Here is a 221,461-nt window from a genome sequence, read left to right on the forward strand (position 1 = left end):
CCCTTCATCACCCCCCTCCCCCCCCCCCCCTGGCTCTCCCCCCCCCCCTTGTGTTTTTTTGTGTTTTGGGTTGTTAGAACCCGCCTTACCACTCACGACCGGCCGCGGCAGACTTCAGAAGTCCTGCGCGATGATCTTTTCGATGTTGCGTTCCGCCAGTGCGGTGATCGTGACGAACGGGTTGACGCTCGTGTTGCCCGGGATCAGCGAGCCGTCGATCGCGTACAGGCCCTGGTAGCCGGCGAGCCTGCCGTAGTTGTCGGTCGCCTTGCCGAGCACCGCGCCGCCGAGCGGGTGGTAGGTGAGATGGTCGCCCCAGATCTTGTACGTGCCGAAGAGGTCGGTCCGGTAGATCGTGCCCTCGGTCGAGTTGATCTTGTCGAAGATGGTCTTCGCCATGTCGATCGACGGCTGCTTCCACGCCGTTTGCCAGCTGAGGTCGACCGCGCGCGTCGCCGGGTTCCAGGTGAACTGCGCCCGGTTCGGGTTCTTGGTGATCGACAGGTAGAACGACGCCCACGTCTCGATCCCGGTCGGCAGCGGCGCGACCTCCGCGAAGGCACCGCCCGCGTTCCAGTTGTCGATGCCGCCGCACGGGATGGTCGACTGGGAGGCCCCGGTCGGGTCCCAGATGTGGTTGGCCCGCCCCACCATCACGTTCCCGTTGTCGCCCCAGTTCTTGCCGATCTCGCCGTTCAGGTTCGGCAGCGCGCCGGTCGCCTTCAGCTTGACCAGCAGCTTGCTCGTGCCGACGCTGCCCGCGGCGAAGAACACCGTGTCCGCCGTGACGGTCTTGATCGTGGACACCGCCCCCGCGGTGGTGAGCTGCTCGATCGTCACCGTGTAGCCACCGCCGGAAGCCGGCACCACCTGCGTCACGCGGTGCAGCGGCGAGATGGTGACCCGGCCGGTCGCGGTGATCTTCGGCAGGTAGGTCTTCTGCAGCGACTTCTTGCCGTAGTTGTTGCCGAACAGGATTTCCCCGGCCAGCGCCGACTTCGGGACGGTGCCCGCCGCCTCCTGCTCCATGTAGGCCCAGTCGTACACGTCCGGCACGAACACGAACGGGAAACCGGACCGCTGGGCCTGTTTCCGGCCGACGCGCGCGAACTGGTACCAGTCGGTGGAGTCGAACCAGGCCGGGCGGACGGTGGCGACCCCGAGGCCGGCGTTCGCGCGCGGGTAGTAGACGTCGTACATCTCGTTCGCGTCCACGGTGGGCAGGATGGCGCCGAAGTTCTCCCGCTTCGGCGTGACGGCCATGCCGCCGTTGACGAGCGAGCCGCCGCCGACGCCGCGGCCCTGGTACACGGTGATCCCGCTGAACTCCTCGGCGTCGAGGATGCCCGTGTAGCGCGGGATGTCCTTGTCGATCGGGAACCCGAGGAAGTTGGAAAACGGCTGCTTCGTCCTGGTGCGCAACCAGAACGAGCGCTGGTCCGGATTGGGCGTGGCGCAGAAGATCTTGCCGTCGGCGCCCGGGGTGTCCCAGGCCATGCCCAGCTCGACCAGCTGCACGTCGATGCCGGCCTGGGCGAGCCGGAGAGCGGCGACCGAGCCGCCGTAACCCGACCCGATCACCAGCGCGGACACGCGGGAGCCGTCGCTGATGGCGGCCGGTGCGGCGGACTGCGCCGAGGCTCGACCGGCCAGTGCAGCGCTCGCTAAGATAGAACCAGTTCCAGCAAGAAAGAGGCGACGGGATACAGAGCCAGAGTTTGTTCTCCACACGGGTTCGACACTCATGTGTTGTTCCTCACCGTTGAGGTATTTAGAACAAGTTATAGCTCGATGGTGCAGACAAGTCGACATATACCCATGAGTAACCTGGCGGGGTGGCGAGCGCGTGCCGCTGAATGGGCCATGATGGACGACTGTGGAGTCCACCCGAGTGGACCGCTGGCTCTGGGCGGTCCGGCTGACGAAGACGCGCCCGGACGCGGCGGCGGCCTGCCGAGGCGGCCACGTGCGCGTCAACGACAAACCGGCCAAGCCGGCGACCACGGTCGTCCCGGGCGACGAAGTCCGCCTGCGCGTCGGCGGGACGACGAAGGTGCTCGACGTGGTGAGGGTGATCCAGAAGCGCGTGGGAGCCCCGGACGCGGCGACGTGCTACGTGGACCGCACGCCGAAGCCGCCCCCGGAGACGGCGATCCCAGTCGCCCGCCGCGACCGCGGCACCGGGCGGCCGACCAAACGGGAGCGCCGCGTGCTGGACGCGTTCCGGTCCCAGCAGGAGCCGTAGGGCGGTAGGCCCCTCGGCCGCCACGGAAGTCCGGAGGGCCACGAGAACCGCTGCGCCGCGTGCTGGACGCATCCCGGCCCCGGCAGGAGCCGTAGGGCGGCAGGCTGCCCAGCCGCCACGGAAGTCCGGACGGCCACGAGAACCGCTGCGCCGCGTGCTGGACGCATCCCGGCCCCGGCAGGAGCCGTAGGGCGGTAGGGCCACGAGAACCGCTGCGCCGCCACGAGCGCGACCCTCCCGTCCGGAGCCTCGGCGCGGCAGGCTCTTCGGCCGCCACGGATGGCCGCGCAGGCCTAGGTCATCTCCCCCGTCGATCGACGGATCGTCGCCTCTTTCGCGGCCTTCCCGGAAATAGCCGGGAATCCGCGCGGGCCGGGTCCATCTCCGTGGCGTGGGGGTAGTTCCCCGCACGGAGGGAAACCATGACCACCAGCCCGGACCACCCGCTGGCCGCAGCCCGGCCGCTCGTGGTGCGCTACTGCCGCGCGCGCCTGGACCCCGACTCGGCCGATGACGTCGCCCAGGACGTCTGCGTGGCCCTGCTCACGGCCCTGCCGCGGCGGCCGCCGGGACGTCCGCTGCCCGACTTCGTCTGCGACATCGCCCGCACCAAGGTCACCGCCGCGCGGAAGGCCGCCGCGCGGCCGGACGAGCCGGTCGCCGAACTGCCCGATGCGGCCGACTCGTCGCTCGATCCCGCGCACCACACGCTCCGGCGCGAACTGCGCGAGCGGGTGGCGAAGCTCCTGGGCGTGCTGCCCCGGAAACAACGCGAGATCGTCGTCCTGCGCGTCATCGTCGGCCTGTCCGCGGAGGAGACCGCCGCCGCGGTGGGCTCGACGCCGGGTGCGGTCCGCGTCGCCCAGCACCGGGCGCTCGGGCAGCTCCGCCGGGTCGTCGCGACGGCTACCCTGGCCAGGTGAGCGACAGCGAGAATTTCGAAGGACGCGACGTCGGGTCCGGAGTCTCGGTCATCCGCGAAAGCACGGACGTCGTCGGCTCCGGGCCGCGGCTGCACCGGCACCCCTACACCGAGACGTTCGTGATCATCCGCGGGCGGGCGCGGTTCACCGTCGGCGACGAAGAGCGCGACGGCGGCGCCGGGGACGTGCTCGTCGTCCCGGCGGGCACGCCGCACAAGTTCGCCGTGCTCGGCCCCGGCGTCTACGAGGCCGTGCACATCCACGAAAGCGACCACTTCATCACCGAATGGCTCGAGTGACGCCTACAGCTCGCCGATCATGCCGCGCAGCTTCGTCAGGGCGCGGAACTGCGTGATCCGGACGTTGCCGGCGGAGATGCCCAGCGCCTCCGCCGTCTCGTTCGCCGACAGGCCGGCGACGATCCGCAGCGACAGGATGTCCTGGTGCAGCGGCGGCAGCAACGCCAGCAGCCGGCCCAGCCGGGCCCCCAGGTCGAGCTCGAGGACGTGGTTCTCCGGCTCGTTGCCGCCCAGCGGCCGGTCCGGCAGCTCCGGCACCGGCTTCGACCGGTCCCGGGCCACCGAGCGGAACGCGTCGGCGACCTTGTTCGCCGCGATCGCGCGCACGAGGTACAGAAACGAGCCCCCGCGGTCCTGGTACCCCGGCAGCACCTTCAGCACCGCCAGGCACACCTCCTGGGCGACGTCGTCGGCGGACAGGTAGGACAGGTCCCGGCCGCCGATCCGCGCCCGGCAGTACCGCACCACCGTCGGCTTGATCAGCCGCAGCAGCGCCTGGACCGCCTCCGGGTCGCCGTCGCGCGCCGCCGCCACCACCGGGTCGAGCTGTTCCTTGGCCAGGCCACCCTCCGGCCTCGGCGAATCCGCCAGCACGGTGTAGCCGTCGACGGCCTCCGCCGCCTCCGCGATCATGGTTTCCACGCGCCCTCCTCGTGCCCGCCACCGGGAGCGTCCGTCCACAACGGACAGTGTGGTGCCTGGACGTCCCCGATCCGTCATATGGCGTAATCGAGGCGCTGACCTGCAACGTTGCACGGTGCCGGTGGTTGTCCAGGTATTGTCCGTTAATCGTTCACGACCCCGTCCGAACGGCCGCCGGGCACCTTCGGCGCACGGGACAAAATGTGGACGGAAACCGGGCGATCAAGCCCAGCGGATTCCGTAGGCGAAGCCCGGCTCGAGGTCCCGGAACCGGACGTGCACCTCGCCGGCGTCGTCGGCCGGCAGCACCGCACCGGCGTGCGAGGAGTCGTCGGCCGGGGAAACCCCGTCCTGCCGCACGATCCGCTTCGGCACGCGTTCACCGAACCGGACGTGCAGATCGAAAAGATCGCACGGGTGGCGCGGCACGCAGAGGTAACGCGGTTCTCGCAGGTTCGCCCGGAATCGCAGCCCGACCTCGTGCCGCGCGCCCCGACGCAACGGCTCCGGCAGCCGCAACACGAGCCCGATCCGGTCACTCGATTCCATCACCCGGTGCGTTAGCACCCCACCGTGGAACACGTCGACTCCGAACTCCGACTCGTGCACCGAAACGCCCGGTTCGCCGGTGACCGGCAACGTCAGCGCCAGGTCGAGCACGGCGATTTCGTCGGCGTCGGCGACCACCCGCCGGAATTCGAACGCCTCCGGCACCGGTTGATCGAGAGCCAGCGTGACGCGCAGTTCTTCGGTGTGCCAGCCGCGGCCCGGATAGTGCCGCGGTGCCGGCACGGCCGCCGCGACGGCCAGCGCGGCGATCTGCTCGATCCCCTCGTCGATCCGCCGCCGGACCGTCCGGTCGTCCCGGTCGAGCGTGATCGCGGCCCAGTGCACCCGTTCCTGGTAGAACGGTTTCCGCGCCCGCTCCTCGAGCGCGAATGCGGCCAGCAAAGCGATCTTCAGATCGTCCGGCAGCGACTCGACCAGCGGGCGCAATCGGTCGGACAGCTTACGCCGCATCTCCACGGTTCCGTCATCTTCGACAATGCCGCAAGTGGTGCGCAATGCGGGGCCGATCCGGTCCGCGAGCGTTGTCGTGAAAATTGCCCTCCCTTTGCGCAGGGCCTTGAGTTCGCCGACCACGTCCGCCGCACTGAGGCTCACCGTTCCCCTCCCCTTCCACGCACGGAGGTCAATGGTCGCCAGCGCCACCGCCGATGTCCAGTCGATCACGCTCCGGCAAACGGATCGTTATCCCGCGGTTTCCTTTTCCGCCATCCGGGTAATGGCGAAACTTGTTGGCGTTGTGTTCACAGCGACCGCATTGCGGCGCAACGATTCCGGGCGGAAACTCACGCGACCACCGCTGTCGAACGTGTCGAAATGACCGGAGCGCCTTCGCCGGCGCGGCGCGCTTTCCGGCCCCGGCGGCGTTCACCCGGGCGGCGCACCACCCCCGCGGGTGAACGTGACCGGGCCGTTGCTCCGGCGCCGGTTGACGGCGTCCCGCCGGGGGTACTTGTTGATCATGAGCCCGAGGATGTGGCGCCTGCTGATTTCGGGGTCGCTGCGGCTGTTCCTGATCAGCGCCGTACCGGCCGCCGCGCACCTGTCCGTGCTCGTCGGACTGGCGGCGGCGGTGATCGCGTTCGTCGTGCCGGCCCCGCGCGCCCGGCACGACGACCGGGGTGCGGGCTAGGCCGCCGGCCAGGAGCGGAGTTTCTCCGGGTTCCGGACCGCCCAGATCCGCCGGACCGCCTCCCCGGCAACCTCGAACGCCAGCACCGCCACCAGGGCGCCGTCCCGCCGGGCGACCAGCCCCGGCCGCCCGTTGACGGTCGCCTCCACCAGCGACAACGGCGCGATCCGGCGCGTGAGGTCCACGGCGTACCGCGCCACCCGCTCGCCGCCCACGATCGGGCGACGCACAGCGCTGACCAGGCCACCGCCGTCCGCGACGACCGTGGCCTCCGGGTCGAGCAGGCCGACCAGTCCCTCGATGTCCCCCGCTTCCCAGGCCGTCTTGAAGGCGCGGACCACCTCGGCGCTCTCCCGGGCCGGCTCCGGGGCCCGAGCGGCCCGGACGCGGCGGCGGGCGGAGGAGGCCAGCTGGCGCGCCGCCGCCGGGGAGCGGCCCAGGACGGCCGCCACCTCGGCGAACGGGTAGCCGAAGACGTCGTGCAGGACGAAGGCCACCCGCTCGGCCGGCGTCATGGCCTCCAGCACGACGAGGAACGCCATGGTGACCGACTCGTCCAGCGTGACGCGGTCGGCCGGATCGGTGCCGGCGCCGGCCTCGCCGGGCAGCGGCTCCGGGAGCCACTCGCCGACGTACCGCTCCCGGCGGACGCGGGCCGACCGCAGCTGGTCGAGGCAGAGCCTGCTGGCCACCGTCGTCAGCCACGCCCCGGGCGACGCGATGGCCTCCCGCTGCGGCCCGGACAGCGCATACCACCGGCCGTACGCCTCCTGGACGACGTCCTCGGCGTCGCTCAGCGAACCGAGGAGCCGGTAGGCGAGGCCGGTCAGCTGCCGCCGCTCCTGCAAGAGATCAGTCACACCACTCCGACGATCCGGGACGGCGGTTTGTGACGTCGCCTCACAACCGGGCGAGCCGTTTCGTCAGGACCCGAAACGACGAAAGGAAAACAGATGTCCCGTCTTCCCGACCCGGCGCAGTTCTTCCCCGAGATGGGCGACATCGCCGGCGCGCTGACCAGGATCACCATGAACGGCTCGATCCCGCGGAGCACGATCCACCTGGTGCAGCTGCGCATCGGCCAGCTGGTCGGCAGCACGTACCACACGATCAGGCAGGCCGAGCTGCTCCGCAAAGCGGGAGCGAGCGAGGAGCAGGTCACGTCCGTGGCGTCCTGGCCGACCTCGCCGTACTTCAGCGAGGAAGAGCGCGTGGCACTGGAGCTCGCCGAGGCGGTCTTCACCACGCGTTCGGTGACCGAGCGGGTGCCGGACGAGCTCTTCGCCCGGGCGTCCGCGTGCTACGACGACAAGGCGTTGTGGACGCTCACGCTCGTGCTGAGCCAGATGAGTTACTTCGTCCCGGTGGCGCTGATCGCGAAGCCGATCCCGGGCCTGCCACTGGGGAAGAACTACCGCTGACCGGCTGCGGCGCCGCCCTCACCCGCGGCGCCGCACACACCGGCCGCGCAGCACCACCGCCGCCGGGTCCGCCAGCTGATCCGGTTCGACACGCGGATCCCGGTCGTACACCACCGCGTCCGCCGGCGCGCCCGGCTCCAACCCGCCGAGCCCCAGGTATTCCCGCGCGCTCCACGACGCCGCCGCCAGTGCCTCGTGCGGTGGCACTCCCGCGGCCAGCAACGCCCGGATCTCCGCGACGATCCCGCCGTGCGGCAGGGAATCCGTGCCCGCCAGCACGCGCACGCCCGCTTCCGCCGCGGCCGCGGTCAGTGCTCCGTGGACCCGCGCGCCGCTCAAGTACCACGTCCGGGCCGGGCTGTCCGGCTGCCGTTCCCGGCGCCCTAGGCTCTCCGTGATCGTCGACAGCGTCGGGGTCAACGCCGTCCCCTGGGCGGCCATCCGCGCCAGGAGACCCGGGTCCAGGCACATGCCGTGTTCGAGGGAGTCGACACCCGCCAGCACCGCCGCGGCACCGCCCTCGGGGTGCTGGCTGTGCACCGCGACCCGGCCGCCGACGGCGTGCACCTCGCGCACCACCGCCCGCAGCACGTCCACCGGGACCGCGGAATCGCCGACCCGCCAGTCCGCGATGATCTTCGCCCACCCCGTGCGCGCGGCCTGCACCGCCGCCAGCGCCGGGAGCTCGTCGTGCGCCGCGCGGCGGCCCCAGCCGTCGAAGAACTGGCCTTCCTGCGCCAGCCACGGTCCCGCGTGCCGGGCCCGCGGCACGTCGGGGTCCTCGCCGAACCACGGCGGCGGCTCGCCCGGCAGGCCCGGCGAGCGGATCAGCGTGACCCCGGCGTCGACGTGCTGGTGCAGGTGCGCGCGGAGCAGCTCGTCGTCCATCGGCTGCCCCGGCGCCTCCGCACCGGGGTGGGTGTGCGCGTCGACCAGGCCGGGCAGCAGCCAGCCTTCGGCGACCAGGGTCGCGCCGGGCACCGGGTCGGTCGTCCAGCGGTCGCCGTCGGCGTAGAGGTCGGTGTACTCGCCGCTCGGCAGCGCGTACCCCCGGATGCGCGTGATCACCACTTCGACCGTACCCGCGTACGCAGCCCGGCGTAGGCGCAAGTGCCGTCCGGCGGCGGACGCTCGCGAGCGCCGCGATCCCGACCATGGGAGACGCCAGAAGGAGGCCACCGTGACCCTGCCCGTGGAGACCACCGCGCTGACCAAGCGCTACGGCGAGATCGCCGCCGTCGAAGACCTGAACCTGTCCGTGCCCGCCGGCGAGGTCTACGGCTTCCTCGGCCCGAACGGCGCCGGCAAGACGACGACGCTGCGGATGCTGCTCGGCCTGATCCGGCCGACCGCCGGCCGCGTCCGGCTGCTCGGTGCCGAACCGGGCCCCGCCAGCCTCGCCCGCGTCGGTGCCCTGATCGAAGGCCCCGCCTTCTACCCATACCTGTCGGGCCGGGCCAACCTGCGGGTGCTCGCCGACCACGCCGGGGTGCGCCGGACGCGCGTCGACGCCGTGCTCGACGTCGTCAGCCTCACCGACCGCGCCAAGGACCGGTACGCGACCTACTCGCTCGGCATGAAGCAGCGGCTCGGCCTGGCCGCGGCGCTGCTGAAGGACCCCGAGCTGGTGGTGCTCGACGAGCCGACCAACGGCCTCGACCCGGCGGGCATGGCCGACATGCGGGTCACCCTCCGCAAGCTCGCCGCGGGCGGCTGCACCGTGCTGCTGTCCAGCCACCTGCTGGCCGAGGTCGAGCAGATCTGCGACCGAGTCGGCGTCCTCGACCACGGCCGGCTCGTCACCGAGACCACGGTCGAGGACCTGCGCGCGGGTGGCGCGCTGCGCGTCGTCGCCGATCCGCTCCCGAACGCCCGCGAGCACCTCGGCCGCCTCCTCGGCCCGTCCCGCATCCGTCTCGACGGGACCGCGCTCGAACTCGACGTCGCCCCGGAGCAGGCCGGGCGGGTCAACGCCGAGCTGGTCGGCGCCGGGTTCGTCGTCACCGAGCTGCGCTGGCACGAACCCGACCTGGAACAGACCTTCTTCGCCCTGACCGGAGGTAGCCCCGATGCTGCGTGACATCCGCGCCGAGCTGACCAAGCAGTCCCGCCGTCCCGCGACCTGGCTGCTGCTGGCCGTCGCCGTCGTCCTGACGCTGACGTTCGGGTACGCCGTCCCGTACGCGGGCCTGAGCGGGGCGGCGTCCGGGCCACCGGGCAGCGGCCGCGGGCTGGCCGCGCTGCTGCCGGACGCCTTCGTCGGCAGCGCACTGGGCGGGCTGCCGATCTTCGTCGGGGCGTTGGCGCTGATCTTCGGCGTGCTGGTCGCCGGGAGCGAATACGGTTACGGCACCTGGAAAACCGTGCTCGTGCAGCACCCGTCACGGGTGGTGGTGTACGGCGCGAAGCTGGTCACGGTCGCGCTGGCCGCCCTCGCCGCGGTGCTGACGTTGTTCGCGACGACGGCGGGGGCGAGCGCGCTCGTGGCGTCGCTCGAAGGGCAGCCGATCGGCTGGCCGGCGGTGTCCGACGTCCTGACCGGCCTCGGCGCGGGCTGGCTGGTGGCGACCATGTGGGGCGCGCTCGGGGTGCTGCTGGCGATCGGCCTGCGCTCGGTGGCGCTCCCGATCGGGCTGGGGCTGGTGTGGCTGCTCGCGGTGCAGAACCTGCTCGCGTCGATCGCCGCGCCGCTGCTGGACTGGGTCGCGCAGCTGCAGAAGGCCCTGCCGGGCCCGAACGCGGGCGCGCTGGCCGCCGCGTTCGGGGCGAGCGCACCGGGGGTCGAGCAGGTGGTCGGGGCCGGGCAGGCGACGGCGGTCCTGGCGGCGTACGTGCTCGCGTTCGGCGCCCTCGGGGGCTGGCTGCTGCAGCGCCGCGACATCGCCTGACTCGCGCACCCTCGACGCCGAGCCCGCCCCGGCCTACCCCGGAAGCGACCCGCCCGCATCACCGCCTGACCGGCGCCGGTGCCGGTGCCGGTGCGCTTGTGGTTGATCACGACCGGTGTAGTGTTTGCCGGTCCGACCGGCGTGCGTGACCGCGTGAGGTGCCATGACAGTGCGACGGTACCCAGTGGCCATCCTGCTCGTCCTCGTCACGGCGGCCGTGGTCGTGGTCAACGGCTTCGCCTTCTGGGGCGACACCTTCGCCCTGTGGGTCGACGACGCCCTGCAGCTCGGCGCCGGGGTCACCGGGATCGTCTGCGGCATCGTCGTCGCCCGGCGGGTGCGGGGGCACCAGCGGTGGTGGCGGGTGCTGGTCGCGATCGGCATGACCGGCTGGTCGCTCGGCCAGTGCGTCTGGTCCTACTACCAGCTGGTCGACGGCCGCGGGCTGCCGTCGCCGTCGCTGGCCGACGTCGGGTACCTGAGCTTCCCGCTGTTCGCGCTCCCGGCGCTGTTCGTGCTCGCCCGGGCCCGCGCGCGGCCGGACCGCGAACGCTGGCAGCCGGCACAGTGGACCGCCCACTTCGGGGTCGCCGTGGTGCTCGACGGCCTGGTCGTCACCGGCTCGCTGTTCATCCTCACCTGGACCGCCGCGCTCGGGCAGGTGGTCCAGGCCACCGGGCCGGACGCGCTGACCTGGGCCGTCGCCATCGCCTACCCGCTGACCGATCTGGTCGTCGTGGTCGTCGCCGTGCTGCTGGTCGTGTTCGACCGGGTGGACCGCCCCTACCGCGCGAACCTGCTGCTCGCCGCCCTCGGGATCGTCGCGCTGGCCTGTTCCGACAGCGTGTTCGCCTACCTGGTCAGCATCGGCGCGGAAAGCATGAAGCCGTGGTCGGACGCCGGATTCGTGCTCGGCCCGCTGTTCATCGCCTTCGCCCTGCTGGTCACGCCCAACACGCGGCGGCGGGACGACGCCGGCCAGGTGGTCGGCGTCGACTGGTGGCAGGTGGCGCTGCCGTACCTGCCGGTCACCGCGGTCGCGCTGCTGATCACCGTGCAGATCGTGGCCGGGGCCGGCCCGGACGGCGTCGAGGTACTCGTCGGCGCGCTGGTGGTGTTCCTGGTGCTGGCCCGGCAGCTGCTTTCGTTGCTGGACAACCGGTTGCTGCTACGCCGGGTGTACGAGGGCCAGCAGGCGCTGACCCACCAGGCCTACCACGACCCGCTGACCGGCCTGGCCAACCGCGCGCTCTTCGCCGACCGGCTGGACCGCGCCATCGAGCAGGGCGCCGAAGGGCCGCTCGTGCTGATCTTCGTCGACCTCGACGACTTCAAGGAGGTCAACGACCGGTTCGGGCACGCGGGCGGCGACGTCCTGCTGCACGCGGTCGCCCAGCGGCTGCTGAGCTGCGTCCGCGCGGGCGACACCGTCGCGCGCCTGGGCGGCGACGAATTCGCGATCCTGCTGGAGGGCGAGGTCGACGCCCCGCAGGCGGTCGCCGACCGGATCCAGAGCGCGCTGCGGCGGCCGTTCGCGGTGCACGGCACGCTGGTGCCGGTCCGCGCGAGCATGGGCCTGGTCGTGCCGGACCCGGCCGAGCCGGCGGTGACGTCGGACGTGCTGCTGGGCCGCGCGGACACGTCGATGTACGCGGGCAAGCGGCTCGGCAAGGACACGACGGTCGTCTACCACCCGTCGCCGGACGGGCCGCCCGACTTCCCGTCGGCGCTGCGCCGCGGCGGTCTCCCGGAGGGGTTCGCGCTGGTGTTCCAGCCGATCGTCCGGCTGGCCGACGAGCAGCCGGTGGCGGTGGAGGCGCTGGCCCGCTGGACCACCCGGGACGGCACCTCGGTGTCGCCCGAGACGTTCGTCCGCGCGGCGGAAGGCGCCGGTCTCGGCGCGGAGCTGGACGCGCTGGTGCTGGACCTCGCCTGCCGCGAGATCACCGCGGCCGGGATCGACCTGACCGTGCACGTGAACGTGTGCGCGAGCCGGCTCGGCGCCGCCACGCTGGAGGAGAGCGTCGGGTCCGCGCTGGACCGGTACGGCCTGCCGGCGGACCGCCTGATCGTCGAGATCACCGAGACGGTGCCGGTCCCGGACCTGGCGGCGGGCGCGGCCGCGATCCGGCGCCTGCAGGACCTGGGCGTCCGGGTGGCCCTCGACGACTTCGGCGCCGGGTACAGCTCCCTGACGGTGCTGCACGCGCTGCCGGTCGACCTGATCAAGCTGGACCGCGCGCTGACCACCGGTGTGCGCCCGGACCGCGACGCGGCCCTGTGCCGATCGCTGGTCGGCCTGTGCGCCGACCTCGACGTGGCCGTGGTCGCCGAGGGCATCGAGACGGCCGAGCAGGCCGAACTGGTCACCCGGGCGGGCTGCACGACCGCCCAGGGCTACCGCTTCGGCCGCCCGGCCCCGCTGTCGTCGCTGCGGTTGTCGACGCTCTCGGCCGGTTAACCCGGCGGGATGACGCCGAAGATCGTCGCCGTCGAGCCCGCGCCGTTGCGGTTGATCGGGCCGCCGGCGAGGACCCAGGCACCCGTCGCCGGCAGGGCCTTCAGGTTCGCCAGGATCTCCAGGCTGATCCGGTGCCGCCGGTAGACCAGCTTGGACACCGTGTACGTCTCGTCGGTGCCGACGTCGGGGCTGAACGTGTCGGTGCCCGTCCCGCCGCGGCGGCCCAGCCGGCCGGTGTCGATCAGCCAGTGCACCGCCGGAATCGAGAACCCGGGCTGGTGCAGGACGCCGTCCGCGCCGGTGTTCGGGAAGGCCGGGGTGCCCCACTTGGCGTCCCAGCCGGTCCACAGCACGACGACGGACTCGTTCGGGATCCGGCCGTGGCGCTTCTCCCACGCCTTGAGGTCGTCGATCGTGACCGCGTAGTCCGGGTTGTGCGCCGCCTTCGCCCGGACGTCGATCTTGACGGCGGGCCGGAACAGGTCCGCCGGGTCCATGTCGTCGGCGAGCGGCTCCCCGGTGTTGAAGTGGCCGGGCGCGCCCCAGTGCGTCCCGGTGTGCTCGCCTTCGCGGACGAACTGCAGGTAGTAGCCGTCTTCGGGGATGGTGGCGATGGTTTCCAGCTCGAAGGCCGGGTCCCCGGGGAAGACGTTGGTCGTGGCGGGGTCGTTGACGTGCGAGAGGTTGACCAGGTTCAGCTGGTCGAGCCGCGTTGGCGGCGCGGCTCCGGTGGCTTCCGAGGCTTGCGCCGTCCGCCCGGACAGCGCGGCGCCGAACACCCCGGCCAGCCCCGCGGCCAGCACCCTGCGTCTCATCGGCATGAGGGATCACCTTTCGGCCTTGTTTCCACGGTCATATCACCCGGACTGGGCGCAGCCAATGAGTTGCGCGAAGATGTGGCTGTGGACAACGACATCGAAGACAACGCCGACAACGGCATCCTCGACCCCGAGGACACTTTGGACGACCGCGACGAGCTCGCGGAGGGTTATTCACCACCGGAACGCGCGCAGGCCACCGAAGGCTGGGGCACCACTGCGCGCGAGACGGCGGAAGGTGAGAGCTGGGCGGGCCGCCTCGCCCGCGAAGTCCCCGACCTGGCCGACGACCTGGACGACGACGGCTTGGGCGACACCGAGGACACCGACGGCGAGCTGATCGACGACGAGGTCGGCGACGTCCGCGCGGGCCGCTTGGTCGCCACGGACGAAGGCTTCGGCGAAGACACCGACGAAGAGCTGTATGCCTCGGACGCCGGCATCGACGACGGCGCGGCTTCGGCGGAGGAAGCGGCGGTCCACGTGATCGACCCGTCCCGACGCTGGTGAGTCAGCAGAAGCTCCGGCCCGGCCGCCAGGGGCACCGGTTCGAGGATCCGGTCACCGGGCGGCGGAGTCGTACTCGCGGACCGCGGCCAGGTACTCACCGATCGCGTCGCGGTTGCGCAGCAGGCATTCCGCGCGCCGGGTCATGCGGTCGCGCTCGGCTTCCAGGGTCGCGATCATCTCCGGGGTCGCGTCCGGGAAGTAGATCGTGCGGGGTTTGTCCAGGCAGGGCAGGATCTGCTTGATGATCCGGGTGGGCAGGCCGGCGTCGAGCAGGCCGCGCACCTGGATCACCCGGTCGACCGTCGGCTCGTCGTAGTCGCGGTAGCCGTTCGGGCCGCGGCTCGCGATGATCAGGCCCTGTTCCTCGTAGTACCGGAGGAGCCGCCGGGACGTGCCCGTGCGCTCCGCGAGCTCGCCGATCCGCATGTGCCCCACCTCACGTAGACCTTCACATCGATGTGAGGGTTCGAGCATAGCGGCATGACGAACATCCGGACCCGCCCTCTTCCGCTCACCGCCCTCCTCGCCCTGACCACCGCCGCGTTCGTCACCGTGCTCACCGAGGCGCTGCCGGCCGGCGTGCTGCCCGGGATGAGCGCCGGTCTCGGCGTCGGCGAAGCCGCGGCCGGCCAGGCGGTGACGATCTACGCGCTCGGCACCGCGCTGACCGCGATCCCGCTGTCGGCCGCCACCGCGGGCTGGTCCCGCAAACGCTTGCTGCTCACCGGGGTCGCCGGGTTCGCGGTGGCCAACACGGTCACGACGCTGTCCTCGGACTACGCGCTGACGATGGTGGCGCGCTTCGTCGCCGGGGTGGCCGCGGGCGTGGTCTGGGCGCTGCTCGCCGGCTACGCGCGCCGGCTCGTCCCGGACAACCAGGGCCGGGCCATCGCGATCGTGATGGCCGGCATCCCGTTGGCTCTCTCGCTCGGCATCCCGGCCGGGACGTTCCTGGGCGGCCTGCTCGGCTGGCGCTCGGCGTTCGGCGTCATGTCGGCGATCGCGGTCGTCCTGCTCGGGTGGATCGCCGCGGCGGTCCCGGACCAGCCGGGGCAGGCGACCGGCCGGACGCCCGTCCTGCGCACGCTCGGCGTCCCCGGTGTCGTGCCCGTGCTCGCCGTGACGCTCGTGTTCGTGCTGGCGCACACCGTGCTCTACACCTACGTCGCCGCCTTCCTCGGCCACGCCGGGATGGCGGACGCGGTGGACGTCGTGCTGCTGGTGTTCGGGATCGCGTCGATGGCCGGCATCGCCATCGTCGGTGCCCGGATCGACCGCGCACTGCGGGCGCTGACGGTGCTCAGCACCGTCGGCGTCGCACTGGCGGCGACGCTGCTGGCGGTGTTCGCGCACAGCCCGGCGCTGGTCTACGTCGCGGTGGCGCTCTGGGGACTCGGCTGGGGCGGCGTCCCGACGCTGCTGCAGACGGCGGCCGGAACCGCCGGCGGCGCCGCGGCGGACAACGCGCAGGCCATGCTCGTCACGCTGTGGAACGCGGCGATGGCCGCGGGCGGCGTGGCCGGCGGGGTCCTGCTCGACACCGCCGGGCCGGCGTCGTTCCCCTGGACGCTGCTCGTGCTCCTGCTGCCGGTGCTCGCGGTGGTCCTCGGCGCCCGGCGGCACGGGTTCCCCGCCCGGTCCTGAGGGGTCCTGAGTGGACGAAGGGCCCGGACGCGCTCGCGCCCGGGCCCTCCAGCTTTTCAGCAGCGGCCGGCGATGGCCCGCAGCAGTTCCGCGTTCGCCGTGTCACCCGACAGCTCCCAGGCGAACACGCCGCCGAGCCCCTGCGACTTCGCGTACCCGGCCTTGGCCGACGCCGTCTCGGGGGTGTCGTAGCTCCACCACTGCGAGCCGCACTTCGCGTACGCCGTACCGGCGATCTTGCCGTTGGCGGGGCACCGGGTCTTGAGGACCTTGTAGTCCTCGACGCCCGCCTCGTAGGTGCCGGGCGCCGGGCCGGTCGCCGTGCCGCCGGGCTGCTTCTGCGTCACGCCGTCCCAGCCGCGGCCGTAGAACCCGAGGCCCAGCAACATCTTCGACGACGGCACGCCCTGGTGGCGCAGCTTCTGGATGGCCGCGTCCGCGTAGTAGCCGGCGGTCGGGAGGCCGGGGTAGGCGCGCAACGGCGAGTGCGGCGCGGTCGGCCCGTTCGGACTGGCGCCGGCGACGAAGTAGTCGTAGGTCATCACGTTGTACCAGTCGAGGTACCGGCTCGCGGCGCCGTACTCGGTGGCGTCGATCTTGCCGTTCTTCGAGCCGTCGGCGGTGATCGCGGCGGTCACCAGCTGGCGCCCGAACTTCGCGCGCAGCGCCTTGACCAGCCCGGTGAACGCCTTCGGGCCGCTGGTGTCGCAGGTGTTCCCGCAGGCGTTGGGGTACTCCCAGTCGATGTCGATGCCGTCGAAGACACCGGCCCAGCGCGGGTCGTTGACCAGGTTGTAGCAGGATTCCGCGAACGCGGCCGGGTTCTTCGCCGCCTCGGTGAAGCCCGCCGACCACGTCCAGCCGCCGAAGGACCACAGCACCTTCAGCTTCGGGTGCAGCTTCTTGAGCTGGAGGATCTGATTGAAGCTGCCGTGCAGCGCGCCGGGTTCGGTGCTGTCGGCCTGGCCGCTGACGCTGGTGGCGGCGTCGTAGGGCATGTCGTGGTCGGCCCACGGGTCGCCGACCGCGCAGCCGCCGCCCGTCACGTTGCCGAACGCGTAGTTGATGTGGGTCAGCTTCGCGGCCGACCCGGACGTCTCGATGTCCTTGACGTGGTAGCCGCGGGCGTAGACGTCCCAGTCGGCGAAGTAGGCCATCACCTTGCCCTGGCCCTGGCCCTGGCCCTGCCCGGCGTCCGCCGGCGGCGCGACGACGGAGGCACCGGCGAGCGCGAGCGCGACGACGGCGATGCGTTTTCTCATGCGGAGCACGGGTTTCTCCTCATCGGCCCAGACGAGCGAACGCCTGAGGCTAACAGGTCCAGACCACTGCGGACCAGAGCGAATCGTGTGGTCAGCGGGTTTCGGTGTACCTCCGCAGCCGGGTGCGGATTCACGCGTGCGATGATCGGGCGATGACCGAGTTCGGCTGCGCCCGCTGTTCCGGCGATGACGCCCTGACCGCGCTGGCGTTCTGCACGACCCGGCTGAACAAGACCCATCGCCTGGTCGAGCGGTCGCACTTCAGCGTCTCCCTGCGCCGCTGCCCCGAGTGTGGTCAGTCGTTCGCCGCGATCTTCACCGAGTTCGTCGACTGGAACGGCGGCGAAGACGCGCAGTACTTCGACTTCGTGCCGCTCACGACGGCCGAGGTGTCGGCGCTGGCCGCGCAGGGCGCCGGGGTGGACCTGGCCGAGCTGGGCGCGCTGGGCAGCGTCCGCCGCCGGCTGTCGTCGAGCTGGCCGACCGGCGGCGAGAAGGAGATCGCCTGGCGGACGGACGCGCTTTCGGTGCGCGAAGGTCACTGACGCGCGAGGCGGAGGATCGCCGCGGCACTGCGGTCGACGTCGGCCTCGGTCGTCGTCCAGCCGGACACCGAGATCCGCAGGTACCGGCGGCCGCGCCAGGTGGTGCCGCCCAACCAGCAGGTGCCGTCGTCCTGGACCTTCCGGATGAGCGCGTCGGTGTCCCCGCCGAAGGAGACGAGGACCTGGTTGAGGACGACGTCGTTGGCGATCTCGGCACCGCCGTCGGCGAGCTTCCCGGCGAAGCGGCGGGCCAGCCGGCAGCAGCGGTCGACGAGCTCGGCGACGCCGTCGCGGCCCAGCTCGCGCAGCGCCGCCCAGACGGCGAACCCACGGGCGCGGCGCGACGACTCCAGGGTCAGGTCACCCATGCCGGACACCTCGCCGGCGCCGGTGAGGTAGGCGGCCCGGTAGGAGATCGCGGCGGCGTGGACGTCCGGGCGGGCGCAGAAGACGAAGCCGGAGTCGTACGGGACGTTGAGCCACTTGTGCCCGTCGCAGGCCCAGGAATCGGCGAGTTCGACGCCGTCGAGGAGCGGCCTGGTGGCCGGGTTGGCGGCGGCCCAGAGCCCGAAGGCACCATCGACGTGGAGCCAGGCCCCGGGCGCGGCTTCCCGGGCGGCGCGGAGGTCGTCGCACGCGCCGGTGTTCACGTTCCCGGCCTGCAGGCAGACGATCATCGGTCCGGCTTCGTACTTCCTGCGGAGGTCGTCGACGTCGATCCCGCCTTGAGGGCCGGCCGCGACCGCCTCGACGACCCGGGTGCCGAAGCCGAGCAGCCGCAGGGCGCGGTCGATGGTGGCGTGCCGTTCTTCACTGGCGAGAACCCGGACGCGCGGGGCGCCGACGAGCCCATCGCGTTCGACATCCCAGCCGGCTTCGGCGAGAACGTGGTGCCGCGCGGCGGCGAGGGCGGCGGTGTTCGCGGCCTGGCCACCGGTGACGAACCCGGTGGAGGCGGTGGCGGGAAGGCCGAGAAGCTCCTTGAGCCAGCTGCCGGCGGCCTCTTCGGCGGCGGCCGCGGCGGGCGAGAGGACGGCGTTGAACCCGTTCTGATCCCAGCCGGCGGCGAGGACATCGGCCGCGGTGGCGGCGGGGAGGGCGCCGCCGATGACGAAGCCGAAGAACCGGGGTCCGGCGGTGGCGACGAGCCCGGGATCGGCGGCTTCGGCGAGCTGTTCGAGTACTTCGGACGGTGGGGTGGGGTGCTTGGGGAGCGGGCCGCCGAAGCCGGCCCGCAGGACGGCGGGGTCGACGGCCTGGGCGACCGGCCGCGCCGCGAGGGTGGCACGGTAGCCGGCACCGAGCTCGGCGGCGCGGGTCAGGAGGGCGTGCAGGTCGGTCACCAGGCGACTGTAGGCCGGGTTTGGCCGGCGAAGCGCTGATTCGCGGGCCTGGAGACCGGAGTGTCGGCAGTCGCCCCACCGCCTTGTGATCAAGCCATCCAGCAGTCTAGCGTTCACACAGAGTAGCTACTTCGGCGGAGGAACACGGCTTCGGAGGCTGCATGTCCTTGATGGGCGAGCTAAGTGGAGCAGCCAAGGCCACAGAGTCCGGGCTGAAGTTACTCGGCTCCTTGGGACGGTGGTTCTCGGGGAGACGCGAAGCGTCACAACTCGCACGCACGGGAAAATCTTTGCTTGGCTTCGCCGATTCCGGAATATATAGCTATCGCGTTTCGATGCATCACCCGCTGTACCGGCGAGGAGATCCTCACCCGGATGACGCTCTCGCGTTCGCGGCAATTGCAAACTGCGATTATTCCGAGGCTCGGAAGTCGAACACCCTGGAACTCGTTGACGACGTCACCGCATCCCTGTCGGACGGGCTCGTACTCATCGGAAGTCCCGAATCCGAAGCGGTAACCAGCCTCGCATTCGGCTACCAAAGAATGCCTGCCGGAGGCATGCACTACATAGGACGAACGATTGATCTTCCCTTTCGCTGGGAGGAAGACCCGGCCCTGGTTCGCGCAAGCTGCGAGCGGATAGTGCCCGGCAGAGGCAGAACAGCTCGCCCCAATTGGCCGATCGTCGACCAGAGTGGGGTTCGATCGACGATGCGCTACCCCACGGTCGCCAACAACGGCCTCATATTCTCGGACTACTTGCTGATAACCAAGGTTCCGAACTTCTTGACGGAACAAGCCTTCCAAAGCAACCGATCAATTGTCAGCATCGCCGGCACGCACGGCACCGGAACGCGCGCCATTGACCGACTACTCAGCGACAAAGGAGCATTGGCGGCGATAGCGCGACAACTAGGACCACGCCCGCAAGCGTTTCAGGTCCTCGTCGAAGCAGGAAAAATCGAGCACAGTTCTCGTCGAGGGTCGATTGCCAAGGCTGTCACCGTACTCGACGTGAAGTTGCTGGACAGACCAGACTCGGTCTGGCTCGAAGCGATGCGATCGGTGCGCGAAGACTACGCGAAGTGGCTTCAAGAATCCAGCAAAGAATAGGTTCGCTGGTCGACACCGCACCGGTTACGCGGGTCGTAGGCCGAGTCCGGAGCGCGGTAGACCCCTCAGCCGCTTTCGGGTGGGCAGCTCGCCGGTTCTGCCGGGCCAACTCCACCGTCGTCACGATCCGGCGCCGCCGGGACTCCAGCCGCTTGGCCTTCGCGACCCACTCCAGGACGAGCCGCCGCGACGAAGGCGGGAACCCGTCGAAGTACCGCGAAGCCGCCACGTCCCCGGCCAACGCACTCCGCAGCTCCAAAGGCACCACCCCCGTCCTGCGCCTCGGCCAGCACGTCCCAGCTCCCGATCTGCCGGGCGAGATCCACCATCGCCTGCCAGCCGATGCCATCGACTCGGCCGTGGTCATCCGTCGAACCCACTCGACACCGCGTCTCGCGGGTCGCCGCCAGCCAGGATCCCCACTCCCCGACCGAGGAGACCTGCACCACGTTGTCCATGACGCCACCTGAGGGTTCACCTTCCGAGCACTCGGCGACGGGAACAATCGGCGGCCTCCCGGCGTAACGTCCTGGTATGGAGACCCCGTTGAGCACCGACCGGCTCGTGATCCGGGACTGGACGCCTGCCGACGCCGAAGCCGCGTTCGCCATCTACGGCGCGGAAGACGTCACGCACTGGCTGACCCCGGCCATGGACCGCGTCGGCGACATCGGCGCGATGCGCGCGGTGCTGCACGCCTGGCAGGAAGCGCAGCCGAACCTGCCGCCGCCGCGGGGGCGGTGGGCCATCGAGCGCAAAGAGGACGGTGCGGTGATCGGCGGCCTCGGCATCCGGCTGCTGCCGCCGTTCGAAGAGGACCTCGAGCTGAGCTGGCAGCTGACGCCCGGCGTGTGGGGCAAGGGTTACGCGTCCGAGGCGGCGACCGCCCTCATCGAATGGGCTTTCACGCAGGACACCGAGGAACTGTTCGCCGTCGCGCGGCCGAACAACACGCGGGCGATCGCCGTCGCCAAGCGGCTCGGCATGAACTGGGTCGGCGAGACCGACAAGTACTACAACCTGCGGCTGCAGGTGTACCGGATCCGGCACACCGACCTCATCGGCTGACCGGCTCCAGCAGGAACACGCGGATGTCCCGGTGTGCGGCCCGCACGGCGTACCGGTCGTACGCGGGCCAGTACGCCGCCACCGCGTCCCACATCTCCTGGCGCTCGTCCCCGGTCAGGAGCCGCCCGGTGACGTCGATCGTGCGCCCGTTCAGCGCGACCGTCGCCGCCGGGTGGGCCAGGAGGTTCGCCGACCACGCCGGGTGCGCCTCGCCGCCCCAGTTCGAGCCGATGACGACGTACCCCGTCTCCCGCGCGACGTACAGCAGCGGCACCTGGCGGGGTTCGCCGCTGCGCCGGCCGATCGTCGTGAGCAGCAACGTCCGGAGCCCGACCGCCGCGCCGACGCCGACCCGGCCGCCGCTGATCCGCAGCAGCACCCGGTCGGCCGGCACGAGCGCCCGCCCGAGCACCGCGAACGCCCTGCTCTTGCCGAACCCGGCGAAGACACCCCGCAAACCAGCCACGGCGCGATCCTAGGTCTGGCAGAGTCCCGGGCATGACGCGCCCCGAAACCGCCGCCGAAGTCTTCGACGCGCTCGGCACCGACTACGAGCACGCCTTCCGCACCGCGACCGGGCACCGCGCCGCCCTCACCGACCTGCTCGACGCCTTGCCGCCGGAAGCGGAGGTGCTCGACCTCGGTTCCGGCACCGGGCGCCCCACCGCGGAATCCCTGGTCGCCGGCGGCCACGACGTCACCGGTTACGACGTCGCCCCGAAGATGGTCGAGATCGCGCGCAGCCAGGTGCCCGCCGCCCGGTTCGAGCTCGGCGACATGCGCGAACTGTCCTTCGCGGACGCCACCTGGGACGCGATCACCGCCTTCTTCTCGATGCTCCAGCTCCCCCGGGCCGACCAGGAGACCATGTTCGGCCGGCTGGCGGCCTGGCTGAAGCCCGGTGGCCTGCTCGTCTTCGCCACCGTGCCGGCCGACGTCGACGGCGTCGACATCGTCTTCATGGGGCACCCGGTCCGGGCGTACAGTTTCGCCGCCGGCCCGCTGAAGGAGCGGCTGCAGGCCGCGGGCCTGGAGATCGTCCGCGCGGACGAGGCCGAGTTCGTGCCCGACCACCCCGGCGCCGGCCCGGAGCCGCACGTCTACCTGACCGCGCGCAAGCCGGCCTGAGCCGTCAAGAGCTCACGACGTCGATCACCCGGTGGACATGAATTTTGCTCAAGTTCGTGCGTGTCCCGGGCGGCGGACCCGAGCTAAAGTGAGGAATGGGCATCGAAGCTCCGGCCAGGCCGGTCTCTCGCGAACACCGCGAACTGGTCCGCGAGATGCTGACCCGGCTGCCGGAGTTCGCCGACCGCCTCGCCCGGCTGCTCAGTGAGCAGGACGAGTTCTACCGGCAGGTGGCCGACGCCGCCCCGGACGAGCTGCGGCAGGTCTGTGAGGCCAACCTCGAACGCGCGCTGACGGCGCTGGCCGAAGGCCGCGGCCTCTCCCTCGACGCCGCCCGCAAGACCGGCCTCGCCCAGGCGCGCCAGGGCATCCCGCTACCGGCCGTGCTGCGCGCGTTCCGGATCGGCGGCACCTTCGTCTACGAAGGACTCCTCGAGCTCGCGGGCCCGGAATTCCTCAACCCGGCGCGGACGATCGAGATCAACTCCTACGTCTGGAAGGCGATCGACTACTACTCGGAGGCGCTGACCACCGCGTACGAGGAGGTCGCGGCCGAGCCGTCGCACGCCAACGCGCGGCTGCTGGACGACCTGTTGCGCGGCCGGCTCGCCGGGCAGGCCGAGATGGAGGCCGCGGCCCGCGAGCTGGGCCTGCCGACCGCGGGCATGTTCGTCGCCGTGGTCACCGAACGCGTCGAGCCGGACGAGCACGACTCCGTCGAGGCGCTGCTGCGGGCGCGGCGCTGGCGGTCGGCGTGGCGGCCCGGCGGCGAGGCAGGCCTGGTCGCCATCGACCGGATCGAGGACGTCCGGCGGCTGCGCGACGTGCTGGGTTCGCTCCCGGTCGCGGCCGGGATGAGCCGGCCGTTCACCGGCTTCCCCGACGTCCCGGACGCCCTGCACCGAGCCCGGATCGCCCGCCGCTCGCTGCCGGCGGCGACCGCGGGCGTGGTGGTGTTCGGCGATTCGCCGGTGACGACGCTGGTCGCGGCCGCGCCGGGGATGGCCCGCGACGTCGTCCGCTCGGCGCTGGCCGGCGTGCTCGCCCTGCCGGGCGCGGAGCGCAAGGTCCTGCTCGACACGCTGCTGGCCTGGTTCGCCGGCCACGGCTCGGCGAAGGACGCCGCGGACCGGCTGTTCGTGCACCCCAACACGGTCCGCTACCGCCTGCGCCGCGTGCAGGAGCTGACCAAGCGCGACCTCACCGACCCGGTGGACGTCGGCGAGCTGTACGTCGCCCTCGAGTCGGTCCGCCTGGATCCCGAGCCGGATTGATCGCTTTTCGATCACTACCGATTGACTTTCGATAGGAACCCGGCGATAGTCGGCGCATGGTTACCGAGAAGTGGGCTGTCGCCGCGCTCAGAGTGTTCCTCGTGGTGCTGTTCGGCGTCCTCGTCGTGTTCCAGACGCTGTCGCTGCCGGGCGGGATCGCCTACCACACGCAGCAGAACCCGCACGACGCGCCGCTGCGCTGGCCGTTGACCGCCATCGCGGTGTTCCTGGTGCTGTGCGTCGAGGTGGTGGTCGTCGCGACGTGGAAGCTGCTGACCCTGGTCAAGAAGGACCGGATCTTCACCACGGCATCGCTGAAGTGGGTGGACGCGATCGTGTGGTCCGTCGCCGCGGCGTGGCTGGTGTTCGTCGGCATGCTGCTCTTCGTCGGCTTCAACGCGGACGACCCGGGGATGCCGATGCTGCTGTTCCTGGTGACCGTGGCGATCACGGTGATCGGCCTGCTGATGGTGGTCATGCGCGCCCTGCTGCGCCAGGCGACCACGCTCCGGTCCGACCTGGAAGCGGTCATCTGATGCCGATCGTCGTGCGCATCGACGTCGAACTGGCCAAGCGCAAGATGAGCGTCGGGGAGTTCGCCGAGAAGGTCGGCCTCACGCCGGCCAACATCGCGGTGCTGAAGAACGGCCGCGCGAAAGCGGTCCGCTTCAGCACGCTGGAAGCGATGTGCCGGGTGCTCGGCTGCCAGCCGGGAGACCTGCTGGAGTGGGTCGAAGAAGACCTCTAGCCCAGGTCGGCGGGCCGGACGCGCAGCTTGGCGGCGATCCGGGCGAGCGCCTGCTGGTCGGCCGCGGTGAGCGGGTCGAGGACGTCCAGGACGCTGCGCACGTGCGTCGGCGCGGCGGCCTCGACCACCTCGAACCCGGCGTCGGTGAGGGCGACCAGGGTGTACCGGCCGTCGCCGGGATCGGGCGAGCGCGCGACCCAGCCGCGCTGCTCGAACCGCTTGACCACATTGGACAGCCGGGACAGGGAACCGTTGGCCAGGTAGGCGAGTTCACTCATCCGCAGGCGGCGCTCCGGCGCCTCCGAGATGTGGCTGAGGGTGAGGTACTCGAAGAGCGTCAGGCCGGCTTCGTGCTGCAGCGGCGCTTCAAGGCGGCCCGGGAGCAGCAGGATGAGCGAGACCAGCCCGGTCCAGGCGTCCTTTTCGGCCGGGCTGAGCCAGCGCGTGCCTCCGTGATCCGTGCCCATGGGTGGCACCCTATCCGCCGCGGGATGACTTCACGCTTGAAGTTGTGCTAGCTTGACTTCAAGCGTGAAGTCAATCGGAGGAGACGTTCGTGTTTTTCGTGACCCCGGGCTACGGCCCGCGCCACCTGGCCGCCCTGCACTACAGCCAGGCGGTCCGCATCGGCAACCGCGTCGAGATCTCGGGCCAGGGCGGCTGGGACGACGACACGGTGTTCCCGGAGGACCTCGAAGAGGAGATCGTCCGGGCGTTCGACAACGTGGAGCGCACCCTGGCCACGGCGGGCGCCACCTGGGCGGACGTCGTCTCGGTGGATTCGTTCCACCTCCCCACGGCGGACGACACCATCGGCGACGACCACACGCGGGTGATGGTGGCGCAGTTCCGCAAGCGCATGGGCGACCGGGCCCCGATCTGGACCCAGCTCGGCGTGGCGGCGCTCGGCGCGCCGGGCATGCGGGTCGAGATCCGGGCGACGGCGATCCTCGGCGAGGACTGACCGGCTAAGCCGCGTCGGCTTCGACCAAGCGGGCCAGCTCCAGCAGCGCGCCCTCGAAGCCCGGGCCCGCCGTCAGAGCCACTTTCAGCGGGCCGCCTCGGCGGTCGCGCCCCACCGGGAGCGTCACCGCCGGCTCCGTCCACTGGGGACGGTCCACTCCGGCCGAAACCACCACGTCCGGGCGAGCCGGGCGCGACCGCCGCCCGCCCGCGTCGAGGTCCAGTACCACGTTCCCGTGCAACGAAAGCAAGGCCGCGACGTCCGCCACCGCGTCCCGCAGCTCCCGGTCGGCGATCGAGTCCGAATGCGCTCCGATCGCCGGCCGGGACGCGGCTGCGCCCCGGTCCAGCCGGGGGACGATCGCCGCGAGGTCGCCCGAGGCGCACGTCAGCACCCGGATTCCGGGCACGCCCGCCAAGGGGTCGGTGAGGGTAATTCCCGCGCTCGCGGCCGCCGCCACGATCCGGGCCCGCCAGCGCGCGGTCGCCGCGATGGCGACCATCGAGGGGTCCTGGGGCAAAAGGGATTTTCTCCTTCTCGGTCCGGCGCGGCGGCTGGGGATCGTCCGATGGTGAGCCCGGGCCCGTTGTGCCCGGGAACAAACATGTTTGGTCGCTTGGTCCGAACGGCCGTGCGCATGCGACCTTCCGGTCGCACCGGACGTCTGTGACCGCCGGTCACACTTTGACGCGCGACGTGGCGCGGGCCACTATCCGTGCACCTGATTACCGCCGGGTAATTTGTGTCCACCCAGGAGGACCGTTGCGACGAGCTGTGGGCCTGATCTTGCTGGCGCTGGGGGTCTTCGCGGTCGCCGGGGCGGTGCTGTTGCCGACCTACGTCTACCCGAAGCTCGCCAAGGTGCCGCTCGACCAGGATTCGACGTCGGTGCTGGAAGGCACCGCGAGCAAGGTCCTCGCCGTGACCGACAAGGGCACCGGCCCGGTCACCGAGATCCGCGAAAACGCGAAGCTGACCGCCACCGCCCGTGTCCAGGCGAACTTCGCCCGGCCGGAGATGCACGCCGACACCGACTACGCGGTCTGGCTGCTCGCGGTGCAGGTCAAGGACGACTCCGACGGCACCGTGATCACCGCGAGCAAGCGCCAGGTCTGCTTCGACCGGCGCACCGCCGAGGGCTACGACCCGCGCGGCGCGGCCGACCCGAGCTGCACGAAGGAAAGCAGCTACGTCACCGAGCTCAAGGACAAGGCCGACAAGGACGGCCAGAAGCCGCCCGAGCAGAACATCTACAAGGCCCAGCCCGGCCTGAACTTCAAGTTCCCCTTCGGCACCGAGCAGAAGGACTACCCGGTCTACGACGACAACACGGGCAAGGCCGTCACCGCCCGGTTCACCGGCGTCGAGGAGGTGAACGGGATCGAGACCTACAAGTTCGTGCAGGACATCCCGGACACCAAGCTCGAGACGAAGTCGGTGCCCGGCTCGCTCGTCGGGGCCACCGAGCCGAGCGTCGACGCGGACCTGTACTACCGCGGCGTCAACACGATGTGGGTGGAACCGGTCACCGGCGTCGAGGTGAAGCAGCAGCAACAGCAGCACCAGGAACTGCGCCGCGCCACCGGCGGCACGCCGACCGTCGTGTTCGACGGGACGCTCGCCTACAACGGCAAGACGATCGCGCAGATGGTCGACCAGATCGACGCGAACAAGGGCAAGCTGGAGTTCCTGTCGAGCACCGGCCCGCTCTGGCTCGGCATCGGCGGCGGGGTGCTGATCCTCGTCGCGGTCTACCTGCTGGTCCGCCGCCGCCCGGCCCCGCCGCCGGCGCCGAGGCAGCGGCGCCAGGCGGTCTACGCCCGCACCTGAATCAGCGCTTCCGCAGCACCAGGACCAGATTCCAGGACGCGATTTCGCGGAGGCCGGGAATCCGCACGATCCACATCGCCCAGCCCGGGTGGTACCGCGGATACCCGGCCACCAGATCGGCGAGCGGCGTCGCCTTCGCCCAGCGGAGCGCGGCGCCGACCGAAACCGGGAAGAGGCTTTCGCCGAATTTGTTCTTCGGCTGCTTCCCGAGTTTCCGGGCATAACGCTGCCGGGCGTAATGACCGCCGAGGAAATGCCACGGCGCTGTCTCGTGACCGCCCCACGGCGAATACCACGGCGTGAACGACGCGAAGACCGTGCCGCCGGGCTTGGTCACCCGGCACATCTCGTCGAGCATGACCCACGGCTCGGAGACGTGCTCCAGCACGTTCGACGAGTAGCAGATGTCCACGGATCCGGTGCGCACCGGCAGTTCCGTGCCGCTGGCGCGGATCATGTTCTCCCCCGGCTCGCCGCGGGCGGACAGCTCGCCGACGTCCGGGTCGAGGCCCAGGTAGACCGCGCCGGCCGCGCGGAAGGCGTCGGAGAAATACCCCGGCCCGCCGCCGACGTCAAGCACCGTGCGCCCCGGCAGCGGAGCGTGCGAGGCCAATTGCCGGACGGAGTCGGCAGCGAGCGCGGAATAGAAGCCGTCCGGGTCGGTCTGCTCGGTGAGGAATGTCCGGAACAGGGTCACGGACCGGCGGAGCGTGGCGCGATGCGGTTGCCCCGTCGCGACGAGAACCGGATTACCTACCATTGAACCGTCGCTTTCCGGAATACGTTCATCTAGGGTGTACGCACCAGTAACCTAGCACCGTCGCTACAGTTTGGAAAAACCCGATGCAACGTCCTCGTGTGCTCCTCCTCAACTGGCGCGACACCGGCCACCCCGAGGGCGGCGGCTCCGAGCGGTACGTCGAGCGGATGGCCGAAGGCCTGGCCAGAGCGGGGTACCGGGTCGAGATCCAGTGCGCCGCCTACCCGGGAGCGACCGCGGGCGAGTGGCGCGACGGCGTCCGCTACCGGCGGCGCGGCAACAAGTTCGGCGTCTACCTGCACGCCCTGCGCGCGATCCGCCGCGCCCGCGCCGACCTCGTGGTGGACGTGCAGAACGGGATGCCGTTCTTCGCCCGGCTGGTCGCCGGCTGCCCGGTGCTGGTGCTGGTCCACCACGTCCACAAGGAACAGTGGATCAGCGCGCTCGGCGAGACCCTGGGCCGGGTCGGCTGGTGGATCGAGTCGCGGCTGGCGCCGTGGCTGTTCCGCAAGTGCTCCTACGTCACGGTTTCCGAGGTCACCAAGGCGGAACTGGCGGAGCTGGGCATCGGCCGCGAGCGCGTCACGGTGGTCCCGAACGGCCTCGATGCACCCCCGCCGTGCGCGTCCGGACGGGACCGTGAACCGACCCTGGTCGCGGTGAGCAGGCTGGTGCCGCACAAGCGGATCGAGCACGCCATCGACGTCGTCGCGCGGCTCGCGCGACGCTGGCCGTCGCTGCGGCTGGAGGTCGTCGGGCAGGGGCCGTGGGACGAGGTCCTGCGCGACCACGCGGCTTCGCGCGGGGTCGCCGACCGGGTCGTCCTGCACGGCTGGGTCGACGAGCAGGCCAAGCACGAGATCCTCGCGCGCTCGTGGCTGCACCTGTGCCCGTCGGTCAAGGAGGGCTGGGGCATCGTCATCATGGAGGCCGCGGCGCACGGCGTCCCCTCGGTCGCCTACCGCGCCGCCGGCGGCGTCACCGAGTCCATCGTGGAGGGCCGGACCGGCCTGCTGGCCGACGACTTCGACGACTTCACCGCGCAGGTCGACGGCCTGCTCGCCGACGGTCTCCGCCGCGCGGAGATGGGCCTGGCGGGCGCCGAACGGGCCGGGAAGTACAGCTGGGACGCCAGTGTCGGCCAGTTCGAGTCACTGGTGCGGGACGTCTCCGGGCAGCCGGTCCCCCGGCCCCGGACCCTGGTCCCGTACCGCGTCCCGGAACTCGCGGAGGAGCCGGGCGGCCGCGGCCGCGTCGAAGTCCTTGCGGCGGGCCCGCACGGTGACCGTGGTCCGGCCGCCGGTGGTCGCCGCGCCGAACGCCACGCCTGACCGGCCGCTCGCCGCCGGGTAGAACGCCAGCGTCCGCACGGTGTCCCCGGTGGACACCACACCGAGGTTCGACACCAGGAACGTGGACCCGAGCCGGCTCGCCAGCAACCGGGTGCCCAGCCGGGCCAGGCGGCTGCTGCGGGCCGGGAAGTCCGGTTCCGGCGGCTGGGCCCGCAGGACCGCGGCGACGTCCGCGCCGCGCGCCAGCCGCAGCCGGAAGAACGCGCTGTCGTGCACCGGTTCCGGCGCCGCGCCGGACCTCCGTGACGCGCCCAGCGCGGCCACGACCCGGGCCGTGCGGGCGCCGTGCGCGCGGTTCCAGCGTTCGGTGGCGCGGGCGGCGGCCGCGACGAACCCCGCAGCCCCCAAGCGCAGGCGGGGCTCGTGGCAGGCCACGAAGACGTCTCCCACGCCCTCGCTCCCGCGGTCGGGCGTGATCCGGCCCGGTGGCGCGAAAAGCGCCTCAGCGAGCCGCTGGAGGGCCGAAAGGGCAAAGGGTTTGCCGCCGGTCCGTTCGCCGATCCCGCGCGCCCCCGAGGAAACCGGGACGTCGAGGAGGATGCCGAGCAGGGACAGCAGGCCGAGGCCGTCGAGGGCGCCGTGGTGCGCGGCGATGAGGAGCGTCTGCTCGCCGACGGCGACGCGCACCAGCGGCGCGTCCCGTGCGTAGGGCGCCGAAGCGAAGCGATCCCGGACTTCCGCCAGGTCGCCGATCCGTTCGATTCCGGGCAGCACACCGAGATGCGGGTACTGCTGGATGGCGGCCGCCAGCCGCGCCCGGAGCTTCTCCGGTTCCGGTGCGGCCGCGCCGAGTTCCGCTTCGAGGAGGATGCTCCAGGAAACGGTGGGGTCGCCGTAGAGCCCGACGACGCGGTGGGCGTGGTCGGAGGCGAGCGTCAGTGGTCCCCGTAGAGCTTGAGCGGGTGGTCGGCCGGGTTGTACTTCACCTGCGCGTTGAGCTTCTCCTGCACCGGAGCGGCGGTGTCCGGGTTGGCCGAGGTGATGAGGGCGAAGCCCCCCGCTGTCGCCGCTCCGCCGCCGATGATGACGGCGACGATCGCGCCGATGACCGTGCCCACGTGTCACTCCTTCCGCGGCGGGAGAATCCTGCCGCGGCCCAATGTACGCATCGGTAACATGCGGCACAACACTGCGACGCACAGCAACGTGAGCGCTACTCCGTTCGCCAGCAAGGCGGGCGCCCACGAGATCGCTTTCACGGCGGGCTCACCCGGGGTCCGGTACAGCGTCAGCCACTCACCCGACCACACCGGCGTCGCGCCGGTGAGCAACCGCGGGTCGACGTAGCCGGGTGTCCCGTGTTCGACGAGGATCCAGCCGATGCCGGCGTCGGTGAGCTCCCGCGCGGACGCCGCCGCGTTGACGTCCCCGATCCGCGGGTCCTCACCGGCGATCCGCTCGGCACCGACCAGCAGGGTGTCGTCCATCAGCACGGGTTTCGGCAGCACGCGCGGCGCCGGGTCGAGCTGGGTGCGGCCGGCGTTCCACGCGAACCCGCGGAACGCCGAGAGCGGCAGCACGAGCACGTCGCCGGGCCGGTCACCGAGCTTTTCGGACACTGCCTGCCAGTCGGCCGGATAGTGCGCGGTGGCCAGCCGTCCCCAGCCGCCCCAGGCGAGGTCCGGCATGGTCAGCAGCGGGAAGACGACCGCCGCCGTCACCAAGCCGACGCGTCCCCGCGCGGTGTTCAGCTTCGCCGCGGCGGCTTCGACGGCCAGCGCGAAGCCCAAGGCGAGCGGCAAGGCCCACCAAGCCACCCATTTCTGGGCGTCCCGCAGCAGTCCGGCGCCGGGCAGGTACCGCGTCGCGGCGGTGAGCAGCGTCTCGCCACCCGGCAACGTCGCCAGCGAAGCCAGGAGCACGCCGAGGACGCCGAGAGCCGTCAGGGAGCGGACCGGGGCCTTCCCCCAGCGGCGCGCGAGTGGCCACAGCCCGGCGACCGCCACGGCGACGACGACGAGCGTCAGCAGGGGAACCAGCGGCACGGACCGGCTTTCCGGGACCGTCTGGGCGTTCCAGATGCCGCCGAGGCCCAGCACGCTCAGCAGGGCGGGGCCCCAGCTTTCGGCGCGGGCGCTGAACGCCGACACGCCGGCCGGGTCGGAGAATGTGCCGCCGGCGTTGCGGAACGTCGGGACCAGCCAGGGCAGGTTGAGCGCGATGGCGAGCGGAACCGTCTGCCACAGCCGCCGCGAACCGGCGGCCACGACCATGACGGCCGCCGCGAGGACGCCGCCCGGCGGGGTCAGCACGGCCGGGGCGCCGGCGATCACCAGCCGCGGCAGGCCACCGGGTTCGTGCGCGCGCACGGCGAGCCCGGCGCCGACGAGCCACGGCAGGGCCGCGTAGGTCAGGAGCAGCGGCCAGTGCCCGATGAACAGCCGCTCGGCGACGTACGGCGTCCAGGCGTAGGCCGTCGCGGCGACGAGCCGGGTGCCCAGGTGTTCGGTGGGGACGAGCCGTCCCGCGCCGAGGGCGGCGAAGAAGATGGCCAGGAGCAGGACGAGCTTCTGGACGATGTCGCCGGGCAGCACGGTGGTGGCGAGCGCGACGGCGGCGTCGGCGGGAACCGACCGCGGCAGCGTGCTGCCGACCCCGAAGGCGTCCGGCACGAAGTACTGCCGGGGCGCGAACACCATGTCGTAGCTCAGGACGAACCCACGTCCGAGCAGGGGCCCGCAGACGGCGAACGCCAGCGCGGCCGCCAGCACGGGAAGGGCCAGCCGCCTGCCCGGTGCGTCCACGGCCCTTCCTTTCTGTTGCGTGCGCGGTTATGGTCCCTGGTCATTACCCACCGGTAACGGGAGCCCGCCGTTGAGCGTAGACACCGAAGTCCCGGCCCGGACGGGCAACCGGGTCGCGGCGATCCTCGTCTCGCTCGCGCTCGCGGGCAACAACGCGGCCAGTTACGTGCTGAGTCTGGCCGCCGCGCGGATCCTCGCGCCCGGCGCGTTCGGAGAGCTGAGCTCGCTGCTGGCGGTGCTGGTGATCGGCGTCGTCCCGGCGATGGGCCTGCAGACGGTGGTGGCGCTGCGGGTCGCCCGCTCGCCGTCGCTGTCCCAGGGTTCGCTGTTCGCGCTGGGCTTGGTGACGAGCGCGATCGTCGCGACGACGGCGTTGATGCTGAGCCCGTTGCTGGTGCTGTTGCTGCACCTGGGTTCGCTGGCCCCGGCGCTGCTGGTGACGGCGGCGCTCGGGCCGTTGACGCTGCTGGGCGTGTTCCACGGGCTCCTGCAGGGCAGCCACCGGTTCGCCGTGCTGTCCGGCCTGATCGCGCTGGAGGGCGCCGGCAAGGTCGGCGGATCGCTGGTGGGGCTGGTGCTTTCGGGGTCCCCGACGGGGGCGCTGGCCGGCGCGGCGGTGGGTTCGCTCGCGGTGGTGGCGGGCTGGCAGCTCTGCGGCCGCCCGCGGCCCCGCTGGGCCGACCGCCACGGCAGCGAGGTGCTGCACACGGCGCAGGCGATGTTGGCGCTGGTGCTGCTGGTCAACCTGGACCTGGTCCTGGCGCGCCACACGCTTCCGGCGGGCGAGGCGGGCGAGTACGCACTCGGGGCGATCGTCACGAAGATCGCGTACTGGCTGCCGCAGGCGGTCGGGGTGCTGGTGCTGCCGCGGTTCGCGGTGTCCGACCGGCGCCGGCGGGTGCTGCCGGTGGCGCTGCTGGTGTGCGGCGGGCTGGACGCGTTGGTGCTGCTGGTGTCGCTGGTGCTGGGCCCCTCGCTCCTGGCGGTGATCGGCGGCGCGCGGTACGCGGGCAGCACGATGCCGGTGTGGCCGTTCGCCCTGGCGGGTTCGATGCTGGCGCTGGTCCAGATCCTGCTGTACGCGCGGCTGGCCGACGGCGACCGCCGCGTCACGGTGCTGATGTGGTCGGCAGTCGCCGCGGAGGCCCTGCTCATCACGACGTGGCTGCACGGATCACCCACCCAGGTGGTCACCGCGGCGACGTGCACGGCCGGCGCGTTGGCCGCGGCCGGCGCGTACCTCGAGTTCCGCCCGCGTGACCGAACCCGGAACTCGCGTGATCAGCCCCGTAACTCGCGTGATTGAAGCCGGATCTCGCGAGTTACGGCCTCAATCACGCGAGATCCGTCTCCCATCACGTGGATTACGGGGCTGATCACGTGGGTTCGGTCGGGTTTTGCTTTCGGGCGAACCAATCCACGCACGTTGCGACCATGGCGGCTGCGGCGAGCAGGAGGGCGGCCTGGGTTACCGGGCCGTAGGCCCACTCCTGGCCGTGGCCGAGGATGCGGCCCGTCACCGAGACCGCCGCTGCCACGGCCATGCCGCCGAACGCCAGGTACCTCGGCGCGCGCTCCGAGAACTGGCGGGCCAGCAGGCACGCGATCAGCAGCACCACCGGCAACATCCCGCCCAGCGCCACCAGCAACCCGATCAGCACCACCGGGATCCAGGCACCGCCGGGTGAGATCGTGAACCGGCGACGGCGGCGGGCCGGCCAGGCCACGCCCACCAGCAACAGCAGCACCGCCGCCGCGCCGATCAACAGGCTCAGGCGGTAGTGCGCGTCCGGCGTGAACGACAGCGACACCACGCCGCCCGCTCCCGCCGGGACGATCCAGGCCTGCTGCCAGCCGTCCACCCGGGTGCGGGTCAGCTGCTGTCCGTCCAAAGTGGCCGTCCAGCCCGCGTTCGCGTTCTCCGGGACGGCCAGCACCGCCTCCGCGCCCGGCCCCACCGTCACCGACCGCGACGCCGCGTCCCAGGCACCCACCTGTACCGCCCGGTGCACCGGCGGCGACGTGCTCCCCGCCGGCTTCAGCCACAGGTCCTGGACGACGAACGACTCCGACCGGTCCGTCCGCAGCTCGTGCCCGCCCGCCGGCAGCGCGATGCCGCCCTCCGAATCGCGGCACATCCCCAGCGTCAGCGGCCGGTGCTCGGTGATGTCGGACAGCTTGCCCTGCACCGACGTCCGGTAGTCGAGCCCGTCCAGGTGGATGTTCGGCCCGGACCCGCACGGCACGGTGAACGCCGGGTCCGGCGCCGGGAGCAGGCCGTCGCTGCCGGACAGCGTCAGGCTGCCGACGCCCACCACCGCGCGCGCCGCGGGATCGTCGTCGTCGCCCGGCAGCACGAGCTGCAGCTGGTCGGTGTCCAGGGGCTCGAAGGACGCCGACCCGCTCGCGTCGAGCTGCACCGTCCGCGTGCCGGACCGGCCGGTCAGCTCCACCTGCCGGGGTGCCCGCGCGCCACTGGCGGGCGAAACCTCGATGCGCAGCCCCGAAATCCGCTTCGGCGACGGCCACCAGAGCGTCAGCGTCGGCCGCAGGTCGGTGACGTCGGGGCGCCACGTCGTCCCCGGATCGCCGTCCACTGCCGCGAACCCGGCCGCCGCCGGGTCGCCGCCCAGCTGGGACGTCGACGCCACAGTGACCCCCGGCAGCGACACCGGGTTGCGGCCGCCGCCCGCCGGCAGCACCGAACCGCCGACCAGGTACGTCTGCTCCGCCGGCGTGCTGAACAGCCGCCGGATCCCGTCGGGCTCCTCGCCGTCGCGGGCGGCCGTGGCGTCACAGCGCACGGCGGCACCCAGCGGCAGGCACGCGTACCGCGGCTGCTGACCGCGGGTGAAGGCGAACCCGGGGGCCGGCCCGGTCGGCAGGTCCGCGGGCACTTCCAGGGCGCGCTGCGGCTCGGTGCCCGGGATCGTCAGCTCCGCGATGCCGACGTTCCCGTCCTGGCGCCCCACCACCAGCGACAGCAGCGTGATCCGCACCTTGCGGGTCAATCCGGCGGCGACGGCGTACTCGTGCGGCCCGGCCCCGCGGATCACCGGCTGGTCGACCGAACCGTTGTCGGTCGTGATCCGGATCCGCGTCGGCGGCCAGCCCACCCGCAGGTCGTCCACCATTTCCAGCTGGACGGTGTTCACCAGCCGCGGGGTGTCCAGTTCGACCTCGAGCCACTGGCCGATCGGCCCGGTGAACGACGACGAGTGCCACGCCGTGCGCGGGTCGCCGTCGATCGCCGCGAACGGCTGGTGCGAGGGATCGGACCCGCCGAAGGCGTCGGCGAACGACGCCGCCGTCGACGCCGTCACCGAGCGGATCCCCCGGTACGCGGCCACGGTCTGGTGCTCCTGGCCCGGGAACGGCAGCAGGTCGCCCGCCGCGCGCTGCTGCCGGTAGGCCTCGCCCGCGGTCAGCGTCTGGCTGAGGTTGTCGCGGACGCCGCCGACGTTCCGCTCGGCCCGGCGCAGGCCGTCGGTGACCAGCCGCGGGCCGCCGGGGGACCCGCCGTCGCCGGTGAGCACGGTCGGCGTCGCCGGGTCGAGCTGGCCGGAGTCGATCAGCGGCAGCAGGTTCTCCGGGCCGCCGCTCACCGTCGGGACGTCCGTGGTGGCCGTCGCGGTGGCCAGCGGCACCGGCTTCCGGACCTCGTAGACTTCGAGGGGGCCGAACGCGGCCGCCTTGGCGATCCCCGGCGAGCCGGCCAGCCCGGCGCGCAGGGTCGCGATCGGCGGGGCCGCGGTCCGTTCGCGGTCGATGTCGTTGCGCAGCAGCAGGAACCGGTAGCCGGAGCGCGCGAGCAGCGCGGCGAGCCCGGGATCGCCGCGGCCGTCGGCGAGCGCCGCGTCCACCGAGTCCATCAGCCGCGTGTTCCCTTCGGACCCCAGCGGCACCTGGTTGCGGACCGCCCACGGGCTGCGCGCGATCGCCTGCGCGGGCTCGTCGACCGTGCGGCCCCAGTCGTATTCGCCGAAGCCGGTGGCCGGCAGCAGCAGCGTCCGCGCGTTCGGATCGGCCTTGGCGACGTACCCCATCGCGTCGTACCAGTAGCCGGGAACTTCGTTCCAGCCCGGGCCGGACCGCAGGTTCAGCAGCCACGCCGGCGCGGCCATCACCAGCACCAGCAGCAGGCCCAGCGCGGGCCGCAGGAACCGGCGCGCGGACCGCACCGGCAGGGGGCTGGAGATGCCGTGCACGAACGCCAGCATCAGCGGCAGCCGCAGCACCGGCTCGAACTTGTGCACGTTGCGCAGCGGGGCGAGGGGCCCGTCGAGCAGGTGCCGGACCTGCTCGGCGAGCGGGCTGTCGAGCGTGCCGACGTACCCGATGGTCAGCAGGGTCAGCCCGGTGACCACGCCGAGCACGAGGAACCGCCGGTCCGGGAGGCCGCGCCGGGTCAGCCCGAACAGGCCGACGCCGGCGACGAGCCCGGTGGCGAGCATCAGCACCGGGTTGTCGATCAGCGACCAGCCCCCGGGCCACCACGGCGTGCCCTGGACGACGTAGGCGACCCACTGGTTGGTGCCGCGCAGCACCTCGAACAGCGACATCGGCGCGGTCGTGTTCGTCGCCGACTCGATGTAGTCCAGGAACGGCAGGCTGTACTCGCCGAGCAGCAGCAGCGGCAGGATCCACCACAGCGTCGCGCCGACGACGAAGACGAACCACCACAGCACGAGCTCGACGTGCGCCCGGGTCCAGCGGCGGGTCAGCAGCCACAGTCCGGGGAGGACGAGCGCCATCACGACCATCGCGCCGTTGACCCCGCCCATGCCCAGCACGGCCAGCGCGGACAGCCCGGCGGCCCGCCGCGGCGAGCCGATCGCCCCGGCCCGCACGAGCGGCACCAGCACCCACGGCAGCAGGACGGCGGGCAGCATTTCCGCGGACAGGCCGCCGATTTCGGTCAACATGCGCGGCGCGAGCGCGTACCCGAGCGCCCCGATCAGCCGGGTGCGCTCGGAGCCGATCTTCATCGCCCGCGCGAGCAGCAGGGCGCCGCCGAACGCGGCCGAGAGCAGGACCGCGCCCCACAGCCGTTGCGCGATCCACGCGGGCACGCCCACGGCCTGGCACAGCGCGAAGAACGGGCCCATCGGGAAGAGGTAGCCGTACGCCTGGTTCTGCAGCTCCCCCGCGGTCGCCTCCGGGTTCCACAGGTGCAACGCGCGGCCGAGGAAGGCGAGGGGGTCGACCGCGAGGTCCAGTTTGGTGTCGAACGTCGTCTTCCCCGGCATCTGCAGGAAGGACAACGTGGTCAGGGCCAGCACGATCCAGGTGCTGGGCCGGCTGAAGAACGCGCCCACCGAGAACTTCCGGGCGCCGCTCGAGGGCGGGGCGTCGTCCCGGGTGCGTTCGCGGGTGGCGGTTACCATCCGGTAGATACTAGGCCGAAACCTGGCTACCATGTGCCGACGATTTTCCCGAGTCCCCCCGAACCCCTGGCAGGTGCGCCATCTCCTTCGAAGATGCCTGGGCTCTGGCCGAGCCGGTCAAGGGCTGGATGACGCGCGCGCAGGGCGAAGCCCTCTGGGACGCCGCGTGCCGCCTCGAAAAGGGTGACGTCGTCCTGGAAATCGGCAGCCACCAGGGCCGTTCCACGATCGTCCTCGGCGCCGCGGCCCGCACGGCCGGGGCCACGGTGATCGCCGTCGACCCCTTCGTGGACGGCCGGTTGTTCGGCGGATCGCCGACGCGGCAGCTGTTCGAGCGCAACATCCGGCGGGCCGGGCTGGACGACGTCGTCGAGCTCGTCGCCGGTTACAGCACGAAACTGCGCCCTGACTGGGACCGGCCCATACAGCTGCTTTACATCGACGGCAAGCACGACTACTGGACCTACACCGACGACCTGCGCTGGTCGGCGCACCTGCCGCCGGGTGCGGAAATCCTGGTCCACGACTGCTTTTCGTCCATCGGCGTCACGCTCGGCACGATCGTGAAGGTCCTCTTCGGACGGCGGTACACCTATCTGGACCGGGCCACGTCGCTGGCGCGGTTCCGGCTGGCGCCACCGTCCACGGCGGACCGGCTGCGCGTCCTGGCGCAGCTGCCCTGGTTCCTGCGCAACGTGGTGCTCAAGGTGCTGCTGCGCCTGCGGTTGCGGCCGGTCGCGCGGTTGCTCGGCCACGACAGCCCGTACGACCCCTACTGAGCCCTCCCACGAGCGTCGTGAGTGGAAAGGAGGGTTAGAACCCTACTTACCACTCACGACGGGCTTTCCGATCTCGATCTTCGCCAGGCACACGGGCGCGCCCGGGCTCGACAGCTGCACGCCGATGTGGTCGTACAGGCCGTCCACCGGCAGGTACAGCGAGTGCAGCCCGGCCTGGAACCACACCGGCGTCCGCTCGACCAGCCCTTCGCCACCGTCCGAGGTGTAGTAGTCGAGCTTGAGCAGGTGCCGGCCGAGCACCGGGGTGTCCAGCGGGATGCGCACCAGCGTCTCGCCGATCGTGTTCCCGCAGTTCGGCACCGGCCCGGGCAGGCTGCGGGAAACCGGTTCCACGCCGGTGATCAGGTGCGGGGTACCGGTCGCGTCGAGCTGGTGCATCCGGTTCGTCGGCTGGTCGAAGTGGGTGCCGGGCAGCAGGCCCGCCACCCGCGACGCCCGCGAGTCCGCCCCGAACCATTCGTGCACCACATCGGACGGCACGAAGGTGTCGTAGAACACCAGGTCCGGATCTTCGGCGACGGCCGCGCGCACGTTTCCCAGGTACTGCCCGGAATGTTCGAACCGCAGCGCCGGGGCGAGCCGGGAAAAGCCCACCGCGGAGCTGACGAGCAGAAGCACGCACACGACTAGGGCGATCGGCCGCTCACGCCTTCCGCCGGACGGCGCACCCGGCGAAAGAAAGGCGAACGCGCCGCACAACGCGGCCACCAGCGCCAGATCGGCGACGTACCGGGGGTCGTCACCCGCCCCGGGGCCGACTTCGCGCAGCCGGGTCAGCGCCAGCAGAGCGACGTCCACGGCGAACACCGCCGCGAGCAGCGCCCAGGCGCCCCACGCCCGCCGTCCCCCGATGCGCACGCCGGCGACCACCACGGCCACCGTGGCCGCCAGCAGCGCGACGACGACCACGAACGGCGACGGCGCCCAGGTCGCGCCCGCCCCGGGGCCGGACCACGGCCCGCCGGCCAGCCCGGGCAGCAGGGTGTCGCCGAGCATCCGGCCGGTCAGGTCGGCGACGGTGCCGGCCGACATCGGCTGCTCCCCCTGGCCGACCTGGCTCGACGTCGCCACGAAGAAGACGATCACGAACGCGGCCAGCAGCACGGCTTGGGCCGCCCAGTAGCGGACGTGCTCGCGCCACGACCGTCCGAGCAGGACGGTCACCCCGGCCAGCAGCACCGGGATCACCGCGGCCTTCTCGTAGAACGCCAGGCCGAACACCGTCCAGGCGAAGGCGCCGAGCCACCAGCGCCCGCCGTCCTGCAGGTACCGGACGTGGGCGTGCAGCGCCCCGGCGGTGGCCAGCACCACCGGGACGAGCTGGATGCCGTAGGACCACCACAACGTGGGGACCAGCAGCAACGTCGACGCGGTGAACACGGTGAACGGCACCAGGATCGCCCAGCGGCGGCCGAAGCAGCGCACCAGCAGGCACCAGAACAGCACCGTCGCGACGGCCCGCATGAGCAGCAAAGGCGCCATGAGCAACGGGAAGTTCAGCGGCGCCCACCAGGTCAGCACGGCGGCCAGGAAGAACCCGCCGGGCTGCAGGTGGCCGTGGTAGTCCTGGAACAGGTAGCCGAGGTCGAACGGGCCGGCCGCGGCCGCCTGGTGGGTGACGACGAAGTCGTCCTGGGCGAGGCTGCCGTGCAGGGCCGCCCAGACGTGGAAAGCGAGCGGCACCACCCCGGCGACGAAGGCGGCGATGACCACTGTGGACGGTCTTCGGAGCACCCGGGGCGCGGGCTGTTCGGTCTGCACCAACACGGGGGTCCTCACTTCTTGCAGGCGGGCGGCTGGCACATGAGCTTGCTCAGTGCCTGGTAGAAGACGTCGGAGATCTTGCGCGGGTCCGGCGTGGTGAAGGATTCGCCGCCGGTCGCGGCCGAGATCTGCTTCAGCTCGCTCGAATCGATGTCCGGGCCGATGCCGATCCCGATCACCGGCAGCGGTTTCCGCGGGTCCTGCAGCCGGCCCAGCTCGGACAGCAGGCCGGGCAGCCCGATCGAGTCGCTGTCCTCGTTGCGGCCGTCGGTGAGCACGACGACGACGTTGATCCGGCCGAGCTGCCAGCTCTGCCGGGCGTTCTGGTACGCGGCGAGGATCGAGTCGTACAGCCCGGTCGCGCCGCCGGGCTTCGGCTTGACCGCCTGCAGGGTCGCCACCCCGCCCGCGGCCAGCTGCTCGGCGATCGACCGCATCGGCAGCAGTTCCTTGTAGTCCTTGGTGCCGTCGAGCTTGGTCGAGAACAGCCAGAGGCCGATCTCGGTGGTCGGCTTGAACAACCCGAGCCCCTGCGTCGCGGCTTCGAGGGTCAGCGACATCCGGCTGCGGCCGGTGCCGGGCACGGTGGCGGCCATCGAGCCGGACACGTCGAGCAGCACCTGGACACGGGCGCTGAGGTTGGCCCCGGCCCAGGCCTGGAGCACGCCGTACATCGCTTCGGGCGCGGGCGGCCCGGCCGGGCGCGGGCCGGCGTCCGTGCGGGTGTCGCGCGGACGGTCGCCGAGCAGCTGCCCGGACGGCGTCCGGAACCCGCCGTCCGCAAACGCCTTGGTGGCGGTCTGGTCGAGCAGCAGCCGCAGGAACCGTTCGGCCGCCGAGCGCGAGGCTTCCGAAGCCCGCGGGAGCACGACGTACGGGTAGTCGAAGCTCGGTACCCCGGCGGCGGGGTAGGCGGCGACGAGCTTGCGCGCCAGCACCGACTGCTCCGAAGCCGGCCACGCGGGGTACGGCTGCTTCACCGCCGAAAGCTTGCGGATCTCCTCGGTGAACGCCGCGGCCGGATCGGGCGCGTTCTTGGTCACCTGCTGCAGGCCGATCAGCGCCCCGATGGCGGCCGGGTCCCGGGCCGGGTCGGGCAGCCCGACCGGGCTCCCGGCGAGGACGTCGGCCCAGGACGGCGACTTCCCGGGCCAGCCGGCCCGCTTGGCGACGTCTTCGGTCAGCGCCAGCACCACCGGCGAACTCGCCACCGGCTGGCCGGACTCGGGGAGGTTCCACGCGCCACCGTCGCGGGCCTGCAGCAGCCAGGTGCTCGACTCCGGCACCCAGACGTCCGGGCCGTTCGCGCCGTTGGCCTCGAGCGCGGTCGCGGTGGCCGTCGACGGGCTCGCGGTGACGTCGACGGAGTAGCAGTCCCGCGCCGGGACGGTCCGGGCGAGCTCGGTCAGCACCGGCGCGATGTCCGGCGCGGCCGTCAGGTGCACCGGGGTCGTCGTGTCGCAGCCGCCGCCGGCCAGCCGGTTCTTCAGGTAGTCGAACCCGGCCCACGCCAGCAGCGCGACCACCAGCAGCGCGCTCAGGACGACGACCCGCGCGTCGATCCGCCGGGCCCGCGCCGGGTGTGCCGCCATGCACGTCCTTCCGTGGTGAGGTGCTGGCAGCTTGCCAGCCGGGTGAGCGGGAAGCCAGTACCGGAAGCGGAACGTCACCACGGGTGCGTGAGCGTCCGGTGAAGGAATGACGTCCTGCGGCCGTTTTGGTGATTGACCGTGTGGTGACGCGGTTCGTGCTTGACCGCCGTCCCACACGGGTAATTGCACGATGGCGAACCCCGGAACGAAAGGCCAGCCCGTGCGCACCATGTACGACGCGGTGACGGCCGCGAACATCCCCGCGGACGCCCGGATGGTCGCGGGCTACATCGACCGGATCAAGCTGCCGCCCTGGACGCCCGCCGACTGGGCGCGGTTTCCCAACGCGGTCAAGGTGACCATCGTCAAGAAAGCGGTGACGAACGACGGGCACGTCCTCGACGTCGAGCCCGGCGACGCCACCCCGGCCGAAGCGCCGGGCTGGGTCCGGATGCGCCGCGCGGCGGGCGCGGACCCGACGATCTACTGCAACCTGTCGACCTGGCCCTCGGTGCGGGCGGCGTTCTCGTCCGCCGGTGTCGCCGAGCCGCACTACTGGATCGCGCACTACAACGGCGATCCCGCCATCCCGGCCGGCGCGGTCGCCAAGCAGTACCGCGGGAACGTCGCCCCCGGCTACGACGTGTCGTCCGTCGCCGACTACTGGCCCGGCGTGGACGGCTCCGGCCCATCGAGTGGAGTGGAGATCATGGAGCGCATCACCGTGACCCCGCCGAACGCCGCGGAGAACGCGGTGCGGGTGTTCCTGTCCGGCAGTTCCGCCGCGGCGGTCATCATCCGCCCCCGCCTCGGCGGCGACGGCTTCGCGAAGCCGATGTGGGTGGGCGACATCTACGCCTGGGGCAGCGACCACCAGGGTGTCGGCCACAACCCGACGAAGACGGGTGGGTACAACTCGAAGCTGACGTCGCACCGGCGCTACGACCTCCCGGGCGCGGTGTGGGCGGACATCAACTACAGCGCGGCCGAGCCGTTCGAGATCGACATCGTCGGGTAGGTCTCACGCGGGCGGCAGCGCGCGGCACAGCGCGTCGACGGCCGCCGGGTAGGCGTGTTCCGGCGGGGTCGCGTAGCCGACGACCAAGCCGTCCATTGTGGACATCGTGCTGTCCGGGTGGCGGAACGCGGCCAGGCCGTCCAGCGCCAGTCCCTGCCACGCCGCGGCCTTCAGCGCCGCTTTCTCGGTGCCCGGCGGGAGCCGCAGCACGGCGTGCAGGCCGGCGGCGATCCCGGTCGGCGTCACGTGCGGTGCCCGCTCGGCGAGCGCCGTGACCAGGTGGTCGCGCCGGCGGCGGTAGTGCTGGCGCATCCGGCGGATGTGCCGGTCGTACCCGCCCGCGGTCAGGAACTCGGCCAGGGTGAGCTGGTCGAGCACACTCGCCCAGGCCTCGCGCTCGCCTTTCGCGGCCAGCACCGGGTCGACGAGGTGCCCGGGCAGCACCAGCCAGCCCAGGCGCAGCGCGGGCGACAGGCTCTTGCTCACCGAGCCGACGTAGACGACGTGCTCGGGGTCGAGGCCCTGGACCGCGCCGACCGGCTTGCGGTCGTAGCGGAACTCGCCGTCGTAGTCGTCTTCGATGAGCACGCCGCCGGTCGCGCGGACGTGCCCGACGACCGCGGTGCGCCGGTCGTGGTGCAGCGGGCCGCCGGTCGGGAACTGGTGCGCGGGCGTCAGGAGCACCCTCGGGACGTCGAGGTCCTCCACGCGGGCGCCGCGATCGTCGAGGTCCAGCGGGATCGTCCGGACCCCGGCGGTGGCGAAGATCGAGCGGTGGAACGCGAGGCCGTAGGACTCGACGGCGAGCGGCCCGCTCAGCACGGCCGGGAACAGCAGCCGCAGGGCGTGCGCGAACCCCGAGCAGACGACGATCCGCTCCGGCGACGTCCGCACGCCGCGGGCGCGCGCGAGGTACTGGACGAGGGCTTCCCGCAGTTCCGGGCGGCCGCGCGGGTCGCCGGGGCCGAAGGCGTCGTGAGGCGCCACGCCGAGCGCGCGCCGGGCGGCGGCGAGCCATTCGGTGCGCGGGAACGCCGTCGTGTCCGGCTGCCCTTGGCGGAGGTTGTACGCCGGTTTCGCCGCGGCCGGTTTCCGGGCCGGCGCCCGGATCGGTTTCAGCGGCTCGGCCCGCTCGGCGACACGGGTACCGGAGCCCTGGACGGCGGTGAGCCACCCTTCGGCGACCAGCTCCGCGTAGGCGTCGGCGACGGTGTTGCGGGCCAGCCCGAGGTCGGTGGCGAGGGAGCGGTAGGGCGGCAACCGGGTGCCGGGGGTGAGCCGCCCGGCGCGGACGGCGTCCCGCAGCGCGGCGATGAGCGCGGCCCGCTTGCTGCCGGGTCCCAGCTCCAGGTGGAGGTCGCGCTCACCAGAATTGACCCAGTCTCTTGCCACAAAAATGCACCATACACGTGGGTCAAACCGGCCGTAGATTTCTGGTCATGACGAACTCCCGCATCAACTTCGCCAAGACCGCCCCGAAGGCCTTCAAGGCCCTGATCGGCTTCGACGCCGCGGCTCGCGCCGGGCTCGACCCCGCGCTGGTCGAGCTGGTCCAGATCCGCGCGTCGCAGCTCAACCGCTGCGCGTACTGCCTGCACATGCACACCTCGGACGCCCGCAAGGCCGGCGAAAGCGAGGAGCGGCTGCACCTGGTCGCGGTGTGGCACGAGGCCGGCCACTTCTTCAGCGCGAAGGAGCGGGCGGCGCTGGCGCTGACCGAAGCCGTCACGCAGATCGCCGGGGGCGTCCCCGACGACGTCTACACCCGGGCGCTCGAGGAGTTCGGCGAGGAGGAACTGGCTCAGCTCCTCGCGCTGATCTTCACGATCAACACGTGGAACCGCATCGCCATCACGACGGCGAAGGTGCCGGGCACGGACGAGCGGGTGGCCCGGTGAAGCGCCTGGCGTTGCTGGCCTTCGCCCAGCTGATCATTTCCCTGGACTACAACATCGTGTACGTGGCCCTGCCGGACATCGGCCGCGACCTCGGGTTCGGTGCCCAGAGCCTGCAGTGGGTGGTGAGCGCCTACGCCGTGGCGTTCGGCGGGGCGCTCCTTTTGGGCGGGCGGGCCTGCGACCTGTTCGGCCCGCGCCGGATGTTCGCGCTGGGGAGCCTGCTCTACGCGGTGTCGTCGCTGGCGGGCGGGCTGACCGGCGATCCCGGCCTGCTCATCGCGGCCCGGGCCGGCCAGGGCCTGGGCGGGGCACTGCTCTTCCCGGCGACGTTGACGCTGGTCAGCACGTCGTTCGCGGCCGGCCGCGAGCGCAACCGCGCGTTCGCGGTGTGGGGAACGGCGGGCGGCAGCGGCATGATCCTCGGCTCGCTGCTGGGCGGGGTGCTGACGCAGGCGTTCGGCTGGGCGGCGGTGTTCTTCGTGAACGTCCCGCTGGCCACGGCCGCGGCGTTGCTCGCCTTCCGGTTGCTGGCCGCGGATCCCGCGCGGGAACCGGGCCGCCGCTTCGACCTCGCCGGTGCCCTGACCGCGACGCTCGGCACGACCTTGGTGGTGTTCGCCCTGGTCGAAGGCCCGGAGCTGGGCTGGCTCCCGGTCTCGGGCGTGGCCGTGGCGGGCTGCGCGCTGCTGGGCGCGTTCGCCGTGGTCGAGCGCCGCAGCCGCGACCCGCTGCTGCCGCCCCGGCTGCTGCGGGACCGCAACCTCGGGACGGGGGTGGTGGTGACGTTCCTGTACATGGGCACGTTCGGCACGCTGCTGTACTTCCTGACGGGGTACTTCCAGGGCGTGCACGGCTACGGCGCGCTGGCCACGGGCTTGGCGTTCGGCGTCCCGATGCTGGCGATCGCGGCGGGCTCCCAGGCGGCCGGCCGCTGGGCGACCCGCTACGGGACCCGCCCGACGCTGGTGGCCGCGTTGGTGGTGGGCGGTGCCGGAGCGGTGGCGCTGGGGTGCGCGATGACGCTGGAGGCGTCGTACCCGGCGCTGGTCCCGGCGCTGGTGGTGCTGGGGCTGGGCCAGGGAGCGGGCTACACGCTGATGTTCGGCGCCGCGACAGCCGGGATCCCGGCGGCGGACCAGGGCGTGGCGTCCGGAGTCGTGTCGACGGCCCAGCAGGTCGGCGGTTCGGTGGGGCTGGCGGTGTTCGTGGCGGTGGCCAACGCGGGCGCGCACGGGCTGTCGGGCGAAGCACTGCGGGCGGCCACAGTGGACGGTCTGCGGACGGCGGTTTTCCTGGCCGCGGCGGGGATCGCGGTGACGGCGGTGGCGGCGTTGCGGTTCCGCGGGGCCGCGCGGGCGGCTGTGGTGGCTGTCTGAGCAGCCCCCGGTTTCCACGCTAGCGGAAGGGTCCGACGGTTTCCGGGGCCGGACCGCTCGCTCCGTCCCGTTTTCCCCAAGCTGGTGCGGAAGGGCCACCATCCCCCGGGTGGTGGCCCTTCCGCGGTCCCCTCGGCCGGCTCAGTCCGCGAGCGCCAGCAGGTCCTCCTGCGGCACGACCGGCTCCTCGGCCGGCCGCTTCCGGGCCACCACGCCGCTGATCGCGATCAGCAGGCCCAGCACCGCGATCCCGGTGACCACGCTCAACGCCGGCGTCAGCCCGGTCAGCAGCGCGGCGGGCGAGGCTTCACGGCCGCCGTTGGCGGTCAGGACCGCCGTCACCACCGCGAGCCCGATCGCGCCGCCGACCTGCAGGGACGTGTTCAGCAGGCCGCCGGCCAGCCCCTGCTCGTCGTCCGCGATGCCGGCCGTGGCCTGGATGTTGAGCGACGAGAAGGCCAGCGTGAAGCCGATGCCCAGCAGGATCATGCTCGGCAGCACGCTGCCCGCGTACCCCGAGTGCTCGTCGATGCGCAGGAACAGCGCGTACCCGATGACGTGCGAGACCACGCCCGCGAAGATCGTGCGCGGCGTGCCGACCCGGTCGATCAGCGGCTCGATGCGCGGGGAGCCGAACGCCACGATCAGCGCCGCCGGCAGGAAGCCCAGCGCCGTCTGCAGCGCCGACCAGCCCAGGACCCGCTGCAGGTACAGCATCACGACGAACTGGAAGCCGATGTACGCGCCGAAGAACAGGGCGCCACCGAGGTTCGCGCGGGCCAGCGGGCCCGAGCGCAGGATGCCCAGGCGCAGCAACGGGTGGCGGCTGCGCTTCTCGATGACCACGAACGTCACCAGCAGGGCGAGGGCGACGGCGAACGTGATCAGCGTGCGCGGGGCCGCCCAGCCGATCTCCGGTGCCTCGACGACGCCGAACACCAGCAGCAGCGAGCCGGCCGCGCCGGTGATGGCACCCGGGAAGTCGTAGCCGCGGCCTTCTTCGGCGCGGTACGACGGGATCAGCTTCCACGCCGCCACCAGCGCGACCAGCGCGATCGGGGCGGGCAGCAGGAACGTCCAGCGCCAGCCGACTTCGGTCAGCAGGCCGGAGAACACCAGGCCGGCGGAGTAGCCGCTGGCGCCGAACACGGCGAAGATGCTGATCGCCTTGTTGCGGGCCGGGCCCTCCTGGAACGTCGTGGTGATGATGGACAGCGCGGCCGGCGCGGTGAAGGCGGCGGCCAGGCCCTTGATGAACCGGCTCGCGATGAGCAGGGCACCGTCGTCGACGAGGCCGCCGAGCAGCGAAGCCAGCGCGAACACGGCCACGGCGACGAGGAACACCCGGCGGCGGCCGAGCAGGTCGGCGGTGCGGCCGCCGAGCAGCAGCAGGCCGCCGTAGCCGAGGACGTACCCGCTGACGACCCATTGCAGCGCGTTGGTGGACAGGCCGAGGTCGGCCTGGATGGCCGGGAGCGCGACCCCGACCATCGACACGTCGAGCGCGTCGAGGCCGATGACGATCGAGACGGTGAGCAGGACACCCCAGAGACGTGCGTCCCACCGCGTTGAAGTGGTGGACAAGGACACGGAAGAGCTCATGGCGGCGACATTACATGCACGCACATTTAATGTCCAAGCATTTAATGTGTTTGCATCTGATGTCTGCGCATGCTAAGTTGGTCGCCGTGAGCGACGTCGCCGAGAAGGAACTGGTCCAGGAGTGGCACGAGCTGCTGGCCCGCTATTCGGCCGTGTTCAGCAAGCTGGAGTGCCGCCTCCAGGAGCGCCACGGCATCGGCGCGAACGAGTTCGAGGCCCTGGAGCGCGTCGCGACCGGCGAGTCCAAGTGCCGCTCGGCGGACCTCACCGAGGCGATTCACCTGAGCCAGAGCGCCACCTCCAGGCTGGTCGCCCGCCTGGAGAAGGACGGCTTGGTCGAGCGAGCCCTGTGCGAGATGGACCGGCGCGGCATCTTCGTGACGATCACGGACGCCGGCCGCGAGAAGTACCTCGCGGCGAAGCAGACGCACCGCGAGGTGCTGGCGGAATTCCTGCGCTAGCCGGTCGGGCCCTCGATCGCCTTCACCGGCCGCTGGCCATCAACGCATCGCTCGCCCCAGGCAACCAGACACAGCGGCGCGGGCCCGCGCACCCGGCACCGCACGGCCCCGCCCCCACAACGGCCGCCCTGCCGCGACCACCCGACCAGCCACCGCACGAAGCGATCAGCCGGTCGGGCCCTCGATCGCCTTCACTTGGATCTGCTGCTGTCCACCCGTAGCCCGGGTCACCGTCAACGTCAGCTGGTCGCCCGGGTGGTGGGTGTCCATCACGTTCGTCAACGTCGTCGCCGAGCTCACCGGCTTGCCGTCGATGGCCGTGATCACGTCGCCCGCCGCGAGGCCGGCCTTCTGGGCCGGGCCGCGCTGGACGACCTCGCGGACCCTGGCTCCTCCCTGGCCGTCCGTCACCGAGACGCCGATGAACGCCGTCTTGCCGATGTGGATCTTGTCCGTGGCCTGGCCCGCGACGATCTTGTGGGCGATGTCGACCGCCTGGTTGATCGGGATGGCGAACCCCTGGCCCGTGCCGCCGCTGCGGCGGCCGTTCAGCTGGTAGCCGGTCGAGGCCGCGGTGTTGACACCGATGACCTGGGCGTTCGCGTTGACGAGCGGGCCCCCCGAGTCACCTGACTCGATGTTCGCCCGGACCTGGATGAGCCCGGTGAGCTGCTCGGACGAGCCACTGGACTCGTCCGACGCCGTGATCGACTGGTCCAGGGCCGTCACCGTGCCCGGGGCCGGCACCGGGTCGCCGCCGCGGCCGCCCGCGTTGCCGAGGCCGAGGATCTGGTCGCCCACCTGGGTCGTCGACGAGTCGCCGATCGACGCCGTCGGCAGGCCGGAGGCGTCCCGCAGCTGCAGGACCGCGATGTCCTCGGTGCGGTCGTAGCCGACGACCTCCGCCTGGTACGTGTCGCCGGTGCCGATGCTGGTCACCTTGATGCTGGTCGCGCCGGCCACGACGTGGTTGTTGGTCAGCACCTCGCCGTCGGCCGTGAGCACGATGCCGGTGCCCGCCGCGGCCGCGCCCTGCAGCCCGAGCTCGGTGTTGATGTTCACGATCGCCGGGTTGACCTTGGCCGAGACGGCGTCGACGTCCAGGACCGTCTTGGCCTCGCTCGGCTGCCCGGAGAAGCCGAAGTTCTGGTTGCCGCCCGCGGTGGGCGCGTTCGCCCCGGAGATCAGGTGCCCGATCCCCAGCCCGGCGACCACGGCCAGCGCGATCGCGACGACAGCGACGCTCAGCGCGCGAAACGGGTGACGCTTGCGCGGCGGCTGGTAGGCGGGCGGCGGGTAGGCGTAGCCCGGCTGGGTGTAGGGCTGCTGCGGGTACGGGCGCCCCCACTGGTCACGCGGCTGCTCGTAGTAGCCCTGCTCCCCGGGCGGCCGGTACTCGTAGCCGGAGTCCTGCGGATACCCGTTCCGGCCGTAGAAGTCCGGCGAGTACCCGCCCTGGCCGTAGCCGTACGGGTACTCGCCGCCGCCCTGCGGTCCTCGGTCGTACTCGCTCATGCACAGCTCCAGCTCTCGACAAGCCTCCGGCCCTACCAGGAAACGCCTCGATCCTGAGAATTTCCTGGTGCGCTTCCATGGACTTGCTGTGGATTACCCGTTCGAGAGCCGGGCGTGACCCGACGTGACCGGCGTTACCCGCTCAGCGCCGGATCCGCTCCATGCCGGGGTCGACCAGCGGCTCGGCGGCCACGGTGGCCGCGACCCGGCGGCCGAAGTACTCGATCTCCACCCGGCTGCCGACGTCCGCCGACGCCGGGAGCCACGCGTAGGCGATCGGCCGCCCGACGGTGTACCCGTACGCCGCACTCGTGACGTACCCCGAGGCCACGCCCTCGACGAACACCGGTTCCTTGCCGAGCACGACCGTGCGGCCGTCGTCGATCGTCAGGCACCGCAGCCGCCGCGACGGCGTCCGGCCCTCGATCGCCTCCCGGCCCAGGAAGCCGCCCTTCGCCGGGCGCACGGCGAAGTCGACGCCGGCCTCATACGGGTCGTGCTCGGTCGTCATGTCCGTGCCCCACAGCCGGTAGCCCTTCTCCAGCCGCAGGCTGTTGAACGCCGCCCGCCCGGCCGCGATGACGCCGAGGGGCTGCCCGGCCGCCCACAGCGCGTCCCACAGCCGCAGGCCGTTGTCCGCGCCGGTGTAGATCTCCCAGCCGAGTTCGCCCACATAGGACAGTCGCATCGCGACCACCGGCACCCCGGCGATCCGCGCCTTCCGGGCCCGGAAGTACTTGAGCCCGGAGTGCGAGAAGTCCTCACGTGAAAGCGGCTGCACGAGATCGCGCGCCAGCGGCCCCCACACGCCGAGGCAGCACGTCCCGCCGGTGGTGTCCCGGACCCGCACCCCGGCCGGCGCGTGCTTGACGAAGTGGTCGACGTCGATGTTGCCGTTGATCCCGACCTGGAACACCTCGGGCTCGAGCCGCGCCACCGTGACGTCGCTGCGGATGCCTCCGGCGTTGTCCAGCATCAGGGTGTACGTCACCGAGCCGACCGACTTGTCCAGCTGGTTGGTGGTCAGCGCCTGCAGGAACTCGAGGGATCCCGGGCCGCTGATCTCCACGCGCTTGAGCGGTGTCATGTCGTAGAGCGCAACGCCGTTGCGCGTCTGCCACGCTTCGGCCGCCGCGATCGGCGAGTGGAACTGCGCTGCCCACGCATCCCGCGCCGGCGGGTGGGCGTCGTGCGGCAGCTTCTTGAGCAGGGGCGCGTTGGCCTCGAACCAGTGCGGCCGCTCCCAGCCGCCCGCCTCCAGGAACACCGCGCCCAGCTCCCGCTGCCGCGCGTGGAACGGCGTCACGCGCAGGTCGCGCGGGGACAGTTTGGGCTGCAACGGGTGCAGGATGTCGTAGACCTCGACGAAGTTCTGCTGCGCCGTCTCGTGGACGTACGAGGGCGCGAGCTGGACCTCCTCGAAGCGGTGGACGTCGATGTCGTGGGTGTCCACTTCGGAATGCCCGGCGACGAGCAGTTCGGCGACCGCCTTGGCGATGCCCGCCGAGTGCGTCACCCAGATCGCCTCGGCGAGCCAGAACCCGCGGACGTCGGCCGACTCGCCGACCAGCGACTGGCCGTCCGGGGTGAAGGAGAAAATGCCGTTGAAGCCCTCCTCGACCTTGGTCTGCCGCAGCGCGGGCAGGAGCAACTGGCTCTGCTCCCACGACGGTGCGAAGTCGTCCTCGGTGAAGGGCAGCATGGACGGCATGGCCGTCTCGGTCACCGCCGGATCCAAAGTGGACTCGTCGACCGGCATGGGCCGGTGGGCGTAGGAACCGATGCCGAGCCGGTCGCCGTGTTCGCGGAAGTACAGGTCCTGATCCTGGTGGCGCAGGATCGGCAGGCTCGCTTCGACCTCGTCGGTGGTGCGCCCGACGAGGTCGGCGACCTGCCCGGTCTTGACGTACTGGTGGGCCAGCGGCAGCAGCGGGACGTCCATGCCGGCCATCGCGCCGATCTCGCGGCCCCAGAACCCGGCGCAGGAGACGACGACGTCGGCCGGGAAGTCGCCCTGGTCGGTCCGGACGCCGGTGACCCGCCCGCCCTCTTGCAGGACATCGGTCACCCGCGTGGAACCGATGAACCGGGCGCCCCGCGAAGTCGCGCGTGCGGCCAGCACCTCGACGGCCTTGGCGGCCCGCGCGAGCCCGTCGGTCGGGACGTGCAGCGCGCCGAAGATCCGCGAACCGTCCAGGAGCGGCCACCGCTCGACACACTCGGAGGCGTCGATCAGCGCGCCCGGCACGCCCCACGACGTCGCCCAGCCGTGCTTGCGCTTGAGGTCCTCCCAACGCGCCGGGGTGGTCGCCACCTCCATGCCGCCGACCTGGAGGAAGCAGTCCAGTTCCAGGAACTTCGCCACGGTGTACTTCGCGAAGTCCGTCATCGCCTTGGACGCGTTGGTCTGGAACACCAGGCCGGGCGCGTGCGAGGTGGACCCGCCGGTGCGCGGCAACGGGCCCCGGTCGAGCACGGTGACGTCGGTCCAGCCGCGGGCGGTCAGCTCGTCGGCCAGGTTCGCGCCGACGATGCCGGCGCCGATGATCACGACCTTCGGTGCACTCATGGCGGAACTCCTTCTACCGGAAGACGACGGTGCTGTTGCCGTTGAGCAGGACGCGGCGTTCGCAGTGCCAGCGGACCGCGCGCGAGAGGGCGAGCGCTTCGGCGTCGCGGCCGACGGTCACGAGCTCGCGCGGCGAGTACGTGTGGTCGACCCGCTGGACCTCCTGCTCGATGATCGGGCCCTCGTCGAGGTCGGGCGTGACGTAGTGCGCGGTCGCGCCGACGTACTTGACGCCGCGGTCGTAGGCCTGGTGGTAGGGCTTGGCGCCCTTGAACCCGGGCAGGAACGAGTGGTGGATGTTGATCGCGCGGCCTTCGAGCTTCTGGCACAGCTCGTTGGACAGGACCTGCATGTACCGGGCGAGCACGACGAGATCGGCGGAGTACTTCCCGACCAGGTCGAGCAGCCGCTGCTCGGCCTCCGGCTTGGTGTCCGGCGTGACCGGGACGTGCACGAACGGCACCCCGGCCGCCTCGGCCATCGGCCGCAGGTCCTCGTGGTTCGAGACGACCACCGCGATCTCGGCGCCGAGGCCGCCCGCGCGCCAGCGGAAGAGCAGGTCGTTGAGGCAGTGCCCGAACTTCGACACCATCACGAGGACCCGCGGCGGGGTGCCGTCGGAGAAGCCGAACTCCATGCCGAAGTCGCCGGCCACCGGGGCGAACGCCCGGGTCAGGTCGTCCACCGTGGCCGGTTCGGTGCAGGTGAAGGACGTGCGCAGGAACAGCGAGCCGCGGACGTCGTCGTCGAACTGCTGGTGCTCGACGATGTCGCAGCCCTGCCCGACCAGGAACGTCGTGACGGCGTGGACGATGCCCGAGCGTTCCGGGCACTTGAGCGTCAGGGTGAAGGTCACGGGACGTACTCCAGACTCGCGTCGGCCAGCCACGCCCGGAAGTAGTCCGAAAAGGACTGCCGGACGAGGATCGTGTAGCCCTCGTCTCGGACCATCAGCACGATGCCGGTGCGCGCGAACAGCGTCTGGACGCAGGTGCCCGGCGGCGACACCGCCAGGTCGATCGAGCACCCGTGCGCCAGCACGTCGGCGGCGTGCGACCCGGTGAGCCGCACGACGTTCCGCTGCGCCGAGACATCCACCACGGCGTCGCATTCACGAGAGAGCACCGCTTCCAGTTCGGCCTGGCGGCCGGGTTCGGCGAGGACGAGGTATTCGTCGGGGCCCATCCAGAGGATTTCGACGTCGTTGCCGCTGGTGAAGGTGCACGCACCGGGCAGCGGGACGCCGAGGAGCGACTCGCCCTCGCGGAGGCGGACGGTGAGCTGGGTGCGGAACGGTTCGTCGACCGCGTCAACCGTCACGGCGGGCTCCTTCCTTGTCGAAGAGGACGGATTCGGTCACGGTCACCGGCACCACCTGGTCCCCGACCGGCACGTACAGCGTCTCGCCGATCCGCTCCCGGCCGGAGCGCACCAGGGCGAGCGCGAAGGTGCGGCCGAGGGCGGCGCTGTCGTAGCTGGAGGTGACGTGGCCGAGCATCCGCACCGGCGGCTCCGGCACGGTCTCGGATTCGATGATCTGCGAGCCTTCGGGCAGCAGCACCGACGGATCGACCGGCAACAGGCCGACGAATTGCTTGCGGTCGGGCCGATTGTTCTCCGCGCGGGCGAACGAGCGCTTGCCGATGAAGTCGGCTTTCTTCTTCGACACCGCCCACGACATGCCGAGGTCCTGTGGGGTGACCGTGCCGTCGGTGTCCTGGCCGATGATCGGGTAGCCCTTCTCGGCGCGCAGGACGTGCATGGTCTCGGTGCCGTACGGCGTCGCCCCCTGGTCCACGATGGCCTGCCAGAGCGCCGGTCCGTGCCACGACGGGACGTTGATCTCGTAGGCCAGCTCACCGGAGAAGCTGATCCGGCAGACGCGCGCCGGCAGACCGGCGACCTCGGCGTCCTGCCAGGTCATGAACCCGAAGGCCTCGTTGGAGACGTCGAGGCCCGGCGCCAGGCGGCCGAGGACTTCCCGCGAGCGTGGGCCGACCAGCGGGATCGTGGTCCAGTGCTCGGTCACCGACGTCGCGAAGACGCGCCGGTTCGGCCACTCCGTCTGGAGCCACTCCTCCATCCATTCGAGGACCTTCGCCGCGTTGCCGGTGGTCGTGGTGACCAGGAACCGCTCCTCGCCGACGCGGATCACGGTCCCGTCGTCGAGCACCATGCCGTCGACGCCGCACATCACGCCGTAGCGGATCCGGCCGACCTTCAGGGTGCTCATCAGGTTCGTGTAGAGCATGTCGAGGAACCAGCCCGCGTCCGGACCCTGGACGTCGATCTTGCCCAGGGTGGATCCGTCCATGCACGCGACGTCGTTGCGGGCCGCGCGGCACTCGCGTTTCACGGCGTCGGCCATCGACTCGCCGGGCCGCGGGTAGTACCACGGCCGCTTCCACTGGCCGACGTTCTCGAACTCGGCGCCGTGCTCGACGTGCCACGGGTGGATCGTCGTGACGCGCACGGGATCGTGCAGCTCGCCGCGGTTCCGCCCGGCCAGCGCGGCGAACGGCACCGGCGTGTACGGCGGCCGGAACGTCGTCGGACGGCGGTCGGCGAGGTCGACGCCCAGTGCCTCGGCGGTGATGCCGGCGGCGAGCATGCCGGACGTCTTGCCCTGGTCGTGCGCGGTGCCGATGGTCGTGTACCGCTTGACGTGCTCCAGCGAGCGCAGCCCGGCACCGGTGGCGCGCAGGACGTCGGACACTGTGGCGTCGCGCTGCTGGTCGACGAACCGGGTGTCCACTTCGGACTCCGGTGCGGGCACCTGCCAGAGCACCTCGGTCTCCGGCAGTCCTTCGCCCGCGGCCGCGCCCACGACGGTCACGTTCGGCAGGTCGCCGGCCGGGACGTAGGCACCGAGTTCCGGGGCGTACCGGAGGGTGCCGCGAGCCTGGCTGTAGAGGTGCACGGCCGGGTTCCAGCCGCCGGAGACGAGCAGCAGGTCGCACTCGACCCGCTCCCCTTGCAGCTCGCCCAGCTTGGCGACGTGGGCGGCCGTGATGTGGGTGTCGCCGCCGGTGCCGATGACGCCGTGGCCCTCGCGGGCGTCGACGATCCGCACGATCTCGGCCCCGGCCGCCGCCAGGTCGGAGGCGGCTTCGTAGGCGGAGTCGTTGGTGGTGAACACGACCACGCGCCGCCCGGCGAGGACGCCGTACCGGTTCAGGTACGTGCGCGCGGCCGAAGCGAGCATGATGCCGGGGCGGTCGTTGTCCGGGAAGACGATCGGCCGCTCGTGCGCACCGGTGGCGACGACGATCCGCTTCGCCCGGATTCGCCAGACTCGCTGCCGCGAAATGCGCTCGGGAGGTTCGCCCCGGCGCTCCAGGGCGAGCACGAACCCGTCGTCGTAGATGCCGAACGCCGTGGTTCGCGAGAGGAACCGGACACCCTCCGGGGCTTCGCCGTCGGGCTGGTCGTCCACGAGCAGGACCCGGCCCTCCGCCGCAGCGGCGGCGGCTCGCCCGGCGGGGCCGGCGCCGATCACCAGGACGTCGCAGTGGGCGTGCTTGGCGTCGTACCGCGCCGGGTCCGGCTCGGTGGCGAGCCGGCCCTGACCACGCAGGCCGCGGGCCTCCAGGCCGTCGTACAGCTCGACCGTCGTGGCCGAAAGCATCGGCTCGGGGAACGGCTTTTCGATCTGCACCAGGGCGTTCGAGTCCTCGACACCGGCGCCGACGATGCCGCGCGGCCGGCCGTACTTGATGCTGGTCGCGACGTGGTGGATGCCGTTGGCCAGCAACGCGGACGCCAGGGTGTCGCCGAGGTAGCCGGTCAGCTCGCGGCCGTCGAAGGTGAACTTGAGCGGAACGCCGGACAGCCGGGTCATGAGATCACCGGCCGGGGCTCGTCGAGGCGGTAGACTGCCAGGAGGTCGTGGGTACGGGTGTCGCGGACGGCGTTGAACCACCGGCGGCAACCCGCGGAGTGGCTCCACCGCTCGGCAAACGGCCCGCTCGGGTTGTCGCGGAAGAAGACGAACTTCGCCCACTCCTCGTCCGACAGCGCCGAGGGATCCGCCGGGTAGGCGACGTGCGCTTGGCCGCCGTAGTGGAACTCGGCTTCCTCGCGCGGCCCGCACCACGGGCAAGGGATCAGCTGCATCGAAGCTCCTAGTGGGCCACGGCGGCGGCGCCGTGCTCGTCGACGAGGGCACCGGTGGTGAACCGGTCGAGGGCGAAGGGCTCGGCGTACTCGTGCGGCTTCCCGCGCGCGATGGTCCGCGCGAAGACGTCCCCGACACCGGGGGTGGCCTTGAAGCCGCCGGTGCCCCAGCCGCAGTTGAGGAACAGGTTCTCCACCGGCGTCAGGCCGATGATCGGGGACGCGTCCGGGCTGGTGTCGACGATCCCGGCCCAGGTCCGCAGCAGGTGCGCCCGCGCGAACACCGGGAACAGCTCCAGCGCGGCCGCCATCTGCTGCTCGATGATGTGGAACGAACCGCGCTGACCGTAGCCGTTGTAAGAGTCGATACCGGCGCCCATCACGAGTTCGCCCTTGTGCGCCTGGGAAACGTAGACGTGCACGGCGTTCGACATGACGACCGTCGGGTGGATCGGCTCCAGCAGCTCGGACACCAGCGCCTGCAACGGGTGCGACGTCAGCGGCAGGTCGAGACCCACCATGCGGGCCAGCACCGAGGTGTGCCCGGCGGCGCACAACGCCACCTTGCCCGCGGCGATCCGGCCCCTCGACGTCTCGACGCCGGTGACCCGCCCGCCGCTCGTGGTGATGCCGGTGACCTCGCAGTTTTGGATCAGGTCGACGCCCATCTCGTGCGCGGCGCGGGCGAATCCCCAGGCCACGTAGTCGTGCTTCGCGATGCCCGCGCGCGGCTGGAAGGTCGCGCCGAGCACCGGGTAGCGGACGTCCGGCGAGGTGTTGACGATCGGGCAGATCTCCTTGACGCCGTCGGCGTCCACCCACTCGGCGTCGATGCCGTTGAGCTTGTTGGCCTCGACGCGCCGGACGCTGTCGCGGACGTCCTGCAGGCTGTGCGCCAGGTTCAGCACCCCGCGCTGGCTGAACAGGATCGGGTAGCCGAGGTCCTCTTCGAGGCCTTCCCACAGCTTGAGGGAGTGCTCGTAGATGCCGGAGCTCTCGTCCCAGAGGTAGTTGGAGCGGATGATCGTGGTGTTGCGGGCCATGTTGCCGCCGGCGAGCCAGCCCTTTTCGAGCACGGCGACGTTCGTGACACCCTGCTTGGCCAGGTAGTACGCGGTGGCGAGGCCGTGCCCGCCGCCACCGACGATGACCACGTCGTAGCTCTTGCGCGGCTCGGGGTTGTCCCAGAGGAAGTCCGGGTGCTCCGGCAGATCGGTCATCGAGCGTCCTCCGAGGACTGGTCGACTTCTGATATATCAATCGTCGATGTAGGCTAAGCGTCATGCACCCGCAGGTCAATCCCCCGTCGCTGGCCGAACAGGCGTACCTGTTCGTCCGTGATCGCCTGGTCATGCTGGACATCCCGCCGGGTTCCCCGCTCAACGAGGAGGAGCTCGGCACCGCACTCGGCATGGGCCGGACGCCGATCCGCGAGGCGCTGAAGCGGCTGGAGTCCGAACGGCTGGTCGTCGCCTACCCGCGGCGCGGGACGTTCGCCACCGACGTCAACATCTCCGACCTCGCGCACATCTCCGAGGTCCGGCGCACCCTCGAACCGATGGCGACGGCCGCCGCGGCCGAACGCGCGACCGAAGCCGACCGGGCCGCGCTGACCGAGCTGCGCGCGCAGCTCGACGCGGGTGCCCCGGACCGGGGCAACGCCGAACTGCTGCGCACCGACCTTGCCCTGCACCGGGCGATCTACCGGTGCGTGCACAACCCGTTCCTCGAGGACACGCTGATCCGGTACGACAACCTGGCCACCCGGATCTGGTGCGTGTTCGTGCCCCGGCTGTCCGGGATGGCCGGCCACGTCGACGAGCACGTCCCGCTCCTCACCGCGATCATCGAGGGTGACGCCGAAAAGGCGGCCGCGTTGACGCAGGCGCACGTCACCGGGTTCGAGGCCGCCATCCGCGCGCTGATCTGAACCCAAGCCCTCGTGAGTGGTAAGGCGGGTTAGAACCCGCCTTACCACTCACGACAGGCGGGTGCGGACCCAGTCGTGGAACGCGCCGATGTGGTGCTCACTGGGCACGAGCACACCCCCGTTGGCGTACGACCGCGAGTCCATCGCGAGCTGGCAGCGTTCGCACGCCTCGAAGTCCTGCAGGTTGACCCGGTGGAACAGCTCGACCGACCGGCTCAGGTCGCGGCCCGAGGAAACCACCTCGGGCAGGTACAGCCAGTCGCAGCGGACCAGCGTCCGGTCCGGGGCCAGCGGGAACATCCGGTGCAGGATGACGTGGTCCGGGACGAGGTTGACGAAGACGCCCGGCTTGATGGTGATCGCGTAGTACTTGCGGTCCTGCGCTTCGGTGACGCCGGGGAGGCGGTCGACGCCTTCGCTGCCGTCGACGGTGAAGCCCTTGATGTCGCCGCCGAATTCGGCGCCGTGGCCGACGTAGTACTGCGCGGCGTACCCGTCGGCGAACTCCGGGAGGACCTCGGTGAGCTCGGGGTGGATCGTCGCGCAGTGGTAGCACTCCATGAAGTTCTCGATGATCTGCTTCCAGTTCGCCTTCACGTCGTACTCGATGCGCTTGCCCAGCGCGAGGCCGTCGATGCCGTAGGCGTCGATCTCGGTCGGGCCGCCGAGCCGTTCGGTGACGGCGCCGATCACGGTCTCTTCGAACGACGGCGGCTCGCCGGCCAGGCAGACCCAGGCGTAGCCGAGCCATTCCCGCAGGTGGACCTTCGTCAGGCCGAACTCGGTGCGGTCGACGTCCGGCATGCCGGTGAGGTTCGGCGCGGCGATCAGCTTGCCGTCGAGGCCGTACGTCCAAGCGTGGTACGGGCACTGGAAAGCGCGCTTGACGGTACCGGTTTCGGACGTGCAGAGCCGGGCGCCGCGGTGGCGGCAGACGTTGAGGAACGCGTTCAGCTTGCCGTCCCGGCCCCGCGAGACGAGCACGCTCTCCTTGCCGATCTGGACCGTCTCGAACGCTCCCGGCCCGGCGAGGTCGGCGCTGCGCACGGCGCAGAACCAGTCCGCCTCGAAGATCTTCGCCTGTTCGGCCGCGAAGATCGCCGGGTCGGTGTAGGCGGCGCCGGGCAGGGTGGCGAGCAGGCTCGGCGGGAGATCGATTGCGGTCACCGGCGTGGTCCTCTCCGCGGATCAGTTCGGGAGTAGTTGCGCAGAACGCGTCTTGTTGCTCACTCCGGAACAGAGTGACTGCCGTCCCGACCGCCTGTCAACCCAAGCTTTTCAGTGCCCCGCCACGGCTTTCACCCACACGGCGGGACGAAACCCGTAACTCGCGTGATCAGAACCCGCACTCGCGTGATTGGGGACGTAACTCGCGAGTCACGTCCCCAATCACGCGAGTCACGTCCCCAATCACGCGAGTCACGTCTTCAATCACGCGAGCGCGGAGTTGCGGGGCCGTCGATGGCGCGGCGGAAGAGGGTTTCGATCTCGTCGCGGGTGGGGCGCGGGTCGGCCAGCGCGGCTTGCATGAGGAGGCCGCAGAACAACCCGGCCAGGAGACGGCCGGTGAGCGGGTCCGTCCGGGAGCCGAAGAACGCGATCAGGGCGTCGTCCCAGGCCGCGCTCGCCTTCCGCAGCGCCGGCCGGTGCAGGGCCGCGACGTACAGGTCGTACTCCACGACGGTGTCCCGGTACTGCTCGTTGATGTAGCCCATCACCAGGTCGGCGAGCGCGGCGGCGAAGTCGGCGTCCGGCGGGAGCGCGGACTCCCACTCCTTCAGCGCGTGGACGTTCTTCTCGGCCGCCTCGTGCAGGGCGACCTCGAGGAGGTCGTCCAGGGTCGCGAAGTGGTAGGTCGTCGAGCCGAGCGGGACGCCGGCCGCGGCCGCCACCGACCGGTGCGTGACGCCGTCGATCCCCCGCTGCGCGACCACCTCGATCGCCGCCTGGGCGATCCGCGCGCGCCGCTCGGGGTCGTTCGGACCGCGGCGCCGCGTCGCGCCGGGTTCGCTCTTCGCCATCGAGCCCCCTTGTGGACATCTGTACACACTTCGCGTACAAATGTACGCACTCTCGACGCGAAGCAGCCACTACCGCTCCGGGAAGGGCCGCATGTTCGATGTGCTCAACCCCGCCACCGGCCAGGTCCTCGAGACCCTCGCCGAGGCGGGCGACCAGGAGGTCGGCGCCGCGGTCGAAGCTGCCCGAACGGCCTTCGACCAGGGTCCCTGGCGTCGGACCACCGCCGGCGAACGCGCCCAGCTCCTCCGCAGGACCGCCGATCTGCTGGTCCGCGACCGCGAGGAGCTGGCCCGCACCGAGAGCCTCGACACGGGCAAGACGCTCGGTGAAGGCCGGATCGACATCGACGACGTGACGAACGTCTTCCGCTACTACGCCGACCTCGCCGACAAGGAGGCCGGACGCCTGGTCGACGCGGGCAGCGCGACCGTCGTCAGCCGGATCGTGCACGAACCGGTCGGCGTCTGCGCCCTCATCGCGCCCTGGAACTACCCCCTGCTCCAGATGTCCTGGAAGGTCGCGCCCGCCCTCGCCGCCGGCAACACCGTGGTGCTCAAACCCAGCGAAGTCACCCCGCTGACCACGATCAAGCTCGTCGCCCTGCTGGAAGAAGCGGGCGTGCCGGACGGTGTGGTCAACCTTCTGCTCGGCGACGGCCGCGTCGGCGCGGCGATGGTCGAGCACCCGGGCGTCGACCTGGTCTCGTTCACCGGCGGCTACTCGACCGGCGAGAAGATCATGACGGCCGCCGCGAAGGGCGTCCGCCGGGTCGCCCTCGAGCTCGGCGGCAAGAACCCGAACGTCGTCTTCGACGACGCCGGCTACGAAACCGCCCTCGACTACGCCCTGATGGCGGCGTTCGTCCATTCCGGACAGGTCTGCTCGGCGGGCGCCCGGCTGATCGTCCAAGACGGAATCCACGACCGGTTCGTCGCGGACCTCGCCGCGCGCGCCGACCGCATCCGCGTCGGCGACGGCCTGGACCCGGCGACCGAGACGGGCCCGCTCGTCTCCGCGCAGCACCGGGCCAAGGTCGAGGGTTACCTCGAAAGCGCTCTCAAGGACGGCGCGACGCTGCGAGCGGGTGGCAAGCGTCCCGAAGGACCCGAGTACGAAGGCGGTTTCTTCCTGCGCCCCACCGTGTTCTCCGACTGCACCAGGGACATGACGATCGTCCGGGAAGAGGTCTTCGGCCCGGTCGTCACCGTGGAACGGTTCACCGACGAGGCCGAAGCCATCGCGCTGGCCAACGACACCGAGTACGGGCTCGCCGGAGCCGTGTGGACGTCGGACGCGTCCCGCGCCCAGCGGGTCGCCGGGGCCCTGCGCCACGGCACCGTGTGGATCAACGACTACCACCCCTACCTGCCGCAGGCGGAGTGGGGTGGTTTCGGCAGATCGGGCATCGGCCGCGAACTCGGGCCGTCCGGGCTGGCCGAGTACCAGGAGAGCAAGCACATCTACCAGAACATCGATCCCGCTCCGCAGCACTGGTTCAAGGGCTGAACCCACCCCTTCCCCCACCACGTGAGGACGCACGCGATGACCACTCAGGAAAAACCGGCGGGCGGGGGGCCTGCTCCGGACGACAGCTCCGAACTCGAGAAGTTCGGCTACCGCCAGGAACTCGAGCGCTCGCTCGGCTCGTTCTCCAGCTTTGCCGCCGGGTTCAGCTACATCTCGATCCTGACCGGGGTGTTCCAGCTCTTCTTCTTCGGCTTCGGGTCGGGTGGCCCGGCCTTCATCTGGACCTGGCCGCTGGTCTTCATCGGCCAGTTCGCCGTCGCCCTGTGCTTCGCCGAGCTCGCCGGGCAGTTCCCGCTCGCCGGCTCGGTGTACCAGTGGGCCAAGCAGATCGCGAAACCGGCGACGTCGTGGCTGGCCGGCTGGATCATGATCATCGGCGCGATCGTCACGGCGGCGGCCGTCGCGGTCGCCTACCAGATCATCCTGCCGCAGGTCTCGACCGCGTTCCAGATCGTCGGCAGCGACGAAGACGCCGGTCTGACGTCGACCCCCGGCGGCGCGCAGAACGCCATCATCCTGGCCCTGGTGCTGGTCGTGTTCGCCACGATCGTCAACATCATCGGCGTCAAGCTGATGGCGAAGATCAACAACTTCGGCGTCGCGGTGGAGCTCGGCGCGAGCATCCTCCTCGTGATCGCGCTGGCCATCCACATCAAACGCGGCCCCGGCCTCGTGTTCGACACCGCCGGCACCGGCGAGGGTCACTCGTTCGGGTACCTCGGGGCGTTCCTGGTGGCGTCGTTGATGAGCGCGTACGTCTTCTACGGCTTCGACACCGCGGGCTCGCTGGCCGAGGAGACCACCCAGCCGCGGCGGCACGCGCCGCGCGCGATCCTGCGCGCCATCACCGCCGCGTTCATCGTGGGCGGGCTGATCATGCTGTTCGGCATGATGGCCGTCGGCGACCTGAGCGCCAAGGAGCTGAGCACGTCCGGAATGCCGTACCTGCTGAAGAGCACCCTCGGCGAAGGGCTCGGCGACGCCTTCCTGATCTGCTCGGCGATCGCCATCACCGTCTGCTGCCTGGCCGTGCAGACCGCGGCGATCCGGATGACCTGGGCGATGGCCCGCGACGGCCGGCTGCCGTTCAGCCGCGCGATGGCGAAGGTGTCGCCGCGGTCCAAGACGCCGGTGCTGCCCGCGCTGCTGACCGGCGGTCTCACCGTCGTCGTGCTGCTGATCAACCTCGGCAACCAGCGGGCGTTCTTCATCCTGACCTCGACGGCGATCATCCTGTTCTACATCCCCTACCTGATGGTCACCGGCCCGATGCTGGTGCGGCGCCTGCGCGGGCACTGGCCGCGGCCGGAGCACGGGCCGTACTTCAAGCTGGGCCGCTGGGGCACGCTGGTCAACCTGGTCGCGGTGCTCTACGGCGCGGCCATGACGATCAACCTGATCTGGCCCCGCGCCGAGGTCTACGGCGACGACCACTGGTACTTCCAGTGGGGCGCGGTGATCGTCACCGGGCTGATCGTGATCATCGGTGCGATCATGCTCTACGTCCGGCGTCGCACCTGGGGCTCGTCGCACACGAGCCCCGAGCACATGCCCGACAACGCCCCGGATTCGCTGCCTGGCTGAGGAGGCTCCATGAGTTCCGATACCTACGACTTCGTCATCGTCGGCGGTGGCTCGGCGGGCTGCGCGCTGGCGAACCGGCTCTCGGCCGACCCCTCGAACAAGGTCCTCGTCCTGGAGGCGGGCCGGTCGGACTACAAGTGGGACGTCTTCATCCACATGCCGGCCGCGCTGACCTTCCCGATCGGGTCGAAGTTCTACGACTGGGGCTACCGCAGCGAACCCGAGCCGTACATGAACCGGCGTCGCATCTACCACGCGCGCGGCAAGGTGCTCGGCGGGTCGTCGAGCATCAACGGGATGATCTTCCAGCGCGGCAACCCGATGGACTACGAGCGCTGGGCGAGCGATCCCGGGATGTCCACTTGGGACTACGCGCACTGCCTGCCGTACTTCAACCGGATGGAGAACTGCCTCGCCGATCCGCCGGACGGGCCGTGGCGCGGCCACGACGGCCCGCTCGAACTGGAGCGCGGCCCGGCGTCGAACCCGTTGTTCCAGGCCTTCTTCGACGCCGCCGAGCAGGCGGGCTACCCGCGCACCGACGACGTCAACGGCTACCGGCAGGAAGGGTTCGCCGCCTTCGACCGGAACGTCCGGAAAGGACGGCGGCTGTCAGCGGCGGGCGCGTACCTGCACCCGGTGCTGGACCGGCCCAACCTCACGGTGAAGACGCACGCGTTCGTGTCGCAGATCCTCTTCGACGGCACGCGCGCGGTCGGCGTCGAGTACGCGCAGGGCCGGGGCGTGCCGGGCGAGGTGTACGGCAAGGAGATCATCCTCTGCGGCGGCGCGATCAACAGCCCGCAGCTGCTGCAGCTGTCCGGCGTCGGGAACGCGGCGGAGCTGGAGAAGCTCGGCATCGACGTCGTGAAGGACCTGCCGGGCGTCGGCGAGAACCTGCAGGACCACCTGGAGGTGTACATCCAGTACGCCTGCAAGCAGCCGGTGTCGATGCAGCCGTCGCTGGCGAAGTGGAAGCGGCCCTACATCGGCGCGCAGTGGCTGTTCCTGCGGTCCGGGCCGGCCGCCACGAACCACTTCGAGGGCGGCGGGTTCGTCCGGTCCAACGACGAGGTGAAGTACCCGAACCTGATGTTCCACTTCCTGCCGGTGGCGATCCGCTACGACGGCTCGGCGCCCACCGAAGGGCACGGCTACCAGGTGCACGTCGGGCCGATGTACGCCGACACCCGCGGCTCGGTGAAGATCACCTCGACCGACCCGCGGCAGCACCCGGCGATCAAGTTCAACTACCTGTCGACCGAAACCGACCGCAAGGAATGGGTCGAAGCGGTGCGGGTGGCGCGGAAGATCCTCAACCAGTCCGCGCTCGACCCGTACAACGGCGGGGAGATCTCGCCGGGGCCGTCCGTCGAGACCGACGAAGAAATCCTCGACTGGGTGGCGAAGGACGCCGAAACGGCGTTGCACCCGTCGTGCACGACGAAGATGGGCGTGGACGACATGTCCGTCATCGACCCGCAGAGCATGCGGGTGCACGGCACCGAAGGCCTGCGCGTGGTCGACGCGTCGGTGATGCCCTACATCACCAACGGCAACATCTACGCGCCGGTGATGATGACCGCCGAGAAGGCCGCCGACCTGATCCTCGGCAACACCCCGCTCGCCCCGATCAAGACGCCGTTCTACCGGCACGGGGAGAACTAGCCGCCACCGCCGTCGCGCCCGTGCCACCATCCCCGGCACGGGCGCCGCGGCGTGCCCGGATACCCGTTATCCGGTAACGAAAACTACCGGGGCGTACCCCCTTGACGCACCCCGTCACCGGACTCAGACTTGTTGCGTATCGCAGTTGATGTTCCCCAATGCGCAACTTTTCCCGGAGGCGTCATGATTCGCGCGTGCACGGTGGACGAGCTGCCCCCCGGCGAGTCCGTCCGGATCCCCGGACCGCCCGCCATCGCGGTGTTCCGCACCGAGGAGGGCGAGCTGTACGCCATCGGCGACACGTGCACCCACCAGGACGCCTCCCTGGCCGACGGCTGGCTCGAAGGCTGCTTCGTCGAATGCCCGCTGCACGCGGCGCTGTTCGACCTGCGCACGGGCATGCCGACCTGCCTGCCGGCGAAGGACCCGGTGCCCACGTACGCCGTGGTCGTCGAAGAAGGCGTCGTCTACGTCCAGGGCGTGGCCGGCGAGGACGCCGCGTGAAGCGGATCGCGGTCGTCGGCGCGTCGCTCGCCGGGGTCCGCGCGGCCCAGGAGCTGCGCGCGCAGGGGTACGACGGCGGGATCGTGCTGATCGGCGACGAGGTGCACCTGCCCTACGACCGGCCGCCGCTGTCCAAGGGCTTTCTGGCCGGGACGGCGTCGCGGGAGTCCCTCGACCTGCTCGACGCCGGTGACCTGGCGTCGCTGGCCCTGGACTTCCGGCTCGGTGTCCGGGCGACGGCGCTGGACCCGGCCGACCGGCGCGTGCTGCTGTCGGACGGTACGTCGGTGCACGCGGACGGCGTCGTGATCGCCACCGGCGGCCGCGCGCGCACGCTGCCGGGCTTCGAGGGCGCGTTCGTGCTGCGGACGCTCGAAGACGCTCTCGCGCTGCGCGCAGCGCTGGTCCCGGGCGTCCGCGTGGCCATCGTCGGAGCCGGGTTCATCGGGGCCGAGGTGGCGTCGACCTGCCGGTCGCTGGGCCTCGACGTGGTCGTCCTGGAAGCGCTGGCCGCGCCGCTGGCACCGGTGCTGGGCCCTTCGCTGGCCGCGGTCTGCGCCCGGCTGCACCTCGACCACGGCACGGACCTGCGCTGCGGCGTCCAGGTCACCGGGCTTTCCCCGGCCGGCGTCTCGCTGGCGTCCGGTGCGGTCGTCCCGGCCGACGTGGTGGTGACGGGCGTCGGGATGACGCCGTCGACCGAGTGGCTCGAAGGGTCGGGTTTGAAGGTCGGCAACGGCGTCCACACGGACGAAGGACTGGTCACTTCGCTCCCGCAGGTGGTGGCGGCCGGGGACGTGGCCCGGTACGGCGGGCGGCGGCACGAGCATTGGACGAACGCCTCGGAGCAGGCCCCGATCGCGGTGGCCAACCTGCTGGCCGGGCACACCGCGCGGACGTACGCGCCGAGCGGGTACGTCTGGTCGGACCAGTATTCGGGGACGTTGCAGCTGGCCGGCCACCCCCGCCCGGACGACGAGCTCACGTTCGTGGAAGGCGACCCTGCGTCGACCTCGTTCGTGGCGACGTTCTCCCGCGACGGCGCCACGGTGGGGGTCTTCGCGCTGAACAACGCGAAGCTGTTCAACCGCCTGCGCCGCCAGGCCCTGCGCCGCCCCGAGTTTCAACCGGCGGTTCAAGGATAAGCTTCAGGGGCATGGAGCTGGATCTCGACGAACTGCGGGCCTTGACGAGCTGGGCCGCCGCCTGCGCCGAACGCGTGTTGCCGCTGATCCCGGACGACCCCCGCCCGGCCGCGGCCATCACGGCGGCCCGGGAGTTCGCCGCGGGCGGCCCGCGCACCAAGGCCCTGCGCTCGGCGGCGTGGGCAGCACTGGCGGCCGCGGGCGCGGCCCCCGACCCGGCGGCTTCGGCGGCGGCGCGGGCCGCGGTCGGCGCGGCGGGCGCGGCGTACCTGCATCCGCTGGAGTCGCCGCACCAGGTGAAGCACATCGTGGGCCCGGCCCAGCAGGCGGCGCTGGCGCGCGAGCTGGCGGGCGGCTCCGCCGAGGCGGAGGTCGAGTGGGCGCTTTCCCAGGCCCCACCGGAGGTCCGCATCCTCCTGCAGAAGTTCCCACCGGGCAAACCGGGCAAAACCCGCCTCGGCGAGTTGCACCGCCGACTGGAGTCCGCCCTCCGCGACTGAACCGCCTACAGCGAGAGGTCGTCCAAGTCGGACTCCAGCCTGGCTCGCCAGGTCCACCGTCGTTCCGTCGTGTCCGCGTCCTCGCCCGCGGGCGGGCCCAGCGGCAGAGCCGGGTCGGCGACCCCGAACGTCACCCGGTACGCCAGGACCGACGCGGCCGTGCGGATCCAGGCGTCACCCGACGTCCCCGACGGCGGCGCCACCCCCAGTGCGTGCCCGAACCACGTCGGCAGCAGCGCGTTCGAACCCAGCGCGTCCGTGATCCGCGTCCGCAACCGGACCTGCAGGTCGTGCCACGCGCGCTCGGCCCGCTCCAGCTGCGGGACCACGCGCGCCTCGACCGCGTCCGCCTCGCGCAACGCCAGCCGCGCCTTCTCCGCCGCCGCCGAGGCCGCCGGGATCTCCTCGTCCAGCAGCGTCCGGCGCCGCGTCGACAACGCCCGCAACGACGACTCCGCGTCGCCCCGGGCCCGGGACGCTCGCTCCGTCGACGCCAGGACGCGCACCACCTCCAGCAGGTCGGTGTCGCACCGGGAAAGCGCCGACCGGACCGCGTCGAGGTGCGCGATCTCCTCCGCGTACCGCGCGCGCTGCTCCTTCGTGACCAGCTCCTTGTGCAGGTCGTCCCAGCGCGCCGCCTCCGCCGCGAGGGCCCGCGTCTCCGGGCCGACGTCGTCGAGGTTCACCTGCGGGACGCCGTCGGACACGCGGACCGCGCGCTCCAGGACGCGGACCTGCTGCTGCAGCCGCTCCAGCTGCCGGCCGAGGCGGTCGATCCGGTCGTCCTGGCGGTCCGGGCCGCCGCTCTCGAGCCGCTCGGTCAGCTCGGCGACGTCCTGGCCCAGGCGGTCGCCGGCCTCGCGCAGCCCGTCGACCGCCGTGAACAGCTCGTCGAGGTCGCGCCGGGTCGGGTCGACGGCGTCCGGGTAGTCGTACTCCTGCGTGAACTCCGGGTCGTCGCCGTAGGTCGCGTAGCCGTGGCTCATGGCGTCCGGCTTTCCCGCCACAGCAGCGCGATCGTGCCCGCGGCGCCCAGTGCCGCCAGGACCGTGCTGACCACCGTCCCGGACCACGGGACCAGGGCGAAGACCAGCACCACCGCCGTGGCGCTGCCCGCCCACGCCGCCCGGGTCCGCTCGCGGATCACCGCCCCGGCCCGGCGGACCGGCGCGAAACCGACCCACAGGCCCGCGCCGAAGAGCGGGACCAGGACCAGCAGCCACCCCGGCGAGAGCACCTCGAACAGCACCAGTGCCGCGGCGACCAGCGGCACCAGCACCGGCGCGGCCGCGAGCCAGACGACCGCACGCTGGGTCGCCGCGTGCCGGGATTCGAGCTCGGCGTCGGCCAGCCGCCGCTCGGCCTCGTCGAACGCCACTTCGGCGTCGAGCAGCCGGTGGGCGTTCGCCACGAGCTCGTCCATCGCCTCGACGTCCCCGGGCGGGGTCGCGAGCCCGTCCCGCAGGTCCTGCTTGAGCCGGGCGACGCGCCCCTCCGCGAGGTCGCGGTCGTGCTGGGCCGGTGTCGTCACGCGACCACTGTAAGTGCCACGGCCGTCACGACCGGCCAATGCGCCCGGTGCGTCTACAAATCACCGAGGGCGGTGACCGGCGACTCCACGCAGTCGGCGACGAACCGCAGGAACCCGCCCGCCGTGCCGCCGTCGCAGACGCGGTGGTCGAAGGCCAGCGTCAGCTCGCAGATCTTCCGCGCCACCAGGGCGCCGTCGACGACCCACGGCCGGTCGATGATCCGGCCGATGCCGAGGATGGCCGCCTCGGGGTGGTTGATGATCGCGGCCGAGCCGTCGACGCCGAAGACGCCGTAGTTGTTGACGGTGAAGGTGCCGCCGGTGAGGTCCGCGGGCGCGAGCTTGCCCTCCCGCGCGGTGCGGGCGCGCTCGCCGATCGCCGCCGACAGGTCCCGCGTCGACAGCGCCCCGGCGTCCCGCACCACCGGCACGACCAGGCCGCGGTCGGTCTGTGCAGCGAAGCCGAGGTGGATCTCGTCCAGCAGCACGATCTCGTCGCCCTCGACGCGCGAGTTCAGCTCCGGGTATTTCTTCAGCCCCGCGACGGCGAACCGCGCGATCAGGCCGAGCAGGCTGACCGGCCGGTCGCTCTTGGCGTTCAGCGCGGCCCGCGCGGCGACCAGCCCGGTCGCGTCGACGTCCACCCAGACCGTGGCCTCGGGGATTTCGCGCCGGGACGTCGAAAGCTTGTCGGCGACGGCCTTGCGCACGCCGGTGAGCGGGATGCGCCGGCCCTTCGAGCCGGTCTTCTTCAGCGCCGCTTCGACGTCGGCGCGGCGGATGATGCCGTCCGGACCGCCCGGGGTCACCTTCGCGAGGTCGATCCCGTTGTCGGCGGCCAGTTTCCGGACGAACGGCGAGATCACGCCGGGCTGCTTCGGCCGCGTGGGCGCGGTGACGCTCACCGGACGCCGGGCCCGCTTGCGCCGGGTCGTCGGCGCGGTGCCGTAGCCGATGAGGACGTTGCCGCTCCCGGAAGAGGTCGTCACCCCCGGCTCGGCGAACCCGCCGACGGTCAGCAGCGGCGCGCCGACCGGCAGCAGCTGCCCCGGCTCGCCGTGCAGCGCGGACACCACGCCGGCGAACGGCACCGGCACTTCGACGGCCGCCTTCGCCGTCTCGACTTCGACGACGACCTGGTCGACGGCGACGGTGTCGCCGATCTTGACCCGCCAGTCCACGATCGCCGCCTCGGTCAAGCCTTCGCCGAGGTCCGGCAGCAGGAAGTCAGGCACCGGCCACCACCGGCGTGTCGTCCCACTGCAGGCGCGCGATCGTGTCGAGGATCCGGTCGACGTCGGGCAGCTGGTGGCGCTCGAGCTTCGGCGCCGGGTACGGGATGTCGAGCCCGGTGACCCGCAGGACGGGCGCGTGCAGCTGGTGGAAGCACTGCTCGGTGACCCGCGCGACGACCTCGGCGCCGTACCCGCCGAAGCCGGCGGCCTCGTGCACCACGACCGCCCGCCCGGTGCGGCGGACCGAAGCCGTGACGGTCTCGTCGTCGAACGGCGCCAGCGAACGCAGGTCGACGACCTCGACGTCCCAGCCCTCGGCCTTCGCCGCTTCGGCGGTTTCCAGTGCGGTGGCGACCATCGGGCCGTACGCGATGAGCGTGACGTCCTTGCCGTGCCGGCGGACCAGGGCCTGGTCCATGGCCGGGCCGGAGCGGGTGAAGGTGACCTCTTCGCTCGACCAGTAGCGGCACTTCGGCTCGAGGAAGATGACCGGGTCGGGCGATTCGATGGCGTCGCGGAGCAGGTCGTAGGCGTCCTGCGCGGTGCCCGGCGTGACGACGCGCAGGCCGGGCGTGTGCGTGTAGTAGGCCTCGCTGGAGTCGCAGTGGTGCTCGACGCCGCCGATGCCGCCGGCGTACGGGATCCGGATGACCATGGGCAGGTGCAGCGCGCCCCGGGTGCGGTTGCGCAGCTTCGCGACGTGCGAGGTGATCTGCTCGAACGCGGGGTAGGCGAAGGCGTCGAACTGCATCTCGACGACCGGGCGGAAGCCGCCCATGGCCATCCCGACGGCGAACCCGACGATGCCGGACTCGGCCAGGGGGGTGTCGAAGCAGCGGTCCTCGCCGAAGTCGGCGGTGATGCCGTCGGTGACGCGGAAGACGCCGCCGAGGGTGCCGACGTCCTCGCCGAAGACGAGGACGCGGTCGTCGTCCTTGAGGGCGTCGCGCAGGGCGGCGTTGAGGGCCTGCGCCATGGTGGTCGTCATCAGGCCTCCAGTTCGGCTGCGAGGGCCGCCCGCTGGGCTTCGAGCTGGCGGGTCGGTTCGGCGTAGACGTGGTCGAACAGCGACAGCGGGTCGAGCTCGGGCTCGGCGTTGAGGGTGTCGCGGACGGACTGGGCGAACACCTCGGCGTCGGCCGCGAACCGCTCGATTTCGGTGTCCTGAAGGACGTTCCGGCTCTTGAGGTAGGTCTCGAGCCGCTTGAGCGGGTCCGCTTCGCGCCACTTCGCGACTTCGTCGGCGTCGCGGTAGCGGGTGGCGTCGTCGGCGTTGGTGTGGGCGTCGATGCGATAGGTGTGCGCCTCGACGAGGACGGGGCCGCGGCCTTCGCGCGCGTGCTTCACGGCGTCGTCGAGGACGGCCAGCACGGCGACGGCGTCGTTGCCGTCGACCTGCTCGGAGCGCATGCCGTAGCCGACGCCCTTGTACGCCAGCGCTTCGGCGGCGCTCTGCTTCTCGAAGGGCACCGAGATGGCGAAGCGGTTGTTCTGCACGAAGAAGACGACGGGCGCCTTGAAGACGGCCGCGAAGTTGAGCGCTTCGTGGAAGTCGCCTTCGCTGGTGGCGCCGTCTCCGATGAACGCCAGCGCGACGGCGTCTTCGCCACGTCGCTGCATCGCGTGCGCGAGGCCGGCGGCGTGGAGCGTCTGCGTCGCGAGCGGAGTGCATTGAGGCGCTACACGCGTCTCGACCGGGTTGTAGCCGCAGTGCGCGTCGCCGCGAAGGAGCGTCAGGACTTCGCCGGGCTCCAGGCCACGGGCGACGAGGGCGACGGAGTCGCGGTAGGTCGGGAAGAGCCAGTCCTGGGTGTCAAGGGCCAGCGCGGCGGCGACCTGGCAGGCTTCCTGGCCGGCGCTGGAGGGGTAGACGGCGAGACGGCCCTGTTTGGTGAGCGCGGTCGCCTGCACGTCGAACCGGCGGCCGAGGACCATCAGCCGGTAGGCCTCCTTGAGCCGCGCTTCGGCCGGTTCGCCGTAGCCGCCGGCTTGGTCGGCACGGCTTCCGTCCTCGGCGACGAACCGCACCGGGGTAGCGGACGGCAGCAGGGTCTCCACAGCCATGACGCGCACCACCTCTCCCAGACATATGATGCTGAAATGGTGGTTCGCGGCGGCGTTGTGTTCAAGGGTTGGCGGAAATGAGCGACAAAAAGTCTCCTTCGACGGCTTCCGGTGACCAAACGTCCACCGGTGTCCTGGCGCACGGGGGTCTGCCGGGACGAACGGTCCCGGCGCTGGACGACGTCGACCGGGCGATGCTGGCGGAGCTGTCGGCGGACGGCCGCCTGGCGGTGCGCGCCCTGGCGGAACGCCTCCACATCTCGCGGACGAACGCCTACGCGCGACTGGAGCGGCTGATGGGGGAGGGGGTGATCACGGGCTTCGGCGCGCGGATCGATCCCCGCCGGGCGGGCCTCGGGACGTCGGCGTACATCATGGTGACGGTGGAGCAGACGTCCTGGCGCACGATGGCGACGGACCTGCACGAGATCCCGTACGTGGACCACGTGGCCCTGGTGGGCGGGGACTTCGACATCCTGCTGCTGGTCCGGACGCCGGACAACTCGACGCTGCGGGACGTGGTCCTGGAGCGGCTGCAGGCACTCGAGGGGGTCCGGTCGACGCGGACGTGGCTGATCTTCGAGGAGCTGCCGGGCTCGGTGCTCGGCTGAGACCCGCGGCTGAATTCGTCGAATTCACCGTCGTCCCCGCCGCGGCGAACCCGATCGCGCTCCGCCGAACGGGCAAAACCCTTGCCCGCAAGCACCCTTGCCCGGCCCACCCCCGCGGGCTAGACAGGACGGCACGTCACCAGGTCGCCGGACGACTCTTATTTTATGTCGAGAAATAACTACCCCGAAACCTATTGACGCCGTCCCCGTCGCCCGGTGAGGATCGGCCGGTCCGCCGTTCATCGCAGAATGGACCAGACCTATGGCCAGAAGATCCCGCGCGTGGTCCCGTGCGCGCCGAAGTTCGCTCGTCACACTGGTGAGCCTCAGCTTGCTGGGCGGGGTCGCCCAGGCGGCGCCCGTCCAGGCCGCCGAGCCGCCGCAGCCCGTCATCGGGCAGCCCGCCAAGGACAAGGACGGCTGCGCCCGGATCGAGAAGAGCCTCCCGACCCTCGCGGACTGGCCGAAGGTCGACAGCCGGTTCAAGGGGAAGGCCGGCGACGAGCAGCGGATCGCCGAACTCCTCAAGGGCATGACCCTGGAGGAAAAAGTCGGGCAGATGACGCAGCCCGAGATCGCCGCCATCACGCCCGACGAGGTCCGCCAGTACGCCATCGGCTCGGTCCTCAACGGCGGCGGCTCGTGGCCCGGCGGCAAGAAGAACGCCACCCAGCAGGACTGGCTGAACCTCGCCGACGCCTTCTGGAACGCCTCCAAGACCAGCCGCACGAAGATCCCCGTCATCTGGGGCATCGACGCCGTGCACGGCAACAACAACGTCTACGGCGCCACCGTCTTCCCGCACAACATCGGCCTCGGCGCCGCGCACGACCCGTGCCTGGTCCGCGACGTCGCCGGCGCCACCGCCCGGCAGATCCGCGCCACCGGCCAGGACTGGGCCTTCTCGCCCACCCTCGCCGTCGTCCAGGACGACCGCTGGGGCCGCACCTACGAAGGCTTCTCCGAGGACCCGCGCATCACGCGCTCCTACGGCTTCGAGGCCATCAACGGCCTCCAGGACGGCGCCACCAAGCGCATCGGCTACAACGGCGTCATCGCCACCGCCAAGCACTTCATCGGCGACGGCGGCACGCTGAAGGGCCAGGACCAGGGCGTCAACCCCTCGTCCGAAGCGGACATGATCAACATCCACGGCCAGGGCTACTACGGCGCGCTCGCCGCCGGCTCCCAGACCGTGATGGTGTCGTTCAACAGCTGGACCAACGCCGACCTCGGCATCAACGAGGGCAAGCTGCACGGCAGCGACAAGGCGCTGAACCAGATCCTCAAGGGCAAGATGGGCTTCGACGGCCTGGTCGTGTCCGACTGGAACGGCATCGGCCAGGTCACCGGCTGCACGAACTCCTCGTGCCCGCAGGCGATCAACGCCGGCATCGACATCGTGATGGTGCCGAACGACTGGAAGGCGTTCATCACCAACACCGTCGCCCAGGTGCAGAGCGGCCAGATCCCGATGTCCCGGATCGACGACGCCGTCACCCGCATCCTGCGCGTCAAGCTGCGTGACGGCCTGTTCGAGTCGCAGAAGCCGTCCGACCGCTCCTACGCGAACTCCGACGAGGCGCTGAAGGACAACTGGCTGGCGCGCGACGCCGTCCGCGAGTCGCAGACGCTGCTGAAGAACAACGGCAACGTGCTGCCGCTCAAGCCGGCGTCGAAGGTCCTGGTGGTCGGCAAGAGCGCCGACAACATCCAGAACCAGACCGGCGGCTGGACGCTCAGCTGGCAGGGCACCGGCAACACGAACGCCGACTTCCCGAACGCCACGTCGATCCTGACCGGCATCAAGCAGAACCTGGGCGACGCCAACGTCACCTTCGACGCCACCGGCACCGTCGACCCGAAGGGCTTCGACGCGGTCATCGCGGTCATCGGCGAGACGCCGTACGCCGAAGGTGTCGGCGACCTGACCCGCAAGTCGCTCGAAGCGGCGCGGCTCTACCCCGAGGACCTGGCCGTGCTGGACAAGGTCAGCGGCAAGGGCACCCCGGTCGTCACCGTGTACGTCGGCGGCCGCCCGCTGTACATGAACAAGGAGATCAACCGCTCCGACGCGTTCGTGGCGGCCTGGCTGCCCGGCACCGAGGGCGGCGGCGTCGCGGACATGCTGGTCAAGGGCAAGGACGGCACGGGCTACCAGGGCACGCTGTCGTACTCGTGGCCGAAGAGCGCGTGCCAGTCGCCGCTCAACCCGTGGTCGCCGGACTACGACCCGCTGTTCAAGCTGGGCTACGGCCTGAAGAGCGGCCAGCGCGTCACGGTCGGCCAGCTGGACGAGACGTCCGGCCCGGCGTCCTGCGGGGCGACCGGTGGCGGCGGGACCGCGACCGAGGACCTGTCGATCTACGACCGCACCGACGTGCCGCCGTACACGAGCCAGATCGGTTCGGCGGAGAACTGGGGCGGCACGGTGATCGGCCCGGACGGCACGGCCTCGCACAGCGAGATCAACGTCGTCCCGACGGACGTCAACGTGCAGGGCGACGGCCTCAAGGCCACCTGGACGGGGGCGGGAGCGGCCCAGCTGTACATGCAGAACACGGCGGGCACGAACGACCTGCGCGGCTACCTCAACGCGAACGCGGCGCTGGAGTTCGACACGACCGTGCAGCAGGCCCCGGCCAACCGGACGGTGATCAGCATGCACTGCGTGTACCCGTGCTTCAGCGAGGTGAACGCGACGAAGCTGTTCACCGACCTGGCGGGCGGCCCGAAGACGACGGTGAAGATCCCGGTGTCCTGCTTCGACAACGGGCTCGACTTCGAGCACATCAACACCCCGTTCCTGGTGTACACGGACGGCCCGTTCCAGGCGTCGTTCGCGAACGTGCGATGGGTGCCGCAAGGGGCGAAGGATCCTGATGCGAGACCTTGTTCGAGCTTGACCTGACGGCGACCGGGCCGGGAGCGCACTCCGCTCCCGGCCCGGTTCACGTCCGGGGCAGGTGGGCGGCCAGCCCGGCCAGCACCCGCTCCAGTCCCGCCGCGAACAGCCGGTCCTGGCGGTCGGCGGCGTGCGGGGTCTTCGCCTCGATCATCACCCTCGTGAGCCGCGGGTAGTGGCCGCTGTTCATGATCGACGGCCCGTACTCGCCCTGCTGTTCCATCCACTGCTCGTGGGTCAGCCCGGACCGCCGGGCCGCTTCCTGGTCGCCCAGCTCGCCCTGCACGTGGCCGAGCACGAACGCCGACAGCGTGCCGAGGTCGGCCAGCATTTCGTCGGTGTCCAGATCCATGCCGTCGAACACCGACAGCGACAGCTCCGCCCACCACAGGCTGTTCGGGCCTTGGTTGGCCCGGCCCGACGACAGCGACGGCAGCCACGGGTGCCGCAGCGCCGTTTCGCGCAGCAGGCGGGCGATCGTGCGCAGGCCGTTCCGCCAGCCGCCCGGCAGCTTCGTGCCGCGCAGCTCGCCCAGCACCTCGTCGCCCATCAGCTCCAGCACGTCGTCCTTTTTGGACACGTACCGGTACAGCGACGTCGTCCCGGTGCCGAGTTCCGCCGCGATCCGCCGCATCGAGACGGCTTCGATCCCCTCCGCGTCGGCGATCCGGACCGCGGCGGCCGCCACGTCCCGCCGGCCGTAGGCGGGCTTCGGCCCCCGCGTCCCGTGTTCGGGGCGCATCCAGATCACCGGGTGGTCGTTCGACGGCACCGGCCACCTCCTCGATATTGCGAACACTGTACCCAGTTCGCTACCGTGGCATTACTGCGAACACCGTTGCCGGGTTTCTGGGGAGAAGAGATGGACTACGACGTGGTGGTGGCCGGCGCCGGCCCGGTCGGCCTGCTCCTGGCCGCCGAGCTGCGGCTGGGCGGCGCCCGCGTGCTGGTCCTCGAGCGCGAGACGGACGTCCCGCCGGCCCGGCGAGGGTCCCTGGGGGCGCGTTCGCTCAACGCGCCTTCGGTGCACGCGCTGCACCTGCGCGGCCTGCTGCCCGCCGTCGAAGCGGCCGCCGCGATGTGGCTCGGCGAGCTCCCGGACCTCGCCGAGGGCGAGCATCCCGACATCTTCGTCGGCCACTTCGCCGGCATCGGCATCCGCGTCGACCGGCTCAAGCCGCCGGGGCCCGGCGAGGAGTTCCTCGGCGCCGGGGTGATCAGCCAGGCCGATCTGGAAGCGATCCTCGCGGAGCGGGCGTCGGCACTCGGCGCGGAGATCCGCCGGGGAGCCGCCCTGACCGGGTTCGACGCCGGGGAGGACAGCGTGACAGTCCACATCGGACACGACCGCGTCCGGGCCGCCTGGCTGGTGGGCGCGGACGGCGGCCGCAGCACGGTGCGCCGCCTCGCCGGATTCGGCTTCCCCGGCGTGGACCCGGTCTTCACCGGCCGCCAGGCCGTCGTCGACCTCGCCGATCCGGAGAAGCTCACCGCGGGCGGCTGGCAGCACGGCGAACACGGCGCCTACGCGCTGGGTGGCTGGGCCGACGGCGACGGGCCGCCCCGCGTGCACACCGTCGAGCACGAGGGCCCGCCCGCCGACCGGGACGCCCCCGTCACGGCCGAGGAAGTGCAGGCCAGCCTGCGCCGGGTCAGCGGCACCGACGTGACGGTCACCCGCGTGCACGCCGGCACCCGCTACGCCGACACGACCCGGCAGGCCACCACCTACCGCCGGGGCCGGGTGCTGCTCTGCGGGGACGCCGCCCACGTGCACTCGCCCGCGGGCGGGCAGGGCCTGAACCTGGGCCTCGGCGACGCGGTCAACCTCGGCTGGAAGCTCGCGCTCGTCGCGCGCGGCGCGGCGCCCGACGCGCTGCTCGGCACCTACGAAGCCGAACGCCACCCGATCGGCGCGTGGGTGCAGAAGTGGAGCATGGCGCAGACCGCGTTGAGCACGGCACGGGGACCGCGGGCCGACGCGCTGCGCGAGGTGGTCGCCGACCTGCTGGACACCCCGGACGGCGCCACCCACGTGGTCTCGATGATCGGCGGCCAGTGGCAGCACTACGGCCGGCCCGGCGACCACCCGCTGCTCGGCCGGCGCGTCCCCGACCTGCCGCTGACCGACGGCACCACCCTGGCCGGGCACTTCCGCGACGGGCGAGCGGTCCTGCTGGCCGAGGGCCCGGACGCGGCCGCCGTGGCCGAGGGGTGGGGCGACCGGGTCAAGACCGTCACCGCGCGGGCGGCCGCGTTCCCGGCCCCCGCGCTGATCCGCCCCGACGGGCACCTCGCCTGGCTCGGCCCGGACGGGCTCCACGACGCCCTCTCCCAATGGCTCGGCCGGCCCCAAGGGGCACCGAGCGCCGACAGAATGGGGAAATGACCTCCGAAGCGAACGCGCTCGCCGACGAACTCCTCCACCTCCTGGGCACCTGGTCCCCGCTGGAAGCGACCCTCGTGGGGATCCCCGGGCACGACGCCCACCTGCCCGATCCGAGCGAAGCCGGCCACGCGCGCCTCCGTGCGGAAGCCGCCGGGGTCCTCCGGCGGGCCGAAGCCTCGGCCGATCCCGACCGCGTGACGCTCGGCGTCGTCGTCCAGCAGGCCGAAGCGCTGATCACCCAGATCGACACCCGCGTCGTGGAGGTCACCCTCGCCGACCCGATGGTCGCCGCCGGCATGTCGCTGCTGGCCTTCCTGCCGCAGCTCGAGCCCGTCGGCGAGCAGGCCGAAGAGGACTTCCTGGCCCGGCTGGCCGCCTTCCCCGCCTTCTACGAAGCGTTGGCCGCACGCCAGCGGACCGGGCGGCCGGTGGACCGGATGGCGCACAACGCGGTCGCGTTCCTGGACCGGTACCTGGCGCAGGAAGCCCTCTTCCCGCACCGGCTCACCGGAGACCGCGGTGCCCGCCGCGACACGCTCGTCGCCGAGGTCGTGCGGCCCGCGCTGGCCCGCTACCGCGAGTTCGTCGCCACCGAAGTCGCCGGGCGCGGCCGGTCCGACGACCAGCCCGGCCTCTGCTGGCTCGACGACGGCGATGCGCACTACGCCGCTCTGGTTCGCATGCACACCACCACCGACCTCACTCCCGCCGAGCTGCACCAGCTGGGCCTCGACGTGCTCGCGGAGCTCGAAGCCGAGTACGCCGAACTCGGCGGCAGCGTGTTCGGGCTGACCGACCCGGCCGAGGTGCGCCGCCGGCTGCGTGACGACGAGAGCCTCCGCTGGCGCGACGCCGAGGACATGCTCGAAACCGCCCGGGACGCCGTCGCCCGCGCGACCGCCGCCGCGCCGGGCTGGTTCCCGAAGGTGCCGAAGGCCGAGTGCGTCGTGAAGGCCGTGCCGGAAGCCGAAGCGCCGGTCGCCGCGGCCGCGTACTACCTGCCTCCGGCGCTCGACGGCTCGCGGCCGGGCGTCTACTTCACCAACACCCACGAGGTGCACACGCGTGACCGGTTCATCGCCGAGACCGTCGCCTTCCACGAAGCCGTGCCGGGCCACCACTTCGCCGAATCGCTGGCCCAGGAGCTGCCCGAACTGCCGCAGCTGCGCCGGATCGCGCTGATCACCGCCTACGACGAAGGCTGGGCGCTCTACACCGAGCGGCTCGCCGACGAGATGGGCCTGTTCTCCGACGACGTCATGCGGCTCGGCATGGTGGCCGAGGACTCGGTCCGCGCCGCCCGGCTGGTGGTCGACACCGGGTTGCACGCGCTGGGCTGGACGCGGCAGCAGTGCGTCGAGTTCCTGCGCGCGCACACCGTCCTGAGCGAGGTCGAGGTGCAGTCCGAGACCGACCGGTACATCGAGACCCCCGGCCAGGCACTGGCCTACCTGACCGGACGGCGGGAAATCCAGCGCCTGCGCCGGTTCGCCGCGGAAGCCCTCGGGGATTCTTTCGACGTCAAGGAATTCCACGGTGTCGTACTCGGCGGCGGAAAGCTGCCGCTGAAGGTGCTCGACGACGTCGTCCGGGCGTGGGTCCACGAGCGCCGCCCGGCGTAGCCATGGCTCCCGTGGCCGGCAAGCGATCTGACGCACACCCGCCACCGCGGCTCCAAGGTGTGAAGATCCGGTCAGGATGCGGTGGGAACGGTGTCAGGACGCCTACCCTCGACGCCGTGTGCGCACGTGTACTGGTCGCGGAGGACGACGAGAAGCAGGCCGAGGTCCTCCGGCTCTACCTCGAAAGCGAAGGCCACACCGTGGTGCTGGCCCCCGACGGCCGGGCGGCGCTCGACGAGGCCCGCCGCGACCGGCCCGACCTGCTGGTCCTCGACGTGATGATGCCGAAGGTCGACGGCCTCGACGTCTGCCGGATCCTGCGGCAGGAGTCCGACGTCGCCGTGCTGATGCTCACCGCCCGCGCCACCGAGGACGACCTGCTGCTCGGCCTCGACCTCGGCGCCGACGACTACCTGACCAAGCCGTACAGCCCGCGCGAGCTGATGGCCCGGGTCCGGACGCTGCTGCGGCGCACCGCCGGCCGCCGCGAACCGCCCGACACGGCGTTGCGCGCCGGCGGTCTGCGGCTCGACCCGGTGCGGCACGAGGTGTCGGTCGGCGGCCGCCCGGTCGAGACGACCCCCGGCGAGTTCCAGCTGCTGGAGACGCTGATCCGGCAGCCGGGCCGGGTGTTCACCCGCCGCCAGCTGCTCGAGCTGACCCGCGGCGACGACCGGTTCGTCAGCACCCGGATCATCGACGTCCACGTGCTCAACCTGCGCAAGAAGCTCGAACCGGACCCGCAGAAGCCGGTCTACCTGCGGACCGTCTTCGGTGTCGGCTACAAGCTGACGGCGGAAAATGACACGTAGCTTCCCCCGCCGGCGCAGTCTCGTCGTCCGGCTCACCGCCGTCTCGCTGCTCATCGCGCTCGCCTCCATCGCGGCCACCGCGTGGCTCGCCGTGCAGACCACGACCCGCGCGATCCAGCAGGAGCAGGGCCAGGCCCTCTCGGGTGACGCGACGATCTACACCGAGCTGCTCGGCTTCGCCGCGGTGAACCACACGTGGGACCAGGTCGGCCCCCGGCTGCGGGCGCTATCGGAGCAGACCGGCCGCCGGGTCGTGCTGACCACCCTCGACCGGCACGTCCTCGGCGACTCCGGCGGCGCGCCGGTCACCCTGCCGGTCAAGGCGACCGCTTCGGTCGACCCGCTGCACGTGGACCCGGTGCTGCTGCCCGGGGCCGGGACGAGCGGCATCGACCCGCGCGCGGCCGGCCCGTTCAAGCTGCCGCCGTCCGAACGCGAAGAGCTCACCGCGCTGGCCTCGAAGGCCACCGCCTGCCTCGCCTCGCTCGGCCTGCCCGGCCAGGTGCGCGACTCGCCGAGCGGGCGGCCGCTGCTCACCGGGATCGATCCGCTGACCGCCCGGTACTACGCCGGCAAGTGCGGGCTGTTCGAGCTGGCCGAGCCGACGCCGACCGAGCGGGCCGCGCTCACCGGCCTCAACGAGGCCGTCAACCACTGCCTGCAGAGCCAGGGCGGCGAGGAGGTGAAGATCGGCCTCGACCTGGAGGTTCTCGGCCCTCCCGACCCGCGTCCGGTGCAGGCCTGCCTCGACGCGGGCCGCCGCGAGCAGCTCACGCCGTACGTCGCGCCGCCCGCGTTGCTGTTCACCCTCGGCCCGGGCGGCTCGCCGCTGCCGACGTTCACGCTGTCCCGGGAGAACCTGACCCGGATCCTCGCGGTGACCGGCGGCGTGCTGGCGCTGGCCGTCGCGCTCACCGCCCTGGTCGCGCTGCGGCTGTCCCGCCCGCTGCGAGCCTTGACCGAGGCCGCGAAGCAGGACCGGCCGGCGCCGGTGAAGTCCCGCGACGAGGTCGGTTACCTCGCCGCCGCGTTCAACGACCTCACCGCGCGGCGGGAGCGCATCGAGGAGCAGCGCAAGGCGATGGTCAGCGACATCGCCCACGAGCTGCGCAACCCGCTCAACGTGATCCGCGGCCGGCTGGAGGCCGCCGAAGACGGGCACCTGCCGTTCGACCGGGCGCTGACGGCGTCGTTGCTCGAAGAGACCGTGCTGCTGCAGCACATCGTCGACGACCTGCAGGACCTCGCGGCGGCCGACGCCGGGCAGCTGCGCCTGCACCCCGAGCCCGTCGACGCGGCGGAGCTCGCGGGCCACGTCGCCGCGGCGCTCGCCGACCGCGCGGCCGCCGCCGGGGTCACGCTCACCGTGGACACCGCCGGCGACTGCGCGCTGGCGGCGGACCCGGTCCGGCTGCGGCAGGTCGTCGGCAACCTGGTGACGAACGCGATCCGCCACACCCCGGCCGGCGGCCGGGTGACGATCCGCGTTTCGTCCACTGTGGACGAGGTGACGCTCGCCGTGGCGGACACCGGGACCGGCATCGCCGCCGAGGACCTGCCGCACGTGTTCGACCGGTTCTGGCGGGCCGAGAAGTCCCGCAGCCGCCAGACCGGCGGCAGCGGGCTCGGCCTGGCGATCGTGCGCCACCTCGTGCAGGCCCACGCCGGAACGGTGACCGTGGAGTCCGAAGTGGACATCGGCTCGACGTTCACCGTCCGGCTGCCGGTGTCCTACAGCGGCAGGCCGGCGTAGTTCTCGGCCAGCTCGGTCTTCGCGGCCGCCGACGTCACCGTGCGGTGCAGCTGCGAGAGCTGGAGCTGGGCGTCGAAGTCGTCGCCGTGGCGGTGCAGCATCGAGGTCATCCACCAGGAGAAGTGCGTGCAGCGCCAGACCCGCCGCAAGGCCGTCTCCGAATAGGCGGCCACGAGTTCGTCGTCGCCGCGGAAGGACGCCGTCAGCGCCCGGGCCAGCAGAGCGACGTCCGCGACCGCCAGGTTCAGCCCCTTCGCCCCGGTCGGCGGCACGATGTGCGCCGCGTCCCCGGCCAGGTAGAGGTTCCCGTGCCGCATCGGGGTGGTCACGAAGCTGCGCATCGGCAGGACGCTCTTCTCGGTGATCGGCCCGGTTTCCAGGGTCCACCCCGGGACGCCGAGCCGTTCGGACAGCGCCGTCCAGATCCGGTCGTCGCTCCACTCGGCGATGTCTTCGTCCGGCGCGACCTGCAGGTAGAACCGGCTCACCCGCGGCGAACGCATGCTGTGCATCGCGAACCCGTCCGGGTGCCAGGCGTAGATCAGCTCGTCGGTCGACGGGGCGACGTCGGCCAGCACGCCCAGCCATGCGAAGGGGTAGGCCCGCTCCCAGACCTGCGGCTCCGGGATCGACGCGCGGCTCGGCCCGTGGAAGCCGTCGCAGCCAACGACGATGTCGGCATCGATCCGCCGCGCGCGGCCGTCACTGTCCACAAAGGTCACGTGCGGTTCGCCGGTGACGTCGTGGAGCGTGACGTCCGCGGCTGAGTAGTACGCCGGGCGGCCGGCCTTTTCCCGGGCCGCCATCAGGTCCTTGGTCACCTCGGTCTGCCCGTAGACGGTCACCGACCGGCCGATGAGGTCGGTGAAGTCGACGTGGTGCCGGTTTCCCGGCCACTGGAGGTGGATGCCGCGGTGTTCCATGCCCTCGACGTCGAGCCGGGCGCCGAGGCCGACCTCCCGCAGCAGTTCGACCGTGCCCGCCTCGAGGATGCCGGCGCGGATGCGCGCCTGGACGTACTCGGCGGTCTGCCGTTCGAGCAGCACCGAGTCGATGCCTTCGAGCCCGAGCACGTGGGACAGCAGCAGCCCGGCCGGGCCGGCGCCGACGATGACGACCTGGGTGCGCACTGGAGGAGGTCCTTTCCGGCGGGAGAGCCCGAGCATGGATCGGCGGCCCCGCCCGACACTACGGCATTCTCATTCAGTGAGAGGAATTCCCCATCGCCCGCGAAATGCCCCGCGCGGCGGCCTGCAGGGCGGGGATCGGCGCCCGCGCGTTCCGGTCGTTGGGCACGATCACCGACAGCGCGGCGACGACGTCCCCGCCGGGCCCCCGCAGCGGGACGGCGATGCCCGTGGTCTCCTCGTCGATGAAGCCGGCGCAGAACGCGTAGCCGGTGCGCCGCACGTCGGCGAGGAACCGGCGCAGCCGCGCGGGCTCGGTCAGCGTCGTCCGCCGGAAGGCTTCCAGGGGGCCGGCCAGCACCTGTTCCTGCAGGTCGGCGGGCGCATGGGCGAGCAGCACGAGCCCGGACGAGGAGGCGTGCAGCGGCAGCCGCCCGGCCACCCTCGTCACGTTGAGCGTCGCCCCGGGTGCGGAGAGCCGCTCGACGAACAGCACCTCCCGGTCTTCCAGCACGGCGAGCTGGGTGTGGTGCCCGACGACGGCGTGCAGGTCCTCCATGAACGGCATCGCGGCTTCGCGCAGCCCGAGGGTCGGTGAGGCGCGGGAGGCCAGCTCCCACAGCCGCAATCCGACGCGCACCCGCCGGTCGGGATCCCGCCGCAGCCAGCCGTGCCCGACGAGCTCCTCGACCAGCCGCGACGCCGTGGCGACGGGCAGGCCGGCCCGCCGGGCGATATCGGTGACGCGCAGGGCGGGCGTATCCGGCCCGAAGGTCTCGAAGATCCGGACGACGCGGCTCAGCACGGATTCGCCCTGCGCCGGCTTGACCACGTCGGACAGTGTGCCCCACCCGGGCGGCGGGGCACACGGCCCGCGTCAGGGAAGCGCGTTCAGGAACGGTTCGTGGCTGTTCTGGAACTCCCAGCCGTAGTACTTGTCCCAGTTGATCGACCACGTCATCAGCCCGCGCAGGGCGGGCGAGGTGCCCCCGCGGAGCGTGTACGAGCCGCAGCCACTGCCCTTGACCAGGCAGTTCACCGCTGTTTGGACGTCGCCGGGCGAGGTGTAGCCGTTGCCGGCACTGACGGCGGCGGGCAGCCCGACGGCAATCTGGTCGGGCCGCAGCCCGGGGAAGAACTGCCCGGTGCTGGCCACGCTGAAGCCGGCTTTGAGCATGTCGGTCATGGCGATGTGGAACTCGGCGCCGCCCATGTTGTGGTACTGGTTGTCGAGCCCCATGACGGGGCCGGAGTTGTAGTCCTGGACGTGCAGGACGGTGAGCGAGTCCCGCAGGGCGTGGATGACGGGCAGGTAGGCGCCGGTGCGCGCGTCACCGGCGCCCGAGCCGCCGTAGAACTGGTAGCCGACCTGCACGAAGAAGGTTTCCGGCGCCATGGTGAGCACGAAGCCGGAGCCGTACTTGGCCTTGAGCGTCTTCAGCGCGGAGATCAGGTTGACGATGACGGGCGTGGTCGGGTTCCGGAAGTCGGTGTCCCCGGCGTTGAGTGAGAGCGAGTGCCCCTCGAAGTCGACGTCGAGGCCGTTGAGCCCGTACTTGTCGATGATGGCGGAGACGGAGCTGACGAACTTGTCCCGCGCGGCGGTGGTCGTCAGCTGCACCTGGCCGTTCTGCCCGCCGATGGAGATGAGCACCTTCTTGCCTTGGGCCTGTTTGGCCTTGATGGCGGCGATGAAGTCGGCATCGCTCTCGACGTTCGGGCATTCACTGGCGGAGCACCGGGTGAACCGGATGTCCCCGGAGGTGACGGAGGTCGGTTCCCCGAAGGCGAGATCGATGATGTCCCAGGCCGAGGGCACATCGGCCATCCGGACGTACCCGGAGCCGTTGGCAAAGCTGGCGTGCAGGTAGCCGACGAGGGCGTGCTTGGGCAGGCCGGTATCGACACAGCCGGCGGTGCTCCCGCTGGCGGCGGGGCTGCGAGGCGACTCCCCGGCACTGTTGTAGGCGGCGACGGTGTAGGTGTGGGTGGTGCAGGGGGTGAGTCCGCTGATGGTGGCGCTGGTGCCGGTGACAGTGGCAACGGCGGTGGAGCCTTCGTAGACGCGGTACCCGCTGACGGTCCCGGTGCTAGAACCCCAGCTCAGCGCGACGGAGCTGGTGGTGACGCCGGTGACTTGCGGCGCGCCGGGCGAGGAGGGTGTCCCGGGAGTGTTGCCGCCAGGACCGTCGAAGACGACGTCGTCGGCGTAGTAGGTCCCGGCGCCGTACCAGCCGTGGAGGTAGAGCTGGGCGGAGGTCTGGTTACCGGTGGTGAAGGTGAGCTGGAGCTGGTTGTAGCCGGAGTTGCCCGACCAGGTCGAGGGGCCCCCGGTGACACCGAGGTAGACGGGATTCCCCCGAACCCAGGCGGAGACGGAGTAACTGGTGTTGGGCTGAACGGCAACGGTCTGAGAGCACTGAGCGTAATCGGCCCCGACGGGAGTACCAGCGAGGGCATAGCTGCCGGAGTGGACGGGCGTGCTCACGGCGGTGGCGTTGGCGCAGGTCCAGCCGGAGACAGAGCCGCCTTCGAACCCAGGGTTGGCGAGAAGATTGGCGGCCTCGGCCGGAACGGCGAGAAGCCCGGAGAGGGCAAGCAGCAAGGCGGCGAGGATGGCGGAAAGTCGGGAACGCCTCATCGGTCCTCCAGTCAAGGGGAGACCCTAATTGTCTGGACCAATACGCAAGTTGTCCAGACCAAAAGGAGGGGTTCGCCGGGGGCTGGGTGGTCTGAGCCTCAGCCCCGACGCACCAGCCGCCACCAGGCGGCCGCACAAAGGTCACCACCAGGCGAACCCACCAGACCGCCACCTGGCAGACCGACCGGGCCGCCGCTGGGCGGCCCCACGAAGGCCGCCGCCAGGCGGCCCACCCCAGTCACAACCGCCACCCGGCAGCCCACGCAACCCTCCGACCACACCCCCCTGCCAACCCGATACGCAGCCGCATCAGCGGCCGGCACGCCGTGTCAAGGCACGCTTTCCCGCCTTGACACGGCGTGCCGGCCGTTGAACAATCCGGCGTTCGGGTCGGCGGGGTCCCCAAGACGACCTTACGACGGCTTTCAAATACCCGGCAGGACACCAAGGCCCACTCACCGAAGCTTCTCGCGTGCCCGCCAGGGCATCTCACGTGCTTGACCGGGCATCACCCCGCCCGCCAGGGCACCCCACCTCAACACCCCCCGCAACAACCAACCGAGCCCGCGAGGCCCAACCCCGATCAACAACCTGAACACTCCGCCACCCAGCCGGAACCCGATCAGCCAGCAACCCCACCCGCCACTTCCCCACCCGCCGAACGTGCCGACGAAAAGACCGAGCCCGAACCACCCGCCCCCGGCTCACTTGCCCGGCGAGCGCAACCTCCGCAGGCACGTCGAGGAACAACAACCGCACCGACCGCCCGCTCACCACCCCGACCAGCGCCAGCAACGCCCGGGTCGAAGCCCGCGTGGACGGCTCGTGGACCACGACCGGCCCGTCCTCACCGAGCGCCCGCGCGACGATCCGCGCCCGGTGCCACGCGTGCACCACCGGCCGGTACCAGCGGTACGGCAAAGCCGGAACCAGCGCCCCCAATCTCTCCCGCACCTGGTCGGAGTCCAGCACCGGCAGCCCGGCGGCGGCGTGGCGGAGCATGGTCGTCTTTCCCGCTCCCGGCAACCCCGCCACGACGAGCAGGTCGCGCCGGCCGAGCTCGATGACAGTGGGCTCGCTCATGACCCGCCAACGTCCCAGCGAAGGTAATGGTTCCTTTACCTTACGCAGGGTGACAGACACGCCGAAGACCACCCGGCCGCGCCCCGGGTCACTCCATCGCCTGAAAACCCATGCACGCCAAGGCATTCGTCACCGGAACCGCTTCGGGTGAAGATCGCCCGAAGACCTTCCCGGCGTCCGGAAAATCCCTATCTTCTGGAAGGGACGCTCAGTGAGAACAGGGGAAACTCGTCATGACCCAGTCGCTGGAACTCCCGGTCCAGGAATACTGTCTCGATTGGACGCTCACGGGCGACGAAGGCGCCCGGGTCGGGATCACCCTCTCCGGGCAGGTGTCCCTGCTGGACAACAACCGGTTCTACAAGATCGACGGCGTCGTCTACGTCTCCGAGGGCGACGCCGACATCCGCGCGGTCGGGAACCCGCGGATCTCCGTGCGCCGCAACGGCGTCGAGAAGACCGGGCGCCAGTGGGGCTGGGAGATGTGCTCGGCGCGCAAGAGCCTCGGCGCGCTGAACACGATGGAGGGCTACTTCGTCCGCACCGGCTACTGGGCGCCCGCGGACCGCGCCATCCAGCTGAGCCTGTGCGCCGAGCTGGGATGGAGCCGGCGCAAGAGCTACAGCCCGCACGTCACCGTCCGGATGGTCGACTGACCACTGTGGACGCCCGGCGCCGCGCCGCCGCGACGACCAGCCCGGCCGCCACCGCGCCGGCCACCGCACACCCGGCCCCGAACCCCGGCGACGGCTCGTGCACCCGCAGCACGGACACGCACAGCCACACCGCGGCGCCGAACAGCAGGCCCAGCACGGGGCCGCCGACGGCCGCGCCCCGCCAGCGGTGGCCGTTGCGGATCGTCCGCAGCCCCGATTCGAGGTAGGCGAGCGCGAACAACGCCAGGATGAGACTGCCCGCGCCCATCGCGCTGGCCAGCGGGTGCTGGCTGGTGAGCAGGGTGAAGGTCTGCGTGGCCGAATCGGTCCGCACCTCGGCGGTGACGGCACCCCCGACGATCCACCGGGCGACCCCCGGAAGGGTGAGTTCGGCGCTGAAGCCATTGCCCTCGGGCTTCGCCTCGGCGGACGCGGACCCGAGCGGAATCCCGGCGGCGGAAAGCGCGAGCGCAACGCGACCCGGCTTGCCGGGCCCGGTCAGCACGACGGGCTTGCTGAGATCGACCTCGACGGGCGCGCCGGCGGAGTCACCCCCGAGCGTCACGGTGGACACTGGGTGCGGCAGCCGCGCGGGGTTGAGCAGGGCAAGCACGACGAGAACGACCGCGGCCGCTCCGGCCGCCAGCCGCAGCCACACCACGGCGGCTTGCGAAGCGGACTCGTCCGGCGCGGAACCGGTCGCACCGCCGGACCACCCAGTGCCGGCATCGGCACCGGCCCGCCCGGCACCACCCGGTCCAGCGCCGGCCACCCCGGCACCCGGTCCAGCGCCGGCCACCCCGGCACCCGAACCAGCGCCACCCGGCCACCCGCCGCCGGCCACCCCGGCACCCGAACCGGCGCCACCCGGCCACCCGGTGCCCGCCGCATCGCCGCCCGGCCATCCCGGCTCGCCCACCTCGGCGGGCGCTCCGACCAGCGTCGCCCCGGGCCGGGACACCGGGCGCGTCCGGGCCTCCGCCGGATGCGCCGGCGCGGTCGCCGAGTTCAGGCCCGCGATCACCCGGGGCGTCAGGTGCAGCACCGGCACCCCGGACCGCTCGAGCCACCCCGGCCCGTACGCCACCGTCGCCGCCGCCGCGAGGTCCGCCGCGAACGACTCCGCCTCCCGGTACCGCGCGTCCAGCTCGCGGGCCAGGCTGCGCATCACCACCGCCGCGATCGGCGACGGCACCCCGGCGATCGGCTGCGGGTCGGTGAACATGTGCTGGCGCATCATGCTGATCGCGCCGCGGGTGTTGTCGAACGGCAGGCGGCCCGACAGCAGCTCGTACAGCACCGTTCCCGCCGCGTAGACGTCGGCCGCCGGGCTGAGCGCGTTGCCCATCGCCTGTTCGGGGGCGATGTACGCCGGGGTTCCGAGGATCTCGCCACCGTGCGTCACCAAGGTGGCGCCCTCGCTGATCACCCGGGCAATGCCGAAGTCCGCCACCTTCACCACGCCCTGCGTGCTGAACAGCAGGTTCCGCGGCTTGACGTCGAGGTGCAGCACCCCCGCCCGGTGCGCCGCGTGCAGCCCGGCCAGCATCGCCAGCCCGATCGCGCACGCCTGCTCGCCGCTCACGCCACCACCGTGGAAGCGGCTGTGCACCGTCCCGCCGTCGAGCCGCTCCATCACCAGCAGGTGCTCGCGGCCGGTCCGGACGTAGTCGTACACCGGCACGATGTGCGGGTGGTCCAGGCTCGCCAGCACCCGCGCCTCGCGGTCGAAGAGCTCGCTGCTCGCCGCGTGGTTGAGCACGTCCCACGGCAGCTGCTTGATCGCGACGCTCCGCCCCAGCGTCCGGTGCACGCCGGCGAACACGACCCCCATGCCGCCTTCGCCGATCGACTCCCCGATGTCGTACTGCGGCAGGGCGGCGACCAGCTCGGCCGGTGCGCTCATCGGGTGAATTCCTGCGTCGACGGGAGCGGAAGCCGGACCGTCTTGTCACTCTCGGTCACCGCGGGCGGAGCCGCCGGGTGCGGGGTCAGGTAGCCGAGCAGGAACGCGATCGCCGCCACGCCGAGCACCACCGGAATCTCGATCGCCGGCTCGGGCGGGACCAGGCGCAGCACCGACAGGCTGATCACCGCGACCAGCCCGGTGCCGAACCCCGCGGGCAGGAACCGCACGCCGCGGCGCCAGCGGTTCGGCGCCAGCCGGTGCCGGGCCAGCGCGAGCAGCGCGGTCACCCACGCGAGGATCGTCAGCACCAGCATCGCCAGGCCGAAGACGCCGTAGACCGACCAGAACGACCCGCGGACGTCGGCGACCGTCGTCGCCTCACCCAGCGTGACGCGCCCGGCGTCGAGCAGCTCGACCGACGACGGCAGCAGCCCGGTCGCCTGCCCGGCCAGGTCACCGAGGTCGAGGACGAACGTCCGCGACACCGACCCCCGCGCCGGCACCTCGAAGGGCGCGGTCGTGTCGTAGGCGAAGAAGGTCAGCGCGAGCGCGACGCCGGAGAGCCGCACGCTGCGGACCTTCACCGGCGCGGCGCCGGGGTTGGTCGCCACGACCTGCAGCTCGACCTGGCTCACCGGATCGATCGGGACGGTCGCGTCCTCGATCGGCCGCTGGTCGATCGACACCTGCAGCCGCAGTGATCCGGACTCGGCGGACGCGGGCGGCGCGCCCACGAGCAAGCACAAACCCAACGCAACCCCCGCCGCGATGACACGTCCCATTGGGCATCCCCTACTTGCGTTATCCGACTGGTCCGGAATCTGTATTCCAGGGTAAGGCCCGAGTCGCCATCACCTACCGAGGGCGGGCGCCATGTGCTGTAGGAGGTAGCCGGCACACCAGCGGCTTTCGGAGTCCTTCGGGTCGACGGCCTCCCGCGCCAGCTTCGCCGCCAGCTTCTTCGGGGCGGGCGCCGTCGTCGGGTCGTCAGCCACCCCGAGGGACGTCTCCCAGTCCCACTGCATCAGCCTGGAGACCTCGGAGGCCAGGCAAAGTCGGCGGACCTTGGGGTCAGACTCCAGGGCCTTGACGACTACTTCGGCGTTCTCCCGTCCAGGCAGGAACCCCAGGACGGAGATGGCGTTGGCTCGGAGGGTGGACGTCTCGCCGTCCGTGGCCCAGGTCCGGAAATGGCGGATGCCGGCCTCAGTCAGGTTCGGGGCGATCACCGCGTCCACAGAGCTCGATGTAGGGCCTTTGGCGAAGACGTCCGGGTCGCCAGCCTCGACCGCGTGTAAGACGCGGTCGCGGTCCTTCCTGCTGTCGATCTTGACTAGGCGAGGGTGAACAAGATCGCGCCGCTTCATGCCGTCTCCAAGTACGCGCTCGTAGGCCGCCAGCACATCAAGGGTAACGGCCCTATGGCCCGTTTCAATGTGGCTTAGGTAAGCCTTCGTGTAGGAGGTGGCCGCCGCCATCTCGGACAACGAGAGCCCCATGTAGAGCCGGGCTGACCGGAGTTGATCACCTGTGGTCGTCTCTTCGACGGTTGTATACACCGGCATACCCCTCTCCCATTTACCTCAGCAACCAGGACGCCGAGACTACCTAAGAGTAGACCTTCGGCGGAAAACTCCCTGGTAGGGGCCGCCGGTCAATCCGCGTTAGGAGAAGGGACGTGCTGATCAAGATCCGCGTCTGGTGGCGTAACTGGAGGCATCCGTTGGACAGGGGGTGGCGGTGATGGATCCGATTGTGTTCCTTCGCCTGAAGCCCGGCTGCGGGCCGGAGCGAGCGCGCGTTACCCACCTGTTCCCGACGTCAAACCTCTTTCCCCCAGACCAGCTACAGCCCGGCACGGTTGCTGATCCAGGGGGCACGGCTCGCGTTCTCTGTGGTCTCATGTTGGTCCCGGGTACGTATGACGTACTGCCGGACTTGATCGGTATGCCGTGCGAATCCTGCTTGGTCAACTCGCCTGGCCCAGAGGGCGCCGAAGTCAAGGCGTTGGCCAGCTGAAGACTGCCGGGGTCGCGACCCCGGCGGGGTGGCGGGTAGCCCTTAATTGCAATCCCCCTCGGGCTACTCGTCAACAGGCGGTCCCCGGCTGGCTTGCGCCGGCTGGGTCGGTCGGGGGCCGCCCCCAGACCAGAGGAGTTGACCTATGGCCGCGGTGTGCGTCACGTGCTTTCTCGCAGACGCGGACTACGAGGACTGTTCCCACTGCGACAACTGCGCCTGCTGTGAGAAGAAATCCGAGGACTGAAGGAATCATGCGCTACTGGAACACAGACGGGTCCGGCGGGATGCCTCGTCGCAAGAACGAAGGCGGCGACGAAGAGGACGAGGACATCCCCGAGGAGTACAACGACTGAACGCAAAAAAGCCCCCTCCTGAGGCCACTAGGGACCCGGGAGGGGGCTTCTGCTATCTAACGTGCCGCTTGTCGGCGCCGGATGGCTCCGGCCCACTGGAGGGCAACGGCGGCCACCTGGATGAGCTCTTCACGCATCTTCGTCTCGTCGGCCTCCCCGAGGGCTTCGTAGACCTCTTCGAGGAGGATGCCGTCCCAACCCAGCTGTCCGTAGTGGACGCGTTCGGCGTTGAGGGCCTTCCACCTGTCCGCGTTGCCGGCGTACAGGCGGCTCCAGTCTCCGGGCAATTCCCCGCCGATGTCTGGGTGGTTCTGCTCGCCCCACAGGGCGTCCTGCCGATCCATCTCTCGCTCGGCCGCACTAAGGTCGGCCCACTTATCGGGGACCACCAGAGACCCGAAGTCGTCTTCGTCAGGCATCGGGCTGCACATCTGGCACCAGCTCTTTCAGGAAGATGTCCCGGACGCCCGGCCGGCTCCTGATGTCTTCGGCGATCTGCTCGGCCTCTTCTCGATCTCGGGCGTACCGAGCCACCGTGCCCGCGGACTTCTTCACGATTACCAGGAAGCCGCCCCGCGGGATGCTCGGGTCTATCGGGTGGGTGTTCATCGCGGCCTCTCCCCCGTCTCCACGTAGATCCGGAACCGGTCAGCGACGCCCAACACGTGGCCCGAGTTGGGGTCTTCCTCATGAGCTAACAGCTCTACCGACCTTTCGACAGCCCATCGACGGAGAGCCCTCTTCTCTACCTCTGTCACATTCACTCCGCCTCCGCCCGCCAGAAGCGGGCTTCCTGTTGCCAATCCTTGGTTTCCCGATGGGCGACTGCCAGCCGGCGCCGTAGCGCCGGGCAGTCACAGGCACCCCAGGTCTTCCGGTAGAGCACCAGAAGACCCAGGAGAGCCCACGGGACAGCGGCCTTCACTTGCCGTCCTTCGGCTTCTTCGCCTGCTCGTTCGCCTTCCGTTCGAGCTCGCCGGAGTTGAACGGCTCCGAGTTGATGTCCTTCTTGAGCGCCTCGAAGGCGGCCTTCAGGTCAGCCCGTTTGCTCACTTCAGCTCCCTGCCTTCTCGGAAGACCCGGACCGATCGGCCGGTCGGCGACACGTAAATCTCCAGGTTCGACCCGTGGTCGGGGGTCAGCCGGACGACGGTCGTCCCGCGGAAGTCGGCCAGTCGCTCCCAAAGGCCTGCGCCGTACTGGAAGCCGTAGTCCGTCAGAGCCGTCCGCGGGGTGTCGCTGTCCGAGGTCTCACCCGTGGCGTCTGTCGTGAACCGGGTCATGGCAGCCAGCTTTCTGCGTCCGCGTGGCGGGCACGGTCGTCGATGTACAGGACATACAAAGGTTTCCCGCACTGGATCTGGTGGAACGGAATAGCCCAGTAGTTCAGCCATGCTTCGATGGCCTCGTAATCCGTCCACGGCCGGGACGTGTGGATCACGACCTTCTTACCCGAGTCCACGAGTTCCAGAAGCTTGACGACATTGGCCCACATGGGCTCCCCGATCTCGGAGGTCGGGTTGTCCGGCGTCCACACAGGCTCCGCCAACGTACCGTCAAGGTCGACCCCCGCCCACAGGAGATCCGACCGAGGCGGCGGAAGCTTGAACGTCATTCGTCCGTCTCCTCAGAAGTGATGTCTACCGTGGTGTCCCCGTGGACTCGGAAGTACCGGACGTCACTCGCCGGCTTGGCCCGTCGGACCCACGACCGGAGCTCGTAGCGCCGGATGTAGGCAGCGAGCGGCACGCCGTCCTTGACGGCCGTGTAGACGTACTCGCTCACCGGGCCCACTCCGGGACTTCGTCGACCGGGATCTCTCGGGCGCCGTAGCCGTCTCCGTCGAGGTAGCGGTGAACGCTGTTACCTGACCGCTCGCGGACCCTGAATGGGCCGTCGACAAACGTCAGTTCCTCGCCGTCCCAACGGTAATACCAGTCATCCTCGTCGACCCAGTACCGCACGTTCGGCGGGGTCATCGCTAACGTAGAAGCGATGGCGTCGGCCATCATCTCCAGCTGTAGCGACTGCTTGAACTTCCAGCGCACGTACTCGATCACCTGCGAGTTGAACCAGACCGCAGCCGCGTGGTCCTCATCAGTCTCTCCCGCCAGCAACTTGAACGTGTGCCGGAGAAGGGACGCCTTGGCGTGCTCCAGGGCCTCGGGGCTGTCGAACAGCTCCCAGTTCCGGGACTCGTACTTCTCCGCTCCACGAGCCATCCAGCGGGCAGCACGGGTCAGCATCTGGTCGCCGTACGGCTGAGCGTCCGTCCACAGGAGTTCGAACCGCGGCTTACCCGCCGCGGTGTCCCGCATCCCGCCGCCGGGGAACTCCTGCCGGGTACCGGTGTCGTCCATCAGTCCTCCAAGTGGGCGGCCCGAATCGGGCCGAAGTACGTGTCTTCGTTGACGGCGTCGATCGATCGGAAGCCGTGGTCTTCGAGCCGGGCCTTGTGGATGTTGAGCCAGCGGGGGCGCCCATCGGGGGCGACGATCCAGACGTCGCCGCCATCCCCGATGTAGGCCAGAGGTTCGGCCATCAGTAGAGCTCCCCGTTCTTGTCGGCGAGCCGGTCGGCGATCGCCTTGACGGCGTCTTCGAGCTCTCCGAGAGGGACCTCACCGAGGACCCGAAGATCACTGATCGCCGACGAGACGGCCTCGGACAGCTCGTCCAGTGCCCGACTGTGGTCCTTCAGGTCGAACGCCTGAGCCTCGACGACCTTGGCCAGCTCGTCGCGCTCTTCGAGCGCGTCTTTAAGCCGACCGTTCAGCTCCGTGATCTCGTTGTGCTGACGTTCGATCTCCGCCCGCTGTTCGGCGATCCAGTTGTCAGCACCCTTGGGCGAATAGCTCACTTGCTCTCCTCAGTGCTCGCACTCGTACCAGTTGTTCCCGAGCGCACCGGACGACGCTGGGAATTCGATTCGCTGACCCCGGCCGTGCTTCGGCTCGAAGGACGTCGACATGGCCGCCACTAGCCACGCCTGGTGTTTCTCCGCGTTCTTCCTCGGGATGGAGAACACGAACTCGTCGTGAATCTGGGCCTTCACCCGCCGGAGAACGGGCAGCGGGAAGGACAGCAGGAGATCACACATGATCTCCCGGGTGACGTTCTGTCCCATGAGGGCCGGAGCCTGGGTGTACTCCCTGCCCTTCTCGACCCGCATCCGGCGGCCCCAGTCGTTGACGACGTAGCCGTGTCGGCGGGCGAACTTCCGCTGTTCTTCCTGCCAGGCAACGAGCCGCTTGAAGGCGGCTGCCATGCCGTCGCAAAACTTCGTGGCCTCCTCGACGGATCCGCCGGCGTGGGCGGCTAGGGTCTTCGGTCCGCCGCCGTAGGTCCACCCGTGGCCGTAGGGCTTGCCGGCCTGCCGGTAGTGCTTCTTCGTCTCCTCGTTCTCCAAGACGACGTCAGCACCCCATGCCGCAATGGCGTTCAGGAGATGGCCGTCTTCACCAGGCTGGAACCGGACGGCATACGCCTTGTCGCCCGACTCCGCGGCCACGCCGCGGGCGTCGGCGTTGGATAGGTCGACCGACACGAGGACTTCGTCATCGGTGTCCGGGAGGTAGTACTTCCGTTCGACCGCACCGGGTCCGCGGGCCGTCCACACGGTCAGCCCCGGCTTCGTCGTCGACCATCGGCCGGACGCCTGAAGCATCGTGATCTCCGGGTGGACCCGGCCGTCCGGGTGGACGCTGTCCAGCGTGAGCTGAGCCAGCGACCGCTGCCCCTTGACCTCCGCCAGGGCGACCCCGAGGTCTTCAGCCGGCGTGCCCTTCGTCAGCTCGATCAGCGTCTCGCCGGCGAGGGACAACCCGTAGAACGGCGGGAGAGGCTCCCTATCGAGCTGTTCCGCCTTCTCGGTGTCCCGGGCAATCCAGCGCTCACGTGCCGCCCTCTGTGACTTTGAGAGCTTCTTTCCGTTGGCGGCAATACCCGAGTAGAGCTCCTCCCACCACCCGTCAACGGCGATCTTGAGGCCCATTGCCTTTGCCTCAGCCGCCGCCCGGTCGCGGTCGCGGTTCTCCCACCCGTCCGTCTTCGGCCAGTCGACTGCCGCCGGTGTGATGCCTACGTCAGCCAAAGCCCCGACGATGGCGCGCTTGCCCTCGCTAGTCGACCACGGGTTGTCGCTGTCCGTCGGGAGCCCGTAGTCCGCAGCGAGCTTCCCGACGATGACATCTCGCCGGGCGGCCAGCTCGTCCCGCCGGAGGGTGGCCTCCGGGATATCCACCCGCCAGCCGTTCGAGGAGATGACGGCCTTCCGAGCGGCGATCTCCTGTTCCCGCATCGGGTACCCGACGTAGTCGCGGTCCGGGTACCGCTCCCCGTTCCCGGACAGCTTGCCGCGCTTCAAGAGCGCGGCGGCTACCCGCTCGGTGGCCTCGACGTCGCCGACGAGGTACGACCGATAGCGAGGGTCGTCCAGCGGGATCCGGCCGAAACCCAACCGTGGATCCTCGCCGGGCTCGACGAACTCGGACGCCAGCTTCTTCAGGTCGTCGGTCTTCCCGCCAACCCCAAGTTGGTGCGCCTGTTCGTCCAAGCTGAACCAGGGCATCATTTGCTCTGGCTTCCAGCCCTTCTTAGGGGCGACCCGAAGGGCACCCTTGCGGTCCGTCCACTTCTCCGGCGTCGGGTGGACCAGGCCGGCGTGAATCATCAGGTCGACCCCGCGGCCTTCCATCGCCAGCTTGACGGGCTCGTTGGATCCCGGGCCGAAGACTGCCTTCAGGTCGAAGTCCCACTCGTTGAACCCGACGACCCACCGGGCTCGCCGGATGGCGTCCCGGAGCTCCTCCAGGTCGTCCGTGATGATGACCTCGTCGTCGCCCTGCCATCGGTAGCCGCCGAGCCGGAAGAACTTCTCCGGCGGCATTGTGTAGAGCAGATGCGCCGAGTGGGTCTCAATATCGAACGTCAGCGTGCCACTTGGCGCACCCATACTCACACCCCCAAGAGCTCAAGAATGGCGAGCCTCGCTTGCTGCGGAACCACGCCGTTGCCGGCCAACCTGAGTTGGTCATTGATCGACAAGTTCGGAACCGATGTGATTCGGCCAGGAACCCCCATAAGCCATTCGGCAAATGCGGGAGCAACCTTCACGCCACCTCGGGGTCCGCGATGGGTCGGTTCCGGCGCCGGTACTCCGAGGATGTCCTCCCATCGGCGGATGGCTGGTCCGTATTGCCGCCAATCGAAAGTATCGCGACCTCGGTTTCCAGCCTGCCGTACGGATTCCCCGCCGCGATCTCCGGTTTCGAAGCCCCGTTCATGTTCGCCAAGGGGGTCGGCAACAGGGACAGCTCGTAGACTTCGTCCTCCAGCGTCGGGCCGTGACCGCCCGCTTTCCGCTTCTCCGGGAGTTGCGGACCGCCATTCGATCCCAGATTGCTGGTCGGTGTCTTCAGCAACGACGTAGAGCCGCTTCCGGAGGTGCGGAGCTCCGGCTTCGGCCGCGGAAACAATCCCCCACGTGACGCAGTACCCCAGGTCGGCAAGGTCCGCGCTGACAACGTCGAAGCCTCGTCGGAGGTGGGCGGCGACGTTTTCCAAGAGGACGATTCTGGGTCGAAGTACGCCAATGGCGTCGGCGATCCAGGGCCATATGTGTCGTGGGTCTTCAGTGCCAAGACGTTTCCCCGCATTCGAAAAGGGCTGGCACGGATAGCCGGCCGTCAAGATTTCGATCTCTCGGACTGCCAACCAGTCCACAAGCTTCAAGTCACCCAGGTTCGGCACCCCCGGGTGGTGGTGGGTCATGAGTTTGATCGGGCCGGGTTCGATGTCCGACCACCAGGCAAGCTCCCCACCGAAGACGGCTAGGGCGGCCAAATCCAACCCGCCGTACCCGGTGCACAGTGAGCCGATGCGAGGCTCGTCCAAGACCTTCTCCTCCAAAAGAAGAGGCGGCACCCGTAAAGGTGCCGCCTGCACCTGTCAAGTTTGAGCCGTCAGAAATCCGGCTCGTCGGTCGCCGGCTCCGGCTTGGACTTCGGGGCTGGCTTCGGGTCGGCCTTCTTCGCCGTCGCCCCGCCGCCGCGGTTCACCTGAAGGATCGGCTTGTTGTAGGGCTTGCCGCCCTTCTTCGGCTTCTCCGAAACGAACTCGATCCGGATCTGATCGCCCGGCTTCAGGTCCGCATCCTCCACCCGGTCGAGAAGGATCTTCCGCGCCGGGAAGACGCCCTCCACGCCGTCCAGGGTGTCGACGTCGACCCAGCGAACATCGCCGTAGGTGCCTTCGTGCCGGTCACCGACACGCTTGACGGTGCCCTCGATCTTGCTCCCGATCGTGACGGCGAGCTTCTCCCGCTCCTCGAAGTCGCCGCCGCCGTTGCCCTCGATCGTTTCCCACGCCATAGCTACTTCTTTCCCTTCGTCGGCGGGTTGATCCAGACCGCGTCGCACTGCGCGGGGTCCGGGTATTCGGCGGCGGTGCACTCCCACAGGTGCCCGAGCTCGCCGTTCTTCTTCTGCTGGGACTTGTACTTCCGCTTCTGGCCGTGATCACAGGTCGGCGCTTCGCCCGCCCATTCGGGCGGCTCGACGCTGCCAGCAGGCTGACCCGGCCTCAGCCTTTTCCCGGGTTCTCCTCCGCCGACTTCGTCTTGAACCACTTGTCGATCTTGATGGCCTTCGCCATCAGGGTCGAGATCTTGCCGTCGAAGTCCGGGATGTTGAACGCCTTGGCGACGAACTCGGGCTCACCGTGAACGGTACCCTGGAGCTTGTCATACCCGGTGTCGCTCACGAAGCTGAACGACACCCAGTTGTCTTGCTGCGTCATGATTGGTCCACTCTCCTCGTCTGCGCCGAACTCCGCCGGCGATGGTTCGGTCTCGTCGGCGAAGGGGTCCCAGTCAGGATCCGTAGCCACGGGTCCACTCACCTCCGCAGTAGGCTTCTCGGTCCTCTGCTGACCAGTTGCCGACCATCGCCGGCCGCTCGTCCGGGTAGAGCTCCGGCATGACGTACGACCGGTACAGGTCTTGCCGAACGAGCTTGTCGATTTCGAATAAGTTGTTCACCTACTCCCCTCCCTCGCGTTTGGTCAGCGACCGAGCCGACGCGTTGGACATGGCCCGGCGAGAGCCGGGGCCTTCGTGGTTCGCCTGGGCTGCCTTTCGGCCGGCGTTCATGGCAGCCGCAAGGGCATCGCGCGCCCGAGTCAGCGTCGTGCCCTTGTCGCCGGGTGGCTCGACGTAGTCGCCGGCGACGTAGTGGGCGAAGATGACTTCGGCGTACCACGGGCTGATCGCCGTCAGTGCCGCCTGGACGTCGACCCACTCGATATGAGTCGTCGTGCCCGGAGTGTCGCCCGCCCCGCCCTTAGCCAGGATCCGGCGGACGTCGTCGGTCGAATAGCTGACGTTGGCGGAGAACAGCTCCCGGTCGGACATCTCCGAGCCGGCGCACTGCCGGGCGATGGCCCGGAGCACCTTGCCCCGCTGGTCCGCCTCGTAGGACAGCAAGGCGGGCAAGGTTTTCGGGGCTTCGTAGATCTTCACCCAGACGTCGTTGACGATGTCTTCGGCATCCAGCGCCCCGGTCCAAGACCGGGTCGCCGATCGGGCTGCCTTCTCGACCTCGGGAATGAGGTCATCGATAGTAGTCAAGATCACCTCTTTGCACCTGTCAAGTTTCAGGCCGGCCGAATGTCGACGCCGTGGACCCGCTTGCCCTCCGAGGACCACGAACCGCACTCCTGGCAGCGGTACCGCTGGAAGGCGCCGACGTTCGTCAGCCGGAAGCCACGCGGCTTCAGGGCTTCCGGACCGGCCGGGCAACGGGGGCAGCCCTCTTCCAGCGTGAAGAGGTTGCGGTTCGGAGCGGTGTCGATCCACGGGAGTAGGCGGTCGTACAGGTCCACGAGGAGATGAACGTCCATCTCGTTGTATTCCTGCATCTCGGCCCATGCCGCGGGGTCACCCTGGAGGCAACGCCGCCAAAGCTCGAACCCGCTGTGTTGGACCTTGCCGCCCAACCCGAGCTCCCGGCTGACGTTCTCCAGCTTGTTGCTGACGAACTTGAACCGCTTCCTGGCCACCAACATGAGGTCGACCTCGCGGGCCGGCGACGGCGGAGTCAGCTCCGCAAGCAGGAACTCTCGGTGCATGTGCTTGGTGTCGAACGACTTCCCGTTCCAGGACACCAGGGCGTCGGCCTCGTCCAGCAGCTTGTGAGCCGCCCGGACCATCTTCCGGTGATCGGACTCCGTGCGCCCGGCGTGGAAGACGATCGACTCGGGTGGCTCGTCCACCCATCGGGCAGCGAAGGACAACACGTCCCCTCGGGCCTCGATCTGGTTCAGGCCCACGTTCTGCTGCCAGAGGCCCCAGACGTACGCGAGGTTCGGCGCCGTCTCGATGTCCCACGCGAGCACGCGGGGGCCGGGTTTCGTCATTCGTTCTCCTCGATCGGTTGCCACGTCTTGCTGTCCCGGTCCCACCGGTCGGCCGGCTTGCCGTTGACCAGCCGGTAGATCACGGGGACACCGTCGGCGCCTGGCGCCACGGTGCACCGCCAGGACGTCACGCCTTCCCCTCGACGCCCGTCAGGTCGGCCGGGTCGACATAGGTCCGACCGACGGGCACGAGGTTTGCCGCGCCCCGACGAAGCTCCTGAGGAGAGAAGACCGACCGCACGAGGGCGCCGCTGCTCTGTCGGTAATACGCGCGGTCCTCAACCACGAACCACACGTCGTTGTCGGTCGGCCGCACCCCTTCGTAGGAGAAGACCTCTGCGTTGCCCTCCGGCTCCGTCGTCGTGGCCGCGAACTTCGCGTTGAGCGCGTCGGCGATCGCCTTCGCCATCTCCGCGTCATCCTCGAACGTCGGAAGGTCGAGGGCGACGATGTCGACCCCGTTGGCGTCATAGACGTGGCCGTCAGACGCGGTGAACGGGTACACGTACTTGGGGGTGTTGGCCGGCTTCGGCCCGATGAACATCGTCATGTCAGCTCCCTCAGCTGTTGCTCTGGACGGCGGCACGAAGGCCGACGGTGATCAGGGCCCCCAGGCCGACAAGCGGCCAAAAGCCCAGGGACAGTCCGAGGATGGCGAGTGCACCCCACAGGCACAGGGTCACGATGACGACTCGGAAAAACAGCTCCATCAGTTCTCCTCCAACAAAAAGACCCGCCGCGCGGGCGGGTCTGCCAGATATTCGATTGCTCTCCGGAAGGGGTCCGGGCTGTCCCGGAACCTCCCGAGGAGGACGTTGCACGGGCCGCACAACAACCCCCGCACGCACTTGCCGCACGAGGTCGACCCCGGACAGCAAGAGTGGTCGTGGTCGACCGCTAATGCCTTCGTCTTCCCGGTGGCCCCACACCCGAGGGCGCATTGCCCGCCCTGGGCTTCGTAGAGCGTCGCGTAGGCCTCGGCCGATATCGAGTAGACCCGTTCCAGCCGGGACGCCCTAGCGCGCTCTCGGGTGGCCTTACGGCGTGCCCGGTGATGGGTCACGCACAGGGGCGTCCTCGGGCCGCCGTAGGGCGTCGGCCGGACGGTCGTTACTCCGTCCTTGATGCAGTCGACGCAGACCGGACTACTTGGCACCGAAGTGCTCGTTGAGGAGCTCGACGGCCAGAGCGGCCAACTCGACGTCTTCGCTCTCGCTGGTCAGGTCGCCCAGGAACTCAGCGACCTGGTTCCCTCGGCTGTCCTCGATGCGCCCGAAGGTCCCCGTAGTGGCGACCCTGAACGGGGTAGTCACCGTCGGCACGGTTACCTCCGGCTCCGGGCCGACGAAGGACAGCGAGGGCGTGGTACCGAGAACGGTGATCGGCTTATCCGTGTCCAGGTACCACGCATCGCCGTCATCGCCGTGCACCTCCGGCCATCCGTCTTCGGAGACCTCTCCGCGGTACTCACCCTCGTACGGGTAGTCCTCGTCACCGTTCGCCCACGACGCCGTCCCCTTCAGGCGATCGCCGATCTTGTACTTATCCGACCCCACCCGGAAGTCCTCGGGCACATCGGAAGCGCTCACGGCAGTCTTGTCCCTACGAACGAACCTCGCTGACAGGCTTTTCAGATTGATGGGGCTGTCCGCGTAGAGCGTGTCCGCCTGATCCGCACCTGGTCGGATACGATAGAAGTGGGTGCCGTTGTCGTCTTCGTACTTGAAGTACTCGGTCACTTGCTCTCCTCAGTAGTTGAGCTTGCCTTCGCTGACGTAGACCGGGAATCCGCCCGGTCCGCCGACCGTGCGCCCGGTCCATCGGGCGCCGTCTTCGCTGTCCTTCGACTTCGTCACCGTCACCAGGTACCGGTGTTCACCGTCCGGCTCCGCGAAGAGGACGTAGTTCGCCTTCCCGAAGAAGGCTGCGTGCTGCCCGGCCATCTCTTTGGAGACCACCGGGTTGCCGTCCTTGTCCACCTTGGTCGCCTTCGGGTGGTGAAGGACAACCATGGTCACGCCGGCCCGAGCAGCGATCTCTTTCAAGGTCACCACGATCCGGGCAGCGTCGGTGTTGATCGACATTCCGCCGGTGACGTACTCCAACATGTCGACAACTACGACATCGAAATCCCGCAGGTACTCCACCGCCCGGCTGACCGACCTCGGGTTGTCGAGCTGCAAGTTGCCTGGCTGAACTTCGATCCACCGCGGATCCGGAGTGACCTTGTGGTATCGGAACCAGGCCCGGAAGCGGTTGGCCACCGAGGTCAGCGCTTCCGCCGCCAGGTAGCAGACCCGCCGGCGCCCAACGTCGGCACCCATGAAGGTGCCGCCGACGATGGACAGCTGACCGGCAAGGTCGACCATCATGGCCGTCTTCGCCGCCCGGCTACCGCCGTACAGGATGGTGACCTCGTTCTCCGCCACCAGGTCCGGCACGACCCACGCAGTGCTCTCCATCGGCGCCGCGAGGTCTACGGCGTCTTCCCGGCGGAGGTGGATGGCGTTCTCGCTCTCGATCTTCTCCAGAGCTTGACGCTGACCGCGCAGCCGGATCTCCGCCCGGGTGGCCTCCTCGGCTACCAGGTGGTCGAAATCCGGCTCCGGATCACCGGGTAGCCAGGGCTCCACCTTCTTCAGGGCCGACCGGATCGACCGCCGGGCATCGGACAGCGTGCCGCCGGGGCGATCCCGGTAAGCGTCAAGGAAAGCCTCCTCGATCGCCCGGTCGTCCATCCCGACGCCCATCGCCACCGCGGCGTACCGCATCGACAACGGGCCCAAGCGGGTCCAGCCTTCGCCGGGGGGCATCTCGCGGACACGCCGCAAGAGCTCCTCCGGGTCAGCCGGCAACGGGGCGGACTCGGATTGCTCTGCGTCCGCGGCTAGCAGAAGGTCGACCCAGTCGGCCTGTAGCTCCGGCAAGTCGTCCCGGGCCACCAGGCCCCGGAACTTCCACCCGCGGCCGTCAGGGAGCGTTGTGGGCTCCGCAAACAGCAAGCCGCCGTGACCGCCCGCGGCCCGGATGTCGACGTGTTCCACCGGGTAGCCCTGCCGGCTGGTCAGCTCGACACCCTCGGGCACACGGTAAAGCCCATGCCAACCACCGGACGCCGTCTGCTGGCGCATCGGGGTCTTCGGCAGGGTCAGGCCGGCGGCCTTCAGGTTGGCCAAGCCGTCCTTGCCGTCGCCCTGGTCGACGTCGATAGCCACGATGCCCGAGGGCCCGCAGAGGATAACTACGCCGTCGTAGCCCTCCCAGTGCTCCCGGATGGCGTCCGGGTCGGTGGGGAATTTGGCGCCGGACTCGACCGACCACGCGCCGTCCTTGAAGGACGGCTTCTTCTTCGTCCGCCCTTTCTCGGTGACCAACCGAACGTTGACCGGGTAGACCTTGTAGCCGAGCTCGGTGTACTTGATGGCGGCTTCGGCCGCCGGGTTGGTCACCGGCTACCCCCGCCCGAAGTAGTCCCCGAGGAGCACGGGGGTAATCGTCTCGTCCTCTTCGTACATCGTGTAGCCGATGGCCTCCTCGACGTACGGCGTCAGCCATTCGAGGAACAGCGGGATCTCTCGGTCGTAGTTCTTGATCGAGCACCCGACGGAGAGCAGCCACGCACCCTCGCCCGAACCGTAGAACGGGCGGTAGAGCTTCGGGGGTCGCTCGACCGGGAAGTAGGCGGAGTTACCCCGAAGCATCCACTCCCACCGTGTATCCCCGAAGAGCGCGTGATCCGGCGTGCTCTCCAGGGTTTCGAGTTCGCCGACCATGTGCCGGAGAGTCAGAAGAACTCGCTCCGGAACGTCCCGCTTCAGCCGGGCGTCGAGCACCAACGCCGTGTACATGCCCATTTACCGCTCCCTCGGGTAGTGATCACCAAGCCGGTAGAACCCGTACTCGGCCGAGTCGACGCACACCGACCCTTCGCGGTCCTCCTGGTCGTTGTAGAAGTTGACCTCATAGCACTCGGGCTGGTCGTACGGCATCGGGACCCACACGGTGCAGATTCCCTTACCGTCATAGCCGAAGCACGTCGGCACGTAGACCGTGTAGGCCGGCCTGTGCTGCTTCGAGGTCACCGTTCCCGACGTCGCCGACGCGCAGCCGGCAAGAAAAAGGGCCCCTCCGAAGAGAAGCCCTGCGATTGCGTACAGCCGTCTCATGCTGCCCCCTCGATGGCGTCGGGGTCGAAGCCCTCCGGCCAGAAGGATTCGGGCCGGCCGTCGAACGGCGGTACCCGCCGGCGGAGGGCACTCAGGATCTCCGGGTCGGCCGACCGGTTCGGCGGGTCGTACGGGCTGCCCGGGATGGCGTAGAAGTCGTCGAGGTGGGCTTCAAGCGCCTTCAGGTCCGGGTGGCCGTAGAACATCGCCTGAACTTCGGTGTCCCTGACGTAGCGGCGGATAAGTCGGCCGTGGTAGGCCAGTCCGCAGTAACTGATCCGCTGCTCCATTACGCGGTTCCACGGGCCGACGTACAGCGACACGTAGTTGCCGTTTGCCTGCTTGCCCAGGAGCTCGAAAGTGGCCTTCGTGTCCCAAATCTTCACGACGCCTCCAGTTGCTTGCCGAGGTGGCGAAGCGCCCGAAGCGCTTCGTCCGCGTCCGTCATCTCCGGCAGAGTCGGCAGAAGCGGAGCCAGGGTTTCGAGCTCCCCGAGGATGGCCAGCACCCGGGCGCGGAGGAGGTCGGCGGCGGCGGTCATCGTCCACCCTCCGCTTGCTCTGTGAGGTAGTCCTCGTAGTCCCGGCGGGCTTTGGTCACGTCGTGCTCCAAGTCCGCGTCGAAGTATGCGAAGACCAGGTAGCCGAAGAAGAACAGTCCAGCGAAGATCCCGAGGGCAGCGACGATCTGTCCTGCCACCCAACCGTCCTGCCCGTTGGTGAGCAACGAGCTGACCACTTCCAAGACTCCGGCCGCCGCGATGATCCCGGCGGACAACTTGAGGTGGATTCTGGCCGTACGAACCGCCCGCTCGGCATCCTCGATCTTCCGAAGAAGCCGGAGCTCCGAACTCGTCATCGGGCACCCGCCGGCAACTCGTCCGCGGTGATCTCGCGCGACCCTTCCGCCTCCAGTAGCCTCGAACCCGTCTTGTAACCCCAGGAGGGCTGCCATTCCTTTCGGGCCTCGATCCAGAGGTCGAGCGGACTGCCGTCGACCTCGCGGAAGTAGAACGGAAGACCGAAGGACCGAACGAAGTACTTGACTTTCGGCGCCGGCGGGTCGACCTGATCGGCGAGCTTCAGGAGGGCCTTGGCGAACTTGCGGATCTTCTTTACCGACACCGGCGCGTTGTGGGCCCGCGTCCCGAGACTCCAGATCGTCAGCTCGCCGCCGCGAATGTCCACGCCGAACGACGAGTACTCATCGCTCAGAAGCTGAAGCTCGACGTACTTGTAGCGGTCCGCGGGGCGGTTCTTGCGGTACAGCTTCGGAAGCTTGCTCACTGCTCTCTCCTCTTTCACTGGTGCAATCTGCACCTGTCAAGTTTCAGTCCATGCGAAAATCGCACGACGATGCCACGGAGCACCGCCGGCAGGCATCGGACGGCTTCGGATCCCAGTTGCCGGCCTTGATCCCTTCGTCGGCCTCGTGGAAGCGGGCCGTCAGGGCCTCCACCGGGATCGTCGTCAAGTCCTTCTCGACGACCTGGGCCGCACTGATGCGGCCCTTCGGCGTGGGCTTCTTCGCCGTCATGATGTAGACGCCCTTGGTGATCTTCTCGCCCGTCTTCTGGCGTACAGCCTCCGCACCCACGGCTAGCTGTCCCGGGTTCTCGGGGACCATGCTGCCCGCCTTGACGTCTACGATCTCGCCCTCACGGATCTGGTCGGCGAACCCGATGACCCGGACGCCGTCTAGGTCGAAGTCCATCTCCCACTCAACCGCCAGCTCGTCGAAGCTGACGATGGGTGGCCGGGTCTTCGCCACCATGAGGTAGTTCTCCAGGTGCCGGCGGAGGTCGGCGTACCGCCGGGGGATGTCTTCCGGGCCGTGATACGGCCCTGAGGACTGCCAGTAGTCCGCCCGCGGGGTTTCTTCCAGCCGGCTGTTCACGTCGTCCCTGAAGGCCTTCTGGGCCACGGCTAGCATTTCGTCGAGCGTGGAGGCCTCACCCTTCTCGTAGGCCTCCACGCCGGAGTGGATCCCGAGGCCGGTGGCGAACCAGGCCGCCGGCCGACTCCAGACCCTCGCGATGCGTTCCAGGAAGAACGAGTGCGGGCACTGCTCGTACTGGCTCAGCTGGCTCCAGGACCGCGGGCGGGTCTTGTACTCCTCGTGGCGTTCGTCAGCCGTCTTCACGGGACACCGCCCGCAAGAGCACGCCCACCCAGTCGATCCCCTCGGCCTGCTCGACTGTCACAATCCCCCGGCGGACGCTCTCCTCCCGGGTGCACTCGGCAGTCTTCTCGATCTCCTGGCGGAGCTCATCATCAACCAGCAACACGGCGGACCTCCTGAGCGCACTCGTGTTCGTAGGGTGGGCAATCAGCCCAGACTTTGTAGATCGAAAGCTCGGCGTCCCGGGCCCACTCCGGACAATCTGGTGAATCCGGGTTAGGCCCGCGAACCCCAAGCGTGTGACAACGGCCTTCGAGCTCACGGCGGACCGGCTCATAGGCCGGTCCGAACGGCGACGCCGTCAACCCCCTGACTATCACTAACAACGCGTCATCGCGGTAGGCATAAACCTGTCCTTGAACGTCAGCGATGACCTTCACGTGCACCCCTTATTCTGGCCAACTCTCCCGCGGCGGGAGCGACCATTTAGCCCGATCTTCCTCCGGGATTTGTGTATGTTCATCGATCCGGAGAATCAGGTCTCCGTCTCGATCCTCTCGGGGTGCGTACTCGAACCCCCCGTATTTCCTACCGGGCATGGGCGGGATACTCGGGTCGTAACGTACGACTACTGAGAAGTTCGTCAGTCGGTCGTACAGACTCCGCAGACGACGAAGCTCGCCTTCGGGCATCCCTTGTCCCTGGGTGTCGGCATACTCCAGGTGCAGCCTAAGCTGACGGATCGGGTCAGCTTTCAACTGGGGGCCGACAATCTTCCAAGGAAGTGCCTTACGTGCCCGATCGGATCGAGTCTCTTCCTTCTCGGGCGGCTTGCCGCCGGAGTGGTTGATCTTCCACGAGACCCCCTGACGGGTGATCCCGTACATCTTGCCGATCTCGCTGTAGCTGAACCCCTTGGCGCGCTGGGCTAGGAGCTCTTCCCTCGTGATCGCTCGACGCTTCGGCACGATTCCGTTCCCCTCCTGTGATTTCCACGGGGAACTTTACTGGTGCAGCGTGCACCCAACAAGCTGTGTCCACTTGGCCGTCCTTGGTTCGTACGGCGCAATCCCTTGACTCAAACATCGCATGGACCACACCAAGGCGTTAACGGGACAACTTCGACCGTTGTGTCACCGTGACCTACTTTCGGGTAACTTCTAACCCTCTGACCAGCGGTGATGCAGTTGCACTAGAACAGCCGTTCGACTACTAGTCGGGATCGCTGTCATCACTCAGAGTGAGATCACCGCCGTCACGCTTCCGGCTACTAGGCCGAATGGCTCAGGGCGAGAGGATCATCACAGTTCACACTAGTGGCGTATGCACCTGTCAAGTTTCGGCTTGATCACGACCCCTAACGGCCTACCGGGTTGGCGTGCGCCCACGCTCGGGCGGGCGCCCGGAGCTGTCTCTTCGCGGCTTCCTTGGCCTTCTCAGCTGTCTCTGCGAGCACCGTGGCGACCCACGGGCCATCCGGCATGAAGACGGTTACGTGCCACGTCTTCACCCGTCGTCCTCGTTTAGGAGCTCTTTCTCCCAGTCGGCGAGCTCACCCCAGGGCAGCCCGAATTGTTCGGCCGTCTTCCGAGCGTCCTCTTCGCAGTACGCCTGCATAGCGTCGTAATCGACGTCGAGGGACAGCTCTTCGAGGGCCGCCTCCATCAGGTCCGCGGCCCGGCCGATCTTGAGGACCAGGCCGGCCAGGAGGACGAGGACGCCGATCAGGGCGGCCAGAATCAGCGTGAGGACCATCAAACGGCCTTCGCCTTCTCCAGGGCCGTACCCCACGACTCGCCGCGGTCCTGAGACCGTTGGGCCACCTCGAAGGCGCTGACGGCGTCAGGAGTCGTTTCGACGGGCAACAGCTCGTCGTAGGCGAGAGTGGCTACCCCCGGGTCATCCGGGTGGTTGTCCATCCCCTTCAGCTGTTCCAGCGTGGCGCCGGCGTAGAAGTACGCGTGCCCCACGATGCAGCCGCACGCATCTTCGCGAACGTAGCGGCACCCGCCCTTGCCCCACTGGCTGCCTGGGTCGACGTAGTCCGCGCCCTTCTCGGCAACCGCGCGCTCCAGGAGCTCGATCGCCTTCGGCTTGTCGATGATCATTGGTTCTCTCCTCGAAGTTTGGCGGGCTCAACCCATGCCGGCAACGTCGACACGGGGAGCCCGGTTGGACAGGTGCGGGTTGCACCTGTCAAGTTTCTAGCGTCGAAAAAGTTCGTCGAGCTCGCCGTCAAGCCCGGACATCTGGAAGTCGACTTCGAGGTCGATCCTCTCGGCCCTGAGCGCGGCCTCACGGGCCGCGTCCTCGTCGACAAGGGCCTTGTACCGCCGGCGCTCCCGGCCGTCCCGCAGGAGGGCCCTGGCGCCGAAGAAGGCGTAGATCCCGGCCGCCAGCATGAGGACGGCGAGGATGATTCCGACGGTCTGATTGGTGGTCACGGTCAGCCCTCCTAACGGGGCGGTGCGGATCGCTTGGCGTTGTTCTTGGCCGCCTGCCGGCGGCGGGACGGGCTGGCGCCGGGTGCCACGGTCCCCAGGGTCTTCGGCAGAGGGCCGCCCTCGGGGATGCCAAGGGCGGCCCGGTAGGCCGCGTCAGCCGCGTTCACGAGCCACCTCGTGCCAACAGCTTGTCTAGGACCACCCGTTCCGCCTTGTAAGCGCGACGGAAAGCCTTATCCCGGCTATTGGCCAGCACCTTGAGGACATCCCGCGTCTCGCGGGTAGCCCCGATGGCTCGGGCGATTTCCCATCGGCGGTGTGCCCGCTCCCGTTCCTGGAACAAGGCATTGCGGCGTTCGCTGACAGCGAGCATTGTCGCCTCCTCGGCTTGTCTTGGAAGTGCCTCGGGCGGGATTCGATCCCGCGGCCTCACGCCGTGTTCCGAGGCTTCCGGGTCAGTTACCCGGTTCGTTCTTGATCTCGTCGTAGGTGTCCGGGTCGTTCTTCCGCAGGTCGGCCAGGATTTCCAGCGACTCCCCGGCCGACTTGGACTCCTGAAGGGCCTTCTTCGCGTCTTCGGCTTTCTTGCTCATGTTCCTCTTCCTCGCGGTTGTAGTCAGCAGTTGGTCAGGTCATATCCGCGAGCTTCTTCTTCAGCCCACATTGCCTCCTGCGCCTCGGCGTCGATGCGATCCAGTTCTTCTGTCGTTTCGTCCACGTGCCGCCCGGGGGAATCGAACCCCGTTGGTGTCGTCTTCGAGTCGCCCGCTAAGGCCGGTTCTCCGCAAGCGTTCGGCCGGTCTGTCCCGGGAAGATCATGTGAACCTCGAAGTCGTCGCCTGGCTTCCTAGCGCGGGCGGCGGCACCGCAGACCAACCAGTCGCAGGCTCGGCTGTTTCACCTGACCCGGTCTCGTCTGCCCCCTTGCGGGCTCCTCCGCCTCCCGGCGGTGGTGGGCTATCTCGCCGCTCCCCTGCCCTCCCGGGCGGTGGTGCTAGCTGGGGCTCGATTCGCTCCGTATCCGGTCTCCCAGGGCTTCCCGGTTGGCCTGACACGACGAACTTTACGGGTGCAGTCTGCACCAGTCAAGTAAGCAAGATCCGCTGTCACCCGGTTGGGCTAGCAGGAAGGGTGTTTGCCCAGGTCGAGTCCAGGTGTTCGACTGACGGACTCGTCGACCAGCCGGAGACGGCTCTAACCCAAACGGGTGATATCTGGGGGTCGTTGTCGGTAAACCGGGCCGACCGACATCACCTAGTTCATGGGAACCAAACGGAGGGCAAAGCTCTCTAGACAGCTAGAGCTGACTCCTAGATCACTCAAGCCCCCCTAAAGGGGGCTTGAGCGTAGATAGCTTCAGACAGCTAGAGCTAGCTACAGGTATCCCAAGGTCTTCCGACAGGTTGAGCTATCCCGTGGGTAGCAGTGGTCCTCTCCTCCCACTGTGGTCCGGGTGGGCTCCCTGTTGGATTACTTCGTGTTGTCGATAACTAACCGACACGACCCGGGAAGTCCGCCGGGTGACCAAGCGGACTCCAGCTGACTCAGGGCCACAATCCTAGGCGTCCCTGAGTACGCCCGCGCCGGGCGGTTAAGTCGGGACCGCTAATCCCGGCAGGACGCGAACCCCGGACCATGGGAGACCACCACCGGGTACCAAAGGGTGGTCACCTTGGCTGCTAGCTCAATTGGCAGAGCACCCGGCTGTTAACCGGGTGGTTCCAGGTTCGAATCCTGGGTGGCCAGCATGGTGACCGGCAAGGATCTCCCGCGACGGCGGATGACCTCCTGCCGATACGGGCCTAGTGCACAGGCGCCGTACCGCGGCTCTACCCGTCCGCGCGGTTATTAATCACGGGTGGTGTGCCTTGACTGAGTCTGGCCAAAGGTTGACACCGGATAAAGGATGCGGGCGGCTCCGGATAGCCCATGCCCAAGTCCTCGCCCGTTCGAATCGGGTAGGCACTCTGAAATTCGAATCCCGAGGAGACCTCCATTGACCGTGATCGTCGCAGCCCGAAACCCGGATGGCGGGGTTACCGTCGCCGCCGACAGGCAGACGTCATGTGGGGGGAGTCAATTCGAGAATTCCGAGTCGAAGCTTTGGACGGCCGGCAAATACATCCTAGGGTGTGCTGGCGACGTCCGGGCAGCGCAGGTACTCCGGTATACGGCTGAGTTGCCGACCTACCGCCCGAAGGAAGACACCGACTGGCTGCGCTTCGTCGTTACCCGGGTGGTACCCGCGATGCGGTCGGCCCTCGTCGGCCAGCTGGCTGAAGACGACTCGTTCATCGGTCCGATTAGCACCCTCATCGCCAACCGAGGGCGATTCGCCGTCGTCTACGGGAATGGCGCCGTCCTGGCGGACCGCTCCGGTCGTACAGCCATCGGAAGCGGCGAGCTTGAGGCCCTGGGCTATCTCGGCAACGAAGGCCCTTGGACGCCGGCTGACGTAGTTACCGCGGCCCGTCGGGCCGCTATCACAGACCGGGGTGTCAGCGGACCGATCTCCGTTGCGGACACAAGCTCACTCGAAGTGATCACCGAGTCCAGTGAGTAAGGCGTGGAAAGACGGCCATCGGCGGATGTCCGACTGGCGTCGGACCCGCCTGGTGGTCCTGGATCGGGATGGCTGGATCTGCCGGAACTGCGGCAAGCAGATGGCCAAGGGCACGCCTAGAGACCACCCCGATGCCCCTCAGGTCCACCACACCAGGGGTGCCGAGCACGGGGACGACCCCGAATACCTGGTGGCCTGCTGTAGGGCGTGCAACCTCAGCATCGGATCACCCAAGTCCCAAGACCCCAAGCCGAGACCAAGGACGCAATGGTGACCCCAGCTATTTGGATCGAAGAGCCTGGCTATGCGCAGTCCTACGCACGCGGTGTGTCGGTGGGTATCGAGGACGGCTACCGCGGCAAAGGCCCGAGTGAGCGCTCGCTGAGCCCGGCGTTCCACAGGGGCTGGCGTGCCGGATACCAGGCCGCTCGCAAAGCGACGAAGCGGTGATCTTCGCTGTCATTGAGGCGGCCCTCAGCACGTTCTCCAGATGTCAAGGGGCTGATGGGCCCCCGGTCCTTTTTTGGGGCTTGATCGCCTCTGGCATCCACGTCCCTGTGAACTCTCTCTCCGGAAGCTCAAAACCCACGACTACGACCGTCAGGAGGCGCCCTCGTGGCTGCTCAGACCCACACTGAGGACCCGCGTACGGGTTGCTGGGAACCCGCTGAGGGCGTCACGGTTGAGGACGTCTACGAGCTCTACAAGGTCGAGCTCCCGCACGGCTCAGAGCTCGTGCGGATCTGCCCCACGGACGGGTGCGTCAACCCGGACCACCAGCGGCCGACGTTCTTCGTCAGCGCCGACGAGGACCCGGTGACCTACAGCAACCCGGAGCCGCCGGAAGGCGAGCGAGTGGAACACGAGACGTTCACCGAGGTTATCCCGCCGGCGCCGGCTCAGCCTGTGAAGCGCGGACCGGGCCGCCCGCGGAAGCACCCGCGGTGATCCACCGCGGGCGTGACGGCCGTATCTGCCGCGTCGAGGGTTGCGACGGCCGGGTGGAGATCTTCTGCGAGCTCTGCGGAGAGTCCCTCGGGCACGCACCAGAAGGCGGCCTGGCTGAAGTGTCGGCTCGGGCGGACCGGGTGGCGGAACACTGGCCTGCTGTCTGTCCAGGACCTCCGCCTGAGGAGCCACCGCAGTGACTGTCGAGGAGCGCTACAACGACGCTATGTCCGACCGCGACCCGTGGGTCTACGGGTGGTTGTGGACACCCTGGGCTGACCTTGACGAGGAGACCCGGTCGCTCTACCGCGAAGTATTCGGAGACGACGAATGAGCCTCTACGACGCCGTTGACGCGTCCATCAAAGAGCTTGACCTCTCGCCGCGCGACAAGGGCGCGGCGGAGCTCGCCCGTGTCCTCGCCCGGGAAATCGACGAAGAGCGCTCCGGCCGGACGAAGGCGGAGCTTGCCGCCAAACTCCAGACCGCCCTGACGGCCCTGGGGCTGACCCCAGAGAGCCGGAAGGGAGACCCCGTTGCGCCACGCGAAGGAAAGCTCTCGCGGCTCCGGGCTCTCCCGCCTCCTCGGGAAGCGTGAGCCCAGGCTCTTCACCAAGCCTCTTCGGCCACTAACCCCACAGACCTCTCGCGGGTTCCTCTTCATCCAGTTCTGTGAAGACCTGGGCCGGCCGCTCCTGCCTTGGCAGGAAGAGCTGGCAATCCGGGCGCTCGAACTGCGCCCGGACGGCAGCTACCGATTCCGAACGGTCATCGTTCAGGTAGCCCGGCAGAACGGCAAGTCCGAGTTTTCCAAGCTGATCGCCCTATTCAAGCTTTTCACGGACAACGTTGATTTGGTACTCGGGGTTGCCCAGGATCTTTCAATCGCGAAAGAGGTCTGGGAGGGCGCCCTCGCGATCGCCACCGAGTCCGAGGAGATGTCCCAGTACCTCACCAAGCCGCGGTACGCGAACGGTGAGCAGTACTTCGGGTTGGTTGACGGGGGCCGCTACAAGATCTCCGCGGCCACCCGATCCGCCGGCCGCGGGCTCTCGGTCGACCATCTGACGCTCGACGAGATCCGTGAGCACCGGGATTTCCTCGCGTGGTCGGCCCTCTCGAAGACCACGACGGCCCGGCCGAATGCGCAGATCTGGGCTATCTCGAACGCTGGCGACCGGTTCTCGGTCGTGCTGAATCAGCTTCGGGACGCGGCGCTGAACGAGACCGACCCGACGATCGGGTTGTTCGAGTGGTCGGCTCCGCCGAACTGCGAGCTCGACGACCCGGAAGCGTGGGCTCAGGCCAACCCGTCCCTCGGGTATCTCATCTCCGAGGAAACCATCCGGTCTTCCCTGGCCACCGACCCGCCGGACGTCTTCCGTACCGAGGTCTTGTGTCAGCGCGTAGACGTCCTGAACGCCGCGGTTGACCCGTCAGCTTGGGAAGCCACGAAGGATCCGCTAGGCGACCTCTCAGAGGCCCGCGACGCCGGCAAGGTGGCACTCGGGTTTGACCTCTCGCCGGATGGCCTTCACGCCACCCTGGTTGCCGCCGGCCTCACGGCCACGGGCAAACCCCGTCTCGAAGTCGTTGACGCGTGGTCGTCCACGGAAGATCTCCGCCGTGATCTGCCGGCTTTGGCCGCCCGCATCAAGGCCCGCGCGGTCGGGTGGTTGCCAGCCGGCCCGGCGGCGGCCGTGGCGCCCGTCCTCAGGGCCCTAGAGAACCAGGTCGAGATCAAGGGTTCTTCCGTCGGCGAAGCCTGTCAACAGATGGCCGACCTTGTCGCTACCCGCGGGCTCATCCACCCCGGGGACCCGCTGCTAGACGCCCACGTGGAGAACACCCAGCGGTTCTACTCGGGCGACTCTTGGCGATTTGTCCGCAAGGGTGTCGGCCACGTCGATGCCGCGTATGCCGCGGCTGCTGCCTTGTACGCCCTTCTCAACGAGCCCGAGCCCATTCCTCTGCCGCGCTCGCAAATCTTCTAGGAGCCGACATTGGCGTGGTACAACCCCCGAACCTGGGGGCGCTCGAACGCGCCCGCGGTTCAGACGCGAACGATCGTTTCTCTCGGTCATATGGAAGCGCTGCTGAATGGCGGCTACGCGTCGTACGACTCGGGTGCTTGGGCTTACCGCGGCGTTCTGTCGATCCCCGGTGTGTGGCGAGCGGCGACCCTGATTTCCGAGACCATCGCATCGCTTCCGCAGAAGGCGTATCGGGATACCGCCGATGGCGGCTCAGAGCTCCTCCGCTCGCTGTTGCTGGAACAGCCAGCGTATCCGCACTCCCGTGTTGACACCTGGTCGTCGATGGTTCTCGACCTGGTGATGAACGGCAACGCATTCGCCATCATCGCAAGCCGGGACGAGACCGGGACGCCTACGGGGATCATCCCTGTGCCGGCCTGTCAGGTCGGTGTCCGGCGGGACACCGACGGCCAGGTCTACTACAGCTACCGCGGCCGCAACGACTACACGCCATTCGACGTGCTCCACATCCGCGGCCCTCACGAGCCGGGAGCTTTGCGGGGTATGGGTGTTCTGGAACACCACATGCGGACGCTGAACCTCGCGGACAATCTGACGGAACAAGCTCAGGATCTCAGCAAGGGTGTCCCGAGCGGCATCCTGAAGTCGCTGAATCCGGACCTGACGCAGACAGAAGCCGACGATCTCAAGTCGAGGTGGCTGGACAGCCAGACCGGCCGGACCATCGCGGTCCTCAATGCCAGCACGGAGTTCGAGCCGCTGGCTTGGAATCCGACAGACGCTCAGCTTCTGGAGACTCGGAAGTTCTCGCTGACGGAGATTGCCCTCCTGTTCGGCATCCCGCCGCACTTCCTTGCGGCGGAAAGCGGATCCGGGACGTATACCAACGTCCAGCAAGAGGCCCTCAACCTGATCAAGTACTCGCTTCAGGGCTTCATCTCCCGCATCGAGCAGGCTCTGACCGCACTGATGCCGTACGGCGTCCGGGTCAAGCTCTCGCTTGATGCCCTCCTGCGGGCCGACACGCTCACCCGTTACCAGGCGCATTCTCTCGCGCTCACCTCCGGCTGGATCACGCCGAACGAAGTCCGCCGGATGGAAGACCTTCCTCCGCTGCCCGAGGGCGGTGACAAGCCCTTCCGGCAGGCAGCCCCTCCGCCGCCGGCATCAGACAATCCCGATGACTCGGGGGATCCAGGGAAGACACCATGACCGACCTCTACCGGGTTTCCCCGGATGACATCAAGATTCGCTCGGAATCCCAGGGAGGCGACGGCCGGACCGTCGTCGGCCGGGCCGTCCCGTACGGCGTCGACCAGGTCATCAATCGGTCCCTGACCGAGCGATTCCAGCTTGGTGCGTTCGGCCCGCAGATCGTGGCCGGCCATCGGGTGCCGTTCACCCGCGGGCACATGTCGCAGGGTGGCGTGCTCATCGGCAAGACGGTCCGGCTCGAAGAGCGCCAGGACGGCCTATACGGCGAGTGGCGAGTCTCCGCCACCCCTGCGGGTGACGAGACTCTTGAGCTCCTCCGGGATGGCGTCCTGGATCAGCTGTCCATCGGCTTCCGTGAACTCCCGGGTGGCACGCAGCAGTCGGGCGGCGTAGCCGTTCGCACGCGAGCCCACCTGATCGAAGTCTCCGTAGTCATGCGGGGCGCGTACGGCGAGAACGCCGTTGTCGAAGCTGTCCGGGCCGAAGAGCCCGCGACCCCCAACTTGGTTGCCGCGAGGAATGTTCTCGGCAATCTCCCGGTGCTCCCTATTTTCTGAGCCCGGTTTCTGAGGACACCCCGATTTAGCGGCACCCCTGATTAGCAGGCACCCCGCGCTTCCGGCACCTCCTCGCGAAATGACCCACATCCACCCTACCAATTAGGGGAATTCAAGCATGTCCAACGCATACCTCGTTGCCCTGCGCGCGAAGTACGACAAGGCCGCCGCCGATATCGAGGCCATCCAGACTCGCGCGGTCGACGAGAAGCGCGACCTCACCGAGGAAGAGCTTCGTTCGGTGACCGAGCTGGGCGACGCCGCCAAGGCCGTCGCGGAGCAGATCAAGCCGCTTCTGGAGATCGAGAACCGCAACGCTGAAGTGCTCGCCGCTACGGCGAACATCCTGCCGGCGACCCAGACCGCGACCACCGAGAAGCCGGAGACCCGTGCGGCTACTGGCACCACCTACACCCAGGACCGCGACCCGGGGCACTACCGCTCGGAGAAGGAAGGCGGTCAGCACTCGTTCTTCGGCGACCACTACCGCGCTCAGGTGCGCGGTGACCGCGAGTCCCTCCAGCGCCTCCAGGAGCACAGTCGCGCGGTGGTCCAGTCGGCCAACGCCGGTATCGTTCCGCCCCGCTGGCTGACTGACGAGTACATGGCGACCGCGCGTCAGAACCGCGTCGTTGCCGACCTGGTTCGACACCTGGACCTTGGCACCGACCCGCGCCCGCTGGTCCTCGGCAAGCAGACTGCCGGCACGGACCAGAACATCACGGACCAGACCGCGGAAGGCGCGAACAACGCCGGGTGGGGCACCGACCGGTACACCAGTGGCAGCGACACCCTGACGCCGACCACGAAGGCTGCCTACCAGGACATCAGCCGTCAGCTCCTGGACAGCTCGACGCCGGCGGTCGACTCGTTGATCTACGAGGACCTCCACTCCGCGTTCGACACCGTCGTCGAGGGCCTGGTGTGTGCGGCGATCCTCGCCGGCGGCACCGCGGCCGGCACGACCTTCGCGAACGAGGCCGCCTTCAAGGCCAACGCTGCGGCGATCGATGCTGTCATCGATGGTCAGATGGCCGTCGCCGCCGATCAGCGTGGCGTGGCGGACCTGGTCGTGATGAACTTCCGGCGCTTCGGTGCTTTCCGGAAGCTCAAGGACGGCAACAACCGTCCGTTGATGCCGGTGTCCCGGTACAACCCGCAGAACGCCAACGGCGCTGTCGGCAACTTCCTCGTGGGTGACATCGAGGGCGCCGACGCCGTCGGCACCGCGGGTGTCCCGACCGCTTACGCGGAGAAGTACGCCGTCCTCCGTCGCAACGCTGTGATCCTGGCGGAGTCGCCCATCAGCGATTTCACCTACGAGCAGGTCGGCGGCCCGTCGAACATCCGAGTCGGCATCTGGGGCTACGTCGGTGTTCTGGTCCGGAACCCGGGCTCCGTCTCGATCCAGACGGTTACCGCGGCCACCTGATCCCCGTAGTTCGTGGGCGCGGCTTCACGGCCGCGCCCCTGGCGGGGGCTGATGCCCCTTAGGAGTCCTAATGGCTTGGCCCCCAACACTGGCCGACCTCAAAGAGGAAATGAAGGTTCCGGACAACGTCACGGAGGACGATGTCAACCTGACGCGGGACCTTGAGGCGGCAATCGCCTTCGTGGTCCGCGTCCGGACGGATCTCGACTTCGGGACGTACCCGTTGCCGGACGCCAAGGTGCCCGACGCTGACACGGTCCTCGGCACGCTCCGGCTGGCTGTCCGATGGAACACCCGTCGGCGTTCGCCGGAGGCCCTCATTGACGCCGGCGAAATGGGGTCCGCTCGGGTGCCTTCGTTCGACCCGGACATCGATCGCTTGCTCTGTATCGGGAAGTACCGCGGGCCGGTGGTCGCATGAGCCTGGTCCGAGAAGCCGCTGATCTGCTTGAGATGACCCTCAAGGCTATTCCGAACCTCTGGGTTAGCCAGGACCCGACGGCCGTCGTACAGGGCACTACAGGGGCGGTAATCGCCCCTCCCACGGTGGATTGGCTGGCGTTCTGTCGCGAGCCCACGGGGTGCACGTTCACCGTGCACCTGGTCGTCCCCTTCGACCAGTACGCAACGGGCCGCTTGTACGACCTCGTTGAGCCAGTGGCGGAAGCGATCGAAAACGCCGACCCCGCCTTCGTGGTCACCAATGCTGCCCCGGGCCTGCTTCAGCAGGGCGGCTCGCAGCTTCCCACCTACGCGCTGACCGTCGAGGTTGGCCGCTGACCCGACCCCTGGAGGGTCTATGTCCTTGCAGGTTCGCCGGCTCAAGCTGATTACCTTGACGATCGGCGCTATCTCCGTCGAGTGCCAGCTGAACAGCTGGAATCTCGACCCCGGCACCAAAGACGGTGACCGGCTCTACACCTTCTGCCCCGACGGCGTTGCCATCGAAGAGACCGACAACGAGCCGACGCTCCAGCTGAAGCTGTACAGCGACTGGCGTTCTACCGGCTTCTCGGACTTCCTGTGGGCCAACCCGAACACCGTCGCGAACTTCACCCTGGACCACCACCCGGACATCGCCGCGGAGCACGTGCGGTGGACCGGCCAGGTGCTCATCAAGCCGGCGCCGGTCGGTGGCGACGCCCGGGACAACGAGGAAACCGAGATCACCCTTCAGGTGATCGGCGACCCGGTCTACGCGAGGGTGTGATCTGACCAATGGCTCGAAACTCAATCGTCGCACAGCAGATCACCCACGCCGGCACTACGCCGCTCGGTACTTCCCCGAACGCGGAAGGCGACATCATCGACACCGGATCCGCGGTGTTCCTCCTGGTGTCCAACACCGGCGCCGGGTCCGTCACGGTGACCGTGCAGTCTCAGGCCACCTTTGACGGCCTGGACGTCTCCGACCTCGCCGTGACCGTTCCGGCCGGCGGGTCGAAGGCAATCGGCCCTCTGGCGACTGTGACGTTCGGTTTCCCGAAGGGCAACGCGAACGCCGACAGGGCGTTCGTCGACTACACGGGAACGCTGACCGACATCAAGCGGTCGCTGCTCCACATCTGATTCACCCCTGATCGGCCCGCCCGGGCCCCGGAGTCGTAGCCGGGGCCCGAGGTCGGGTGTCTACGACCGAAAGGCAAAACCCATGATCGAGTTCATTCTCACCAACGACGCCGGCGACGAGCTGAAGCTGACGGCGAAGCCCCGCGATGTCCTGAACTGGGAGCGCACCACGAAGGGCGCGAAGTTCTCCGACTTCGAGAAGGGCGTTGCCCTCGAAGACCTCTACAAGGTCGCTTACCTCGCAGCCAAGCGCGCGTACCCCGACCTCCTGGCTGGCCGCACTCAGGCGGAATTCGAAGCTGAGTGGGATGTCCTGCCGACGGGTGCCGATGAGTCGGACCCTACCCCCGAGGGACGCTGACCTACACGGTAATCGCTCTCGCGGTTGCCACTGGAGTCGCTCCCTCAGAATGGGCAAAGCTTGACGAACGCGGTATCGCTACGGCCGTGAAGATCCTGGACGACCAGGAGAAGCAAATGCGTGGCAAGTCCTCGGAGCCGGGATATGGCTCGGGCTCAGGTAGCCCCCAATATTCCGGCTAGCTCAAGGACTACCAATGGCGAAGACGGCGCTAACCGTCACGGTCCGAATCGACGGTGCCCGCGAAATCCTGCGGGCTCTGTCGGTTATGGGCAAGGACGCACAGAACGCGATCCGCGACCACTCCCAGAAGATCGCGTCCAAGCTCGCCGTAAAGGTGCGAGCGGACGTCGCGGTGCACGGTGGTCCGCAGGGCGTCCTGGTCGCACAGACTGTCAAGGCCGTGCGCGACCGGGTGCCCGTCATCCAGGCCGGCGGCACGAAGCGACTGGGCCGGAATCGAGCACCCGCCTTCGGGTTGCTCTTCGGGTCCATCTTCGGCATGAGTGCCCGCTCGGGTTGGTTCTCAGCCCAGAAGTACGCCGGCAGTCACGGCGAACAGTACCGCCCCCACAGAGGGCAAGACGCATACGCATTCTTCCCGGTCATCGATAACTCAGGAGCCGAGATCTCCCGCGAGTGGATGGCCGCCGTTGACGAAGTTGTCCGCAAGTTCGGGGAGGGCTAATGGCTTCCGGTGAGCGGACAGTCAGGGTCAAGTTTGATGGCAGCAGCGAAGGGCTCGTCCGCGCAGCGGTCAAAGCCAAGGCCGCTATCAAGGCGTTGGCCGACGACCAGAAGCGGCGACAGAAGTCGCTTAGCGACATGGCAGCGAACGTCGGCAAGGGCGCTCAGTCCCTGCTAACTCTGGCCAAGAACGCCGCTACAGCGTCCGGCGCTCTCAATTTCCTGCCGGCCGCTGCGGGCGCAGTGTTCACCCTAGCGGGTGCGCTCCCGTTGGCCGTCTCCGGAGGGTTCGCGTTTGCCGGGGCGATGGTCGCCACGAAGCTTGGCGCGGACGGCGCCAAGCGGGCCTTCGAGCGGTTGACCCCAACCCTCAACACTCTGAAGTCGAATGTCTCTTCGAGCTTCGAGAGCTCGCTGAATCCCGCCGTAAACAACCTGAAGAGCACTCTCCCGAAGCTGACTTCTGGGTTCCAGCAAATCGCCACCGCGATCGGTGGAGTGGCCACCCGGGTTACCTCGATGCTGAAGTCGGCATCATCGGTCAGCGAGCTTCAGGAAATACTCTCCGGTACCGCCCGAATCATCAAGAACATCGGCAAGTTCCTCTCGCCGGTAATCTCCGCGTTCCTCCTCGTTGGCGCCGTCGCAATGCCCATTCTGGTCGACTTGACCAGTGGGGCCGAGCACGCCGGTATGGCGTTCCTTGCGTTCGTACAGAACGCCTCTGACACCGGGAACCTGGAGCAGTGGATCCACGGTGCACTAGACGCCTTCAAGCAGATCTTCGCGGTCATCAAGGATCTCGGTGCGATCGTCGCCAGTGTCTTCGGGGCGATCGAGGACGCCGGCGGAAGTTCCTTCGGATTCATCGGCGGGCTACTCAAGACCGTCCGTGAATTCCTGGATTCCGCCGAGGGTCACGAAACCCTGGTCGGTTTCTTCCAGGCGTTGAACCAGGTCGCCGCGGTAGTCTCACGGGTCCTCGGTGCCGCCCTGAAGGCTATCGGGCCGGCTATCCCGCCGATGGCCCAGGCGTTCGCTCAGCTGGCCACGACGATCGGTTCGATCCTGGTCCCGGTGATTAATTTTCTGGCGCCGGTCCTCCAGAATATCGCGAACTTCATCGCTCAAAATACGTCGTGGATCAACCCGCTGGTGATCGCGCTCGGCCTTTGGGCGGCGGCGCAATGGGCCCTGAATATCGCAATGGACGCCAACCCGATCGGGCTGGTCATTTTGGCGATTGCAGCCCTTATCGCGATCGTCGCCCTGGTGATTACTTATTGGGACCCGATCGCAGATTTCTTCGTAAATTTGTGGCAAATTGTCGTCGATGCCGTGACGACTGCCGCGAAATGGATATGGCAGCGACTCGTCGACGCCTATAATTTCGTCAAGGGTATATGGCAGGGCGTAACGGGGTTCTTCTCGGGCCTGTGGTCGTCGGTGACGTCTGGCGTGTCGCAGGCCACGAAATGGGTCGGCGACCGCTTCAGCGACGCCTGGAACTTCATCAAGGGCGTGTGGTCGAAAGTCGGCGAGTTCTTCTCCGGCATTTGGTCCGGAATCGGTAACGGCCTGAAGGGCGCCCTCAATGGTGCCATTCGATTGCTGAACGGTGCCATCAACAGCATCAACAACGTGACCGGTGTTGTCGGCATCCCTAGCATACCCAACATCCCGTATCTCGCAAAGGGCGGCACGGCTCAGGCGGGCCGTCCGTATGTCGTTGGCGAAAAGGGTCCAGAGCTATTCGTTCCCGGGCAAACCGGCCGGGTGGTTTCTAACGCCCAAAGCTTCGGCGGGGCATCGGATATCACGCTGAACCTCGACCTCGGGGAAGGCATTCGTCAGGTGGTCCAAGTCCACATCGACCAGAACAACCGCGCTACATGGCGCACCGTCAAGGCAGGAGGCCGCGCGTGACCGTCACCGCTACCTACCTGTCGGATCTCGGCCGCGTCCGGGTCGCCTTCACGGCGGCCCCGGCCGGCTCGGACTACGCGGTCATCGAGAAGTCCTTGGACGGGATCACCTGGACGACTGTCCGCGGCGGCGATGTTGTCCCGGTCGTCGGGAGCGCCGGCAAGCTCGACGACTACGAGTTCGACGCGGGCGTCTCGAATACCTACCGGGTGTCCTACGTCGACACCGGGCTTACTCCGACCTTCGTCGCAGCAGGCACCGCGGCCACCGGCAACAACGCGTCGGTCGTCCCCGGTGCCCCCGCGGGTCTAGCCGTCGGCGACTTGAAGCTGATCCTTGCCAGCATCCGGAACTCCGGAGCCGGCTCTGTGGTCACACCCGCCGGCTGGACGAAGGTTGCGGAGTCCGGGAACCTCGCGCTCCTGGCGCGGGTTCACCAGGCCGGCGACACCCCGCCCACGGTGACTTTCACTGGGGGCGTCGTCAACACCGACACCTTGGCGCAGATGGCTTGCTTCCGGAACTCCCAGGCTTTCCCGACGGACGTTCACGGCTTGCTCAACGGCAGTGCTCAAAACGTCCTGATGTCCTCGATCACCCAGATCGGACGCGGGATGATCCTGTACCTCGGGTGGAAGCAAGACGACTTCACGAGCTCGTCTACGCCGACGTTCGCAACGAAGATCGGTGATGTCTCCTCCACCGCCGGCGACGACGCGGGGATGTTCTGGGACTTCTTCTCGGAGCCCGACGGAAACGCCGGCCTCCCCTTCGGCGGCGACACAATCACCATCACCGGCGGGGCGGCGGCTATCAGTCGCTCTATCGTCGTGCAGTTTCCCGCTGTCGCCTACGCGGGACAGGAGACGGCGAGCATCACCCCGACGCTGACTAGCGCCTGGTTCAAGGTGCCCGCGCGGCCATCCCTGAACACCCCGGTCACGATCTCGTGGGACGGCACGATTAGCCGGCCTTCTCGGGCGGGGTTGTTTGAGGTTCTCGGGCGGACAGAGCCCGTCGCTGTGACTGACGTCCAGGGCTCTCGTCGGCTGACGCTGACGTTCATCACCCAGAGCGTCGAGGAGGCCAACGACCTCGACCGCCGACTGTCTTCGGGTGAGCCGGTGCTCATCCAGGCCCCGACGCCTAACGCGTCGGTCCCCACGCTGTACGCCATTCTCGGGGACATCACGCAAACCCGGCCGGCGAATACCGCTAAGCGCCGGTATTTCACCATCCCGCTGACCGAGGTGGCCGCTCCGGGCTCCACGGTCTACGCCGACACCTACACCTACGCGGACGTCGTCGCCGATTACGCGACCTACGCCGACGTGATTGCTGGCGTGGCGACGTACTCCGACCTGATTGACAAGATCTCCGACAACGAGGTGGTGGTTCCGTAATGCGTCCGGTGACGGATACATTCCTGGCCACCCTTCGCGGGGCTCACAGGGCTGTCTTCCGGGCGCGCGTTGTCGCGCCCGGACAGACCGGGGTTTCCCCTGTCGGCACCGAGATACCGATCATCGGCGGCGACGTCACATTCGACACCACGGCGGATGTGGCGTCCACCCTGGACCTGACGACCAACTTTGATTGGCCGGGTGCGCCGACGGATCTCGGGACCCCGTACGGCCAGGAAATCTACATAGAGCGCGGGGTGGAGTACGGCGGGGGCACCCGGGAATACGTCGGGCTCGGGTACTTCCGGATCGACACCGTCGAGCAGGACGACGCCCCCCGCGGGAACATCAAGATCACGGGTTCTGACCGAATGGCCAACGTCCGTGACGGACGGGCCCTTCAGCCCGTCCAGTATGGCGCGGGTGCCTCCGTCGGCGCGGTCCTCGATAACGCCATCGGCGCCGTGGTCCCCGGATTGGTGTCCGTCTACGACTGGAGTGCGTACTCGCAGACGCTCGGGTCGGACCACATCATGGACACCGACCGGCTGAAGTTCGTCAAGGACATCGTTGCCGCATACGGCAAAGTGGCCTACTTCGACTACGAGGGCCGCCTCCAGGTGAAGAGCCGACCGGATCCCAAGGCATCCCCGGTCTGGACGATCAACCACGGTCGTGACGGCGTCCTCGTCACTGCCAAGCGGCAGATCTCCCGCGACGGCGTCTACAACGCCGTCGTCGCATCCGGCGAACCAGTCGGCTCTGCGCCGGCTGTCCTGGGCATCGCCTACGACGTCGACCCGACCTCGCCGACGTACTTCAACGGGCCGTTTGGCCGGGTACCGATGTTCTACACATCGTCCTTCCTGACGACCAACGACCAGTGCTACGCGGCGGCTGTCGCCAAACTCCAGGCGGCTACAGGACTCCCGTACATCGTGACCCTCGGGGCGGTCCCTAATCCCGCCCTGGAGGGCTGGGACGTCGTGGCTGTGACGTACTCCGACACAGACAACGTCGAGACACACATCCTCGACCGGATCACCTACTCGCTGTCCGTTGACGGCGCCATGGGTATCGACACGAGAAAGCAGTTCCTATCGTGAAAGCCGGAGATATCGCCGCCTTGATGACGGCGGGGTTTGCCCCGCCGACAGGGCCGGAGGATGTGGCGTTTCACACCGGTCAGATTGTGACCTGGGACGACCTTTCCGGCGTGAACACCGTGACGGTCAACGGCGTCGTACTGTCCAACCTCAAGGTCGTTCAGTCCGGCATTGGGCTCTCCTACTTCGCGGGTGACGTCGTCGTCATCATGAGGAAGCAGACGCAATACTTCATCTTGGGCAAGGTCGGGTCACCCGGCGTCGGCGCTGCTAACCAGATCCAGTCCGCCACGATCTCGACGTTCGAATCAACGGCGGCCACCTCGTTCACCGACCTGGCCACGGTGGGCCCGTCGGTGACGGTGAATATCGGCTCGTCCCGTCGGTGTCTCCTGATCACGGGAGCCATCATTTACTGCACCGGCAACCCGGTGGGGCAGTTCATCGGCGGATCCATCGGAGCCCAGATTACTGGAGCCAGTGCGATCGGCCCCGGGTTTGGTGCACTGCAAAACGCGTTCTCGGCGAACGCTACCAGTGGCGCCGGTCTCCAAAACTACGCCACCCGGGTTTCACTGATCACAGCTGCGGACGGCCTCAATGCGGGCAGCAATACGTTCACGTGCAAGTACTACTCGCAATTGAGCTCCCCCACCTGTGGTTTCTCGGCCAGGAACATCACAGTCATCCCATTCTGAGAAGGGGCCCCAATGCCCGTCACCCCTACATACGGGTTCCGGTACCCTGCGGTCACCGACCCGCCGAACGTGCCGCTCGACATGCAAGAGCTCGCCACGGACATCGAGGCCAAGTTCGTGACGGTCGACGCAACCGTTGCGGCTACTAAGGTTCTTTCGAACACGCCGATCACGGCGAACTCTTCGAACACGTCGGGCACCACTAAGGTCATCTGGGTTTCCCGGACCGTGTCTTTGGTCAACGGCCTGAACTACCGGGTCGTCTTTGACACCGGATACGACGCAGCGGCGGCCTCAACGATCGTCTTCGAAATGCACTACATCGCCGGCGGTTCGGCCACCCTGACGGGGGCCACTAAGTTCTACGGGCGATACCAGCGAGCCCACACGGGCGGTGCCTTCCTGAATACGTCGGGGTCCAAGGTCTTTACCGCCCCGTCCACGGGCACGTTCACGATTATGGGCGCTCTGTGGAATGTCGACTCTTCGGTTTCGAAGACGAACGGCGGCACTCCGAACGCGACTGACAACAACGGCGTGTTCCTCATCGAGCAGGTCTGACCCGGGAGCGCATAGTGGACACACAAGAACCGGGGTTCCTGCTGAAGATGATCCTCGACAAGCTGGACTCGATCGACCGGAAAATTGACGGTCACTCCGAGAAGCTCGTGAGTCACGAAGTCCGGCTAGCCGCGGTCGAGAAGCGGCAGGACGAGCAGGCTACTGCGAAGTCCGAATCCTGGAAGCTCTGGGTTGGCCTCGCCATCGCGGTTATCTCCGCGGCCCTTTCCTGGCTTCTCCCGCTCATCACGAAGTAAGGACAGCTTATGGCTACCGCGCTCGACTACTCCGCGGGCCGGCCTTCGGCCGACGCGGTTGTGAAGGCCGGGCATTCCGGGGTGATCCGCTACATCGGCACCCCGGGTAGGACGAAGAACATCACGAAGACCGAATACGCCGACATGACCGCGAAGGGCGTCGGGGTCGCCCTCGTCTACGAGAACCACGCCGGCGACGCGGCCGGGGGGTTTGCAGCCGGCCAGACCGCCGCGCGTCTAGCGCGCGCGGACGCTGACAGCATCGGCTTTCCCTCGGACCGTCCGATCTACTTCGCGGTCGATTCCGACCAGGTCACCGCGGCCAACTTCGCCGCCGTGTCGGCTTATCTCGACGGGGCGGCTTCCGTCCTCGGCTCGATTGACCGGGTGGGCGTCTACGGCGAATACGACGTCATCGAAAAGAACGTCGGCCCCCACGCCCGCTACGGGTGGCAGACGGCCGCGTGGTCCGGCGGTAAGCGGTCCTCGAAGGCCGCCCTTTTCCAGCGCCTCGGACAGATCTACGTCGGCGGAATCCAGTCCGACGTGAACGACATTTTGGCCGCCGATTGGGGCCAGCACGACGCACAGGAGGATGACTTGCCCAGCGCACAGGAAGTTGCGGACGCGGTCTGGAACAAGGCCGTTCAGAACGCCCTAGACGGCGGGTGGTCGTCCGCATCAGACCTCCTGCGGTTCGGTCACTTCGAAGCCGGCCGCGGGCGGCGGGAACTCAACCCCAAGGTCGACAACGTCGGCAAGGCGCTGACCGACCTCGCCCTGAAGGTGGCCGCCCAGCAGAGTGTCCCCGTGGTGGACCTGGTGGCCGGCGTCGTGGCCGGGCTGTCCCCGGTCGTCACCGCGGCCCTGGCTGACGTGGAGGGCCTCGACGAGGACGCCGTTGCCTCGAAGCTGGCGGCTAACCTCGCCGCTCGGTTGGTGGCCTGATGTACCGCTACATCAAGGCCCTGGCCGGCCTGGTCGGCAGTGTGACCCCGTGGACCGTCGTCGGCATCCTGACGGTCCTTCACGTCCACGTGGACGCCACCCAGGTCGTCACGGTGGCCGCCCTCGCGTCGCCCGTCCTCGGCTTCCTGGCTACCGTCCTGGCGCCGAAGAACGCGGAAAAGAAGGCGGCTGAGGATGCCGCCGCCGGCGAACTGGCCGAGAAGGCAGACGCCACCCTCGACGCGATCGTTCAGAAGCTCTCTGAGAAGCCTCAGCCGTTCCCTCAGCCTCCGACCCCCTGAGACAGCAAACGCCCCCTACCTAGCCACTCAAGGCCGGGTAGGGGGCTTTTCTGCGTTTCAGCGGCCTAGGAACTCGACCTTCACCCCGCGGTCGCTCAACGAGCTAACCATTGACTGAAGTGCGGTCACGTCGCGGGTGAGCCGATCGGCCGGCGGGAACCACACTGTGTCCCCGCTTTCCACCCGGTCGAGTAGCCGCTTGAACTCCGGCCCCGGCACCTGCGAGGATCTCGGGGCCATCTCTTCGAAGATCTCGGAACACTGCTCCGGCATCTGCGACTTGATCGCCCTGTCCGCCGGCGGGTTGTCCGCCCACCGGGTGTAACCGTAGACAGCCATTGCGGTCACTTACCCTGCTGCTGCTTTCGCAGCTTGCGCTGGTACAGGCGGTCACCGAGCGATCCCGGGCGGTACCCGCTGACGGGGAGGCCCTGGGCCCGAGCTTGCTCCACCATGACGTGGGTCTGGATGGCGATGTTGCGTCGTTTCTTCCTGCCGAACACGGGATCCTCCCTGGTGTAGGTCTTCCCGGCTAGGTCGTAAGCCGGACGGTCGGTGTTACACCCCCGGGAAGTCGATCCGGAGGAAGTCCGGGAAGACGAGGTCTTCCGGGCGTTTGCGCCGTTGTCGTTTCCGCTGAACCATCACAGTGATGCCGTGCCGGCGGAGCAGGGCCCCGCGTCCCTCTGGGTCAGCCTTCAGCCACTCCTGGCCGAACGTGCGGCCCGTGTGGGTCACCTTCACACCCTGGGCTTCCTTGGACAGCTTGATGAGCTCCGCCCTTTCGCCTTCCAGCTTGACGAGGTTTTCCCGGGCGCGCTCCGCGGCGCGCCCGTTGGCGGGGAGAAGGGCGAGGTTGTCAGTCAGAGTGTCGATCTTCTCGTCTACCTCGTTGATCTGGGAATCGTAGTCGACCAAGGCGACGGCCGAACGCTCGACGATCTCGACGCCCCCGTACTGCCCGAGGAACATCTCCCCCACGAAGTCTTCTAAGAGGGCCGCGGGAAACTCCACGGCGAAGCAATCCGGCCGGGAAGCTCGGGTTTTCCGACTGCAATAGTAGGTGTCCGGGTGGCTATTACGCCCGACCTGGTAGTACATCGGCCGGCCGCACGAATTGCAGTAGGCAACGTGTAGCAGCATTGAGCCGCCCTTGCGATTGGTCTTCGGCCCGCGGGCGCCTCTACGGGTCAGCGTCTGCAATTCGTCCCACTCAGGGCGCGTCAGGACGGGCGTAGGCATCAGCATGACGGCGGAGCCGTCCTCGCGACGCACAGTCCCACCTTTGTGTAGGAGCTCCCCAAGTAAGTGTCGGGATTGCAGTAGCTGACACACCTGTGTGCGTGTCCAAAAGCGCACCTTAGGAGTCCGCCCCATGAGCGCCTCATGCCGGGTTAATGGCGTCGGCACACCCTCTTGGTTGAGGTAGTTGGCTACCGTATTCGGGTTACCCCCCTCGCGGAGTACGTCTCGCATGGTGACGATCCACCCGAGGGACTCCTCATCTACCACCAGGGTCTTTCCCCCCTCTGGTCGCTTGACCGGCTTGGTGCCGTAGGGGATCGGGCCGCCGGCCCACCGTGCCGACTCTCGAAGACGCGCGCGACTCTCCGTCGCGCGGTGACGGATCTTCTTCAGTTCCTCCTGCGCGGAGTAGACCTTGAACATGATCTCAGCGTCATGGGAGGAATCTGTGTCGATGCCCTCGGAGGCCGCTACCACCCGTTTGCCCAGGCGGGCCATTTCTGGCACTAGCTCGCCGTAGAAATGGGTCATGTCGCGGACCAGCCGGTCCACCTTCCAGACCACCAGGACGTCCCACGTTGCCAACTTGTCCGGGTCGGTCAGCCAAGGCCCAAGCTCTCGCCTCTTGAACGGCGAGATACTCGCGCTGACTCCGACATCCTGAGTCTCGTGCACCAGGACACCCCCCGGGTGACTGGCGATCCAGGCTCGGTAGGAGAGACGCTGTGTCTCAGGGCTCTCGGAGTGGTCCTTACGCTTTGACTGGCGGATGGCGCCTAGTACCCTGAGCTGCACGTTTGGCCTCCCTGGAGCTTACCGTGACAACAGGATACCTGACTGGTCCGGAATGCTACAGCGAGCACACACCGGGGAGGGACGTCCCAATGCGATTCGTGGTTCGGCTGTTTTTCGGCGCCGTAGCCGGAACGTTGCTTCTGCTCGCAACAGCGGGCACCGCCAACGCACAATACACATCGTCGGTTGGTTTGAAACCATCGAGCGGGCAGGCCGGGAGTTCTTTCACGATTTCCTGGAATTTCTACCCGTGCAAGGGGCCGGTCACCTTTTCGTGGAATGGCACGCCGATGTGGTCGGCGAACGCAACCCTCACGCAGACCAGCGGCACAGTCGCGGCGACCGTGCCGAGCGGCGCCCAGCCGGGGACCTACCCGGTCACCGGCACGTGCACCAACGCCCGGACCGGCGGGCCGCTCAGCGCGGGCAGCCGGTTCAGCGTGACCGCAACTCCCACGACCACCACACCCCCACCGCCGGTCACGACCACGCCGGCCCCTCCGGTCACCACGCGGCCGACGCGGCCCGGCACCACCACGACCCCGGCCACCCCGGCCACCACCACGCCGCCGGCCACCACGACCACCCCGCCGGCCACCACCCCGCCGGCCACGTCCGGCACGCCCACGACGTCCAGCACCGCTCCGAAGCCCGGTGAACTCGTGCTCGACCGGCCGAGCATCAAGGCCGGCGAGCCGCTCTCGGCGTCCGGGAAGGGCTGCCGGCCGGGCCGGATGGTGACCCTCGTGTCGGACGGCACCGAGGTCGGCACCGCCTACACCGACGACTCCGGGGCCTTCACCGCGCCGGTCGAGTTCACCCGCATCGAGGCCGGGCGGCACACCGTGATCGCCGAGTGCGGGGTGCGGCTGACCGGCGCCGTCGACCAGGTGGTGACCCGCTCGTCCGGCGGGCAGACCGGCACGCTGGTCGTTCTCGTGTTCTTCGTCCTCGCGAGCATCACGGTGATCCGCTTCCGCTGACCCCCGGTTGACATGCACCCGTCCGGCTGCCTATCGTCGAAAGGCAGCCGGACGGCTGCATGTCACCGGGAAGGCGCGATGGACGAGGTCTTCAAGGCGCTGGCCGACCCCAGCCGCCGCCGGCTGCTGGACGTGCTCAACGAGCGCAACGGCCAGACCCTGCGCGAGCTGTGCGCGGGGCTGGACATGGCCCGCCAGTCGGTGAGCAAGCACCTGGCCGTACTCGAGACGGCCGGGCTGCTCACCACCACCTGGCGCGGCCGCGAAAAGCTGCACCACCTCGACGCCGCGCCGATCAACGCGATCGCCGAGCGCTGGATGACCCGCTACGACCGGCGGCGGGCCGGCGCGCTGGCCGATCTCAAACGAGCACTGGAGTCCGCACCGATGAACGATTTCGCGTACACCACCTACATCAACACGACGCCGGAGAAGCTCTGGCAAGCGCTTACCGATCCGGCGTTCACGAGCCGGTACTGGGGCGTCTCCTTCGAAACCGATTGGAAAACGGGCTCGCCGATGACGTGGGCCGAGCGCGGCGCGAAAACCAGCGATCCCGGACAGGTCGTCCTCGAATCGGATCCCCATCGACGGCTGTCCTACACCTGGCACACATTCACGGCGGATTGGGCGAAAGCGAACGGCGTCGACGAAGAAACGCTCGCGAAACTGCAGCGGGAAAGCCGGTCCAAAGTCACGTTCACCCTGGAACCGCACGGGGAAATGGTGAAGCTGACCGTGCTCCACGACGGTTTCGACGCCGGCAGCACGACGTTGGAGATGTGCAGCCAGGGCTGGCCGGCGCTGCTCTCCAGCCTGAAGACGCTGCTGGAGACCGGGGCTCCGCTTCCGTGACCTGGCCAAACCGGTCGAACATCGCGAACAAGACAGATCTGGCACAGCAATACGTCTGAATCCTCCCTCTTTTGTGTTCGGCCGGCTGAAGTCCGGGTGAACTTCCCTCTTTCGATCGGATCCGGTTCGGTTTTCCGGGCGTTAGGCTCGCATAATCCGTGACCGGTGATGGTCCGATCGAGTGACGGGAGAGTGCGCGTGCCGGGGTCAGTGCGTACCCGCTGGATCGTGGTGGCCGTGGTCGTGGCCGCCGCGGCGGGCGCCGTCGTGGCGTTCTGGCCGGACAGCGCGGCCGCCGTCGATCCCGAGATCGCGGTCTCGCGCTCGTCGTGCGGCACCGGCTGGACGGATCCGAAGCCGGGGCCGCAGACGTTCCGCCTGCACAACACCGGGTCGGTGACCGCCGAGGTCGACCTGATCGACCCGGCGACCGGCGTGATCTACGGCGAGGTCGAGGGCCTCGGCGCGGCGACGACCCGGCCGTTGCAGGTGAACCTGGGCAACGGCAGTTACGCGTTCCGCTGCCTGCCCGAGGACGCGGGCGCGATCGTCGGGCCGGCCGTGCGGATCACCGGCGGCGCCGAGCGGACCGGGCCGGGCGTCGCGCCGGTGACGCACGACGACCTGCTCGGGCCGCTCAAGGCCTACCAGCAGCACGTCGAGACGGGGCTCGGCGAGCTCGTCGCGAACACGGGCGCGCTGAAGAACACCGTGCACGGCGGCGACCGAGCGGCGAGCCAGGCGGCGTGGCTGACGGCCCACCTGACGTACGAGCGGCTGGGCGCGGCCTACGACGCGTTCGGCGACTCCGACGGCGCTCTCAACGGCACGGCCGACGGCCTGCCGAACGGCCCGGCCGACCCGGGTTTCACCGGCTTCCACCGCCTGGAGCAGGGCCTTTGGCACGGCGAGGACCTGGGCGCGCTCGGCGCCGTCGCCGACCAGCTCGACACCGACGCCCGCGCGTTGCAGACGTCCTTCGCCGACAGCCAGGTCGACGGGAACGACCTCGGGCTGCGCGCGCACGAAATCATGGAGAACACGCTGCAGTTCGAACTGACCGGCCGCACCGACTACGGCAGCGGCACGAACCTGGCCACGGCCCGCGCCAACCTCGACGGCACCCGCGCGGTCCTGGACGTCCTGCGGCCGCTGCTGACGCCGAGGTACCCGGCACTGTCCAAGGTGGACAGCTGGCTGGACCGCACGCAGAAGGCACTGGACGCGGCCCGCCGCCCGGACGGCACATGGACCCGCCCGGCGGAGCTGAGCCGGGACCAGCGGCAGAAGCTCAACGCGGACGTGAGCGAGCTGACGGAACTGCTGGCCCCGATCGCGGCGATCGCCGAGCCGAGGAGGGTCTCGTGACCGACCTGCCTCGCGAAAACCGGACCGCGGGCTCGCCTCACGGCCCCGGAACCGGCCTCCCCCGCCGTTCCTTCCTGCGCCGGGCCGCCATGGGCGCGGGCCTCACCGTCGCCGCCGGGGCCGGGCTGGGCGCCTCCTCCGCGACCGTCACCGACGGCAGCTCGCCCGTGCCCTTCCACGGGCCCCACCAGGCCGCCATCCTCCGCAAGCCGCCGACCCAGACCGTCGTCGCCTCCTTCGACGCCGTCGCCGAGTCCAAGGCCGAGCTCACCGACCTGTTCCGCGCCATCACCGAGCGGGCGCGGTTCCTCACCGCCGGCGGGGCGCCCGCCGCGCTCGGGATCACCGCGCCGCCCGCCGATTCCGGCGTGCTCGGGCCCGTGGTGCCCGGCAGCGATCTCGGCGTCGTCCTCGGCGTCAGCGCCAGCCTCTTCGACGACCGGTACGGCCTGGCGAAACTCAAGCCCGCCAAGCTGAAGCCGATGACGACGTTCCCGAACGACGCCCTCGATCCCGCCCAGTGCCACGGCGACCTCAGCCTCGTCCTGTCCGCGAACGACACCGACACCGTCCTGCACGCGCTGCGGGACATCGCCCGCGCCACCCGCGGCGGCATGCAGCTGCGCTGGAAGCTCAACGGCTTCACCTCGCCGCCGCGACCGGACGGCACGCCCCGCAACCTGATGGGCTTCAAGGACGGCACCGCCAACCCCACCGAGTCCGAACTAGACAGTCTGGTGTGGACGCAGGGCGAGCCCGCGTGGACCGCCGGCGGCAGCTACCAGGTCGTCCGGCTGATCCGGATGCTCGTCGAGTTCTGGGACCGGGTCTCCCTGGCCGAGCAGGAGAACATGTTCGGCCGCCGCCGCGACACCGGCGCCCCGCTCGACGGCACGCAGGAGACCGACGTCCCCCGGTACTCCGACGACCCCGTCGGCACCGTCATCCCGCTGACCAGCCACATCCGGAAGGCGAACCCGCGCACGCCGGAGACCGACAACAGCCGGATCCTGCGCCGCGCGGTGAACTACGACCGCGGCATCGACAGCAACGGCAACCTGGACATGGGCCTCCTCTTCGTCTGCTACCAGCAGGACCTGGAGCGCCAGTTCGAGGCGGTCCAGACGCGGCTGGCCGACGAACCCCTGACCGACTACATCTCCCCGTTCGGCGGCGGCTACTTCTTCGCGCTGCCGGGCGTCACCGGACCGGACGACCACTTCGGGCGTTCCCTGCTCACCTGACGAGCCCCACCCCACCACGAAAGGAATCCACAGTGGACAGAAAGACCCGACGGCGACGGCGCGGCCTGCTCGGCGCCGGGGCACTCGCCTCGGTGGCCGCGCTGGCCGTCGTCACCGGCTCCGCGGCGACCACCGCGGACGCCCAGCCGCTGAACCTGTTCCCCGCGCACTGGATCCCGACGTCGACGCCGATCAAGCACGTCGTCGTCATCTTCGGCGAGAACATCTCGTTCGACCACTACTTCGGCACCTACCCGAACGCGGCCAACACCGACGGCACCCCGTTCACCGCCGCGCACGGCACCCCGAAGGTCAACGGCCTCGACAAGAAGCTGCTGACCGGCAACCCGAACGCCTACAACCCGAAGCGGCTCACGCCCCAGCAGGCGCTGACCTGCGACCAGAACCACAACTACGGCGCCGAGCAGGCCGCCTTCAACGGCGGCAAGATGGACAAGTTCGTCGAGAAGACCGAGACCGACAAGTGCACCGGGCAGCCCATCCTGTTCGGCGAGCCCGGCCTGGTCATGGACTACTACGACGGCAACACCGTCACCGGCATGTGGAACTACGCCCAGCACTACGCGCTGAACGACAACTCGTTCAACACGGTGTTCGGCCCGTCCAGCCCGGGCGCGATCGACCTGATCTCCGGCAACACCCACGGTGTCCAGGCCGTCGACCCGGTGACGCACGAGCCGGTCAGCGACGCCTACGCCGTGCAGTCGCCGGACGCCAGCGGCATCGGCACGATGATCAACGACCCGGACCCGGCGTGGGACGACTGCTCGGGCAAGAACCACACGAGCAAGGACAACCTGGCCACCATGCACGGCCGCAACATCGGTGACCTGCTCAACCAGCGCCACGTCACGTGGGGCTGGTTCCAGGGCGGCTTCCGCCCGACCGGCACGGCCAACGGGTACGCGGTGTGCGGCCAGACCCACACGAACATCGGCGGCAACGCGGTCGTCGACTACAGCCCGCACCACGAGCCGTTCCAGTACTACCCGTCGACAGCGAACCCGAAGCACCTCCCGCCGTCCTCGGTGCAGGCGATCGGCCAGACCGACCGCGCGAACCACCAGTACGACATCTCCGACTTCAACGACTCGCTCAAGGCCGGCTCGATGCCCGCGGTGAGCTTCCTGAAGGCCCCGGAGTACCAGGACGGCCACGCGGGCTACTCGGACCCGCTGGACGAGCAGCAGTTCGTGGTGAGCGAGATCAACAAGATCCAGCAGTCCCCGGACTGGAAGTCGACCGCGATCGTGCTGGCCTACGACGACTCCGACGGCTGGTACGACCACCAGAAGTCGCCGATCCTCAACGGCTCGCACGACGCATCGCAGGACCAGGCGATCTGCACGGGCAAGGCGACGACGGTGGGCAAGTACGCCGACCGCTGCGGCTACGGCCCGCGTCTGCCGCTGCTGGTGGTTTCGCCGTACAGCAAGGTGAACCACGTCGACCACACGCTGACCGACCAGACCTCGGTGCTGAAGTTCATCGAGGACAACTGGTTCACCGGCCGGATCGGTGACGCGTCGTTCGACACGCGCGCCGGCTCGCTCAACGGGATGTTCGACTTCTGGTGGCCGCAGGCCCGGAAGGTCGCCCTGGACCCGAAGACCGGAGCCGTCGTCCGCAGCTAGCCCGAAGCGCCCCAATGTGGCGTTGGTTGCGTCCAACGCACCGAACGCCACATTGGGTGCGTCCAGCGCACCCAACGCCACATTGGGGCGCTTGGGTCAGGGCTTGACCGCGTCGAGGTCCCAGGTGAGCGTCACGACCGTGCCGGAATCGCCGGACGTGATGTCCGCGCGGTCGGCGCTCGCCCGCAGCAGCAGCAATCCCCGGCCGCGCAACGACACCGCGCGGGTGTCCGGCACCGGGGTCCGCCACTGCCCGTGGTCGGTGATCACCACCTCGAGCCGGCCGGGCAGGAGCGTGGCGTCGACGTCCACGAGCCCGTCGCCCGAACCGTCGTAGGCGTGGTCGGCCACGTTCGCCAGTGCCTCGTAACTGGCCAGCACGATGTCGCCGGCCCGGGCCTCGTCGACGCCCGCCGCCAGCACCCACGCCATCAGGTCGTGCCGCAGGCTGCGGAGGGCGCCGGGCGCCGCCGGGACGTCGTGGCAGCGGAACGGTTGCGGGGTCATGCGAGTGCTTCGTCGACGGTCGGGTGGACACCGATCCACGTGTCGAGCCCGGTCGTCTTCAACGGACCCGACGTCACCGGGGAATCGCTCACCACGCACAAGGCGCGCTCGGCCAGCTTGCGGTGGGCCGCCGCGAGCACCTGCAGCCCCGCCGAGCAGAAGAACGTCACTTCACGCAGATCGACCACCAGCTTCTCCGGCCCGCGGGCCAGCACCACGTCGACGACTTCCCCGAACTCCGGCGCGCTGACCAGGTCGATCTCCCCCGCCACGGCCAGCACCGCGGCTCGGCCCCGCCAGTCGAGCGTCACCGCCAGCTCGGTGGCGGGCAGGTCCGGCGTCGAAGGGGTCACGGCCTCCCATCGTGCCGCACTCCCCGCCAAACGGCTACCGATGCGGGAGCTTCACCACGGTCACCCAGAAATCGTCGATCTTCCGGACCACTTCGACGAACTTCTCGAAGTCGACCGGCTTGGTGACGTAGGCGTTGGCGTGCAGCTCGTAGCTGCGCAGGATGTCCTCCTCCGCTTCGGACGTGGTCAGCACGACCACCGGGATCGTGCGCAGCCCCGGGTCCTGCTTGATCTCGCCGAGCAGCTCCCGGCCGTCCTTGCGGGGCAGGTTGAGGTCGAGCAGGATCAGCCCCGGCCGCGGCGCCTCGCCGAACGGCCCTTCCCGCTTGAGGAACCGCAGCGCTTCGACACCGTCCTCCGCGACGTGCAGCGGGTTGCGGATCTTGTGGTGCGCGAAGGCTTCCCGGGTCATCAGGACGTCACCCGGGTCGTCCTCGACGAGCAGGATGTCGATCGGGGCGGGCTGCTGCGTCACGCGGTGCCCCCTTCCTCGGCGGCCGGCAGGGTGAAGCGGAAGGTGGTGTCCGCGGCTTCGGTGTCGAGCCAGATCCGGCCGCCGTGGTACTCGACGATCCGGCGGCACAGGGCCAGGCCGATCCCGGTGCCCGGGTACGCCGACCGCGTGTGCAGCCGCTGGAACAGCGCGAACACCCGTTCGGCGTACTCGGCGTCGATGCCGATCCCGTTGTCCGACACCGAAAACACCCAGTCGTCGCCGTCGCGCTCGGCACTCACCCGGACCTCCGGCGGCGTCTCGCCCTTGAACTTCAGCGCGTTGCCGATGAGGTTCTGGAACACCGCCGTCACCAGCGCCGGCTCGACACGCACCTCGGGCAGCTCACCGCGGCTGACCTTGCCGCCGCTCAGCGACAACGCCACCTCGAGGTTCGCGATCGCGTCGTCGGCCAGCGCACCCGCGTCGGCGACGACGTGCTCGCCCGGTTTGCGGCCGACCCGCGAGAAGGCCAGCAGGTCGTTGATCAGCACCTGCATCCGCTTCGCGCCGTCGACGGCGTACTCGATGTACTGCTCGCCGCGCTCGTCGAGCAGGCCCTGGTAGCGCCGCTGGAGCAGCTGGCAGAAGCTCGCCACCTTCCGCAGCGGTTCCTGCAGGTCGTGCGAAGCGACGTAGGCGAACTGCTCCAGGTCGGCGTTGGACCGCTCCAGCTCGCGGGTGCGCCGGTCCAGCATCGCGTTGGACTCCTCCGCCTCGCGCGTGCGCCGGTCCAGCAGCGCGTGCGCCCGCTCGAGCTCGGCCACCTCGTCGAGGATGCGCTGCCGCATCGCCTCGACGTCCGCGCCGAGCTGGGCGATCTCCCGCGGTCCGCTCCCCCGCACCGGGCTGTGGACGTCGGCGTCGGCGACCCGGCGGACCTGCCCGGCCAGCCGGAGGATCGGCCGGGTGACGACCTGCCGCAGGCCGAAGAACAGGAACGCGAACAGCAGCAGGACGAGCACGGCGACGACCACGAACATCGCGTTCAGGAAGCTCGCCGCCGCGTCGAGGTCGCCGCGGCCGGTGTCGCGGATCGAAGCGAGGTGGTCGAGCTGGGTGTCGAGAGCCTTGCGCACGTCGACGAACAGCGCCCGGCCGCGTTCGACCTGGTCCGTCGTGACCGGCGGGGCAGTGGGTGCGATGGTCGGCGCGGCCGCGTCCTGCCAGGCGGTGGCCGCCCGCAGCACGGCGTCGAGGTCGTCACCGATCTGCGTGCCCGGGGTCGCGCCGAGCTGCTGCAGCTGCGTCACCGCGTCGGCTTGGGCCCGCATCCCGTCGGTGTAGGGCACCAGGAAGGCCGGCTGCCGGCCGAGCTGGTAGCCGCGGACCCCGCTTTCCTGGTTCAGCAGGGCGGTCGACAGCTGGGTCGCGGCGAGGCGCTGTGGCGCGATCACGTCGAGCAGGCGCGTCCGGGCCTCGGTCAGGTTGTGCAGCGCGATGCCGGCCGCGATCAGCGCGACGACCAGCAGCACGGTCTCGGCGGCGGCGAGCAGCACCAGCCGGCGGCGGATGGGCCAGCCGCGTACGTCAGCGCTCATCGGCCTCGGCTTCCGGGTCGTGGCTGAGCAGGGCGAGGGCGACGTCGTCGTCGAGCGGGCCGGAGTTGAGCCGTTCGGCGCGGGCGATCAGCTCGTCGAGCAGCGCGTGGCTGTCGAGCCCGGTGCCGCGCTTGATGTCGAGCACCAGCGCGGCCATCCGATCGTGCCCCAGCCGTTCGGACCCGGCGCCGACGCGGCCCTCGAACACGCCGTCGGTGTACAGCATCAGGGACCACCCGGGCTCCAGGGGCACTTCCAGCGCGTCCCACTTGGCGCCCTCGACGACGCCGAGCGGGACGCCGAGGCGCTCGCCGGAGAGCAGGTGCCCGTCGCCGGGGGTGAGCAGCAGCGGCGGCAGGTGCCCGGCCAGCGACAGGCGCAGGGATCTTCGGTCCGGCGCCACGACGACCATGCAGACGGTGGCGAACAGCGGCTCGATCCGCTCGTGCACCAGGACCCGCTCGACCATGCTCAGCACGTCGGGCATCGGCAGGCCGGCCATCACCAGCGAGCGCCACGCGATCCGCAGCGCGACGCCGAGCGCGGCCTCGTCCGGGCCGTGGCCGCAGACGTCGCCGATCATCATGTGCACGGTGCCATCGTCGAGCTCGATGGCGTCGTAGAAGTCGCCGCCCAGCAGGGAACCGTTGCGGCCGGGCCGGTAGCGGGCGGCCAGGTCGAGGTGGGGGTCGCGCAGCAGCGGGCTGGGCAGCAGGCCGCGTTCGAGCCGCGCGTTCTCCCGGGCGAGCAGCTGCTGCTGGAGGAACTGCTGCTCGACCTGCTCGGCGCGCTTGCGTTCCCGCGCGAACGCCAGCGCCTTGACCAGCAGCGGGCCGTCGACCTGGTCCTTGACCAGGTAGTCCTGCGCGCCGGCGGCGACCGCGGCGACGCCGGCGGCCTGGTCGTGCTGCCCGGTCAGGACGACCACCGCGACCCCGGGGGCGTGCTGCCCGAGCTTGGTCAGCCCGCTCAGGCCCATCGCGTCGGGCAGCTGGAGGTCGAGCACGACGCAGTCGGCGGTGAGCGGACCGTTGAGCGCGGCGGAGAGCGTCTCGACGCGTTCGAGCACGTACGGCACGTTCGTGTCCGCCAGCATCTCTTCGACCAGCAGGGCGTCGCCGTCGTCGTCCTCGATCAGGAGCACCCGCAGGCGCGTGCGGGGATCCCACGATGAGTCGAGCGCGGCGGTCACCGGCGTCTCCCGTTCGGCTGCTCTTGAGCCAGCACATCCAGACGATCACCCTAGCGGCACCGGCAGCGGCCGCCTACGGCCGCGAAACCGGTCCCATCGGGGTAGCGTTTTATAGCACCCCGGTGTGACACCTGGTGGATAACGGTTCGGATGACAGCCGGACACCGCCTCGCGGGACGCCTCAGAAGAGCGGCCGCCCGCTGTTCTTCGCGGTCACGTACGCCTGCCAGTCGCGGGTGACCTGGTCGGCGTAGCTCGTCGCGAACGCCCGCGTCTCGGCCTGCAGCCCGGAGACGGACGTGATCGCGCCATCGATCGCCGCGTCCGCCGAGTACGTCACCCCGGTGCCGGCGATGTCCTGGTCGGCCCGCGAGTGCGCGGCGGCGAGCAGGCGGGCGACGTCGCGGACGGTGTCGTCCCAGATCGCCGACGTCGTCAGGTCGCCGATCTCCAGGTCTTCGGCGAACGGGGACTTCTCCTTGACCAGCACCGGCGTGCTGCCGACGCTCGCCCAGCCGGCCAGCGGGTCCGACTGGCTGGCGAGCCAGCGCAGCGCCAGGGCCGGCCGCTGCCCGCCGGTGAGGGTGGTGGCGTTCGGCGCGAGCTGCTTGGGCGCCGGGTCGACCTCCTGCTTGAGCTCCAGGATCCGGTCGTCGGAATTCGCCGTCGTGTCGCCCTCGACGAGGACGTACCAGCGGAAGCGGCCGAGGCTGCCAGTGCCCGCGCCGGTCCGCCGCCGCACGTCCTTCACGACGGCTTCGGACGCCTTGAGCGGCCGGCCCGCGGTGGTCCGGTAGGCCGCGACGGCGCTGACGAGCTGGGTGCGGGTCGCCGCGGACACCGTCGGCAGCTGCGGATCGCTCTTGAAGTGGCCGCCGGTGGTCCACTTCGCGATCAGGTCGGCCCGCTTGTCCCCCGCGGCGTCGTCGATCAGGTCCCCGACGAGGTCGGACGTGTTGCCCGAGGTCAGCCGCCAGCTCGCTTCGTCGCCGGTCCCGTGGAACTTGGCGATCCACTGCGCGTACTCGGCGACGAAGGTGTCGACGTCGGTGGCGATCTGGCTGGCGCTGCGGCCGTCCGCCCGGCCGGCGAGGACGATCGACACGGCTTCGCGGCGCAGCTCCCACGTCCACGAACCTCGCCAGGCGTCGTCGGTGTCGTTCAGCGCGAACTGCTCTTCGTTGTCGGCCCCGCGGTCGGCGCCGGTGTTCTCCAGGTGCGCGTCACCGGTCAGCCACACGTCCCCGCCCGCGGTGGCGTAGGCCGACGGCGGCAGTTCCCCCAGGTCGCGGTAGTAGAGCGGCGAAGTACCCCGGAAGAACGCCCACGCGCTCGACGCCAGCGCCTGCGTCCGCAGCGTCAGCTCGTCGTCGGTCGCGCCGGCGTTGAGAACGTGCAACGCGTGGTCCCGGTCGTGGATCACCGCCACCGGATCCCGGCTCAGGCCGGCCGCCTCCCCGGGCGCGGCGGTGGCGAGCAGCGTGACAACGACCAGGGTCCCCACAGTGGTTCGGCGCATTCCCCCAGGTATACGCGCGGAAGGTGAGCGGCAGTCAGCGCGCGGTCAACGTGACGGCGAACGTGTTGCTGTCACTTCGGACCAGCGAGCTGAGGTACGCCGTGAACGTGCCGCAGCCGGTCAGCGGCGGGATGGCGTACTGCCCGCTCACCGGCCCGCCCGACGCGAGCGCGAACCCGGCGCCCGTCTTCAGGTCGACCGGGATCGAAGCGCTCGCCCGGCACCCGGCGTCCGCGACCGGCAGCCCGAACAACGTCACCCGGGGCAACGCCAGCGCCAGCTTCGCGTGCGCGACGAAGCCGTCACCGGTGAGCTCGCCGGTCTGCGGGCCGTCCGGGCTGAACTGAAGGTCGGCTGTCCCGGGCACGAACCCGAACACCTTGAACTCCGCCCGGGTCCGGTCGAACGCCGGGCTGAACGCCGGTACCGCGAACGACCCGGTGAGCGGCGCGGTCGCCCCGAGGGCCGGCAGCGTCGTCGAGCCGGTCACGCGGTATTCGCGCGAAGACCCCAGGTCGAAGCCGAGCAGCACCGGGTCCTGGCCGGGGTCGAGCGTGCAGTCGGAGGTGAACGAGCCCAGCCCGGTGTAGGAGCCGTCCGCCTTCTTCGGCGTCAGCCGGGCGCTGAAGCCGCCGATCGTCAGCGTCGTCCTGCCCGCGTTCGGCAGCTGGACCGGCGGGACCGAACCGGACGCCTGCGTGGTGAACGCCCCCGACGGCGGCACCGCGGTCTTCGCCACCGTCAGCGGGAGGCTCAGCGGCAGCGTCAGCGGGCCGTTGGTCAGCGTCACCCCTGCGGACGCCGTCCCTTCGATGCTCGCCGCGCCGACCAGGGCCAGCCCGCGGGCGGACTTGTCGGGCACGGTCACCGAGACCGCGAGATCCGCCGTCGTGAACGTGCCACCCGGCGCGGTCGGCACGTCGAACGACGCCTTGACCTCCACCGCCAGCTGCTGCAGGCCGATCAGCGGGAACGGGCAGGTGAAGCTCAGCTTCTTGTCGATCGGCGTCGACGCCGAAGCGGGTGTGGCGACGGCGCAGGCGATCACGCAGGCGGCGAGCAACGACCGGGCGATCCGCACGGGCGATCCCTTCCTCGGGTGTTCCGGGTGTGGCACCGGCCCCCGCCGCGGCACGATCGGCGCGCGGCGAGGGCCGGCAGATCAGGTCACTTCTTGGCGAGGGTCAGGTTCAGCGAGTTGCCGTCGCTCTTGGCGAAGGCGCTGATGATGTCGTTGAACGCCCCGCAGTTCTGCAGCGCGGACAGCGAGTACGTGCCCGACAGCTTGCCGCCCTTGAGCAGGTCGAAGTCGGGACCGGTGGTCATCTCGCTGGTCGAGGAGCTGACCGTGCCGCACTTCGGGTCGGTGCTGATCGGGATGCCGAACAGGTTGACCGTGGTGAGGAACGTGTCGAACTTGATGTGCGCCTTGAAGCCGGTGCCCACCAGCTCGCCGGTCTGCGGGCCGTTCTGCACGACCTTGACGTCCGAGCTGCCCTGCAGGAAGCCGAACAGCTTGAAGTCGGTGTGCGTCGGGTCCAGCTGCAGGCTGCCGGTGAACGTCTTGGCCGACAGGTTGACGTCGGCGTCGAACGAACCGGTGATCGGCGCGGTGCTGCCGAGCGACTTCAGCGCGGTCTGGCCGGTGATGCCGAACGAGTACTTGATGCCCCCGCCCGGCGGCGTGGTGGTGGGCGGAGTCGTCACCGGCGGCGTGGTCGTCGGCGGCGTGGTGACCGGCGGGGTCGTGGTGGGCGGGGTCGTGGTCGGCCCGCCACCGCCGTTGATGGTGATCGTGGCCAGGGTGTTGTTCTGGCCGCTGTCCTGCGTGCAGGGCGCGTCGATCGTGCCGTCCGGCGTGATGCCGGTGACCGAGCCGTCGGCCTTGCGCGGGGTGACCTTGAGGTTCAGGTCGCCCACGGTGATCTTCGCCTGGCCGGCCTGGGTGAACGTCAGCGACGGCGTCTTGCCGGCCGCGTTGATGTTCATCTCCCCGGACGCCGGGATGTTCGTCTTGTCCAGCGTGATCGGCACGCTGACCGGCAGGTTGAGGCTCGGCGCGGCGACGGTCGCGCTGGCCGTGGCGGTGCCTTCCAGCGTGGTGGCGCCGATCAGGCTCAGGCCGCTTACGGTGTCCGCGTTGATGGTGGACACGGCCTTGATGTCGAACGCGCCGGTCGGCTGCCCGGTGTTCACCGTGGTCGGCAGGTCGGTGTTGATCACCACCTTCAGCGACTGGGAACCCACCAGCGGGAAGGTGCAGTGGTAGTTCAGCGTCAGCGAAATCGGATCGGCGGCGCTGGCCTGGGCGCCGACCACGAGCGCGGTGGCGATGAGCCCGACCGCACCCGCGGCCGCGGCGGCCGCGACCGTCTTCTTCTTGCCTCTTGGGTGACTCACGATGGTCCTTCCGTGTATCAACAGTGATACGAAACGGCGGCGCGTTTCACGTAATCGCGGCCGGACCGTAAGCTAACGAGCGCCGGTGGCACCGATCAAGAGCTTTCGGTAAAAAGGCCACACGGATACCGCAAATTGTCACACCGGCACGTCAGACCGCCCGGTTTCCTAGCAGGACCGGGAAGGTTTCCCCAGCCCAGCGGCACCTTCGAACCGCTGACGCGCGTGACAAATCCGGGCTCCGGAATGTTGACGCACGTGCCAACCACCCATTCTCTCCTTGCCCGCCCAGTTCCGTGACGCGTAGCTTCGAAACCCATGAAAAGAATGCACAGCGCGGTGCTCGTGATGTCGGCGGCCGCGGTTCTGTCGTGCGCCGCGTGCGCTTCGGACACCCCGCCCGACCCGGGCCGGCACGCCGACCCCGCGGCGCTCGCCTGGGTCGACAAGGTGTGCACCGGCGTGGCCGCGGGCTCGGCGAAGCTCTCCCAGCCGCCCGCCGTCGACGAAGCCGACCCGGTGAAGACCCGGGACGCGATGGTGGACTTCCTGGGGCGCCTGGGTTCGGCCCTCGACGACATGGCGGGCGGCCTGCACGGCGCCGGTGTTCCGCCCGTCCCGGATGGACAGTCCGTTGTGGACAAGGCGACCGGCAACCTCACCGAGACGAAGACCAAGCTCGCCGAAACGAAGACCAAGATGGAGCAGGCGAAGGTGACCGACCAGCCCAGCCTGCGCAAGGTCATCTCCGAGGCGGACTCGACCATGGGGCAGCTGGCCGACCCGGAGGGCCCGATCAAGGACCTCAAGGCGAACCCCGAGCTGAACCTGGCCTTCAGCGAGTCCGCGACCTGCAAGCGCGTCTACGGGACCGGCGCGTGACCGCCCGCCGCGTGCTCGCCGCGCTGGTGGCGCTGGTCCTGGCCATGGTCTCCGCACCGGCGGTGGCCGCCGCCGCGCCCGCCGCGCCCGCCCCGGCCGACGACGCGTTCTACGTGCCGCCGTCCCCGTTGCCGGCGGGCAAGCCGGGGGACGTCATCCGGTGGCGGCCGTCGAACGCCGGCCCCCGGCACGCGTCGGTCGACGCCTGGCAGGTGATGTACCTGTCGACGAACGCGCTCGGGCAGCCCGACGCCGTCACCGGCACGGTCCTGGTGCCGAAGACCGCCGACCGCGCGACGGCGCCGATCGTCGCGTTCGCCCCGGGCACGCACGGCCCGGCGTTCGCCTGCACGCCGTCGAAGATGATCGACATCGGCGCCTTCTACGAGCAGCCCGGCCTCGACGACCTGCTCGACGCGGGGTACGCCGTCGCCGTTCCGGACTACGAGGGCTACCAGCCGGCCCCGAAGACGACGTACGTCGTGGGCCGGTCCGAGGGTCCCGCGGTGATCGACGCGGTCCGCGCGGCCCAGCGGCTCGGCGCGGCCGGGCTGTCGGCGTCGGCGAAGGTCGTCTTCCGCGGGTATTCCCAGGGTGGCGGCGCCGCGGCGTGGGCGGGCGAGCTGCAGCCGACGTACGCGCCGGAGCTGAACCTCGTCGGCATCGCGGCCGGTGGGGTGCCGGCCGACCTGGTCCAGGTGACGCTGCAGCTCGACGGCAAGTTCGGCTTCGGCGTCTTCGCCTACGCGCTGCTCGGCCTCGATCAGGCGTATCCCGAGCTGCAGCTCGATTCGTTCCTCACCGACAACGGCCGGGCCAAGCTGGCCGAGATGCAGCAGAGCGCGTGCACGTTCGAGCTGCTCACGACATACGCGAACCAGAAGATCGCGGACTACACGACCGGCCCGGGCTACATCAAGCCCGCGTGGGTGGCGCGGCTGAACGAGAACAAGCTCGGCGGGACCCCGCCGCGGGTGCCGGTGTTCCTCTACCACGCGACCGGCGACCAGCTGGTGCAGTTCGCGCAGGCCGACAGCCTGCACAAGGCGTACTGCGCGGCCGGCGTCCAGGAGACGTGGCAGACCTACGACACCGACCACATCACGCTGGTCTACACCGGCAACGCCGACGTCCTGGCCTTCGTGAAGGACCGGATCGCCGGGAAACCGGCCCCGGCGAGCTGCTGATCAGCGGTTCCGGCCGCCGCGGGGGTGCTGCTGCTGCCACGAGCTCATCACCGAGCTGACGTACTCGCGCCACTGGTCTTCCGGTGACGCCGAGGTCGGCGTCGGCGCGTCGGCGCGTGCGGGCTTGCGCCCGGCACCGGCCGGCGCGCTGGTGGTCTCGGCCGTGCTGTGCCGGACCTCGGCGGTGAGCGGCGGCGGCGCGGCCGAGGCGCTCATCGTCTCGACGGCTTCACTGGAGGTCGGCGGCGGCACGACCGGGGCGGGCGCGCCGGGCGGCGGCACGGCGGTCCCGCCCACCTGGTGCGGCTGGAGCAGCACGACGGCGGCCAGCCCGAGCCCGACGGCCGCGCCCGCGGCGAGGACGTACGGCTTCGCGCGGCGGGTCCGGTCGGCGGGCGGCGCCTCCTGCGGGCGGCTGTCTCCGGCGTCGTCCGCGGCCAGCTCGGCGTCGAGGACGGCCAGCGGATCCGGCGTGGGATCGGGTTCGGTGGCCGCCGCTACTTCGGCGAGCTTCGCGTCGAGTTCACCGCGGATCATCAGCGGCTTCGTCTGCGAAAGGTTCACCAGCTCGGCGACCGAGGGGAGCTCACCCTCACCGCCTGTGCGTGCCATCGAAAACCTCCACCCGTTCGGCGTCACCTGGAGGAACCATGCCTGAGCCGCGAGAGCTGCTCCGCTTCGCCGTCGTCGGCTTGGCCGCGTACGCGGTCACCCTACTGGGCGACTACAGCCTGAAGCTCACCGTGTGCCGTGAGAAGCCGGTGACGGCCCTCGCGATCGCCACGATCGTCTCGACGGCGTTCGCGTACCTGCTGTCCCGCCGCTGGTCGTTCGCCTCCCGCGGCGGCCACGGGCGGCTGCGGGAGGCGACCCTGTTCTTCGCGGTCAACGCGGGCGCGGTGGCGGTGAACCTGGTGCCGGCGCTGGTGTCGCGGTACGTGCTGCACCTGTCGGTGCCGCACGTGGGCTACTGGACGCAGGAGGTCGCGGACTTCGTCGCCGGGATGCTGCTGGGCACCCTGGCGGGGACGGCGTTCCGCTGGTTCGGCTACCGGCGGTGGGTGTTCCCGTCAGCGCCACCAGTTCGCGTCGCCGAGGGTGGTGAAGCCCAGCTTCTCGTAGAGGGGCCGCCCGGACCGCGAGGCGGTCAGCGTGACGGGCAAGCCCTCGAAGTGCCGTAGGACGGCGTGCATCAGCGCGCGCCCGACGCCCCGGGAACGGTGTTCGGGCAGGGTGGTCACCCAGTAGACGCCGCCGACGCCGCCGTGGGCCATGGTGAGGCAGGCGCCCTGGCCGCCCTTGCGGAAGAACGCGGTGGCCTGCTGTAGGAGCGTGTCCGGGAAGACACTGCCGGGGCGGTGGGGCTGGTATTCCTCCAGCGGGAACCCGCGGACGATGAGATCTTCGGCTCCGGCCAGGTCGGCGGCGGTCCGGATGCGCTCGACGCCGTCGGCTGCCGGGGCGGACCCGGGCTCGCGGGCCATCACGGGCAGTTGCCCGGCGGTCATCCCGAGGTGGGTCAGGTCAAGGGCCCGGAAGGGATCTTCGACGACGACGGCCCGCCCCTCGGCCCGCCTCGCCTCGGCGAGCGCGCTCAGCTCCTCGACGGCGGCGTCGCCGGGTGTCGCGGTCCGCAGCATGATCCGGAACCGGCGCCCGTCGACGACGCTGAAGCCGGCGTGGTCTTCGACGCGGTCCCCCCGCGAACGGGCCAGGGTGCTCCACATGGCGACGGCGTTCTCGGAGGCTTGGCGCAGCCGCTCGGTGAGCAATCCGGTCATACCGGCCAGCCTAAAGCGACCCCGGCCCCCAGCCACGAGCCAATCCGGCCCGCCCGAACCAGTCCATTCACGTGCCGACCCCCCAAACACGCGTGTCGACCCTCCGATCACGCGAGTCGTCCGCCCGGGCACGAGGCCGGCCCGTCAGCCGAGGTCCGGCAGGGCCCGTTCCGCCAGCAACGCCAGCTCCAGGCGGAGGCGCTCGGCCGGGTCGTCCAGGCGGTCGCCGAACAGCTCGCTCAGCTTCTTCAGCCGGGCGCGGACCGTCTGCGGGTGCAGGTCGAGCAGGCGGCCCAGCTCGGGCGCGCTGCCGCGGGTCCGGACCAACGCCAGCAACGTCTCCGCCAGCTGCTCCCGCCGACGCTCGGGCAGGCCCGCCAGCGGCTCGAGCGTCGTCGACGCCAGCTGGCCGACCAGGAACTCGTCCGCGAGCAACAACAGCGTCGTCACGTGGTCGCGGCACCAGATCACCGGGCCTGGTGCGTCCAGCAGCCCGCGGGCGGCCAGGTCCACCGCCCGGCGGGCGATGCGGAACGACTCGGGCGCGTCCGATGGCGGGACCAGGGGGCCGACCGCCGCCGTCCAGCCCGGGGGCAGACCCGTCAAGCCGATCAGGTCGACGTCCGGGGCCGGGGTCAGCGCCGCCGGCGGGTCGCCGGCCGGGTCCGCCGGGACGTGCTCCGGGAGCAGGCCGGGCGGGAACTCCGGCGCGCCCGGCAGCGCGCGGAACGCCACCGCCGCCACCCGCTCGGGCACCGGCAGCCCGGACACCGCGATCAGACCGTCCACTTCGGCCGGCGTCCGGCCGCCGAGCAACGCGCGCAGCAGCCGGCGGTGCCGTTCGCCCGTGCCCGACACCGCCGCCTCGGCCGCGCTGTACCCCTCCGCGACGGCCGCCATCGACGTCTCGACGTCGGCGAACATCCCCTCGGCGGCGCCGTACAGGACGTCGCTGGACAGCCCCGCTTCCCGCGCGATGTCGGCGATCCACCGCCAGGTGACCCGGCTCGACACGCGCACGGCCGCCTGCACGGCTTCGCGGCTCAGGCCACTGTGGAACGCGTCGCGCCCGTGGCCGCGGAAGCCGGCCAGGCGGTCGGCCTGCCACAGCGCGGGCGTGCCGACGCGGCCGACGTCCCGCTCGATCCCGCGCCGCGCCAGCTCGATCGCGGTCACGCGGCCGGGGCCGTCGGCGAATCTCCCAGCATATTCCGGAATCTCGGCGGCGATGGCGTCGACGCAGGCCCGGGCGATCTCCGGGATCCGCGGGCGCACCGCGTCACCGAGCTCGTGCGGCAGCCGGGACCACACGGAACTGTCCGAGGCAGCGGAACCGCGCATGGGGAATTCAGTCCTCCACTGGGAATTGGCTCCTCGGAAATACTGACACGGAGCGTAGAACGCGCACCCGTCCGTGTCAAAAGGACGGGTGAGCGTCACCCTTTCCGGGAACCGGTCGTTGATTTTTCAGTGACACATGCGTCGGATACGCTCGGCGCACACTCGCACTCGAAGGGGGATTGGTGGTCGAGTACCGCAGCTTTCGCCTGCTGGCTTCACTGCCGCGCGCGCTCGGGGCGGGCCTGCGCCCGCACGTCGGGCACGCGGCGGCCTCGATGATCCAGGAGGTGCAGCGCACGGTGCCGGCCTACGGGCAGCCGCTCAAGGGCGTGTTCGGCAAGGTCCTGGTGAAGAGCGTCGAGTTCGCGGTGCAGCACTGCGTCGACTCGATGGGCGAGCCGGCGCTGGACCACGAGCACTGGATCGAGTTCTACCGCGGCCGCGGCCGGATCGAGTTCACCGAGGGCCGCAACCTCGACGCGCTGCAGGACAGCGCCACGATCGGGGCCCGGGTCGCCTGGCGCGCGATGCACCCGGGGGTGGTCGCGGCCGGCGTCGACCCGGCCGTCATCTCGGTCGCCGCGGAGGCCATCTTCGCCTACGTCGACGAGCTGTGCGCCACCGCGATCGAGGGCTACCAGCAGGCGCAGGCCGAGGCCGAGGGTGCGGTCCCGGTCCGGCGGAGGCGGCTGCTGGAGCTGATCGCGGGCGCCCCGGAAGGGTCGGCGAGCAGCATCGCGGGCCTGGCGGGCGGAGCGGGCTGGCCCCTGCCGGAGACGGCGGCGATGGTGGCCCTCGAGCGCGGCCCCGACGCGGCGGACTTCCCGGCGGACCTGCTCGGCGACGGCGTCCTCGCCGACCTCGACGGACCCGAGCCGTACCTCCTGACCGGCGACCCGGACGCCGACCTGGCCCCGCTCGCGGTGAAGCTGGACGGCTGGCGCGCGGCGGTCTCCCCGACGGTCCCCCTGGCCGACGCCCCGGCGGCCCTGCGCACGGCCCGGCGGGCGCTGCTGCTGTCCGGCCCGGACGTCCCCGGCCCGATCATCTGGTGCCGCGACCACCTGGCGACGCTCTGGCTCCTGGCCGAGGACTTCCTGGCGGCCGAGCTGGCCCGGCAGAGCCTGGACCCGTTCGCGTCGCTGAGCGAAAAGCAGCGCGACAGGCTGAGCGAGACCCTCCTGGCCTGGCTGGAGACACGCGGCGGCGCGCCGGAGATCGCCCAGCGGCTGGGGGTCCACCCGCAGACGGTCCGCAATCGCTTGCGCCAGCTGGAGGAGCTGTTCGGCGACCGGCTGAAGGACGCCGACGACCGCTTGGGCATGCAGCTGGCGTTGCGGGCGCAACGGCTGATGCGCGCCCACCGCCCTCCGGAGTCCTGACCGCCTGCCGCCTGCCGGCTGCCGGCTGCCGGCCCGCAGGTCCTCAAGCGCCCCAATGTGGCGTTGGGTGCGTCCAACGCACCGAACGCCACATTGGGTGCGTCAGATGCACCCAACGCCACATTGGGGCGCATGGGCCGCCTCCCCGACCCGCGCCGGGCCGCCCGAGCCGTGTCCCGATGCCACCACCCGGTCCAAGGTGCGCACCGGCATCGGCAGCACCCGCCGCCACGGGCGGCGACCCGGCCAAGCCGGCCGTGGGCCCTGGGGAACGAAATGAAAACTCGCGCGGCAGGACATCAGCGCGTCCGGTGCGTCATTGCGACCATGCCTTCGAGGATTACCGGATACCGACGGAATGTCGATACGCATTCCCGGTGACGTCGCGAAAACCCGCATGCACCGCCGCCTTTTCCCCAACGTTCTTGTCATGGCCGTCCGTGATTCTCCGGTGGTGGCGTTCACCACATCCGCGGCAGCAGTCGGATGCCCTAATTTCGGGTCCGCGAGAAAGGCCGCCCATGACCGTCAAAACCCTCATCCTGCACGGCCGCCGCATCCGGCTGCACGAGCACCTGCCACCCGCACATTCCGGCGACGAAGCGGTCGTGCTGCTGCACGGGATCGCCGGCAGCGCCGAAACCTGGGCGCCGGTGCTGGCCCGCTGCGATGGCCGCCGCGTGCTGGCGCTCGACCTGCCCGGCCACGGCGAATCCGAGGCACCCCGCGCCGACTACGGCCTCGGCGCGATGGCGAGCACCGTGCGGGACGTCCTGGCGGTGTCCGGCGTCAAGCACGCGACGATCGTCGGGCACTCGCTCGGCGGGGGCATCGCGCTGCAGTTCGCCTACCAATTCCCGGAGATGTGCGACCGCCTCGTCCTGGTGGGCAGCGCCGGCCTCGGGCCGGAGGTCAGCCCGGTGCTGCGGGCCGCCGCGCTGCCGGGCGCACCGGCCACAATGGCCCTCGCCGTCAACCGCGTGACCCTCGCGATCGCCCGGGCCGCAGCCCGGCTCGGACGCCGGTTGGGCGGGTCGCTCAAGCCCGAAACCCGGGAACTGGCCCGGCATTTCGGCTCACTGGCCGACCCGGCGCGGCGGCGGGCGTTCCTGTTCATCGCGCGCAGCCTGATCGACCTGCGCGGCCAGCGCGCGAGCGCCGTCGACAAGCTCTACCTCGCCGAAGCCGTGCCGGTGCTGCTGGTCTGGGGCGCGCGCGACCCGCTCATCCCGGTGGCGCACGGCCGCCGGACGGCCGCACTGCTGCCGGACAGCCGCTTGACCGTGCTGGAAAACGTGAAACACTTTCCGCACGTGGCCGAGCCGGATCGCTTCTGCGCCCTGCTCAACGAGTTCCTCACCGAGACCGCGCCCGCCCGGCTCACTCTCGACGACGTCGTCACGCGGCTGACAACCGAACGGCCACCCTCTGAAAAGTTGTCACGCGCGCACCATCGGCGCGCGCCGGAAGTGTCACCTCCTCTCGCGCCGTTCCACCCGTTCGGGTGTAGTCCGGACGGGTTACCGCAAAGTCAGCGGACAACCCGTTGACAGTGCCGTTCGCGCGAAATTATGTTGCCTGAGCCACAAAAACCGGATCGGCGTTCCCGCCGACGAGGCCGATTTTGTTGCCAGCAAGGATAAAACACATGACCGACGTGGACACCGGATTCGCCGCCCCCGTCCTGCGGGCCGGGCGGCCGAACTCCGGCGAGCGCACTCCCGGACCGGCCTACCGGCAGCAGTCCGTGTCGGCCGACCGGCCCCGGCCCGCCTACCCACCCGCCCCGCGCACCCCGGCGGATCCCCGGCACGGGCGCGCTTCCGGCGCGATCGGGCTGTGGGCGTCGCTGCCCCGCGAGCTGGCGGTCCGCTTCAAGCCGCGGGTCGACCCGCTCGCCCGCGCCATCCTGCAGGAGGTGCAGCGGGCGGTGCCCGAGTACCGCCAGCCGCTGGAGGGCGCGTTCGGGCACATCATCACGCAGGGTGTCCGGCAGTCGATCATCCAGTGCCTCGACAGTGTGGGCACCCCCGGTGCCGTCCCGCTCGAGACGTGGACGACCGTGTTCCGCAACCTCGGCAAAATCGAGTTCAACGAGGGCCGCAGCCTCGACTGCCTGCAGACCGCCTACCGGGTCGGCGGGCGGGTCGCGTGGCGGCACATCAGCGAGTTCGGGCAGAGCGCCGGCGTCTCCGCGGACACGCTCTGCACGAGCGCCGAAGCCATTTTCGCCTACGTCGACGAGATCTCCGCCCTCTCGATCGAGGGCTACACGGCGGCGCAGACGCGCGCGGCCGGCACCCGCGCCCGCCGCCGGAGACGGCTGCTGGAACTGCTGCTCGCCGACCCGCCGTCCGCGCCGCAGACCATCACCGCGCAGGCCGCCACGGCGCAGTGGCCCCTGCCGGCCGAAGTCACCGTCGTCGCCCTCGAACCACGCGCCGACCAGCACAGCCTGGCCGCGCCCGACCTGCACTCCGACGTCCTCGTGGACCTCGAAGGCAGCGAGCCGTGCCTGGTCACCGGTGCTCCGGAGAAGCACCTGAAGAACCTCGCCGAGCGGCTGCCGGGCTGGCGCGCGGTGATCGGCCCGGCCGTGCGGCTCACCGACGCGCCGCGCTCGTTGCTCTGGGCGCGTCGCACGCTGAAGCTCGTCCAACGCGGGGTGCTGCCGGACGCGCCGGTGACGCGCTGCACCGACCACCTGTCCACGCTCTGGCTGCTCGCCGACGAGTTCCTGGTCCGCGAGCTGTGCGCACGCAGCCTGCAGCCGTTCGAGGACCTCACGCCGAAGCAGCGCGCGCGGCTCGGCGAGACGCTGCTGATCTGGCTGCAGTCCCGCGGCAGCGCCCCCGAAATCGCGAAGAAGCTGAAGGTGCACCCGCAGACCGTCCGGTACCGGATGCACCAGCTCATCGATCTGTTCGGCGACCGGCTCGACAACGCCGACGACCGGCTCGACATGGAGATCGCGCTGCGCGCGGAGGCACTCCTCGGTTCCTGACTCCTCTTCCACAATGGGGTGGGCGATGACGGGACCGCCCGTCGAAACGAACTTCGGACCGATGCTCGGCGGCGACGGCCGGCCGGGACAGCTGTGGGCGATGCTCCCCCGCGAGCTGGCGGCGGTGTTCCGGCCGCGGCTGCTGGACGTCGCCGACGAGGTGCTGCGCGAGATCCAGCGGACCATCCCGGACTACGCGCGGCCCCTCGACGGGGCGTTCGGCAAGGCGCTGCGGGCCGGCGTCCAGGCGGCGATCCTGCAGTTCATCGACCGGATCGCGGCGTCCGGGCCGCTGCCGGAGGAGCGGCGCAGAGTGTTCGTCGGGCTCGGCGTGCACGAGCTCGCGCAGGGCCGCAACCTCGACGTCCTACAGGCGGCGTACCGGGTCGGCGCGCGGGTGACGTGGCGGCGGATGGCGGAGGTGGGGACGCGGGCCGGCGTCCCGTCGGCGACGCTGTGCCTGCTGGCCGAGGCGATCTTCGCCTACATCGACGAGCTGTCCGCGTTGTCGATCGAAGGGCACGCGGCGGCCCAGGCGCGGGCGGCGGGCGCGTTGGAACGGCGCCGGCGCCGGTTGCTGGACCTGCTGCTGGCGGACCCGCCGTCGCCGTCCCGGACGGTGCAGGAAGCGGCGACGGCGGCGGAGTGGCCGTTGCCGCACCGGCTCGTCGCGGTGGCGCTCGACGGCCCCGCCGACGTCACCGGGCTGGCCGCGCTGGAGGACTTCGAAGACGGCACCCCGCGGCTGCTGCTGCCGGCCCCGGCGGACCGGCGTGCGCTGACCGCGGCCCTGGCCGGCCACCGGGCGGCGGTGGGCCCGCCGGTCCCCCCGCGCCAGGCGGGCCGCTCGCTGGCGACGGCGCAGGAGGCGTTGCGGCTGGTGGCGGCGGAGGTCCTCCCGGACGAGCCGCTGACCTGGTGCGAAGACCACCTCGCGACGCTGTGGCTGCGCAAGGAGCCGTTCCTGGTGACGGAGGTGTCCCGGCGTCGTCTCGCCCCGCTGACGGCATTGACCCCGAAGCAGTACAACCGCCTGGCAGGGACGTTGCTCGCCTGGCTGGAGACGTGCGGCAACGTCCGCGAGGTCGCCGACCGCCTCGCGATCCACCCCCAGACGGTCCGCGCCCGCGCCCAGGAGCTGGAGACCCTGTTCGCCGAGAGCCTCCGCAACCCGGACGACCGCTTCGAGATGATCCTCGCCCTCCGCGCCACCCTCCCCTGACCCCGTGTCAGAGGGTGGCGAAGTAGGGGCGGGGGAGGTCGGGGAGGTGGGGGGTGCCGAGCTGGACGGTCGTGGCGGGGAGGCCACGGGAGCGGCGCCAGGCGGCGAAGGCGTCCAGCCAGGCGTCGGCGGTGGCGCGGGAGGTTTCGCCCGGGGCGCCGAACAACGCCGCGGCCGAGGTGGCCAGGAGCCACCAGTCCGGTGGGGTGTCCGCCGTCGCCTCGTGGAGGCGGCGGGCGCCCAGGACGCCGCGGTGCCAGGCGGCCGACGGGTCGTCGGTGAGGACGCCCGCCGCGTGGATGATGCCCCGCAGGGGCAGGCCGTCCGCGACGGCGGCCGCGACCAGCCGCTCCGCGACCCCCGGCTCGGCGATGTCGCCGGGGATCACCACCGCGTCGGGCACCCCCGCATGACGTCCACACAGGACGATCCGGGTGGCCCCCGTCCCGGCCAGCCACCGCGCGGCCGCGGGCCCGAGGCCGCCGGTGACCACGTACGCGCCGGGCCCGGTCGGCACGTCGGCCGCGAACGGGACGCGCGCCAGCCGTGCCGCGTACCGGACGTCGTGCCGCCAGCGGACTTCGTCGTCCGGGGCGTCCGAGCGCAGCTCGCGCACGAGGACGTCCACATCGGACCGCGCGTCGACGTCGACCAGGCTCGCCCGCAGCTGCGGCCGCTCGACCGCGAGCACCCGCACCAGCCCGCGCAGGAACGCCAGCCCCGGCTCCCCCGCCGCCTGCGTGACCAGGTGGAACCGGACGCCGAAGCCGAGCCGCGCGACCACCGACGACACCGAGAGCAACAGCTCCTGCGCGGCCTCCGGGTCGTGGTAGGCGTACGGCGACCCGGCGAGGTAGACCACGCCGCGCACCGGCCGTTCGGCCAGGAAGCCGGGCAGCTCGCCGAGGTCGTCGCGCGGCAGCGACAGCGCGTCGTCGCCCGCCGCGGCCAGGGCCAGGGCGAGCGCGACGGCCCGGCCGAGCGCCGCCGGGTGCTCGTCGGTGAGCAGCAGCCACGCTCCCGGACCAGCAGGCGAAAAAGGCGGCAACGGCACCTCCGGCCAGGTCACCTCGAACGACGACGTGGCGAACGGGACGCCCGGTGACAGCGCCCGCTCGGCCGGCCCGGTCACCACAGGCCGTCCCCGATGGAGGACTGCAGCACGACGACTCGGCGCAGCGTCAGCCCGTGCCGCGTGGACACCGCATGCCGCACCGCCCGCTCGACCTCGCCGCGCGGCGGGACGACGCCGTCGGCCAGTTCGAGCACCACCACGGCTTGGCCACCGGGTACGGCGAACGCCGACGCCGCGCGCGGCCGGATCGCCGGGTGCGCCTGCTCGGCCGTCGCTTCGAGGTCCTCCGGGCGGTGCCCGGCGACGAAGCTCCGGCCGGTGACGCACAGCTCGCCCGAGGCGTCCAGAAAACCCTGGTCACCGGTCCGCAGCCACCATCGCGGCTCGTCGTCGCCGACGATCCGGGCGCAGAAGACCCGCGCGGACTCCTCGGGCCGCCGCCAGTAGCCGCGGGCGACGTTCGGCCCGCTGACCCAGATTTCGCCGACCGGCCCCCGTCGTCCGTCGCGGTCGACGATCGCGACCTGCTGGCCGACCGGCCGTCCACAAGCGACCAGAGCGGTCGCTTCGGCGACGACGTAACACCTCGGCAGCGCCGCGGGAGCGGCCGCGTCGTTCACCACGGGCCGGCCGGTGACGATCGGGACCGCCACCCCGAGCACCAGCCCCAGCGGATCGCTCGGCGGCAGGCTCACCACGGTGGTCCGCCCCACCACCTGAGCCACCTGCCGGGCATTGGCCACGACGTTCGCGTGCGTGACCATCACCCCGCGCGGGTACTGCAGGTACGCGATGTCGTCGGGCACCGCCGGATACGAGGTGAAGCCGGGCGCGTCCGGAACGCCGTCCACGGCGAGCACCCGGTGCCCGCAGGTGTCCAAAGTGGCCAGGAACCGCCGGATCGCGGGCACGGTGGCCGCGGTCGCCAGCACGATCGACGGCTCGGCGTCGGCGAGCACACTCGCCCGGCGATCCGGCCCCGCCGGGATGGCGACCAGCCCGGCCCGCAGCGCGCCGAGGAACGCGACGACGTAGTCGGGCGACGGCTCGATGAGGATCGCCGCCCGCTGCCGCGGCTCGGTAACCCGGCGCAGGGCCGCGGCGATGGCGGTGACGCGCCGGTCCAGCTCGGCCCACGTCACGGTGACCGCCGGGGCGGTCCAGGACATGGCCGGCGCGTCAGCCGCCGCCGCGGCGCGTCCGGCCAGCAGCTCGGAGAGGGTCATGGGGTCCTCGCGCATGGTCAGGCCGCGGACATCCCGGTGACGCGCCACTTCCCGGCGACGCGCTCGGCCGTGACGCTCAACTGGGCGGCGCCGGTGCTCCGCTGGCCGTCGCCGCGCGTGCCGGTCTGGTCGAGGAACACCAGCAGCGCCGCGCGGTCGCCGTCGAGGAGCTTCACCCCGGACGCGACGGCGGTGGACGTCACCACGAGCTTCTGCTCGGCCGCCAGCTTCCGGACCTGCCCGAAGAGCTGTTCGTACTGCGCGAGCGCAGGCCCGGTCAGGACGTCCTTCGCCGCCTGTTCGCTCTTGGCCGGATCGTCGTAGCGGTAGGAGAAGACCGTGCCGAGCGCCGCGCTGACCTGCTTCGCGGCTTCACCCGTGCCGGCGACATCGGACAGCGCGCTGTTGTGCGCGACCGCCGCCTGCGTGCTCCGCGCTTCGAGGGCGAACCACACCGCGAGGCCCGCCATGAGCACGGCCACCACCGCGGGCACCACCCACACCCGCCGCCGTGCCCCGGTGGTCGTGAGTGGTAACGCGGGTTCTAACCCGCCTTGCCACTCACGACCGTCCGGGTCCGAGTGGTGGCGACCGGCGACCTTCACCGGGCGCTTCTTCGTCACTGTCTTCACGGTGCCTCCCCCACGGGTACCTGGCCGAGGCCGGTGACGCGCCAGCCGCCCGGCTCGCGGGTCAGGTCGGCCTGGAACCGGTTGCGTTTGGTCACGGCGTCGCCGCCGTCGGGCGCCACGACCAGTTCGACCGAGGCGATCAGCTTCGCCGTTCCCGCCCCGGTGTCCACTTCGGTCACCGCCGCGTCGGTCACCTTCCCGGTGGTGACGGTCTTCGCCTGGGCGATCCGGTCGAGGCTGCCCTGCCGGTCGGCCGCCAGCTCGTCGTGCAGCGCGCCGCCGGAGAGGTCCAGCCAGTGCTGGTACCCGGGTGCCGCCTGCCGGTAGTCCAAAGTGGTCAGTCCGGCGACCGCCGTCCGGCCCTCCTGCAGGGCTTCTTCCCGGACGACCGCACGCGCGACGCCATCGTCGTGCGCCGCCTGCCACCAGGTGAACCCCGACCACCCGGCCGCGACGGTCGCCAAGACCGCGGCCACCCACACAAGCATCCTCACGGCCGTCCTCCCGGTGCGTTCTGCGAACCCCGCACGTTCGTCGGGTCGCCCTTCGGCAGCGCACAGCGCGCGGCCGTGTTCAGCGGGCGGACCGACGTGTCCAGACCGTTGCGGTACGGCGTCGGGTACCCGGTGGTGCACGGCGGTGGGTCGAAGAAGGTCAGCGACAGTCCGATGTGGACCCCGTCCGGCCGGACGATCGTGCCGGCCGCGGCCACCGCCTGCGGTGCGGTGATCAGCAGCTGGCGGATCCCGTCCTGCCGCGCTTCCAGGACGTCCGCGGTGGTCAGCAGGTTCGCCAACAGCACGCCGAGGTTCGGCCCGGCGTCGCGGATCAGCGCGCTGACCTCGTTCGCGGCCGCGGGCACCGCCGGGATCAGGGTCCGCAGGTCGCCGTCGGACGCCTTCAGCGTCGACGCCAGCAGTTTCGCGTTGACGCCGAAGTCGCGGATCGCGCCGGCCTGCTGCACCTGGGTGTCGAGCACGGTGTGCGCGTCGGTGACGAACCGGGTCAGCGGCGCGACGTGCGCGCTCGCCGCCTGCACGAACTCGATGCCGCGGCCGACCAGCTGGTCCAGCGCCGGGCCGGCGTCGGACGTCGCGTTGTACAGCTCGTCGACGACCGTGCGCAGGGCGGGCTTCGGCACCGAGTTCGCGAAGGAGTCCACTGTCGACAGGACGACGTCGACCGGCAGCGGGATCTTCGTGTCGGCCTGGGTGATCACCGAACCGTCGTGCAGCTTCGGGCCGCTGTCCACCCGCGGCCGCAGGTCGACGTACTGCTCGCCGACGGCCGACCGGTCGGCGACGACGGCTTCGGTGTCGGCCGGGACGGGTGCGGTGCCGGAGTCGATCTCGAGGTCGGCTTCCATCCCGGCCGGGGTGAGCCGCAGCTCGCCGACGCGGCCGATCGGCACGCCGCGGTAGGTGACTTCGGCGTTGGTGAAGATGCCGCCGCCGGTCGGGAACCGGGCGGTCACGGTGTAGCCGCGGTCGAAGAACACCTTGTCGAGGCCCGCGTAGGTGGCCCCGACGTAGGCGACGCCGACGACGGCGATGACCACGAAGATCGTCACCTGCACGCGCACGAACCGGGTCAGCATCAGTGGCCTGCTTTCAGGAACCCGTTGAGGTAGTCGCCGCGGATGGTGTCCAGAGCCGCGTCCGGGAACGGGAAGGTGAAGATCATCTCCATCGCCTTCGGCAGTTTGTCGCCGGAGTCGGCCAGCCGCCGCAGCACCGGCTCCAGCGCGCGCAGGTCCGCGACGAGGTCGTCCTTGCTGCGGTTCACCGTGTCGACGGCGACCGAGGTCAGCCCGTCCAGGGACTTGAGCATCCCGACGAGTGCTTCGCGCTGCTGGTTGAGCACGCCGATGCCGGGCGTCAGGCCGTTCAGCGTCGTGGTGATCCGGTCGGTGTGCGCGTTCAGCGTCGCCGCGAGCTTGTTGACGCTCTCGATGGCCCGGGTGATCTCGTTGCGGTGCTCGTCGAGCCCCTTCACAAACGTGTCCAAATTGGACATCAGGGAGCGCGCCGCGGTCTCCTTGCCCCCGAGGGCGTCGTTCAGCTCGTGGCTGATGTTCTGGACCTGCGCGACACCGCCGCCGTTGAGCAGCAGCGACAACGCGCCGAAGACCTCCTCGATCTCGGGCGTCAACGTCGACTGGTCCAGGGGGATGGTGGCGCCGTCGAGCAGCCGGCCCGACGGTGTCGCGTCGCCCGGCGGGGCGAGTTCGACGAACTTCTCGCCGAGGATGCTCGCCTGCCGCAGCCGGGCGACGGCGTTGCCGGGCAGGTCGACGTCGCCGTTGAGCAGCAGTTCGACGACCGCGCTGTGCCCGTCGGGCGCCAGCTCGACCTTGACGACCTGCCCGACCGGGACGTCGTTGACCTTGACCCCGGACTGCGGGACCAGGTCCAGCACGTTCGTGAAGCCCGCGGTCACGTGGATCGGGTGGTCGCCGAGCGCGGCGCCGCCCGGCAGCGGGATGTCGTAGACGCTCACGCCGCTGCCGCAGCCGGTGGTGACCAGCGCGAGCGTCACGACCGCGGCCAGCTTGACGAGGGATCTCATTTCGGCTCCGCGAATTCGAGGAGGTTGCCGCGGCCGTCGATGGTCCCGTTCGCCTGGTCGTAGGCGCCCAGGAGGTTCGTCAGGGCGTTCGGGGCCGCCTGCAGTGCTTCGGAAAGCGAGTCCTTCTGGTTCACCAGCACCTTGGTGACCTCCGCGAGTTTGTCCACATCGGACTGAACGCGCCCCCGGTTGTCCTTGATGAACCCCTGCACGACGCTCAGCGCCTGGGTCAGTTCGGTCAGCGCGCCGGAGAACTGGTCACGCTGGTCGGCCAGCACCTTGCTCAGTGAAGCGATCTGCGCGATGGCCTGCTTGACCTGGCCGTCGTTGGCGGCGAGCATCGCGGTGAACTTGCTGATGTTGTCGACCGAACCGAACAGGTCGTCCTTCGAGTCGCTCGCTGCGCGCGCGAACTCGCCGAGGTTCTTGATGGCCGTGCCGATGGTCTGCCCGGTGCCGTTCAGGTAGTCCGCCGACCGGGTCAGCACCTCGCTGACCGCGCCGTCCTTGTTGGCGCCCTGCGGCCCGAGCGCGGACATCAGCTGGTTGAGACTGTGCAGCAGGTCGTCGACCTCGACCGGGGTCGCCGTGCGCCCCCGCGGGATCGACGCGCCGTCGGGCAGCTGCGGCCCGCCGCGGTAGACGGGTGTGAGCTGCACGTACCGGTCGGCGACCAGGCTCGGCGTGATGACGACGGCCCCGGCGTCCGCCGGCAGCTGGACCCCGGGCTTCAGGGTCATGGTCACCTTGACGTCGGTGCCGTTGGGTTCCACTTTGGACACCGAGCCGATCGCGACGCCGAGGACGCGGACGTCCGAGTTCGGGTAGATCCCGACGGCGGCGGTGAAGTACGCGGTCAGCGTCCGCTCGGCCGGTGCGGTCACGACCGGCCAGGCGGCCGAGACGACGAGCGCGAGCACGACACCGAGCGCGAGGGCCCGCAATCGCGTTCGCCGGCGCGCCTCGGCGCCCAGGTCGATCAGCTGGTGGGCCATCAGCGTCCCCCGTTCTTCGGTGGCTGGCAGCTGCCCGGCGTGGTGCCGGTGGGGATCAGCCCGCAGATGTAGGTGTCGATCCACCGGCCGTTGCCCACGGCGTTGCCGAGCAGCCGGTAGAACGGGCCGGCCAGGCGGAGGCTGTCCTCCAGCTTCCCCTGGTTCTGCTGCAGCACCGTCGCCACGCGCTCGAGCTGGTCGAGGGCCGGCCCGAGCGTCTTCTGGTTGTCCGCGACCAGCCCGCGCAGCTGGATCGAAAGGTTCTTGATGCCGGTGAACAGCTTCGCGATGGCGTCCTTGCGGGCGTTGAGTTCGGTGAGCAGGGTGTTGCCGTCGCGGATCAGCGCCTGGATCTGGTCGGACCGCTGACCGAGCGTTTTCGAGACCTGGTTGGTGTTCTGGAACAGCTTCACCAGTTCTTCGTCCCGGGAAGCCAGCGTCTGAGACAGGGCCGCGATCCCGTTGAAGGCCGTTTTGACGTCGCTGGGAGCGGACGCGCCGAGCGTGTCGGACAGCACCCGGAACGCCTGCGCGAGCTGGTCGGTGTCGATGGCGCCGACCGTGCTCGCCAGGTCGTTGAACACGGCGGTGACGTCGTAGGGCGAGCTGGTGCGTTCGGCCGGGATCGGCTGGTCGGGGTTCAGCTCCGCGTTGCCGACCGGGTCGAGCACCAGGTTCTTCTGTCCCAGCAATGTCTTGATCTTGATCGCCGCCGTGGTCCGGTTGCCGACCCAGGTGTCGCGGACCCGGAACAGCACCTCGACGTGGTCGCCGGCCAGCCGGACGTCGGTGACCTCGCCGACCTTCACCCCGGCCACCCTGACTTCGTCGTTCGGCTTGAGCCCGGCCGCCTCGCGGAACTCGGCTTTGTAGGTGGTGCCGCCGCCGATGAGCGGCAGGTCGTCGGAGAAGAAGGTGGCACTGCCGATCAGGGCCATGACCAGCGCGGTCACCGCGCCGACGGCGATCGGGTTGCGGCTGCGGAACGGTTTCACCGGCACCTCGCAGCCGTGACGGGGATGCCCGGTGGTGGTCCGCCCGGGGCCGGTTTCGCGTCGGTCTGCACCGAACAGAGGTAGAAGTTCGCCCACGAACCGTAGGAGAAGAGCGTGCCGATCCGGTCCAGCTTCTTCGGGAGGTTGTCGATGAACTGCTGGAACACCGGGGTGTTGTCGGCCAGGTTCTTCGACAGGTCGCCGAGCGCGGCGACGCTGTCCTTGAGCGGACGGCGGCCCTGGTCGAGCAGCCCGGCCGTCGCGGTGGTCAGTTCGCCGAGGCCGCCGATGGCCTGCCCGATCGGCTTGGCGTCCGCGGCGAGGCCGGTGACCAGCTGGGCGGTGGTGTCGACGAGCGTGTCGAACTGGTCGCCTTGGGCGTTCAGCGTGTCGAGGACGGTGTTGAGGTTCCCGATCACCTGGCCGATCAGGGCGTCCTTCCCGGCCAGGGTGGAGGTCAGCGACGCGGTGTGCCGCAGCAGGCTGTCGATCGTGCTGCCCTCCCCCTGCAGGACCTGGATGATCTCGAAGGACAGCTGGTTGACGTCGTTGGGTGACAGCGCCTGGAAGAGCGGCTTGAAGCCGTTGAACAGCGCCGTGAGGTCGAGCGCCGGCCTGGTCCGGTCCAGGGGGATCTGTGCGCCTTCGGCCAGCGTCGGCGAGGTGTCGGTGGCGCCGGGGTCGACCGCGAGGTACCGCTGGCCGACCAGGTTGCGGTAGCGGATGGTGATTGACGCCGACGCGGTGAGCCGGTGCGTGCGGCCGACCGAGAACTCGACGTCGGCGAGCCGGTGTTCGACGACCCGCACCGAGTCGACCTGGCCGATCCGGACGCCGGCCATCCGCACCTCGTCGCCGGGGTTGACCGAGGTCGCGTCGGTGAAACGGGCGGTGTAGCCGATGGTCGCGCCGACGTTCGAGTTGGCGATGGTGACGGCGAGCACGGCCGTCGCGGCCGCGGTGACCAGGAAGAAGATCAGCCCCTTGACGGCCGGTCCGGTGATGCTCCTCATCGGACGGTCACCTCCGTTCCGCGCAGCGCCGGTCCGATGAGGACACTGCTCCAGTCCGGCACCTCACCGAGCGTCGGACGCAGCAGTTCCGCGACCAGCTGGCGTTCGCCCAGCGAGTTCGCGGGGCCGAGGTCGCCGTCCGCCGGGCCTGCGGCCGCCGCGCCGCCGCCGTAGCACTTCGGCCCGCCGGTGGCGTCGAACCGCGGGGTGTCCCGGCCGGGCACGTACTTCTCGCGCGGGTCCTGGACGGTGAGCGTCACGTGCAGGCCCGGTTCGTTCGTGCCCTTGCCGAGAGCCTTCTCCATCTGGGGTTTGAGCCGGTTGACCGCGTCGAACAGGCACGGGAACTCGGGCGAGTAGCGCGCCAGCAGCTCCAGCGCCGGCCGGCTGGCCGCCGAGACACCGATGAGGTTGTCCTTGTTCTTGCGCAGGAAGTCGTTGAGGTGCCCGGTGGCACTGGTGACGCTCGCGTAGAGGTTGTCGAGGTCCGCGCGAGTGTCCACAATGGTCTTCGCGGTCGTCGACAGGTCGCTCAGCGCCTGCAGGATGTCCGGCGCGGCCTTCGTGTAGACGTCGGATGCGTCGGCCAGCGCGGTGATGTCGGCCTTGAACTGCGGCATCAGCGGGTTCACCTGGCCCAGGAGGTCCTGCAGCTGCACGATGCTGTCGCCGAGGGGCTTGCCGCGGTTGTCGAGGGCCTGGGAGATCGCGCCGAGCGAGCTGTTCAGCTTCTGCGGCTGGACCGCGCGCAGGAGCGGGAGCAGGTCGCCGAGCACGCGTTCCAGCTCGATGGCGTTGCTGGACCGGTCCTGGGCGATCACGTCACCGGCCCGGAGCTTCCCTTGTGGACTGTCCGGCAGCACGAGGTTGACGTACCGCTCGCCGAACACCGTCTTCGGCAGCAGCCGCGCGGACACGTTCCCCGGCAGCAGCCCGATCTTCGCCGGGTCGAGCGCGAGGTCGATCTCGGCGCCCGCGCGGGTGCTGCGCACCGCCCGGACCTCGCCGAACGGGACGCCCTTGACCTTGACCTCCGCGGTCGGCGCGAGCTGGTTGCCGACGCGGTCCGCCCGCAGCGTCACCAGCTCGGCGTCGTCGAAGTCCTTGTCGTAGATCGCCACCGCGAGCCAGCCGAGCAGGACCAGCACGCCGAGGAAGGCGACCCCGGCGAGCTGCGTGCGGAACCGGCTCATCCGGACACCTTCACCGTGGTCGTCGCACCCCAGATGGCCAGCGACAGGAACAGGTCGAGCACGCTGATCAGCACGATCGACGTCCGCACCGCCCGGCCGACCGCGACACCGACCCCGGCCGGCCCGCCGCTCGCGCGGTAGCCGAAGAAGCAGTGCGTCAGGATCACGCCGACGCTGAAGACGAGCACCTTGCCGAACGACCACAGCACGTCGCCGGGCGGCAGGAACAGCGTGAAGTAGTGGTCGTACGTGCCGCCGGACTGTCCGAAGAAAACGACCGTGGTGAGCCGTGAGCCGAGGTAGGAGATCAGCAGGCCGATGACGTACAGCGGGATGATCGCGATGAACCCGGCGACGATCCGGGTGGTGACCAGGTACGGCATGCTCCGCACGGCCATCACTTCGAGGGCGTCGATCTCTTCGGAGATCCGCATCGCGCCGAGCTGCGCGGTGAACCCACTGCCCACAGTGGACGACAGCGCGAGCCCGGCGACCAGCGGCGCGATCTCGCGCGTGTTGAAGTACGCCGTCAGGAAGCCGGTCATCGCCGAGATGTTGATCTGGTTCAGCGCGCTGAAGCCCTGCAGGCCCACGGTGACGCCGGTGAACACGCACAGCCCGACCATCACGCCGATCGTGCCGCCGATCACCGCGAGCGCGCCGCTGCCGAACGTCACCTCGGCCAGCAGCCGCACGACTTCGCGGAAGTAGCGGGTGACGGCGAGCGGGACGGCGGCGAGCGCGCGGGCGTAGAAGAGCAGCTGGTCGCCGAGGTCGAACAGCCGGTCGCCGGGTTTGCCGAGGATGGCCACTCAGGTTCCCTTCGCCGGGACGAGCTGCAGGTACAGCGCGGTGAGCACGGTGTTGACGAAGAACAGCAGCAGGAACGTGATGACGACGGACTGGTTGACGACGTCGCCGACGCCCTTGGGCCCGCCCTTCGGGTTCAGGCCGCGGTAGGCCGCGACGACCCCGGCGAGGTAGCCGAAGATGACGGCCTTGATCGAGCTGACGACGAGGTCGGGCAGCTGCGCGAGGGCGTTGAAGCTGGCCAGGTAGGCGCCGGGGGTGCCGCCCTGGACGATCACGTTGAAGAAGTAGCCGCCGAGCACGCCCACCACGCTGACCAGGCCGTTGAGCAGCACGGACACCCCGACGGCGGCCTGCACGCGCGGCACGACCAGCCGGTGGATGGGCGAGACGCCGAGCACCTCCATCGCGGCGATCTCCTCGCGGATGCTGCGGGCGCCGAGGTCGGCGCAGATGGCGCTGCCGCCCGCGCCGGCGATGATCAGCGTCGTCACGATCGGGCTGGCCTGCTGCACCACGGCCAGGACGCTCGCCGCGCCGTTGAACTGCTGGGCGCCGATCTGGCTGGTCAGCGAGCCGAGCTGCAGCGAGATGACCGCGCCGAACGGGATCGACACCAGGATCGCCGGGGTGATGGACACGCTGGCGATGAACCAGAACTGCTGGACGAACTCCCGCACCTGGTACGGGCGGCGGAGCATGGCGAGCAGGACGTCGAGACCCATCGCGCACATCCGGCCGAACTCGCGCAGGCCGTTCGCGGCCTTCTCCTGCACCTGGATCGTCATGGCTTGCACCCGGTGCTGAAGCAGCGCAGCTGGAGGTTCGAGACGAAGGTGTTGCCCGGCCCGGAAACCAGGCCGGTGAGCAGCCGGCTGACGTCCTCGTGGCCGACGCACCCGGCGAACTCCGGTGTGGTGAAGGTCGACGTCACCTTCACCGGCGGCGCGGGCAGCGAGATCGGCACCAGCGCCTTGATGGTGACCGCCGCGGGCTGGGCGGTGCGGCAGTCCGGGCCGACGTCGAGGGGTTTGCCGTCCACCCGCACGTCGGAGAGCTTGATGAACACCTTCGCGGTCACGTCCGTGTCGGCGCAGATGTTGGTCTGCGTGGCCTTGCAGTCCTTGTCCTTGCCCGTGTGGACGGTCGCCGTCCCGCTCGCGTCGCCGTCCGGGACGATCTCGACCCGGCCGGTGGTGGGCATGAACCGGAACGCGACGAAGTAGCCGTCCGCCGGCGGGATGGCCAGCTTGCCGGTGATCGGTACGGTGCTCGTGAGGCCGCCCAGCGCGCCGTCGAAGGTGCCCGGCGGGAAGGCGATGTCGGAGCCGAGCTTGGCCACGTGGCTCGTGGTCGGCTGCTGCGCGTCCCCGAGGGTGAAGCCGAACGGGATCTGCGTGGCCGCCTGCACCGCTGGGGCGTTCTCGCCCGGCGCGGCTTGCGCGGCGCCGAGCGAGAACGCGGCCACTGCCAGCACGAGCGGCAGGGAGGAACGGATCAGCTTCATCGAGTTCACTTCTTGGTGAGGTTCACGTCCAGCTTGTTGCCGGGGCCGGAGGTGATACCGGTGATCAGGCCGGTGAGGAAGCCGCAGCCGGTGAACTGCGGGATGCCGTAGGTCGCGGTCAGCTTGCCGCCCTTGAGCGGGTCGAAGCCGGGCGCCGAAACGAGCGGCACGTCCGCGGGCTTGACCGTGTGGCACGACTTCGACGACAGGATCGGGAAGCCGAACACGCGGACCTTGGTGAGCTGGACGTCGACCTGGGCGTTCGCCTTGACCGCACCGGCGGTGAGGGTGCCGGTGATCGCGCCGACCTGGTCGAGCTTCACCGTCGCGGACGCCGGGATGAAGCCGAGGACGCGGAAGTGGACGTCGGACTTCGGCAGCACGAGCTGGGCGCCGAACTTGCCGGAGGCCGCGTCGAGCTTGGCGTCCAGGGTGCCCGGGCCGAGCGGCAGCGTGGCGTGCAGCTGCTTGAGGACCGACTTGCCCTGCAGGGAGTACTTGACCTCGACGCCGCCCGGCGGGTTCGTCGGCGTGGTGCTCGGGGTCGTCGGCTGGGTGGTCGGGGTGGTGGGCTCGGTCGTCGGGGTGGTCGGTTCCGTCGTCGGGGTCGTCGGCTCCGTGGTCGGCGTCGTGGGTTCCGTCGTCGGCGTCGTGGGTTCCGTCGTCGGGGTCGTCGGCTCGGTCGTCGGCGTCGTGGGCTCCGTCGTCGGGGTCGTCGGGGTCGTCGGCTCGGTCGTGGGAGTGGTCGGAGTCGTGGGCTCCGTCGTCGGTGTTGTGGGCTCCGTCGTCGGGGTCGTCGGCTCCGTGGTCGGAGTGGTCGGTTCCGTCGTCGGGGTCGTCGGCTCCGTGGTCGGCGTCGTCGGCTCCGTCGTGGGAGTCGTCGGCTCCGTCGTCGGGGTGGTCGGCGTCGTGGGCGTGGTCGGGGTGGTCGGCGTCGTCGTGCCGCCCGCCGGCTTGATCTCGAACGTGCCCAGCTGCTGGTTCTGGCCCGGGACCGCGACGCAGTCCGAGGTGAACGTGCCGAGGTCGGTCGGCTGGCCGTCCGCGGTGCGCGGGGTCATCGTCGTGCTGAAGTTCCCGACCGTCACCGACGCGGTGCCGGGGCTGGGGAACGTCACCGCCGGCGCCTTGCCGCTGCTCTTGACGTGGAACGCGCCCGAAGGCGGCACCGGCGTCGAGGCGATCGTCAGCGGGAGGTTCAGGTTCAGCGTCTTGTCGACCGGGTACTTGAGCACGGCCGCGGCCTTCGCCGAGCCGTCCAGCGAAGTGGCGCCGACCAGGGCGAGGCCCTCGGTGGCGGTCTCCGGCACGGTGACGTCGACGTCGAAGGTGATGGGGGTCGACGACGCGCCCGCGACGGCGTTGTCGGGCAGGTTGGTGTCGATCTTCACCGACAGCACCTGGTCGCCGATCAGCGGGAACGGGCAGTTGTAGTTGAGCGTCAGGCTCACCGGCGCGGCCTGGCTCGGGCCCGCCCCGACGAGCGCGACGGTCGCCGCGACCGCCGCTGCGGTCGCGGCGGCCAGGCCGAAGGCGGGCTTTCTCGACTTCCACGAAAACTTCACGGGTCGTCACCTCGGGAAATGGGGAAATTTCGGCAAAGCTACCTCCGTGTTTCCGGGTGAACAAGCCGCTTCCGATTCTTTGTCACGCGCGAGGGATCGCCTGTGCCCGGAAGGGTCACGCAGGTCAGCCCTTGTCACGCAGGTGCGATCCGATTCCGCAAAAATTGTCACGTGCCCGGCGAATGGCGGCGGAGTTCTTGATCGCGACGGCCCGGTCCCGATACCTTTTGCGAGGCAGGAAAGGAGCGGCCATGCCCCAGCCGGTCATCGCCGTGACGGACCTCGCGAAACAGTACGGCGAAGTCACTGCGCTCGCCGGGATCAGCCTCACCGTCGCCCGCGGCGCGGTGCTGGCGGTCCTCGGCCACAACGGCGCCGGGAAGACCACCTTGATCGACATCCTCAGCACCCGCGTCCGGCCGAGCGCCGGCACGGCCCGCGTCTGCGGTTACGACGTCGTGCAGCGCGGCCGCGCGGTCCGGCGGCGGATCGGGGTGACCGGGCAGTTCGCCGCGGTCGACGACACGCTGTCCGGCCGCGGGAACCTCGTGCTGATCGCCCGGCTGCTGGGCGCGAAACCGCGGCAGGCGCTCGCGCGCGCCACCGAACTGATCGCCGCCTTCGGCCTCGAAGACGCGGCCGACCGCCCGGCCGGGACGTACTCCGGCGGGATGCGGCGCCGGCTGGACCTGGCCGCGGGCCTGGTCGGCGCGCCGCAGGTGCTCTTCCTCGACGAGCCGACCACCGGCCTGGACCCGGTGAGCCGGGCCGGGCTGTGGTCGATCGTCGAGGGCCTCGCGGCGCGCGGCACCACGGTCGTGCTCACCACCCAGTACCTCGAGGAGGCGGACCGGCTGGCCGACCACGTCGTCGTCCTCGGCTTCGGGCACATCACGGTGTCGGGGACGCCGGCGCAGCTGAAGGCCCGGCTCGGCACCCGCACCGCGACCTGCACGTTCGGCACCGAACTGGCGCTGCGGCGCGCGGCGGACGCGTTGGCACGCCTCGGTCTCGCGGCCGGCCGCGCCGGGCTGGTGCTGACGGTGCCGCTCTCCGGCCCGGGCGACATCCCGGTGGTGGTCCGCGCCCTCGACGCGGCGGGCGCACCCCTGCGCGACCTGACGGTGACCGAGCCGACGCTCGACGACGTCTACCTTTCGCTGCACCGGGCGGCATCGTGACGCAGTCCCGCCACCACGCGGCGGTCGCCGCGCTGGCCGATCCGGCGGCGTGGCCGGAATCGGGCTTCTGGACGCAGGTCCGCGTCCTGACGGCCCGATCGCTGCGCACGGCGTTCGGCGACCGCCGGCTGGTCTTCTTCGGCCTGCTGCAGCCGATCGTGCTGCTGTTGCTGTTCAGCCAGGTGTTCAGCGGCGTCGGCGCCCTACCGGGGGTCGCGGCCTACCAGGGTTACGTGAACTTCCTGGTGCCGGCGACGCTGGTCAACATCGCGATGACGACGGCGATGAGCTCGGGGGCGGGCCTCCTGGCGGAGATCTACGGCGGCTTCACCGGCCGCCTGCGCTGCCTGCCGATCTCGCTGTTCTCGGTCCTGGTGGCCCGCACCCTGGCGGACTCGGCGCGGCTGGGCGTCCAGCTGGCGGTGACGGCCCTGGCGAGCGTGGCGTTCCTGGGCTTCCGCCCGGCGGGCGGCGTGGTCGGCCTGGGCTTGGCGTTGGTGCTGACGCTGGTGGTCGGCTGGTGCCTGAGCTGGGTGTTCGTGGCGATCACGACGTGGCTGCGCAAGGCGGAGACGCTCCAGGCGGCGTCGTTCGTGGTGATGTTCCCGCTGATGTTCTCGTCGAGCGCGTACATGCCGCTGGACACGATGCCGGCGTGGGTCCGCGCGGTTTCGGCGGTGAACCCGTTGACGTACGCGATCGACGCGACGCGGGCGCTGGCTTTGGGCCGGCCGATCGGCTGGTCGGTGTTGACGGCCTTGGTGATCGCCGCGGTGGCCGCGGTGGCGGGCAGCTTCCTGGCCGCCCGCACCTTCCGCGCCCGCAGCTAGGTGTTCTGGCGGAACTGAACGATGACGTGCCGGACCACGAACGGGTTCTCGTTCTGCGCGTGCAGTTCGACCACGTTCCCGCCCCCGCTCTTCAGGTGCGATGCGGGGAACGCCGACGCGATCGTGTTGTAGGAGTCCGCTTTGCCCTGCACCAGTTGCGGAAGTGGGTGATCGTTCACGATGATGCGGATGGCACTGAAGCCGTGCGGCGCGTCCTTGTGCACGCTGAAGGTGAGTGTGATGCAAGCATTGTTCCGCTCGACACCGTCGGCCTTGAGGATGTTCCTCGCTCCGGTGGCGAACGGCGGCGACTTCCACTTGCCGCCGACCGACTGCTCGACTTCGTTCCGGTCGATGACGACAAAATCGGCAACTTCAGCCATGATTTCCCTCGATTCTCTTCGCTGCGAGTTCTTACCTCTTGGCACTCCACGTCCGGCAGTGATCACAGACCGCCGACGAAGCTCGTGTCTTTGATGCAATCGGAGTACTCTTCCACCGCTTCCGCGTAATCGATCTTTCGCGCGGACAAACCGACTTCGAGCATCTCGAGGCCGGCTCGGGCAGCCTGCGCCCGTCTGACGCGCTCGTCGACGGAGTGGGATTTCAGCGCCTGGGTCGCGATCGTGGCGGTGAGCGAGCAGAACATCGCGGCCGCGCAAAGCAGCCGCCAGGCCGGAGACGACAGCCCCAAGGTCGCCGTCAACCAGTCCGCGACCGGCTTCCCGCCCAGGGCCGGTGCCGCGGTGAGGGTCGTGGCCAAAGTTCCCGTCACGCCGTTCAGGTTGAGCAGCCGACGCCGGTGGGACGTGGCTCGCTCCAGGTATGTTTCCAATTTTCCGCGTTTGGCCCGGATCCAGCTGACCAGCACCGTCCGGGGATCCTCGTCACCCGATACTTCCGGTTCGGCAATTGACGACATGGCCTCCTCCTCGTGTTCCCCGTCCGAGGATGCGACGAGCAGAGCGAAGAAGATATTCGCCTCAAGGCGTATCTTCCCGGCCCTGGAGCGTACGATGCTTTCGACGAGGGGGTGGTCACCGATGGCCACGAATCTGTCCGAGCGTGATCTTCGCGCACTGGTACAAGTGGCGGAAGCAGGCATGCGCGACGATCCCACCGACGCCATGCCGTGGGCCGCGCTGGAGGCCCTGCTCGCGCTGGTCCCGGGGGATTCACTGGTTTTCAAGGAACTCGACGTCACCGGCAGGCAGGTGCCGGTGTTCCAGACGCTCGCCGACGGCGAACGGCAGCTGGAGTTCGACGGTGCGGGAGACAGCCGGTCGAACGACGGGTTCTGGCAGCTGCGCAGGACGTTCCTGCCATGCGCCTACCCCGACCGCACCGGGGATCTCACCAGCATCACGTTGTGGTCCGACTTCTACTCCACCCGGGAACTGCGAGGCGCTCCGATGTACGCGGAGCTCTACGGCCGTCAGGGCCACCGCTTCAGCCTGCTCGTTTCCCTGCCTGCCCCCTTCGGCCACACCAGGAGGATGCAGATCTGGCGGGACGGCGGACGCGACTTCGACGAGCGCGACCGGCTCGTCCTGCAGTTGCTCAGACCGCACCTGCACGAGATCCACCTCCATGCCCGGCGACGCCGCGCGGGCGTACCCCGGCTCACTCCACGAGAACTGGACGTCCTCCGGCTCGTCGCCGAAGGATTGAGCAACGCCGACATCGCGCGACGGCTGTTCGTCTCGGTCGGGACCGTGCGCAAGCACATCGAGCACATCTTCGATCGCACCGGCGTCCGCACTCGCGCCAAGGCGGTCGCGCTCGTCCTGCCGCACCTGGTCCTCGATCCGGCAACCGGATGGGACGGCGATCCGGGCCGATGATGAATTGCTGACCGAAGCCGACCTGCGTCTGCTCATGTCCGTGGTCGAAGAAGGCCGCCGCGATGAGCCGACTGCCGGGCTGCCGTGGGCGCTTCTCGACCGGCTGGCGCTGCTCATCCCCTGCGAAGCCATCTCCTGTCCCGAATTCGACCTTCCGCACGAGCTGCCGATGCGCGACCAGTGGTGGGAAGGTGGCGACCGGACACTCGAACTCGGCGCGGAGGGCGACGTCGAGGTCACCGAGTACTGGGAATCGTTACGCAGCTTCGAACCGTGTACGTATCCCGAACGCACCGGGGATCGGCTGACGCCGGTCCGGTGGTCCGACTTCTACACCTGGACGCAGTTACGCGAAGTTCGGCATTACGCCGACTACCGCCGTGCCGAGGGTTTCCGGTACGGCATGCATCTCGCGATTCCCGCTCCGGCCGGCATCGTCCGCAAGATCTCCCTGTGGCGCGGGCCCGGCCACGACTTCACCGAACGCGATCGGCTGGTCCTCCAGCTCCTGCGTCCACACCTGTGGGAGATCCACGACGCCCGGCGCCACCCGGCCGGCTTGCCGAAACTGACCAACCGCGAACAGCAGGTTCTGCGTCTCGTGGACGCCGGGCTGGGCAACTCCGAAATCGCGCGTGAGCTGTACATCTCGGTGGCCACCGTGCGCAAGCACCTGGAGCACATCTTCGACCGCACCGGCGTCCGCACCCGCGGAGCGGCCGCCGCCGTCATGCGCGGACGCTGACCGGGACTCCGCGAGGTCAACCCAACGCCTCCAGGTGCGTCGCCGCCTCTTCCGCGCCGCCGGCTGCCTCGAACGACTCGCGGATTCGCGCCGCCCCTTCCGCGTACTCCGGGGCCGACTCGATCGCCTTGCGGATGTCCGCCGCCTTCGCGCGGTCGAAGCGCAGCCGTACCCCCGCCGAAGCCGCGACCACCTGCTGGGCCAGCATCGACTGGTCGTCGCGGATCGGGGCGACCACCAACGGCACCCCGGCCGCCAACGCTTCGCACACCGTGTTGTGGCCGCCGTGGCAGACCACCGCCGATGCCCTCGCGAACACCGCCACCTGCGGGATCCGCCGGGCCAAGGTCACGCTCTCGCTGATCAGCGCGCCGGCCGGATCCACCACCAGCCCCTGCACCGACGGCATCCCGGCCAGCGCGTCCACGCTCTCCGCGAGGAACCTCGCGCCCGCCGAGGCGTTCGACGTCCCCAGCGTGACCACGACCAGCGGTCGTCCATCCACAACGGACCACTCGTCCGACGCGACCGGCAGCACCGGCCCGACGAACGCCACCGGCACCGCCAGGCGGGGATCTCCGGCCAAGGCGCGGGTCGTGAACGCCAGCACCAGGTGCGGTGAGAACCGCAGGTCGCCGAGCAGCACCCCGTGGCGAGCGCGCAGCCCGGCCTGGAGCTCCGAAACCCAGGAGGCGATCTTCGGCAACGACCCCAGCGGGTCGGCCAGCTCGGTGGACGTCGAGGCCGACGTCGCCCACGGCAGCCCGCACCGCGCCGCCACCAGCGCCCCCGCCATCGCCTGCTGGTCCACCACGACCACGTCCGGCTCGAACGCCGAGACCGACGACGCCACGCCCGGCACCATCGCGTCCGCGAGCGGCACCAGGTACGACTCCCACAGGTACTTCAGCGCCGCGAACCCGCGCAACCCCGGCGGCCGCAGGGACAGCTCGAACGGCGCGGAATCCCCGGCGGGGAACACCGGACCACCGACCAAAGTGGACAGAGTGGGCTCGGGACCGCACCAGGCGACCGAATGGCCCCGCGCGGAAAGCACCTCGGCCACCCCGCGCAACGGCGCCACGTGCCCGGCCAGTGGCGGCACGACCAGCAGGAACCTCACGCCGCGTGCCGCCCGATCCAGCGAAGCACCAGCTCGCGCACCTCCCGGTGCTGCTCCACCAGCACCGAATGCCCCTGCCCCTCGAACACGTGCAGCTCGCCGTTCGGCAGCAGCGACGTCAGGGCTTCGAGGTCGTCGGCCTGGTAGCCGTGACTGCCCAGGATGGACAGCACCGGGCAGCCGATCGCCGCCACCTGCTCCCACGTCAGCAACGGCCCGAGCGGGACCTCCTCGGCCATCTTCGTCGACGTGATCCGCTCGGCCGCCATCCGCGCGAGCCGCCGGTGGTGGGCGCTGAAGTTCGCCTCGATCCAGTCGAAGCTCTCCTCCACCTGTAGAAACCGGACGGTGTGCGCGAGGATCGCGCTCATCTTCTCCGCCCACACCTCGGTCGCCGGCTCGGATTCGATGCACACGATGCTGCGGACCCGGGACGGACACGCGACGGCGTAGCTGTAGGCCAGCGTGCCGCCGAAGCTGTTGCCCACCAGGTGCACCGGCCGGTCGACGCCGAGCTGCCGCAGCAGGTCGTCGAGGTCGGCGACGAAGTCCCCGAGCGTGTACCCGCGCTCCGGCCGCTCGGTCTTGCCGTGCCCGCGCAGGTCGTAGCTGATCACGTCGATCCCGGCGGCCGCGACCGGCGGGGCCAGGGTCAGGTAGAAGCTCGCCAGGCTGTCGGTGCCCATGCCGTGCAGGAACACCACGGTTTCGGTGCCGCCGGCGGGCACGAGCTGCACGTTCGTGCGCAGCCCGTTGACGGTCATCGTGGGCACGTGCGCTCCCCCACGAACCGGGCGATGTCGCCGACGGTCAGGCCGATGACGTCGTCGAGGTCCTTCTCCGCCAGGTACTCGGCGAGGTTGACGTCCGGCCCGAAGTGCTCGGCGAGGATGCTCGCGAAGGTCACCAGGTCGATGCTCTCCAGCTGGAGGTCCTCGTGGAACGTCGTGTCGGGCGTGATCTCGACGCCGAGGACTTCGGCGTCGCCGACGAGCTCGGCGAGCAGCTCGGCGACGACGTCGAACGTGGTGGACGCGATGGTCATTTCGTGCTCCCGAGGTGTGCGATGGCGGTGTCGCCGTCCAGCTCGACCGGGACGGCGAAGCGCGGCAGGTCCCGGTGCCGTCCGGACACCGTGCCGTCGTCGTGGACGCGGATTTCCGCCGGGTAGACGGGTTCGCCGAGCCGGGCGCGGACGGCGTCCTTGACGGCGATGCGCCGCAGCAGCCAGCCGCGCTGCTGCCGCGGCGGGACGGCGGCGAACTCGGCGCGTTCGGACGCGCTGAGGTAGATCCCGGCGTAGATGTCCCGCGCGGCGACCGTCGGCCAGCGGTCGGTGACGGCCACCGAGCCGTCGTCCCGCCGTTCGGCGAGGAGGTGCTCCGCCGGGAACGCGTAGACGCGGTGGGCGGCGCGGTCGCACGGGAACCGGACGTCCCGCCAGCCTTCGATGCTCGCCAAAACGTCACCGTCGCCAGTCAGCTGGGCGTCCATCTCGAGGACGTCCGGCCGGGGCAACCGGACCCGCACCAGGCACTCGAGCCGCGTCCCGGGTGCCGGTTCGGGGCCGTGCCAGGTCAGCCGGCCGATCGAGCGCGGGAAGGCCAGGAGGTCGTCGGCCCGGGTGGCCATCAGCCAGCAGCCGAGCAGCTGGCCGACGTTGTCGAGCAGGCCGCCGGGCGCGTCCGGGACGACCAGTTCGCCGCGGATGTGCTGCTCGCCGAGGCCTACCAGCCGGGCCAGGCCTTGGTACGCGGGGCCGTGGAACATCTCGCGCCGCGCGTAGACCTCGGCCGCGGACAGCGGCGGCGCCGTCTCCGGTCCGGGCACTTCGGCCCGGGCCGGTGGTGGCGAGAAGGTCCCGAGTTCGACGGTCATCAGCGCGTACGGCCCGATTTCGACGGTCACGTGGTCGCCCTCGCGGCTCATCGACAGCGGCACCTGCTGCGCCGGAGCGGCGATGAGCCAGCGGGAGAACACCGCGTCGCGCACCGCGACCGCCGCCGTCCCCGGCCAGGTGCGCTCGACGGCCCGGCAGGCGAGGTCGACCAGGGTCGTCGCGGGGACGACCGGACGGAAGTCCGACTCGTCGGGCCAGTCGTCGCGCTGCCGGAAGAACCGGTGGTCACGCAGGTACGGCATGGCTGCCAGGGACACGTCCACAGTGGACTCGACGCGGCGCCGGGCGGCCGCGACGACGTCCGCCGCGGCCTGGCGCGTTTCGGTGAGCAGCGCGGTGAACTCGGCGACGATCGGGTCCGGCACCCCGGCCGGCAGGCCCGGCTCGTCCAGCAGGCCGCGCGCCGACTCCCCCAGCGAGAGCAGGGAATTCCCGGTGGTGAGCCGGATCCGCCGCGGTTCCAGCGCCGCGAAGTCCGGGTCGCCGCCCTCGGTCCACAACGCGGTGGTGAGCCGCCGGAGCTGCGCGAGCCCGGGCCGGGTGCCGGACGCGGCCGCGACGACCAGGTGCCGCCGCTCGCCGAGCGTGTCGGCGACGAACGAGCCCAGCTGACCGGCACCGACCTGCACGAACACCCGGAACCCGGCGTCGTGCAGCGCCTCGGCCAGCTGCCGGAACCGGACCGGGCGCAGCAGGTGGTCGAGGTAGAGCCGGCGGACGTCGGCCGGGTCCGCCGGGTACGGCCGCGCGGTCGTCGCCGACCAGACCGGCAGCGCCGGCGCGCGCAGGTCCAGGTCCGCGACGAGCCGGGCGAAGGGCGTGAGGTGCGGTTCCATCAGCGGGGTGTGGAAGCCGGACCGGAACGGCAGGGTCGTGGCCACGATCCCCGCGCCCCGGCACGTCGCCGCGAAATCCGCGACGACGTCCGGCGGCCCGCACACGATCGTCTGCTTCGCCGCGTTTTCGTGGGAAACGACCAGGTCAGCGGGCAGCAGCTCGGCCACGCGGGCCGCCGAGGCGCCCAGCACGAGGTAGTCCGCCTCCGGCAGCTCGAAGCCGTCCGGCCAGTAGCGCACCACCGCGTCCGGTGCCGCCGTGTACATCCCGGCGGCCTGCATCGCGGTCCACTCCCCGACGCTGTGCCCGGCGAGCGCGTCCGGCCGGATTCGCAGCCGCCGGAGGACGTCGTCGAGCAGCAGCCCGGCCGCCGACACGCTCGCCGCGCGGTCGAGCACACTCGCCGTCGACCACTGTGGACGGTCGAGCGCGAAGTGCCGGGCGACGTCGTCGAGGCGGGGTTCGCCGCCCGCTTCCAGTCCCGGGTGGACGAACGCGGTCTTTCCGCCGGGCAGCAGGGGATCGACGCTGCACCAGATGTCGCCGGCGCCGTGCCACGACCGGCCCTCGGCCGCCACCTTGGCGATCACCCGCCGGGCCGTGGCCCGCTTGCGCTCGTCGGGGCCGACGATCCCGAGCCGGCACGGGCCGTCCCCCGCGCCGGGCGTGTCGAGCTGGTCCAGGAGGTCCTCCGGCGTGCGCGCGGCCAGACGCAGCACGCGTTCCGGCTCGTCGACCCGCACCCGCCGCTTCGGGGCCGGATCCCCGGCTTCGAGCACGACGTGAGCGTTCACTCCGCCGAAGCCGAACGCGTTGACCGCGGCCACCCGTGGCAGCGCGCCCCACGGCTCGGCCTCGGCCAGCACCCGGAAGCGGGTCTTGTCGAGCAGCGGGTTCGGGTCGGCGCAGTGCAGCGTCGGCGGCAGGACGCCGTGGTGCAGCGCGAGGGCCACCTTGACCAGCCCGGCGACCCCGGCGGTCGGCAGCGTGTGCCCGATCATCGACTTCACCGAGCCGATCACCGCGCGGGGCCCGGCCGCCGGGCCGAAGACGTCGGCGACCGTGGTCAGTTCGGCGGCGTCCCCGGCGGGGGTCGCGGTGCCGTGCGCTTCCAGCAGACCGATCTCCGCGGGATCGTGGCCCGCCCAAGCGCGGCGCAGGGCGAGGGTCTGGCCGGCGACGGACGGGCTGAGGAGGCTCGCGCCCCGCCCGTCGCTCGACGTGCCGCAGCCGCGGATCACGGCGTACACGCGGTCGCCGTCGCGGCGGGCGTCGGCCAGCCGCTTGAGCACGACGATCGCGGTGCCCTCACCGATGAGCATGCCGTCCGCGTCGCGCGACAGCGGGCTGATCCGCTGGCTCGGCGACAGCGCGCCGAGCTGGGTGAACAGCGACCACAGCGTGTCGTCCTGCGTCTGGTGCGCGCCGCCGGCGAGCACGACGTCGCAGCGGCCGCGGGCCAGCTCGCCGATCGCCTGGTCGACGGCGACCAGCGAAGACGCGCAGGCGGCGTCGACGGTATACGCCGGGCCGCCGAGGTCGAGCCGGTTCGCCACCCGCGCGGCGGCGAGGTTCGGCACCAGCCCGGCGGCGGTCTCGGGCCGGAACTCGCCGAGCGGTTCCAGCAGCGCCGTCCGCAACCGTTCGAGGACGGCCGGACCGGCCGACGGCATCAGCTCGCCGACCGTGCGGGTGATCTGCCGGACGGTGCGGACGCGCTGGTCGAAGCCCTGCAGCCCGGGCGAGAGGTAGCCGCCGCGGCCGAGCACGACGCCGATCCGCTCGGGGTCGCCGAGCCGGCCGAGGCCACCAGCGTCCGCGACCGCGCCGACGGCGACGGCCAGCGCCGTCAGTTGGTCCGGCTCGGTGCCGTCGAGGGACGTCGGCGGGACACCGTGGGCGACCGGGTCGAAGTCGAGGGTGTCCGCGGTGAAGCCGCCACGCCGGCCGTGGGTGCGGTCCGGCGCGGCGCCGTCGCGGCCGTGGAACTCCGGGTCCCGCCGGTGCGGCGGGACGTCGGTGACGGCGTCGGTGCCGTCGACCAGGTTTCGCCAGTATTTGTCCACTGTGGACGCGCCGGGCAGGAACACACCCATGCCGACGATCGCGACCGGGGTCACCACAGCGACGCCGTGTACAGCACCGCACGGTCCGTGCCGTAGGCGAGTTCGCGCAGCAGGGCCGCGGTGGCGCCGGCCGGGTCGAGCAGGGCGACGTCCCGGCGTTCGTACTCGCGCGCCAGCTCCGGCGAGACCATGCCGCCGTGGTCCGGCTCCGGCGCCCACGGTCCCCAGTGGACGGTGACGGCACGACCCGGCCAAGCCGTTCCGAGGGTTTCCAGCGCGTCGTTCGCGGCGGCGTAGTCGGTCTGGCCGCGGTTGCCGAGCACGGCGGCGATGCTGCCGAAGAAGGCGACGAACCCGGGTTCGGCCTGGAGCGCTTCGAGCAGGGCGCGTGCACCGTCCACTTTGGTGTCGAAGACGGTCCGGAACGACGCTTCGTCCTTGTCCGCCATCAGCTTGTCGTCGATCACCCCGGCGGCGAAGACGACGCCGTCGACCCGGCCGCCCAGGTCCTCGACCAGCCGGCGGACCGCGTCCGCGTCACGGACGTCGAGCGCGTGGTAGGCCGGCGCACCGCCGGCGGCGCGGATCTGGTCGAGGGTCCGGCCGATCTCGCGCTGGGCCAGCACGGTCCGCACCCGGCGTTCGATGCCGGCAACCGAGCCGCCGCGGCCGGCGAGCACCGCCCGCATCGCGGCCGGATCGGCGGGCAGGTCGTCAAGTTCGCCGGGCCACGGCGTGCGCCCGGCCAGCTCGATCCGGGCCCCGGAGGCGGCGAAGGCGACCGCCGCGTGGGCGGTGATCCCCCGGGCCCCGCCGATCAGCAGCACGACGGAGTCCGGGCCCAGGCCCAGCGCGGCGAGTTCGCCGCTGACCGGACCGGCGCCGGAGTAGGCGATCGACGGCAGGTCCGCCGGCCGCGGCTCGACGGTGAACCGGCCGGCGTTGTCGTGCCCGACGACCGCGGGGCCGTCGCTGAGGGCCTCGTCCACCAGCGTTTTCGCCACGTCCTGCGTGACCTCGACGAGCCGCGTGACCCCCTCGCGTTCCAGCGCGGCCGACCGGACCAGGCCCCTCAACCCGGGGACCGCGTCCGGCTCCGCCGCCACGAGAACGTCCCCGCGCAGCGCCTTGAGCCGGGTGAACACCTCGGTGAGGTCGCGGGCGAACAGCACGGTGAGGTCCGCGTCCCCGGTGACGACTTCCGCCCCGGCCGCGGCGAAAGCGGCCCGCACGGCGTCGTCCGGCGCGGCCACGGTCTTCCCGCGCAGCCGCCCGGGATCCGGGTCGAGCGGCACCGGTACCCGCTCGAGCCGGTACCGGGTGGGCGCTTCCGTGGCCGGCGTGGGGTTCAGCCAGCTTTCCAGGTGTGCCGTCAGCGCGTTCGCCGTGCGGTCGCGGCTGAGCTGGTCGGTGCGGTCGTCGGCGGGGAGGCCGAGGCGGGACAGCAGCGTGCCGGCGATTTCGGTCCGCTTGATGGAGTCGATCGAGAGGTCGGCTTCCAGGTCGAGGTCGCCGGCGATCATCTCGGCCGGATAGCCGGTGCGCTCGCTGATCACGCCGATCACCGTGCCGAGGACGTCGGCCGGCGCTTCGGGTTCCGGCTGCGGCTCTTCGATCCGCCGCTCGTCGAGCACCACCGGCACCGGGGCAGGCGCTGGGGCGGGCGCGGGTGCGCTGCCGAGGTAGCCGAGCATGACCTCCCGCTGGGCGGCGACGAGCTCGCGGGTGGTGCGCAGGAAGTCCACGATCGCCTGGTCGCGGCCGGGCGCGGGCTGGGTCATGGCGGTACTCCGGATTCGTCGGGCCGGGGGCAGGGCGGGGACGGCGGAGCCGGGCGCGCGGACGGACCGCCCGTCCACGGCCCAGGCGGTCGGGGACGGTTCGGGGGGCTTCGGCCTGGCCAGCCGTTCGGTCCGGACGTCGACCCCGGCTTCGGCCAGTGCGGTGAGCGCGGCCAGGAAGCCGGTGAGGTCGGGCCCGCAGGCGACGACGGTGTGCGGCCGGTCGCCGAGGATGTCCTTGACCAGCCGCGACAGGACCCGCCCCGGCCCGGCTTCGACGAAGATGCGCGCTCCGGCCGCGTACATGGCCTCGATCTGGCCGAGGAACCGCACGGGGGCACCGATCTGCGCGGCCAGTTCGCCGCGCACGTCGTCTTCGTACGGCTGGGCGGTCCGGTTGGCCCACACGGGTTTCCGCGGCGTCCCGATCGTCGCTTCGCTCAGCTCCCGGGCGAACACCTCGCCCGCACCGGCGACCAGCGGGCTGTGGAAGGCACAGGCGACGGGGATCCGCTGGGCGGAGACGCCGACTTCTTCGAGCCGCCGGATGGCCCGTTCGACCGCGGCGACGGGTCCGGAGAGGACGGCCTGCTCGGGTGCGTTGTGGTTGGCGACGACGACGTCCGGGCCGATCAGCGTGGCGGTGAGCGTGTCGCGGTTCGCTTTGACGGCGGCCATCGTCCCGGGCCGGGCGACCTGGGCGATGGCTTGCGCGCGAGCCCGGCTGAGGCGCAGGAGGGTCGCGGTGTCGAAGGCCCCGGCGACGGAGAGGGCCACGAGTTCGCCGTAGCTGTGCCCGGCCAGGAAGTCTGGGTGGACGTTGAGCTGGCCGAGAAGCTTCACGACCGCGGTTTCGACGAGCCCGAGCGCGGGCTGAGCGACCCGGGTGTCGGTGAGGGCGCTTTCCCGGGCGTCGGCGGCCTCGGCGGTGAAGGCTCGGGGCGGAAAGGCCGTCGCGGCGACGTCGGGCGCGAGGCGGAGGAGTTCGGCGAGCTCGGGGAAGTGGACGAAGAGCTCGGCGAGCATGCCGGTGCGCTGGCTGCCCTGGCCGGGGAAGAGAAAGGCGATCTTGCCGGGGTCGCCGGCCGCAGCGAGCCCGCCGGGATCGCCTGCCGCGGCGATCTTGCCGGAGTCGGCCGCGCCGAGCCGCCTCGCCGTGGGCGGCTGCTGCCCCGCCACCGCGCGTTCCAGCTCGGCCAAAGCCTTCTCGGCCGCCGGTGTCCAATCCCGCAACCCGTGCCGGCGATCCGGGGCCACCGGTGCCGCGCCCAGGACGGCGTGGAAGTTCGTCCCCCCGAAGCCGAACGCGCTCACTCCGGCGAGCCGGGCCGGGTGCGCCCACGGCCGGGCCGCCGTCGTGAACGTGAACGGGCTCGCCGCCGGGTCCCAGGCGTCGTTCGGCCTGGTCAGCTGCAACGTCGGCGGGACCACCTCGTGCCACAGCGCCAGCGCCGCCTTGATCAGCCCCGCCAAGCCCGCCGCGCACTTCGTGTGGCCGATCTGGCTCTTCACCGACCCGAGCACGCACGAACCCGCCTCCGCGCCCGCCTCCGCGAAGAACGCCGTCAACGTGCGCAGCTCGGTGGCGTCGCCCACCACCGTTCCCGTGCCGTGGGCCTCCACCAGCCCCACGTCCACAGGGGACACTCCCGCGTCCCGGTACGCCCGCTCCAACGCCCGGCGCTGACCGTCCGGCCGCGGCGCCGTCAAGCCGAGCGCCTTGCCGTCACTGGCCGCGCCGACACCCTTGACCAGCGCGTAGATCCGGTCGCCGTCGCGCTCGGCGTCGGACCGGCGCTTCAGCACCAAGCACGCCACGCCCTCACCCAGCGCGATGCCGTCGGCCGTCGCGTCGAACGGACGGCAGCGGCCCGTCGGGGACAGCGCGCCCGCCGACGTGAACATCAGGTAGTCGTGGATGCCGTTGTGCAGGTCGACCGCGCCGCAGAGGACCAGCGAACTCGTGCCGGCGCGCAGTTCCTTCGCCGCGAGGTCGAGCGCGGCCAGCGACGAGCCGCACGCCGCGTCCACCGTGTAGTTCGCGCCGCCGAGGTCGAGGCGGTTCGCGATCCGGCCGGAGATGACGTTGGCCAGCGTGCCCGGGAACGTGTCTTCGGTCGGCTCGGGCAGCTGGGCGAGCAGCTCGGGCGGCACTTCGTCGAGGTAGCCGTCGAGGAGGGACCGCAGCGTGCCCGCGTTCGCCAGGTCACCGCCGGCCTCCGCGCCGAACACCACGCTCGTGTGCTCGCGGTCGAAGTCCCGGTTCGCGTACCCGGCGTCGGCCAGCGCGCGGCGCGCCGTCTCCAGGGACACCAGCTGCGCCGGGTCGATGCTGCCCATCGCCGACGGCGGGATGCCGAACTCCAGGGGGTCGACGTCCAGCGCGGGCAGGAAGCCGCCCCACTTCGACGTCGACTGTCCGAAGTAGACGTCCGGGTCCCAGCGCTCGCGGGGGACTTCGGTGACGGCGTCGTCGCCGCGGAGGATGGCCGACCAGAACGCCGGCAGGTCGGACGCGCCGGGGAAGGTGCAGGCCATGCCGATGATCGCGAGGTCGCCGGAGTCCGGCACCGGTTCTTCCGGGTGGACGAACGTCTTCCCGGCGGTGACCTCGCGGTGCAGCTCGGCGATGGTCGTCCGACGGTCGCGCAGGACGGCCACCTCGCCCGCCATGAACATCCCCTCGGCCAGCTGGGTGGCCGTGTCGAGGGCCTCGCCGTCGCGGCGGACGCCCTTGCTGGCGACGCGCAGCCGTCCGGTGTTCAGCTCCTCCAGCCGTTGCCACGCTTCGGGTGTGTCCCCCAGACCGGCTTTGACCTGCGCGAACTCCGCCGTGTACGGGCTGGGCAGGCAGCGCGTGCGGTGGCCCGGCGCGGTTTCCAGCGTGACGGTCGTGTCCGCGGCGAGCGCGCGGTCCTGGAACAGGCCGGTGATCGCGCCGTGCGCCACGGCTTCTTCGGTGAACAGGTAGGCGGTGCCCATCAGGACGCCGGCGGCGTCGAGCGGCTCGGCCATCGCGGCGACCATGGCGGCCGAACGGGCGTCGTGGATCCCGCCTGCGAAGAGCACCTCGACGTCCTTCGCGGCGCCGAGGACGGCCAGTTGTTCCTCCCACAGCGCGAAACTCGCCTTCGGGCCGACGTGCCCGCCGCACTCGGCGCCCTCGAAGACGAACCGGCGGATCCCGGCGTCGAGGTACTGGCGAAGCAGGACCGGCGAGGGCACGTGCAGGAACGTCGCGATCCCCTCGGCTTCCAGGGCTTTGGCCTGCCCCGGTTTGCCGCCCGCGACCAGGACGCACCGCGGCCGCGCCACGCGGATCGCGGCGAGCTGGGCGACGCGCAGGTCGTCGGGGACAAAGCCGAGGATGCCCGCGCCCCAGGGGCGGTCGCCGAGGCGCTCGGCGGTGCGGGCGAGCAGCTCGGTGGTGCGCGCGCCGTTCGCCGTGGCGACCGCGACGAACGGGAACCCGCCCGCGTCGGCGACCGCGGCCGCGAAGCCCGGCTGATCGCTCACCCGCGTCATCGGGCCCTGGACGACCGGGAGCGCACTGCCCAGGGTCGCGCACAACCGCGTGCCGAGGCCGGCCGAGGGCACCTGCGCGCCGACGATCCGTCCGACGTCCACAGTGGATTCGACGACGACGCCCGCCGCGCCTCCGGCGAGCGCACCCACCGCCGTCCGCGGCCCGGCCACTCGGCCCCAGACCGGGACGTCGAAGGTGTTCAGGAGCTGTTGCAGCAGAACGAAGTCACTCAGGTCACCACCGCGGGCGACGAGTCCCAGCGCGCCGCCGCGAACGGCTTCGGCGGCCGTGGCGACGTCCGCGACCTCGGCGAGCGCCCCGGCCCACGGCGCTTTCGTGCGGACGGCGAAGGCCGCACCCAAGGGCACCGGGCCGTCCGTCCGCACCGCGTACGGCACCCGGACGCGGGCCGCGACCAGCCGCAGGTCCGCGGGATCGGCACCGTCGAGGACGCCGAGGCCGCCGCCGCGCGCGACCGCGGCGACCACGTCGGGATCGCCGACCCCCAGGCACCGCAGCCGACGAGCGTGCGACGGCGGGACGAGCTCGGCCATCGGCGGACCTCCTGTGCGCGGGGCGTTGCGATCTTCAGGAATAACGCACGAGGCACCGGAAACGCAATACTCGTGCTAACGTGCAAAACCGTGGAACAAGGCAGGATCATGGCACTGAGCAGCACTTTTATCACCTGCATCGCAACCCGGAAATACATTTCCCGCACGCACGTGACAATTCGAAGCTGAAATATCTGGAGCTCGCGTGGAACTGACTGGACGCGTGGTCGCGCTGACCGGCGCGGCACACGGAATCGGGGCCGCCATGGCCCGCCGCTTCGCCGCGGAAGGCGCGGCCGGGGTGGTCGTGTCCGACGTGGACGCCGCCGGCGCCGCCCGGGTGGCGGCCGAGATCACCGCCGCGGGCGGCCGCGCCGTCGGGGTGGCCGCCGACGCGACGTCCAAAAAGGACCTGAAGGCCCTGGTCGCGACGGCCCGCGCGGAGTTCGGCCACCTCGACGTGTTCTGCGCCAACGCGGGCGCCGCGTTCGGCACCGGCGTGCACGCGGCCGACGAGCAGTGGCAGCGGTCGTGGGAGATCAACGTCATGCAGCACGTCCACGCCGCGCAGGTGGTGCTGCCCGCGATGCTGGCCCGCGGCGAAGGGTATCTGCTGATCACGGCGTCGGGGGCCGGCCTGCTCGGCATCCCGGGCGACGCGCCCTACTCCGTCACCAAGCACGCGGCCGTCGGCCTCGCCGAGTGGCTGGCGATCACCTACCGGCCGCGCGGAGTGCGGGTCAGCGCGCTGTGCCCGCTCGGCGTCCGGACGGCGCTGCTGGAGCCCGGCATCGCCGCCGGCCACCCGGCCGCGCTGGCCATCGCCGCGGCGGCCCCGCTGATCGACCCCGAAGACGTCGCCGAGGCGGTCGTGCGCGGGCTCGGCGCGGAGGAATTCCTGATCCTGCCGCACGAATCGGTGCGGGAGTCCTTCGCGCGCAAGGCCGGCGCGGTCGACGCGTGGATCGACGAGATGGCCGTGGGAGGCTGACGTGGAGTACCGCAGGGTCGGCGCGAGCGGCCTCGCCGTCAGCGAGATCGCCTACGGCAACTGGCTGACGCACAGCGCGCCCGGCTGCGTCGCGGCGGCGCTGGACGCGGGTATCACGACGTTCCACACCGCGGCGGCCTGGGACGGCGGCGCCGCCGAAGCCGCGTTCGGAGCGGCGTTCGCCGGCGTGCGCCGCGAAGACCTGGTGCTGTGCACCGGCGTGTTCTGGCCGGAAGGGCCGGGCCCCAACGACGCGGGGTTGAGCCGCAAGCACGTGATCGCGTCCCTGGAGGGCTCGCTGCGGCGGCTGCGCACCGACTACGTCGACGTCCACCAACTGCTGCGCTTCGACTACCGCACGCCGGTCGCGGAGACGTTCCTCGCGCTGTCGGACCTGGTGCGGCAGGGGAAGATCCGGTACGTGGGCACGTCGGAGTGGACGGCCGAGCAGCTGCTCCAGGCCCACGAAGCCGCCACGCGGTACGACGTGCCGCTGATCGCCAACCAGCCGCACTACTCGATGCTGTGGCGGGTGCCCGAGGCCCAGGTGATGCCGGTGGGCGCGCGGATCGGCGTCGGGCAGTTCGCTTCGGTGCCGCTCGCGCAGGGCGTGCTGACCGGCAAGTACCGGACGGGGCGGATTCCGGCGGGCTCACGCGGGGCCGGGCCGTCGTCCGCGCAGCCGTTGCTCCTGCCGGAGCTGCTGGAGCGGGTGGAGCTGCTGCGCGGCGTCGCGGACGACGCCGGCCTGACGATGGCCCAGCTCGCGCTGGCGTGGACGTTGCAGCACGAGACGGTCGCCTCGGCGGTCGCCGGCGCGAGCACGCCGGAGCAGGTCACGGAGAACGCCAAGGCCGCCGGCGTCCGCCTCGACCTCGACGTGCTGACCCGGGTCGACCACCTGCTCGGCAGCTTCGTCCAGACCGACCCGCGGCTGGTGTGGTCGCCGCCGGCCCAGCTGACCTAGCCTGCGCCCAGGCAGACGAACGGGCGCCGGAACGGATCGACGGCGATCGCGTCGGCCAGCGCGAGCGCCGGGCTCTCCCGGACGGCCAGCGCGCGGTAGTAGTCGTCCATCGCGGCGGCCGAGGCGAGGTCGCCGACGCGGGACAGCGGCGCGATCACCGTCCGGGAGCCGCTGGCCAGCAGCGCGCTGGCGAAGCCGAGGGCCTCGTCGCCGGGCCGGATCCGGTTCATCGCGAGCTCGCACGCGGCGAACACGACCTGCCGCGGCGGCTGCCGCAGCCCGGCCATCTCGTGGCCGAAGAGAGCACCGTCGGCGAGTTCGAGCCGGGAGAACAGCGCGTTCTCCGGCTCGTGGGCGCCGTGCGCGGCGAAGTGCGCGAGCTTGGCGCCGTCCATCGCGCGCAGCACGGACTTCACGGTGGCCTTGGCCCCGGTCATCGTCGTCGCGGTGCGGTAGTGCGTGGTGAGTTTCTCCAGCTCACCGCGGGCGCCGGCCAGCCCGGGCCCGCGGACGAGCACGATCTTGCGCGCCCGCGACGACTTCGTCAGCTCGGCGGCGAGCCACGCTGTCGCCGACGGCGCGACGACGGTCGGCCGCCCCCGCAGCCCGGGCAGCACCCCCCACGGCACGGCGTACAGCGGCCCGGTCGGGACGACGACCAGTTCGCGGTCGCCGATGAGGTCGGCGAGGGGCTGGATGAGCTGCGTGTCGAGCTTGTCCGCCTGCTTGTGCGCCGACGTCATGACGACCTCGGCCAGCCGCTCGGGCAGGTTGTCGGGGGCCAGGGCGTCGAGGTCGACGTTGAGCACGCGCGCGGATTCGGCGGCGGATTCTGCGGACCCGAGCCGCACGAGCCGGCACTCGCCCCCGGCGACGACGACGGCGACGAGCTCGTCCCCGGAGGCGGCGAAGCTGACCATGGCCCGCTCGCCGAGCCGCGCGACGACCTCGGCCAGCCCGGCCACCGGCCGCGGCCGGCCCCACCGCCCGGTGTGCCAGCCGAGCCGCTGGGCTTCCCGCAGCCGTTCGTTGTACTTCGCCCGCAGCCCGGCGATGGGGTGGCCGTCGTGCTGGGCTTCCTGGATGGCCTGCCCGAGCCCCCGCACCTCGGCCACGCGCGCGGCGAGCTCCGGATCGGTTCCGGCGGAGAGCGGTTCGTAGCGGTAGGTCTGGGCGCGCGTCCGTTCGAGCCAGACGAACAGCCGCCGCGCATCGTTGCGCTCCAGCACGAGCTTCACGGCGAGATCGGCCAGCTCCTGCCCGTGCAGAGCGGTTCCGGAGACGAGGTCCAGCCCACCCATCCGATCCCGGACGGCATCGAGCTCGGTGAGCCCGGACCGGATCTCGGTGAGCGCCTTCGCCCGGTCCCCTTGGGCAACGGCGAGCTCGGCCCGGCAGAGCCGCCGGAGCATCCGGTAGTCGATGGGGGTCAGCTGACCCGGGCGAGGGACCTTCTGGAGGGTCTCGACGGCCCGCTTGAGGTTCCCGCGCCGGACGTCCAGCCGGACGGCGAGCATCCGCGCGGTGGCGGCCTGCTCGGTCAGGCGCGGAACCGGCAGCGTCTCGGCGGTCCGGATCGCCCGGTGGGGCAGCGCCGCCGGGATCTCCCCGGACCGCAGCGCTTCCCGGACGTCCGCCTGCAGGCCGATGATCTTCGCGTTCCCGACGCAGGTCTGGCAGCCCACCTTGAGCATCCGGCGCCGGGCCGACCCGGCCATCTGCCGGGCGAGCCCGAGCTCGTCCGCCATCAGCGCGGCTTCCGCGCGGTGCAGCTCGATGTAGGCCAGCTCGCGGGTGACGCTCGGCTGCGACTGCATCGCCGCCATCAGGTCGTCGAGGTGTTCGCCCGCCTCACCGGCCAGGCCCGCGGCCAGCAGCGCCTCGGCCTGCTCCAGCCGGAGCTGCGACGGCACGTCGAGATCGAGCGCCCGGTACGACCGCTCGCTGACCTCGTACAGGCGCAGCGCCTCCGGCACGTCGCCGGTCCGCAGGGCCAGGGTGCCGAGGAACCGGCGCCCGTCCGCCGCGTCGGCGCGCAGCTCGAACTTCTCCGCGAGCTCGATCGCGCGGTTGAGGTCTTCGCGGGCCTGGGCGACGTTGCCGAGCTTCGTGTGGACCCAGCCGGTGGCGGCCAGGGTCTGGACCAGGCCGACCATCCGGGGCTCGGGTTCGGGGGTGTGGTCGAGCCAGTAGCGCCGGTGCTCCATCGACGCGGCGAAGTACGCGAGGCTCTCCTCGTTCCGGCCGACGCTCATCAGCCGCGCCCCGTAGTTGTGCTCCAGCGCCGCACTCAGCTCGGCGCGCACGACGGGGTCGACCACCCCGTTGATCAGCAGGCGGACGTCGTTCAGCCCGGCCAGGCCGGCCTTGAAGTCTCCGGTGATCTCCGACGTGAGTGCCACGAGCGTGCTGGAGAGCCGGATCCGCGTGATCATCCAGTCGGTGTGGTGCTCGGGTTCGACCGGATACATCGCCTCCAGCAGGCCCATCCCCTTGCGGAGGAGGCGGACACCTTCGTGGAAACGCCCGAGGCAGGAGACGTCCGAAGCGGTCTGCTGGAGTTTGCGGACCCTGTCGATGGTCTCGGACGGGTCCAGCTTTGTCACAGGCACTCTCCTATGACAGCACAGGCGAAAGCAGAACGGAGCCCGCCTACCGGTCAAAGATCGGCAGGCGGGCGGTCACAGCTTGGTGAAGCTCAGTTGACCTTCTGGTAGCACGGAGGTGCGCAGTTCGGCGTCACGACCGGCTCTTCCTTCAGGTGGTCGTGACCGACGTGCACCCAGCCGAACTGGTCGGGTTCGGGGTGCGGGACCACCGGGCCGGCCTTCTCGACCGGCTCCGGCGTTTCCTCCGGCTTGACATCCGTGGGCGTCGACATGGTCGATCTCCTCTCCCCTGGGGATCTTCATGGGGACGCTGCCGTGACGGTGAGTCCCCCTGTCGCGAGGCCCTCTCCCCGCGAACGGACCAATAGTTTCACATCGGAGCAATGATCGGGAGAGTTTTTGCTACGGAAAGTCAGTCCGAAGCGCGTGAGCAGCGTTGATGCCCCGCCCGGAACGTCCTAAAGGGTGAAGTCTGTAACGACGTCCACTACAGACGTGCATTCCGCCCCCTGGGCGAGCGGTGTTGCTCCGGATACGGACCGTGACGACCGGACGGTCCGGCCCGAGTGTCCCGTGTGGACGGCTAAGCCGTCGCCGCCGCGTGGACCGCGCGAACCAGGCGAGCGTTTTCCGGGGCCGCGCCGCCCGGGAAGGCGAACCGGCGGCGGTTGTAGCCGTACGCGAGACCGCTGCGGGGGTCGGCGAAGGCCTGGGAGCCGGCCGCGCCACTGTGGCCGAAGGCGCCCTGGCCCAGCACCGGGTAGTCGTCCGAGACGATCGCGAAGCCGAGCCCGAACGCGTTGCGGTTGCGGGTCGAGAGGTCGTCCCCGATCGAGTGGATCTGCGCGAACTCGGCCGCGGTCTCCGGACGCAGCAGCGGCTCCGGGCCGCCGATCACCGCCGCGTACATGCCGGCCAGGCCCCGGGCCGACGCGACGCCGCCCACCGACGCCGGGCTCAGCTGCCGGACCAGCTTGAGGTTCGGCAGCTCCCAGAGCTCGGGCGCCTTCGGGTGGTTGCGGTTGAAGGCGATGCCCGTGAGGCTGTCCGGCCCGGTCGCGTTCGCCTCCAGCTCGGCCAGCTGCTCCGGCGTCGGCAGCATCGGCTGCGTGGTGAGGAAGCGCGGCTCCAGCTCCTCGGGCAGCCCGAGGTAGAAGTCCAGGCCGAACGGCTTCCGGACGCGCTCTTCGAAGTGCTCCTGGATGCTGCGGCCGGTGACGCGCCGGACGACCTCGCCGGTCAGGGCGCCGATCACGAGAGCGTGGTAGCCGAACGCGGTGCCGGGCCGCCAGTAAGGCCGCTGCGGGGCGAGCCGCTCGGCAATGACGCGATCGTCGGCGAGCTCTTCGGCGCTGAACCCGTCGTCGGCACCCACGACGCCGGCGCGGTGCGCGAGCAGGTCCCGCAGGGTGATGGCGTCCTTGCCGGCGGCGCCGAACTCCGGCCAGTAGTGGGCGACCCGCTGGTCGAGCTCGAGCACACCGTCCTGCACGAGCAGCGCGACGACCAGGTGCGCGGCCCCCTTCGTGGAGGAGAAGACGCCGGTCAGCGAGTCACCGGTGATGGCGGGCCCGGTCCACAGATCGACGACCCGTTCGCCGCCGACGTGCGCAACGAGCTGCGCGGCGTAGTCACCGCCTTGATCGACCGCAACGGCGGCGAACTCCTCCCGGACGGACTCGAACCCAGCGGCAACGGTCCCCTGCACGTGCTCGGACATGGCGGCTCCCTCGGTGATCTCGACGTCTGCGCCAGGAACCAACCCACGAGAAGCCGAGGTATTCCGGCCGTTCGGCATTCCGGCCGTTCGGTGTTTCGGAACGCGGTAGAGACGCGGCCGCGCGGGTACCAGTCCGATCATGAAGCTGACTTCCACCGTGCTCGGCACGCCGGAACCCCGCGCGCTCGCCGAGTTCTATTCGAAGCTCCTCGGCTGGCCGATCCGCACGGACGAGCCGGAGTGGGTGACCCTCCGCCCGGACGACGGCAGCGCCGGCCTGTCGTTCCAGCTGGAGACCGGGCACATCCCGCCGGTGTGGCCGCAGGCCGAAGGTGCCCAGCAGATGCAGCTGCACCTCGACATCGAGGTGGATGATTTAGAGCAGGCAACGGCGGCGGCGACCGCGGCGGGAGCGGTGGTCGCCGAGTTCCAGCCGCAGGAGGACGTTCGAGTGTGCTTCGACCCGGCCGGGCATCCGTTCTGTCTTTGGACGCGCAAGGGGTGAGGTTGGACCGGGGCCGCTTACCTAGGATTCACGCTGAAGCGGGCAGCGACGGTCGCCGACGTTGGCGGGCCCGGCGCGGGCGCTGGTCGAGGGCCTTGGTTTAGCGCGGTTTCCGATGTGTCGCGTGATCCGGGCGGACTTTCGCGGGTGGGGCGGCCGGGGAGGCGTGCGCGGCGGGGGCCGGTTCCGCAACGCCGCGGGACGGGTGTTGTGCCGGCACGGAGGCCGGGGTGCTCAGCGGCGCGGAAGCATCACGCGGGTCATCAGCAGGCGGGCGGGCGTCGTCGGCACGGCAAGACGCGGTCCTCGGCGGGGCGAGGGCATGGACATGCCGCACGGGCAGGGCGCCAGAGAGCGGGCGGAGGCTGGCGGTTGCGGGAGGGCGGCGTGGGCCGCCATCCCCGGGGGCGCCGGGCACGGCGTGGGCTGGCAACAGGCGGGCATGCGCGGGAGCACGGCGCGAGCCAGCAACAGGCGGGCAGGAGCGAAGGCACGGCGTGGACCGGCAACGAGCGGGAAGGCGCGAGGCACGACGCAGGCCGGCGACAGGCGAAGCGCGGCGCGAGCCGGCAACAGGCGGGCAGGCACGGAGGGCGCCCCGGGCCCGGTTCAGGACGCCAGCGGGCGCGGGCGGACGCTAGGGGCGCGGGAGCCCGGCGCGGGCCCGTCAGCGAGGCGGACCGGGGTCGGCGGTGCTGGGCGCGCGGGCCGTCAGTGGGCGGGCCGCCGGCGGGTGGTGGGTGCTGGCTGTGCGGGAGTGGGTGGCGACGGCGGGGTGGGGTGACGCCCCGCGTTCGGTTGGTCACAGGATCCGCTATGTTCGGCCTAGGTCCTGTTTCCGGCGAACGGAGTTGAGTCCTGTGGGGGTGCACCGGATCTGGCACCACGGACTGGTCCCCACCGAGGGGAAACGCCCCCTGGACGCCTTGCGCAGCAGGCTGATGAGCCGCCAGCGGCAGCAGGACGACTACACGGTGAGCGATCTCGGGTCGTCCGATGACGGTGGTTCGCGGCGGTGCGATCTTCAGTTCGCGTACGAGGGCAGCGAAGGCCGCTACTCCGTTCAGGTACTGCTTTCGCTCTGCTACCGCGCCGGCGAGGATCGGGTTACCTGGTTGCTGAGCGCGGCGTGTACGCGGCCTTGGCGTAGCTGCCATGACGCGCCCGCCTGGCGGATCGGGTTGGAGGAGCTGGGCGCCAGCGGCAGCGACGAAATCCCGATCGAGACGCCGGTGCTGGCGATGCGCGGGTGGTCGCGCAAGGAATGCGACCACCTCGCCGACCTGCTCGGTGAGGCGCTGGCGGCACCGTGGCGCTCTTCGGCCGTGCTGGTGCTCACCGAGCCGCCGACGGTTCCGGTGGAAGGGTGGCCCGGGCTGGTCAACGTCTTCGACGTCGACGATCGCTTTCGCCACACCCTCAACCGGCACCTGCCGCTCGGGTGCGCGCTGCCGCAGGGCGCTCGGCTCTACGTGCCGCCGTGCGACCAGCTGCCGGACTTCGTCTTCAGCGAGAGCCCGGTGTCCGGTGAGGCGCTGGAGGGTGCGATCACCCGGCTCATCCAAACCCGCGGCCGGACGCCCCTGCCGGAGGAGTGGGCGGACGTGCCGAGCGTGCGGGCTTGGTACGAGACCGATCCGTTCGCTTCGCCGGACCGCGAGCCCGACGCCGAACTGGTCGAGAAGCTCGGCCGCGCCGAGCGGGAACTGGCCGAGGCGCGGGGTGTGATCACGATCCTGCGGAAGAAGTCCAAAGCCCACGCCGAAGAACGGGACCGGCACGCCTGGGAGGTGAAGACGCTCCGCCGCCGCCTCGAGGACGTCTGCGCGACCGACGTCGCCTGCCTGCGCGACCAGCTCGCCCAGCTGCAGGCGGAGGTGGACGACTACGCGCGGGCGTTCGAGGAGACGGAGACCGAGCGCGACGAACTCAGACGCGTCAACGGGCTGCTGGCCGGCCGGCTCGCGCGCCACCACGACGCCGACGACGAGGTCGCCGCCGCCGAACGTCCGCCGGAGGACTTCCCCAGCTTCGCCGAGCTGATCGGCGCCGCGAGCGCTTCGCTCAAGCACCTCGCCATCACGGCCGAACCGGCGCCGGCGGCGATCCTCGACCACCACCCCAAAGCCGCCGCCTGGCGCCGTAAGGCGTGGGACGCGCTCCGCACCCTCGACGCCTACGCAGGCGCCCGGACGTCCCTGCTCGGCGCGGGCCAGGATCCGGGCCCCGAACTGTCGGACGTGCTCGCGTTCGCCCGCACCGGCCAGCCGGGTTCGCTGATCAGCGCGAACATCATCGCCCTGGCCGAGTCGGACACGGTGACGACGAACGAGCGGCTCCGCCAGGCCCGCACGTTCCGCGTCGATCCCCGGACGAACCCCGCGGGCCGCGACTACTTCGGCGCCCACATCGCCCTGGAGCGCTTCAAATCCCCGGCCCCGCGCCTGCACTTCCTCGACGACACCGACGGCACGGGCATCGTCTACGTCGGGTACCTCGGCGCCCACCTGCCGACGTCGAAGACCAACTGAGCGAGAATCGCGCGCATGACGGAGATCGCGCACAAGCACCTGGCCTACTGCTGGATCGCCCGCGGCGACCGGGTGCTGTTCCTCCGCCGCGGGCCCGGCGTCTTCCTCGCGGGCCGGTGGGAACTGCCTGGCGGCACGGCCGAACCAGGCGAGCGCCTCGAAGACACAGCGACGCGCGAAGCGGCGGAGGAGACCGGATTGACGGTCCGCGTCACCGGCGAGCTCGCGCGCGACGCGTGGCCGGATGTGGCGGGACGGCCCTTGCGCATCCACGCTTTCGTTTACACGGTGGAAGAGGAGGGCGCCCGCGAGGTCACGCTCAACCCCGGGGAGCACGACGACTTCGCGTGGCTGACTCGGGTAGAGGCGCGGGAACTGTTGCTGCCGGACCATTTCCGGCGGCTGCTCGATCGGTAGGACATTTCGCTTGCGCAGCACCGGATCGCGGTGCTGCCGAGGTCTTCGGGTCGTGGTCATGTCTCCGACCTTATCCGAACAAGTGTGCGACCGTCATCGCTGGAACGGGTGAACTCAGAGGCGGGCTTGCGCGGCATTTTTCGTTGCCACACAAGGGTTCCGCGCCTAGGGAGCCCCCGATTTCCACACTACCCGAAGGCACCGACAAAACTAGCGCGGTGCGAGATACCGCAGCAGCACGCTGGCGCCGTCGGTGAGCACCGACGCCAGCTCCAGCTCCGCCGGATCGACCGGCACCCCGACCGACGCCCGGCTGCCCGTCCCCGCCACCAAGAACGGCGCCACCGTCAAGCGGAACTCGTCGACCAGCCCCGCCTCGATCAACGACCCGAACAACCGGGGCCCGCCTTCGCAGTCGATGCGACCCAAGCCCTCCGCCACCAGCGTCGACACCACGCGCGAAGCCGACACCTCCTGCTCCCCCACCACGAACACCCGGGCGCCATGAGCCGCCCAGGCGTCACGCAACGCGCTAGGCGCCGCCGAGGAGGTGAAGACCAGCGTCGGAACCGCCGCCTTGGTGATCACCGGGGCGTCCGGCGGCAGGGAACGGCCCGTGGTCACCACCGCCACCGGGGCGATCGGGGCCAGGCCGAACCGGCGGCGGCGGTCGGCCGTGGCGGCGTCGGGGCGCATCCCCTCGAAGCCCTCCGCCATCGCCGTCCCCGCGCCCACCAGGACCACGTCGGCCAGGTCGTTGCCGAGGCGGTAGACCACCCGGTCCGCCGGGGTCGACAGCGCCCCGGACCGGCCCTCGACCGCGATCGCGCCGTCCGTGCTCGACACGAAGTTCACCGCCAGCCAGCGGGGGTCCGCCGGGTAGCGGTACAGCTGCTCGAGGTCGCTCTCGGCCAGGTCGCGCGGGGACGGCCAGAGCTGGCGGATCACTCCCATCGGACCGCCTTCGCCGGCGGGCGGGTGCCCGCGATGCTCGCCGCCATCTCCGCCACGTGACGCACCTCGCGGACGTGCGCCGTGCGGATGATCGCCACCCCCGCCGAGGCCGCGAGGGCCGCCAGCGCCAGCCCCGCGGGCGTTCCGTCGCCGGGCACCGAAGCCAGCACGGGCACGTCCGCGGGAGGCAGCGGCGCGCGGAATTCCCCGATGTCCAGCACAACGGACAGACCGGGCACGGCAGGAACAGCAGGAGCGGCGTAACCGGCGTCGTACCGGGCCGCGACCTCGGCCAGGTCCGCGCGCGTCACGATCAGGTCGGCGCCCGCTTCGCAGCAGGCCGCGGCGACCGACGGGTCCACGGTGCCGACCCCGATGACGAGGCCGGGAAAACTCGCACGCGCCTGCTCGACGAGGGACGCGGATCCGGGGAAACCCACGAGATCGGCGCCGTCGGCAACAGCGGCGCGGGCCGCGGGGAGCGACTCGACCGCGGCCAGCACCAGCGCACGGTCACTGCTCAACCGGCGGCCCCGGAAGACGAGGTCGGGGGTTTTCATCGCACTCTCCCTGGCTGGACGTCCTTCGCGATCATAAGCGACCAGCGGGTGAGTGTTCTTCGCCGTCAGGTGGCGGGGCTTCGTCGCCGGGCCACCCGACTTGACGGCTCCTTAAGAGGCGATCGCCTCGTTGATCGCCAGCAGCTCCTGGGCGGTGCGCGTGGCGGTGAACTCGATGACGTCGTACCGGGCGAGCCGCTGGACCACGAACGGGTCACTGGCCAGCACGGCGTCGAGCTTGCCGCGCAGCACCGAGCGGACCAGGATCACGTGGTCGGCCGAGCCGTTGCCCTTTCCGCAAACCAGGAAGAGTCCTTTCGTGAATTGTTTGCGCACCCAGTCCGAATGGTCCGGAAGTGCGTAGTCGACTTCTGTTTCGGGCGCTGTATAGGTCAGCAATGCGATGTACATGTTCGAAGGATAGAACGCCTTTGCCGACATCGCATCCGCCTGGCGAGTGGCGCCCGGCACGCTCCCCGTCAATATTCCGTCAAGAAGATTGGAATTCCTTTACCGGCGCTTTTTCGACACACTCACCGATTTTCGTACGCACGTCGTCGTACGTCGGGGTGTCGCCACCGGGCCGACGCGGCGACCGGGCTGCCCGGCGAGACTCGGCAGCATGAACCCACTGACCCGCATCCGGTACGACGGCCGCCGCGCCGAGCGGATCGCCTACGCCGTCGGCGCGGCGCTGTTCCTCGGCGGCGTCGTGCACGCTCTGGTCCTCATCGCCACCGGCGGCTCGTGGCTGGGCCCGCTGTCGATGCGCAAGGCCGTCACCTTCGGCCTCTCGTTCGGGCTGACGCTCGCCTCGGTCGCCTGGGCGACGTCGTTCCTCACGGTGCGCCCCGGGGTGCGCAACCTCCTGCTCGGCGCGTTCACCGCGGCGAGCGTCGTCGAAGTCGCCCTGGTCAGCATGCAGGCGTGGCGCAGGGTGCCGTCGCACTTCAACTTCGAGACCTCGTTCGACAGCACCGTTTCGATGACGCTGGCCGCGGGCGGTGGCGTGCTCGTCCTGACGGTCATCGGCTTCACCGCCGCCGCGCTCGTGGAACCCGGCCCGGCCGCGCCGAGCCTGCGCCTGGCCGTCCGCGCCGGCCTGGTCGTGCTGCTGGTCGCGCTGGCCACCGGGGCGGTGATGATCGGCCGCGGGGTGGTCGCGGCCCGCGGCGGCGACCCGCAGCTGGCCTACACCACCGCCGGCTCGCTCAAGCCGCTGCACGCGGTCGCCATGCACGCGATCCTGGTGCTGCCCGCGCTGGCCTGGATCCTGCGCCGCACGCCCCACCCGGAGGCCCACCGGCTGCGCGTCGTGAAGATCGCCGTCGCCGCCGACGCCGTGCTCACCGCCGTGATCGGCGTCGAGTCCTTCACCGGCATCGACCCGCTGGCCGCGCCGCTGCCGCTCATGCTCCTGTCCGCGCTGGCCGCGGCGGTGCTGGGGGGCACCGGAATCCACGCGTTGTCCGGCATTGAACCGGCCGTCCGATTCGTACGTGTCCTCAACGGGAAGGCAAGGGGCCGGTAAAGCGGCGGACGGAGAACACGCGTGCGGCACGGTATGACCCCCCACGGCCTTTTCCAGCAGAACAAGGCCCACAGCCCGTCGTTCTTCTCCGTGGCCAGGGCGATGGGCCAGCACGCGGACGACCTCGCGGACTTCTGCATCCCCTGCAACCCGTACTTCCCGACCGACGAGATGTTCGGCGAGCTCGAACGCAACCTCCGCACGATCCTCAAGTTCTACCCGAGCGACGCCGGCGCGATCACCGCGCAGCTGGCGAGCGTGCTGCGGCTCAACCCGTCGACGATCTCGCTGGCCAACGGCTCGACCGAGCTGATCACCTGGATCGACCAGCTGCTGGTCGATTCCAGTGTCGCCGTGCCGATCCCGACCTTCGGCCGCTGGACCGACCAGCCGATGGAGACCGGCAAGCGCGTCGACATGTTCCTGCTCAAGGAAGCGGACGGCTTCGAGCTGCGGGTGGACGAGTACATCGACTTCATCAAGCGCCGCGGCTCCCGGGTCGCGGTGCTGTGCAACCCGAACAACCCCGACGGCGGGTACCTGCCGCGCCGCGAGGTGATCCGGTTCATGGACGCCCTCGAAGACCTCGACCTGGTGGTGATCGACGAGTCCTTCATCGACTTCGTCGAGGTCGAGCGGAACCCGTCGGTGGCCGCCGAAGCCGTCGTCCGGCCGAACGTGATCGTGCTGAAGAGCCTCGGCAAGAACTTCGGGCTGCACGGCATCCGGTTCGGCTACCAGGTCTCGAACCCGGCGTTGACGCGCAAGCTGTCGGCCGCGCTGCCGAAGTGGAACCTGAACTCGCTCGCCGAGACCGTGATCTTCATGCTCGCCGAGCACCGCGCCGAGTACGAGGACAGCCTCAAGAAGCTCGCGCTCGACCGGTTCATGATGCATTCGCAGCTCGGGCAGTTCCCGGAGCTGACGGTGTTCCCGTCGCAGGCGAACTTCCTGCTCGTCAAGCTGCCCGCGTCGGTCGACGGCGCCGAGCTGTGCGACTACCTGCTCACCGAGCACCACCTGCTGGTACGCCAGTGCGGCAACAAGATCGGCATGACCAGCCAGTTCATGCGCTTCGGGGTGCGACCGGACACCGAGGTCGAGCGGCTGGTCGAGGGACTGCGGGGCGTGGAGCGGCTCGGCGGCGGGCGGCACACGACGCCGACCATCGAGCTGGTCTCCCACTCGCGCGAGCCGGAACGGTCGATCAGCTGAGCACCTGGGCGATGGCCGACTTCCAGGCGAACACCCGGCCGTTCGCCGAGCTCGACCGCGCCGGCCGGACCCGGCGTCTGCGACGGCTCGCGGAAGCGGCGTTGACGGCCTACGCCGTGCCGGTGGCCCGGCTGACCCCGCTGGCCCACGGGCACAACACGACGTTCCGCGTCGACGGCGCCGACGGCCACCGGTACGTGCTGCGGGTGCAGCGGCCGGACGGCCCCGGCGTCTCCCAGGTCCGGGCCGAGATGACCTGGCTGACCACGCTGCGCCGCGAGACCGGCCTGGTCGTCCCGCAGCCGGTGCCGACGCGCGCGCGGGACCTGGTCACCGTGGTCGCCGACCCGGCCGTGCCCGAACCACGCACCTGCGTGCTCAGCCACTGGGTCGAGGGCCGGTTCCTCGACGAACGGCTCAGCGCGCCGCAGCTGTACGCCGTCGGCGAGTTCACCGCGCGGCTGCACCTGCACGGCACCCGGATGAACGGCCTCGACCGCCGCCGCGTCGACGACCTGACCGACTTCGGCCGCACGCAGGTGGACGGCTTCTCCGCGGCGGTCGTCGACCGGGCCGTCGCGGCGGCCGGCGGCGACGAGCGGATCCGCAAGGCTGTGGCGCGCGTCCGCGCGGTGCGGACCGAACTGGGGTACGGCTCCGACGTCTTCGGCCTGGTGCACGGCGACCTGCACCAGGAGAACTACCTGCTGCACCGCGGCCGCGTGCACGCGATCGACTTCGACGACTGCGGGTACGGGCACTACGCTTACGACCTCGCCGTCGCCTGCGCCGCCCTCGCGCACCTGCCCCACCGCGAAGAGCTGAAGGAGGCTCTCCTGGACGGCTACCGGTCGGTCCGCCCGGCCGCCGCCACGACGGACCAGGGCGTGCTGGCCGCCTTCGCCGGGCTCCGGCGGGTCCAGCTCCGCCTGCGCTGACCCGTTACAAACCGCCGTTACAATTGCTACATGGCCGGACGATCCAGCAACGCCACCAGTACCCGCGACCGCCTGCTCATGGCCGCCGGCCAGCTCCTGCACGAGGCCGGTGACGGGCCGGTGTCGACGCGGGCGATCTGCGAGCGCGCCGGCGTCCAGGCCCCCACGCTGTACCACCACTTCGGCAGCAAGCAGGGCCTGCTCGACGCGGTCGTCAACTACGGCTTCACCCAGTACGTCCAGGCGCCGGAACCGGGTGGCGACCCGGTGGAGCGGATCCGCGCGGGCTGGGACAGGCACGTCGAGTACGGCCTGGAGCACCCCGCGTTCTACGTGCTGCTCTACGGCCAGATCGAACCGGGCGTCCCGTGCAACCTCACCTCCAGCGCCGAAGCGATGCTGCTGGAGCTCTTCACGCCGTTGGCGCGCGAGGGCCGCCTGCGCGTCGAGGCGGCGGAGGCCGCGCGGCAGTTCGCGGCGGCGAACAGCGGCGTGACGCTCAGCTTGATCGCCCAGCCCGAGGAAAGCCGGGACCTGGCGATGTCCGCGCAGGTCAGGGAGTCCGTGCTGGCCGGGCTGCTCGCCGGCCGGCCCGCCGAAAGCTCGTCCGTCAGCGCCCTCGCTGTCGCTTTGTCGACCGCACTCCAGGACGACACGGACGCCCTGACCACCACCGAGCGCCAGATGCTGCGCGAGTGGCTCCACCGGCTGGCGTCCTGAGCGCTACATTTGCTACATTGCTCGGTATGACAAATGTATCGAGCAGGTTCGGCGTGTTCCTGGCCCCGCACCGCGACGACGTCGCCCGCAAGGAACAGGCGATCGCGGCCGACGCACTGGGGTACGGCGCGGTCTGGCTGGGGACCGGCCGCAACTCGGTCGGCGACCTCGCGTTGGCCGAGGACGTCCTCGCCGCCACCGAGCGGATCACCGTGGCGACGGCGATCGTCAACGTGTGGGTCGACGAGCCGGAGACGCTCGCCGAGTCCTACCACCGGCTCGCGGGCCGGTACGGAAAGCGCTTGCTGCTCGGCATCGGCGTCGGCCACCCCGAGTCGGTCACCGGGTACCGCAGCCCGTACGCCAAGATCGTCGACTACCTCGACCGGCTCGACGCGGCCGGCGTCCCGGCCGAGGCCCGGGTGCTCGCCGCGCTCGGCGACCGCGTGCTGAAGCTGGCCGCCGAACGCACCGCGGGCGCGCACCCGTACCTCGTGCCCGTCGCGCACACGCGGCACGCGCGGGCGCTCCTGGGCGCGGGCAAGCTGCTGGCACCGGAGCACAAGGTGGTCCTGGACGACGACAGCGTGGCCGCGCGCGCCATCGGACGGCCGTACGTCCAGACCCCCTACCTCGGCCTCAGCAACTACGTGAACAACCTGCTGCGTTATGGGTACACCGAGGCCGACGTCGCCGGCGGCGGCAGTGACCGCCTGATCGACGACCTCGTCCTGCACGGGACGCCGGAGACCGTCGCCAAGGGACTGCTGTCCCATGTGGACGCCGGCGCCGACCACGTGGCGGTGCAGGTGCTCGGCCCCTCCCCCGAGGTGGAGCTGGCGAACCAGCGCCGGCTGGCCGAGGTGCTGCTTTGATCAGCCGGGCGCGGGCAGCAGGACGTTCAGCGCGGTGACGAGCGTGCGCTCCTCGTAGGCGAAGTGACTGTCCAATGCGGACTGGAGCCGGTCGAACTCCGCGCGCAGCCGGGCCGGGTCGGTTTCCGTCTCGGCGAGCCGCTCGATCTCCTCCTGCAGCCGGCCCACGACGACGTGCTCTTCGTCGAGCTTCGCCAGCGTGGGCTTGAGGGCCGGGAACCGCTCGGCCAGCAACGGGAAGATGTTCGTGGCCTCCCCGGTGTGGTGCCGGCCGAGGGCCGTGCAGAAGCCGGCGCACCGCGTGCGCAGCTGCCGCGGGATGCCGCAGTCCAGCTCGGCGCGCATTTCCTTCAGCTCACCGCGCAGCCAGTCGTGCATCTCGACGAGCCAGTCGCCCATGCGCCGCGCGGTGTCGAACCGGTGCAGCTCGACGACGGGCAGGATCCGGGTCGTTCGCGCCTGGTAGTCCGCGAACCCCGGCTCCCGCTCGAGCACCTCGGCGAACAGCCGGTCGCGGTCCGGCGGGAGCGCCGCCATCGCCTCGTACGATTCGGTGTCCGTTTCCACCAGCACGAGCGGGTTGCGCCGGATGTTGTGGTACCAGGCCGGGTGTTTCGGCGAGCCCAGCGCCGAGGCGACGACGACCAGCCGGCCGTCGATGTCCAAGGCGCCCAGGGGAACGCGGTGCTTCCGGCCCGTCCGGGCGCCGGTCGTGGTGAGCATGATCGAACGGGGCACGATCGCACGTTACCGACCGGCCCGGCAGCCGGACATCCCTCAACCGCATAGATCGGGCCTGGCTCAGCGGGCGGCGTCAGCGGCTTTCCGGGCGGCGGTGGCAGCCTTGTCGGCTTCGTCGAAGGCCGCTCTCGCCGTCTCGAACTCCGCCGTCGCCCGCTCGGCGCGTTCCTCGGCTTCGGCCAGGCGCTCGCGCAGGTCTTCGACGCGGGCGGTGGCCTGTTCGGCGGCGCGTTCGGTGCGGACCAGGTCGCGCTCGGCCGTCGCGCGGTCCTTGTCCCGCTCGGCGGCTTCCTTACGCAGGCGCTCGCGTTCCGCGCGCGCCCGGGCCCGCTCCTCTTCTTCACGCCGGTGGTCGCGCTTCGGCTTGGCCGGTTCGGCCTTGTCCACCAGCTTCGCCGGGCGCTTCCCGGTGACGGGCGGGACGCTCGCGGCGAGGCTGAACCACTGGTCGGTGTCCTGGTGCGCGACCGACGTCAGCCGCCCGGCGAGCGCCAGCGCGGCGGTGTCCGGCTCGGCCGCGACGGCCTCCAAGGTCGACTCCACCTCGCGGGAGACGGTGTCGCTCATCGACGGCAGCTCGTGGAGGATCCGCCGCACCAGCTCGCCGCGGCGCCGGGTCAGCGCGCGCAGCTCGTCGCCGGCCAGGCGGGTGTGCGCGTCCCGCAGTTCGGCGCCGAGCTCGGCGAGTTCACGCAGCTGATCGGAATCGTCCCGGGCCAGGCCGTTGACGATCGCCGCGGCCGTGGTCGGCTTGCGCAGCTGCTGGATCCGCTTCGCCAGCTCAGCGTCTCCCTCGGCCTTCGCCGCCTTCGCCGCCGCGTTGCGCGCCTTGACGAACTCCGCGAGGTCACCCCCGTAGAGCTCACCGGCCACCGTGTCGAAGTCCATCGCGGTCCAGCGAACCACATCGGACTGGTGCGGGCACCCGGTGAAGAGTCATCATCGGGGGATGTTCTTCGATCTGGGTGTCCGGGACTTCCTCGACCGCGCGGAAACGGTGTACCCGGACCGCGTCGCCGTGGTCGACGAGCCGGACCAGCCGGCGCCGAGCTGGGGTTCGCTCACCTACCGCGAGGTGGCGCGCCGGGCCCGCGCGCAGGCCGCCCACCTCGACGCGCTGGGCGTGCCGGCCGGCGGGCGCGTCGCGATGGTGTCGCACAACGCCGCGCGGCTGCTCGTGTCGTTCTTCGGCGTGTCCGGCTGGGGCCGGATCCTGGTGCCGGTCAACTTCCGGCTGGCTCCCGCCGAGGTCAAGTACATAGTGGAGCACTCCGGAGCGGAGGTGCTGATCGTCGACCCGGAGCTCGAGCACCTGCTGGACACGGTGACGGCGAAGCACGTGTTCGTCCTCGGCCGGGACGACGACGCCATCTGGGGCGGCGACCGAACGCCCCGGCCGTGGGACGGCGACGAGTCGGCCACCGCGACCATCAACTACACGTCGGGGACGACCGCACGGCCGAAGGGCGTGCAGCTCACCCACCGCAACATCTGGCTGAACGCCGCCGTGTTCGGCCTGCACACGACGTTGAGCGACAACGACGTCCTGCTGCACACGCTGCCGATGTTCCACTGCAACGGCTGGGGCATGCCGTACGCGGTGACCGGCCTCGGCGGGCGGCACATCGTACTGCGGAAGGTCGACGGCACCGAGATCCTGCGGCGCATCGGCGAACACGGCGTGACGATCCTGTGCGCGGCGCCCGCGGTGGTCACGGCGGCCTTGGACGGCGCCGCGACCTGGGACGGCGAGATCCCCGGCCGCGACCGCGTCCGGATCGTCGTGGCCGGCGCACCGCCGCCGACGCGCACGATCGAGCGCGTCCGGGCCGAGCTGGGCTGGGAGTTCATCCAGATCTACGGGCTCACCGAGACGGCGCCGCTGCTGACGGTCAACCGGATGCGCAGCGAGTGGGCAGACCTCGACCCGCACGAGCAGGCCCGGCTGCTGGGCCGCGCGGGCACGCCGGCGCTCGGCGTCCGGATCGCGGTGGACGGCGACGGCGAGGTGCTCGCCCAGTCGAACCACAACCTCGACGGCTACTGGGAGAACCCGTCGGAGACCGCCCGGGTCACCGACGGCGGCTGGTTCCACACCGGCGACGGCGGGACGTTCTCCGAGGGTTACCTGACGATCGCGGACCGCAAGAAGGACGTGATCATCTCGGGCGGCGAGAACGTGTCGTCGATCGAGGTGGAGGACGCGCTCAACTCCCACCCGGCGATCCGCGAGGCCGCGGTGATCGGCATCCCGGACGAGAAGTGGGGCGAGCTGGTGACGGCGCTGGTCGTGGTGGAGGGCGCGGTCACGGCGGAGGAGCTCATCCAGCACTGCCGGGAGCACCTGGCCGGCTACAAGTGCCCGAAGCGGATCGAGTTCCTGGACGCGCTGCCCCGGACGGCGACCGGGAAGATCCAGAAGTTCAAACTGCGGGAGCCGTTCTGGCAGGGGCAGTCGCGGCAGGTCAACTGAGGTGCGGTTCTTCTTCGACCCGGGCTCGGGCGCGGCCCTGTGGGACGACGCCGGACCGGCGGATCTCGACGAGCTGCCGATCAGCGCCTCGTTGCGGGCCTCGGTGGACAGCCTGGTCGAGCAGTACGACGAGTCGGTGAACTGGGACTACCCGCCGGACCCCGGACCGTGGCGGGAGGCGCGGTGCGCCCGCTTCAACGCCGACGTGCGTGCGGTCCTGACCCGGTTGCGCGAGGAGCTGGGGCCCGCGGTCGAGGACCGGTGCACCGAGCTGCACGAAGACCCGGAGCTGGATCGGTACCTGGCCGATCCGGAGGGGTTCAGGCGCTAGCGGACCAGCGCGCGCCGAGACGGAGATGTAGCGCCGAGCTCCTCCGCGGCGACCCAGCAAGCGACCGGATCGCCACGACGAGAGGCAGCTCCCGTGCAGACGTTCCTCCAGCAGCTCCCGGCCCTGATCGGAGTTGTCATCGGCGCGCTGGCGTCATTCGCGGCCACCTCGGCCGCCGAACGCGGGCGCTGGCGGCGGGCCCAGTCGGTGCGCTGGGACGAACGGCGGCTCACCGCCTACGCCGACTACGCCTTCGCGCTCAAGCGAGTCATCGCTCTTTCGGTCCGGATCGCGGCACATCGCGGCATCCACCCCGACATCGACTCCCTGCCGCCCGAAGAAGGGCTGCCCGCCTTGGCCGCGGCCGAGGAGGAACGCACGGTCAAGTGGGAGACCGTGCTGCTGCTGGGAACCGGCAGCACCGTCTTGGCCGCACGGGCCTGGCACGAGAGCGCCTTCCGGTTGCAGCGGATCGCCACCGGCGCGGAAGCCGACCTGCCGTGGGCCGAAGCCATCGAGGCCGTGAGCAAGGCGCGGCGCCGGTTCTACGAGGCCGCGAAGGCGGACATCGGGATCGCCGTCGGGGACCTGCCGGAAAGCTACGAGTGGCAGATCGGCCGGCTGGTCGGTACCGACCCGGCCCCGCCGGGACCCAACGCCTAGCGGACCAGCCGGAAGAACGTCCGCACCTCGTCGGCGAACAGCTCCGGCTGCTCGTAAGCCGCGAAGTGCCCACCCCGCTCCAGCTCGTTCCAGTGCCGGATGTCGGGGTACCGCTTCTCCGCCCACCGGCGCGACGGCCGAGGCATCTCCCCGGGGAAGATCGAGCACCCCACCGGCACGTCCACTGTGTCGTCCGTCGCCTCGGAGAACCACTTCTGGACCTTGCGGATGCTCTCCCAGTACAGCCGGGCCGAGGACGCCGCCGTGCCCGTCAGCCAGTACAGCGTCACGTCGTCCAGGAGCTCGTCGCGGGTGAACGGGAAGCCGTCGGACCAGGCGTGGAACTTCTCCACCAGCCAGCCGCAGAGCCCCGCCGGGGAGTCGAGCAGGCTGTAGCCGATCGTCTGCGGGCGGGTCGACTGCAGCACCGAATACCCGTCCTCCCAGCGTTGCGCGTTCTCCAACGCGGCCAGCGCGCCCCGCTCGGACGCCGTCAGGTCGTCGAACGTCGCCGGGTCCGGGGCCGCGATCGGCGGGTTCAGGTGGATGCCCGCCAGGTGGGCCGCGTCCTGCTGGGCCAACGACGTCGTGATCGACGTCCCCCAGTCGCCGCCCTGGGCGCCGTAGCGGGCGTAGCCCAAGCGGGCCATCAGGGCCGCCCAAGCGGACGCGATCCGCTCGATGCCCCAGCCCGATGCCGACGGCTTGTCGCTGAAGCCGTAGCCCGGCAGCGACGGGATCACCAGGTGAAACTCCTCCGCGAGCGGCTCGATCACCTTGCCGAACTCCAGGAACGAACCGGGCCAGCCGTGCGTGAGGAGCAGCGGGAGCGCGTCCGGCCGCGGCGAGCGCACGTGCAGGAAGTGGATGCCCAGCCCGTCGATTTCGGTGCGGTACTGCGGAAACCGGTTGAACCGGGCTTCGACGCGGCGCCAGTCGTACTCCGTCGCCCAGTATTCGCACAGCGGGCGCAGGTAGCCCAGCGGCGTGCCCTGGCTCCAGTCGGCCACGGGCTCGGCTTCGGGCCAGCGCGTCCGCCGCAGCCTGACCCGCAGGTCGTCGAGGTCGGCGTCGGGGATCTCGATCCGGTACGGCGTGGTCACGCCGGCACGTAGGTCAGCTGCACGACGCCGTTGCCGAACGTCGCGGATTTCTTCAGCTCCAGCGGGAACGACGGCCCGTCCGCGGGGAACAACCGCACGCCGCGCCCGACGACGACCGGGTACAGCAGCAGGTTCAGCTCGTCGACCAGGCTTTCCGACAGCAGCCACCGCACCGCCGTCGGGCTGCCGCTGGTCATGATGTCGCCGCCGCTTCCGGCCTTCAGCGCCCGGACCGCCTCGGCCGGGTCGCCGGTGAGCAGCGTCGAGTTGTTCCAGCCGACTTCGGACAACGTCGACGAAAGCACGTATTTGCGCACGTTGTTCATGAACTCGGCACCTTCGTCGTCCTCGACGGTCCGGCCGGGCCACGCTTCGGCGAACCCTTCGTAGGTGACGCGCCCGAGCAACATCGCGTCCGCGGCGGCCATCCCGCTGCCGACCGCCTGGCCGATTTCGTCGCTCCAGTACCGCAACGACCACTTGTCGGGCGCTTCGACCACGCCGTCGAGGGAAACGAACAGGTTCGCGACGATCTTGCGCATGCGCCCACTATAAACCGGCGAAACGCCCGGACCGTCCACTCGCGACGCATTCGCTGTCCGCCTCCGCCCGGGCCCGCTCCTCTTCGGTCGCGGGTTCGAGGCGCGCCGGGACGTCCTTGTGGTGCGGCGTGCCCGCGATCGGGTCCCGGTCCAGCGCGTCCGTGAGGAGGTTGATCCGCGGCCCGCTGACCACCCGGCGGCCGTCGGCGGCCGGGTGGGCCATGCCGTAGCCGTGCGGCAGCGCGAGCTGACCCGGCCGCAGCGCGGGATCGGCCTCGGCGCGGACGACCACCCGCCCCGCCGGCGTCACGACGGCCACCCAATCGCCGGGCGAGGCGCCGATCGACGCCAGTTCTTCGGGACGCGCGCGCAGAGCGCCGTCCGGATCCGTGCGGCGCCAGCGCGGATCACGCAGGATCTGGTTCGCGTTGTGCGCCCGCCGCTGCCCGTTGAGCAGCGAAAACGGGTACACCGGGTCGGGCCGCTCGGCCGCCGGGTCCAGCGCGGCCAGCCAGTCCAGCAGGTCCGGCACGGCGAGCCGGACCCGCTCGCGCCGCATCAGGCTCCACACCTCGTCCTGCTCGTGCGCCGAAAACGGTGTCGGACCGGCCAGGACGCGCTCGAAGAGCTCTTCGCCGAGCTGCGGACCGGTGGCCGAGCTGCCCAGCGCGCGCTGCACCGGCACGGTCATCGTCTTCGCCGCGCGGTGGCAGCCGGCCCACAGCGGCGCGATCGAGGCCGCGCCGCCGGGCAGCGACGCGCCCAGGGTGCGGTAGAGCAGCACCGGCAGGATCGCCGCGCGCTCGGGCATCGCCTGGACCAGCGCACCGAGGCCCGCCTGCAGCGCGGATCGCGGGCCGGCGGCCAGCTCGCCGAGGACGTCCGACGCCGGCAGCACGCCGAGCGCGTCGAACAGCCGCGTGTAGATCTCGGCCTCGACGAGCGTGCCCGGCAGCGGGTCCAGCAGCGGCGGCCGCAGCTGGAAGTAGTTCGTCGGCCATTCGAAGGTGAAGAGCGTGAATTCCCACTTCTCGTGCTGGGACGCGGCGGGCAGTACGTAGTCGGCCAGCGCGGCCGTCTCGGTGTAGGCGACGTCGACCACCACGGACAGCTCCGCGGCCGCCAGCGCGCGTTCGACGTCCCGGGTCCCCGCGAAGGTGTTGGCCGGGTTCGACGACTCGACCCACACCGCGCGGACGTGGTTCGGGTGGTCGGCGAGGACCTCCTCGGCGAGGGTGTTCGCGGGCAGCAGGCCGCCGATGTACTCGAAGCCGGTGATCTCGGAGCGCTGCCCGGTCGTCGCGCCCCACAGCGGCAGCAGCCACGAGTGCAGGTTGTTCGTCCCGCGTCGGCCGAAGTGCCCGGTGAGCAGGTACAGCAGCTTCTCGAGATAGCTGTTGAGCGTCGAATGCCGGCCCTGCTGGATGCCCAGCTCGACGCGCACGGTCATCGCCTTCGCCGCGAGGATCAGGTCGACGGCCCGTTCGACGTCCACACGGGACACTTCGGCGTGCGCGATCCAGGCGTCCACCGGCACTTTCGCCAGCACGGCGGCGACCTCGTCGAAGCCTTCGGTGCGTTCGGCGAGGAACCGCTCGTCCGCGCCACCCCGTTCGAGCAGCAGCGCGAGGATCGCGCCCAGCAGGTAGGCGTCGGTGCCCGGCCGCAGCGGGAGGTGCAGGTCGGCCAGCTCCGCGGTCTCGGTGCGCCGCGGATCGATCACGATCATCCGGCGGTCCGGGTCGTTCTTGAGCGTGTTGAGCGCGTGGCGGGCGTTGCTGAACCCGTGCGCCTGCCAGGGGTTGCAGCCGAGCACGACCAGCAGATCGCAGTGCTCGACGTCCTCGGCGGTGTGCACGATCGTCGAGCCGAACAGGTGCCCGTTGACCCAGAAATCGCCGGTCTTCTCCTGCGAGAGCGCGTTGAAGTGCCGTGTCGAGTTCATCCACTTCAGCAGCGACGTGCCGTAGGCGCCGCCGGAGTGGTTGCCCTGGCCACCGCCGCCGACGTAGGCGAACGAGCCGGGCCGCCCGGCCGCGGTGTCGGCGTCCCGGATCGCGTGCAGCTTCGCGGCGATCTCGGCGAGCGCGGTCTCCCAGCCGATGGGTTCGTGCGTGCCGTCGGGACGCCGTCGCAGCGGCGTCGTCAGGCGGTCTTCGTGGTCGCCGTACCAGGTCAGGCGCTGCGCCTTCTGGCAGAGGTACCCGGCCGAGCGCGGGTGGGCCTTGTCGCCGCGGACGCGGGTGATCTTCCGGCCGTCGAGCTGGACCTCCAGCCCGCAGTTGAGGTAGCAGAGGCTGCACGCGGTGCGGTGCCAGTCGCCGGTCACATCAGCTCCAATGCACGGCCGAGCGTCGTGAGACGCGCTTCGAGCGTTTCGCCGGCCGGGTAGAGCCGGACGGTGTCGATGCCGGCGTCGCGCCAGACGCGCAGGCGTTCGCGCACCATTTCCTCGGTGCCGATGAGCGTCGTGCCGAGTACCATTTCGTCGGTGACGAGCGCGGCGGCGCCGTCGCGATCACCGGCCTGCCAGCGCTCGCGGACCTCGGCGGCGACGTCGGCCCAGCCCTGGCGGCTGTAGGCGTTGTTGTAGAAGTTCGTGCTGGCCGAGCCCATCCCGCCGAGGCTGAAAGCCAGTTCCTTCTTGCGGCTGCCGACCATCGCGCGCAGCTCGTCTTCGTTGTCCGCGAAGGCGACTTCGGCGCCTTGGCAGACGTCGATGTCCTTCCGCTCCCTGCCCGCCTTCGCGAGCCCGGCGTCGAGGTGCGCGAAGTACGCGTCGGCGCCTTCGGGGACGAAGCTGGTGCCGAGCCAGCCGTCGGCGACCTCGCCGGTGAGTTCGAGGAGCTTCGGCGACAGCGTCGCGAGGTAGATCGGGATGTCCGGATTCGGCTCGGTCGACAGCCGCATCGGGCGGGCCTCGCCGGGCCGCGGGATCTCGAACGCTTTGCCGGAGAAGGAGATCTTCTCCCCCGCGAACGCCTGGCGGATGATCTCGACGGTCTCGCGCATCCGGGTCAGGGGCTTCGCGAACGGGACGCCGTGCAGGCCCTCGATGACCTGCGGCCCGGACGCGCCGAGCCCCAGCGCGAACCGCCCGCCGGAGAGGTCGGCGAGGGTGAGCGCGGCCTGCGCGATGGCGACCGGCGTGCGGGTCCCGAGCTGGATGATCCCGGAGCCGAGCCGGATCCGGTCGGTGCGGGCGGCGAGGTAGCCGAGCGCGGACGGCGCGTCCGAGCCCCAGGCTTCGGCCACCCAGCAGCCGTCGAGGCCGAGCTTTTCCGCCTCCAGCACGAAGTCCAGCGTCGCGCGGGTGTCCTTCGAGAACTCGACGGTCGTCGCGGTCTTCATCGGGTTTCGGCCCGGGCCTTGATCGCGGCGAGGTTGCCCTTCATCGCCGTCTCGAACTCGCGCATGCGGACGAAGACGATCTTCTGTTCCTTCTCCGGCATCCGGTCGATGGCGAACGACAGCCCGGACCGGCCGGGACCCATCCGCATCCACTGGCTCAGGCGCGTGCCACCGGCGTCCGGCTCGAGGGTGAACTTCCAGACCGCGCTGGGTTCTTCGGGGTCCTGCACGGCCCACGCGAACACCCGCGGCGCCTCGCATTCGACGACGTACGAAGTCGTCTCCCACTCGCCGAACGCGTCGTGCTTGCTGCGGCCGAGGAACTTCCGGCCGACTTCGCACCACTCGACGGACTGGAGTTCCGCGCTCATCTCGGGCATCAGCGAGATGTCCGAGACGATCGGCCAGACCTCCTCGGGCGCGGCGTCGATCCAGGTCGAGACCTCCGCCGTCGGCAGGTCGGCGTACCGCGCACCCGTCCACTCCATCGTGGTCGCACCTTTCCCTCGTCTGACCACGATAGTTGCGTAGATAGACTGACTCTGTCAATCACTCCTGCCGGGCGAAGCGCTCCTCGACGTCGGGTCGCTGCGCCAGCCGGAGCGGGAAGCCGGGGCCGCGCCGCATCCGCGTGTCGTCCGGCGTCATCGGTTCCCGGCACTCGGCGCAGACGATTTCGGCGTGCGTGTCGTGCCCGCAGGCGAGGTGGTGCACGGTGATCGGCGGGCCGGCTTCGGTGGCGAGCCACTTGTCGCCCCAGCGGGTCATCGCGAGCAGCACCGGGTAGAAGTCGCGGCCCTTCTCGGTCAGCACGTAGTCGTAGCGCACCGGCTCGGTCTGGTACGGCACCTTATCGAGCAGGCCCTCGTCGACCAGCCGCTTGAGCCGGTCGGCGAGGGTGTTGCGCGCGATGCCGAGCGCCTGCTGGAACTCGTCGAAGCGGCGCACGCCGTAGAAGGCGTCCCGCAGCACGAGCGGCGTCCACCAGTCGCCGAGCAGATCCATGGTGCGCGCGATCGAGCACGGCCACTGCGCGAACGATGTCCGTTTCATGCGGCCGAGAGTACGCCGTTCCCGGAAGAGACTCAGCAGGTCAGACGAGATGCCCGGTGGTCACGTCCACGTGCTCGGGCACCTCGTCGTGCACGTCGCCGACCGAGAGCGTGCCCGCCGGCTCGACCAGCAGCACGCTCGCGCCCGCCTTCGACGACGGCTTGTGGAACGTGCCCTTCGGGACCACGAAGACCTGCCCGCGGCCGAGCGTGACCACGCGTTCGTCCGGGTCGCGCAGGCCGATCTCGATCTCGCCGTCCAGGACCAGGAAGAACTCGTCGGTGTTCTCGTGGACGTGCCAGACGTGCTCGCCGTCGAACCGGGCGAGGCGGATGTCGTAGTCGTTGACGCGGGTGACGATCCGCGGGCTCCAGGCGGCTTCGAAGCTCGCCAGGACTTCGTTGAGGTCGATCGGGTTCATGCGTCCCATGCTCGACCTGGTGTTTCCTCGGTGCGAGTGCTAGGAATCGCACATGCCGCAAGAATTCTCGCACCGGGTGGTCGCGATCGTCACCGAGGAGTCGAACCCGTTCGAGATGGGCGTGGCGACCGAACTGTTCGGCCTCCGCCGTCCCGAACTCGACCGGCCTTGGTACGACTTCACGCTCTGTGCGGCGACGCCGGACGTCCGGATGAACCTCGGCATGTTCACGCTCTCCGGCGTCGCCGGCCTCGATGCGGCCGACACGGCGGACACCCTGATCGTCCCGGCCCGCCCGAACACCGGCGTCCCGACGGACCCGGCGATCATCGCGGCGATCCGCCGGGCGCACGACCGCGGAGCCCGCCTGGTGAGCTTCTGCACGGGAGCGCTGGCGCTCGCCGAAGCGGGCGTGCTGGACGGCCGCCGCGCGACGACCCACTGGCAGTGGGCCGCCTCGCTGGCCGCCCGGTTCCCGCGGGTCAGGTGGGAGCCGGACGTGCTGTTCATCGACGAAGGCACCGTCCTGACGGCGGCCGGGAGCGCCGCCTCGCTGGACCTGGGCCTGCACCTCATCCACCGCGACCACGGCGCCGAGGTGGTCAACGCGGTGAGCCGCCGCCTGGTGTTCACCGCCCACCGCGACGGCGGCCAGCGGCAGTTCATCGCCCGCCCGGTGCCGTCGGTGCCGGAGACGTCGCTGGCCCCGGTCCTGGCCTGGGCGTTGGAGCGCCTGGACACCCCGCTGACGGTGCCGCACCTGGCCACGCGGGCGGCGACCAGCCCGGCGACCCTGCACCGGAAGTTCCGCGCGGAGCTGGGCACGACCCCCCTGGCGTGGCTGACGACGGAACGGGTGAGCCTGGCGTGCCGCTTGATCGAGCGGGGCGAGCTCAGATTGGACCGAGTGGCATCGTTGAGCGGCTTCGGAACGGCGGCGAACCTGCGGGCGCAACTACGGCGTCACACCGGCCTCAGCCCGAGCGCTTATCGCCGCCGCTTCGGCCCGGCGGCGTGAAAACAGCGAGCGCCTCGGCCAGTGCGGCCTGCTGCAGCCGGGCCGGATAGGTCCTCGGATCCGCCGCGGCCAGGACGTTCATCCCCTCCACCAACGCCACCAAGCTCTTCGTGGTCAGCTCCAGCCGCTCGTCCGTCCACTCCGGACGGCACGCCGCCACCAACCGGCGGACTCGGGCCAGGAACGACCGGTTCGCCGCCCGGTGGCGCTCGGCCAGGTCCTCGTCGGCCAGTGCCGCCGCCAGGAAACCGACCCAGACGCGGGATTCCTCGTGGTGGCCGTGCGGGAGGTCCACCGCCTGGCCCAGCACCGCCGCGAGCGCGTCCGGCGCCGATGCGCACGCCGCCTCGGCCGCGTCCGCCCGGACCGCCGTGCGTTCGTACAGCAGGTCGCGTGCGTGCAGCAGCAACGCCTTCTTCGTCGGGAACGCGTGCATCACCAGGCCGGTCGTGCAGCCGGCGCGCTCGGCGACCGCGCGCAGCGTCAGGCCCGGCAGGCCGTCGTCGGCGAGGACCTGCCAGGTGGCGTTCGACAGGAGCTCGCGCTGGGCCTGCACGTCACGCTGCCTGGGCATGGCCCGGAAGCGTAACAGATGCTACGGTAACGCCTGTTACGGAAACGGGAAGGCGGCCTGATGATCGACTGCACACTGACGATCACCTCGGTGACCTGGGACGATCCGGACGCCGTCCGGTTGCGCCAAGCCCAGCGGACCGAGCTCGACGCCCGCTACGGCACCGACGACCACGAGCCCGGTGCCGTCCCGACCGCCGAGACCGTCGCCGTCTTCCTGCTCGCCCGCGACGCCGGCGGCGCCGCCATCGGCTGCGGTGGACTGCGGCTGCTCGGCCCCGGATCGGGCGAGGTCAAGCGCATGTACGTCGAGCCGACGGCCCGCGGCACCGGTGTTGCGACCGCCCTGCTGCGCGCCCTCGAAGACCACGCGCGGCGCCTCGGGATCACCCGGCTGCTGCTGGAAACCGGCATCGGGCAGCCGGACGCGATCCGGTTCTACCAGCGCGAAGGCTACGAACCGATCGAGGCGTACGGGCCCTACCGCGGCGAACCGATCTCGCGCTGCTTCGCCCGGGACCTGTGATCGGTTTTCCGATGGCCGGCCCAGGTCCGGCTATTGGCGGCCGGGTGCGCACCGGGCCTACGGTCGACGTACCGTAGCTCGCCACGATTCGGGAGTTTCCCTTGCGCATCAAGCTGATCGGTGCCGCGCTGGCCGTCGCCCTGGCCGTGCCGGCCGCGCCCGCCCAGGCGGCACCGAGGATCATCCCGCTCGACCTCGCCGCCGGGCAGCAGCCCGAGAACATCGCCCTGGAACCCGACGGTTCCGCCGACCTCACCTTCGCCTACACCGGCGAAATCGGCCGGGTCACGCCCGGCGGGCGAATCGAAGTCATCGCCCGGATCCCCGTCCCCGCCGACGGCGACGTCCCGGTGGTGCACCGGAAACTGTTCCTCGGCGGGATCGCCCGCGCCCCGGGCGGTGACCTCTACGTCGCCGTTTCGACCGGCACGGCGGCAACCGGCCTCTACCGCGTCCGCCCCGGACGCACCCCGGCCAAGGTGGCCGCCCTGCCGCCGGCCGGGTTCCACAACGGCGTCGCCCGCGATCCCGCCAGCGGGGACGTCTTCGTCGCCGACTCGTTCGGCTCGGTCGTCCGGCGCGTCACGCCGCGCACCGGGCGGGTCACCGACTGGGCCACCGGCGAGCTGCTCGCCCCGGTCGCCGGCTTCGGCGCGAACGGCGTCAAGGTCCACGACGGCGCGCTCTGGGTGTCCAACCTGGACCGCGGCACGCTCGTCCGGTTCCCGCTCACCGGAGCACCCGGCCGGGTCGTCGCCTCGGGCCTCGGGCCGGTCGACGACTTCGCGTTCCACGGCGGTGACGTCGTCGCCGCCGTCAACCAGGAGAACCGGGTCGTCACGGTCGGCCACGACGGGATCCGGACCATCCTGTCCACTTCGGACGGCTTGGCCAACCCGACGTCGGTGGCCGTCCGTGGTGACACGCTGTACGTGGCCGATAGCGCATATTTCAGCGGATCCCCCAATCTGCTGCGCACGCGACTGGAATGAACGTGCATCCGCACGCCGATTGTGCACGCGCTTTCCTTGATCTTCGGGAACCGGTTGCCGGTGACCAAATCCACCGGTAAGTTGGCGGACCCCGGTGTTCGGTCATCGGTCACCGGGGTTCGCGCTGCTCGGCGAGCGGGGGAGGCTACCGCCGAGAGAGCGCTTTCCGGCGGTATGGGTCGCCGCCGGGCGCAGGAGGGAAACAGTGCCTTGGTGTTGCGGGGAACGGTCATGGCCGAACGCGTGACCGAGCCGTACGTGGTCGGCCTGGAGGCCATCGCGGGTGAGCTGCTGCGCGGCAAGTGGTGCGTCTACCTGCACGAATGGCTCGGCGACGACCTCGACCTGCCCACCTGGCAGGCGGAGGTGGCCGCCCACGCCGAGCAAGCCGGGGTCGAGGTCTGTTTCATAGAAATCCCGCGCAAGGACATGACACTGGTGGCGAACGTGCGCGCGCTGCCCAGCTTCGAGCAGGTCACCGAGTCCGTGGCCGCGCTCGAGCACTACCGGGGGCTCGACGCGGGCAGCCGCAGCGTCGTCTCCCGCCGGTCAGCCCAGTGACACGAGCGCGATCGCCGCGCCCGCGCCGAGCAGCCCGGCGAGCTGGGCCCGGCTCAGCCGTTCCCGCAGGAGGACCAGCGCCGGCAGCACCGGGTAGAGCGCGGCGAGCACGGTCGCGACCGCCGGCAGCTGCCGCTGGGCCGCGAGCAGGTAGAGGACGATCGCCGCGCTGCCGCACACCCCGGCCGGCGCGGCGGGCAAGCACAGCCGGGACGGCAGCCGCCACGGCGCCCGGGTCGCCGCGACCAGGCCGGCGATGGCGACCACCGACACCGCGCGGCTGAACACGACCGGCCAGAACCCGGCTTCGGCCGGGATCCGCGAGAGCGCGACGAACTGGACGGCGAAGCCGAGCCCGGCGACGAAGGCGTCCGGGATCCCCGCCGCCGTCCGGCCGGCCCGCTCCCCGCGCGAGCGCGAGACCAGCCACAACGCCGGTACCGCGCAACAGATCCCGGCGAGCGCGACGCCCGAAAGCCGCTGCCCCAGCAGGAGCAGGCCGAACAGGACCGGCAGGACGACGGCGGCGACGTCGCTCGCGGGCACGACCAGGCTCATCGCCCCCTTGCCCATGGCGCGGTAGAGGAAGGTGGCGCCGGCCCCGGTGCCCGCGCCGGAAAGCGCACCCACCCGAGCAACGCCGCGGTGACCGTGCCCGAACCGGCGTCCGGCACGAAGCAAGGTTGACTTCAACCTTCCTCGAGCTTTTACCGTCGGAGCCATGACCGATCTCCGCACCGCACCACCGCCGATCCCGCGCACCGTCTGGATCGCTTCCGGGGTGATGGCGCTCGGCGGCTTCCTGGGCAACATGGACGCCTCGATCGTCGCCGTCGGGCTCGAATCGATGCGGGACAGCCTCGGCGTCGCCCTCGTCGAAATCCAGTGGGTTGCGACGGCGTACCTGCTCGGCCTCTCCGCCGCGCTCCCGCTCACCCCGTGGCTCGGGCGCAAGTTCGGCGCCGGACGGCTGTGGCTCGCCGCGCTGGTCGCGTTCCTGCTCACGTCGGTGGCCTGCGCGCTCGCCCCGGACGCGGTCACGCTGATCGGCTTCCGGGCCGTGCAGGGCATGGCCGCCGGCGTCATGGTCACCGCCGGGCAGACCGTGATCGGGCTGGCCGTCGGCCCGGAACGCCTCGGCCGCACCATGGGCACGCTGGCGCTCGTGGTCGGGCTCGCACCGGTCGTCGGGCCGAGCGTCGGCGGCTTCCTGCTCGCGCACTTCTCCTGGCCGGTGCTGTTCTGACTGAATCTCCCCATCGGGCTGCTCGCGTTCGGCCTGGCGCTGCGGTACGTCCCGCGCGGTGACCGGCAGCAGCCGCCGCCGATGGACTGGCCCGGCCTCGCGCTGGTGTCGCTCGGCCTGCCCCTGCTGGTGTACGCGCTGACCGAGCTCGGCGCGCCCGGCTCGCTCAACGTCGTCCTCGCCGCCATCGGCGCCGCGGCGATGGGGCTGTTCACCTGGTGGTCCCTGCGCGCGCCCCACCCGGTGCTGCAACTGCGCCTCGCCGCCCGGCCGGTCATGGGGTCCGCGCTCGCGGCCGTGCTGCTCGGCGGCGCCGGGATGTTCAGCGCCGTCCTGCTGCTGCCGCTGTGGTTCCAGCTCCGGCTCGGCGCCGGGACCGCCGAGTCGGGCGTCCTGCTCGCGCCGATGGGGCTGGCCACGACGGTGTTCGTGTTCGTCGCCGGGCGGCTGACCGACCGCTACGGCGGCGGGACCGTCGCGTTCACCGGGTCACTGGTGGTGCTGGTGAGCACGGTGCCGCTGCCGTGGTTCGGCCCGGACACGCCGATGTGGCTGGTCCAGGCCGTGCTCCTGGTCCGCGGTGCCGGGCTCGGGCTGTCGATCATGCCCGCGTCGACGGCGGCGTACGCGTCGGTCGGCGCCGCCGAACTCGGCCACGCCACCGCGCTGGTGAACATCGTGCTGCGCGTGGGCGGCGCGCTCGGCGGCGCGCTGTGCGTGATCGTGCTGTCCCAGGGCCTGGCCGCCGGCCCGGCGACCGGGTTCGGCTGGGCGTTCGGCGTGCTGGGGGCCCTGTGCGCGCTGGGAACGCTGGCCGCGGCCTGGGTCCGGCGCGCCGAGCATTCGTCCACAGTGGACGCGAAGGCGTGATCCACCTGGGAAGCTGGCGGGATCCCCGGATCGGTGATTTGCTGGAGTCGGTCATGCACTGTCGGTAGGGGAGGACTGACGATGGCGAGGGTGGGCAAGCGGCTGATGACGGCCGTGGCCGTGACGACGATCCTGGGAAGCGTGCTGCTGGCCCCACCGGCTTCGGCGGCGGAATCCGTCGACTGGCGGCCGTGCGCCGACGCGCCCGAGGTCGACTGCGGCACGGTGACCGTGCCGGTGGACTGGGCGCACCCGGAGCGGGGCATGACGTCCGTCGCGCTCGCCCGCCGCAAGGCGACGGACCCGCAGGCCCGGATCGGCTCGGTCCTGATGGACCCGGGCGGTCCCGGCGGGTCGGGCACCGAGGAGGTCAAGAACGGCTGGTCGCTCTCGCCCGAGGTCACCCGGCGGTTCGACACCGTGGGCTTCGACCCGCGCGGTGTCGGCGCCAGCACGCGGATCTCGTGCGGGCTCGAGGAGCTGATCGCCGACCACCCGCGCATGCCGCGCAACCAGGCCGAGTTCGAGCAGCTCGCGGCGTACAACCGCAAGCTCGGCGAAAGCTGCAACCGCATTTCCGGGCCGCTGGGGCAGTTCGGCGACACGAAGAGCGTCGCGCGGGACATGGAGGCCATCCGCGTCGCGCTCGGCGAGCCGAAACTGACGTACTACGGCGTTTCCTACGGGACGCTGATGGGCCAGCAGTACGCGGAACTGTTCCCGGACAAGGTCCGCGCGCTCGTGCTGGACAGCAACATGGACCACTCACAGTTCACCGCGGCCGAGTTCCTGCTCAGCGAAACCCGTTCGGTGCAAGCGGAATTCGGCGAGTTCGTGGCCTGGTGCGGCCGGACGCCGAGTTGCGCGCTGCACGGCCGGGACGTCTCCGAGCTGACTCGCGACCTCCAGGACAAGGCCGCCCGCGGGGAATTGAAGGACCCGCGCAGCGAAGAGGTGCTCCAGCCGCTCGACCTCGCGTCGATCTTCCAGGGCAACTTCTACGGCCCCAGCTGGGATAGGCTTGCCACGATCCTGAAATCGCTCGCGGACGGCACACCGCCGGCGGCGTCGGCGAAGCTGAGCGACGACATCCCGATCAACTACGTCTTCCAGAGCGTGTTCTGCGACGACTGGCGCATGCCGGTGCACGACTTCGCGGAACTCGAGACCTACCGCCGGGTGTCGGCCGCATTCGCCCCGGACGTCAGGCTCAACTCCCTGGGCTGGACGTCGGTCACCGCCTGCATCGGCTGGCCGAACCGGACCAGCAACCCGCAGCACCCGCTGCAGGTGCACGGCGCACCGCCGTTGCTGGTGCTGAGCAGCCGGCACGACCCGGCGACGCCGTACGCGTGGTCGCAGGCGGTGGCCCGCCAGACGGGCAACACCCTGCTCACCTACGACGGCTGGGGCCACGGCGCGTACTTCAAGAACAGCTCGTGCGTGACCAAGGCGACCGACGACTACCTGATCACCGGCAAGCTCCCGGCCCGGGGCACGCACTGCCCGGCGGTCGAACCGGGCACGGCGACGGCGATGATCGCCCGGCCGCCGTCGACGATCGGCTTCTGAAGCGGGCCTACCGCGGCCGGCGTCGCCAGAGACCGGTCACGACCGCGAGCGCGCGAGCTCCCGGCGACGGGACCCGCGCCGCGGCCTCCGGGCCGATCCGGCGGCGCATGCGGTAGGCGAGTTCCAGCACTTCCAGGTCCTCCGGGCGGCGGCGGCCGCGGACATCCGGCCGCAGCATCAGCTCGCTCACCGTCACGGGCCTGCCACTGGCACGGTGCGCCGTGCGCGCCATCAGGAACCTCCGCTGCTTTCGCCGACCGGGCTCCGCGATTCTATGAATTCGATTCGGGTTCGTCACCTTACTCGTGAGTTGTGTCCGATGCGTGTCCCCCGGGCATTAGCCTCGAACCATGATCACCATTGGGGGCCTCACCGAAACCGACCGCGCGGCCTGGGAAAACCTGTTCGCCGGCTACAACACGTTCTACGGCCGGACACTCGCTCCGGACCTCGTGGACCGGGCGTGGCGCGAGTTCGCGAGCGGGGAACGGATGCACGCCCTCGGCGCGCGGGCCGACGGCCGGCTCGTCGGCATCGTCCACTTCTTCACGCACGTCAGCACCACCTCCGCCGACGTCTGCTACCTGCAGGACCTCTTCACCGATCCCGCCGTCCGCGGGCGCGGGGCCGGGCGGGCGCTCATCGAAGCCGTCGCCGAGTGGGCGCGGGCGCAGGGCTGTGTGCGCGTCTACTGGCACACCCAGACGTCGAACACCACCGCGCGGCGGCTCTACGACCAGGTCGCGCTCGACAAAGGCTTCATGCAGTACCAGATCCCGCTCGGCTGACACTCACCGGCGGTGCCGGCCGCCGCCTCCGCATCCGTGGTGGCCGCCGAACGGCAGGCCCGCCGGGCGGCGGCCCGCCGACATCGACGGCCAGTCCGGCCCCTTCGGGCGGCCGCGCGACCACAGAGGAATGTCCGGGATCTCGTGGCGGACCGGCGCCGCCTTCTCCGGCGGCTTCGGTTTCGCTTTCGCCGGTTCCTTCACCTTGTCGACGATCTTCACGACCCGGGCCAGCGTTCCGCGGTGCACCACCGGGTTGACGGAATTCGATTCCGGATCGGCGATCACCGGAGCGATTCCGGCCGGTTCCGCGGGTGGGACTGCGGAATCCGGAGGCTGCGGGGCCGCGTGCTTGGCCGGCGGCACGACGACATCCGCCGGCAAGGGGACCAGTGCCACCGCCGGGGGTTCCAAGCCGGCCGGAGGCCAGGCCGCGGCCGTGTCGCGGGCGGGAGGCATCGACACCGCCGCGCTGACCCCGCCGGTCAGCGCCAGCGCGCCCGCGACGACCGACAACATCCGCAAGCGCGTCACCGAGCGCAGAACCTGCGGCTTTTCGCGGTGGCGCGCTCGCGGGAGCACGAGGGTGTCTTCGTCGCGGTAGCGGTCGCGCGGTGCGTCGGACCGGACCAGCAGCTCGGCGACGGTGACCTGCTCTCGGCGCGGAGCCCTACGTGCCATCAAACCCTCCACCTGGGGCCGTCCGGACGGGCGGCAACAGTCCGGACGGCCGATCATAGGAACGCTTCAAGTCCGTGTAAAGGCTCGATCACCCGAGCCGGCCGCCACCGTCCACATGCAGCACCGAGCCAGTGACGAACGGGTTCGCCAGCAACAGGAGCGTGGCCGCCGAAACGTCCGCGGGCCGGCCCACCCGGCCGGCCGGGATCGCTTCCGCGGTTCGGCGGAAGAACTCCGCCTTCTCCTCGCCGAGCCGGTCCCACGCTCCCGAATCGACGATGCCCGGGGAGATCGCGTTGACCCGGATCGGCGCCAGCTCCACGGCCAGCGCTTCGGCGAGGAACGCGACCGCGCCGTTCGTCGTCGCCATGACCGTCCGTTCCGGTGCCGGGCGCCACGCGGCGACGCCGGAGAACAGCACCATGGCACCGCCGTCCCGGAACCGGGGCGCGAAGTGCTTCGCCAGCATCAGCGGACCGGCCACTTTGGCGTCGAAGGCCCGCAGCACCGCGGCCCGCTCCAGCGTCGTGACCGGCCCGTTGGCGGGCGCCGCGGCGAGCGAAACCACGAAGTCCACTTCGCCCACTTCGTCGGCAAGCGCTTTCAACGACGATTCTTCACCGAGATCCGCGAACGCGGTCCGCACTCCCCCTTCCGCCAATGCCGCCGGATTCCGGCCGGCCCGGATCACTTCCGCGCCCGCCGCGGACGCGTCCGCGGCGATCTGCCGGGCGATACCCGCACCGCCACCCACGATGACCAGGCGCTTTCCTTCGAACGACATTTCCGTGCTCCTTTCGTCTCGCACACGGCGTTCAGCGCGCGGCGTCGCCGGAACAATCCCGTCGCGATACGAAGGTTTTCGATGGCTGCGATAGAATTCGCGAATGCCTACGCTGCGCGCGCTGGAATGCCTGGTTGCGGTCCTCGACGCGGGCTCGATCACCGAGGCGGCCGCGCGGCTGCACCTGTCGCAGCCCGCGCTGTCGCATCAGATCGGTGCGTTGGAACGCGAATTGGGGACATCGGTGCTGGAACGGCTGCCGCGCGGGGTCCGGCCGACCGCCGCGGGGCGGGCCGTCCTCGCCGACGCGCGGGCGGCGCTGGCCGCAGCCGAACGGGTGGTCCGGACCGGACACGCGGTGGCCGGCGGCGGCGAAGGCACGCTGCGGATCGCGTGCGCGGAGACCATGACCGCCGGTCTGCTCGCGCCCGTGCTGCGGGCCTGGCACCGGCACCGGCCGGAAGTGCTGATCACGCTGACCGAGACCACGAGCGCAGACGCGCTGGTCGAAGCCCTGGAGACGGGCGAAGCGGACGTCGCGGTCGGGCCGCGGCCGAGCCGCTGGACCGGGGCCACCGAGGTGGTGGGGCGCGAGGAGATCGTCGTGGCGCTGGCCGCGGACCACCCGCTCGGCACCCGCGCGAATGTCCCCATGACCGCCCTCGCGGGCATTCCG

Annotated in this window: 235 protein-coding genes, 1 tRNA gene and 1 pseudogene (1 of these 237 cut by a window edge); 101 read left to right on the plus strand and 136 right to left on the minus strand. The window is 70.5% G+C overall.

The window, feature by feature from the left end; translation table 11 throughout:
* Positions 1-114: 114 nt before the first annotated feature.
* The gene (locus tag ACWEF6_RS01265; RefSeq protein ID WP_449681035.1) at positions 115-1,593 is read right to left on the minus strand and encodes a GMC oxidoreductase; all 1,479 of its coding nucleotides are present in this window, start codon (positions 1,591-1,593) and stop codon (positions 115-117) included.
* Positions 1,594-1,891: 298 nt separating this feature from the next.
* Here ACWEF6_RS01265 and ACWEF6_RS01270 point away from each other — a divergent pair, with 298 nt between their 5' ends.
* The 3 genes from ACWEF6_RS01270 to ACWEF6_RS01280 all read left to right on the plus strand — a co-directional run bounded on the left by ACWEF6_RS01270 (position 1,892) and on the right by ACWEF6_RS01280 (position 3,467).
* On the plus strand, positions 1,892-2,245 hold the full coding sequence (locus tag ACWEF6_RS01270; RefSeq protein ID WP_449681248.1) for an RNA-binding S4 domain-containing protein: 354 nt from the start codon (positions 1,892-1,894) through the stop codon (positions 2,243-2,245).
* Positions 2,246-2,667: 422 nt separating this feature from the next.
* Positions 2,668-3,168 carry a sigma-70 family RNA polymerase sigma factor gene (locus tag ACWEF6_RS01275; protein WP_449681036.1) on the plus strand — a complete coding sequence of 167 codons (501 nt, stop codon included), beginning with the start codon at positions 2,668-2,670 and terminating at the stop codon, positions 3,166-3,168.
* Entirely contained in the window at positions 3,165-3,467 is a 303-nt protein-coding gene (locus ACWEF6_RS01280; RefSeq protein ID WP_449681037.1) for a cupin domain-containing protein, read from the plus strand. The genes ACWEF6_RS01275 and ACWEF6_RS01280 overlap by 4 nt, the downstream gene beginning before the upstream one ends.
* 3 nt (positions 3,468-3,470) lie before the next feature.
* Here ACWEF6_RS01280 and shbA read toward each other — a convergent pair whose 3' ends face one another.
* Together shbA and ACWEF6_RS01290 are read right to left on the minus strand one after the other, a co-directional pair.
* The gene (shbA, locus tag ACWEF6_RS01285) at positions 3,471-4,100 is read right to left on the minus strand and encodes an RNA polymerase sigma factor ShbA (RefSeq protein WP_449681249.1); all 630 of its coding nucleotides are present in this window, start codon (positions 4,098-4,100) and stop codon (positions 3,471-3,473) included.
* A 231-nt stretch (positions 4,101-4,331) separates the two neighbouring features.
* Positions 4,332-5,321 carry a hypothetical protein gene (locus ACWEF6_RS01290; RefSeq protein ID WP_449681038.1) on the minus strand — a complete coding sequence of 330 codons (990 nt, stop codon included), beginning with the start codon at positions 5,319-5,321 and terminating at the stop codon, positions 4,332-4,334.
* Positions 5,322-5,637: 316 nt separating this feature from the next.
* On the opposite strand from ACWEF6_RS01290, the gene ACWEF6_RS01295 reads away from it, so the two are divergent.
* On the plus strand, positions 5,638-5,808 hold the full coding sequence (locus ACWEF6_RS01295; RefSeq protein WP_310967369.1) for a hypothetical protein: 171 nt from the start codon (positions 5,638-5,640) through the stop codon (positions 5,806-5,808).
* On the opposite strand, the gene sigJ is transcribed toward ACWEF6_RS01295, so the two are convergent.
* Entirely contained in the window at positions 5,805-6,668 is an 864-nt protein-coding gene (sigJ, locus tag ACWEF6_RS01300) for an RNA polymerase sigma factor SigJ (RefSeq protein ID WP_449681039.1), read from the minus strand. The genes ACWEF6_RS01295 and sigJ overlap by 4 nt on opposite strands.
* Before the next feature lie 93 nt (positions 6,669-6,761).
* Between sigJ and ACWEF6_RS01305 the strand changes: the two genes are divergently transcribed.
* Positions 6,762-7,229, plus strand: coding sequence for a carboxymuconolactone decarboxylase family protein (locus ACWEF6_RS01305; RefSeq protein ID WP_449681040.1), 468 nt, complete (start codon positions 6,762-6,764; stop codon positions 7,227-7,229).
* A gap of 18 nt (positions 7,230-7,247) precedes the next feature.
* Here the strand turns inward: ACWEF6_RS01305 and ACWEF6_RS01310 are convergent, their stop codons facing one another.
* Positions 7,248-8,297 carry an amidohydrolase family protein gene (locus tag ACWEF6_RS01310; protein ID WP_449681041.1) on the minus strand — a complete coding sequence of 350 codons (1,050 nt, stop codon included), beginning with the start codon at positions 8,295-8,297 and terminating at the stop codon, positions 7,248-7,250.
* 112 nt (positions 8,298-8,409) lie between these two features.
* Here ACWEF6_RS01310 and ACWEF6_RS01315 point away from each other — a divergent pair, with 112 nt between their 5' ends.
* The 3 genes from ACWEF6_RS01315 (at position 8,410) to ACWEF6_RS01325 (ending at position 12,578) form a co-directional block, all read left to right on the plus strand.
* Positions 8,410-9,309 carry an ABC transporter ATP-binding protein gene (locus ACWEF6_RS01315; RefSeq protein WP_449681042.1) on the plus strand — a complete coding sequence of 300 codons (900 nt, stop codon included), beginning with the start codon at positions 8,410-8,412 and terminating at the stop codon, positions 9,307-9,309.
* A complete protein-coding gene (locus ACWEF6_RS01320) occupies positions 9,299-10,117 on the plus strand; it encodes an ABC transporter permease (protein ID WP_449681043.1) in 819 nt (272 codons plus the stop codon). The genes ACWEF6_RS01315 and ACWEF6_RS01320 overlap by 11 nt, the downstream gene beginning before the upstream one ends.
* A 163-nt stretch (positions 10,118-10,280) precedes the next feature.
* Positions 10,281-12,578 (plus strand): putative bifunctional diguanylate cyclase/phosphodiesterase, encoded by a 2,298-nt coding sequence (locus ACWEF6_RS01325; RefSeq protein ID WP_449681044.1) that lies wholly within the window; start codon positions 10,281-10,283, stop codon positions 12,576-12,578.
* Here the strand turns inward: ACWEF6_RS01325 and ACWEF6_RS01330 are convergent.
* A complete protein-coding gene (locus ACWEF6_RS01330; RefSeq protein ID WP_449681045.1) occupies positions 12,575-13,399 on the minus strand; it encodes a cyclase family protein in 825 nt (274 codons plus the stop codon). The two genes, ACWEF6_RS01325 and ACWEF6_RS01330, sit on opposite strands and share 4 nt — an antisense overlap.
* An 81-nt stretch (positions 13,400-13,480) precedes the next feature.
* Here ACWEF6_RS01330 and ACWEF6_RS01335 point away from each other — a divergent pair, with 81 nt between their 5' ends.
* Positions 13,481-13,906, plus strand: coding sequence for a DUF5709 domain-containing protein (locus ACWEF6_RS01335; protein WP_449681046.1), 426 nt, complete (start codon positions 13,481-13,483; stop codon positions 13,904-13,906).
* Between the two features lie 51 nt (positions 13,907-13,957).
* Here the strand turns inward: ACWEF6_RS01335 and ACWEF6_RS01340 are convergent, their stop codons facing one another.
* Entirely contained in the window at positions 13,958-14,332 is a 375-nt protein-coding gene (locus tag ACWEF6_RS01340; RefSeq protein ID WP_449681047.1) for a MerR family transcriptional regulator, read from the minus strand.
* Positions 14,333-14,386: 54 nt separating this feature from the next.
* Between ACWEF6_RS01340 and ACWEF6_RS01345 the strand changes: the two genes are divergently transcribed.
* Positions 14,387-15,550: an MFS transporter gene (locus tag ACWEF6_RS01345; RefSeq protein ID WP_449681048.1), complete on the plus strand. Its 1,164-nt coding sequence runs from the start codon at positions 14,387-14,389 to the stop codon at positions 15,548-15,550.
* Between the two features lie 56 nt (positions 15,551-15,606).
* Here the strand turns inward: ACWEF6_RS01345 and ACWEF6_RS01350 are convergent, their stop codons facing one another.
* The gene (locus ACWEF6_RS01350) at positions 15,607-16,812 is read right to left on the minus strand and encodes a glycoside hydrolase family 18 protein (protein WP_449681250.1); all 1,206 of its coding nucleotides are present in this window, start codon (positions 16,810-16,812) and stop codon (positions 15,607-15,609) included.
* A 152-nt stretch (positions 16,813-16,964) separates the two neighbouring features.
* Here ACWEF6_RS01350 and ACWEF6_RS01355 point away from each other — a divergent pair, with 152 nt between their 5' ends.
* On the plus strand, positions 16,965-17,357 hold the full coding sequence (locus ACWEF6_RS01355; RefSeq protein ID WP_449681049.1) for a hypothetical protein: 393 nt from the start codon (positions 16,965-16,967) through the stop codon (positions 17,355-17,357).
* On the opposite strand, the gene ACWEF6_RS01360 is transcribed toward ACWEF6_RS01355, so the two are convergent.
* Positions 17,351-18,691 carry a pyridoxal phosphate-dependent decarboxylase family protein gene (locus tag ACWEF6_RS01360; protein WP_449681251.1) on the minus strand — a complete coding sequence of 447 codons (1,341 nt, stop codon included), beginning with the start codon at positions 18,689-18,691 and terminating at the stop codon, positions 17,351-17,353. The two genes, ACWEF6_RS01355 and ACWEF6_RS01360, sit on opposite strands and share 7 nt — an antisense overlap.
* Before the next feature lie 170 nt (positions 18,692-18,861).
* Here ACWEF6_RS01360 and ACWEF6_RS01365 point away from each other — a divergent pair, with 170 nt between their 5' ends.
* Positions 18,862-19,815: a hypothetical protein gene (locus ACWEF6_RS01365; protein WP_449681050.1), complete on the plus strand. Its 954-nt coding sequence runs from the start codon at positions 18,862-18,864 to the stop codon at positions 19,813-19,815.
* Here ACWEF6_RS01365 and ACWEF6_RS01370 read toward each other — a convergent pair.
* The gene (locus tag ACWEF6_RS01370; protein WP_449681051.1) at positions 19,703-20,182 is read right to left on the minus strand and encodes a YdeI/OmpD-associated family protein; all 480 of its coding nucleotides are present in this window, start codon (positions 20,180-20,182) and stop codon (positions 19,703-19,705) included. The two genes, ACWEF6_RS01365 and ACWEF6_RS01370, sit on opposite strands and share 113 nt — an antisense overlap.
* Positions 20,183-20,349: 167 nt before the next feature.
* Here ACWEF6_RS01370 and ACWEF6_RS01375 point away from each other — a divergent pair, with 167 nt between their 5' ends.
* A complete protein-coding gene (locus ACWEF6_RS01375) occupies positions 20,350-20,883 on the plus strand; it encodes a GNAT family N-acetyltransferase (RefSeq protein WP_310967351.1) in 534 nt (177 codons plus the stop codon).
* Here the strand turns inward: ACWEF6_RS01375 and ACWEF6_RS01380 are convergent.
* On the minus strand, positions 20,873-21,340 hold the full coding sequence (locus ACWEF6_RS01380; protein WP_449681252.1) for a nitroreductase family deazaflavin-dependent oxidoreductase: 468 nt from the start codon (positions 21,338-21,340) through the stop codon (positions 20,873-20,875). The two genes, ACWEF6_RS01375 and ACWEF6_RS01380, sit on opposite strands and share 11 nt — an antisense overlap.
* Before the next feature lie 41 nt (positions 21,341-21,381).
* Here ACWEF6_RS01380 and ACWEF6_RS01385 point away from each other — a divergent pair, with 41 nt between their 5' ends.
* The 4 genes from ACWEF6_RS01385 (at position 21,382) to ACWEF6_RS01400 (ending at position 24,033) form a co-directional block, all read left to right on the plus strand.
* Positions 21,382-22,011: a class I SAM-dependent DNA methyltransferase gene (locus ACWEF6_RS01385; RefSeq protein WP_449681052.1), complete on the plus strand. Its 630-nt coding sequence runs from the start codon at positions 21,382-21,384 to the stop codon at positions 22,009-22,011.
* Between the two features lie 95 nt (positions 22,012-22,106).
* Complete coding sequence (locus ACWEF6_RS01390) at positions 22,107-23,285, plus strand: PucR family transcriptional regulator (protein ID WP_449681053.1); 1,179 nt, start codon at positions 22,107-22,109, stop codon at positions 23,283-23,285.
* A gap of 56 nt (positions 23,286-23,341) precedes the next feature.
* Entirely contained in the window at positions 23,342-23,821 is a 480-nt protein-coding gene (locus ACWEF6_RS01395; protein ID WP_449681054.1) for a DUF2975 domain-containing protein, read from the plus strand.
* Positions 23,821-24,033 (plus strand): helix-turn-helix domain-containing protein, encoded by a 213-nt coding sequence (locus tag ACWEF6_RS01400; protein ID WP_310967346.1) that lies wholly within the window; start codon positions 23,821-23,823, stop codon positions 24,031-24,033. The genes ACWEF6_RS01395 and ACWEF6_RS01400 overlap by 1 nt, the downstream gene beginning before the upstream one ends.
* Here the strand turns inward: ACWEF6_RS01400 and ACWEF6_RS01405 are convergent.
* A complete protein-coding gene (locus ACWEF6_RS01405) occupies positions 24,030-24,500 on the minus strand; it encodes a MarR family winged helix-turn-helix transcriptional regulator (RefSeq protein WP_449681055.1) in 471 nt (156 codons plus the stop codon). The genes ACWEF6_RS01400 and ACWEF6_RS01405 overlap by 4 nt on opposite strands.
* A gap of 89 nt (positions 24,501-24,589) precedes the next feature.
* Between ACWEF6_RS01405 and ACWEF6_RS01410 the strand changes: the two genes are divergently transcribed.
* A complete protein-coding gene (locus tag ACWEF6_RS01410; RefSeq protein ID WP_449681056.1) occupies positions 24,590-24,997 on the plus strand; it encodes a RidA family protein in 408 nt (135 codons plus the stop codon).
* 4 nt (positions 24,998-25,001) lie between these two features.
* On the opposite strand, the gene ACWEF6_RS01415 is transcribed toward ACWEF6_RS01410, so the two are convergent.
* Entirely contained in the window at positions 25,002-25,499 is a 498-nt protein-coding gene (locus ACWEF6_RS01415; protein WP_449681057.1) for a hypothetical protein, read from the minus strand.
* 260 nt (positions 25,500-25,759) lie between these two features.
* Between ACWEF6_RS01415 and ACWEF6_RS01420 the strand changes: the two genes are divergently transcribed.
* A complete protein-coding gene (locus tag ACWEF6_RS01420; RefSeq protein WP_449681058.1) occupies positions 25,760-26,827 on the plus strand; it encodes a DUF3068 domain-containing protein in 1,068 nt (355 codons plus the stop codon).
* 1 nt (position 26,828) lies between these two features.
* On the opposite strand, the gene ACWEF6_RS01425 is transcribed toward ACWEF6_RS01420, so the two are convergent.
* Positions 26,829-27,524 carry a class I SAM-dependent methyltransferase gene (locus tag ACWEF6_RS01425; RefSeq protein ID WP_449681059.1) on the minus strand — a complete coding sequence of 232 codons (696 nt, stop codon included), beginning with the start codon at positions 27,522-27,524 and terminating at the stop codon, positions 26,829-26,831.
* A 161-nt stretch (positions 27,525-27,685) separates the two neighbouring features.
* Between ACWEF6_RS01425 and ACWEF6_RS01430 the strand changes: the two genes are divergently transcribed.
* Positions 27,686-28,918, plus strand: coding sequence for a glycosyltransferase family 4 protein (locus tag ACWEF6_RS01430; RefSeq protein WP_449681253.1), 1,233 nt, complete (start codon positions 27,686-27,688; stop codon positions 28,916-28,918).
* A gap of 896 nt (positions 28,919-29,814) precedes the next feature.
* Here ACWEF6_RS01430 and ACWEF6_RS01435 read toward each other — a convergent pair.
* Positions 29,815-29,997: a hypothetical protein gene (locus ACWEF6_RS01435; protein WP_310967336.1), complete on the minus strand. Its 183-nt coding sequence runs from the start codon at positions 29,995-29,997 to the stop codon at positions 29,815-29,817.
* Positions 29,998-30,000: 3 nt separating this feature from the next.
* Entirely contained in the window at positions 30,001-31,683 is a 1,683-nt protein-coding gene (locus ACWEF6_RS01440; protein ID WP_449681060.1) for a hypothetical protein, read from the minus strand.
* A gap of 70 nt (positions 31,684-31,753) precedes the next feature.
* Between ACWEF6_RS01440 and ACWEF6_RS01445 the strand changes: the two genes are divergently transcribed.
* The gene (locus ACWEF6_RS01445) at positions 31,754-32,989 is read left to right on the plus strand and encodes a lipopolysaccharide biosynthesis protein (protein ID WP_449681061.1); all 1,236 of its coding nucleotides are present in this window, start codon (positions 31,754-31,756) and stop codon (positions 32,987-32,989) included.
* 70 nt (positions 32,990-33,059) lie between these two features.
* Here ACWEF6_RS01445 and ACWEF6_RS01450 read toward each other — a convergent pair whose 3' ends face one another.
* Positions 33,060-37,070, minus strand: a complete 4,011-nt coding sequence (locus ACWEF6_RS01450) for an alpha-(1->3)-arabinofuranosyltransferase domain-containing protein (RefSeq protein WP_449681062.1) — start codon at positions 37,068-37,070, stop codon at positions 33,060-33,062.
* Between the two features lie 128 nt (positions 37,071-37,198).
* Here ACWEF6_RS01450 and ACWEF6_RS01455 point away from each other — a divergent pair, with 128 nt between their 5' ends.
* Positions 37,199-37,849: a class I SAM-dependent methyltransferase gene (locus ACWEF6_RS01455; protein ID WP_449681063.1), complete on the plus strand. Its 651-nt coding sequence runs from the start codon at positions 37,199-37,201 to the stop codon at positions 37,847-37,849.
* Between the two features lie 42 nt (positions 37,850-37,891).
* Here ACWEF6_RS01455 and ACWEF6_RS01460 read toward each other — a convergent pair whose 3' ends face one another.
* Both ACWEF6_RS01460 and ACWEF6_RS01465 read right to left on the minus strand, forming a co-directional pair.
* Positions 37,892-39,634, minus strand: coding sequence for a hypothetical protein (locus ACWEF6_RS01460; protein ID WP_449681064.1), 1,743 nt, complete (start codon positions 39,632-39,634; stop codon positions 37,892-37,894).
* An 11-nt stretch (positions 39,635-39,645) separates the two neighbouring features.
* Positions 39,646-41,226, minus strand: a complete 1,581-nt coding sequence (locus tag ACWEF6_RS01465; protein ID WP_449681065.1) for a substrate-binding and VWA domain-containing protein — start codon at positions 41,224-41,226, stop codon at positions 39,646-39,648.
* Positions 41,227-41,446: 220 nt separating this feature from the next.
* Between ACWEF6_RS01465 and ACWEF6_RS01470 the strand changes: the two genes are divergently transcribed.
* Positions 41,447-42,244, plus strand: a complete 798-nt coding sequence (locus ACWEF6_RS01470) for a hypothetical protein (protein ID WP_449681066.1) — start codon at positions 41,447-41,449, stop codon at positions 42,242-42,244.
* A gap of 3 nt (positions 42,245-42,247) precedes the next feature.
* On the opposite strand, the gene pdxR is transcribed toward ACWEF6_RS01470, so the two are convergent.
* The gene (pdxR, locus tag ACWEF6_RS01475; RefSeq protein WP_449681067.1) at positions 42,248-43,636 is read right to left on the minus strand and encodes a MocR-like pyridoxine biosynthesis transcription factor PdxR; all 1,389 of its coding nucleotides are present in this window, start codon (positions 43,634-43,636) and stop codon (positions 42,248-42,250) included.
* A gap of 47 nt (positions 43,637-43,683) precedes the next feature.
* On the opposite strand from pdxR, the gene ACWEF6_RS01480 reads away from it, so the two are divergent.
* Together ACWEF6_RS01480 and ACWEF6_RS01485 are read left to right on the plus strand one after the other, a co-directional pair.
* Entirely contained in the window at positions 43,684-44,142 is a 459-nt protein-coding gene (locus tag ACWEF6_RS01480; RefSeq protein WP_449681068.1) for a carboxymuconolactone decarboxylase family protein, read from the plus strand.
* Entirely contained in the window at positions 44,139-45,518 is a 1,380-nt protein-coding gene (locus tag ACWEF6_RS01485; RefSeq protein WP_449681069.1) for an MFS transporter, read from the plus strand. Before ACWEF6_RS01480 ends, ACWEF6_RS01485 begins: the two co-directional genes overlap by 4 nt.
* Positions 45,519-45,659: 141 nt before the next feature.
* Here ACWEF6_RS01485 and ACWEF6_RS01490 read toward each other — a convergent pair whose 3' ends face one another.
* Positions 45,660-47,120, minus strand: coding sequence for an MFS transporter (locus tag ACWEF6_RS01490; RefSeq protein ID WP_449681070.1), 1,461 nt, complete (start codon positions 47,118-47,120; stop codon positions 45,660-45,662).
* Positions 47,121-47,206: 86 nt separating this feature from the next.
* On the opposite strand from ACWEF6_RS01490, the gene ACWEF6_RS01495 reads away from it, so the two are divergent.
* On the plus strand, positions 47,207-47,581 hold the full coding sequence (locus tag ACWEF6_RS01495) for a MarR family winged helix-turn-helix transcriptional regulator (protein WP_449681071.1): 375 nt from the start codon (positions 47,207-47,209) through the stop codon (positions 47,579-47,581).
* Positions 47,582-47,746: 165 nt separating this feature from the next.
* On the opposite strand, the gene ACWEF6_RS01500 is transcribed toward ACWEF6_RS01495, so the two are convergent.
* From ACWEF6_RS01500 to ACWEF6_RS01530, 7 genes are all read right to left on the minus strand, one after another.
* Positions 47,747-49,096, minus strand: a complete 1,350-nt coding sequence (locus tag ACWEF6_RS01500; RefSeq protein WP_449681072.1) for a S1C family serine protease — start codon at positions 49,094-49,096, stop codon at positions 47,747-47,749.
* 142 nt (positions 49,097-49,238) lie between these two features.
* A complete protein-coding gene (locus tag ACWEF6_RS01505; protein ID WP_449681073.1) occupies positions 49,239-51,665 on the minus strand; it encodes a GcvT family protein in 2,427 nt (808 codons plus the stop codon).
* 13 nt (positions 51,666-51,678) lie between these two features.
* Positions 51,679-52,521, minus strand: coding sequence for a formyltetrahydrofolate deformylase (purU, locus tag ACWEF6_RS01510; protein ID WP_449681074.1), 843 nt, complete (start codon positions 52,519-52,521; stop codon positions 51,679-51,681).
* The gene (locus ACWEF6_RS01515; protein ID WP_449681075.1) at positions 52,518-52,985 is read right to left on the minus strand and encodes a sarcosine oxidase subunit gamma; all 468 of its coding nucleotides are present in this window, start codon (positions 52,983-52,985) and stop codon (positions 52,518-52,520) included. The genes purU and ACWEF6_RS01515 overlap by 4 nt, the downstream gene beginning before the upstream one ends.
* Positions 52,975-55,506: a 2Fe-2S iron-sulfur cluster-binding protein gene (locus ACWEF6_RS01520; protein ID WP_449681076.1), complete on the minus strand. Its 2,532-nt coding sequence runs from the start codon at positions 55,504-55,506 to the stop codon at positions 52,975-52,977. The genes ACWEF6_RS01515 and ACWEF6_RS01520 overlap by 11 nt, the downstream gene beginning before the upstream one ends.
* Positions 55,503-55,781: a sarcosine oxidase subunit delta gene (locus ACWEF6_RS01525; protein WP_449681077.1), complete on the minus strand. Its 279-nt coding sequence runs from the start codon at positions 55,779-55,781 to the stop codon at positions 55,503-55,505. Before ACWEF6_RS01525 ends, ACWEF6_RS01520 begins: the two co-directional genes overlap by 4 nt.
* 8 nt (positions 55,782-55,789) lie before the next feature.
* Positions 55,790-57,001, minus strand: a complete 1,212-nt coding sequence (locus tag ACWEF6_RS01530; protein WP_449681078.1) for a sarcosine oxidase subunit beta family protein — start codon at positions 56,999-57,001, stop codon at positions 55,790-55,792.
* 62 nt (positions 57,002-57,063) lie between these two features.
* Here ACWEF6_RS01530 and ACWEF6_RS01535 point away from each other — a divergent pair, with 62 nt between their 5' ends.
* Entirely contained in the window at positions 57,064-57,711 is a 648-nt protein-coding gene (locus ACWEF6_RS01535; RefSeq protein WP_449681079.1) for a GntR family transcriptional regulator, read from the plus strand.
* Positions 57,712-57,759: 48 nt separating this feature from the next.
* On the opposite strand, the gene ACWEF6_RS01540 is transcribed toward ACWEF6_RS01535, so the two are convergent.
* Complete coding sequence (locus tag ACWEF6_RS01540) at positions 57,760-58,878, minus strand: aromatic ring-hydroxylating oxygenase subunit alpha (protein ID WP_449681080.1); 1,119 nt, start codon at positions 58,876-58,878, stop codon at positions 57,760-57,762.
* A 260-nt stretch (positions 58,879-59,138) separates the two neighbouring features.
* On the minus strand, positions 59,139-59,732 hold the full coding sequence (locus ACWEF6_RS01545) for a TetR/AcrR family transcriptional regulator (RefSeq protein WP_449681081.1): 594 nt from the start codon (positions 59,730-59,732) through the stop codon (positions 59,139-59,141).
* 40 nt (positions 59,733-59,772) lie between these two features.
* On the opposite strand from ACWEF6_RS01545, the gene ACWEF6_RS01550 reads away from it, so the two are divergent.
* From ACWEF6_RS01550 to ACWEF6_RS01575, 6 genes are all read left to right on the plus strand, one after another.
* Positions 59,773-61,239 carry an aldehyde dehydrogenase family protein gene (locus ACWEF6_RS01550; RefSeq protein ID WP_449681082.1) on the plus strand — a complete coding sequence of 489 codons (1,467 nt, stop codon included), beginning with the start codon at positions 59,773-59,775 and terminating at the stop codon, positions 61,237-61,239.
* Positions 61,240-61,275: 36 nt separating this feature from the next.
* Positions 61,276-62,844, plus strand: a complete 1,569-nt coding sequence (locus ACWEF6_RS01555; protein ID WP_449681083.1) for an amino acid permease — start codon at positions 61,276-61,278, stop codon at positions 62,842-62,844.
* 9 nt (positions 62,845-62,853) lie between these two features.
* A complete protein-coding gene (gene betA, locus ACWEF6_RS01560) occupies positions 62,854-64,512 on the plus strand; it encodes a choline dehydrogenase (protein WP_449681084.1) in 1,659 nt (552 codons plus the stop codon).
* Between the two features lie 183 nt (positions 64,513-64,695).
* A complete protein-coding gene (locus ACWEF6_RS01565; protein ID WP_449681085.1) occupies positions 64,696-65,016 on the plus strand; it encodes a bifunctional 3-phenylpropionate/cinnamic acid dioxygenase ferredoxin subunit in 321 nt (106 codons plus the stop codon).
* Entirely contained in the window at positions 65,013-66,161 is a 1,149-nt protein-coding gene (locus ACWEF6_RS01570; RefSeq protein WP_449681086.1) for an NAD(P)/FAD-dependent oxidoreductase, read from the plus strand. Before ACWEF6_RS01565 ends, ACWEF6_RS01570 begins: the two co-directional genes overlap by 4 nt.
* Positions 66,162-66,172: 11 nt before the next feature.
* Positions 66,173-66,661 (plus strand): putative immunity protein, encoded by a 489-nt coding sequence (locus ACWEF6_RS01575; RefSeq protein ID WP_449681087.1) that lies wholly within the window; start codon positions 66,173-66,175, stop codon positions 66,659-66,661.
* Between the two features lie 5 nt (positions 66,662-66,666).
* On the opposite strand, the gene ACWEF6_RS01580 is transcribed toward ACWEF6_RS01575, so the two are convergent.
* The 5 genes from ACWEF6_RS01580 to pdhA are packed head-to-tail and all read right to left on the minus strand — an operon-like array spanning position 66,667 to position 71,491.
* Positions 66,667-67,668, minus strand: coding sequence for a hypothetical protein (locus ACWEF6_RS01580; RefSeq protein WP_449681088.1), 1,002 nt, complete (start codon positions 67,666-67,668; stop codon positions 66,667-66,669).
* Entirely contained in the window at positions 67,644-68,192 is a 549-nt protein-coding gene (locus ACWEF6_RS01585) for a hypothetical protein (RefSeq protein ID WP_449681089.1), read from the minus strand. The genes ACWEF6_RS01580 and ACWEF6_RS01585 overlap by 25 nt, the downstream gene beginning before the upstream one ends.
* Positions 68,193-68,245: 53 nt before the next feature.
* Positions 68,246-69,427, minus strand: a complete 1,182-nt coding sequence (locus ACWEF6_RS01590; protein WP_449681090.1) for a dihydrolipoamide acetyltransferase family protein — start codon at positions 69,425-69,427, stop codon at positions 68,246-68,248.
* Complete coding sequence (locus tag ACWEF6_RS01595; RefSeq protein WP_449677927.1) at positions 69,420-70,415, minus strand: alpha-ketoacid dehydrogenase subunit beta; 996 nt, start codon at positions 70,413-70,415, stop codon at positions 69,420-69,422. The genes ACWEF6_RS01590 and ACWEF6_RS01595 overlap by 8 nt, the downstream gene beginning before the upstream one ends.
* A complete protein-coding gene (gene pdhA / locus ACWEF6_RS01600; protein ID WP_449681091.1) occupies positions 70,415-71,491 on the minus strand; it encodes a pyruvate dehydrogenase (acetyl-transferring) E1 component subunit alpha in 1,077 nt (358 codons plus the stop codon). The genes ACWEF6_RS01595 and pdhA overlap by 1 nt, the downstream gene beginning before the upstream one ends.
* 194 nt (positions 71,492-71,685) lie before the next feature.
* Between pdhA and ACWEF6_RS01605 the strand changes: the two genes are divergently transcribed.
* Positions 71,686-72,102, plus strand: a complete 417-nt coding sequence (locus ACWEF6_RS01605; RefSeq protein WP_449681254.1) for an Lrp/AsnC family transcriptional regulator — start codon at positions 71,686-71,688, stop codon at positions 72,100-72,102.
* A gap of 319 nt (positions 72,103-72,421) precedes the next feature.
* On the plus strand, positions 72,422-75,013 hold the full coding sequence (locus ACWEF6_RS01610) for a glycoside hydrolase family 3 protein (RefSeq protein ID WP_449681092.1): 2,592 nt from the start codon (positions 72,422-72,424) through the stop codon (positions 75,011-75,013).
* 40 nt (positions 75,014-75,053) lie between these two features.
* Here ACWEF6_RS01610 and ACWEF6_RS01615 read toward each other — a convergent pair whose 3' ends face one another.
* Positions 75,054-75,779, minus strand: a complete 726-nt coding sequence (locus ACWEF6_RS01615; protein ID WP_449681093.1) for a TetR/AcrR family transcriptional regulator — start codon at positions 75,777-75,779, stop codon at positions 75,054-75,056.
* A 90-nt stretch (positions 75,780-75,869) separates the two neighbouring features.
* On the opposite strand from ACWEF6_RS01615, the gene ACWEF6_RS01620 reads away from it, so the two are divergent.
* From ACWEF6_RS01620 to ACWEF6_RS01635, 4 genes are all read left to right on the plus strand, one after another.
* Positions 75,870-77,396 carry an FAD-dependent monooxygenase gene (locus ACWEF6_RS01620; RefSeq protein WP_449681094.1) on the plus strand — a complete coding sequence of 509 codons (1,527 nt, stop codon included), beginning with the start codon at positions 75,870-75,872 and terminating at the stop codon, positions 77,394-77,396.
* Complete coding sequence (locus ACWEF6_RS01625; protein ID WP_449681095.1) at positions 77,393-79,018, plus strand: DUF885 domain-containing protein; 1,626 nt, start codon at positions 77,393-77,395, stop codon at positions 79,016-79,018. The genes ACWEF6_RS01620 and ACWEF6_RS01625 overlap by 4 nt, the downstream gene beginning before the upstream one ends.
* A gap of 116 nt (positions 79,019-79,134) precedes the next feature.
* Positions 79,135-79,830, plus strand: coding sequence for a response regulator transcription factor (locus ACWEF6_RS01630; protein ID WP_310967286.1), 696 nt, complete (start codon positions 79,135-79,137; stop codon positions 79,828-79,830).
* Positions 79,820-81,583, plus strand: coding sequence for a sensor histidine kinase (locus ACWEF6_RS01635; protein WP_449681096.1), 1,764 nt, complete (start codon positions 79,820-79,822; stop codon positions 81,581-81,583). The genes ACWEF6_RS01630 and ACWEF6_RS01635 overlap by 11 nt, the downstream gene beginning before the upstream one ends.
* Here the strand turns inward: ACWEF6_RS01635 and ACWEF6_RS01640 are convergent.
* From ACWEF6_RS01640 to ACWEF6_RS01655, 4 genes are all read right to left on the minus strand, one after another.
* Positions 81,562-82,713 (minus strand): 4-hydroxybenzoate 3-monooxygenase, encoded by a 1,152-nt coding sequence (locus ACWEF6_RS01640; protein WP_449681097.1) that lies wholly within the window; start codon positions 82,711-82,713, stop codon positions 81,562-81,564. The two genes, ACWEF6_RS01635 and ACWEF6_RS01640, sit on opposite strands and share 22 nt — an antisense overlap.
* Before the next feature lie 73 nt (positions 82,714-82,786).
* A complete protein-coding gene (locus ACWEF6_RS01645; protein ID WP_449681098.1) occupies positions 82,787-83,542 on the minus strand; it encodes an IclR family transcriptional regulator in 756 nt (251 codons plus the stop codon).
* Positions 83,543-83,587: 45 nt separating this feature from the next.
* On the minus strand, positions 83,588-85,351 hold the full coding sequence (locus ACWEF6_RS01650; protein ID WP_449681099.1) for a chitinase: 1,764 nt from the start codon (positions 85,349-85,351) through the stop codon (positions 83,588-83,590).
* 489 nt (positions 85,352-85,840) lie between these two features.
* Positions 85,841-86,434 carry an AAA family ATPase gene (locus ACWEF6_RS01655; protein ID WP_449681100.1) on the minus strand — a complete coding sequence of 198 codons (594 nt, stop codon included), beginning with the start codon at positions 86,432-86,434 and terminating at the stop codon, positions 85,841-85,843.
* Positions 86,435-86,667: 233 nt separating this feature from the next.
* On the opposite strand from ACWEF6_RS01655, the gene ACWEF6_RS01660 reads away from it, so the two are divergent.
* On the plus strand, positions 86,668-87,090 hold the full coding sequence (locus tag ACWEF6_RS01660) for a hypothetical protein (protein WP_310967276.1): 423 nt from the start codon (positions 86,668-86,670) through the stop codon (positions 87,088-87,090).
* On the opposite strand, the gene ACWEF6_RS01665 is transcribed toward ACWEF6_RS01660, so the two are convergent.
* From ACWEF6_RS01665 to ACWEF6_RS01860, 40 genes and pseudogenes are all read right to left on the minus strand, one after another.
* The gene (locus ACWEF6_RS01665) at positions 87,068-88,996 is read right to left on the minus strand and encodes a serine/threonine-protein kinase (protein ID WP_449681101.1); all 1,929 of its coding nucleotides are present in this window, start codon (positions 88,994-88,996) and stop codon (positions 87,068-87,070) included. The genes ACWEF6_RS01660 and ACWEF6_RS01665 overlap by 23 nt on opposite strands.
* Positions 88,993-89,781, minus strand: a complete 789-nt coding sequence (locus ACWEF6_RS01670; RefSeq protein ID WP_449681102.1) for a hypothetical protein — start codon at positions 89,779-89,781, stop codon at positions 88,993-88,995. The genes ACWEF6_RS01665 and ACWEF6_RS01670 overlap by 4 nt, the downstream gene beginning before the upstream one ends.
* 69 nt (positions 89,782-89,850) lie before the next feature.
* Positions 89,851-90,564: a helix-turn-helix domain-containing protein gene (locus ACWEF6_RS01675; RefSeq protein ID WP_449681103.1), complete on the minus strand. Its 714-nt coding sequence runs from the start codon at positions 90,562-90,564 to the stop codon at positions 89,851-89,853.
* A gap of 866 nt (positions 90,565-91,430) precedes the next feature.
* The gene (locus ACWEF6_RS01680; RefSeq protein ID WP_449681104.1) at positions 91,431-91,793 is read right to left on the minus strand and encodes a hypothetical protein; all 363 of its coding nucleotides are present in this window, start codon (positions 91,791-91,793) and stop codon (positions 91,431-91,433) included.
* Positions 91,786-91,983 carry a hypothetical protein gene (locus ACWEF6_RS01685; protein WP_449681105.1) on the minus strand — a complete coding sequence of 66 codons (198 nt, stop codon included), beginning with the start codon at positions 91,981-91,983 and terminating at the stop codon, positions 91,786-91,788. The genes ACWEF6_RS01680 and ACWEF6_RS01685 overlap by 8 nt, the downstream gene beginning before the upstream one ends.
* A gap of 312 nt (positions 91,984-92,295) precedes the next feature.
* Entirely contained in the window at positions 92,296-92,427 is a 132-nt protein-coding gene (locus ACWEF6_RS01690; protein WP_449681106.1) for a hypothetical protein, read from the minus strand.
* Positions 92,424-92,657: a hypothetical protein gene (locus tag ACWEF6_RS01695; RefSeq protein WP_449681107.1), complete on the minus strand. Its 234-nt coding sequence runs from the start codon at positions 92,655-92,657 to the stop codon at positions 92,424-92,426. Before ACWEF6_RS01695 ends, ACWEF6_RS01690 begins: the two co-directional genes overlap by 4 nt.
* Positions 92,654-92,989, minus strand: coding sequence for a hypothetical protein (locus ACWEF6_RS01700; protein WP_449681108.1), 336 nt, complete (start codon positions 92,987-92,989; stop codon positions 92,654-92,656). The genes ACWEF6_RS01695 and ACWEF6_RS01700 overlap by 4 nt, the downstream gene beginning before the upstream one ends.
* A complete protein-coding gene (locus tag ACWEF6_RS01705; RefSeq protein WP_449681109.1) occupies positions 92,986-93,159 on the minus strand; it encodes a hypothetical protein in 174 nt (57 codons plus the stop codon). Before ACWEF6_RS01705 ends, ACWEF6_RS01700 begins: the two co-directional genes overlap by 4 nt.
* Positions 93,156-93,734, minus strand: a complete 579-nt coding sequence (locus tag ACWEF6_RS01710; RefSeq protein ID WP_449681110.1) for a dATP/dGTP diphosphohydrolase domain-containing protein — start codon at positions 93,732-93,734, stop codon at positions 93,156-93,158. Before ACWEF6_RS01710 ends, ACWEF6_RS01705 begins: the two co-directional genes overlap by 4 nt.
* Positions 93,734-93,916, minus strand: a complete 183-nt coding sequence (locus ACWEF6_RS01715; protein WP_449681111.1) for a hypothetical protein — start codon at positions 93,914-93,916, stop codon at positions 93,734-93,736. The genes ACWEF6_RS01710 and ACWEF6_RS01715 overlap by 1 nt, the downstream gene beginning before the upstream one ends.
* Complete coding sequence (locus ACWEF6_RS01720; protein WP_449681112.1) at positions 93,916-94,233, minus strand: hypothetical protein; 318 nt, start codon at positions 94,231-94,233, stop codon at positions 93,916-93,918. Before ACWEF6_RS01720 ends, ACWEF6_RS01715 begins: the two co-directional genes overlap by 1 nt.
* Before the next feature lie 9 nt (positions 94,234-94,242).
* Entirely contained in the window at positions 94,243-96,327 is a 2,085-nt protein-coding gene (locus ACWEF6_RS01725; protein ID WP_449681113.1) for a DNA polymerase, read from the minus strand.
* A gap of 157 nt (positions 96,328-96,484) precedes the next feature.
* Positions 96,485-96,796, minus strand: a complete 312-nt coding sequence (locus ACWEF6_RS01730) for a hypothetical protein (RefSeq protein ID WP_449681259.1) — start codon at positions 96,794-96,796, stop codon at positions 96,485-96,487.
* A 37-nt stretch (positions 96,797-96,833) separates the two neighbouring features.
* A pseudogene (locus ACWEF6_RS01735) lies at positions 96,834-97,319 on the minus strand (DNA cytosine methyltransferase); the annotation flags it as partial.
* 17 nt (positions 97,320-97,336) lie between these two features.
* Positions 97,337-97,744 carry a hypothetical protein gene (locus tag ACWEF6_RS01740; protein WP_449681114.1) on the minus strand — a complete coding sequence of 136 codons (408 nt, stop codon included), beginning with the start codon at positions 97,742-97,744 and terminating at the stop codon, positions 97,337-97,339.
* 2 nt (positions 97,745-97,746) lie between these two features.
* Positions 97,747-98,001, minus strand: a complete 255-nt coding sequence (locus tag ACWEF6_RS01745; RefSeq protein ID WP_449681115.1) for a hypothetical protein — start codon at positions 97,999-98,001, stop codon at positions 97,747-97,749.
* Positions 97,956-98,171 carry a hypothetical protein gene (locus ACWEF6_RS01750; protein WP_449681116.1) on the minus strand — a complete coding sequence of 72 codons (216 nt, stop codon included), beginning with the start codon at positions 98,169-98,171 and terminating at the stop codon, positions 97,956-97,958. Before ACWEF6_RS01750 ends, ACWEF6_RS01745 begins: the two co-directional genes overlap by 46 nt.
* A 73-nt stretch (positions 98,172-98,244) precedes the next feature.
* Positions 98,245-98,412: a hypothetical protein gene (locus ACWEF6_RS01755; RefSeq protein ID WP_449681117.1), complete on the minus strand. Its 168-nt coding sequence runs from the start codon at positions 98,410-98,412 to the stop codon at positions 98,245-98,247.
* Entirely contained in the window at positions 98,413-99,000 is a 588-nt protein-coding gene (locus ACWEF6_RS01760) for a hypothetical protein (protein ID WP_449681118.1), read from the minus strand.
* A gap of 26 nt (positions 99,001-99,026) precedes the next feature.
* Positions 99,027-99,788: a ribonuclease H-like domain-containing protein gene (locus ACWEF6_RS01765; protein WP_449681119.1), complete on the minus strand. Its 762-nt coding sequence runs from the start codon at positions 99,786-99,788 to the stop codon at positions 99,027-99,029.
* Entirely contained in the window at positions 99,785-99,919 is a 135-nt protein-coding gene (locus ACWEF6_RS01770) for a hypothetical protein (RefSeq protein ID WP_449681120.1), read from the minus strand. The genes ACWEF6_RS01765 and ACWEF6_RS01770 overlap by 4 nt, the downstream gene beginning before the upstream one ends.
* On the minus strand, positions 99,916-100,338 hold the full coding sequence (locus tag ACWEF6_RS01775) for a hypothetical protein (protein WP_449681121.1): 423 nt from the start codon (positions 100,336-100,338) through the stop codon (positions 99,916-99,918). The genes ACWEF6_RS01770 and ACWEF6_RS01775 overlap by 4 nt, the downstream gene beginning before the upstream one ends.
* A gap of 10 nt (positions 100,339-100,348) precedes the next feature.
* Positions 100,349-100,498 (minus strand): hypothetical protein, encoded by a 150-nt coding sequence (locus tag ACWEF6_RS01780; RefSeq protein WP_449681122.1) that lies wholly within the window; start codon positions 100,496-100,498, stop codon positions 100,349-100,351.
* A complete protein-coding gene (locus ACWEF6_RS01785) occupies positions 100,498-100,944 on the minus strand; it encodes an endonuclease VII domain-containing protein (protein ID WP_449681123.1) in 447 nt (148 codons plus the stop codon). The genes ACWEF6_RS01780 and ACWEF6_RS01785 overlap by 1 nt, the downstream gene beginning before the upstream one ends.
* Complete coding sequence (locus ACWEF6_RS01790; RefSeq protein WP_449681124.1) at positions 100,934-101,527, minus strand: hypothetical protein; 594 nt, start codon at positions 101,525-101,527, stop codon at positions 100,934-100,936. Before ACWEF6_RS01790 ends, ACWEF6_RS01785 begins: the two co-directional genes overlap by 11 nt.
* Positions 101,528-101,536: 9 nt before the next feature.
* A complete protein-coding gene (locus tag ACWEF6_RS01795; protein WP_449681125.1) occupies positions 101,537-103,237 on the minus strand; it encodes a bifunctional DNA primase/polymerase in 1,701 nt (566 codons plus the stop codon).
* A 3-nt stretch (positions 103,238-103,240) separates the two neighbouring features.
* Positions 103,241-103,642 carry a hypothetical protein gene (locus ACWEF6_RS01800; protein WP_449681126.1) on the minus strand — a complete coding sequence of 134 codons (402 nt, stop codon included), beginning with the start codon at positions 103,640-103,642 and terminating at the stop codon, positions 103,241-103,243.
* Complete coding sequence (locus tag ACWEF6_RS01805; RefSeq protein ID WP_449681127.1) at positions 103,643-103,954, minus strand: hypothetical protein; 312 nt, start codon at positions 103,952-103,954, stop codon at positions 103,643-103,645.
* The gene (locus ACWEF6_RS01810; protein ID WP_449681128.1) at positions 103,951-104,340 is read right to left on the minus strand and encodes a hypothetical protein; all 390 of its coding nucleotides are present in this window, start codon (positions 104,338-104,340) and stop codon (positions 103,951-103,953) included. Before ACWEF6_RS01810 ends, ACWEF6_RS01805 begins: the two co-directional genes overlap by 4 nt.
* Complete coding sequence (locus ACWEF6_RS01815) at positions 104,337-104,495, minus strand: hypothetical protein (RefSeq protein WP_449681129.1); 159 nt, start codon at positions 104,493-104,495, stop codon at positions 104,337-104,339. Before ACWEF6_RS01815 ends, ACWEF6_RS01810 begins: the two co-directional genes overlap by 4 nt.
* A complete protein-coding gene (locus ACWEF6_RS01820) occupies positions 104,492-104,812 on the minus strand; it encodes a hypothetical protein (RefSeq protein WP_449681130.1) in 321 nt (106 codons plus the stop codon). Before ACWEF6_RS01820 ends, ACWEF6_RS01815 begins: the two co-directional genes overlap by 4 nt.
* Positions 104,809-105,240: a hypothetical protein gene (locus ACWEF6_RS01825; RefSeq protein WP_449681131.1), complete on the minus strand. Its 432-nt coding sequence runs from the start codon at positions 105,238-105,240 to the stop codon at positions 104,809-104,811. The genes ACWEF6_RS01820 and ACWEF6_RS01825 overlap by 4 nt, the downstream gene beginning before the upstream one ends.
* A gap of 43 nt (positions 105,241-105,283) precedes the next feature.
* Positions 105,284-106,096 carry a PD-(D/E)XK nuclease family protein gene (locus ACWEF6_RS01830; protein WP_449681132.1) on the minus strand — a complete coding sequence of 271 codons (813 nt, stop codon included), beginning with the start codon at positions 106,094-106,096 and terminating at the stop codon, positions 105,284-105,286.
* Positions 106,083-106,241 (minus strand): hypothetical protein, encoded by a 159-nt coding sequence (locus ACWEF6_RS01835; RefSeq protein ID WP_449681133.1) that lies wholly within the window; start codon positions 106,239-106,241, stop codon positions 106,083-106,085. The genes ACWEF6_RS01830 and ACWEF6_RS01835 overlap by 14 nt, the downstream gene beginning before the upstream one ends.
* Before the next feature lie 1,340 nt (positions 106,242-107,581).
* Positions 107,582-107,830: a hypothetical protein gene (locus tag ACWEF6_RS01840; RefSeq protein ID WP_449681134.1), complete on the minus strand. Its 249-nt coding sequence runs from the start codon at positions 107,828-107,830 to the stop codon at positions 107,582-107,584.
* Positions 107,830-108,183: a hypothetical protein gene (locus tag ACWEF6_RS01845; RefSeq protein ID WP_449681135.1), complete on the minus strand. Its 354-nt coding sequence runs from the start codon at positions 108,181-108,183 to the stop codon at positions 107,830-107,832. The genes ACWEF6_RS01840 and ACWEF6_RS01845 overlap by 1 nt, the downstream gene beginning before the upstream one ends.
* Before the next feature lie 96 nt (positions 108,184-108,279).
* Complete coding sequence (locus ACWEF6_RS01850; protein WP_449681136.1) at positions 108,280-108,519, minus strand: hypothetical protein; 240 nt, start codon at positions 108,517-108,519, stop codon at positions 108,280-108,282.
* A gap of 163 nt (positions 108,520-108,682) precedes the next feature.
* Positions 108,683-108,892, minus strand: coding sequence for a hypothetical protein (locus ACWEF6_RS01855; protein ID WP_449681137.1), 210 nt, complete (start codon positions 108,890-108,892; stop codon positions 108,683-108,685).
* Positions 108,893-108,974: 82 nt separating this feature from the next.
* The gene (locus ACWEF6_RS01860) at positions 108,975-109,112 is read right to left on the minus strand and encodes a hypothetical protein (RefSeq protein WP_449681138.1); all 138 of its coding nucleotides are present in this window, start codon (positions 109,110-109,112) and stop codon (positions 108,975-108,977) included.
* A 1,080-nt stretch (positions 109,113-110,192) separates the two neighbouring features.
* On the opposite strand from ACWEF6_RS01860, the gene ACWEF6_RS01865 reads away from it, so the two are divergent.
* From ACWEF6_RS01865 to ACWEF6_RS01975, 23 genes are all read left to right on the plus strand, one after another.
* Positions 110,193-110,265: transfer RNA gene (locus tag ACWEF6_RS01865), tRNA-Asn, on the plus strand.
* A 250-nt stretch (positions 110,266-110,515) separates the two neighbouring features.
* Positions 110,516-111,082, plus strand: a complete 567-nt coding sequence (locus tag ACWEF6_RS01870) for a hypothetical protein (RefSeq protein ID WP_449681139.1) — start codon at positions 110,516-110,518, stop codon at positions 111,080-111,082.
* Between the two features lie 615 nt (positions 111,083-111,697).
* Positions 111,698-112,030, plus strand: a complete 333-nt coding sequence (locus ACWEF6_RS01875) for a hypothetical protein (RefSeq protein ID WP_449681140.1) — start codon at positions 111,698-111,700, stop codon at positions 112,028-112,030.
* Positions 112,031-112,226: 196 nt separating this feature from the next.
* Complete coding sequence (locus ACWEF6_RS01880) at positions 112,227-112,364, plus strand: hypothetical protein (RefSeq protein WP_449681141.1); 138 nt, start codon at positions 112,227-112,229, stop codon at positions 112,362-112,364.
* Entirely contained in the window at positions 112,361-112,627 is a 267-nt protein-coding gene (locus ACWEF6_RS01885) for a terminase small subunit (protein WP_449681142.1), read from the plus strand. The genes ACWEF6_RS01880 and ACWEF6_RS01885 overlap by 4 nt, the downstream gene beginning before the upstream one ends.
* On the plus strand, positions 112,566-114,023 hold the full coding sequence (locus ACWEF6_RS01890) for a terminase (protein WP_449681143.1): 1,458 nt from the start codon (positions 112,566-112,568) through the stop codon (positions 114,021-114,023). The genes ACWEF6_RS01885 and ACWEF6_RS01890 overlap by 62 nt, the downstream gene beginning before the upstream one ends.
* Positions 114,024-114,113: 90 nt before the next feature.
* Positions 114,114-115,238 (plus strand): phage portal protein, encoded by a 1,125-nt coding sequence (locus ACWEF6_RS01895; protein WP_449681144.1) that lies wholly within the window; start codon positions 114,114-114,116, stop codon positions 115,236-115,238.
* Positions 115,235-115,798 carry an HK97 family phage prohead protease gene (locus ACWEF6_RS01900; protein WP_449681145.1) on the plus strand — a complete coding sequence of 188 codons (564 nt, stop codon included), beginning with the start codon at positions 115,235-115,237 and terminating at the stop codon, positions 115,796-115,798. The genes ACWEF6_RS01895 and ACWEF6_RS01900 overlap by 4 nt, the downstream gene beginning before the upstream one ends.
* A gap of 118 nt (positions 115,799-115,916) precedes the next feature.
* Entirely contained in the window at positions 115,917-117,230 is a 1,314-nt protein-coding gene (locus ACWEF6_RS01905; RefSeq protein ID WP_449681146.1) for a phage major capsid protein, read from the plus strand.
* Positions 117,231-117,300: 70 nt separating this feature from the next.
* Positions 117,301-117,651: a hypothetical protein gene (locus tag ACWEF6_RS01910; RefSeq protein WP_449681147.1), complete on the plus strand. Its 351-nt coding sequence runs from the start codon at positions 117,301-117,303 to the stop codon at positions 117,649-117,651.
* Complete coding sequence (locus ACWEF6_RS01915) at positions 117,648-118,010, plus strand: hypothetical protein (protein WP_449681148.1); 363 nt, start codon at positions 117,648-117,650, stop codon at positions 118,008-118,010. The genes ACWEF6_RS01910 and ACWEF6_RS01915 overlap by 4 nt, the downstream gene beginning before the upstream one ends.
* 55 nt (positions 118,011-118,065) lie before the next feature.
* Complete coding sequence (locus ACWEF6_RS01920; RefSeq protein ID WP_449681149.1) at positions 118,066-118,440, plus strand: hypothetical protein; 375 nt, start codon at positions 118,066-118,068, stop codon at positions 118,438-118,440.
* 8 nt (positions 118,441-118,448) lie between these two features.
* Positions 118,449-118,799, plus strand: coding sequence for a hypothetical protein (locus ACWEF6_RS01925; RefSeq protein WP_449681150.1), 351 nt, complete (start codon positions 118,449-118,451; stop codon positions 118,797-118,799).
* 82 nt (positions 118,800-118,881) lie between these two features.
* The gene (locus ACWEF6_RS01930; RefSeq protein ID WP_449681151.1) at positions 118,882-119,160 is read left to right on the plus strand and encodes a hypothetical protein; all 279 of its coding nucleotides are present in this window, start codon (positions 118,882-118,884) and stop codon (positions 119,158-119,160) included.
* 196 nt (positions 119,161-119,356) lie between these two features.
* Positions 119,357-119,848, plus strand: a complete 492-nt coding sequence (locus ACWEF6_RS01935) for a hypothetical protein (RefSeq protein WP_449681152.1) — start codon at positions 119,357-119,359, stop codon at positions 119,846-119,848.
* Positions 119,848-121,773, plus strand: coding sequence for a phage tail protein (locus ACWEF6_RS01940; RefSeq protein WP_449681153.1), 1,926 nt, complete (start codon positions 119,848-119,850; stop codon positions 121,771-121,773). The genes ACWEF6_RS01935 and ACWEF6_RS01940 overlap by 1 nt, the downstream gene beginning before the upstream one ends.
* Positions 121,770-123,176 carry a hypothetical protein gene (locus ACWEF6_RS01945; protein WP_449681154.1) on the plus strand — a complete coding sequence of 469 codons (1,407 nt, stop codon included), beginning with the start codon at positions 121,770-121,772 and terminating at the stop codon, positions 123,174-123,176. Before ACWEF6_RS01940 ends, ACWEF6_RS01945 begins: the two co-directional genes overlap by 4 nt.
* A gap of 8 nt (positions 123,177-123,184) precedes the next feature.
* Positions 123,185-124,282, plus strand: coding sequence for a DUF5047 domain-containing protein (locus tag ACWEF6_RS01950; protein ID WP_449681155.1), 1,098 nt, complete (start codon positions 123,185-123,187; stop codon positions 124,280-124,282).
* Positions 124,279-124,980 (plus strand): hypothetical protein, encoded by a 702-nt coding sequence (locus ACWEF6_RS01955; protein WP_449681156.1) that lies wholly within the window; start codon positions 124,279-124,281, stop codon positions 124,978-124,980. Before ACWEF6_RS01950 ends, ACWEF6_RS01955 begins: the two co-directional genes overlap by 4 nt.
* A 12-nt stretch (positions 124,981-124,992) precedes the next feature.
* Entirely contained in the window at positions 124,993-125,541 is a 549-nt protein-coding gene (locus ACWEF6_RS01960; protein ID WP_449681157.1) for a hypothetical protein, read from the plus strand.
* Between the two features lie 14 nt (positions 125,542-125,555).
* Positions 125,556-125,798, plus strand: a complete 243-nt coding sequence (locus ACWEF6_RS01965) for a hypothetical protein (protein ID WP_449681158.1) — start codon at positions 125,556-125,558, stop codon at positions 125,796-125,798.
* Positions 125,799-125,807: 9 nt separating this feature from the next.
* Complete coding sequence (locus ACWEF6_RS01970) at positions 125,808-126,746, plus strand: glycoside hydrolase domain-containing protein (RefSeq protein ID WP_449681159.1); 939 nt, start codon at positions 125,808-125,810, stop codon at positions 126,744-126,746.
* The gene (locus ACWEF6_RS01975) at positions 126,746-127,048 is read left to right on the plus strand and encodes a hypothetical protein (protein WP_449681160.1); all 303 of its coding nucleotides are present in this window, start codon (positions 126,746-126,748) and stop codon (positions 127,046-127,048) included. The genes ACWEF6_RS01970 and ACWEF6_RS01975 overlap by 1 nt, the downstream gene beginning before the upstream one ends.
* Positions 127,049-127,105: 57 nt before the next feature.
* Here ACWEF6_RS01975 and ACWEF6_RS01980 read toward each other — a convergent pair whose 3' ends face one another.
* The 4 genes from ACWEF6_RS01980 to ACWEF6_RS01995 form a co-directional block, all read right to left on the minus strand.
* Positions 127,106-127,387 carry a recombinase family protein gene (locus ACWEF6_RS01980; protein WP_449681161.1) on the minus strand — a complete coding sequence of 94 codons (282 nt, stop codon included), beginning with the start codon at positions 127,385-127,387 and terminating at the stop codon, positions 127,106-127,108.
* Between the two features lie 5 nt (positions 127,388-127,392).
* Positions 127,393-127,551 carry a hypothetical protein gene (locus ACWEF6_RS01985; RefSeq protein ID WP_449681162.1) on the minus strand — a complete coding sequence of 53 codons (159 nt, stop codon included), beginning with the start codon at positions 127,549-127,551 and terminating at the stop codon, positions 127,393-127,395.
* Between the two features lie 55 nt (positions 127,552-127,606).
* On the minus strand, positions 127,607-129,088 hold the full coding sequence (locus ACWEF6_RS01990; RefSeq protein ID WP_449681163.1) for a recombinase family protein: 1,482 nt from the start codon (positions 129,086-129,088) through the stop codon (positions 127,607-127,609).
* 370 nt (positions 129,089-129,458) lie between these two features.
* On the minus strand, positions 129,459-129,728 hold the full coding sequence (locus ACWEF6_RS01995; protein ID WP_449681164.1) for a hypothetical protein: 270 nt from the start codon (positions 129,726-129,728) through the stop codon (positions 129,459-129,461).
* Between the two features lie 22 nt (positions 129,729-129,750).
* On the opposite strand from ACWEF6_RS01995, the gene ACWEF6_RS02000 reads away from it, so the two are divergent.
* From ACWEF6_RS02000 to ACWEF6_RS02020, 5 genes are all read left to right on the plus strand, one after another.
* A complete protein-coding gene (locus ACWEF6_RS02000; protein ID WP_449681165.1) occupies positions 129,751-130,071 on the plus strand; it encodes a hypothetical protein in 321 nt (106 codons plus the stop codon).
* 78 nt (positions 130,072-130,149) lie between these two features.
* On the plus strand, positions 130,150-130,926 hold the full coding sequence (locus tag ACWEF6_RS02005) for an ArsR/SmtB family transcription factor (protein WP_449681166.1): 777 nt from the start codon (positions 130,150-130,152) through the stop codon (positions 130,924-130,926).
* 210 nt (positions 130,927-131,136) lie between these two features.
* Positions 131,137-132,294 (plus strand): EfeM/EfeO family lipoprotein, encoded by a 1,158-nt coding sequence (locus ACWEF6_RS02010; RefSeq protein WP_449681255.1) that lies wholly within the window; start codon positions 131,137-131,139, stop codon positions 132,292-132,294.
* A gap of 89 nt (positions 132,295-132,383) precedes the next feature.
* The gene (locus tag ACWEF6_RS02015) at positions 132,384-133,538 is read left to right on the plus strand and encodes a Dyp-type peroxidase (RefSeq protein WP_449681256.1); all 1,155 of its coding nucleotides are present in this window, start codon (positions 132,384-132,386) and stop codon (positions 133,536-133,538) included.
* A gap of 32 nt (positions 133,539-133,570) precedes the next feature.
* Positions 133,571-135,193, plus strand: a complete 1,623-nt coding sequence (locus ACWEF6_RS02020) for a phospholipase C (RefSeq protein WP_449681167.1) — start codon at positions 133,571-133,573, stop codon at positions 135,191-135,193.
* Between the two features lie 96 nt (positions 135,194-135,289).
* On the opposite strand, the gene ACWEF6_RS02025 is transcribed toward ACWEF6_RS02020, so the two are convergent.
* From ACWEF6_RS02025 to ACWEF6_RS02060, 8 genes are all read right to left on the minus strand, one after another.
* The gene (locus ACWEF6_RS02025; protein WP_449681168.1) at positions 135,290-135,700 is read right to left on the minus strand and encodes an ATP-binding protein; all 411 of its coding nucleotides are present in this window, start codon (positions 135,698-135,700) and stop codon (positions 135,290-135,292) included.
* On the minus strand, positions 135,697-136,053 hold the full coding sequence (locus ACWEF6_RS02030; RefSeq protein WP_449681169.1) for an STAS domain-containing protein: 357 nt from the start codon (positions 136,051-136,053) through the stop codon (positions 135,697-135,699). The genes ACWEF6_RS02025 and ACWEF6_RS02030 overlap by 4 nt, the downstream gene beginning before the upstream one ends.
* 34 nt (positions 136,054-136,087) lie before the next feature.
* Positions 136,088-136,528 carry a response regulator gene (locus tag ACWEF6_RS02035; protein ID WP_449681170.1) on the minus strand — a complete coding sequence of 147 codons (441 nt, stop codon included), beginning with the start codon at positions 136,526-136,528 and terminating at the stop codon, positions 136,088-136,090.
* A complete protein-coding gene (locus ACWEF6_RS02040) occupies positions 136,525-138,087 on the minus strand; it encodes a sensor histidine kinase (protein WP_449681171.1) in 1,563 nt (520 codons plus the stop codon). The genes ACWEF6_RS02035 and ACWEF6_RS02040 overlap by 4 nt, the downstream gene beginning before the upstream one ends.
* On the minus strand, positions 138,077-139,279 hold the full coding sequence (locus ACWEF6_RS02045; protein ID WP_449681172.1) for a PP2C family protein-serine/threonine phosphatase: 1,203 nt from the start codon (positions 139,277-139,279) through the stop codon (positions 138,077-138,079). The genes ACWEF6_RS02040 and ACWEF6_RS02045 overlap by 11 nt, the downstream gene beginning before the upstream one ends.
* A 181-nt stretch (positions 139,280-139,460) precedes the next feature.
* Positions 139,461-140,798 (minus strand): DUF2252 domain-containing protein, encoded by a 1,338-nt coding sequence (locus tag ACWEF6_RS02050; protein ID WP_449681173.1) that lies wholly within the window; start codon positions 140,796-140,798, stop codon positions 139,461-139,463.
* 34 nt (positions 140,799-140,832) lie between these two features.
* Positions 140,833-141,879 carry a DUF6801 domain-containing protein gene (locus tag ACWEF6_RS02055; RefSeq protein WP_449681174.1) on the minus strand — a complete coding sequence of 349 codons (1,047 nt, stop codon included), beginning with the start codon at positions 141,877-141,879 and terminating at the stop codon, positions 140,833-140,835.
* A gap of 86 nt (positions 141,880-141,965) precedes the next feature.
* Positions 141,966-143,198, minus strand: a complete 1,233-nt coding sequence (locus ACWEF6_RS02060) for a DUF6801 domain-containing protein (protein ID WP_449681175.1) — start codon at positions 143,196-143,198, stop codon at positions 141,966-141,968.
* A 318-nt stretch (positions 143,199-143,516) separates the two neighbouring features.
* Here ACWEF6_RS02060 and ACWEF6_RS02065 point away from each other — a divergent pair, with 318 nt between their 5' ends.
* Positions 143,517-144,080: a hypothetical protein gene (locus tag ACWEF6_RS02065; protein WP_449681176.1), complete on the plus strand. Its 564-nt coding sequence runs from the start codon at positions 143,517-143,519 to the stop codon at positions 144,078-144,080.
* Positions 144,077-145,267, plus strand: coding sequence for a lipase family protein (locus ACWEF6_RS02070; protein ID WP_449681177.1), 1,191 nt, complete (start codon positions 144,077-144,079; stop codon positions 145,265-145,267). Before ACWEF6_RS02065 ends, ACWEF6_RS02070 begins: the two co-directional genes overlap by 4 nt.
* Here the strand turns inward: ACWEF6_RS02070 and ACWEF6_RS02075 are convergent, their stop codons facing one another.
* Positions 145,268-145,879 (minus strand): hypothetical protein, encoded by a 612-nt coding sequence (locus tag ACWEF6_RS02075; protein ID WP_449681178.1) that lies wholly within the window; start codon positions 145,877-145,879, stop codon positions 145,268-145,270.
* A gap of 38 nt (positions 145,880-145,917) precedes the next feature.
* On the opposite strand from ACWEF6_RS02075, the gene ACWEF6_RS02080 reads away from it, so the two are divergent.
* The gene (locus ACWEF6_RS02080) at positions 145,918-146,448 is read left to right on the plus strand and encodes a GtrA family protein (protein WP_449681179.1); all 531 of its coding nucleotides are present in this window, start codon (positions 145,918-145,920) and stop codon (positions 146,446-146,448) included.
* On the opposite strand, the gene ACWEF6_RS02085 is transcribed toward ACWEF6_RS02080, so the two are convergent.
* Together ACWEF6_RS02085 and ACWEF6_RS02090 are read right to left on the minus strand one after the other, a co-directional pair.
* On the minus strand, positions 146,338-147,048 hold the full coding sequence (locus tag ACWEF6_RS02085; RefSeq protein WP_449681180.1) for a GNAT family N-acetyltransferase: 711 nt from the start codon (positions 147,046-147,048) through the stop codon (positions 146,338-146,340). The two genes, ACWEF6_RS02080 and ACWEF6_RS02085, sit on opposite strands and share 111 nt — an antisense overlap.
* A gap of 144 nt (positions 147,049-147,192) precedes the next feature.
* Complete coding sequence (locus ACWEF6_RS02090; protein WP_449681181.1) at positions 147,193-148,389, minus strand: PucR family transcriptional regulator; 1,197 nt, start codon at positions 148,387-148,389, stop codon at positions 147,193-147,195.
* Positions 148,390-148,568: 179 nt separating this feature from the next.
* Here ACWEF6_RS02090 and ACWEF6_RS02095 point away from each other — a divergent pair, with 179 nt between their 5' ends.
* The 4 genes from ACWEF6_RS02095 (at position 148,569) to ACWEF6_RS02110 (ending at position 153,997) form a co-directional block, all read left to right on the plus strand.
* Positions 148,569-149,771 (plus strand): PucR family transcriptional regulator, encoded by a 1,203-nt coding sequence (locus ACWEF6_RS02095; protein WP_449681182.1) that lies wholly within the window; start codon positions 148,569-148,571, stop codon positions 149,769-149,771.
* A gap of 521 nt (positions 149,772-150,292) precedes the next feature.
* The gene (locus ACWEF6_RS02100) at positions 150,293-151,321 is read left to right on the plus strand and encodes an alpha/beta fold hydrolase (RefSeq protein WP_449681183.1); all 1,029 of its coding nucleotides are present in this window, start codon (positions 150,293-150,295) and stop codon (positions 151,319-151,321) included.
* A gap of 98 nt (positions 151,322-151,419) precedes the next feature.
* The gene (locus ACWEF6_RS02105) at positions 151,420-152,775 is read left to right on the plus strand and encodes a helix-turn-helix domain-containing protein (protein WP_449681184.1); all 1,356 of its coding nucleotides are present in this window, start codon (positions 151,420-151,422) and stop codon (positions 152,773-152,775) included.
* A gap of 25 nt (positions 152,776-152,800) precedes the next feature.
* Complete coding sequence (locus ACWEF6_RS02110) at positions 152,801-153,997, plus strand: PucR family transcriptional regulator (protein ID WP_449681185.1); 1,197 nt, start codon at positions 152,801-152,803, stop codon at positions 153,995-153,997.
* Between the two features lie 7 nt (positions 153,998-154,004).
* Here ACWEF6_RS02110 and ACWEF6_RS02115 read toward each other — a convergent pair whose 3' ends face one another.
* The 14 genes from ACWEF6_RS02115 to ACWEF6_RS02180 all read right to left on the minus strand — a co-directional run bounded on the left by ACWEF6_RS02115 (position 154,005) and on the right by ACWEF6_RS02180 (position 167,576).
* A complete protein-coding gene (locus ACWEF6_RS02115; RefSeq protein ID WP_449681186.1) occupies positions 154,005-155,129 on the minus strand; it encodes a KR domain-containing protein in 1,125 nt (374 codons plus the stop codon).
* The gene (locus tag ACWEF6_RS02120) at positions 155,126-156,298 is read right to left on the minus strand and encodes an AMP-binding protein (RefSeq protein ID WP_449681187.1); all 1,173 of its coding nucleotides are present in this window, start codon (positions 156,296-156,298) and stop codon (positions 155,126-155,128) included. The genes ACWEF6_RS02115 and ACWEF6_RS02120 overlap by 4 nt, the downstream gene beginning before the upstream one ends.
* A 17-nt stretch (positions 156,299-156,315) precedes the next feature.
* The gene (locus tag ACWEF6_RS02125; RefSeq protein ID WP_449681188.1) at positions 156,316-156,792 is read right to left on the minus strand and encodes a hypothetical protein; all 477 of its coding nucleotides are present in this window, start codon (positions 156,790-156,792) and stop codon (positions 156,316-156,318) included.
* 134 nt (positions 156,793-156,926) lie between these two features.
* Entirely contained in the window at positions 156,927-157,418 is a 492-nt protein-coding gene (locus ACWEF6_RS02130; protein ID WP_449681257.1) for a hypothetical protein, read from the minus strand.
* A 2-nt stretch (positions 157,419-157,420) separates the two neighbouring features.
* A complete protein-coding gene (locus ACWEF6_RS02135) occupies positions 157,421-158,527 on the minus strand; it encodes an MlaD family protein (protein WP_449681189.1) in 1,107 nt (368 codons plus the stop codon).
* Positions 158,527-159,498: an MCE family protein gene (locus ACWEF6_RS02140; protein WP_449681190.1), complete on the minus strand. Its 972-nt coding sequence runs from the start codon at positions 159,496-159,498 to the stop codon at positions 158,527-158,529. Before ACWEF6_RS02140 ends, ACWEF6_RS02135 begins: the two co-directional genes overlap by 1 nt.
* Positions 159,495-160,493: an MCE family protein gene (locus tag ACWEF6_RS02145; protein ID WP_449681191.1), complete on the minus strand. Its 999-nt coding sequence runs from the start codon at positions 160,491-160,493 to the stop codon at positions 159,495-159,497. Before ACWEF6_RS02145 ends, ACWEF6_RS02140 begins: the two co-directional genes overlap by 4 nt.
* Positions 160,493-161,488 (minus strand): MCE family protein, encoded by a 996-nt coding sequence (locus ACWEF6_RS02150; protein ID WP_449681192.1) that lies wholly within the window; start codon positions 161,486-161,488, stop codon positions 160,493-160,495. The genes ACWEF6_RS02145 and ACWEF6_RS02150 overlap by 1 nt, the downstream gene beginning before the upstream one ends.
* Positions 161,485-162,501, minus strand: a complete 1,017-nt coding sequence (locus ACWEF6_RS02155; protein ID WP_449681193.1) for an MCE family protein — start codon at positions 162,499-162,501, stop codon at positions 161,485-161,487. The genes ACWEF6_RS02150 and ACWEF6_RS02155 overlap by 4 nt, the downstream gene beginning before the upstream one ends.
* The gene (locus ACWEF6_RS02160; protein ID WP_449681194.1) at positions 162,498-163,694 is read right to left on the minus strand and encodes an MCE family protein; all 1,197 of its coding nucleotides are present in this window, start codon (positions 163,692-163,694) and stop codon (positions 162,498-162,500) included. The genes ACWEF6_RS02155 and ACWEF6_RS02160 overlap by 4 nt, the downstream gene beginning before the upstream one ends.
* Complete coding sequence (locus ACWEF6_RS02165) at positions 163,691-164,506, minus strand: MlaE family ABC transporter permease (protein WP_449681195.1); 816 nt, start codon at positions 164,504-164,506, stop codon at positions 163,691-163,693. The genes ACWEF6_RS02160 and ACWEF6_RS02165 overlap by 4 nt, the downstream gene beginning before the upstream one ends.
* Entirely contained in the window at positions 164,507-165,292 is a 786-nt protein-coding gene (locus tag ACWEF6_RS02170) for an MlaE family ABC transporter permease (RefSeq protein WP_310967226.1), read from the minus strand.
* Positions 165,289-166,011: a hypothetical protein gene (locus ACWEF6_RS02175; protein ID WP_449681196.1), complete on the minus strand. Its 723-nt coding sequence runs from the start codon at positions 166,009-166,011 to the stop codon at positions 165,289-165,291. The genes ACWEF6_RS02170 and ACWEF6_RS02175 overlap by 4 nt, the downstream gene beginning before the upstream one ends.
* Positions 166,012-166,016: 5 nt before the next feature.
* Positions 166,017-167,576, minus strand: a complete 1,560-nt coding sequence (locus ACWEF6_RS02180) for a DUF6801 domain-containing protein (protein WP_449681197.1) — start codon at positions 167,574-167,576, stop codon at positions 166,017-166,019.
* Positions 167,577-167,827: 251 nt separating this feature from the next.
* Here ACWEF6_RS02180 and ACWEF6_RS02185 point away from each other — a divergent pair, with 251 nt between their 5' ends.
* Positions 167,828-168,757 (plus strand): ATP-binding cassette domain-containing protein, encoded by a 930-nt coding sequence (locus tag ACWEF6_RS02185; protein WP_310967220.1) that lies wholly within the window; start codon positions 167,828-167,830, stop codon positions 168,755-168,757.
* Positions 168,754-169,587 (plus strand): ABC transporter permease, encoded by an 834-nt coding sequence (locus ACWEF6_RS02190; protein ID WP_449681198.1) that lies wholly within the window; start codon positions 168,754-168,756, stop codon positions 169,585-169,587. Before ACWEF6_RS02185 ends, ACWEF6_RS02190 begins: the two co-directional genes overlap by 4 nt.
* Here the strand turns inward: ACWEF6_RS02190 and ACWEF6_RS02195 are convergent.
* Together ACWEF6_RS02195 and ACWEF6_RS02200 are read right to left on the minus strand one after the other, a co-directional pair.
* Complete coding sequence (locus ACWEF6_RS02195) at positions 169,584-169,970, minus strand: hypothetical protein (RefSeq protein ID WP_449681199.1); 387 nt, start codon at positions 169,968-169,970, stop codon at positions 169,584-169,586. The two genes, ACWEF6_RS02190 and ACWEF6_RS02195, sit on opposite strands and share 4 nt — an antisense overlap.
* A gap of 62 nt (positions 169,971-170,032) precedes the next feature.
* Entirely contained in the window at positions 170,033-170,638 is a 606-nt protein-coding gene (locus ACWEF6_RS02200) for a hypothetical protein (protein WP_449681200.1), read from the minus strand.
* A 52-nt stretch (positions 170,639-170,690) separates the two neighbouring features.
* Here ACWEF6_RS02200 and ACWEF6_RS02205 point away from each other — a divergent pair, with 52 nt between their 5' ends.
* Both ACWEF6_RS02205 and ACWEF6_RS02210 read left to right on the plus strand, forming a co-directional pair.
* Positions 170,691-171,431, plus strand: coding sequence for a response regulator transcription factor (locus tag ACWEF6_RS02205; protein WP_449681201.1), 741 nt, complete (start codon positions 170,691-170,693; stop codon positions 171,429-171,431).
* Between the two features lie 4 nt (positions 171,432-171,435).
* Positions 171,436-172,176 carry a response regulator transcription factor gene (locus ACWEF6_RS02210; protein WP_449681202.1) on the plus strand — a complete coding sequence of 247 codons (741 nt, stop codon included), beginning with the start codon at positions 171,436-171,438 and terminating at the stop codon, positions 172,174-172,176.
* Positions 172,177-172,192: 16 nt separating this feature from the next.
* Here ACWEF6_RS02210 and ACWEF6_RS02215 read toward each other — a convergent pair whose 3' ends face one another.
* The 5 genes from ACWEF6_RS02215 to ACWEF6_RS02235 are packed head-to-tail and all read right to left on the minus strand — an operon-like array spanning position 172,193 to position 183,963.
* Complete coding sequence (locus ACWEF6_RS02215) at positions 172,193-173,299, minus strand: glycosyltransferase (protein ID WP_449681203.1); 1,107 nt, start codon at positions 173,297-173,299, stop codon at positions 172,193-172,195.
* Complete coding sequence (locus tag ACWEF6_RS02220) at positions 173,296-174,072, minus strand: alpha/beta fold hydrolase (protein WP_310967216.1); 777 nt, start codon at positions 174,070-174,072, stop codon at positions 173,296-173,298. Before ACWEF6_RS02220 ends, ACWEF6_RS02215 begins: the two co-directional genes overlap by 4 nt.
* The gene (locus ACWEF6_RS02225) at positions 174,060-174,344 is read right to left on the minus strand and encodes a phosphopantetheine-binding protein (RefSeq protein WP_449681204.1); all 285 of its coding nucleotides are present in this window, start codon (positions 174,342-174,344) and stop codon (positions 174,060-174,062) included. Before ACWEF6_RS02225 ends, ACWEF6_RS02220 begins: the two co-directional genes overlap by 13 nt.
* On the minus strand, positions 174,341-178,159 hold the full coding sequence (locus ACWEF6_RS02230) for a beta-ketoacyl synthase N-terminal-like domain-containing protein (RefSeq protein WP_449681205.1): 3,819 nt from the start codon (positions 178,157-178,159) through the stop codon (positions 174,341-174,343). Before ACWEF6_RS02230 ends, ACWEF6_RS02225 begins: the two co-directional genes overlap by 4 nt.
* Positions 178,153-183,963: an SDR family NAD(P)-dependent oxidoreductase gene (locus ACWEF6_RS02235; RefSeq protein WP_449681206.1), complete on the minus strand. Its 5,811-nt coding sequence runs from the start codon at positions 183,961-183,963 to the stop codon at positions 178,153-178,155. The genes ACWEF6_RS02230 and ACWEF6_RS02235 overlap by 7 nt, the downstream gene beginning before the upstream one ends.
* A 205-nt stretch (positions 183,964-184,168) precedes the next feature.
* On the opposite strand from ACWEF6_RS02235, the gene ACWEF6_RS02240 reads away from it, so the two are divergent.
* Positions 184,169-184,954 (plus strand): SDR family oxidoreductase, encoded by a 786-nt coding sequence (locus tag ACWEF6_RS02240; RefSeq protein ID WP_449681207.1) that lies wholly within the window; start codon positions 184,169-184,171, stop codon positions 184,952-184,954.
* 1 nt (position 184,955) lies between these two features.
* On the plus strand, positions 184,956-185,921 hold the full coding sequence (locus tag ACWEF6_RS02245) for an aldo/keto reductase (RefSeq protein ID WP_449681208.1): 966 nt from the start codon (positions 184,956-184,958) through the stop codon (positions 185,919-185,921).
* On the opposite strand, the gene ACWEF6_RS02250 is transcribed toward ACWEF6_RS02245, so the two are convergent.
* The 3 genes from ACWEF6_RS02250 to ACWEF6_RS02260 all read right to left on the minus strand — a co-directional run bounded on the left by ACWEF6_RS02250 (position 185,918) and on the right by ACWEF6_RS02260 (position 190,250).
* The gene (locus ACWEF6_RS02250) at positions 185,918-188,527 is read right to left on the minus strand and encodes a CHAT domain-containing protein (protein ID WP_449681209.1); all 2,610 of its coding nucleotides are present in this window, start codon (positions 188,525-188,527) and stop codon (positions 185,918-185,920) included. The genes ACWEF6_RS02245 and ACWEF6_RS02250 overlap by 4 nt on opposite strands.
* Positions 188,528-188,619: 92 nt before the next feature.
* Positions 188,620-188,802, minus strand: coding sequence for a hypothetical protein (locus ACWEF6_RS02255; RefSeq protein WP_449681210.1), 183 nt, complete (start codon positions 188,800-188,802; stop codon positions 188,620-188,622).
* Between the two features lie 311 nt (positions 188,803-189,113).
* Positions 189,114-190,250 carry a serine hydrolase domain-containing protein gene (locus ACWEF6_RS02260; RefSeq protein WP_449681211.1) on the minus strand — a complete coding sequence of 379 codons (1,137 nt, stop codon included), beginning with the start codon at positions 190,248-190,250 and terminating at the stop codon, positions 189,114-189,116.
* 139 nt (positions 190,251-190,389) lie between these two features.
* Between ACWEF6_RS02260 and ACWEF6_RS02265 the strand changes: the two genes are divergently transcribed.
* The 3 genes from ACWEF6_RS02265 to ACWEF6_RS02275 all read left to right on the plus strand — a co-directional run bounded on the left by ACWEF6_RS02265 (position 190,390) and on the right by ACWEF6_RS02275 (position 193,703).
* On the plus strand, positions 190,390-190,755 hold the full coding sequence (locus tag ACWEF6_RS02265) for a VOC family protein (RefSeq protein WP_449681212.1): 366 nt from the start codon (positions 190,390-190,392) through the stop codon (positions 190,753-190,755).
* Positions 190,756-191,615: 860 nt separating this feature from the next.
* Positions 191,616-193,286: a hypothetical protein gene (locus ACWEF6_RS02270; RefSeq protein ID WP_449681213.1), complete on the plus strand. Its 1,671-nt coding sequence runs from the start codon at positions 191,616-191,618 to the stop codon at positions 193,284-193,286.
* Between the two features lie 15 nt (positions 193,287-193,301).
* Positions 193,302-193,703, plus strand: a complete 402-nt coding sequence (locus tag ACWEF6_RS02275) for an NUDIX hydrolase (protein WP_449681214.1) — start codon at positions 193,302-193,304, stop codon at positions 193,701-193,703.
* Positions 193,704-193,913: 210 nt separating this feature from the next.
* On the opposite strand, the gene ACWEF6_RS02280 is transcribed toward ACWEF6_RS02275, so the two are convergent.
* The 3 genes from ACWEF6_RS02280 to ACWEF6_RS02290 all read right to left on the minus strand — a co-directional run bounded on the left by ACWEF6_RS02280 (position 193,914) and on the right by ACWEF6_RS02290 (position 195,628).
* Complete coding sequence (locus ACWEF6_RS02280) at positions 193,914-194,651, minus strand: dihydrofolate reductase family protein (RefSeq protein ID WP_449681258.1); 738 nt, start codon at positions 194,649-194,651, stop codon at positions 193,914-193,916.
* Positions 194,648-195,217, minus strand: coding sequence for a dihydropteroate synthase (locus ACWEF6_RS02285; RefSeq protein ID WP_449681215.1), 570 nt, complete (start codon positions 195,215-195,217; stop codon positions 194,648-194,650). The genes ACWEF6_RS02280 and ACWEF6_RS02285 overlap by 4 nt, the downstream gene beginning before the upstream one ends.
* Before the next feature lie 111 nt (positions 195,218-195,328).
* A complete protein-coding gene (locus ACWEF6_RS02290; protein ID WP_310967195.1) occupies positions 195,329-195,628 on the minus strand; it encodes a YciI family protein in 300 nt (99 codons plus the stop codon).
* Positions 195,629-195,839: 211 nt separating this feature from the next.
* Between ACWEF6_RS02290 and ACWEF6_RS02295 the strand changes: the two genes are divergently transcribed.
* From ACWEF6_RS02295 to ACWEF6_RS02315, 5 genes are read left to right on the plus strand one after another with little or no spacing between them, the layout of a single operon-like run.
* The gene (locus ACWEF6_RS02295; RefSeq protein WP_449681216.1) at positions 195,840-196,748 is read left to right on the plus strand and encodes a hypothetical protein; all 909 of its coding nucleotides are present in this window, start codon (positions 195,840-195,842) and stop codon (positions 196,746-196,748) included.
* A gap of 33 nt (positions 196,749-196,781) precedes the next feature.
* The gene (locus tag ACWEF6_RS02300) at positions 196,782-197,963 is read left to right on the plus strand and encodes a pyridoxal phosphate-dependent aminotransferase (protein WP_449681217.1); all 1,182 of its coding nucleotides are present in this window, start codon (positions 196,782-196,784) and stop codon (positions 197,961-197,963) included.
* An 11-nt stretch (positions 197,964-197,974) separates the two neighbouring features.
* Complete coding sequence (locus ACWEF6_RS02305; protein ID WP_449681218.1) at positions 197,975-198,901, plus strand: phosphotransferase enzyme family protein; 927 nt, start codon at positions 197,975-197,977, stop codon at positions 198,899-198,901.
* Between the two features lie 30 nt (positions 198,902-198,931).
* Positions 198,932-199,621, plus strand: a complete 690-nt coding sequence (locus ACWEF6_RS02310; RefSeq protein ID WP_449681219.1) for a TetR/AcrR family transcriptional regulator — start codon at positions 198,932-198,934, stop codon at positions 199,619-199,621.
* A 26-nt stretch (positions 199,622-199,647) separates the two neighbouring features.
* Positions 199,648-200,496 carry an LLM class F420-dependent oxidoreductase gene (locus tag ACWEF6_RS02315; protein ID WP_449681220.1) on the plus strand — a complete coding sequence of 283 codons (849 nt, stop codon included), beginning with the start codon at positions 199,648-199,650 and terminating at the stop codon, positions 200,494-200,496.
* Here the strand turns inward: ACWEF6_RS02315 and ACWEF6_RS02320 are convergent, their stop codons facing one another.
* Together ACWEF6_RS02320 and ACWEF6_RS02325 are read right to left on the minus strand one after the other, a co-directional pair.
* Entirely contained in the window at positions 200,497-201,234 is a 738-nt protein-coding gene (locus tag ACWEF6_RS02320; RefSeq protein ID WP_449681221.1) for a nitroreductase/quinone reductase family protein, read from the minus strand.
* A 63-nt stretch (positions 201,235-201,297) separates the two neighbouring features.
* Complete coding sequence (locus tag ACWEF6_RS02325; RefSeq protein WP_449681222.1) at positions 201,298-202,125, minus strand: hypothetical protein; 828 nt, start codon at positions 202,123-202,125, stop codon at positions 201,298-201,300.
* Positions 202,126-202,186: 61 nt separating this feature from the next.
* Between ACWEF6_RS02325 and ACWEF6_RS02330 the strand changes: the two genes are divergently transcribed.
* The 3 genes from ACWEF6_RS02330 to ACWEF6_RS02340 all read left to right on the plus strand — a co-directional run bounded on the left by ACWEF6_RS02330 (position 202,187) and on the right by ACWEF6_RS02340 (position 204,704).
* The gene (locus tag ACWEF6_RS02330) at positions 202,187-203,710 is read left to right on the plus strand and encodes an AMP-binding protein (RefSeq protein WP_449681223.1); all 1,524 of its coding nucleotides are present in this window, start codon (positions 202,187-202,189) and stop codon (positions 203,708-203,710) included.
* Between the two features lies 1 nt (position 203,711).
* Positions 203,712-204,041, plus strand: coding sequence for a hypothetical protein (locus tag ACWEF6_RS02335; RefSeq protein WP_449681224.1), 330 nt, complete (start codon positions 203,712-203,714; stop codon positions 204,039-204,041).
* Between the two features lie 93 nt (positions 204,042-204,134).
* On the plus strand, positions 204,135-204,704 hold the full coding sequence (locus ACWEF6_RS02340) for a hypothetical protein (protein ID WP_449681225.1): 570 nt from the start codon (positions 204,135-204,137) through the stop codon (positions 204,702-204,704).
* On the opposite strand, the gene ACWEF6_RS02345 is transcribed toward ACWEF6_RS02340, so the two are convergent.
* From ACWEF6_RS02345 to ACWEF6_RS02375, 7 genes are all read right to left on the minus strand, one after another.
* On the minus strand, positions 204,701-205,807 hold the full coding sequence (locus ACWEF6_RS02345) for an epoxide hydrolase family protein (protein ID WP_449681226.1): 1,107 nt from the start codon (positions 205,805-205,807) through the stop codon (positions 204,701-204,703). The genes ACWEF6_RS02340 and ACWEF6_RS02345 overlap by 4 nt on opposite strands.
* Complete coding sequence (locus ACWEF6_RS02350; protein WP_449681227.1) at positions 205,804-206,349, minus strand: dihydrofolate reductase family protein; 546 nt, start codon at positions 206,347-206,349, stop codon at positions 205,804-205,806. The genes ACWEF6_RS02345 and ACWEF6_RS02350 overlap by 4 nt, the downstream gene beginning before the upstream one ends.
* Before the next feature lie 7 nt (positions 206,350-206,356).
* Positions 206,357-208,678, minus strand: coding sequence for a molybdopterin-dependent oxidoreductase (locus ACWEF6_RS02355; RefSeq protein WP_449681228.1), 2,322 nt, complete (start codon positions 208,676-208,678; stop codon positions 206,357-206,359).
* A complete protein-coding gene (locus tag ACWEF6_RS02360; RefSeq protein ID WP_449681229.1) occupies positions 208,675-209,700 on the minus strand; it encodes an LLM class flavin-dependent oxidoreductase in 1,026 nt (341 codons plus the stop codon). The genes ACWEF6_RS02355 and ACWEF6_RS02360 overlap by 4 nt, the downstream gene beginning before the upstream one ends.
* On the minus strand, positions 209,697-210,188 hold the full coding sequence (locus ACWEF6_RS02365; protein ID WP_449681230.1) for an SRPBCC family protein: 492 nt from the start codon (positions 210,186-210,188) through the stop codon (positions 209,697-209,699). Before ACWEF6_RS02365 ends, ACWEF6_RS02360 begins: the two co-directional genes overlap by 4 nt.
* Positions 210,189-210,249: 61 nt before the next feature.
* A complete protein-coding gene (locus ACWEF6_RS02370; RefSeq protein ID WP_449681231.1) occupies positions 210,250-210,753 on the minus strand; it encodes a winged helix-turn-helix transcriptional regulator in 504 nt (167 codons plus the stop codon).
* Positions 210,754-210,793: 40 nt separating this feature from the next.
* Positions 210,794-211,174, minus strand: a complete 381-nt coding sequence (locus ACWEF6_RS02375) for a cupin domain-containing protein (RefSeq protein ID WP_449681232.1) — start codon at positions 211,172-211,174, stop codon at positions 210,794-210,796.
* Between the two features lie 52 nt (positions 211,175-211,226).
* Here ACWEF6_RS02375 and ACWEF6_RS02380 point away from each other — a divergent pair, with 52 nt between their 5' ends.
* Positions 211,227-212,192, plus strand: a complete 966-nt coding sequence (locus ACWEF6_RS02380) for a helix-turn-helix domain-containing protein (protein ID WP_449681233.1) — start codon at positions 211,227-211,229, stop codon at positions 212,190-212,192.
* On the opposite strand, the gene ACWEF6_RS02385 is transcribed toward ACWEF6_RS02380, so the two are convergent.
* Entirely contained in the window at positions 212,149-212,766 is a 618-nt protein-coding gene (locus tag ACWEF6_RS02385) for a TetR/AcrR family transcriptional regulator (RefSeq protein WP_449681234.1), read from the minus strand. The genes ACWEF6_RS02380 and ACWEF6_RS02385 overlap by 44 nt on opposite strands.
* A 60-nt stretch (positions 212,767-212,826) precedes the next feature.
* On the opposite strand from ACWEF6_RS02385, the gene ACWEF6_RS02390 reads away from it, so the two are divergent.
* From ACWEF6_RS02390 to ACWEF6_RS02400, 3 genes are all read left to right on the plus strand, one after another.
* Positions 212,827-213,291, plus strand: a complete 465-nt coding sequence (locus ACWEF6_RS02390) for a GNAT family N-acetyltransferase (RefSeq protein WP_449681235.1) — start codon at positions 212,827-212,829, stop codon at positions 213,289-213,291.
* A gap of 101 nt (positions 213,292-213,392) precedes the next feature.
* Positions 213,393-214,283 (plus strand): hypothetical protein, encoded by an 891-nt coding sequence (locus ACWEF6_RS02395; protein ID WP_449681236.1) that lies wholly within the window; start codon positions 213,393-213,395, stop codon positions 214,281-214,283.
* 231 nt (positions 214,284-214,514) lie between these two features.
* Complete coding sequence (locus tag ACWEF6_RS02400; protein WP_449681237.1) at positions 214,515-214,844, plus strand: hypothetical protein; 330 nt, start codon at positions 214,515-214,517, stop codon at positions 214,842-214,844.
* On the opposite strand, the gene ACWEF6_RS02405 is transcribed toward ACWEF6_RS02400, so the two are convergent.
* Positions 214,833-215,474: a multidrug DMT transporter permease gene (locus ACWEF6_RS02405; protein ID WP_449681238.1), complete on the minus strand. Its 642-nt coding sequence runs from the start codon at positions 215,472-215,474 to the stop codon at positions 214,833-214,835. The two genes, ACWEF6_RS02400 and ACWEF6_RS02405, sit on opposite strands and share 12 nt — an antisense overlap.
* Positions 215,475-215,565: 91 nt before the next feature.
* Between ACWEF6_RS02405 and ACWEF6_RS02410 the strand changes: the two genes are divergently transcribed.
* The 3 genes from ACWEF6_RS02410 to ACWEF6_RS02420 all read left to right on the plus strand — a co-directional run bounded on the left by ACWEF6_RS02410 (position 215,566) and on the right by ACWEF6_RS02420 (position 218,532).
* Positions 215,566-216,090 (plus strand): MFS transporter, encoded by a 525-nt coding sequence (locus ACWEF6_RS02410; protein WP_449681239.1) that lies wholly within the window; start codon positions 215,566-215,568, stop codon positions 216,088-216,090.
* Positions 216,091-216,171: 81 nt separating this feature from the next.
* Positions 216,172-216,960, plus strand: coding sequence for an MFS transporter (locus ACWEF6_RS02415; protein WP_449681240.1), 789 nt, complete (start codon positions 216,172-216,174; stop codon positions 216,958-216,960).
* A gap of 81 nt (positions 216,961-217,041) precedes the next feature.
* On the plus strand, positions 217,042-218,532 hold the full coding sequence (locus tag ACWEF6_RS02420; protein WP_449681241.1) for an alpha/beta hydrolase: 1,491 nt from the start codon (positions 217,042-217,044) through the stop codon (positions 218,530-218,532).
* Positions 218,533-218,539: 7 nt separating this feature from the next.
* Here the strand turns inward: ACWEF6_RS02420 and ACWEF6_RS02425 are convergent, their stop codons facing one another.
* Complete coding sequence (locus ACWEF6_RS02425) at positions 218,540-218,722, minus strand: hypothetical protein (RefSeq protein ID WP_449681242.1); 183 nt, start codon at positions 218,720-218,722, stop codon at positions 218,540-218,542.
* A gap of 160 nt (positions 218,723-218,882) precedes the next feature.
* Between ACWEF6_RS02425 and ACWEF6_RS02430 the strand changes: the two genes are divergently transcribed.
* Complete coding sequence (locus ACWEF6_RS02430) at positions 218,883-219,320, plus strand: GNAT family N-acetyltransferase (protein ID WP_449681243.1); 438 nt, start codon at positions 218,883-218,885, stop codon at positions 219,318-219,320.
* A 3-nt stretch (positions 219,321-219,323) separates the two neighbouring features.
* On the opposite strand, the gene ACWEF6_RS02435 is transcribed toward ACWEF6_RS02430, so the two are convergent.
* Together ACWEF6_RS02435 and ACWEF6_RS02440 are read right to left on the minus strand one after the other, a co-directional pair.
* Complete coding sequence (locus ACWEF6_RS02435) at positions 219,324-220,001, minus strand: hypothetical protein (protein ID WP_449681244.1); 678 nt, start codon at positions 219,999-220,001, stop codon at positions 219,324-219,326.
* A gap of 88 nt (positions 220,002-220,089) precedes the next feature.
* Entirely contained in the window at positions 220,090-220,785 is a 696-nt protein-coding gene (locus ACWEF6_RS02440) for an SDR family oxidoreductase (protein ID WP_449681245.1), read from the minus strand.
* 103 nt (positions 220,786-220,888) lie between these two features.
* Here ACWEF6_RS02440 and ACWEF6_RS02445 point away from each other — a divergent pair, with 103 nt between their 5' ends.
* Positions 220,889-221,461 carry the 5' portion of a LysR family transcriptional regulator gene (locus ACWEF6_RS02445; protein ID WP_449681246.1) on the plus strand. The gene runs 342 nt beyond the window's last position, so the window shows 573 of its 915 coding nt (coding positions 1-573); its start codon is at positions 220,889-220,891; its stop codon lies beyond the right edge, outside the window.

Source organism: Amycolatopsis sp. NPDC004772 (genome assembly GCF_053601215.1).

What these genes read in the sequence shown, in the direction of transcription:
- ACWEF6_RS01940 (WP_449681153.1), top strand. Translation starts at nt 119,848, where the DNA reads ATGGCTTCCGGTGAGCGGACAGTCAGGGTCAAGTTTGATGGCAGCAGC.
- ACWEF6_RS02435 (WP_449681244.1), bottom strand. Translation starts at nt 220,001, where the DNA reads ATGGCACGTAGGGCTCCGCGCCGAGAGCAGGTCACCGTCGCCGAGCTG.
- ACWEF6_RS02360 (WP_449681229.1), bottom strand. Translation starts at nt 209,700, where the DNA reads ATGAAGACCGCGACGACCGTCGAGTTCTCGAAGGACACCCGCGCGACG.
- ACWEF6_RS01970 (WP_449681159.1), top strand. Translation starts at nt 125,808, where the DNA reads ATGGCTACCGCGCTCGACTACTCCGCGGGCCGGCCTTCGGCCGACGCG.
- ACWEF6_RS01405 (WP_449681055.1), bottom strand. Translation starts at nt 24,500, where the DNA reads ATGGGCACGGATCACGGAGGCACGCGCTGGCTCAGCCCGGCCGAAAAG.
- ACWEF6_RS02100 (WP_449681183.1), top strand. Translation starts at nt 150,293, where the DNA reads ATGACCGTCAAAACCCTCATCCTGCACGGCCGCCGCATCCGGCTGCAC.
- ACWEF6_RS01345 (WP_449681048.1), top strand. Translation starts at nt 14,387, where the DNA reads ATGACGAACATCCGGACCCGCCCTCTTCCGCTCACCGCCCTCCTCGCC.
- ACWEF6_RS02265 (WP_449681212.1), top strand. Translation starts at nt 190,390, where the DNA reads ATGAAGCTGACTTCCACCGTGCTCGGCACGCCGGAACCCCGCGCGCTC.
- ACWEF6_RS01550 (WP_449681082.1), top strand. Translation starts at nt 59,773, where the DNA reads ATGTACGCACTCTCGACGCGAAGCAGCCACTACCGCTCCGGGAAGGGC.
- ACWEF6_RS01680 (WP_449681104.1), bottom strand. Translation starts at nt 91,793, where the DNA reads ATGCCTGACGAAGACGACTTCGGGTCTCTGGTGGTCCCCGATAAGTGG.
- ACWEF6_RS01530 (WP_449681078.1), bottom strand. Translation starts at nt 57,001, where the DNA reads ATGACCGATCTGCCGGAGCACCCGGACTTCCTCTGGGACAACCCCGAG.
- ACWEF6_RS01655 (WP_449681100.1), bottom strand. Translation starts at nt 86,434, where the DNA reads ATGAGCGAGCCCACTGTCATCGAGCTCGGCCGGCGCGACCTGCTCGTC.
- ACWEF6_RS02080 (WP_449681179.1), top strand. Translation starts at nt 145,918, where the DNA reads ATGCCTGAGCCGCGAGAGCTGCTCCGCTTCGCCGTCGTCGGCTTGGCC.
- ACWEF6_RS02325 (WP_449681222.1), bottom strand. Translation starts at nt 202,125, where the DNA reads ATGGACTTCGACACGGTGGCCGGTGAGCTCTACGGGGGTGACCTCGCG.
- ACWEF6_RS01545 (WP_449681081.1), bottom strand. Translation starts at nt 59,732, where the DNA reads ATGGCGAAGAGCGAACCCGGCGCGACGCGGCGCCGCGGTCCGAACGAC.
- ACWEF6_RS01765 (WP_449681119.1), bottom strand. Translation starts at nt 99,788, where the DNA reads ATGACGAAACCCGGCCCCCGCGTGCTCGCGTGGGACATCGAGACGGCG.
- ACWEF6_RS01385 (WP_449681052.1), top strand. Translation starts at nt 21,382, where the DNA reads ATGACGCGCCCCGAAACCGCCGCCGAAGTCTTCGACGCGCTCGGCACC.
- ACWEF6_RS01415 (WP_449681057.1), bottom strand. Translation starts at nt 25,499, where the DNA reads ATGGTCGCCATCGCGGCGACCGCGCGCTGGCGGGCCCGGATCGTGGCG.
- ACWEF6_RS02205 (WP_449681201.1), top strand. Translation starts at nt 170,691, where the DNA reads ATGCGCGACGATCCCACCGACGCCATGCCGTGGGCCGCGCTGGAGGCC.
- ACWEF6_RS02225 (WP_449681204.1), bottom strand. Translation starts at nt 174,344, where the DNA reads ATGACCATCGCGTCCACCACGTTCGACGTCGTCGCCGAGCTGCTCGCC.
- ACWEF6_RS02155 (WP_449681193.1), bottom strand. Translation starts at nt 162,501, where the DNA reads ATGAGGAGCATCACCGGACCGGCCGTCAAGGGGCTGATCTTCTTCCTG.
- ACWEF6_RS02415 (WP_449681240.1), top strand. Translation starts at nt 216,172, where the DNA reads ATGGACTGGCCCGGCCTCGCGCTGGTGTCGCTCGGCCTGCCCCTGCTG.
- ACWEF6_RS02375 (WP_449681232.1), bottom strand. Translation starts at nt 211,174, where the DNA reads ATGAACCCGATCGACCTCAACGAAGTCCTGGCGAGCTTCGAAGCCGCC.
- ACWEF6_RS02410 (WP_449681239.1), top strand. Translation starts at nt 215,566, where the DNA reads ATGACCGATCTCCGCACCGCACCACCGCCGATCCCGCGCACCGTCTGG.
- ACWEF6_RS01710 (WP_449681110.1), bottom strand. Translation starts at nt 93,734, where the DNA reads ATGGACGACACCGGTACCCGGCAGGAGTTCCCCGGCGGCGGGATGCGG.
- ACWEF6_RS01885 (WP_449681142.1), top strand. Translation starts at nt 112,361, where the DNA reads ATGAGCCTCTACGACGCCGTTGACGCGTCCATCAAAGAGCTTGACCTC.
- ACWEF6_RS01960 (WP_449681157.1), top strand. Translation starts at nt 124,993, where the DNA reads ATGCCCGTCACCCCTACATACGGGTTCCGGTACCCTGCGGTCACCGAC.
- ACWEF6_RS01450 (WP_449681062.1), bottom strand. Translation starts at nt 37,070, where the DNA reads ATGGTAACCGCCACCCGCGAACGCACCCGGGACGACGCCCCGCCCTCG.
- ACWEF6_RS01775 (WP_449681121.1), bottom strand. Translation starts at nt 100,338, where the DNA reads ATGACGATGTTCATCGGGCCGAAGCCGGCCAACACCCCCAAGTACGTG.
- ACWEF6_RS01930 (WP_449681151.1), top strand. Translation starts at nt 118,882, where the DNA reads ATGATCGAGTTCATTCTCACCAACGACGCCGGCGACGAGCTGAAGCTG.
- ACWEF6_RS01520 (WP_449681076.1), bottom strand. Translation starts at nt 55,506, where the DNA reads ATGACCCGGCTGTCCGGCGTTCCGCTCAAGTTCACCTTCGACGGCCGC.
- ACWEF6_RS01465 (WP_449681065.1), bottom strand. Translation starts at nt 41,226, where the DNA reads ATGGCGGCACACCCGGCGCGGGCCCGGCGGATCGACGCGCGGGTCGTC.
- ACWEF6_RS01490 (WP_449681070.1), bottom strand. Translation starts at nt 47,120, where the DNA reads ATGAGCTCTTCCGTGTCCTTGTCCACCACTTCAACGCGGTGGGACGCA.
- ACWEF6_RS01455 (WP_449681063.1), top strand. Translation starts at nt 37,199, where the DNA reads ATGACGCGCGCGCAGGGCGAAGCCCTCTGGGACGCCGCGTGCCGCCTC.
- ACWEF6_RS02145 (WP_449681191.1), bottom strand. Translation starts at nt 160,493, where the DNA reads ATGGCCCACCAGCTGATCGACCTGGGCGCCGAGGCGCGCCGGCGAACG.
- ACWEF6_RS01660 (WP_310967276.1), top strand. Translation starts at nt 86,668, where the DNA reads ATGACCCAGTCGCTGGAACTCCCGGTCCAGGAATACTGTCTCGATTGG.
- ACWEF6_RS01725 (WP_449681113.1), bottom strand. Translation starts at nt 96,327, where the DNA reads ATGGGTGCGCCAAGTGGCACGCTGACGTTCGATATTGAGACCCACTCG.
- ACWEF6_RS02260 (WP_449681211.1), bottom strand. Translation starts at nt 190,250, where the DNA reads ATGTCCGAGCACGTGCAGGGGACCGTTGCCGCTGGGTTCGAGTCCGTC.
- ACWEF6_RS01505 (WP_449681073.1), bottom strand. Translation starts at nt 51,665, where the DNA reads ATGAGTGCACCGAAGGTCGTGATCATCGGCGCCGGCATCGTCGGCGCG.
- ACWEF6_RS02310 (WP_449681219.1), top strand. Translation starts at nt 198,932, where the DNA reads ATGGCCGGACGATCCAGCAACGCCACCAGTACCCGCGACCGCCTGCTC.
- ACWEF6_RS02420 (WP_449681241.1), top strand. Translation starts at nt 217,042, where the DNA reads ATGGCGAGGGTGGGCAAGCGGCTGATGACGGCCGTGGCCGTGACGACG.
- ACWEF6_RS01565 (WP_449681085.1), top strand. Translation starts at nt 64,696, where the DNA reads ATGATTCGCGCGTGCACGGTGGACGAGCTGCCCCCCGGCGAGTCCGTC.
- ACWEF6_RS01780 (WP_449681122.1), bottom strand. Translation starts at nt 100,498, where the DNA reads ATGGAGCTGTTTTTCCGAGTCGTCATCGTGACCCTGTGCCTGTGGGGT.
- ACWEF6_RS01845 (WP_449681135.1), bottom strand. Translation starts at nt 108,183, where the DNA reads ATGATCATCGACAAGCCGAAGGCGATCGAGCTCCTGGAGCGCGCGGTT.
- ACWEF6_RS02385 (WP_449681234.1), bottom strand. Translation starts at nt 212,766, where the DNA reads ATGCCCAGGCAGCGTGACGTGCAGGCCCAGCGCGAGCTCCTGTCGAAC.
- ACWEF6_RS01340 (WP_449681047.1), bottom strand. Translation starts at nt 14,332, where the DNA reads ATGCGGATCGGCGAGCTCGCGGAGCGCACGGGCACGTCCCGGCGGCTC.
- ACWEF6_RS01740 (WP_449681114.1), bottom strand. Translation starts at nt 97,744, where the DNA reads ATGGCGTGGGAAACGATCGAGGGCAACGGCGGCGGCGACTTCGAGGAG.
- ACWEF6_RS02085 (WP_449681180.1), bottom strand. Translation starts at nt 147,048, where the DNA reads ATGACCGGATTGCTCACCGAGCGGCTGCGCCAAGCCTCCGAGAACGCC.
- pdhA (WP_449681091.1), bottom strand. Translation starts at nt 71,491, where the DNA reads ATGGCTGTGGAGACCCTGCTGCCGTCCGCTACCCCGGTGCGGTTCGTC.
- ACWEF6_RS02430 (WP_449681243.1), top strand. Translation starts at nt 218,883, where the DNA reads ATGATCACCATTGGGGGCCTCACCGAAACCGACCGCGCGGCCTGGGAA.
- ACWEF6_RS02170 (WP_310967226.1), bottom strand. Translation starts at nt 165,292, where the DNA reads ATGACGATCCAGGTGCAGGAGAAGGCCGCGAACGGCCTGCGCGAGTTC.
- ACWEF6_RS02235 (WP_449681206.1), bottom strand. Translation starts at nt 183,963, where the DNA reads ATGGCCGAGCTCGTCCCGCCGTCGCACGCTCGTCGGCTGCGGTGCCTG.
- ACWEF6_RS01355 (WP_449681049.1), top strand. Translation starts at nt 16,965, where the DNA reads ATGACCGAGTTCGGCTGCGCCCGCTGTTCCGGCGATGACGCCCTGACC.
- ACWEF6_RS02050 (WP_449681173.1), bottom strand. Translation starts at nt 140,798, where the DNA reads ATGCGCCGAACCACTGTGGGGACCCTGGTCGTTGTCACGCTGCTCGCC.
- ACWEF6_RS01975 (WP_449681160.1), top strand. Translation starts at nt 126,746, where the DNA reads ATGTACCGCTACATCAAGGCCCTGGCCGGCCTGGTCGGCAGTGTGACC.
- ACWEF6_RS01350 (WP_449681250.1), bottom strand. Translation starts at nt 16,812, where the DNA reads ATGAGAAAACGCATCGCCGTCGTCGCGCTCGCGCTCGCCGGTGCCTCC.
- ACWEF6_RS01370 (WP_449681051.1), bottom strand. Translation starts at nt 20,182, where the DNA reads ATGACCACGGCCGAGTCGATGGCATCGGCTGGCAGGCGATGGTGGATC.
- ACWEF6_RS02160 (WP_449681194.1), bottom strand. Translation starts at nt 163,694, where the DNA reads ATGAGCCGGTTCCGCACGCAGCTCGCCGGGGTCGCCTTCCTCGGCGTG.
- ACWEF6_RS01595 (WP_449677927.1), bottom strand. Translation starts at nt 70,415, where the DNA reads ATGACGACCACCATGGCGCAGGCCCTCAACGCCGCCCTGCGCGACGCC.
- ACWEF6_RS02330 (WP_449681223.1), top strand. Translation starts at nt 202,187, where the DNA reads ATGTTCTTCGATCTGGGTGTCCGGGACTTCCTCGACCGCGCGGAAACG.
- ACWEF6_RS02350 (WP_449681227.1), bottom strand. Translation starts at nt 206,349, where the DNA reads ATGCGCAAGATCGTCGCGAACCTGTTCGTTTCCCTCGACGGCGTGGTC.
- ACWEF6_RS01685 (WP_449681105.1), bottom strand. Translation starts at nt 91,983, where the DNA reads ATGAACACCCACCCGATAGACCCGAGCATCCCGCGGGGCGGCTTCCTG.
- ACWEF6_RS01905 (WP_449681146.1), top strand. Translation starts at nt 115,917, where the DNA reads ATGTCCAACGCATACCTCGTTGCCCTGCGCGCGAAGTACGACAAGGCC.
- ACWEF6_RS02275 (WP_449681214.1), top strand. Translation starts at nt 193,302, where the DNA reads ATGACGGAGATCGCGCACAAGCACCTGGCCTACTGCTGGATCGCCCGC.
- ACWEF6_RS01500 (WP_449681072.1), bottom strand. Translation starts at nt 49,096, where the DNA reads ATGAGCGAGTACGACCGAGGACCGCAGGGCGGCGGCGAGTACCCGTAC.
- ACWEF6_RS01925 (WP_449681150.1), top strand. Translation starts at nt 118,449, where the DNA reads ATGGCTCGAAACTCAATCGTCGCACAGCAGATCACCCACGCCGGCACT.
- ACWEF6_RS02015 (WP_449681256.1), top strand. Translation starts at nt 132,384, where the DNA reads ATGGGCGCGGGCCTCACCGTCGCCGCCGGGGCCGGGCTGGGCGCCTCC.
- ACWEF6_RS02075 (WP_449681178.1), bottom strand. Translation starts at nt 145,879, where the DNA reads ATGGCACGCACAGGCGGTGAGGGTGAGCTCCCCTCGGTCGCCGAGCTG.
- ACWEF6_RS01375 (WP_310967351.1), top strand. Translation starts at nt 20,350, where the DNA reads ATGGAGACCCCGTTGAGCACCGACCGGCTCGTGATCCGGGACTGGACG.
- ACWEF6_RS02005 (WP_449681166.1), top strand. Translation starts at nt 130,150, where the DNA reads ATGGACGAGGTCTTCAAGGCGCTGGCCGACCCCAGCCGCCGCCGGCTG.
- ACWEF6_RS02135 (WP_449681189.1), bottom strand. Translation starts at nt 158,527, where the DNA reads ATGCTGACCCGGTTCGTGCGCGTGCAGGTGACGATCTTCGTGGTCATC.
- ACWEF6_RS01800 (WP_449681126.1), bottom strand. Translation starts at nt 103,642, where the DNA reads ATGGGCATGTACACGGCGTTGGTGCTCGACGCCCGGCTGAAGCGGGAC.
- ACWEF6_RS02390 (WP_449681235.1), top strand. Translation starts at nt 212,827, where the DNA reads ATGATCGACTGCACACTGACGATCACCTCGGTGACCTGGGACGATCCG.
- ACWEF6_RS02370 (WP_449681231.1), bottom strand. Translation starts at nt 210,753, where the DNA reads ATGAAACGGACATCGTTCGCGCAGTGGCCGTGCTCGATCGCGCGCACC.
- ACWEF6_RS02185 (WP_310967220.1), top strand. Translation starts at nt 167,828, where the DNA reads ATGCCCCAGCCGGTCATCGCCGTGACGGACCTCGCGAAACAGTACGGC.
- ACWEF6_RS02365 (WP_449681230.1), bottom strand. Translation starts at nt 210,188, where the DNA reads ATGGAGTGGACGGGTGCGCGGTACGCCGACCTGCCGACGGCGGAGGTC.
- ACWEF6_RS01910 (WP_449681147.1), top strand. Translation starts at nt 117,301, where the DNA reads ATGGCTTGGCCCCCAACACTGGCCGACCTCAAAGAGGAAATGAAGGTT.
- betA (WP_449681084.1), top strand. Translation starts at nt 62,854, where the DNA reads ATGAGTTCCGATACCTACGACTTCGTCATCGTCGGCGGTGGCTCGGCG.
- shbA (WP_449681249.1), bottom strand. Translation starts at nt 4,100, where the DNA reads ATGATCGCGGAGGCGGCGGAGGCCGTCGACGGCTACACCGTGCTGGCG.
- ACWEF6_RS02130 (WP_449681257.1), bottom strand. Translation starts at nt 157,418, where the DNA reads ATGCTTGTGTGGGTGGCCGCGGTCTTGGCGACCGTCGCGGCCGGGTGG.
- ACWEF6_RS02195 (WP_449681199.1), bottom strand. Translation starts at nt 169,970, where the DNA reads ATGGCTGAAGTTGCCGATTTTGTCGTCATCGACCGGAACGAAGTCGAG.
- ACWEF6_RS02105 (WP_449681184.1), top strand. Translation starts at nt 151,420, where the DNA reads ATGACCGACGTGGACACCGGATTCGCCGCCCCCGTCCTGCGGGCCGGG.
- ACWEF6_RS02285 (WP_449681215.1), bottom strand. Translation starts at nt 195,217, where the DNA reads ATGAAAACCCCCGACCTCGTCTTCCGGGGCCGCCGGTTGAGCAGTGAC.
- ACWEF6_RS02300 (WP_449681217.1), top strand. Translation starts at nt 196,782, where the DNA reads ATGACCCCCCACGGCCTTTTCCAGCAGAACAAGGCCCACAGCCCGTCG.
- ACWEF6_RS01605 (WP_449681254.1), top strand. Translation starts at nt 71,686, where the DNA reads ATGCTGGCGGAGCTGTCGGCGGACGGCCGCCTGGCGGTGCGCGCCCTG.
- ACWEF6_RS01400 (WP_310967346.1), top strand. Translation starts at nt 23,821, where the DNA reads ATGCCGATCGTCGTGCGCATCGACGTCGAACTGGCCAAGCGCAAGATG.
- ACWEF6_RS01895 (WP_449681144.1), top strand. Translation starts at nt 114,114, where the DNA reads ATGGAAGCGCTGCTGAATGGCGGCTACGCGTCGTACGACTCGGGTGCT.
- ACWEF6_RS01325 (WP_449681044.1), top strand. Translation starts at nt 10,281, where the DNA reads ATGACAGTGCGACGGTACCCAGTGGCCATCCTGCTCGTCCTCGTCACG.
- ACWEF6_RS01575 (WP_449681087.1), top strand. Translation starts at nt 66,173, where the DNA reads ATGGAGCTGGATCTCGACGAACTGCGGGCCTTGACGAGCTGGGCCGCC.
- ACWEF6_RS01390 (WP_449681053.1), top strand. Translation starts at nt 22,107, where the DNA reads ATGGGCATCGAAGCTCCGGCCAGGCCGGTCTCTCGCGAACACCGCGAA.
- ACWEF6_RS01395 (WP_449681054.1), top strand. Translation starts at nt 23,342, where the DNA reads ATGGTTACCGAGAAGTGGGCTGTCGCCGCGCTCAGAGTGTTCCTCGTG.
- ACWEF6_RS02305 (WP_449681218.1), top strand. Translation starts at nt 197,975, where the DNA reads ATGGCCGACTTCCAGGCGAACACCCGGCCGTTCGCCGAGCTCGACCGC.
- ACWEF6_RS01860 (WP_449681138.1), bottom strand. Translation starts at nt 109,112, where the DNA reads ATGAGCAAGAAAGCCGAAGACGCGAAGAAGGCCCTTCAGGAGTCCAAG.
- ACWEF6_RS01915 (WP_449681148.1), top strand. Translation starts at nt 117,648, where the DNA reads ATGAGCCTGGTCCGAGAAGCCGCTGATCTGCTTGAGATGACCCTCAAG.
- ACWEF6_RS01750 (WP_449681116.1), bottom strand. Translation starts at nt 98,171, where the DNA reads ATGACGCAGCAAGACAACTGGGTGTCGTTCAGCTTCGTGAGCGACACC.
- ACWEF6_RS01670 (WP_449681102.1), bottom strand. Translation starts at nt 89,781, where the DNA reads ATGGGACGTGTCATCGCGGCGGGGGTTGCGTTGGGTTTGTGCTTGCTC.
- ACWEF6_RS01535 (WP_449681079.1), top strand. Translation starts at nt 57,064, where the DNA reads ATGCACCCGCAGGTCAATCCCCCGTCGCTGGCCGAACAGGCGTACCTG.
- ACWEF6_RS02090 (WP_449681181.1), bottom strand. Translation starts at nt 148,389, where the DNA reads ATGCGCGGTTCCGCTGCCTCGGACAGTTCCGTGTGGTCCCGGCTGCCG.
- ACWEF6_RS02175 (WP_449681196.1), bottom strand. Translation starts at nt 166,011, where the DNA reads ATGAAGCTGATCCGTTCCTCCCTGCCGCTCGTGCTGGCAGTGGCCGCG.
- ACWEF6_RS02120 (WP_449681187.1), bottom strand. Translation starts at nt 156,298, where the DNA reads ATGACCCTCTCCGAGCTGCTGGCCGGACGCGCCGCGGCGGCGGCTGAC.
- ACWEF6_RS01840 (WP_449681134.1), bottom strand. Translation starts at nt 107,830, where the DNA reads ATGGTCCTCACGCTGATTCTGGCCGCCCTGATCGGCGTCCTCGTCCTC.
- ACWEF6_RS01815 (WP_449681129.1), bottom strand. Translation starts at nt 104,495, where the DNA reads ATGACCGCCGCCGCCGACCTCCTCCGCGCCCGGGTGCTGGCCATCCTC.
- ACWEF6_RS01695 (WP_449681107.1), bottom strand. Translation starts at nt 92,657, where the DNA reads ATGACCCGGTTCACGACAGACGCCACGGGTGAGACCTCGGACAGCGAC.
- ACWEF6_RS02400 (WP_449681237.1), top strand. Translation starts at nt 214,515, where the DNA reads ATGGCCGAACGCGTGACCGAGCCGTACGTGGTCGGCCTGGAGGCCATC.
- ACWEF6_RS02255 (WP_449681210.1), bottom strand. Translation starts at nt 188,802, where the DNA reads ATGTCGACGCCCACGGATGTCAAGCCGGAGGAAACGCCGGAGCCGGTC.
- ACWEF6_RS01525 (WP_449681077.1), bottom strand. Translation starts at nt 55,781, where the DNA reads ATGCAGCTGATCCCTTGCCCGTGGTGCGGGCCGCGCGAGGAAGCCGAG.
- ACWEF6_RS01900 (WP_449681145.1), top strand. Translation starts at nt 115,235, where the DNA reads ATGACCGACCTCTACCGGGTTTCCCCGGATGACATCAAGATTCGCTCG.
- ACWEF6_RS02025 (WP_449681168.1), bottom strand. Translation starts at nt 135,700, where the DNA reads ATGACCCCGCAACCGTTCCGCTGCCACGACGTCCCGGCGGCGCCCGGC.
- ACWEF6_RS01820 (WP_449681130.1), bottom strand. Translation starts at nt 104,812, where the DNA reads ATGACGAGTTCGGAGCTCCGGCTTCTTCGGAAGATCGAGGATGCCGAG.
- ACWEF6_RS02295 (WP_449681216.1), top strand. Translation starts at nt 195,840, where the DNA reads ATGAACCCACTGACCCGCATCCGGTACGACGGCCGCCGCGCCGAGCGG.
- ACWEF6_RS02065 (WP_449681176.1), top strand. Translation starts at nt 143,517, where the DNA reads ATGAAAAGAATGCACAGCGCGGTGCTCGTGATGTCGGCGGCCGCGGTT.
- ACWEF6_RS01555 (WP_449681083.1), top strand. Translation starts at nt 61,276, where the DNA reads ATGACCACTCAGGAAAAACCGGCGGGCGGGGGGCCTGCTCCGGACGAC.
- ACWEF6_RS01320 (WP_449681043.1), top strand. Translation starts at nt 9,299, where the DNA reads ATGCTGCGTGACATCCGCGCCGAGCTGACCAAGCAGTCCCGCCGTCCC.
- ACWEF6_RS01675 (WP_449681103.1), bottom strand. Translation starts at nt 90,564, where the DNA reads ATGCCGGTGTATACAACCGTCGAAGAGACGACCACAGGTGATCAACTC.
- ACWEF6_RS01330 (WP_449681045.1), bottom strand. Translation starts at nt 13,399, where the DNA reads ATGCCGATGAGACGCAGGGTGCTGGCCGCGGGGCTGGCCGGGGTGTTC.
- ACWEF6_RS02440 (WP_449681245.1), bottom strand. Translation starts at nt 220,785, where the DNA reads ATGTCGTTCGAAGGAAAGCGCCTGGTCATCGTGGGTGGCGGTGCGGGT.
- ACWEF6_RS02315 (WP_449681220.1), top strand. Translation starts at nt 199,648, where the DNA reads ATGACAAATGTATCGAGCAGGTTCGGCGTGTTCCTGGCCCCGCACCGC.
- ACWEF6_RS01715 (WP_449681111.1), bottom strand. Translation starts at nt 93,916, where the DNA reads ATGGCCGAACCTCTGGCCTACATCGGGGATGGCGGCGACGTCTGGATC.
- ACWEF6_RS02290 (WP_310967195.1), bottom strand. Translation starts at nt 195,628, where the DNA reads ATGTACATCGCATTGCTGACCTATACAGCGCCCGAAACAGAAGTCGAC.
- ACWEF6_RS01700 (WP_449681108.1), bottom strand. Translation starts at nt 92,989, where the DNA reads ATGACGTTCAAGCTTCCGCCGCCTCGGTCGGATCTCCTGTGGGCGGGG.
- ACWEF6_RS01805 (WP_449681127.1), bottom strand. Translation starts at nt 103,954, where the DNA reads ATGAGACGGCTGTACGCAATCGCAGGGCTTCTCTTCGGAGGGGCCCTT.
- ACWEF6_RS01305 (WP_449681040.1), top strand. Translation starts at nt 6,762, where the DNA reads ATGTCCCGTCTTCCCGACCCGGCGCAGTTCTTCCCCGAGATGGGCGAC.
- ACWEF6_RS01650 (WP_449681099.1), bottom strand. Translation starts at nt 85,351, where the DNA reads ATGAGGCGTTCCCGACTTTCCGCCATCCTCGCCGCCTTGCTGCTTGCC.
- ACWEF6_RS01275 (WP_449681036.1), top strand. Translation starts at nt 2,668, where the DNA reads ATGACCACCAGCCCGGACCACCCGCTGGCCGCAGCCCGGCCGCTCGTG.
- ACWEF6_RS02040 (WP_449681171.1), bottom strand. Translation starts at nt 138,087, where the DNA reads ATGAGCGCTGACGTACGCGGCTGGCCCATCCGCCGCCGGCTGGTGCTG.
- ACWEF6_RS02140 (WP_449681190.1), bottom strand. Translation starts at nt 159,498, where the DNA reads ATGAGATCCCTCGTCAAGCTGGCCGCGGTCGTGACGCTCGCGCTGGTC.
- ACWEF6_RS01855 (WP_449681137.1), bottom strand. Translation starts at nt 108,892, where the DNA reads ATGCTCGCTGTCAGCGAACGCCGCAATGCCTTGTTCCAGGAACGGGAG.
- ACWEF6_RS01480 (WP_449681068.1), top strand. Translation starts at nt 43,684, where the DNA reads ATGACGAACTCCCGCATCAACTTCGCCAAGACCGCCCCGAAGGCCTTC.
- ACWEF6_RS01620 (WP_449681094.1), top strand. Translation starts at nt 75,870, where the DNA reads ATGGACTACGACGTGGTGGTGGCCGGCGCCGGCCCGGTCGGCCTGCTC.
- ACWEF6_RS01365 (WP_449681050.1), top strand. Translation starts at nt 18,862, where the DNA reads ATGTCCTTGATGGGCGAGCTAAGTGGAGCAGCCAAGGCCACAGAGTCC.
- ACWEF6_RS01625 (WP_449681095.1), top strand. Translation starts at nt 77,393, where the DNA reads ATGACCTCCGAAGCGAACGCGCTCGCCGACGAACTCCTCCACCTCCTG.
- ACWEF6_RS02380 (WP_449681233.1), top strand. Translation starts at nt 211,227, where the DNA reads ATGCCGCAAGAATTCTCGCACCGGGTGGTCGCGATCGTCACCGAGGAG.
- ACWEF6_RS01935 (WP_449681152.1), top strand. Translation starts at nt 119,357, where the DNA reads ATGGCGAAGACGGCGCTAACCGTCACGGTCCGAATCGACGGTGCCCGC.
- ACWEF6_RS02110 (WP_449681185.1), top strand. Translation starts at nt 152,801, where the DNA reads ATGACGGGACCGCCCGTCGAAACGAACTTCGGACCGATGCTCGGCGGC.
- ACWEF6_RS01665 (WP_449681101.1), bottom strand. Translation starts at nt 88,996, where the DNA reads ATGAGCGCACCGGCCGAGCTGGTCGCCGCCCTGCCGCAGTACGACATC.
- ACWEF6_RS01635 (WP_449681096.1), top strand. Translation starts at nt 79,820, where the DNA reads ATGACACGTAGCTTCCCCCGCCGGCGCAGTCTCGTCGTCCGGCTCACC.
- ACWEF6_RS01980 (WP_449681161.1), bottom strand. Translation starts at nt 127,387, where the DNA reads ATGGCTGTCTACGGTTACACCCGGTGGGCGGACAACCCGCCGGCGGAC.
- ACWEF6_RS01295 (WP_310967369.1), top strand. Translation starts at nt 5,638, where the DNA reads ATGAGCCCGAGGATGTGGCGCCTGCTGATTTCGGGGTCGCTGCGGCTG.